This window comes from Microbulbifer aggregans, assembly GCF_020524005.1.
GTDB lineage: Bacteria > Pseudomonadota > Gammaproteobacteria > Pseudomonadales > Cellvibrionaceae > Microbulbifer > Microbulbifer aggregans_A.
The window spans coordinates 1-230,686 of sequence record NZ_JAIVKK010000001.1 but is presented as its reverse complement, the minus strand read 5'-3'; the positions used below and the strand labels follow the sequence as shown (position 1 = coordinate 230,686).

Here is a 230,686-nt window from a genome sequence, read left to right as displayed (position 1 = left end):
ACGCCGGTATGCTCGAGGTGTACAGCGACTTGCCCGACGAACTGCGGGACAAGGTCGAGGATGTGATCCTTAACCGCGACGACAACGCCACCGAAGCACTGCTGGACATCGCGGAGAAATACCGCGGCGACGGCGCAACGGCCGAGCGCAAGGAAGACCTGGCCTGGCGCGAATGGCCGGTGAAGAAACGCCTTGAACACGCCCTGGTAAAAGGCATCAACAATTATATTGAGGCCGACACCGAAGAGGCCCGCGCTGAATCCACCCGCCCCCTCGACGTAATCGAAGGCCCGCTGATGGATGGCATGAACGTCGTCGGCGACCTGTTTGGCGAAGGCAAAATGTTCCTGCCCCAGGTGGTGAAATCCGCACGGGTAATGAAACAGGCGGTTGCCTACCTGCAGCCTTATATCGAGGCGGAGAAAACCGAAGACAGCAAACCCAACGGCCGCATCCTGATGGCCACAGTTAAAGGTGATGTACACGATATCGGCAAGAACATTGTCGGCGTGGTGCTGGCATGCAACAACTTCGAGGTGATCGACCTCGGCGTAATGGTCGCAGCAGAAACCATTCTGCAAACCGCCAAGGAAAAGAACTGCGACATCATCGGTCTGTCCGGACTGATCACACCGTCGCTGGACGAAATGGTCCATGTGGCCGCGGAGATGGAGCGCCAGGGCTTTGACTTGCCGCTGCTGATTGGCGGTGCCACAACATCCAAGGCGCACACTGCAGTAAAGATCGACCCTCAGTACAAGCGCAACCAGGTGGTTTACGTAGCCGACGCGTCCCGCGCCGTGGGTGTGGCCAGCAACCTGCTGTCCGACGAACATCGCCCGGGCTTCATTAAAGGTGTTCAGGAAGAATACGTAAAAGTGCGCGAGCGCACCGCCAACCGTAAACGCAATGACACCCGTCTCAGCTACGAGGATGCGCTCAAAGCCGGGCCTCAGTTTGACTGGAGTGCATTCAAGCCGAAGGCACCGAACAATCCCGGGCTGACCGTGCTCGATGACTTCCCGCTGGAAAAGCTGGTCGACACCATCGACTGGACCCCCTTCTTCATTTCCTGGGATCTTGCCGGGAAATACCCGGCGATTCTCAACGATGAAGTCGTCGGCGAAGCCGCTACCGACCTGTTCAAAAATGCCCAGCAGATGCTGGCGGACCTGATCGACAACAAGCGCCTCAAGGCCAGCGCCGTGTTTGGCCTGTGGCCGGCAAACTCCGACGGTGACGATGTGGTGGTCTACAGCGATGAAAGCCGTACCGAAGAAGTCGCCCGCCTGCACCAGATGCGCCAGCAGGTTCAGAAGCGCGGTGGCGACGGATTCTGCCGCTCACTCGCGGACTTCGTCGCACCGGTTGGTTCCGGCATCGCGGATTATGTGGGCGGCTTTGCGGTAACCACCGGAATCGGCGCCGACAAACTGGCCGCTGAATACGAAGCCAAGCACGATGACTACAACTCGATCATGGTAAAAGCACTGGCCGACCGCCTGGCGGAGTCTTTTGCAGAATACCTGCACCGGGAAGTCCGCAAACAGTACTGGGGCTATCAGCCGGAAGAGACTCTGAGCAACGACGAGCTGATCAAGGAAGCCTATTCCGGTATCCGCCCTGCTCCCGGTTACCCCGCCTGCCCAGACCACACGGAAAAAGGGACCCTGTTCAAACTGCTGAATGCGGAACAGAATACCGGGATCAAACTGACCGAAAGCTTCGCCATGATGCCCGCCGCCGCGGTCAGTGGCTGGTACTTTGCCCACCCGGAAGCCAAGTACTTCAACGTGGGCAAGATCGGCCGCGACCAGCTGCAAAGCCTGGCGGAGCGCAAAGGCATGACCGAGCAAGAGCTGGAGCGCTGGCTGCGCCCGAATCTAGAGGATTGATTGTCCCGACCTACCGTGCTTGCAGGCGAACCAATGTCGGTTTTCGCCTGCTAGCAGGCTCCTACAAGCAGGCCCAAACAGTTGCGGTGCAATGAGGAAAGATCATGGAAGATAAAGACCCCAAACCGTCCTTCGGCCAGGTAGTACTCAGTACCCTGGCCGCCGCCATCGGCGTACAGTCTGATAAAAACCGGCAGCGGGATTTCAAGGGCGGCAGCATCAAGTCCTACGTGGCCGCTGGAGTGATCTTTACTACGGTATTCGTGCTGATACTGGTGTTTGTGGTTAAAACCGTATTGAGCAATATGGGCTGACCCCGTCGGCTTGCAGATCGGCCTGGCGGACACAGCAACGCACCCGAAGCCCTGGCCCCGGGTGCCTTACTGACTACTGGATAGCTTGGAGGAAAGCCCGGGATTACTGGGAGGCTACCCAGAATACACAGGTCGCTACGAAGATAGCCACCAGCGCCACTGCCGCAAGGGCATCTACCGTGTTATCGCTATCGTCTGATACAACTACTACTTCATCTGCAACTCGATCGCTCATCGCAATACTCCGTTACTGGAAAACTCATTATTGTTATTAAGGTAGCAGTGCTGCCCGAAGGCGGCTTTTCAAGTAGAGCAAATCCCTGCCGGGGGCGCAACAGCCCACTATTTAACCGGCACGACCGCACCACACGCGCTTATAACCACTAGTTACTAAGATAGCGAAAAAAATTGTTATTTTTCGTATAAGGCGACTGGTATGTTATGCGCCAACTTAGGGTACTGGCAGGCTCCAGAAATCCCTCTGGGCGTTGTGAGAGCAGCGCGAAAAAGCAATGGAATCAAGCTCTTATGTATCGATACGACGAACAGGACCACAAGCTGATCCGGGAACGGGTGGCCCAGTTTCGCGGCCAGACCGAGCGCTATCTCGCCGGTGAGCTGAGCGAAGAAGAATTTTTGCCTCTGCGATTACAGAATGGCCTGTATGTGCAGCGGTTGGCACCGATGTTGCGAATCGCCGTGCCCTACGGCCTGATGAACAGTACCCAAGTCCGACGCCTTGCCGAGATCACCCGCAAGTACGACAAGGGTTATGCGCATTTCACCACACGTCAGAACGTGCAGCTGAACTGGCCGAACCTCGAAGACGTTCCGGATATTCTGGCCGAACTGGCCGAAGTGGAAATGCACGCCGTTCAGACCAGCGGCAACTGTATCCGCAACACCACCACTGACCAGTTTGCCGGTGTCGCCGGGGACGAGCTTGTCGATCCCCGCCCCTACTGCGAACTGATCCGCCAGTGGTCCACCTTCCACCCCGAATTCGCGTTCCTGCCGCGCAAGTTCAAGATTGCTGTTTGCGGTACCGAAACCGATCGCGCTGCCATTCGCGCGCACGATATCGGCGTGCAGATCGTGAAAAACGACCAGGGTGAAGTTGGCTTCCAGATCTTTGTCGGGGGTGGTCTCGGCCGCACCCCGATTATCGGTGTCGCCATCCGCGATTTCCTGCCGGAGACCCACCTGCTCTCCTACCTGGAAGCTATCGTTCGCGTATACAACCAGCTGGGCCGCCGCGACAACAAGTTCAAGGCGCGCATCAAGATTCTGGTAAAAGCCCTGGGCGCGGAAGAGTTCGCCCGCCGCGTGGAAGCGGAATGGGAACAGATCAAGGACGGTGCCGACCAGCTCACGTCAGAAGCCATTACCTGGGCCAAGCGCTTCTTCCCGGAGCCGGAGTACAAAACCTTTAATGCGAGCCACACCGAAGCGGTCCTGCGCGACCACGCCGGGGCTGAAAAAGCCTTTGCCCGCTGGCTCGAACGCAACACATTCCCGCATCGTGTAGCCGGTTACCAGGCCGTTACCCTGAGTACCAAGCCTACCGGTATCCCGCCGGGCGATGTCACCGACCGCCAGCTGGAAGCAATTGCCGATCTGGCAGACAAGTACAGCTTCGGTGAAGTACGGGTTACCCATGAGCAGAATGTGGTACTGGCGGATGTGGAGCAGGAAAAGCTGTTCGACCTCTGGCAGGAAGCGCGCAAGTCTGGCTTTGCGACCCCCAATATCGGCACCCTGACCGATATGATCTGCTGCCCGGGTGGTGACTACTGCTCACTGGCCAATGCCAAATCCATCCCGGTGGCTGAAGCGATCCAGCGCAAGTTCGACGATCTGGATTACCTCTACGACCTGGGCGACCTCGACCTCAACATCTCCGGCTGCATGAATGCCTGTGGCCACCACCACATCGGCCATATCGGCATTCTCGGCGTGGATAAGAAGGGCGAGGAGTTTTATCAGGTTCAGCTGGGCGGCAGCTCCAACCAGAACGCCAGCCTTGGCAAGGTGCTGGGGCCAAGTTTCTCCCGCGAAGAAATGCCGGCAACCATCGGCAAGATTCTCGATGTGTTCGTTGAGAACCGCCAGCCGGATGAACTGTTTATCGACACCTATAACCGTATCGGGCTAGTACCATTCAAGGAGCGTGTGTATGCCAAAGCCAGCTAAAAAGCCCGTAGGTGCACTGCCCGAAAACCCCGAGCGCGTGATCATTGACCGCGCAATTGCGGACAATACCTGGAACCTGCTTCCCCTCGGCGGTGAAGAGGAAATCACCGCGGAGACCCTGGCGCCGGGGAAAGTGATTTTACCCCTGAGCGTATGGCTTGAACTGCGCGACCAGCTGCAGAGCCGCAAAGAAGAGATTGGCGTTTGGCTGGACAGCGACGAAACCGCCGACCTGATCGGCGACGCTGCAGAGGAACTGCCGCTGATCGCGGCGCACTTCCCAGCCTTCACCGACGGCCGCGCCTTTACCGCCGGCCGCCTGTTGCGCCAGCGCTACGGATTTACCGGCGAGCTGCGTGCCGTGGGTAATTTTATGCGCGACCAGCTGACCTACCTCAACCGTTGCGGCTTCAATGCCTTCGCCTTTCAGGGCGATCAACCCCTCGAGGGGTTGCTCGAAAGCCTGCAGGACTTTAGTGACAGCTATCAGGCAGCGGCCGACCAGCCGTTGCCAATTTTCCGTCGCCGCGCGCTGCTGTAATACGGCGCCGCGCTTAGCGCCCCACCGGTGGCTCCGCCGCCGGTGGGGATGCGCGCAACTCCCCTACTATTTTCTCCAGCCCCTCAATACCTTCCATGCCCTCTCCCATCAATGGCAAATGCCGTTGTGGAAGATGCGAAAACTGCTCTGCGATTTTTTCAAGACAGTGTGCTTGCTGACGGTAAGCACCGCGCAGGAATGTGATATCGGCAGCCATTTCCGGCAACAGCCGGTTGACCACCAAACCGGCCACCGGCACCTTCTGGCTTTGCAGCGCCTTCACTGCCCGCTCTGTTTCCTGTAGCGGCAGCGATTCCGCGGTCATCACAAACAGAAATCCGCTGCGCGTCTCATCCAGTAATACTTCCGCTGCGGTACGAAAACGCGCTTCCCGCTCTTTCAGCGGCGCAAGCAACTTTTGTTCTCGCGCACTGGCATCTTCCCCACCGTCTGTGTTGAACGGATTCTCTTTCGCGTGCCGGTTCAGGTGCGCAAACAGGCTCCGCAGGCGACCGCCCTTTTCCCGTCGCGCCAGAAGCCCGCGACTCCAGGCCGCCATTGTCTTTGGCAGGTGCAGTAGCCGCAGCGTATGGCCTGTCGGCGCGGTATCGAAAACGACGAGGTCATAGCCTTGCTCATCGACGATGATCCTGGTAATCCGTTCGAGTAGCGCCGCCTCTTCCGCACCGGGTGACTGGCGTACCAGCTTGAGCTGGCGCTCCAGGGCGGGACGCTGGTTAACCGCGGCATAGGCCAGCATCTGCCTGCGCACCGATTCCAGGTATTGGTCGAGCTCGCGTTCCGGGTCCACCTCGAGAGCCCACAGGCCATCAGCGACCGGCGTAATCCGGTTGCCGATCCTGGTTTGGAAAATATCGCTGAGGTTGTGTGCGGGGTCCGTCGATACCAGCAACGTGCGCCGGCCGCTGCGCGCCGCCGCCAGCGCCAGTGCCGCACTGACGGTTGTTTTCCCCACACCGCCCTTGCCGCCCACCATCAGTAGCGGCCGCTGGATCAGCGCTTCGATATTTAAAGACTGCATCGACTGGGCACTTAGCAACAGGGAAAGTCGTCGAGAGGCGAGCGTTCCATTCCCATACGCTTATGCCACTCGTGAAACCGCTCCAGCATCAGGGGCTGCAATTCCAGCGTGTAAAAGCTCGCGGGGTTGGGAATCCCCAGGCTTTCTCCGAATACCAGCAGCATGAAAAAATCTTCTTCATCCCGCACACTGCGGCCAATCGCACGGCGATAGGGACCCTGGTAGTAGAGTTCCAGCTGCCGCCCTATGCGCTGGAAAACCAGTTTCAGGTTGCGCGGCAGTGTGGGTTTTTCCGGCGGTTCCATCACACATCCTCCGTAGCACTCTCGCGCTCGGATTTACGGAGCGCAGAAACACATTCCAGAGTAACGAGAATTGCCGCTACCAGTACCACGATATCGAGTCCCAGCAGGAACCAGTCCTGCTTCTGGTAAAAACTGTTGAGCTGAATCAACAGCGCCGCCAGGGTCATCAACAACAGGAAAACCAAGGGTAAGAGTGTGACCCATATCGGGCGCTTCAGGCGAACCAGCATCACGGTCACAATCAGTAGTGTCAGCCCCGCTAGCAACTGGTTCGTGGTGCCAAACAAAGGCCAGATCAACAACCCTCCGGAGCCATCAGGGCCGCCGGCACCAAATGCCAGCAATACACAACAACCAACGGCCATCAGCGTCGCCGGCAATGGCCGCCCCAGCCAGCGGATACCATAGATTTCACCAAACTCCTGAAAGATATATCGCTGCAGGCGCAGACCGGTATCCATCGTGGTACCGGCAAACAGGGCGGCCATGACCGTCAGCATGGTGCCGGCAACTGCGGCATTGATGCCGATACCGTCGCTCAGGATGACCGCGCCCCCATCCACAAAGGCCTGAACCCCGCCATTGCCGAATCCGCTGTAGACGGCCTGCCAATCAGCGAGCGAGGCAAACCCGGCTGTCGCCGCAATGATCGCCGCCAGCGCCAGCAGCCCTTCACCTGTAGCGCCAAAGTAACCAACGAACCGCGCATCGGTTTCCCGGTTCAGCTGCTTGGAGGTTGTACCGGAAGCAACCAGTCCGTGGAAACCCGAAATTGCGCCGCAGGCAATGGTGACAAACAGCAGGGGAATCAGTGGCGGCGCGCCCTCGGGGACCTGATGATTGATCATCGGCGCCACAATTTTCGGGCTGCCAATCAGCACTGCGCCGTACAGCAGAATAAGACCAACGAACAACTGCAAACCATTGATGTAGTCCCGGGGCTGCAACAGCACCCAGACCGGCAGCAGAGAAGCAATCGCCGCATAGGCGAACAGAATCAGGATCCAGGCTGCGTTTGCAGGCAGGCCGGCAACCGATTCGGGTAACGCGACCGGAACCGCAGGACCAATATAAATCAGCCAGTACAGGGCAATAACGCCCAACAGGGATACCAGGGGAAGATTGAATTTAAACCGGTAAATCATCTGGCCTATGACCAGCGCCACAGCAATCGCGCCCCAGATAGGCACAACGGACCCCGGGTTGTTGATCAGCAGGCGAGCAATGACCACACCAAATACCGCGTTGACCATCAGCAGTACGAGAAAGATCACGATCATGAAGATACTGCGCGCGCGCTTGCCAACCACGTAACCGGTAAGCGAACCGACCGATAGCGCCCGGTTGCGCACGCTGGCCCAGATGGCACCGCTGTCGTGTACGCCGGCGAAAAATATCGTTCCCAGAACCACCCACAGAAATGCAGGCAGCCAACCCCAGATTACGGCAATCGCAGGGCCTACAATCGGCGCTGCTCCGGCAACGGAGGTAAAGTGATGGCCCCAGAGGACGAATTTGTTGGTGGGCACATAATCGATGCCATCTTCAAATTCATGGGCGGGGGTAATGAAGTCGGGGTCGAAGCGGAAAATGCGCTCGGCAATATAGCGGGAATAGAAAAAGTAGCCGGCCGCCATGCCCCCCAGGCCGAGCAACATCAGCAGTATCGCACTCATATCAACGATCCGTGTCGAGAGTTTTTTATTGATACTAGTTTAAATTCGCGCAATTGCCCGAATTACAGCGTAACTACTCCAATTTACAGCGCATTTGTGGCGCGTCGTAGCCCCAAACGATAACGGCTTCACCCTGGTGCTCCCACAGGCTTTCATTGCGCCCCTGATAGCGGGCACCGCTGCCACTGGGCTCAAGGTACATCAGGGATTCTTCGCCATTGAAACGCACCAGGGCGGCCGGCGGTTCCGTCTCGTAAAACACCGCCAACACATCGCCTTCGCCACAGCGGTAAATTGCCGGCCCCCTGCTGGCCACCAGTTCATAGCGCGCCTGCAGCTCCGCTATGCGCCGCCGGTAACTGTCAATTACGCAAGCGCTCTTGTCATCAGATTTCCAGCAGTCGTTGCGCCCTTTGATCCAGCCTACCTGGCTCGCTTTCAGCAGTTTGTCCTGCTGACCTTTGGGAGACGATTGCGCCGCTCTGTACACGTCAGCCAATTGCCGATCCAGTGCAGCGAGCTTGTCGTCCTGGCATATAAGCTGTTCGATGGAGCTGCCTGCGCGAGTACAGTCAAAGGCCGGCGCAGTCTCACTCCCGATGGCACTTTCCCCAGCACCAATGAACACACATCCCGTCAACAGAATCTTCAGTTGTCGGTTCATGGAGAGACCTCATCGTTGCAGCGGTTCAGATGGTGAAAGCTACACTACGCCTTCCACCTTGAGTGTATTGACCTCTTCTGCGGACTTACCCAGCAAGCCCTCCAGTACAGAATCGGTGTGCTCCCCCAAAACCGGTGGTGCCTGAGTGTATTCCAGCGGTGTCTCGGAAAAACAGGCTGGATTGCGCACCGTACGCACATGTCCGGCACTGGGATGGGGCTGCTCGACGACCATACCTCGCGCTTCAACTTGCGGATCCGCAAACACCTGGGCCAGGTCATTAATGGGGCCGCAGGGCACATGGGCATTGCTGAGCTGCTCCAGCCACCAGGCCGCTGGCTGCCGGCGGGTAGCCTGTTCGATCAGCGGCACCAGTTGTTGCCGGGCCTGAACCCGAGCGTTATTGGTAGCGTATGCCGGGTCAGCTGCAATTTCGGCCAGCCCGGCAATCGCGCAAAATTTCTGAAACTGGGTATCGTTCCCCACTGCCAGCATAAAGTAGCCATCGGCGGCCGGGACAGCCTGATAAGGCACAATGTTCGGGTGCGCAGTGCCCTGGCGCTGCGGCACATTACCGGAAGTAAGGTAATTCTGGGCCTGATTTGCCAGCCACGCCACCTGCGTATCCAGCAGAGCGAGATCAATATGCTGGCCTTCGCCAGTGCGATCACGATGGATCACCGCCGCCAGCATCGCGGAAACTGCATACATCCCTGTCATCAGGTCAGCGACGGCCACCCCTACTTTCTGTGGCCCGGCTCCGGGCTCGCCTTCCGGCACACCCGTCAGGCTCATCAGGCCACCCATCCCCTGAATCATCGCATCGTACCCGGCGCGGTTCGCATAAGGACCGTTCTGACCAAAGCCGGTGATTGAGCAATAAATAATTTTCGGGTTTACCTGCCTGAGCGCCGGGTAATCCAATCCATACTTTTTCAGCCCGCCCACTTTATAGTTTTCCAGCACCACATCGCATTTGGCTGCCAGCTCGCGGATGAGCTGCTGTCCCTCGGGGCGGGTAATATCGACCGTAATGGATTTTTTGCCTCGGTTGGCACAGAGGTAGTACGCCGCTTCCTGCGTATCCTGTCCGTGTTTGTCCTTCAGGTAGGGAGGCCCCCAGTGCCGGGTATCGTCTCCCTTTTCCGGACGCTCCACTTTGATGACTTCAGCACCAAAGTCCGCAAACACCTGCCCCGCCCAGGGGCCGGCGAGAATTCTACTGAGATCGAGTACTTTGAGGTGGGTCAGTGGACCGGCCATGAATCCTGCCTGAAATTATCTGAAAAATTGTTGCGCGGCAGAGTAGCAGAATACCGACTTATTGGTCTAAACATAGAACAAACGTACACTCTATACGCGGCCTGAACACAATAACCAATACAGGATAGCGATGATGGACAGCAAAAGCCCGGCATCAAAGCAGTTACCGAAATTCCAGTCGTTCGCGGAGTTTTATCCCTATTATCTGCACGAGCACAGCAACCTCACCTGCCGAAGACTGCATTTTGTCGGCACCTCACTGGTTATCGCTCTGCTGATTACAAGCCTGGTCTCCCGCAACTGGGAATTACTCTGGGCACTCCCCGTCGCCGGGTATGGCTTTGCCTGGGCGGGACACTTCTTCTTTGAACACAACCGCCCCGCCACGTTCAAAAACCCCTTTTACTCTCTGTGGGGCGATTTTGTAATGTTCAAGGATATGCTGCTGGGCAACGTGGCACGCTGATCCGCAGCTCATGCTTTCCCTTCACCACCAAGCCCGTATTTGCGCAGTTTGTTGGCGACGGCGGTATGGGACAATCCCAATCTCCGCGCCAGCACGCGCGTTGACGGGTTGTCCCGCGTAAAATCCGACAGCAGCGCCCGCTCTGCTTTTTCCATCATTTGCCGGTAGTCGAGCCCCCGCCCCCACTCGGCCCAAGGCAGCAACTCTGCAGGTTTGAGCAACGGTAAATGCCCGACCTCAATCGCGCTGGCCCCGCCACTCAATGCTCGCTCCTGTGCCACCAGCAATACATCTTCAAGCCCCCGCAGATTCGAAGGCCAGTCCATGCTTTGCAATGCCTGCAAAGCTGAATCAGCCAGCGGCAAGTGGTTCCCCTGCTCTGCACCAATCGCTTCACAAAATTCTCGGATCGCAGGACGCATCATTCGCAGCGCCGGCAGCTGAATGACCTGGAGTGAAAAGAATTGCTGAAGGCCCGGCAACAGCTGTTCGATTCCGGTGGCTGAAGCAATCACCCGCAAACGAAGCTCACCAGAAAGCAGAGCCGACATAAGCGCGTGCTGAGCGGCTTCTGACAACAGATGCAAATCGTCGATCACCAACACACCCGGAGCGTGCGATGACAACAGGTTGTCGAGTTCCTCCTGCTCACCACCGGGCCACCAGAGGATGTCACCGGTATCAGCGAGGGGAGAAAGGTAATAGGCTGCCGCCGCAAAAGTGCTCTTGCCACTCCCTCGCTCACCGACAATCAGCAAAGGTTCATGGTGCGGCGCCAATTGCTGCAGCGCCAGACAGGACGCCCGTCGCCGGTCGAAGTCCCAGAGTACTTTCGGCTCGGGTAATTCCGGCGAAGAGCTCGCGCCGGGGGCCAATTGCAGAGTAAGTACGGCCCCCGCCAGGGATTCTACTTTCCCGGGGTTTTCCCCGAGCGCCATTGGCGACCAGTCGAGCCGGAAGTCGCGACCGCGCACCGTTACCGGCAAACCAAAACGCGGCACGGTAAAACCCCGCAACAATTCCGCAAGCTGCAGTCGCGGCAGGAAGCGCTGCAGGTGCATACCCGACAACTGCTCAACACTGACTCCGAATGCCTTCCCGGCCGCGCGGTTGCCGGCAATGATCCGGCCTTCCGTATCTACAGAAAGTACCGGATCGGCAATGTGCGCCAGCAAGGTATTTAGCTCGAACTGACGACGTTCAGACGGTATCAGTTCGATACGTCGAACCCTGTCTACCCCCGGCACCCGGTACAGGGCCTTCTCGATCCCCTGAAACTGCCCGATGAGCAATCCCGGCGCCACCAGAAAGACTTTATCGCCGCTGTCCCCTCCCAGCTCACCGGAAGTCACATTAACTCGATATTCAGCGAAGATAGCCATTATCTCCTGAAGAATTCCGACTCGATTGCGACAGGTTATCTCAAGTCTCATCAGCCACCTGTAAACTTTTATTTACAGAAAGTGTAGCCGCAAGCGGGTACTGCGCTCAATAGTTGAGCAACAGAGGCTGCCATTCACAGTCGGGGCTGTCTAAGAATAGAGGGAAGATAACAACAACAAGCCGGCCAACGCGACCGCCATCGGCAGCTCAGGGAGCCTGTGGCAACCGCGGCTAGAAGCGAGGTAACCATGAAAGACAGTGGCAAGAAACCCAGCAAGTACGTGGCCCGGGAGCCCGATGCCAGCGGTTTTATTGAATACTCAGCACTGGAACACGAGACCTGGCAACGCCTCATTGAGCGCCAGCTGAAAGTGATTCCGGGGCGCGCGTGCGATGAGTATTTGCACGGCCTGGAATTACTTGACCTGCCCCATGACCGAATCCCGCAACTGGAAGAAATCAGCAGCGTGCTGCGCCGCGAGACCGGCTGGGAAGTCGCCCGCGTGCCTGCGCTGATCGGCTTTGAAACCTTTTTCCGCCTGCTCTCCGAACGCAAGTTTCCAGTGGCAACGTTTATTCGCAGCCCCGAGGAATTTGATTACCTGCAGGAGCCGGATATTTTCCACGAGATTTTCGGCCACTGCGCGATGCTGACCAATCCGGCCTTCGCGAACTTCACGCAAAAATACGGCGAACTGGGGCTCAAAGCCTCACCCAAAGAGCGCGCCTATCTTGCGCGGCTGTACTGGTTTACTGTGGAATTCGGCTTGCTCAATACCGCTGACGGCCTGCGAATCTATGGCGGCGGGATTCTGTCTTCCCCGAAAGAAACCTTATACGCCCTGAGCCGCGAACCGGTGCGTGCACCCTTCGAGGTTCTGGACACCCTGCGCACACCCTACCGCATTGATATCGTGCAACCGATCTACTACGTGCTGAACGATCTGGAAGAGTTGCAACAGCTCACCGAAATCGACCTGATGGCTCGAGTGCGTGAAGCGATGGCCGCCGGATTATTTGAGCCCCTGTTCCCACCAAAGGAAGCGGCCTGATAGTGATCCGTCATACCGGCGCATGCCGGTATCCAGCCCGGAACTGGATCCCGGCCAAGGCCGGGATGACGGGCGAAGCCCCCCTCCACTCAACCACCCGCCACTTCCGTGAACTGATTGCCGAGCCCGGCCGGGCAATTTTTGTACACTTCTTCCCCCGGAGAAAATTCCACTACTGAGCCGCGTGAACGGAGATTATCGTTACTCCCATGAGAAGGCTGGCAGCCAAAGGGTTCTGACAAGGTATCGCCGCAATGAACCCAACGTCGGATTTGCCGGCTGGACGAAAAAACACAGGGGTATTTTGTTGCCATTGGAGGCACTTGAGACATCAGTCAGGGATACGATCCCCCGCCTTTTTGGGAGATTTGTAGAATCATGTCCTCACTCGATGCAATTGATCGACAACTTCTTGCCATCCTGCAATCCGATGTTAGCCTCTCCATCGAAGAGCTGGCTGAGCGGGTGGGGCTGACCAAGACTCCCTGCTGGCGCCGGATTCAGAAATTGGAGAAAAGCGGCATCATTCGCCGCAAGGTCGCACTGCTGGATGCGGAAGTCCTCGGCTTGCCGGTATCGGTGTTTGTCCAGGTCAAAACCAACCAGCACAGTGCGGAATGGGCAGACTCGTTTTCCGCCGCCATGGCCGGCCTGCCGGAGGTGGTGGACTGCTACCGTATGGCTGGCGACTATGACTACATACTGAGAGTCGTGGTCAGCGATGTAGCGGCCTACGACCATTTTTACAAAAAGCTCATCGCCCATCCCGGGATCTCCGATGTCGCGTCCAATTTCGCCATGGAGCAGATCAAAAGCACCACCGAACTGCCCATACCGCCGGGAGATTGATCCCCGCCAGCTCAATTACTGACACCAGCCACTCCCCGGGTGATCCCCGGAGAGTCGGCGCCAGTACTTGAGGAAAATATGACAACAACAGTACAGCAGCCTCGATCGGCATCCCCGGGTTTCGGCGACGAAAAAACAGAACAGTTACTCGCACGCATTCGCGAAAGCGTTATCGGCGAACGCATGCCCCTGCGCACGCCATTCGGCACCCGCCCACTGGTCTATGCGGACTACACCGCATCGGGGCGCGGCCTGACCTTTATCGAAGATGCGATCCGCAACCAGGTATTGCCCTGGTATGCAAATACCCATACAGAAACCTCTGCCACAGGCCGCCAAACCACAGCCTTCCGCGAACAGGCCCGAGCCGCCATTCGCACGTCGGTCAATGCCAGTGACGAGCATGCGGTGATTTTTTGTGGCGCCGGCGCCACCGCCGCGATCAATCGGCTAGTGGAAAGCCTTGGGCTGCGCGCCGACTGCTATACGCGCTTCGGCGCCGAAGCATCAAGAATTCCCGCATCGCAACGGCCCGTAGTATTTATCGGGCCCTTTGAGCACCACTCGAATGACCTGCCCTGGCGCGAGTCCATTGCCGACGTCATCACCATTCCACAGGACGGCGAAGGCGGCGTTAACCTGGAAGCGCTGCAGGAGGCCCTGGATAAATACCGGGAGCGCCCACTCAAAATCGGCAGCTTTTCTGCAGCCTCCAATGTCACCGGCATCCGCACCGCCGTCGACGCAGTGACCCGCCTGCTACACAAGCACGGCGCCCTCTCCTTTTGGGACTACGCAGCAGCAGCGCCCTATGTGGACATCAACGTCCAGGGCGATGCCCCTGAGGCGACCAAGGATGCGGTGTTTATCTCGCCCCATAAATTTGTCGGCGGCCCCGGCACGCCCGGCCTGCTGATCGTGCGCAAGTCGCTGTTACCACGCGAACAACCCGCGGTACCCGGCGGCGGTACGGTTTCCTGGGTTGGCCCAGAGCGACACACCTACCTGCCGGCCGGCGAACGCCGCGAGGAAGCCGGCACCCCAGCGATCGTGGAGTCGGTGCGCGCCGGTATGGTATTTGCCCTGAAGGACTCTGTAGGCGCGAAGGAAATCGAAGCCCGTGAAGACGCATGGCTTGAACGCGCCTTTGCGCGCTGGGCGGGTAATCCGAATATTGAAATCCTTGGCGGTACCGAGCCTCACCGGGTCAGCATTGTCTCGTTGCACATCCTGCACGATGGCAAGCCTCTGCATTACGGTTTTGTGGTTGCACTGTTGAACGACCTGTTTGGCATCCAGGTGCGCGGCGGCTGCTCCTGCGCCGGGCCCTATGGCCACAAATTGCTCCACCTCACGGATGCGCAAAGTACTGCACTGGAAAATCTGGTGAGCGCAGGTGAAAGTATCCTGAAGCCCGGCTGGGTACGCCTGAACTTCAACTATTTCCTCGATGAGGAAACCGTTGATTACCTGATTGGTGCAATTGAGCTGATTGCCGAGGCCGGCCACCGGATACTGCCGTATTACCAGTACGATGCGGACCATGGCGTTTGGCGCTTCCAGGGCCAGCCCGGCGAACCGGTATGGAAACTGTCGCTTGACGAGGCACCGGCAGACACGCCCGAGAAGCTGGAGACACCGCTGAGCGATTTCCTGACCCAGGCACAGGCGCTGCTGCAAAACCCGCCCGGGGAGAAATGCGCACAGCCGATCCTCTCACCAGAGGGCGAAAACCTGCGCTGGTTCAATCTTTAACCAGTACACAGGCACTGCATGGGGTGGCAAACTACGGTTAACCGGGTCAATAATGGCCACAAGGTAACCCCAGCAATGATTTCTCTGCAAACAAGGATGTGCAGTGCCTGAAGCTTCCCTGTTCCAGTCGTTTTTCCTGATATTCAGTGGCGCCGCTGTCGTCGCCTCGCTCGCACTCTGGGGCCGTCAGCCTCTGCTGGTGGCCTATATCGCCCTCGGTATTCTCCTGGGTCCTTCAGCCCTTGGAATCATCGATAACGTTGAACTGATGGCTGAGATGTCGAACATCGGCATCATTTTCCTGCTGTTCCTCCTCGGTCTCGATATGCAACCCAAGGCGCTGATTTCGGTGATGCGCAAAGCGACCTTTGTGGGGCTCATCAGCTGCGGGCTGTTCCTGGGGCTGGGTTACGCCATAGGCTATTTGTTTGGCTTCACCAGTACGGAGTGCTGGGTGATCGGCATGGCAATGATGTTCTCCAGTACCATCATCGGGATCAAGCTGCTGCCAACCACGGTGCTGCACCACAAGCATCTCGGGGAAATGATGGTGGGCCTGTTGCTGTTCCAGGATTTCGTGGCCATTACCTGCCTGATGATTCTGCTGAGCGGCAGTACCGGCAGTGTGGACTTCGCCAGGCTTGGCCTTTCTTTCGCGGCATTGCCGGTTCTGATCGCTATTGCCTGGGCGGCGGTGAGATATGTACTGCAGCCACTGTTAGCCCGGTTCGATCGCTTTCACGAATATGTTTTTTTGCTGGCACTGGGCTGGTGTATGGGTTTGGCTGAACTGGCGGAGATCATGGGCCTGTCGCGGGAAATTGGTGCGTTTATCGCGGGGATCACACTGGCCACCAGCCCGATTTCCCAGTACATCGCCATCAGCCTCAAGCCCTTGCGGGATTTCTTCCTGATTCTGTTTTTCTTCAGCCTCGGCGCACAATTTCATCTGGATATGCTGCCGCAAATCGCCCTGCCCGCGATTGTGGCGGCCATTGCGGTGCTGATTTTTAAACCGGTGGTGTTCCGCTTCCTGCTGGGCCAGCAAAGCGAACGCAAGATATTGGCGTGGGATATTGGTTTTCGCCTGGGGCAAATCAGTGAATTCTCGCTGCTGATTGCCTACCTGGCGGTAAGCCAGCAGCTGATCGGCAGCGCCGCCTCACACCTCATCCAGGCCACGGCGATCCTGACCTTCCTGGTGTCGTCTTACATCGTGGTTCTGAACTTCCCCAACCCGATTGCGATCAAGGATCATTTGCGGCGGGATTAGTGCTTTGCGCCGTGCCACAAACCATTAAAGCTTCATCGGATCACCGTGGCGGTGAATCACTGGGCGGACCATTTCGGAACCGCTGTGAATACATCCCTGTACGCTCTGTCGGAAACGTCCTTGTTTCCGACAGTTCCGAAATGGTCCGCCCAGTGCTCCCCCTTCAATTTGAACTTCTATGCTTCGTTATACATTGAAGAAAAGTGAACGGCATTAAAGCGCAACATCTTGGCCGACACCGACTCCTTGCAGAGCACCACTTTCAGCGCCCGCATATTCAGACAAGCCAACCTCAGACCTCCAGCTCTCCAGTGGTTTTCCTTTTCAGCAAGCCAAACAATTCAGGAATATCCCGCGAAAACATCAAATACAGACAGGGCACCAGCAGTAGTGAAATCGTCGTTGCCGCCAGAATTCCATACCCCAGGGAAATCGCCATCGGAATCATAAATTTCGCCTGCACCGATGTTTCGAAAATCATCGGCATCAGGCCGCAAAATGTGGTCACCGTGGTCAGGATAATCGGCCGGAAACGCCGCGCCGCCGCGCGCTTGATCGCTTCGGTGATCGGCATGCCATCAGCGCGCAAGCGGTTGCCGTATTCGATCATCACCAGGGTATCGTTGATCACCACTCCCGCAAGCGCCACCATCCCCAACAGGCTCACCATACTGAGCCCGTAACCCATCACCATATGGCCGAGCAAAGCACCGATCACTCCGAATGGAATCGCTACCATCACCGTCAGCGGCTGGATGTAACTCTTCAGGGGAATGGCCAGTAGCAAATACAGAGCCGCCAGTGTCAGTGAAAATGTAAGCCCGAGCGACGAAAGCCCCTCGCGCTCTTCCGCCTGACGCCCTTCGTAGGAAATCGACAGCCCCGGATATTGCCCGCGCAACTGCGGCATCACGCTCTGGTTCAGCTCATTGATCACCAGCGCCGCCTGGTCCGCCGGCTCCACATTCGCAGTCACGGTCATTACCCGCCGCCCCTGGCGGCGGTTGATCGTGGCGTAGGCTCGCCCCTGATCCACTTTCACCAGATCCGGGAGCGGCAGCCAGAGGCCGTTGCCGGCGCGAATCATGATGCTGTTGACATCATCCAGCGTCACCCGCTCATCTTCCGGCAGCCGCACCATCACCTTGACCTGGTCGCGGCCACGTTGCTGGCGCATGGCCTCGGCGCCGTACAGCGATGCACGCAGTTGCCGCCCGATATCTTCCGCACTAAGCCCGAGGCTCTTCGCGGTATCGGTCAACGTCAGGTCCAGCTGCCGCTTGCCCTGGGAAACACCGGCATCGATATCCCCCACCGCAGGAAAGGCCTCCAGTGCGGTAGCCAGCTGCAGTGCGGCTTCTTCCAGCAGGTCGGTATCCGTATGCCGCAGCTCCACTGTCAGTGCAGGCCCGGCACCGGGACCGCCGCGGTCGCTGGCAAAACTGGAGCTGAGCGAACCCGGTACCGGCCCGACCGCCTGGCGCCAGCGCCTGACGAAATCACCGGTAGTGACCTCGCGCTGATCTCCGGGTGTCAGGTACACATCGACCTGTACCTGATCATCGCGAATCAAACCGCGCATACCCACAAAAACACCTTCACGGCCGGTTTCTTCCAGAATTTGGTCGGCTGCGCCCATGATCTGTTTGCGCGCGCGGTCTAACTGATCTTCCGACGTACCGGGAGGAAACGTCACCTGCACGCGCCCGGAATCCCGCTCGACCTTGGGCATCAGGGTAAAGCCCATACGACCGCTGCCCGCGTAACCAATCATGACAATCAGAATAGAAAGCGATACCGCAATGGTGATGTAGCGGTGGCGAACACAGGAATCCAGCAACGGCTTGAAGCGTTTTTCGACAAAACGGTCCAGGCTTCGCGCAATCATTTTCTGCCGTGCTGCAAAGCGTCTGGCGCTGCGGCTTTTATACCCGCGCTTCGAATAGGCCAGGTGCGCCGGCAGAATAAACAGCGCCTCCACCCAGGAGATGGCAAACACGGCACCCACCACAAACGGTATCACACCGAAAATTTTGCCCATAAATCCGGGCAACTCCATAAGCGGAATAAAGGCAACGATATTGGTGAGAATGGCGAACGTGAGCGGCACCGCCACTTGCCGGGCCCCAGCCACTGCAGCGTCGAAGTTGCTATAGCCTTGCTGGCGCCATTCGTGAATGTTTTCGCCGGCAATAATCGCATCGTCCACAACGATACCCAGTGCGATGATGAACGCGAACATGCTCACCATATTGATGGATATGTCCATGGCCGGCAGGAAAAGCAGCGCCCCCAGGAAGCTCGTGGGAATTCCGAGTGTCACCCAGAATGCGAGACGCAATTCGAGGAAAGCTCCGAGCACTACGAAAACCAGTAGTAACCCGAGAAAGCCGTTTTTCAGCAACAGCGCCAGACGCTCCTTGAATATCTCGGAATCGTCGTCGCGCACACTGACATGGATACCCGGTGGCAGGTTTTCACGCACAGTCGCCAACACTTCGTGAGTGGCATCGCTTACGCTCATGGGCGTCTGTTCGCCGATGCGGTATACATCGATACCGGCGGCCGGCTCTCCGTTGTAAACCATATTGCGCGGCTCATCGACCAGGGCATCGGTGATCGTGGCAATGTCCTTCAAGCGCACGGTACCACCGCCCGGACTTTGCACTACCGCGATATCACCGAATTGCCGCGCCCAGTCCCGGCGCTCAGTCACCCGCACCAGAATTTCACCAGCCTGGGACTTCACACCACCCGCGGGCACATCGACGGCGGCATTGCGCACCAGTTGCGCGACATCCGGTAATGACAGACTGTAGCGACGCAGGTCGTCGCGATGCACTTCGATGGCCACTTCAAAGTCGCGTACCCCGTAAGCTTCCAACTGGGTGATATCCGGATGGGACTCCAGCTGGTCGTGCACGTACATCACATAGGCACGCAGGGTGCGGTCATCCACATTGCCGTGCACCACCAGATCCAGCACATCGCGTTTGCGCTCGGCCAGGCTTACCCGGGGGCGCTCGATATCCGATGGAAAGGTGGTGACGCGATCAATCGCCGCCTGCACATTCTGGTAAACCTGACTGGGGTCCGCATCCTCTTCCAATTCCAGGGTCAGGCTGGCACTGCCCTCGCCCGCGCTGCCACGCAGTTCCTTGACGCCTTCCAGTCCCTGCACCGCCTGTTCGGCAGCCACCAGTACACCGCGCTCCACTTCCTCCGGGCTCGCGCCGGGATAGGAAATATTGACGGTGACCATATCCAGGCTGAACTCGGGAAAGACTTCTTTCTTGATACTCAGCGCAAACGCCAGGCCGCCGAGGATAAACACCAGCATCAGCAGATTGGCCGTCACGTGGTTGTGACTCATCCACGCAATGGCGCCGTGGCGGGTATCAACCGGGGGGCGCTTATGGCTCTGCCCCTGATTTTCCAACGTGCTCATCCGCGTTCTCCATCCATTTTGGGCGGATCAGGAAGCTCTGGCGGCTCGGCCTGCTTTGGCTGGATACGTTGTTGTTCGCCCTCGCGACCGCGCTTTGCGGGGGCCGAAAAATCAGTGTCTGACCTGCCCCGCCGACCGCCACCGGACTGAAGCTCCCCTCCCTTTTCGCCGGGGTTACGTGCGCTATGTGCCGCTCTCGCCTGATCCGTAGTACGCACCGGCATGCCTTCAGTGACACTGGTAAGGCGCGTGACGATAAGAGATTCGCCACCGTGCAACCCGCCAGCCAGTACTGCGTGGGACTCCGTGAGATGAGCGACTTTGACTGGCTGAATGTGGATTTTGCCCTGCTCCACGACCCAAACTACGTCGCCGTCCTGCAGCGCCGTCAATGGTATGCGTACCTGCTGGCCGTCAGCACGGCCAGTAATTTCCACCCGCGCCAGATCATTCAATAGCAATTTGGGTTGTGCCGGATCCGCTATACCCAGCGGATCGTCCAGTTCCACCAAGACCCGCGCCAGGCGCCCCTGCTCTTCCAGCACGGGAATCACGCGCACGAAGCGCCCCTGACGGTATTGGTTCTCCGGCCACTGGCTACCGTGTATGCGCACTTCCGCATTGGGCGAATCCAGCTGCATCAACTGCGCCGCGGGCACTTCGACTTCAACCTGAAAACGGTCAGCGCCCGCCAGCGTATACAAAACAGTGCCCGGCGCGACGCGATCACCGATATCGACGCTACGATTTACCAGCAATGCATTGAAAGGCGCAGCAAGTTTTGTCAGACGCAGGTCGCGCTGCGCCAGGCTGACCTGCGCCTCCGCTGCACCCATCCGCGCTTTTGCCGCGGCCAGCTGCGGCTCACGCAGTACCAGCGCACGGTCAGCTTCCGGAATGGAAGCACCCAGCAGTGCGTACTCTTCTTTCGCAACCTGGCGCTGGCCCTGTTCCTGCTGCAGTTCTGCGCGACGCTCGGCGAGTGTGCTACGGGCGGTTTGCAGCGCGAGCTGGTAAGGTTCCTGCTCGATCCTTAACAGCGCTTCATCTTGTTTCAGTGTGGAACCAGGACCAAGGTCGTAATTCAGCCACTCCACGCGGCCTTCAACCTGCGGCTGCAATTCCACCAGCTCCCGGGCAGTGACTTTGCCCAGGGCCTTCACCGTAAGCGGGAACCGACCGAACTCTGCCTTTTCAACATCAACAGTGACCGGTGGCGCCTTGCGTTCGCCCCGGCTCATTGTGGGCTTTTCCCGCAGAAGCCAGTTGGAAAACAGCAGCGCCAGCACGATCAGTGCTACCGGAATGACAATGCTCCAGTTGAGCTTGTTAAACATCAGGAATCCTCCGACCGGTACACTTCCAGCTCCTCCGCTACCGGCTGCGGCAGATCCTGGACCTGCAGTCCGCCAGAAAGCGCGCGATAGAGCGTCACCCGGTTTTCCAGTAATTCACGGCGTGCGGTCAATAGCTGCCGTTCTAGTGATTGTTGGTTATTGGTTGCAGAAAGTACGTTGAGAAAATCCACGGCACCGAGCCCATAAGCCCGGCGCTGCCGCACAGTAATCTGGTCGGCGAGCTGCACCCGCTCCTGCAGGTGGCCTATGCGGGCTGCTATTGCCTCCTCATTCACCAGTGCCTGCTCCACCTCGGACAACGCCTGGGTAACGGCATTGCGGAAAACCGACCAGCGCTCCTGTTCAACCGCCTGTTGCTGACGCTTTGCCGCGGACAGTGCACCACCATCAAAAATCACACCTTCGATCGCGGCACTCAGGTTCAGCAACCAGTCTTCGGCGATATCCGACAGCGAAGTACCACCGCCACTGAAAAACAGACTCAGCGACAGGCTCGGCAAGCGCTCCGCCCACGCCTGCCGAGCGAGGTAATGTCCCTGCAACAGCTCGCGCTGGGCACGTTTGACGTCCGGGCGACGCAAGAGGAGTTTCGCGGGAATGCCAGTGTCCGGAAGGGCGGGCAACGTCGGCAATGCATCGTATTGCAGGGCGACAGCCGGCAACATTTGCGGCGCTATACCGAGTAAAGCGGCAAGCTGGGCTCGCAGTATTTCGAGATTTGCGCGGCTCTGATCCAGCTCCTGGGTTGACTGTTCGACCAGTTGTCGCTGCTGCAGGACATCGGCCGCGGCACTGACACCACTGCCGAATCGCAACTCAAGCGCCCGCAGGGTTTTGCGGTTGGTGTCCAGCTGACCTTCCAAAAGACGCGCCTGCCCCCACTGCTCTTCCAACTGCATCCAGATGCCGGAAACTTCTGCGGCCAGTGTCAGCGCTGCGGTGTTCAGGTTTTCTTCCTGAGCCAACCGCCCGGCTTCAGCGGCACGCGCGCCGCTGCGCACCCGCCCCCAGAGATCGACTTCGTAAGCCGCAGCCAGGCTTCCACTCCAGCTGTTACCCTCATTCTCGGCGCCGGAAAAATCAAAGCCGTTACTGGATGCCCTGCGCTGCTCGGTATTTTCGAGTGCACCGGTAAGACGTGGCCAGAAACCACTGCGCGCCTGCTCTGCCGCAGCATCGGCTTGCTTCAGGCGCCAATAGGTCGCCTGTAAATCCGGGCTCGAGTGCAGCGCCAGCTCGACGAGATCCGCCAGCTGCGGGTCATCAAAACTCCGCCACCACTGCTCCCCGACATACGCAGAGCCTGAGCGGCTGAACGTATCGGGCAAGCCGAGGACCTGCCTGGGGAGGTCGGGTGGCAACGGTTGAGCGACGCAGGCGGTTAGCAGAATCGCACAAGCACCAGGCGTCGCCCGGCGAAATATCCTGGTAAAGCCTGCGCACATCGCAGCATGCGTGAAGCGGTCAGGAGATGGTGGAAAAAAACCCATAAAAGCGTGACTGTTTTGCACTATTTTTTTTCATTATCGAAGGATACAGGTGACCAGCAAGACGTTTTACGTTTGTTTACGCGCTGATCTGCTCGTCTCTCACAGGGCTCGTTTCAACCCGATTTATTGGCTGTGATATAGCACACAAGAAAAAGTGATCACAAACGTGCCCGTTTCGGAATAGTTCGTTATGATGGTTCATCTGGTGACGCCGCGAAACATGCCGCTGTCACCCGTGGGTACCTCGTCGCCCCGGCCAACTGCGGAGCGGTAAAGCTACCCTGTAGAGGTGCCCGGCCGCATGGCCTGCATTCATTACCTTGAGACACTGCACGGACCTGAATCATGAGTAAAAACCAGCCTTTGGCACACTGGGATGACATACTGCTGCTCGACCGCCAACTGACCGACGAAGAGCGCATGATCCGCGATAGCGCGCGGGAGTACTGCCAATCAAAACTGATGCCGCGGGTACTCGAGGCCAATCGCCATGAAATCTTTGATCGCGACATCATGCGCGAAATGGGCGAGCTCGGCTTACTCGGCTCCACTATCGACGGCTACGGCTGCGCAGGCCTCAATTATGTTTCTTACGGTCTGGTAGCACGAGAAGTAGAACGTGTCGATTCCGGCTACCGCTCTGCCATGAGCGTTCAGTCCAGCCTGGTCATGCATCCTATTTACGCCTACGGCAGCGAAGCCCAGAAAGAAAAATACCTCCCCAAGCTCGCTACCGGTGAATGGGTGGGCTGCTTCGGCCTGACCGAGCCAGATGCTGGCTCCGATCCCGGCGGCATGAAAACCCGGGCGAAAAAGGTGGACGGCGGCTACCGCATCAGCGGCGCCAAAATGTGGATTACCAACAGTCCGATCGCCGATGTATTCGTTGTGTGGGCGAAGGACGACGAGGGCGACATCCGTGGCTTCGTGCTGGAGAAAGGCATGGAGGGGCTCAGCGCCCCCAAGATCGAGGGCAAGTTCTCCCTGCGCGCGTCGATCACCGGCGAAATCGTCATGGACAATGTGTTTGTACCGGAAGACAACCGCTTCCCGGATATCAGGGGCCTCAGCGGTCCTTTCGGCTGCCTCAACCGGGCCCGCTACGGCATTTCCTGGGGCGCGATGGGCGCCGCGGAATTCTGCTGGCACGCCGCGCGCCAGTATGGCCTCGACCGCAAGCAGTTCGACCGCCCGCTGGCGCAAACCCAGCTGTTCCAGAAGAAACTTGCCGATATGCAGACCGAAATCACGCTTGGCCTTCAAGGCTCCCTGCGCGTCGGCCGCCTGATGGATGAGAACAAGGATTTCGATCCGACCATGATTTCATTGATCAAGCGCAACAACTGCGGCAAGGCGCTCGATATCGCACGGGTAGCCCGCGACATGCACGGTGGTAACGGTATTGCGGACGAATTCCACGTAATTCGCCATGTAATGAACCTGGAAGCGGTCAATACCTACGAGGGCACCCACGACGTACACGCGCTGATCCTCGGCCGGGCGCAGACCGGTTTGCAGGCGTTTTTCTAACCTTCAGTGGCATGTGCACCCGAGCTCCGGTTGCACTCATACACAGACCGGTGGCGGCGCCGCTACCGGGGACGGCCTTGCGAGACACGCCGTGAACCCATCCCTGGGGGCTCTTCCGCGACATCCTTGTCGCAGAAGGTCTCGCAAGGCCGCCCCCGGCACCGCCACCTTCGCCCGACGCTAACCTTAGCCAAATCATCGTTGAATCAATGCAGGGCTGTACCCCGACAAGGTGCAGCCCCATAATTCCCCTTTCTCTAGTCGAAAGCGCGCCCTCAACCATGGATCAACTGCTGTACTGGTGTGACCTGATCGGCATCGTCGTATTTGCCTTTACCGGTGTTCTCGCCGCGGGACACAAACAGATGGATCTGTTTGGTGCGGTTGTGCTCGCCTGTGTCACGGCCACCGGGGGCGGCACCACCCGCGATATGATCCTCAATATCCCGGTATTCTGGCTAGCAGAAAGTCACTACCTGTGGATTGCCGCCGCCACCGGCGTGATCAGCTTTTACCTGATCCGCTATCTCCAGGTACCCATGCGCCTGCTGATGATTGCGGACGCCGCCGGGCTGGCGGTGTTTGTCGTTATCGGCACGCAAAAAGTACTGGATCTGGGCCACAGCCCGGCCATCGCCATCGTGATGGGGGTAATGACCGGCACCTTCGGCGGGCTGATCCGCGACATCCTGTGCGGGGACATCCCCCTGTTGCTGCGAAGGGAGATATACGCCACCGCGGCCTTGAGTGGTGCCGCCGCTCTGGTGATACTTGACGACATTGAAGCGCTGCCCGGCGAAGCCGTGGTGGCCATTGCGGTGCTCATTACCCTGGGGATACGTCTCGCAGCGCTGCGCTGGAATCTGTCCGCGCCCATTGCTCGTATACGCCCGAACTGAATACACCGATTTAAAATTACCCTATTCGAATTCACCGGATTAAGGACACTAAGTGCGCGCCATCCGCCCTGCCCTGCAACTAATCTCCATCGTCCTGACCAGCATTACCCTGGTCTTTGCCAGTGGCTGTGAAAAAAAACAGGACACCGCAGCGACCGCAAGCCCCAACCAACTGATATCCAAGCCCTGCTGGTTTGATGTCGGTCGCGACTGGCCCACGACCCAGTGTTTCATGATGGAAGTACCCGAGGACCATTCCAAACCCGAAGGTCGCAAGATCCAGTTCCCGGTGGTCCGTTTCTTCGCCAATATCACTGATCCCGACAAAGAACCCCTGTTACATTTGGGCGCCGGCGGACCCGGAGCCAGCATGGGGCTGGAAGTGGAGAATGCGAGCGACTGGCTGTGGGTGAATTACGCCGGCATGACCGTCGAAGATGGCCGCGACCTGATTATCATCGACCCCCGCGGTACCGGTATGGCGACACCCAAGCTGTCCTGTACAGAGTTCATCAAAGACGCAGACCTCGCGTTCACCCGAAACCTCAGCACGGATGAGGAAACCAGGGTGTTTACCTACAGTATGGAGCGCTGCTACAACCGCCTGAGCCACACTGCAGACCTCGCTTACTACAACAGCCTGGCTGTTGCCAGAGACATTGAGGCGTTGCGGGAAGCACTGGGCATACCGCAACTAAACCTGTACGGGGTTTCCTACGCGAGCCGCTACGCGCTGACCTTCGCGCGGGAGTTCCCACAATCAGTACGCGCCATGGTGCTTAACAGTGCCGTTTTCCCCAATATCATCTATGCCCAGCAGCTGCCGGACGACGTGATTGCCGCATTCAAACGCGGGCTCGATTACTGTGACAAGGACGCTGACTGTCAGAAGCTATTTCCTGATTTGCACCAGCGTCTGGAAGTACTGGTACAAAAACTGGACGAAGAACCACTTACCGTAGAAACCGGCAACATCCACCCGGGCCAGCAGTACCCTTTCGTACTCAGCGGGCAGCGTCTGTTACGGGTCTTGTTCCAGGCGCTGTACAACGAAAATTTCTATCGGGAGTTACCGCCGATCATCGAGCAGCTTGAGTCTGGCGATGCCACCCTGCTCAAGCCCGCCATCGTGAGCTTTATGGGGCTGGTTCTGGACCCCAACTTTGGCGATGCCGCTGGTATCAGCCACTTCTGTTATGAAGAAGCGCCTTTTGTCGATTTCGACAAGACCCGTGAGTCCGCGGCCAAGAGCGGCATCCTCGGCGGATCGGTTCGTTCTGACATCGAGATGATGCAGCTTCAGTGTCGCATCTGGGCCATTCCGTCAGCGCCGGTGCTGGAATCCCGCGCCATTAAAACGCCGGCCCCCACACTGGTGATGCATGGCGGCCTGGACCCGGTTTTGTCGGCGAAAGACGCCGACAAGGCACGTCGCAAGTTGCCCAACCACCAGTGGCTGTTGTTCCCCAAGCTTGCACATGACGTCATTTCAGCCAGCGACTGCGCCGAGCTCGCCGCCGCCAACTTCCTCGACAACCCACAACAGCCCGTGGTGGAAAGTGCCAATGAATGTCGCCAGCAGGAGCTCGCACAACAGCGCGAGCTGGAGCAGAAAATTGCCGAGCTGGAACACCAACAGACAGCGGAAAAGGATCAGCAGGAAGAAACACAACCCGAGGAACACCGACTGCGGGAAGCGCCCCCTGCCAGTCGCTATTCGGAAGCCCGCTGAGAGAAAGTCATTGAGAGGTTCGGGCAAGATTTTCGGTGAGAATTTAGCCGGGTTGCCGAGGAATTCTGCAACCCGATTCGCTGGCAAAAAGTTTCACCTTCAGAGGCTGGACAAAACCATTTTGGCGGCTTAACGTGCTGTTCATAACGACTATAAAAAGAAGTTGCTATGAACTTTCAGGGCATCATCGAAGTCTCCGAACTCGCGGAGCACACTGGTAACCCAGCACTGGTAATTCTCGATTGCCGGTACAATCTCGCGGAGCATGAAGCCGGCGAACAGGCGTTCCTGGAAAATCATATTCCCGGAGCCCGCTACGCCAGCCTGCATCGCGACCTCGCAGGTCCATGCGCACGCCTGGGCGGGCGTCATCCACTCCCTTCCGCCACACAATTTGCCGAATTTGCCCGCTCTGCCGGCATCAGCGCCGATAGTCAGGTTGTGGTATATGACGACCAGCGCTTCGCGTTTGCCGCCCGGGCCTGGTGGCTACTACGCCATTTCGGGCACGAACGGGTGGCCATTTTGAACGGCGGCTTCAGCGCCTGGAAAGAAGCCGGTATGCCGCAGGAAAGCGGACCGGCAAAGCAAGGAGCTGTGGGAGATTTCAATGCCTGCGCGAGAACCGACGAACTGCTGAATCACGACGACATCTACCCGCACCTGGGTAATCCACCGTGGCAACTGGTCGATGCACGGGATCCGAAAAGGTTCCTCGGGCATGAAGAGCCTCTCGATCCGATCGCTGGGCATATCCCCACTGCAGTCAATATGCCCTGGCAGGCGGTAACAGATGAACGGGGTTACCTGCGCTCGGATGCGGAGCTCCGCGAGCACTGGCAGAACATCCCCGCCGATGATGACATCGTCTGCTATTGCGGGTCTGGAGTCACTGCGTGTGTCAATCTCTTCTCGCTGGCACAAGTGGGCCGCAGTGCGCATCTATATCCCGGCAGCTGGAGCGACTGGTGCGCCCGAATACTTCACCCGCGCAAAGCATCCGAGCAAACCTGACCACATCACCCACTTAACCCAACGAGTTAACGCAGCAGGCAAGCCCCGGTACCCGCAAGTCCGCAGTAACCATCGGGGTTCTTGGCCAAATACTGCTGGTGATCCTCTTCCGCGTAATAGAAGGTCGGTGCGGGCGCGATTTCAGTGGTAATTGCGCCCATCCCCTTATCCGCCAGGGCCTGCTGGAAGCTTGCTTCTGTCGCCTTCGCTTCCGCCACCTGCTCTTCGCCGTAGCAGTAGATACAGGAGCGGTATTGGGTACCCAGATCATTGCCCTGACGCATCCCCTGGGTCGGATCATGCTCTTCCCAGAAACGTCGCAGCAATTCGCCATAACTGACCTTGGCCGGGTCAAAAACCACCAGCACGACTTCCGCATGGCCAGTACCACCGGTGCAAACCTCGCGGTAGTTCGGATTGGGGGTAATGCCACCGGCATAGCCCACCGCGGTGCTGTACACACCGTCAATCTCCCAGAACAGTCGTTCCGCGCCCCAGAAGCATCCCATGCCGAATATGGCCTGCTCCATCCCTGCAGGGAAAGGCGCCACCATGGTATGGCCACTGACAAAATGCTGACCGCTTACCGGCATCGGCTCTGGGCGTCCCGACAAGGCCTGGTCTGCAGCTGGGAGCTGGGATTTATCAAATTGCATAGGGGAATACCTCAAATATTGCCAAGCGGCTGCCAGTGATTACGACGGTTCTACCCGCATGATGCAGCCGGCTGCCTTCAGGGGGCGCTGAGTCTGCCACTCCCGATAATCGGCGTCGAGCTTTTCCTGCGCGCGCTCGGCGAGCCGGCGGAACGGCGGGCGCCCGGGGTCTACCAACAGTACTCGTCCTACCCCGGCCCGCATGGCCCGACGGGTGAGATTGTAGAGTGGGCTTTCAAGCTTGTCCCAGAAACAGATATCTGTTCCGATCACGGCGTCGAAACCCGCCAGGTCCTGCTCTGTAACCCGTTCATAACGGCATCGCCAGGTTTGGATTTCGACATCGTTGAGCTCTGCATGGTATTCGGCGAAAGGGAATACGCTGGGATCTGCGTCCAACGAAGTCACTTTGGCGTCAAACTGCTTTGCACAAAAAATGCCACCGAGCCCCCAGCCACACCCCAGATCCAATACCCGTGCAGCGGGCGGCAATGGGTGCTTTTTCAGGTAATCCATGGTGAGACAGGAACTTTTCCAGAACTTGTTCCCGTGCAGGCTTGCATCCCCTGCTTCGCGCCGGAGTTTGCGCATATCGGGATGAGCATTTTTACGAATTGTCAGGCCAAACATCGTACGACTGAGTGAACCGGCATCTGCCAAAGCTGAAACCTCCATTCAGTGATTAACAGGAACATCAATGATTGCAGTGTATCCGTCAAAAACAGCACAAATACTGCCAATTCTTTGAAGTGTACCGCTTCTCCATAGTGACTTCAGCCAACTGGACTACTTTTGCTCTTGAGGTGCAGTGTCAGCGGGCATCAGCCCACTGCATTACCGATCGAGAAGAGTGGCGATGAACTCAAAAATCCTAAAAGCATTAGTACCCTTACCCTGCCTAGCCGCAACTGCCGTTCAGGCGCTTCCCATCTATCAATCCAATGAGGTCACCCTCTATATGGAGGGCTATTTCACCGCGCACATGGTCAATACCATGGGCGCCACCCAAATGCAGAACGGCGCCTCACGTATCCGTATCGGCCTCAATGTCCCCGCGTACGATAAATGGGACACCGGGTTCAATCTGGAATGGGGTATCAACGCCATATCGTCCGCACAAAACCTGATTATTCAGGGTGACCAGCAGGCGGCACCGGGCGATCGGGGCGAATCACTTTATTTAAGGCAGGGCCATGCGTTTGCCAAACACCCCAAATGGGGTGACTTCGTAATAGGTAAGCAATGGAGTGTCTATTACGACGTTACCTATATCACGGACTGGTACAACGTATCCGGCGGCCTTGCCAGCGGTACTTACGCGCTGGGGACCGACGGCGGTGTTTCCGGGACCGGCCGTGCGGACAGCGCCATTACCTGGCGTAAAGCCTGGAAGTTTGACGCCGGCGAATTCCAGGTAGGCCTCCAGTATGCCAACCACGTAGCCGATCTGAATATTTCTGTAGAGGATGTCGCCGGCCCCAATACCCTACTCGTATGTCCACCCGGGGATTGTGAATACGGTCAAAGCCAGGGCTTTTCTGCAGTGTATCGCGCCAACATTGGCAAGGGCTTATTCCTGGGGGTGTCCTACAACCGCGTACAAATGGATATCGCCAGTAACAACGGCATTGTCCTCAACACGGCCCTGAATGGCGAACCGTTAGTGATCTCCAACGACTTTGTATTTGATGCAGACAGCAACGACTGGACTGCCGCTTTCGGTGTGTATTACGGCGAGGGCGCCTACGAAAAAGGCTGGTACGCCGCCCTGGTCCTGGATCGGTCGCAGAACAATGAATTGGCCCCGGCGGGCTCCGTGGAGGGAATAACCAACTTCTTCGACGCCAAAGGGTCGGAGTCATTTATCAGCTACACCTGGGGCGCCAATAACTGTTACTCGATTTATGGCGGCCACAACCTGCTGAGATCGGACGACAACGAGTTTGATCGCGCATTGATCCGGGAAAATGAATTCCGCCTAAAGCAGATCTACCTCGGGGCCCAGTACCGGTGGAATGATCGCGTGAAACTCTATTTCGAAAATGCCTTCGACAGCAGTAACGACGTCGCCGCACCTGTAGTCGGCAATTTCACCGCCGTCGGCTTTCGTGTCGACATCTGATACGCTTGCGGCCTGAGATATTTTCCCGGTTGAGAGGAAGCGCACTTGGGTCGCCTTATTCTGCTGGTTGCGGTCGGTATATTTGCCTGGCTGGCACTGCAAAAATTCAAATCCACCCCACCGACTCAGCGTCGAAAACTGATTCTGCAGTGGACACTGATCGCTCTGGCACTGGCCGCTGTAGTTCTGGCCATCAGCGGCCGACTGCACTGGGTGGGCGCAGCAATTGCCGTGGTACTGCCACTTCTCAACCGGGCCTGGCGCCTGTTCGGCCATCACCTTCCCTGGATTGCTCCCCTTATAGCCAAGCGCGCGCAGGCCAGGCAGCAGAAGCAGCAATCCGGACAGCAGGAAAGCAAACGGCAAACACCGCCCCACCAACCACACCTGACTGTGGAGGAAGCCCGGCAGATTTTGAGCGTATCGGCCAATGCCAGCCGCGACGAGATCATCGGTGCACATCGCAAGCTGATCCAGAAGTTTCACCCGGACCGCGGCGGCAATGATTACCTGGCTTCGCGTATCAACGCGGCAAAAGAACTGCTTTTGAAACGGCTTTCAGATTAAGACCGGACGCTTATTTCCGCACTAATAGGTGTACGTAGCGCGCCAACTGGCGGTAAGGGTCAATGCGAGAGTACTCCAGCTCCTTTTCGACAATGGCCGCAGGCGGCAATTTGTCGCGCATCTCCGGCGTCATAAAGTCGTGAAAGCAGCGGATGCCGCTATGGGCAATAATCGACATCCCCGACTGGGCCACCCAATCCATAACCTCCTCAGGCAATAGAGGGTTCTGCGGCGTCAGGCTACCGGGGTGCCCGCCCCATAAGCCGGAGTCCTTATTGCGATCAAGCTGGCGCAAACTGCCACGCTGAAGCAACCGGAACTCCAATGCGCGGCGATTGTAAAAAGTCAGCGAAAGATAACCGCCCGGGCGGACACTTTCAGCCAGGTGCTGGACGGCGGCCGCGGGCTGTTCGAGCCATTCCAGTACAGCGTGACAAAGCAGCAGGTCCGCCCGTGGAACCGACGTATCGGCAGCGAGCGTCTGCAGTGACTGCTGCAACAAGGTAACCCGAGGCTCCAGTTGTCGGGCGGCCACCTGCTCCCGGGCCAATTCCAGCATCGACGCGGAAATATCCGCTATCCAGACCCGATGCCCCGCTTCGGCAAGATCGAGCGCGAACTGGCCCTGGCCACCACCGGCATCCACCACAGTAAGTTCGCCATCACAGTCTTGCAGTAACGGCATCAGGTCCCGGTTCAATACCGCCAGGCGTATATCCCCTTTCAGGCCGCCATAGATCCGTTTCTTAAAGCGGTGGGCCAGGTCGTCGAAATTCCGATCACTCATCGACGGCTGTTTTCCCGTATTTTTTCCTGCACAGCCAGCTCCAGGTCTACGCCCAGCGCCGCCGCCAGCTTGATCAGGTACATCTGCACATCGGCCAGCTCTGCCGCCACCTGCGCCCCCTCTCCTGAATCCATCAGCGTGCGAATTTCGCCATCGCTGCGCCACTGGAAATGCCGGTGCAACTCCGCCACCTCAACCCCAAGGGCCATCGCGAGGTTCTTTGGTGTATGCAGCGCTTGCCAGCCCTTTTCGTCACCCAGCGCATCGAATGCGCGGCATATGGCCTCGGTGTCCATTTACTTGTCCCGCTTCTGATCCAGAGAGCGCCCCTCTGCCGCGAGAATTACCTGCAGCGTACGGGAGCGGAATTCCCGCATATACAGTACCCAGATCACCAGCAGATAACCCAGGGCAAACAGAACCGGGTGCAGGAACCACCCCATCACCGCCATGGCAAAATAAAACGAGCGCAACCCGTAGTTGTAGCTGTGCCCGGCCTGATCGATCACCTTTGCCGCACTGATCGCGTAGCGGCGACGGTCCTCTCGGGTTACCTCTTCTTCATCCACGGCCGGCGCGGCACCCAAGAGCACGTTTGCAAACGAATACTGGCGCAGGGACCAGGTGAAGTTAAAAAAGGCAAAGATAAAGATCAGGATCAGCACCAACACTTTCATCTCAAACTGGGCAACGGTAGTGGTCTGCGAGAACGGCAGGCTACTGAGCACCTCGACCGCGGCCGTATTGGATGACAACACGGTAACCAGACCCGCCAGAATCAGGATGCTGGTGGAGGCAAAGAAACCAATCACGCGCTCAAGATTGCTGAGGATTGCGGCATCCGGCATACGCATATCCCGCTCCAGCATCCGCAGCATCCACTCGACCCGGTACCACTGCATGGACGAAGCAAGGCACCAGGCCGTTTTCGCCTTCTTGCGGGCAAATACGGTGTAGCCTGCCCAAGCAAGGCAAAAGCCAACCAAACTAGCAATATCCATCCAGGTCAACGCGGTTCCCCCGTTCGTCTACATTTAATGCGGAAATTTATATGGCGATTCTGTGGCCGCGAACACTTTGAATAAGGCGGTGGCACAAGATTTACCCGGCGCGGGCGCGACAAGTGTCGCACCAGTGGCGCAAGTGTCAACACTCTCCTGTCAACCCTGTCTTTTCGTAGCCCCAGAGCGCTAAAATGGCCGCCGAATTTGCCCGGCCGCCGCGCCCTGCTGAATGCAACTGGCGCCTAAAGAGCCGAGGCGACCGCAACCGATTGATTGGAGCTGTCTTTTGAGCAACGTACATCCAGCGTTCGAACCCATCACCAGTGCTGAAATTGAATCACTTGGCGTCCGGGTAGAGGAATACCGCCACCGCCGTACCGGCGCACAACACCTGCACATTGCTGCCGACAACCCTGAGAACGTCTTTCTGGTTGCCCTGCGCACTGTACCGGAGGACTCCACCGGCGTAGCGCATATTCTTGAGCATACCGCGCTCTGCGGCAGCGACAAGTATCCGGTGCGTGATCCGTTCTTTATGATGATCCGGCGTTCCCTGAACACCTTCATGAACGCCTTCACCAGCTCAGACTGGACGGCATACCCTTTCGCCAGCCAGAATCGCAAGGATTTCGACAACCTGCTGGACGTCTACCTGGACGCGGTCTTCTTCGCGCGCCTGGATCCGCTGGATTTCGCCCAGGAAGGCCACCGCCTGGAGTTTGCCGAGCCCGGCAACCCGGACAGCGAACTGGTGTTCAAGGGCGTGGTGTTCAATGAGATGAAGGGCGCCATGAGCTCTGTCACCTCGCGCCTGTGGCAGACCTTGAGCAAGTACCTGTTCCCCACCACTACCTATCACCACAACTCCGGTGGCGAACCCGCGGACATTCCCGATCTCACTTACGAGCAACTGGTGAATTTCTATCGCACGCATTACCACCCGAGCAACGCTATTTTCATGACGTTCGGCGATATCGACGCCGCTGAGCACCAGGCGGTGTTCGAAGAGAAAGCCCTGCACAAGTTCGACCAGCTGCACAAAACCATTGCTGTCGGACGTGAAAAAACCTATTTATCCCCGGTGCGAGTAGAAGAAAAATATCCGCTGCCATCCGAGGAACCCCAGGAAGAGAAGACCCACATTGTACTTGGCTGGCTGCTGGGCGATGTCACCGATCTCGAACAATCCCTGACGGCACACCTCCTGTCCGGCGTATTGCTCGACAACAGTGCTTCACCGCTGATGCACCTGCTGGAAACCACCGAGCTCGGCCAATCACCTTCGCCATTGTGCGGCCTGGACGACTCCCAGCGCGAACTGGTATTCGTATGCGGTATTGAAGGCAGCGAGCGGGAGCGTGCCGACGAACTGGAACAGCAGGTGCTCAAGGTGCTGGAGGACGTAGCGGAAAATGGCGTTCCCTACGAACAGGTTGCCGCCGCCCTGCACCAACTGGAGCTTCAGCAGCGCGAGATCGGTGGCGACGGCTACCCCTTCGGCCTGCAACTGATCCTCACTGCACTGACTGGTGCCACCCATCGCGGCGACGCTATCGGCCTGCTGAATATTGACAGCGCGCTGGAAAAACTGCGCGAACAGATCAAGGATCCCGAATTCATCGCCGGCGCAGCGCGCAACCTCCTGCTGGAAAATCAGCACCGGGTGCGCCTGATCATGTCCCCGGACACCGAATTGTCCGCCCGTAGCGAGCAGGCAGAGAAGGCCCACCTGGCCCGGATCAAGGCAGCGCTTACGGACGGTGAAAAGCAGCAGATCGTCCAGACCGCACAAGCACTGGCGGATCGCCAGCAGCGCAAGGACGATGAATCAATCCTGCCAAAAGTCGGTGTAGAGGACATCCCACCTGAACTACCGAAAGTCGAGGGCGAGGAAGTAAACCTTGGCGGCGAGCATTCGCAAAAAGCCACGCGCTACAGCGCTGGCACCAATGGTCTCGTATATCAGCAACTGATCACCACCCTGCCAGAATTCACCGCCGAAGAGCAGCTGCTGGTGCCTTACTACTGTCAATCCCTGTGCGAGCTGGGCCTGGGCGACAAAGACTACCTGCAGGTACAGCAGTGGCAGGCGGCCGTGGCCGGTTCGATTCACGGTTTCACCAGCCACCGCACCGAACTCAACAACCTGGATAGCCAATCCGGCCACTTTATCCTGTCCGGCAAGGCCCTTGCGGCAAATCAGGCGGCACTGACCGAACTGATGCAGGCAACGATGGAGCAGGTGCGCTTCGACGAACTCCCGCGCATCAAGGAGCTGCTGCTGCAAACCCTGGCACGCCGTGAGCAGTCGGTTGTTGGCAGCGGTCATGCACTGGCGATGGCAGCCGCCAGTGCCGGCTTCAACCGTGCAGCGGCTGACGGACACGAATCCGGTGGCTTGCAGGGGTTGCGCCACCTTAAAGCCCTGGTGCGCACCCTCGACAGCAACGAAGGGCTGGAAGTCCTGGCTGGCAAGTTTGCGGCTATTCACCAGAAAATTGCCAATGCGGAGCGCCAGTTCCTGCTGATTGGTGAAGACGACAAACTCGACGGATTTACCTCGGCACTGCAGCCGCTTGCAAATGCCGGCCATGTTCCCACAGCCGCATCCGAATCGCCCTTCAGCGCGCACAAGGTGATGGATCTGTGGGTTGCCAACAGCCAGGTAAACTTCTGCGCGAAGGCTTACCCTACCGTGCCCATGTCTCACGCCGACGCACCGGCGCTGGCCGTACTCGGGGGCTTCCTGCGCAACGGCTACCTTCACCGGACTATTCGCGAGCAGGGCGGCGCGTATGGCGGCGGCGCCAGTCACGATGTGAATATCGGCGCATTCCGCTTCTACTCTTACCGCGATCCGCGTATGGCGGAAACGCTGAAGGACTTCGATGACTCCATCGACTGGCTCCAGAGCAGCGACCACGAAGAGTCGCAGGTGGAAGAAGCCATCCTCGGCGTTGTCGGCGGCATGGACAAACCTGGCTCCCCCGCGGGCGAGGCCAAGAAGGCCTTCCACTCCGCACTTTATGGTCGCAGCCATGAAGTCCGTCAGGCATTCCGCCGCAAGGTTACGGAAGTCACGCTGGAAGACCTGCAACGCGTCGGCAAAACCTACCTGCAAGCGGACAAAGCCAGCACCGCAGTGGTAACCGGCAGCCAGGGCCGTGAAGCCGGGCTGGCGCTCGACCTGCACGAAGAGAAGCTCTGAGAATTTGCCGTGAGCAAGAAAGACGATATTTACGCAAACCCTCTGGGGGAAGTCGCCGGATTCTCGTTCGACCAGTCAGTGGTCGACGTGTTTCCGGATATGATCCAGCGTTCGGTACCTGGCTACACCACGATTGTGGCGATGATCGGTACGCTGGCCGAGCGCTTTGCCCAGGCGGGTAGCCGGTGTTACGACCTCGGCAGCTCGCTGGGTGCCGCAACACTCGCTATGCGCCACCGCATCCCGGCGGCGGATTGCGAGATCATTGCGGTGGACAACTCCCAGGCCATGATCGATCGCGCCCGCACCGTGCTCGCTGCAGACAGCGGGCAAGTGCCGGTTACGCTGATCTGCGACAACCTGCAAAACGTGCCGATTCAAGACGCATCCGTAGTAGTACTGAACTTTACCCTTCAGTTCATCGCCACCGCGGAGCGACAGCAAATCCTGCAGAAAATCTACGACGGGCTGCGCCCGGGTGGGGTGTTGATCCTGTCGGAGAAAGTGGCCTTTTCCGATACCGACCATCAGGAACTGATGATCGACCTGCATCACGCGTTCAAGGCCGCCAATGGCTACAGCGCGCTGGAGATCGCACAAAAACGCAGTGCGCTGGAAAATGTCCTTATTCCGGAAACCCTGTTTGATCACCGTGAACGGCTCAAATCGGTCGGCTTCAGCAGTGTCGACGTCTGGTTCCAGTGCTTCAATTTCGCCTCCATCATCGCCATCAAACAGCGCGATAGCTAAGCAGTATTTCGCCAATGATCGACTACACCCAGCTCTACGCCGGCCTGCAGCACATCCCTGCGCTGCGGACCTGGCTAACCTCCCTGCCCCAGCAGATTGCCGAAGGGCTCGATCCTCAGCGCTGGGGTGACTTGCCGGATTGGCAAGCCGCTCTCGATGGCCTTCCGGACATCACCCCCTCAACGGTGACCTGCGCCAATGAAGTGCGGGCCGGCCGCGCCGACGACGCCACACCCGAGCAGTTGGCGCAGCTTGAATCACAGCTGCGCAAACTGCACCCGTGGCGCAAGGGTCCATGGACGATCTTCGATTTGTTGATCGATACCGAATGGCGCTCAGACTGGAAATGGAATCGGGTGGCGCCGCACATGGAACCACTGGAAAACCGCCTGGTGCTGGATGTTGGCTGTGGCAGCGGCTACCACTGCTGGCGACAGTTCGGTGCCGGCGCGAGGCGGGTGATCGGTATTGATCCGTCCGCCAAATTCGTTGCCCAGTTTTACGCGCTGAAAAAATACCTCGGCATGGATCTGCCGGTGGATGTACTGCCCCTTGGCATCGAAGCACTGCCCGCGAATCTTCGAGCCTTCGACACCACACTTTCAATGGGCGTCCTGTATCACCGCCGCTCACCCCTCGATCACCTGCGCGAATTGCGAGACACGCTGCGCCCTGGCGGACAGCTCGTCCTCGAAACACTGGTTATCGAGGGCGGGCTGGGTGAGTGCCTGGTCCCGGAAGATCGCTACGCAAAGATGCGTAATGTGTGGTTTTTCCCCACTACCGCAACACTGGAAAGCTGGCTGCGCAAATCGGGCTTTACCGACGTACGTACGGTGGACGTCGACCGAACTACCCTGGAAGAGCAACGCAGTACCGACTGGATGCAGTTTGAGTCACTGGCGGATTTTCTGGATCCCGACGATCACAACAAGACAGCCGAAGGCCACCCCGCCCCACTGAGGGCAACAATCGTGGCGACGGCAAGCTGACCAAAGCCCGCCCACTATCCGCAATATTCTCTCTGTTTGCCGAGTGCCGTGTAGTCGTTTGTTACACGAGCCTCGGCTACTACCAAATAATATCTCGATTTATCACAAGCGCTTGCATGGCGTAACGGCATCAGCGAAGTTGTCGCCCGCGCGCGCTCCGGCCTAATTAGGGCTTATCCGCGCCGCCTTCAAAACGACAGAAAACTACACTTAGTGCAGCGGGCGCACCTGACGTGTCTGCCCAACCAAGCTGCCAATGGCGGGAAAACAGCGAACCCATGAGTATCAGCATTTTCGAGCTGTTCAAGATCGGTATCGGACCATCCAGCTCTCACACTGTAGGCCCCATGGTTGCGGCCAAACAATTTGTCACAGACCTTCAGGAACGCGGGGATCTGGCGAAGAGCAACCGTGTGGAAGTACATCTATACGGCTCCCTTGCACTGACCGGCGTTGGGCACGGCACCGATATGGCCGTACTGATGGGCCTTGAGGGCAAGGCTCCCGACACCATCGAGGTCGACACCATCGACCAGCGCCTGGACGCCATTGAGCGCGAACAAACCCTGAACCTGGCCGGCGATCACAATATCAATTTCAGCCGGGAGCGCGACCTTCTGTTCCATATGGAAGAGTTTCTGCCGCAACACTCCAACGGCATGACCTGCCGGGCCTTTGCCGGCGACACCCTACTCTTCGAACGCAGCTACTTCTCCATTGGCGGCGGCTTCGTACTCTCGGAGGAAGACTTCAAACACAAAGAAGAGATTGCCACCATCCTCCCGTACGATTTCGGCTCCGCCGAAGAAATGATGGAAATCTGCGAACAGCACAACTGGACCATCGCCGAACTGGCCATGACCAACGAGAAGGCGCTGCGCAGTGAGCAGGAAGTTAAAGACGGCCTTTGGAAAATCTGGCAGGTAATGGAGGCCTCCATCGAGCGAGGCTGTCACCAGAAGGGAGTTCTCCCCGGCGGCCTCGGTGTGCGCCGCCGTGCCGAAGAGCACTACCGGGAACTCAGCAAGCAAACCGATGAGGAGCGCCGTCAGGGGCTGGCCATCCTCGACTGGGTGAGCCTGTTTGCGCTGGCGGTGAACGAAGAGAATGCCGCACGCGGTCGTATTGTCACCGCGCCCACCAACGGCGCTGCCGGTGTAATCCCCGCCACGATCGCCTATTACGTCCAGTTTGTGCACGACCCGGAAATTCACGGCGACCTGAAAGACCAGGTAGTGGAATTCATGCTCACTGCCGGCGCAGTCGGCATGCTATTCAAAAAAAATGCGTCGATTTCCGCAGCAGAGGTCGGCTGCCAGGGTGAAATCGGCGTCGCCTGCTCTATGGCCTCCGCCGGACTTGCCGCGGTTCAGGGGGGAACGAACCAGCAGATCGAGAATGCCGCTGAAATCGGCATGGAGCACAACCTCGGTCTGACCTGCGACCCTATTGGTGGGCTGGTGCAGGTGCCCTGTATCGAGCGCAATACCATGGGCGCAGTAAAGGCCATCAACGCGGCGCGATTGGCCCTGCGCGGCACAGGCGCCCATATTGTCCCACTGGACAGCGTGATCGAGACCATGCGTCAAACCGGTATCGACATGCAGAGCAAGTACAAGGAAACCTCTCTCGGAGGGCTTGCAGTCAACGCCGTCAACTGCTGATTAGTGCCCTCCTCCACGTTCCCGCCAAATGGCGGGAACGCTTCAACCTGGAACCCCGTGCCGGGTATAAATATCGAAACGGCCGGACTTGCCTTCCAGAGACAGGTTGGGTTTTTCATCCGCCAGATACGGTGCCAGACGCGGCCGCTTCACTACGGTGCGGTAATAGCACGCCGCCCGGGCAGGTGCCAAAAGCCCATTCGCATCTTCATCACTACCGACCAGATGATGGAAAGCCACCATCTCTTTTTTCACTTTGGCGCTTTTTTCCCGACTGGGAAACATCGGATCCAGAAATACCACTGGTAGCGATTCCTCCGGTTGCGCGGCCAACCATACCTCTGCGCTGTCCACTCGATCTTCAAGAATCATACGCCCGGCAATCGGTGCCAACTCCCGATCCATTGCAGCTGCTTCATGTAAACGCCTGACCCCATCTGCCAGCAGGGCGTAGACCACGGGGTTACGCTCCAGTAACCGCACCTCACAACCGAGAGAGGCCAACACAAAGGCATCCCGCCCGAGTCCGGCGGTAGCGTCCAGCACTTTGGGATAAAAACCGCTGCGTACCCCAACCGCCTTGGCTATCTGCTGCCCTTTACCACCGCCGAACTTGCGCCTGTGGGCCGCGGCACCGGCAACAAAATCTACCAGCACCGGACCCGGCGCCTTGCGCCCGGTCTCGCACAACTGCAATGCAGATCCCAACTCCAGTACAAATGCAAAGTTATCAACTGCTTTCGCAGCGATACTACCCAAAAACGGTACGTGGAGTTCGGATGCCAACGCCTCCGCATCCACACAAAAACGATCTTCCGCTGCAATGACGGCCAGTTCCATTGAGGATAATCCGCTAAAAAAGCGCTGAATTTACCCGGGATGGGTAAGCCAATCCAGTGCCGGAGCCATTTCATCGCCCTGGAATGGCCGCACTTCTGCCGCGACAAAATGATTCAACAGCTGGGGCATCAGGGTCAGGAGTGTGTTGTCGGAGAGAATGGCAATCTTGTGCAGGTGTCGATGCTCGTTATGGGTAAACACACAGTGTGAGACCAGCGATACAAAATTGCGCAGCCCCTTACTGTGACGGGCGTCGATCAACAGGCCTTGCAGCCCGCCCTGCTGGCTGATCACCGGATCAACCTGCGCAGCGAGTGCGCGAAATTCGGCCGGTTTCAGGTTTGCAACCGGGCGTATTTCCAGTATGTCGTGATTGTGGTGCCAGCTGTGTTCGATCATTGCTTTAGAAACAGGTTACCGCCTCAATAAGCTTAGAAAAAAAACTGTAAACAAAAAGGCCGCGAGCAAGTCGCGGCCTTTTAGGGGTTGCTGGAGAACCGCGTTACTGGGGCTCATCCTCGGTATCTGGCTTGTCTTCGCCCTTGAGCTTGTCGAGGGCATCCTCAGCGGCATCTTTAGTCGCCTCACCGGCGTCCTCCAGGGCCTCACCGGCCTTTTTCGCCGTATCCTCTATGACATCACCCGCCGCTTCTGCGGCTTCCTTGGATTCGTCAATCAGGCGGTCCGTGGAACTTTCCGATTGATCCGGCTCCGTAATAACCGGCGCATTGTCATTGTCCGGTATTGTGGTGTCAGGCGTGGTGCTGTCCATGCTCTCGCTGTTCGGCTGCTCGAGCTTGTCGTAATCGTTGTCGACCGCACGATCTGCCTTCTGCGACATGAAATAGCCGATGATGAGCAGTAAAATAATCAGTGGCAACAGTAGTTTTTTCATATACCCAATGACCCCAGGTGGTTGAGAGTGTGCATGTGGAACAGATCGCCCAGGCCCGCTCATCGCGTGCGAGGCACCTGCGGCAAGCTTGAGGCCATATCGCTCCGGCCTCTCGCCTAAAGCCACAACGTTCTTCTCGGCAAGGGATTATGCGGAAGAAGTCTGCGCCATTACTGATAAGAATAATCCCCAATTGCCGCACTTCAAGGAACAATATTCCAGATATTCAGTGTTTTTGGCTGTATACGAGGCTGGTTTTATCTATATAAGTTCTAACCAACCGGGGACGGCGAAAAAGTTTGCCCGAGAGACGCTTAAGTAGCCTGGCGACCATCACATTCAAGCTAGAGTTTTTCCCGCTCTGATTTTGCGCTCTCGCCATCAAAATACACGAGTAGCGATGTCGCGTCTGCGCCGGACAGAATTCCATCGCAGCTATCCACCTGCAGGCGACCTTCAGTATCGGCAGCGGCGAAAATAAGATACTGCTCACCCTTTTTCAGTTTTTCCTGGCAGGCGTCAAAGGTAACGCGAAACGCCAGAAGCGTTCCCGCTTCGCCTTTATAGACTCTCTGAGCTTTGGCGGAATAGACGTATCCAAGAATGGCTGTCATGCCAGGCTCTGACAACGCATTGTCGATTACGCGATGAACGGTAGTGATCCGAACCTGCGCCACCAGGTCAGCCTGCTCAAATCGCGAAGCGATCGCAACGTCATCACTAGTTTGCTGAGGACTGGCCGCGCTGCCAGCTGTCGCAGTGGCCGGCGCTTCAGACAGGGGCGCAGCCGCGGATTCAGCGACCTCAAGGGAGTGGGTCGCAGGCGTACGCAACATTACCGCCAGTATTGCGCCCACCCAAACCAACCGGGCGGAGAGTAGTATCTGTCGTATCCCGTCCATGTACGAATGAGGCATCGTCTTCCCCTGACAATTCCGGACAATAAAAAAGGGCGCCTGAGCGCCCTTCTATCTTCCTACTGCAGCGGCAGTAGTTCCAGCTCTACCCGGCGGTTTGCCTGGCGTCCGGCGTCATTATCATTGGAAGCGAGCGGGTAACGTTCGCCGTAACCAACAGCCTGAACCCGGCCTGCAGCAACGCCGCGTGTGGCAAAGAAGTCAGCAACAGATTGCGCACGGCGCTCAGACAGGGTCTGGTTGGTAACATCAGAACCAGTGCTGTCGGTGTGGCCGCTTACGCGAATCGCAGTTTTGTCGAACTCTTTCAGTACCAGTACAACAGAGTCCAGTGTGTCGTAGAAATCGGTACGGATTTCGTAGCGGCTGGTTGCGAAGGTGATGTTGCCCGGCATGATCAGGCGGATGTTGTCGCCTTCACGCTGAACGCGTACACCAGTACCTTCCAGGCGCTGGCGCAGGGCCATTTCCTGGCGATCCATGTAGTAACCGATACCACCGCCGATGGCTGCGCCACCGAGAGCACCGGTAATTGCACCCTTCTTGCGATCGCTTTTACTGGCTGTTGCAGCACCGATGATGGCGCCAGCCACAGCACCAGCACCTGCGCCCTTGGCGGCATTGCTGGTTTTGCTTTCCTGGGTGTAGGGATCCAGAGTGGTACAACCCACCAGTGAACCCAGAGCAAGAATGGCTACCCATTTTTTCATTGAAGCTTCTCCTAACGCTTTTACTAATCGGGTGAGAGTTCGGCCCGCCCCGCTTGATCCCAACGGGCACCAGGCGGGGCCGATATGCGCAGTATTGCTACCTGTTCCTGACTGGTAGCTGAACCGCGTTCGCCATGGTCGGGAAGACTATGCGGAAAGTGTGATCAGGTCTACTGCCTGGTCCGCAAATTTGGCACTGCAGTAAAAACTAAATATGCACCTGGATAAAACGCGTACAACCATACTGCGGCATACGCACTGCACCAGGATGCGGCAAGCCACCAATGGCAAAAATCCGTGCGTTTAAAAGGCACCAAAAAGAGCTGTGCCAGCGTGTAATTGAGTCTTCCACAATTTCTGTGGATAAGTTTGTGCATGAAGTGAGAAAAGTTGGTGCCAAACCCCGTCTTCGCTTACCTCCAGCAAACTGATCAATTTTTAATCGTTTCGATTTTTCCTTTAGAATCAATTAGTTATGGGATTATTTTTCCCCGGCGTACCAATTTCACGCACGCCAGGAATCGATAAAAAACACGCCGATTAAATGTGGAAAAAAAATTGTCAAGGCTTGACGCGGAGAGAAAAAAAGAAATTTTCAGCCATTCAGCCGACAGCCAAAAGCCTCTTCCAGGATGAATAAATCTCAAGGAACGGTGGTAGCGCCGGGGGGCACGGCGCATAAAGAAAATGGCGCCGACTTATCCCCAGTATTGCTCTCAGCGATTTCGAACCGGGGACCTGGCCGGGCACTATTTTAGCGCGGCGCCCTCTGAACCGGGGCGCCACAATGGGCTTCAATAGTGCGGAGGTTTTTCGTCCGCGGGCTTCAATTCCTTTTGCATTTCGTAAGAAAGATCCTGATACCGGGTTGTCATCTCGCGCAACCGCGATACCAGTACTCGGATCTGTGCATCCTGGGCAGCAATCTGGTCGTTTAATTGCGCCAGTGTATCCTCCTGGAATGCTACCCGGCTCTCCAGCTCATCCACGCGTGCGACCAGCGCACTTTCAATATCAGACACAACGATTACCTCTTACTCAGATCAGGCGATAAAGACATTCCACCAGCCCGATCGCGCGCTGGTCCATAAACAGGCTCTGCCCCATACGGGAGGTGATATAGCCGAAGCCCACTCCGTTTTTCGGGTCGCCAAAACCAACGCTGCCGCCAGCGCCCGGGTGCCCGAACCCGGCATCACTGCCGAAGTGCAGATCCTTTGCCGCGCCGGACAGGATAAATCCGCATCCGAAAGCGACCTCTGTCTGCAAGATGCGGTCCCGCCCCCTGCTCTGCTCCCTGGTCGCTTCCCTGAGCGTATCCAGTGACAGCAACTCTGGCGCTTCGGATGCGAGGTCCCCATAAATAGTAGCGAGATCCCGCGCGCTGAAATGACCGTTGGCCGCAGGAATCAGGGCGCCGCGCCACTCATCGCCATTCGTGCCCATCATCAGGGATACCGGGTTGGTGAATGCCGTAGCGACCGGTCCCTGGCGGTCCTCCTTGATTGAGCGGCCAATGGCATTATCACGCAGCTCCGGCAAGGGCTTCTTCAGCGGGCCTACGTCGGCAATCCGTTGGGAACGGTGCCCTACCGCGCCAAAGCCACCGTCGAGCTGTAGCGGTTCCGCCAGCATTTGGCGGTAAAGGTCCAATAAAGGGACGCCGCTCGCTTTTTCAATCAGCCCGCCCAGTGTCCAACCGTATAGAAACGGTGCATATCCCTGCTCACTACCCGGTTGCCACCAGGGCTCGGTGGCGGCCACCTTCTCCAGTGCAGCGGGCCAGTCATATATCAGGTCATCGGGCACACGTTCGCGGAACGCAATTGTGCCAGCCCGGTGGCACAGTAATTGTCTACCAGTTACATCCTGCTTACCCGCCGAGGCGAATTCCGGCCAGTAGTGCGCGACTGGTATATCCAGGTCCAGGCGACCTGCCGCGACCTGCTGCAGCGCCAATAGTGCCAACACACCTTTCGAGGAGGAGAAGACGTTAACCAGCGTGTGCTCCTCGAACCCCCGCTCACCAGCGCGATCTTCAGTGCCCGCCCACAGAGAAGCGACCACCTCACCGTGCTGCACTGCGCAAAAGGCAGCGCCGACATCCCCGTGAACACGGAAATTTGTGGCAAACGCGTCAAAAAGCGCCTCGAATCCGGGCGCGCAATATCCGTTTATGTCCATGAAAATGACTACCTGTGGCTGGACGGGGAGTTAACAGAGGGCGGCAAGGGTAATCACTTCAAGGGGCCGGCGCAAACCCTTGCCTGCAGGCTCAGTCGTTGGGGATAGGGTCAAAGTCTTCAAGCTTGTAGCCACAGAACTTGCAGTACTCCGAATCGGCGTCGTGCCCCGCGCGCCCACAGTTGTGGCAACGCGCAAGGGTTTTCTCCCGACCCAGTTCGTGAGCCAGCTCGGCAGTAACGATACCGGTAGGCACGGCAATGATGGAGTAACCGATCAGCATGGTCATGGACGCAATGGTCTGGCCAAGGGGCGTATGGGGAGTGATGTCTCCGAATCCCACCGTGGTGATGGTCACGATGGTCCAGTAAATACTCTTGGGGATACTGGTAAACCCGTGCTTGGGCCCCTCTACCAGGAACATGATGGAACCAAAAATGATACAGATCACCAGCACACTGGAATAGAACACGAGGATCTTGCGCCGCGCCTGCCACAACGACCGCATCAGCAGGTTGGCGTCGCTCAGATAGCGCACCAGTTTGAGCACCCGAAATATACGTAGCACCCGCAACAGGCGAATAACCATCAGGTAACTGGCACCGGTAAAGATCAGGGCGAGATAGCTGGGGAGAATGGCCAGCAGGTCGACTATGCCGTAAAAACTGAAAATGTAAGACCTGCGCTCCCTGGCACAGTAAATACGCGTCAGGTATTCGATCGTGAACAGTGCGGTGAAAAACCACTCCAATCCAAAGAACAGGTCGCCATAGCGAACGGACAGGTTCTCAATAGAAGCGAGCATGACGAGGATCACACTCAGCAAAATCGTCCAGATCAAAAACACATCGAAGTTTTTACCCGCCGGGGTATCCGTTCCGAAGATAATCTCGTTCAGTTGCTTTCTGGTGCCAGTTAATGCCATTCAGTCTTTCCCTGATTCTGTTACACACACCCCGTGTACATGAGGCGTAAGGCGCGGAGGCGGAATCATAAACCAACGTGGAGCAAATGGTGACATTCTAGCCGAAGGCGCCGCCTTGATCCCCGACTTGAGCGCGCTCTTCATTAACAGCCAGGCTAGATTCCGCTATCCTTGCGCCCCGCCATTTTCACAACCGAAATTCAGGACTCTTCTATGAGCGATAAAAACCGCCTCGTTTACTCCACCGACCGCGGGCGGATCAAGGATGAACCCAAAGCGGAAACCCGCCACAGTGGAGATGGTATTGTGCGGATTCAACGGGAAACCAAAGGCCGCAAGGGCAAGGGAGTGACCTGTGTGCGAGGACTGGAGGGCACCGACGGCGAGTTGAAGCTGATCCTCGCCGAGCTGAAAAAGCGCTGCGGTTGTGGCGGCACCCTGAAAGACGGGGTGATCGAAATCCAGGGCGACAAGCGCGACGAGATCAAAGCCGCGCTGGAAGCCAAAAACTTCAAAGTAAAACTGGCCGGCGGCTGATCCACAGCTGCCCTTCCCCGAGCCGAAGGGCGGTTACAGCGCACCGACCAACCGGAGGGGACGTACCTTCCTGCGCCCCTCTTCTGCCAGACACTCCTGTAGCAGAGCTGCCAGGTTTTGCTGGTAAGCGTCGCTTACCTGGGCGGCGAAGCTCTTGCAATGCAACTCCAGGGCTTGCACCTGACTCAGTGAGTCGCGGGCAGACTTGCCGTCGCCCTCACCCGCCAGTACGGCACGGCCACCTTCAAAACCGGCCAACCGTGCGGACAGATCGCCACCCAGGACTTCTGACTGCCGCTCCACGGCTGCGGCAAGTTTTTCGCACTGCTGCAGGGCAACAGTTACATATTTCTGCAATAAGGGCTGCGGAATTTTTTCTGCCGGCATGCGTTCAACCAGAATACTCGCCAGATCCCCGTAGCGCTCCACATTAGCGAGGGGCGCGCGTAATTGCTCGAATGCCTGCAACCGTCTCAATGCGGCCTGACATTGATTACGCGGTCCCGTATCCATACTTTCTATAGCCTTATGGATTCGCTGATAAAACATGGCCAGTATCTGCCCACGCTGCTGCTGGCAATCCTTGATACGTTCTTGATTGTCCTTGAGCGATTCATCTGCCGATGCCGGCGTTGCGCCACTCAGCTGGTAGTCGGCGGGTTGCACTTTCGCATTGCCGCGTATCAGCCCGGCGCCCAGCTGAATCCTTGCCCCGTGAAGCTGCAAGGTGTTGTAGCGCTGTTCGAGATCCTGCAACTCAATCAGCCTGCTGCGCAGCCAGTCCACAGACCGCTGCAAATCCAGGCGCTGGAGATCTTCATTCGATGGCAACTCCAGGGGTAATAGGTCCCGGGGTACGATGCGATTGAAGTATTCCGCCAGAACTTTTTGCGCCTGTTCGGCCTCTTTGCTTGCGGCCATCAGCGACCTGTTCTCAACCGCGCGGCAATGTTCATCGACACCGATGCGGCTGACACGGCTGCTCAACTCGCGAATATCGGCAAACAGTTTGACCAGGCTGAAATCCGTACGCGCCAGTACCGAGGCGAACTCCCTGTCTTCTACCTCGTACAGCCGCGCGGTGCCGATTGGCTCGCTGAGGCTCCACAAGTCAGTATCATCCTCCATGGCGAGCTCCAGGCTACTCCGGGTCTCTTCATCGAGATTGCCGTAAAGCCAGCGCACCGCCGCTGGGTAATCGGACAAACGCTTACCCACCAGCTGTGCTTCCCGGTTGATTTCGCCGGTAACCAGGTCGGCATGGTTCAGCTGATGCCAATGCGCCACAAATTCAGAGAAACCCTCGCTACCGAGAAAGCAGGCGGCAGTGGTATCCACACGCCCCGCCAGCGTTCGCCCCACCGATTGGCTGGCGCTGCGATGCAGTGACTGCAAACGATCCACTACAGGTACCAGTGCCAGACCGGATGCCGCAAGAAGACGATGCGGCAAACGCGCAATTGCGGGCAGTTGGCCATCATCAGCCGATAGTACGGTTTTTTCATTCTCCAGTGCGTCCTGCATCGCCTGCAGACGGCGTGCCGGGGCCACCAGTAGCCAGGTTGCCAGACAGCCAAGGCGCCCCTGGTAATAGCCCAGAGCCCGACCAATCAGTGCCAGTGTGTCGCCACCATTCAGCGTGGTTACTGCTGACAACCCTAGCGACAGGGTGAGCTCCCCTCGCAGCAACGGCCGCAACCCCTTCGCTGAAACTTCGACCTCCGCGCCTGGGGTCAACCGAATTTCGCTGGGAACCGGCAGGCCGGTTTTCGTACCCAAAACATCAAGTAGCAGGTAAAGACCCGGCGCCTCGGCTTTGGACAAAGTGATCGCCGTACTTTCCGGTAAACGATAACCGCGGTAGTACGGCAGCAGGAACAGGACAGCAAAAAATATCAGCAACAGGAGAGACAGGCCGCTCCCCACTATCGTACCCACGCCAAAAGAGCCGTCGAGTATCGCGGAGGGAATATTCCACAACGCGACACCCGCCTGATAAACCACAAGTAGTGTCATCACTGTGAAGAGCAGCGGTACGACCGATGCCGCGAGAATACCGGGCAACAAACGCACGCGCGACGCAGCCAGGTTTTGTTCAATACCGCCAAGTGCTTCCTGATCTTCTCGAAAAAGGGCCGCTAATTGCTTGCGCGCTGACTGCTGACCGGGAGCATCACCTTCACGAGCTGCATTTGCGCTTGTTGATTTTGCGGCAGCCGAACCAGTGCGCCGAACCGGAGCGGCAATGGTAGCCGCCGGCTTAGGAGGTTCAGCGACCGCAACTGAGCCAGAGGAAGGTGGGGTAACCGCCTTGGCAGCATTCTGCGACTGGTGTGGCGCATCCTTCGCGGGACGCCCATCCGCAACGCCGTTACCCGCAGCCTTGCGCGCCTGCCGCTGCTTGGCAAATTGCATACGTGCCAGCAGCGCGCGGTTGTCAAATGTACCCGCCGGGTGCACCTCGATTTTCAGGCCTATTTGCTGTAGCTGGGTACGGTACTGCACTACCTGCCCCGGCGATAACTGGTCCTTAATAACCCAGCCCTTCAGAAAAAGCTGACGCGCCTGTTGCGGAGAAATGGAAAACGCACTGACCATCTCTGCCAGTACTTCATTCGGTTTTTTGGCCCGCAGTACCTTGCCCGAAGAGACGATTTGAAATTTTTGCTGGCCCGACATGTATTGCTCCCAGGAGCCTCCCCAATAAAACCCCAATAACTGAACACAGCGTAATCACGCTGTTTGTTTTGGTCAGAGAGTAAAAGATTCAGCAGCACATGATTGCGCACTGGTTCTCAGGGAATCTGGGGAATACTAACGCTGTGTGGGATTACCAACGGGGTTCACAGCAAGAAAATGAACGCCATCTCATTTATTCGGCATTGGGATTGGTGGCCATACAGTCACCAAAACCTCCCCGGCAAGCTCTTCGAGGGTCAGGCCACGACCACGAGGTTTGAACCAGCTATGGGTATATGAAAGTGCGCCAAGCAGCAGTTTACGGGCTAAATGGGGGTCGGCGATGCCCAGATGTGCAGGGCGCTCTGCCAATACCTGCAGCCATATCGCCTCGTATTGCTCCCGCTCCACCAGAACCTTTTTCTGGTTCGCAGCGGAAAGACTGCGCCACTCACTCACCAGAATCGGGAAGCCAGGCACCGCAAGTCCGTGTATCGCTTCCAGCTCACATCGGATACAGGCCAACAAGCGTCCCCTTGCCTCGTGCTGCCCCGCAACTGATGCCGCCATACGTGAGCGCGCAAACCGGGTGACCTCCAACATCACCTCGCAGAGCAGGTCTTCCTTGCTTTTGACATGATGAAAAATACTTCCGGACAGAATGCCGACCTCAGCGGCGATATCGCGCACAGTGGCGCGCGCAAACCCACGCTGCTGGAACAGGCGGGCGGCCGCAATGATCAGGCGCCCCCGGGGACTGACCGGATCGCTGATGTCACCCGCCGCCACCAGGGATTGGAACAATTGGCTCCCGTTACCTTTCGCCAAGGTACTGCGCCCACGCTCTCTACCTTTACGGGCCCCCTTGTCACGCGGCGTTTCGGTTCCAGTCAAAGTATTCACACCTACGGTCTTGTCGCTGACGCGCGGTATTGCCCGCGTCACACCCGTTGATAACCAAGCGCTTGCTTGGTAGCTTAGGGACATTGTCGGGGTAAACACGGGACGGTACAAGTATTCCCCTACCCTTTCATCGATAGCCGCGCGGTATATCGGCTTGTTTCATTGTTTACTGGCAATCAGCGCGCACTTTGATCCGGCGCGTGGCCAGCACAAATACAGAGGCAACGTTCCGTGCAACCCATTCGCTCTGCCCTCAACCCCCAAAGTGAAGACTACACGCTCAACTGCGAGGCCATGCATCAGGCATTGTCTGCGTTCCGGCAGGCCGAGCAGCGGATCGTCGATGCAGAGAACGAAAAAGCGGAGCGCTATCACCAGCGCCAGCTACTCCTCCCCCGCGAACGTCTCAATCACTTGCTCGATCCGGGGGCGCCTTTCCTTGAGCTCTGTGGCCTCGCCGGCTACAAGCGTTACGATGACCGGGATGGTAGCGGAGCTGGCGGCGGTGCGATCTGTGGTATAGGAACGGTCAGCGGTGTGCGATGCCTTGTCCGCGTGGATAACTACGCAGTAAAAGGCGGCACAATTTCTCCGGCAGGGATGGACAAAGCGCTGCGCATGCAGCAAATCGCGTTGGAAAACGGGCTCCCCATGGTCACCCTTGCACAAAGTGGTGGCGCCAACCTGATGTATGCCAACGAAACCTTCGCCCCCGGCGGCCGCGGTTTTGCCAACCAGGCGCGACTGTCTGCCGCCGGCATTCCCCAGGTCACCGTGGTGCACGGCAGCGCAACGGCAGGAGGCGCCTATCAGCCGGGGTTGTCGGACTATGTGATCATGGTGCGCAGACAGTCGGGCATGTACCTCGCCGGCCCACCGCTACTTAAAGCCGCTACCGGGGAGATTGCCAGCGAAGAAGAGCTCGGTGGCGCAGACATGCATTGCAGCAAGGTCGGCACCGGGGACTATATTGCAGAAAATGACCGCGATGGCATCCGTCTGGCACGGGAAATCGTTGCAACTTTGCCCCGCCCCACACCGCCCGACTCGTCAACTGGCCTGCCCTCAGCCTGGCTGGAGCCGAGGTATTCCGCTGAAGAGCTGCTGGGTGTCGTGCCGGCAGACAGCCGCAAACCCTATCTCGTTGACGAAATCCTGGCGCGCATAGCCGACGACTCCGCCGCGCTGCCGTTCAAGCCGACATTCGACACGCAAACCTACTGTGGTCATATCCGTATCCAGGGCCACTTGCTGGGGGTTATTGGCAACAATGGTCCAATCACACCCCAGGGGGCCAATAAGGCAGCGCAGTTTATTCAGTTGTGCGAGCAGAGCGGAACACCGCTACTGTTCCTGCACAATACCACGGGTTTTATGGTTGGCACTGAAGTGGAGCAGAACGGCATTATCAAGCACGGTGCCAAAATGATTCAGGCCGTCGCCAATGCCCAGGTACCAAAACTCAGCGTTGTCGTGGGCGGGTCCTACGGCGCCGGCAACTACGCCATGTGCGGCCGCGGATTTGATCCGCGGTTTATTTTCGCGTGGCCAAATGCGCGTACCGCAGTCATGGGGGCACCTCAGGCTGGCAAGGTTATGCGCATCGTTACCGAACAAAAAATGCAACGGGCAGGAGCGGTGGACGAAACCGCACTGGACCAGATCGAACGGGATACTTCGCAATTTATGGAGGCCGGCTCAGACGCGCTCTCGTGCACTGCGCGCCTGTGGGATGACGGCATCATCGACCCTCGGGATACCCGGCCGCTACTGGGATTGCTACTCGATATTTGCCGGGATGCCGAGCATCTTCCCCTCCGCCGGAATTCTTTTGGTGTAGCGAGATTCTAAACTCGAAAACAATAACGCTCCGGGATTACTGCCATGATCATGACCCAGCAGCATCAGGAACTTCAGCGTACCGTTCGCAACTTTGTCGAGCAGGAACTCAACCCTCATGTTGACGAATGGGAGGCCGCCGGGGGCTTTCCAATAAAAGCCATATTCAAGCAGTTGGGTAACCTCGGGCTGCTGGGCATCAGCAAGCCAGAACCACTGGGCGGTATGGGACTGGACTTCAGCTACGAAACCGTATTTCTCGAAGCGCTGGGCGCGACACATTGTGGCGGCATCCCCCTGTCCATTTCCGTACAAACCGCAATGGCTACACCAGCACTCGCACATTTTGCCCACCGGGAACTGCAGGAGGAATTTCTCACCGCCGCGATCCGGGGCGATGCCGTCGCCTCCATTGCAGTTTCAGAGCCCGGTGCCGGCTCCGATGTTTCCGCTATCGCGACAACGGCCACCAGCGACGGGGACGACTACCTGGTAAGCGGCAGCAAGATGTGGATCACGAACGCCACCCAGGCAGATTTTTTTTGCACGCTGGTCAACACCGGGGGCGACAAAGCCCACAGCAATAAATCACTGGTCGTTATCCCTGCGAAATTGCCCGGCGTTCGGGTGGGCAACAAATTACAAAAAATGGGCATGCGCGCCTCGGAAACCGCGCCGGTATTTTTTGATCAGGTGCGCATTCCCAAACGCTACCGGATCGGAGACGAAGGCGCCGGTTTCCTACTGCAAATGCTGCAGTTCCAGGAAGAACGTCTCGCTGGTGCAGCCCTCACAATGATGGGGCTGGAAAACTGCGTAACTTCCACAATCGACTATGTGCGTGACCGCCAGGCATTCGGTGCACCGTTGCTCAACAACCAGAGCATTCATTTTGCCCTGGCCGAAATGCAGACAGAGGTGGAGTGTCTGCGGGCATTAACCTATCGCGCCGTCGCGGCTTATTGCCGCGGTGAAGATGTCACCACACTGGCCTCCATGGCTAAACTCAAGTCCGGCCGGCTAACCCGCAGTATCCCGGACCAGTGTCTGCAGTTTTGGGGAGGTATGGGCTACATGGAGGAAACCCAGATCAACCGCGCATACCGGGATCTGCGCCTCACCGCCATCGGTGGCGGCGCCGACGAGGTCATGCTCGGCATCATCTGTAAATTGATGGGCATTCTGCCCTCTCGTAAAAAATCTTGACTGCAAGTTTTATCAGGGAAGCCAGACATGCCTACGCTGCTCATCGCCAACCGTGGGGAAATTGCCCTGCGCATCCTCCGAACCGCAAAACTGGAGGGCTATCAAACGGTCGCGATCTTCAGCGATGCGGACCAGAACGCCCCCCATGCTGCAGCGGCGGATATCGCCATTCCGATTGGTGGCAACACCCCGCAGGAATCCTATCTGGACATCAGCAAACTTATCCAGGCGGCGAAAGCCGGAGGTGCCGATTGCGTCCACCCCGGCTACGGGTTTGTCTCCGAAAACCCGGCCTTTGCCCGTGCCTGCATCGAAGCGGGCTTGTCTTTTATTGGTCCGTGCGCCGAAGCAATCGAATTGATGGGTAACAAGCGGCGCGCCAAGGAGTTTGCCATTGGCGCAGGTGTACCGTGTATACCCGGCTATCAAGGCAGCCAACAATGCTCGGAACTGCGCCGGCATGCCAGTGAAATTGGGTACCCGGTAATCTTGAAAGCGGCCGCGGGTGGCGGTGGCCGTGGTATGCGCACCGTTCACGAGGATATGGATTTTGAAGCCCACTACCATTCCGCGCGTGCCGAGGCCCTTTCGGCCTTTGGCAGTGACGAACTGATTCTGGAAAAGGCCGTTCTCAACGCGCGCCACATCGAGATCCAGATATTTGCAGACCAGCACGGCAATTGTATCTACCTGGGTGAGCGGGATTGCTCAATCCAACGCAGGCATCAGAAAATCGTCGAAGAGGCCCCCTCCCCGGCAGTATCTCCACGTCTGCGCAAAAAAATGGGCAATGCGGCGACCGCCCTCGCCCGCGCCTGCCAATACGTCGGCGCCGGTACGGTGGAATTCCTGCTGGATGAAAACGACAACTTTTACTTCCTCGAGATGAATACGCGGCTGCAGGTTGAACACGGCATCACAGAAATGATCACCGGTACGGACCTGGTTGCCTGGCAGCTGGCCGTGGCCCGGGGTGAACCCCTGCCGCTATCTCAAGAGGACGTGCATCTGAGCGGACATGCGATAGAAGTTCGCCTGTATGCCGAAGACCCCGCGCGAAACTTTCTCCCCCAGAGCGGTACAGTTTTACACTGGCAAGCACCGGAAGGAACGGAGTATCAGGCCCGACCTGCAGCGCCACAAAACACTTCGATACGCTTCGATCACGCCCTGGCCACCGGGCTGGAGATTTCACCGTTTTATGACCCCATGCTGGGCAAGCTGATGGCCTGGGGCAATAATCGGGAGCAGGCGCGGCGCCGACTCGGCAATGCCCTCGACACGCTGCAATTGGTCGGCCCACACAATAACCAGTATTTCCTCAGACAGATCATAGAGGATATGACTTTTGTCCAAGGAAAAGCGCATACGGGTTACCTGACTCAACAATTTTCCGAACCCACACGAACGCCCGTCTGCCACAATCACGTGCGAGCGCTCGGCTGCGCACTAGTGCATCATATGTCTCTCACGAATACTCTGTCACAGAGGGATCAACGAACCGCAAGGGCAAACTGGCACTCAAACCAATCAGGTGCGGGGCGGCAGTACTATTTCCGTGAAGATGAAACGTACTGGCACGCCACACTGCAAGCACATACGCCCCGTCAATATTTAGTACACCCCGTTGAAGGCAAAGAAGTCACCATCGAGTTTCCGGAAATCCCGCCAGGGCAACCCTATCCTCATGGCATCCGCGTCACTATCGATCAGGTACACCGAAAAGTTCTCTGGTATTTACGACATGACCAATTGAAATTGGTACTTGATGGATACCAGTGGGAGTTCGAAGATGTGACTTATGCGCCCGCGGCCGAATCAATTGCAAAAGGAAGCGGTCGCATCCAAGCGCCTATGGATGGATACATTACCGGCATTTGCGTTCAGGAAGGAAGCCCCGTCTTGTCAGGAGATCCGCTCGCCACCATGGAAGCGATGAAGATGGAGCACACCCTGAAAGCCGATTGCGATGGCATAGTCACAGCGATCAGTATTACCAGGGGCTCGCAGGTAAGTAGCGGACAATTATTGATACAGATTCATGTCGGTGAAAGTGATCAGGGTGCAACCTGCGAGGCTGAGGCCAGCCGGGTCGCCCCCTGACTTACAGTTTATCGTTTACGGGCGCGGGTATGGCGGGGATGAATCTCACCCGCGTGCTCCCCCGGAATATGCGGGCCTCCGCCCCAAACATCCGGTTCAATACCCGGGATATGGTGACGACGGGCATCGAACACCGGCTCCTTTACCCCCTGTTTGAGTTGAGCCTCGTAATCCGCAAAAACCCGCACTGCAACGCCGGATAGCAGCAAAATCGCCAGCAAGTTTGCCGAAGCCATAAAGCCCATCGACATGTCCGCGAGATTCCACAACAGCTGAAAATTGTCTTCCCGGCCGCTCCAAGCCACCCAGGCACCAAACAGAATGAACCCTATATATAACACTCGATAGCAGAAAATCGATGTCCTTGTATGCCACAAGTAGAAAATATTGGTTTCGGCGTAGTAGTAATTGGCGATGATCGAGGTAAAAGCGAAAAATATCAGGGCGATGGCAATAAAGCTGTTGCCCCAACTACCCACTTCACTGGCCAGTGCAGACTGAGTAAGAGTCACACCCTCCACCACACCGCTCAGCTCGACATTACTTAGCAGAATAATGGAGGCCGTCGCGCTACAGATCAGCATGGTATCGAGGAATACTGAAGCCATCTGCACATACCCCTGCACCACCGGATGCTTTACATCCGCGGCGGCGCCGACGTTTGGCGAAGACCCCATACCTGCTTCATTGGAAAAAAGCCCGCGCTTGATCCCGTTCGCGACCACTGCGCCAAATGCGCCAGCACCGGCCTCCTGAACGCCAAACGCATTACTGAATATCAGCGCAAACACTTCCGGGATTCGGGGAATATTGGTCAGAATGACGAACGTCGCAATGGCGAGGTAGCACAGCGCCATAATCGGCACCACGATACCGGCGAAGCGACCGATGGATTTGATACCGCCAAATACAATGAGTGAAGCCAACACCGCGATCACAAAGCCCATCAGCAGTGGGTTGACGCCCCAGGCCGCATGAATGGCCTCCGCCATGGCATTCGACTGCACGGCATTGAAAAAGAAGCCAAAGCAGATGATAAGACATATGGAAAATACGATCGACAGCCACTTCCAGCGTTTTCCCAATCCTTTATCGATGTAATAGGCTGGCCCACCGCGGAAAGTGCCCGCCACCTCACCCTGCTCCTTGTAGGTTTGCGCCAGGATATTCTCGATCAGGCTGGTCGCCATACCGAGCATGGCCACCACCCACATCCAGAAAACAGCCCCGGGGCCGCCGGCCGTAATCGCGACAGCTACGCCCGCGATATTGCCGGTGCCGACACGGGCCGCAGCACTGGTGGCGAACGCCTGAAAGGAGGAAACTGAATCGTCGTGTTCCTTGCGGAAACTGTGCCCCATCACCCGCAGCATCTGGCGGAAACCGCGAAACTGAACAAAGCCCGTGCGCCAGGTAAAATAGAGACCGGCGGGCAGTAACGCGGTAATCAGGATACCCAGCCACCAGATACCGCCGATACCACCCCAGGTCAGGCTATTGCCCCAGCCGACCAGGGCTCCCAGACCTTCGAGGAACTCCTGCATACACTACTCCGCAAGCACGCCCCCAGCTGGACCGGCCCATAGCGACATGAGCGATGCGGGAGCGCGATGGTTTGGCGTCGAATGACGCATACAAACTAAGCCTAGCAGCCCGTTCCCACTCTGCAGCCAATCCCTCGCAATGCCGCTGCGCAGGTCATAAAAAGATTTCCCGGGCCCTTTGCGGCGAAACGACTTTGCGCCCGGCCTGCTCGGCAATCTCCACGAGGGCCTCGACCAGTTGGCCATTACCGTTGGCCCGCTCGCCACCCGGCAGGTAAAACGTGTCTTCCATACCCGTACGCAAGTGTCCGCCCAGCTCCGCGGTCTTACGATGAACCGGCCAGATTTCATCGCGGCCAATCAATGTGGTCTGCCACAGGGATTGCGGCTTCATATAGCGGGGAAGCAATGTCAGCAGGTCTGCATCGGCCGGCATGCCGGAGGCTACCCCCATCACCAGATTGTAATTGGGCGCGGGTACCAGACCGACATCGGCGAACATCCCCACCGAGCGCAGGATGCCGACATCGAAACATTCGAACTCCGGGCGAATGCCTTCCTCGCGGCAAACCGCCAACAGCTCTTCTATCTTTTCCACGGGGTTTTCAAACAGCATAGGGGGCCAGGCCCACTGGCCGTTGGCGCGCGCTTTCAGGTAATTGAGGCTGCCGGCGTTACATGCGGCAATCTCCGGCCGTCCCGCACGCAGACAGTCCAGGGCCCCTTGCTGATCGCGCCCGATCGTACCGGTAGTGAAGTTCAAAATGACATCCGGGCAGGCTGCGCGAATCGCGTCAGCAACAGCAACGGCCACAGCGGGATTCCAGCTCGGCAAGTGCCCGCGATCCGCTTCCTGTGCGCGAAAATGCACATGCATCACAGAGGCCCCGGCGTCGTAGGCTTCTCTCGCTGACCGGGCCATTTGCTCCGGCGTTACCGGCACCGGATGCTGGGTGGGATTGGTGAGCACTCCGGTGAGAGCACAGGTAATCACTACTTCCGTTGCATCCGCAGCAGGTGGGCAAGGTGACATGGCATTCTCCAGGCAACCGTTTTGTTATCGCTATTTTTTCTCGCAACCAATATGCAAGTCAGTGTGCAAGTCAGTCGGCCAACCACAACCAAGCAAACGCTTGGTTTGGACCAGTTACCCGAGCCTAACATAGCCCCGTAATGTGAAACAGCGCCCCTTGTGTGGCGCCGACACCAACGTACAATGCCGGAAAATCAATACAGCGAATCCTTTCAGGAGAACCCGCAGTCCCATGTCTGATGCAATAACGCCAAAAACCTCCAACGAGCGGAGTACCGCTCCGTTTGGCAGCTGGACCTCGGAAATTAGCGCGGACCTGTTAACTTCCGGCAATGTACGGCTTAGCGAGGCACGCCTTTACGATGGCCGCGCCTACTGGCTCGAGTCCAGGCCCACGGAAAAAGGCCGCTCAGTACTGGTCGAATACGACCCCAAGCAAGGTAAGCGCGACCTTCTTCCCGCGCCCCTCAGCGTGCGTTCCAAGGCGCACGAATATGGCGGCGGCTGCTATATCGTCGGCGACGGCTGGGTGTATTTTGTCCTCGCTGCCGACCAACGCATCTACCGTATGCCGCTGGATGGCACAGTCCCCGAGCCGCTCACCCCTGAAGGCTCATATCATTATGCCGACCTCGTACTCGATAACACGCGCCAGCGTTTGATCTGTGTACAGGAAGACGAAAGCCAGAGTGATCATGAAGCCATCGCCCGGCTTGTTGCGATTGATCTGAACAACAACGACCTGAACAATAAAGAAGCGATAGAGATTCTCGCGGAAGGTGCTGATTTTTACTCCAACCCCGCACTCAATCCTGCAGGGAATCGCTTGAGTTTCCTGCAGTGGCACCACCCCAACATGCCCTGGGACGCAACCGAACTCATGCTGGCGGAGCTTGATAGCAACGGCAAACCGACTCGCACCGGCAAAATTGCCGGCGCCGCAAACGAATCCATTTTCCAGCCGCAGTGGTCGGCCAGTGGAGAGCTGTACTACGTATCCGACCGCAACAACTGGTGGAATCTGTACCGTCACGGCAGCGAGCAGCCCCTTTGGGACAAAGCCGCCGAGTTCGCGACGCCCCAATGGGTGTTCGGCATGTCCACTTACGGGTTCATCAGCCCAGAACAGATATTCTGCACCTTCAGCGAAAATGGCTGCTGGAAACTGGCGCTACTGGATCTGGAGGATGGATCACATCGCTTCCTCGAACATACGGGATGCGACTTTGAGAGTATCCGCTGTGATGACGGCAAAGCTGTGTTCATCGCCAGTGGGCCGACAGACTTCCCCTGTGTTGCGCAGTACGATGCCAAACAGGATCAGTTCACGACGATCGCCAGCAGCAGCACGATCAACTTGGCAGGCAGTCTGCTATCCCGCGCACAGGCGGTTGAATTTTGTGTTGGCGAGCGGACGGTTCACGCGTTCTACTACCCACCGTGCAATCCCGTTTTTACCGCGCCTGCGGGCGAGCGGCCGCCGCTGATCGTATTCAGCCACGGCGGCCCCACCGGAGCCACTTCTGCGGGGCTCAATCTGAAGGTGCAGTACTGGACGAGCCGTGGCTTTGCCATTCTCGATGTCAATTATTCCGGCAGTACCGGCTACGGCCGTGCTTACCGCGACCGCCTGCAGGACAACTGGGGAATTCTGGACGTTGAAGATGTCTGCGCCGGCGCAAATCATCTGGTTGACGGCGGCCTGGCCGACCCCGAACGACTACTGATCAAAGGTGGCAGCGCGGGCGGATACACGGTACTTGCAGCGCTGGCATTCCACGATACCTTTTCCGCGGGTGCCAGCCACTACGGTATTGGTGACCTCACTACCCTCGCCCGGGATACCCACAAGTTTGAATCGCGCTATCTGGACAAGCTCGTGGGCCCATGGCCTGCAGCCGAAGCAATCTATCGGCAACGCTCCCCCATTGAACATATCGAACAGCTGAACTGCCCGGTGATTTTCTTCCAGGGGCTGGAGGATAAAGTCGTACCACCCAATCAGGCGCAAGCGATGGTAGATGCACTCAAAGAACGGGGGCTACCGGTGGCCTACATCACCTTCGCCGACGAAGGCCATGGCTTCCGCAGTGCCAGCAGTATCAAAATGGCGCTGGAGGGTGAACTGGAATTTTACAGCCGCGTTTTTGGTTTTCCGTTGCCGCAATCCGGCCCCGGTATAGATATCGTCAACCTCGGAGGCAAGGCCTGATGGGGCGCTGGAGACCGCCGCGCCCACGCGGCTCAAGGTACATTACGCCGGAAGGCGCAAAGCGCATGCGTGTGGAAGTAAAGCACTTGTGGGAAGTGGAACGCCCCCGTGTTACCCAGGCCGTCAGCGATGCGGCCAAGCTCGGGGACCGATCGGAAAATGCCGATTACATTTACGGTAAAAAACGGTTGCGGGAAATCGACAGCCGGGTCCGCTTTCTCACCAAACGACTGGAAGAAGTGACCGTCGTCGATCGTATTCCGGAAGATCGCGAAAAGATTTTTTTCGGTGCCTGGGTAACACTCGAGGATGAAGACGGAAACGCCCTGCGCTACCGCATCGTTGGCCCTGATGAGTTCAATGTAAAAGAGGGGTTGATCTCCATGGACTCGCCCGTCGCCCGGGCGCTACTGGGAAAACGGCTGGACGATGAAGTGGAAATCCAGCAGATGGAACAGTGGATCACCTATTACATCTGCGAAATCCATTATCCGGACATCCCCGCTGACTAGCCCGCGGGGACCGTTCTGGAATTACCTCTCGCCATTCAACACTTTCGATCACAAAATGCCGGAACGGATTAGTTCTGCAGTCAATGCTTTGGAAAATTTCTGAACATCCGCCTCTTCCGGCATGATGTAATTGGTCGCCGCAATGGTGCGAACATAAGTGTCAGCGGCCATGCTCCAGACCAGTTTTTGGGTAACGACGCTAAACAATTTGACTTCCGCCCGGGCAACCTGCGAGGCAGGATAGTCCCTTTCTACCTGCTTCACATCCAGCACGTTCACAGAGAGTACCGAAGTATATCCACCGGAGGTGACCACCGGCACGACTTGTCTACGGCTCGGCCCATGCACGCCCGGAACCGCGCTATGCCAGCCGACAGCTGACACCTCCTGATCTTGCAGCTCCCGCACGATAACGCTCTCTACCATGCCACTCACCGCAGGGTTCCGCGTATACACAATCACCATGGTTCGCCCCATTGAGTAGGCGCCACTGCCCGGGGCACTCCATACGTTATCGATTTTGGTTGTGCTATGGGCACAGGCACCAAGTATCAGTACGCACGCAAGAACCAGAATCTTTCTCAGCCAGAAGCGCGCAACAACCCGCTGACGGTTCCAGCCTCTGACTAAAGGGCCGCTCTGTGTGTAATTCAGCATTATCGTGCCCCTAAAAAGTCAGGCGGCTGGTAAATTGAAAGCGGGTAACAGAGCCTCTTCTGTCATCCCTGTCGACGCGGGAGCCGTAAAGCGCCTCAAAGCCAAACAGCCATTTGGGAAACGGCGTCCAGACCAGGTTGGCACTACTGTACTTTGCACGCCGGTATGCTTCAGGTCGCTGAAATTCATAGTTATCCACTTTGAGTTGCCCGTGAGTGACCACCGAATAAAAATCCGGATTCCACCAGTGCTGGAATCCAAGCCAGCCGCCGCGGGAGGTAATGGTATCCAGGGTATTGGTGTCGAAGTCATAAACCGCACCGGGTGGAGAGTCATTCAATAAGCCACCAATACCTTCTCCGAGCGCGTAGCCGAACGTCAAAAAATCCTGCCGGTTCGACCACGGCATGTTGAGTCTTCCGGAGAAGTTGGCACCCCAGGCAGTCTCGGATATTGTGCCCTCATCGTTAGCACTAAACCGAAGGTCACGGGTGATAAGCGCACCCTCAATGCGAGCGTCATCCGTTTCCCACGCCAAAGCAGCCACCGCATCCGGCCATTCCGGCACCGAGTCCAGCTCGGCGAAAATGTCCACGAGATCTAGAATGGGGGCATTCGTAAAAGCTCGGCCAACCGGATCTTCCAGTGCCAATTTAAGACTGAGGCAACGCCTTAACTCCTTCGTCCAGCGCAGCATGGCTCGCCGGGTTGCAACGCCAGAGGGAGGCCCTTCAAAATCCAATGTATTGGGGAATGAAGGAAGATACGTAAAGGTCGACCAGTCTTGGCCCAGCAACAGGTCTCCCCCGAAAAGAATATCACTCACTTCGCCGTAAGCCTGGCGCATGCGAGGATCAGGGTTTGCGCTGAAGAATTGACCGAAGTAGTCCATGGAAATGTACGTGGTCAGCTGGTGCTTGCCCACAGGCGTTCGGGTTTCCACCACAAGTCGCGAGGTCTGAACCGAAAAGTGGGTAATGCCATCCGATCCCTCTATCGGAATGCCGTCTCTTGTCGCGATGGCCGAGGTAACAAAGGCGGTCGGTGAGGCAATGGCGTGGTTGTCGTGGGTAACATCCAACTCGACAAAGCCGCTGATTTTGAGGCGTGTTTTGGTGCCGAAGACGTCAAAAGAACCGGGCCAATTGAGCGCTGCTTCCTGCGCCTCCCGATCCAATAAAACTTTCAGTTCAGTTTCTTCAGCGGAAGTTAGCTCTAGCGGATGTGCCGAAGGCGAAGTTGGCGGTTGTCGCTGCAAAGCTTCGACCTGCCGGCGCAACTGTTGCTGCTGGCGCTCCTGCTCATCGAGGCGACGCTTTTGAACCTCGATAACCTCGAGCAGTTGCCCAGTCTCGTCATCTGCGCCCTGCGCATAAGAGGACGGCACTGCCAGTCCAACACTGACAACCAGCAAAGCAACTGAAAAATAGAAAATTCGCACGTGCTAAAACCGTTAAACTGCCCAGTACCCAATTGGCCCCGGCCTTTGCGGGGATACTTTTGAAGGTAAATTTAGTCAACAATTCCTAATGTGCGTGTTTTGCGGTGCCTACATACGCAATTTTCCGACACGGGCTGGCACTTCATGCCAAACGCTGGTCTTAAAAGCGGGAAAAGCCTTTTTGGAAGTGCAGTTTAAGGAGTGAGTAGCGCGGGCAGAGAGCTTTCTACCCGCTGAACACGAATTGGGCTAACGCACACCATCCAAAAGATGCCGCGCAATAATCAGGCGCTGAATCTCGCTGGTACCCTCATAAATGGTGGTAATACGGACATCGCGGGACATCCGCTCCAGCGGAAATTCTCGCGTATAGCCCACACCACCATGCATCTGCAGGGCCACGTAACAGGCCTCGTTGGCTTTTTCCGAGGCATAGAGTTTTGCCATAGACGCCGCCGGCCCAAAGGGCTGCCGCGCATCTTTCTGCCATGCCGCCTGCATCAACAACAAACGCGCAGCTTCCAATTCTGTGTATTTATCTGCGAGCTGCCACTGCAACCCCTGAAACTGGGCCAGCGGTTTGCCGAACTGCTCCCGCTCCTGCAAATACGCACGCGCGCAGTCCAGGGCTTCGAGGCCGATACCCAGCGCCAGCGAGCCAATACCAATCCGGCCACCAGCCAATTCGCCCGCGGCGATGCGGAAGCCACGATTCTCTTCGCCCAACATATTCGATGCGGGGATTCGGCAATCCTCGAAGGCAACTTCATTGGTCACAGAGGCCTTCTGGCCCATCTTCTCTTCCGCTTTGCCAATGACCAGGCCGGGCGTGCCCGCTTCTACCAGAAAACAGGAAATGCCCTTACCTTTTGGCGCAGAAGAATCCGTTACCGCCCAAACCACGAACACACCGGCAAATTCTGCACTGCTGATAAACAACTTACTGCCATTCAGTACATAGTCGTCGCCATCTCGTACGGCGCGTGTGCGCATGGCTGCCGCATCGGAGCCTGAAGCCGGCTCTGTCAGGCAGAATGAACCCGCGGCATATTCACCACTACAGATTTTTGGCAGGAAGTAGTCTTTCTGGGCTTCGGAGCCTTTTGCCTGGATCACTTCAGCAACCATATTGGTTACCGAAGTTGTTGTGGCTGTAGACGCACAGCCACGCGCGAGTTCGGTGATCGCGAGGCTGAATGCAATAGTACCTGCGCCGGTACCACCGAACTCCGGATCAATATTGATCCCCATAAACCCCAGCTCGGCCAGCTGTTTCAGTTTTTCCAGGAACAACGGACGGTTGCCGGTTTTGTCCAGCTCGGCCGCTACCGGCTTTAGCTCGCTGTCGGCAAACTGCCGCGCGGCCTCCTGAATCATCTGTTGCTCGTCAGTCAATTCAAAGTTCATCGCACATGCTCACTATTTATATCGTTATTTTAAATTTGCTGGCGCTCTCAGGTCGCTGGGCGCCGCAACAACCAGCGCCGCAGCAATCCCTGCTGAATGGCGACGCCCAGCAATATCAGCGCTAGACCGCCAATCGTCGCCATATGGATTTTTTCGCCCACCAGTAACGCAATTAGCAGCAGCGATAAGGGTGGAGAGAGATAAATAAAGTTACTGATCCGGGCCGTGTTGTCGCAACTCAGCATCGCTGCCTGCCAAAGAAGGAAGGCAATACCCATTTCAAACAGGCCCACGTAGACGGCGCCGATCCAGCCCTCCACCGGTGGCCACTGCCAACCGCCCTGCCACCACAGCGCACCCGCCAGCCACGGCAGCCCGCAGAGGAAGGTCAACAGCAAATTCACTGCAGCATTACCCCCAATTCGGGTATTGAGCAGCCAGTAGCAGGACCAGATCAAAGTACTGAACAGAGCCAGCCCTATTCCCACCGGCTCCTGGAAGTCCAGTGCCAACAGCCGCCCCTGGGTAGCAATAACAAGCACCCCGGAGTAACACACCAGCCCGGCAAGCAGATCCTGCCGGCGCAACTTCTGCTTCAATAGCGGAACGGAGAGTAGCGCCAGAACCACACCCCAGGTGTAGTTAAGCGGCTGTGCCTGTTGCGCCGGTAACAGCTCGTAGGCGTGAAACAACACCAGGTAATAAAGGAAAGGATTGCAGAAACCGAGGGCGATGTACCAGCCCCGGTTGTGACTCCAACTCTGTGAGAGGTCAGACCAACGCCCCTGCCAGGTGACGACCAGGGCCATGAATATAGAGGACACCACCGAGGCGATGGTGACGAGTTGCAGGGGAGAGAGATATTGCAGGGACAATTTGAACGCGCTGGCAACGGTGGACCAACAGAGCACCGCCGCCAGCGCGTAAATTGTCGCGCGATAGTTTGCCGTTTTTTCGCCAGCCAATGGAAAGACTTCCTTTACACCTGAACCTGAACGGAATCCAGGGCTAACTTACGGGATGATCAGCGTTTACCGGCTTTGGGTTCCGGGTCCGGCACCGCGACCGAGGTATCGGTTTTCACTTCCTGTATGACCACGTAGGTATGGGTTTCCCGCACGCCCGGCACCGAAGCCAGCTTTTCACCGAGGAATTGGCGGTAACCGAGCATATCCTTAATGCGGATTTTGACTAAGTAATCAAAACCGCCGGCAACCATGTGACACTCCTGCACCTCTTCCAGACTGGAAACGTGCCGGTTGAAGGCTTCAAGCGCCTCTGTTGCCGTATCAGACAGGGATACCTGGATGTAGACCACAAGGCCTGCATGTACCTTAAGCGGATCAAGCAGCGCCACATAGTCGCGAATGAACCCTTCGCGCTCCAGGCGCTTGACGCGTTCCAGGCAAGGGGTGGGACTTAGGTTTACCCGCCGAGCCAACTCGACATTCGGCAGGCGACCGGAACGTTGCAAAATCCGCAGGATCTGGCGATCAATGCGATCCAGATCTTCCAATTTCCGAGACATAGCAAAATACCCTACTGGTGATTAACCGGATAAGCCCTATATTTAACCACACTTGTCGCCAATATGGCGATTAATTCTGCACGGTTTGCCACATAATCCGGGTTTTTATCCTGCCCTTAAAATCAGTCTGGGAGCTTTGAGGAAAAAGTATGCCTACACATTTCGCCGGAGACCTGCAAAACGCCCGTCAAAAGGCTAGAGAGTACCTGCACGCCGACGAAAACCAGTGCGTCAGTGAACTGCTGGCCGCACCCCGTCCGGGCGAGGCCCTGAGACAGAAGATCCTGGATACCGCAAGCCAGCTGGTGGTGAAGTCTCGCGAGCACCGCAGCAAACGCGGCACTTTGGACGCGTTCCTGCAGCAGTTCGGCCTGTCTAATAAGGAAGGCGTCGCCCTGATGTGCTTGGCAGAGTCCCTGCTGCGCGTACCGGATGCCGATACTGCAGACAAACTGATCGCCGAGAAAGTGCACTCCGGCAACTGGTCCAGCCATCGCGGCCAGTCTGACTCGCTGTTCGTGAACGCCTCAACCTGGGGGCTGATGCTCACTGGCAGCATCGTAGAACTGGATCCGGATATCACCGAGAAGCCTTCCAGCTGGATGAAGCGCATGGTAAGCCGCATGGGCGAGCCCATGGTGCGCACCTCCATGATGCAGGCCATGAAAATCATGGGCGGCCAGTATGTTCTCGGCCGTACCATCAAGGAAGCCCTGAAACGGGGCCCGGCGGAAAACAAGCCTGGCACCCGCTTCTCCTTCGACATGCTCGGCGAAGGCGCCCGTACCATGGCGGATGCCCAGCGCTACTTCGATTCCTACATGATGGCCATCGAAGCGATCGGCGCCGACAACACCAAGCGTGACGTGGTGGAAGCCAACGGTATTTCCATCAAGCTCTCCGCCCTGCACCCGCGCTACACTGAGCTGCAGCGCGAGCGAGTCATGAACGAGCTGCTGCCCAAGGTGAAAGAACTCTGCCTGGCCGCCGCCAAATACGATATGGGCCTCAATATCGACGCGGAAGAAGCAGACCGCCTGGATATTTCCCTGGATATTTTCGAAGCCCTCGCCCGCGATCCGGAGCTGAGTAGCTGGCAGGGACTCGGCTTTGTATTACAGGCCTACCAGAAGCGTGCGCCGCACGTTGCCGACTGGCTGATCGCGCTGGGTCGCGACAGCGGCCGTAAACTGATGGTGCGACTGGTGAAAGGCGCTTACTGGGACAGCGAAATCAAACACGCCCAGCAGATGGGCCTGAGCGACTACCCGGTTTATACACGCAAGTGCCACACCGACCTGTCCTACCAGGTGTGTGCGAAAAAACTGCTCGATGCGCGCGATGCCATTTACCCGCAGTTTGCCACCCACAATGCCTACACCGTGGGCCTGATCCTCGAACTGGCCGGCAATGCCGATGATTTCGAATTCCAGCGCCTGCACGGCATGGGCCACCTGCTGTACGATCAAATCGAAGCGGTACACGGTCGCCGTGTACCGGTGCGCGTATACGCTCCGGTAGGCGCACACAAAGACCTGCTGCCCTACCTGGTTCGCCGACTACTTGAAAATGGTGCCAACAGCTCTTTCGTAAACCGCTTTATGGACGAGAAAACACCGGTCAGCGAACTGGTCAAGGATACCCTCAAGCAGAGTGAAGCCTGCGACCCCTATCGCCATCCACAGATTCCGGTACCGTCCGATATTTACCTCGGCCACGAAGCCCTGCCGCGTAAAAATTCCCACGGCATCGAGCTTACCGATCCCATCGCGCTGAACCCCCTCGCCGCTGCCGTGGAGCAGTCTGCTGGCAACCTGTACGTGGGCGCCCCACTTGTCGACGGTGTTGCGGTCAACGCGGATCAGCCGATCTACAACCCGGCGACCGGTGAAGTGATAGGCCACACCGCCGACACCGATACAGCGCTGATTGAAAAGGCCTTTGCCTCTGCGGCAGAACACCAGCGCGGCTGGAACAAGCTCGGCGGAGAGATGCGTGCAAACGTACTCGACAAAATCGCCGACCTGTACGAACAGCACATGAATGAGCTGGTTGCCATCATCTGCCGCGAGGCCGGCCGTACACTGAATGACGGTATTTCCGAAGTACGTGAAGCGGTGGATTTCTGCCGTTACTACGCCAACGGCGCACGCCAGCACTTCGGCGAACCTACCGTACTGCCTGGACCAACCGGTGAGAGCAACGAGCTCAGCCTGTGTGGACGCGGCGTGTTTGTATGTATCAGCCCCTGGAACTTCCCGCTGGCGATTTTCACCGGTCAGGTCGTCGCCGCACTGGCGGCGGGTAACGCGGTACTCGCGAAGCCGGCCGAACAGACACCGGCCATCGCCCACCGTGCCGTACAACTTATGCACGAAGCCGGCGTACCACAAAAAGTTCTGCACCTGATTACCGGCACCGGTGCCGCCATCGGTAAACCGCTGCTGGACAACCCGCATGTAGCCGGGGTTGCCTTTACCGGATCCACCGAGACCGCCAAGCACATCAATATGCAGCTGGCCGCAAAAGACGGCCCCATCGTGCCGCTGATCGCCGAAACCGGCGGCCAGAACGTCATGATCGTAGACTCCACCGCCCTGCCGGAGCAGGTTGTGGATGATGTCATCCAGTCCGCGTTCCTGAGCGCCGGCCAGCGCTGTTCCGCACTGCGAATCCTGTGCGTACAGGATGTGATTGCAGACAATCTGCTGAACATGCTGAAAGGTGCCTGTGAAGAACTCACACTTGGCGACCCGTCCAAGCTGGAAACCGACATCGGCCCGGTAATCGACGAAAAAGCCCTGGGCATTCTGGAGAAGCATCGCGAGCGCATGCAGGCAGAAGCCAAACAGGTGTTTGCCTTCAACGAAGACCAGCGCCCGCAAAGCGGCACCTTCTTTGGCCCGCAGGTGGTTGAGATTAAAGATATCAACCTGCTCAAACGCGAGGTGTTCGGCCCGTTCCTGCACGTAATACGCTTCAAGGCGGAAGAACTGGAAGATCTGATCCAACGCATTAACGCGACCGGATACGGACTCACGTTTGGTCTGCATTCCCGTATCGAAGGCCGTGCCGGTGCCATTTTCAAACGCGTCGATGTAGGCAACTGCTACGTGAACCGCGATATGGTGGGTGCGGTTGTGGGCGTGAACCCGTTCGGCGGTATGGGGCTGTCCGGCACAGGCCCGAAAGCCGGTGGCCCGCACTATCTGTTCCGCTTTGCCAACGAAAAAACCAAGACGGTCAATATCGTGGCAACCGGCGGTAACACCCAGCTATTCACCCTGGGCGAATAACCCGGTAAAAGCAAACCGACAAGAGAGAGCGGCCTTCGAGCCGCTCTTTTTTTTGCCAAATTTTGCTACGAGCAAACAAAAAAAGGCCGGAGCGAAGTCCGGCCAAATAGCAAAGTCCTGTGAGTTGCCGAATACAAAACCTGCTTTAATTCAAAACCCGATAGCCTCGCCCACGCAGGCAATTGCGCACTATGTAATTCTGTTCCGCATTGGCACTGCCAACGCCGCTGACACCACCGAGTAATGCGCCAGCTCCGGCACCGGCCGCAGCTGCACTGCTGGTATCGCCAATGATTGCGCCCAACGCACCGCCCAGCAGTGCACCACCCGCAGCGCGAACAACGCCTCGCCGTCCGGCATCATTTCTCGCAGCCATGGACAACCCCTTGCAGTCGGCAAGATCGAGTTGATACTGCCGCATGTTCACGCCGTACGTATCAATCACGACGTTTCCGGCGCCCGGGACCTGTTCTGGCTGATAGGCACATCCGAATAAGGTTGCTGCGCTCAAGCCCACAGCGGCCAACAGTTTCAATTTCACTTGGCTCTCCTCACTACGTGTGTCGCCTGTATCCTCTTTAGGTTTAGACGTCGGTGGAAGTGTGCGCCAACATTGACCGGGAAAAATAGATGACCTGAAGGTCTATGGAATAGGTAGGAAGCTAAAAAAATTGGGACAGGGGGAGGAATCGGACAGAGCCGCCTTTGACTACAGGGCACTCAATACTCTTGTTGCCGAGGATAATCATAGCGGATACGTACCTTCTGGCTGTTGCCGCGCGCATCCAGAACATTGCTTACACCTTCAAACACCAGAAGCCGTCGACTTTCATCGTCGTACTGTAAATGCAGGCTGCCAGCAAAGAGTCGCAAAAGCGGCTGCGCCACGTCCACATCAATACACACCCGGCTGCTGCCGCCCTCATCACACGGAATACTACGTGCTCGCAACCCTACTTTGCGGCCGTGAACCGGTGAGGCAAAATCGAAAGCGACCCTGTCGCCGCGCAGCAATCCGTCCCAATGTTGCCGCACAAATTCATCAAAGCCGGCGTCAACCACATCGACTTCATCTCGCGCAAGCACGACGCCCCTGACATTCTCACCTTGCCGGCTTTGATACTGTAGCTGCCAGCCCCGATCTCCTCTCTGCACTTGACGCTGTTCGCCATGGCGAAGATCCAGCTGTAAAACATCCGGCCGTGGGGATGCGACCCTTCTGATTGTCTTTTTTGCGATGATGTTGCCTTCAGGACTGTAATACAGAACCTGGCGCTGGCTCAGCGTGCCCGCCTGCCCCGGCTCAGCCGGCAGGTGGTATTCACAGTACACTACCTGACCATTCGAGAGATCCGTCGCTATACCGCGGGCGAAAAACTCCCCTTCGAAGCCACAACTGGTGCCCGCAACCAGTGCAGCAGCCATCCAAGCAAACATTGTCAGTGTACCCTCTCTTGTAGTGATGGCCGGCTAAACGCTACAAGCCCAGGCAAAAAGGTTGCCCAGATCAGCGCAAATACCAGCAATGTCACCGCAAGCGGCTGCATCATTGATACCCCGCCATTAAGCTGCGCGCCCAGGTAGTAACTGGAGGGCCCTGCCCACCCGCCTAGAGCAGCTGCTAACCAGAGATTTTTTCGCAGAAAGCCGAAGGCATAGCGCAACGCCAGCGCGAAATTGGCCCATAGACATAAGAGCCAGATCGGCGGGAGCAAACTGCCATCCTGATTGACCAGAAAACCACCGGCAAACAGCAGGCCATCAAGCAAAACTCCTGCACACCAGATACGGAATAGACAGGTGGACTCCCCGGGGAAATCGGCCACAAAACGCATGTGGAACCACAAATTACCCAAGGTATAAGCGGTAACCACGACAGGGTTCTCAACCAGAACACAAACCAGCCAGGCTAACTGGAATTGGATACCGCTGAGAACCGCTCGCCACACACTAACGCCCTCAGAAATCCGCTTTCAGACAGCGCGGCTTCGCAAAAACAAACTGGGCCGTGCTGATCACCCGCTCGAGAAACCCTCCCTCGCAGTAACAGAGATAAAAATCCCACATATTGATAAACGTGTTATCGAATCCCTGTTGACGTACGGATTCCAGATTTATAAAGAAGGCTTCACGCCACGCTCGCAGTGTTCGCGCATAGTGATTGGTTATATCTTCCATTGCGACGATCTGCATATCAGTATCCCGGGCGATATGATCTGCAATCACCTGATTGGAAGGCAGACAACCACCCGGGAAAATATACCGCTGAATAAAATCCACCTGCTTGCGATAACTGTGGAAGCGCTGATCCTGAATAGTGATGGCCTGCATGACCATCAGACCATCCTCTTTCAACAGCCGGCTGCAGCGACTGAAGTACTCCCGGTAATACTGATACCCGACTGCTTCAACCATTTCGATGGAGACAATTTTGTCAAACTGCCCTTCGAGCTCCCGATAATCCTGCATCAGCAGGGTTACCCGATCCTGCAGTCCCTCTCGCTCGACCCACGCTTTGGCGTAGGCGTGTTGTTCGCGAGAAATGGTCGTCGTGGTAACCCGGCAACCATAATGCTTGGCTGCGTGTACTGCCAGGCCGCCCCAGCCAGTACCGATTTCCAGCAAATGATCATCTGCCGAGAGCTGCAGCCTGCTGCAGATTTTTTCCAACTTATTGACCGAAGCCTCATGCAGACTCGCAGTTTCGGAAGGAAATACCGCCGCCGAATACAGCATGGTCGGATCCAGGAACAAACGGAAAAAATCGTTTCCCAGATCATAGTGGGCGGCGATATTTCGCCGGGAGCCACTCTGGCTATTGCTATTGAGACGATGCAATATCTTCAATCCCGCGCGATGCAGAAATGTCCAGCGCGAATCCATATCGTCGAGCAGAGACATATTCGCCACCATGACCCTAACAACAGCCACCAGATCAGGGGTTCGCCAGGCGCCCTGCATATACGCCTCACCTGCGCCAATCGAACCATTCAGCAACACCTGCACAAAGGTGGCTTCATCGATTACCGAAATGCGGGCACAGATACCGCCATTGCTTTCCGGTTCGCCAAACTCATGACGTACACCATCAGGCTCTTCGATGACTAGGCGACCGGACGCCAGGCCACCTAATTTTTCCAGTACCACCCGGCGGGCGAGCGCCGTAAACCACGGTCGCTGTGCCGCATTTTTGTCGGTATAGATAGCCTGCTCGATCATTTTCATCCGCGCTTTCCTCTTGCTTCAGCCCCGGCGGCGCGCTGCGGATGAGTAAATACCGGCACGCGCTTTAGCCACAACTTCAATGCCTGCCAATAAATAGCAGCTACAACTTTTACGGTCATAAATGGATATTGGATCAGAATACGGGACATGGATTTACCATTGAGCTCTTCACGGTGTAGTACCAGTGTCGCATCCAATACCTTTGATTCATGTTCGATGTTCTGGAGGTATACAGAGAGGTGCTCTCCCGGCGTACTACTGCGCCACTGGTATTGCTGGTCCATGGGCATAAAGGGAGACACATGCATCTCTTTGGCAAACGATGCCTTTTGCACATTACCGCCTTGCCGACAGTCCAATACATACCCATGGCGCTCGTTCCACGGAGTATTGTGTACATCAAGCAAAATCCACTGTACCTGCTCACCCGTCGCATCAAAGCAGTAATAGACGGATATCGGATTCATGTTGATCCCGAAATAGCGCCAGTTGGCAAGCATGCAAATGGGCCCAACAGGCCGCTCACCGAACTCTACCTCGATACGCTGCCGCACAGCCTGATCGAGATCCATTGCGGGATCGCCAAAAAAATCTGCACGACAGAAACGCGCAGGAACACCCCGGCTATCACCCCAAAGTGGTGATAGCGCCAATACCCGATCCAGCTCGGCCAGATCGAGATACAGCATAAATACCCGGTATCGAAAGCTGTTCCTCCGTGGAACAAATCGGCGGTGCTGTACCCAGCCGCTGTAAATTGCGCTACGCAAGGGGATATCCATTGGGATCTCCATGCAAGCCTGCCAGGGAACTCTCTGCTACTGCAGACTCCATATCATCCAGGGTTACGCCCAGTGCGCACGCCACACGGAGCGCACTGCTGACACCATCTTCGTGAAAGCCGTTCGCCCAGTACGCACCGCAATACCAGGTTTGGTTCACGCCATTGATTTTCTGCCACTGCCGCTGGGCCCGCATTCCATCCACGGAGAACTGCGGGTGGGCATACTCGAACCGCCCGACTACCTGATTGGGGTCTATGGCCTCTTCCGCATTCAACGTAACGCAATAGGTTTTGTCAGTATTCAGTTGCTGAAGAATATTCATGTTGTAGGTTAATACCGGCAGTCGATCCTCACCCGCCTGCAAACGGTAATTCCAACTGGCCCAGCTGCGTCGCCGGCTTGGCAACAACCCTGTATCGGTATGCAACACAACGGAATTCCGTGCATACGGTATTGCCCCGAGGATATTGCGCTCATCCTCACTTGCATCCCCGAGACAGGCGAGAGCCTGATCTGAGTGACAGGCAAAAACCACTTCATCGAAGACCTCGGTCTGCCCGTGAGAGGTGACCACTTCGACCCCACCTTCTGTGCGAATGACGCGGGCCACCGGTGTGTTCAGGCGAATACGATGTGCAAACGATTTGGTCATCGGTTCGATATAACTGCGCGACCCACCCCGGATCACCCGCCACTGCGGGCGATTGAAGATATTGAGCAGACCGTGATTGATAAAGAAGCGGATGAAAAAGCTCACGGAAAATTCGCGCATTTGCGCCAGACTGGCAGACCAGATCGCCGAACCCATCGGCACCAGGTATCGTTCGGAAAACTCGGAAGAATAACGATTCTCGATGAGATATTCGCCGAGAGTCGTTGTATCGTTCAAAACTCCCCGCTTCCAATCGCGAACAGCCTCGCGGTTGAAGCGGAGAATATCTTTCAGCATGCGCCAGTGCCCAACACTGAACAGACTACTACGCCTGGCAAAAATACTGTTTAGACTGTTGCCAGCGTACTCGAAGTTGGCCGCAGGATCACACACACTGAAGCCCATTTCCGTCGGCTGCGATTCCACGCCCAATTGCTTGAGCAGGCGGATGAAATTGGGATAGGTCCAATCGTTGTAAACGATAAAGCCGGTATCCACAGCCAGTTTGCGGCCATTCTCATCAACGTCTACCGTTGCGGTATGGCCGCCCAGGCGACCATCTGCCTCAAACAAAGTGATGTCGTGCTTACGGTTTAACAAATAAGCAGCGGTAAGCCCGGAAATGCCGCTACCGATGATGGCAATACGCATCAGTGGAACCTCAGTTTATAAATTCGGGTTATTTTGGGAGCAAAAAATCGGAACCAAAGGCCGCGGAAACATCCGAGAAACCTCAACGGCCAGCTCAGGCGACGGGGGAAGTCAATCTGTGAATGGCCGGCTTCAAGCCCGGCCAATATGCGCTCCGCCGCGCGCTCGGGCGACATCAGAAGCGGCATCGAAAAATCGTTGCTGCTGGTCAATGGTGTATCTACGAATCCCGGCCGGATATGCACTATACGCAGCGGAACGCGAGTGGTATCAGCCCTGACCGAATCAAGGAAATACCCCAGTGCGGCTTTGGAAGCACCGTAAGCTTCAGCACGGGGAAAGCCTACCAGCGAAGAGAGGCTGCCCACCGCGGCAAACACTGGCCGCTGCGCCGGTGACGCAGCCCGCATCAAATGCGGCAGCGCCAAACGTAATGTATTGACGACACCAAAGAAGTTCGCATCGAACACCCGGCGATAACTCGCACTATCAAGGCGTAAATCATCGTCATACTCACAGGTGCCGGCACAGGCAATCACAAAATCCAGCTGATCGGTGAGTTCCGCCAGTGCAATTTTCGCGCGTGCCATATCCTCATCATTGCCCACATCGCAATCCAGTACGCGGATACGTGACGGCGAAGTTTTCTGCAACTCCAGCAGCTTGTCGCGAGCGCGACTGCTTACAATGACGAAATTATTGCGGCTCACCAACAGTTCGACCAGTGCGCGCCCTACCCCCGAGCTGGCGCCAGTGATCCAGATGTTCTTGTCGCGGATTTCTTTCATGCGTATCACCGCTCCCCTGCACGGGCAATGCGCGACTTGATTGCGCGCACCAGACTTCCCACAAGTGGTACCCGTTCATATACCATCGCGCCCATATCATAGAAGTCTTCATGGAAGTAAATGTGCTGCTCAAAACGGAGCAGACTGCAACCACGCAAAGAGAGCGGCTTGCCGCCCTTAAGCGCCCGGTGCGCAAAATGCATCTGCCAGGGCAGACAGGCGCTGTTTGCAGAAACCACTCCCTTGTCAAACTCAAACCGGCAATCTTCAAGGCCGTCACGCATGCCCTCGAAGTAGCGCCGCACCGCGAGCAATCCCGTAACTTCATGCACAGGGTCCCGAAACACGACATCCGGCCGATAAAACCGTGCAAGCTGTTCAGGATCGGCAGTTAGAAAGTTGCGATAGTAGGCCTGGAGCTCGGCCAACAGGTCAGGCGTTGCTGTTTCCATGGTGGTTTTAAGCACATTGTTGTTTGAATATCGATAGTTACGCCGCCATATTGCGATTGGATCAGTGCGCGTTGCGAATTTGCCTCGCGGTGACTGACCGGTATGAAAATTCGCTGTTTATATCGAAATTTGGCAGACGGAGTGATCCATGTCCTCATTGCGAGCGTAAAAATCGTCGACAAACAAGGACAGACCGCTAAGATGATCCAGGTGCAACCAATCCACGGATATCAGGTGAAGACAGAACAATCTCGCGACGATGACTGGAGCAAGCTCCTGGTGCAGGTTGGCAGCAGTCAGGATCGTCAGGCTTTCGAACGCCTGTTCCAGCACTTTGCGCCGCTGATCAAAGGCTTTCATCACAGCCGCAGCAGTCAGGTACTGAGTCCGGAGGCCGCCGACGAGCTCGTGCAGGAGGTGATGTTCAGGGTATGGCGCAAAGCGCCCAGCTTTGACCCGCGCAAGGCGTCAGCAAACACCTGGGTATACACCATCATGCGCAATTGCCGGATCGACTTTATCCGCCGCAACAGCCGTCATGTGGTCGATGGTGAGGTCGAGGTCGACGATATCTGGGACGAATCCCCAGAGAGCCAACCCTTTGCGGTACTGCAAAAATCACGCAATGAACGGGACGTTGCCATGGGGCTCCGAAGCTTGCCCGCAGAACAAGGTCATGTGATTGAGAAGGCCTATATCGAAGGCAAGTCACACAGTGAAATTGCAGAGGAACTCGGCCTGCCGCTGGGCACGGTGAAGTCCCGGGTTCGGTTGGCGCTGAAAAAATTGCACAGCGTAATTAAGCGTGCTGAGTGAACGAGGTCTGTATGAGTCGCCACTATCCTGAATACCACCCGGAATCCGATATGCTGCTGGAGTACAGTGCCGGGAACCTTCCCTGGGCGCAGAGTCTGGCGGTGTCTGCACACTTGCAACTGTGCCCCCACTGCAGACAACAGCATCAGCAGCTCAACCGAGTGGGCGGCAGCCTGCTTGAGCAGTGCACCCCGCAGTCCGTAGACAGTTCCGTCCTGCAACGTTTGATGGGGCGTATCGACTCAAGTGAAGAGCCGGACATCAACGCGGAAGCGCCAGAGCAAAAGACGGCTTCAACGGCCCCGGAGCGCCGCATTGGTAATGATCCTGCCCTCGCTGAGCTGCCACAGGTCATCCACAAGATCGTCAAACGTAATCTGCCGCTGAAGTGGCGACGTATTTCGCCCGCGCTTAAGGCAACACGCCTCAAAACCGGTCAGGATAAATACGAGGTCGCTTTTCACCGTATTTGCCGCGGTGGCCGTACGGCGGAGCACGACCATCGGGGTGAAGAGATTATCGTTGTGCTGCACGGCAGCTTTTCGGACGCCGACGGAGTGTATAAACAGGGTGATTTCCTGGTTCGCCGTCCGGGTGAAGTACACCGACCAATCGCCACGGAAGACCAGGAATGTCTGTGCCTGTCGGTAGTCGAGGCACCGGTCAATGTGACCGGCATGCTGGGTTGGCTGGTCAACCCGTTTCTCTCTTTCAGACCCGGCTAGCTTTCAGACCTGATCCGCTTTGCCGAAACGACGACGGCCGGCTGCCACCCGTGTGGCAACCGGCCGCGACATACCAAGAAACCGTTTAGGCGGCTGCCACGCTGGGAAGCGGGTTTCCATTTTGAAAAACTGCCAGCAGGCGCTGCCAATCCTCACGCACCTTTGCGTAATTTTCCGCCCGCACATGTCCATAGCCACGAACTTGCTGGGGTAAAGACAGTAGCTCCAGCGCCTGCTCGCGATTTCCGGCATTCAGGCATCCAGCTACCACAAGTACGGCATTGCGCACTTCGCGCGCCCAACGGCGCTCTTCCCTGCGCTCAGCGGTGTAACCGAAAATATCGAACAAAGTACCGCGAAGCACCTTTCCTTTTGCCAGCACCGGCAGACATTTGGCCAACCAGGGACCAAGTGTAATTTTCCGCACCTTGCCAGTGGCATCGGGCCCAGCCAAAAGCGGTGGTGCCATGAGGAAGTTCACCCGGTAATCGCCACTGAACGTATCTCGCAGCTGCCGCTGGAAAGATTCGCCACTATACAGACGCGCCACTTCGTACTCGTCTTTGTAGGCCATGGCTTTAAAGAGGCTGGCTGCCGCTGCCTGCGTGAGATTTCCATCACCTCCAGCACGCTTTTCCGCCGCGGACAAAGTATCCACGGTACGCGTGAATACCTTTGCGTAGGCACTGCTCTGGTAAGCTTTGAGTTCTGAAGCCAAACGCTCAAGCAAAGCATCCACACTTTCCATCTGGTCGACGATTTTTACTGACTCTTCAGGCGCTAGCAGCTGATTGACCGCCTGAGGGTTTTCCGCCAGCAGCCTGCCCGCGCGGAATGCGCGAAGGTTGCTTTCAACGGCCACGCCATTTAGCTCAACCGCCCGCTCCAACGCCTTTTGGGTTACCGGCAGCAACCCGCGCTGGCAGGCAAAGCCCAACATCATCAGGTTTGCGGCTACCGAATCCCCAAACAGGGCTTCGGCATAGCGGTTGGCATCGAAAGCAAAATATTCACCCGCAACAGCCTCGATACTGCCAGCGGTTGCGTCTGCCGGGAAAGCGATATCGTTATTACGTACAAAAGCCGCTACCGGAACCTCCGCCGTATTCACAAGGGCGCGAATTTGTCCCGCAGCAAACTTGCTCCGCTGGGATGCCGCAGTCACCATGTCACAGCCGAGAAGGAGGTTCGCAGCACCGTCACGAATTCGCGCAGTGGTAATGTCTTCAGGGCGCCCTGCCACTTTCACATGGGCCACCACTGCACCATTTTTTTGCGACAGGCCGGTAAAGTAGAGCGTGGTACTCCCCTTTTCTTCCAAGTGTGCTGCCATCCCCAATAGCGCCGCCACGGTCAGTACGCCACTGCCACCGATACCAGCTACCAGGATATTTAACGGCTGCGCAAGCTGGGGCTGCGGCGCAGCAGGCAGCGCAGCACAAGCGCTATCGATGGCCTTGGCCAGCACATCAACTTCCGGCTTTTTCAGCACCCCCCCCTCAACAGACACAAAGCTCGGGCAGAACCCTTCGGCACAGCGCATATCTTTATTGCAGCTCGACTGGTTCACCTGGCGTTTGCGGCCATATTCGGTTTCCAGCGGCTCCACGGCTATGCAACTGGATTGCACACTGCAATCTCCGCAACCCTCACAGACCCGATGGTTGATCAGCAAGCGCTTGGCCGGATCCTGCATCAGGCCCTTCTTGCGCCGGCGACGCTTTTCCGCCGCGCACACCTGCTCGTAAATAATCGCAGTGACTCCTGAAGTGTCGCGCAGCTCGCGCTGCACCGCGTCGAGCTCACTACGATCATAGATCTGTAAAGCCTTGGGCAGCTCGTCCCGACGATTGCGCCAGAACTCGGGGTTTTCGCTCACCAGGCAAACACGGCCGACACCCTCCGCCAACAGTTGCCGGGAAAGTGTGGGCACCGTTACCTCCCCGTCCGCTGGCTGGCCGCCCGTCATCGCGACTGCATCGTTCAGCAGGATCTTGTAGGTGATATTCACCTTACTGGCTACGGCCTGGCGGATCGCCAGCAAGCCGGAATGGTTGTAGGTTCCATCCCCCATATTCTGGAAGATGTGTTTATCACTGGAGAAGCGATGCAAACCCACCCAGTGGGCGCCCTCGCCCCCCATATGGGAATAAGTGTCAGTGCGAAGTCCCTTGCCCAGCGCCATGATATGACAGCCGATCCCGGCACTACCGGTACTGCCTTCGGGCAGTTTGGTGGAGGAGTTGTGCGGACAGCCAGCACAGAAAATCGGCTCACGAGCCAGCAGACCTTCGGCTTTTGGCACCACATTGCCACCGAGCGTTTCCGCACGCGATACCAGCTGCTCAGCCAACTCGGTATCTCCCAACCAGCGCGCAACTGCGCGAGCGACATGATCCGGCCCAAATCCCCAGATAGCGGGCAACAGGTCACGGCCATCAAGATCTTTCTTGCCGATTACTTTCGGTCGATCAGCGTCACTCCAACCGTAGAACAGGTTTTTTATCTGATCTTCTACCAGTGGACGCTTCTCTTCGACGACAAGAATCCGTTCCATGCCACGGGCAAATTCGCTCATGCCGCGAGGCTCAAGCGGCCAGGTCATGGCAACCTTGTGAATGGAGATCCCGGCTTTATGAAGGTCGGACTCACTCAAGCCCAGCAGTTTCAGTGCTTCCATCAGGTCGCCGTGGGCCTTGCCCACCGTGACGATACCAAAGCGTTTAACCGGTGAAGCAACCACTGTTCTATCCAGGCCGTTGGCATAGGCGAAGGCCTGGGCTGCCGGCAGCCTCTCCTCGAGCATGCGTCGCTCGTACTCCATACGCTCCGCGGGCCAATTGAGGTTCGGATCGTAATTGAGTCCGTGCGGCGGGATCGGGAAACTCTCTGGCAGGACAAATTCGGGCAGTGGCGGCACCACGATCGAGGAGCCGGATTCTACGGTTTCGGTAATGGTCTTGAAGCCCACCCACAGGCCGGAGAATCTGGACAGTGCGATCCCGGCCAATCCAAGAGTCAGATATTCGTCGATGTCTGCAGGGAACAAAAGCGGCATCATGACCGACTCGAAAATCTGGTCGGTATTGTGGGAAAACATGGATGATTCCGCGGTGTGGTCGTCTCCACACAGCGCCAGAACCCCGCCAAGTTTCGAGGTCCCCTGGATATTGGCCTGGCGAAAAACATCGGCACTGCGGTCGACGCCGTGCCCTTTGCCGTACCAGATGGAAAACACCCCGTCCCGTGTCGCCTGCTTGCGATAGTGGTCGAGTAGCTGCGTTCCCCAGATATTAGTTGCACCCAGGTCTTCGTTAATTCCGGGCTCGAAGTAGATATCCCGCTCGGCAAGCAGCTTCTTGTGTCGCCAGAGGGTCTGGTCGAAGCCCCCGAGGGGAGAACCTCGATACCCGGAGATAAAACCGGCCGTATTCAGGCCTGCCCGCTCATCCAGCTGCTTTTGCATCAGCGGCAAGCGCACCAGGGCATCGATTCCAGTAAGGAAAACGCGGCCATTTTCACGGGTAAAGGCTGTCTTCAGGGAGTATTCGCCATCGAATCCGAATTCCTGATCGCTTTCGACCATCGCCATCGCAGGTACCTACATCTATTGGCGGCGCAATTCCGCAGGGGCCTGCCGGTGCCTTTGGCTACCGGTATACAGAGCGCCAACGCAGAATTGCGCCATGATTATTCTGTTTTGCAGTAAATTATCACTGGCGGGACGAGCAGGTCATACCAAAATGATCAAGGCCGGCCTTGATGACGAACAATAATCGCCACATTTTGAGGTTTTTCTGCAATAATTGGAAAGATACGGTGTGAAGATGAGAAATACTGTCATTTCCAGCAAGCCCAAAGTTGCTGGCCCTGTGACATCTGACGAGTGCCCCCCTGCGGCCGGTTTTTTCCGGCTGCCTGGTTCACAGGTATACTCTTCCGCCGAACCAATAAACATTTTTGGTCACAAAACTGGTCCGGGTCATTCCCCCACATACCCAGTTTGCGGAAACCAAAAGATTAAAATGAGCGATTCGTAGAGAGCTGGTTAATTTATGGCCTACGTACTTGATGCCATCGACAAACACATTCTGGAAATCCTCCAGGAAGACGCAACCATTCCCAATATCGAACTGGCGGAAAAGGTCTGCCTCTCGCCCTCACCCTGCTCGCGACGAGTGAAGAATCTGCATGAGCAGGGCTTCATCAAGCGCGCGGTTACACTACTCGAACCAGACAAAGTCGGTTTGCCCGTCAGCGTCTTTATCCAGGTCACCCTGAACCATCAGGTGAAAAAGGAGTTGCAGCACTTCGAGTCCACCATCGGCCAGTGGCCAGAAGTCATGGAGTGCTATTTGATGACTGGTGACTTTGACTACCTGCTGAGGGTTGTCGTGCCAAACCTGCACGCGTACCAGGAATTTCTCGACAAGAAGCTGACCGAACTTCCCGGCATTGACCATATCAAGAGCAGCTTTTCACTCAAACAGGTTCGCTACCGCACGGAACTGCCGCTGGACCAACTGCTGGAAAATTAACTCAGCGGCGAAAAAAGCTCAGGATAAGGCTCAGCAATACGCTGATGACGATCATGGTAGTAATCGGAAAATAAACTCGACTACGCTCGGACTCGATACGGATGTCACCGGGCAAGCGTCCGAACCAGCTGAACAGGTTCGGAAAAAAGTGCAGCAGTACACCTACTACCACCAGCAGACAACCAACGACTATCAGCCACTTAGGCATAGCGCAAACCTCCCTACTCCCGCCATTACTTTCAGTTTAGCTGCAATATTGCCCAGGCCTAGCGCTGCCACAGAAGTGTCGGGCATAAAAAAACCGCGGTGCCATCGCACCGCGGTTTATTGTTGACCAAAACCTGCAGCTATCAGTTCTCGATCGCTACCGTGGTCTTGTCGCCTTCACCCGGAACCGGGAAGCCACGATCACGCATCAGCGGCTCGATACCCGCGTCACGGCCACGGAACAATCGATAGGCTTCTGCGGGATCAATCGCATTGCGCGGGGCAAACAGGTATTTCACCAGCTTGCCGGCCACTTCCTTGTCGTAGAAGCCACCTTCGGCCTCGGCGAATGCTTCAGAGGCGTCAGACGTCAATACATCAGCCCACATATAGCCATAGTAGCCGGCAGAATACCCCTCGCCTGAGAAAATATGCCCGAAATGCGGCGTGCGGTGACGCATCACCAGCTCCGAAGGCATACCCAGTGCTTCCAGGGTTTCACGCTCGAATTTGTCGGGATCGATACCTTCCGGATCTGAAGTATGCAGCTTCATATCCACCAGTGCGGAAGCCAGGTATTCGGTTGTTGCGAATCCCTGATTGAAGTTGGCCGCTTTCTTGATTTTGGCTACCAGCTCCGCGGGAATCGGCTCACCGGTTTTGTAGTGCACCAGGTAGTTATCGATAATCGGGTCAGTACTCAACCAACGCTCCAGCAGCTGGGACTGGAATTCCGTGTAGTCGCGCACACCACTGTTCAGTGTCGGGTAAGCCACCTTCGACGCAAGGAAGTGCAATGCATGACCAAACTCATGGAAGAAGGTTTCTGCATCGTCCCAGCTCACCAGAACCGGCTCGCCCGGCGCACCCTTGATAAAGTTGGAGTTGTTGGAGGCCAGAACAGTCTCCTTGCCGTCAAAGGTGGTGTGATCACGGTACATGCTCGCCCACGCACCTGAACGCTTGCCTGCTCGAGCAAACGGATCCAGGTACCACAAGCCTATGTGCTCGCCACTGGTCTTGTCTTTTACTTCCCAGACTTTCACATCCTCATGGAAAGTCGGCACGCTCCCTTCTTTGACCGGGGTAAAACTGAAATTGAACAGTTCTCCGGCAACGTAGAACATACCTTCACGCAGTTTGTCCAACTGCAGATACTGCTTCACTTCGTCGGAGTTCAAGTCATATTTGGCTTTACGTACTTTTTCCGCATAGTAACGATAATCCCAGGGCTCAATCTTGATGCCAGCCTTTTCAGCATCGGCAACAGCCTGCATATCAGCCACTTCTTCATGCACACGTGCAACCGCTGCCGGCCATACTGCTTCCATCAGCTCAATCGCATTTGCGGGATTTTTCGCCATGCGGTTTTGCAGGCGCCACTCTGCGTAATTATCAAATCCGAGCAGGCCGACACGCTCATCACGCAGTGTGAGGATCTCGGCGATGATGGCATTATTGTCGTGCTCACCACCGTTGTCGCCGCGGCTGTAGTAGTTACTCCACACCTGCTCGCGCAGCTCACGGTTATCCGAATAGGTCAGGAACGGGTCCATGGACGAACGGGTATTGGTGATAGCGTACTTACCCTTCTGCCCCTTCTCTTCTGCGAGAGCAGCTGCTGCCGCAACGAAAGACTCTGGCAGGCCCGCGAGCTGCTCACTGGTCAGGAAGAGGTCATATCCCTCTTCGTCCGCCAGTACATTGTTCGCGAACTGGGTGTGCAACTGCGCGAGCCGGTTATTGATTTCCGCGTAGCGCGCTTTCGCTTCGCCACCCAGGGTCGCGCCATTGGTCGCAAACTGATCATAGACCAGCTCGACTACACGCATCTGTTCAGCATTCAGGTCCGCATTTCCACGGCTCTCATAAACAGCCTTTACTCGCTGGAACAGTTTGTCGTTTTGAACAATCTTGCTATTGAACGCCGCCAGCTTAGGCGCCATTTCCGACTGAACTGCGCGAAATTCCGGAGTGGACATATTGCCGCTCCAGATACCCCAATACGTGAACACGCGGCTAAGTGCCTGGCCACTGCGCTCCATTGCCTCAACGGTATTCGCAAATGTTGGCGGCTCCGGGTTGTTGGCAATAGCATCCACCTCGGCCAGCTCCTGCGCCATACCGTGTTCGAGGGCCGGCTTAAGGTCGGAAACCTTCATTTTGTCGAAAGCCGGAACACCGCCAAAAGGACCAGTCCACTCGGCCAACAGCGGGTTGCTCGACACCGCGCCCGGCTTTGCGGTTTCGGATACGGCACTCACCGCTGTTGCAGATTCTGCTGTGAGCGCGGCTTCCGGGCTTTGAGATTCTTTGCTGCAACCCGCCATCGCCGCCAGAGCGGCGGCAACGGACATTGCGATCAGGGTTTGACGCATCGACTTGGTCCTCTTATTGGTCTATTTCTATACGCTACTCGGGCACTTATCCTGCGCCATTAGTATCGCGTGTTACTAAATTGCCGGCCGAGTGTACCCCGCTACGCATCGTACCGCCACGCCGTGACCTGCGCGACTCCTGCACATGAGTCGCGCAGGAGTGCCGCCGACGTACTGGCGCTGCAGCCCCCTGCCGCTGATCAACAAAACAGGGGGTTATACGTGGAGAAGCTGTTACTTTATTTGATAACGGCTTATTAAGTGGATTGTTTATAGCAGTTACGTTCACAATTTATGCTGCGCGAACGTGCGTCATCGAATCGTCAGGAATGAAATTGTGGAATATGTGCCCCCGCGGCCCCGGAGACACATTGTGTGCAGAAAACGTAACTAGTCTCGGGGGATTTTTAGCCTGGAAGACGACGATCTTCAGTGATTGTACCTATCCGCACGAGATCCTCTTCGTGACCTTCTTCGCGCCAGGGTTCGCTTAATGCAGCTTCTACCCACCCCTGCATTCCCGGAAGCGCGAGAAGGCGCGCGCAGTAATCCATACTGGCTTTACTCAGCGCCAAGCCATAACCCATCAACCTCAATGCCACAGGGGCATAAAAAGCATCGACAGCGGTAAACTGCTCACCGGCAAGAAAAGGCCCACCGAATTGAGTCAAACCCTGCAGCCAAAGCTCATCAATCCGGTTCAGGTCTTTTTGCAAGGCATCATCTACCTGGCCCAATTTCACCGTCACACCGCAGTTCATACTGCACTGATTGCGCAACGCCCCGAATCCCGAATGCATTTCAGCCGCTGCACAGCGAGCCCATGCGCGCGCAGCCCCCTGCTCCGGCCAAACGCTGCGGTGCGACTCGTACAAGTATTCAGTGATGGCGAGGGAGTCCCAGACGGTAATATCACCATCAACCAAACAGGGAACCAAGCCGGTGGGCGAAAAGCGACGAAACTTCGACCAGCTACCACCCTCATCGAAAGGTACCAACACCTCTTCGAAGGCAATACCCAGCTCCGTCATCAACAACCACGGACGCAATGACCACGACGAGTAATTTTTATTACCGATATAAAGCTGATACACCCAATATCCCCCTAATGGAAAACCAATGACTAGCGAAAAGAAAACAATCGACGAGAAACGGCCAAAGAAAGCATCGAGCAGGTAGAAGATGCGCTGCACACCCTAACCGCCCGGAACCCATAGAACCCATAGAACCCACAGGGCAGCAGCTGAGTGCCTCTGCCCTTCACGCCGTTTCTCAGTTGCGACCTTCCCGCAGTAATTCGGAAATACAGAATGCCAACTCCAGAACCTGGTCCGCATTCAATCGGGGGTCACACTGGGTTCGGTAGCAACTGGCGAGATCCGCATCGGAAATCTTCCAGGCACCACCTGTGCACTCGGTCACATGCTGCCCGGTCATTTCCAGATGGATACCACCCGGGTGACTGCCCTCGGCGCGATGCACAGCAAAGAAATCCCGGATTTCGCGCAGGATATTGTCGAAATTCCGCGTTTTGAAACCGCTGCTGGCCTTTTCGGTGTTGCCATGCATCGGGTCGGTACTCCAGACAACCGAACGCCCCTCTTTTTGCACTGCCCGCACCAGGTTCGGCAGCTTTTCACCCAGGGTATCGGCGCCCATGCGGGTAATCAGCGTCAGGCGCCCCGGCTCGTTATTCGGGTTCAAACGATCGATCAGGCGAATCAATTCATCCGTAGCCATCCCCGGCCCGACTTTCACCCCAATCGGATTCCACACACCAGCCAGGAATTCGACATGCGCAGCATCCAGCTGGCGGGTACGCTCGCCAATCCAGAGCATGTGTGCGGAGCAGTCATACCATTTGCCGGTGAGGCTATCGGTGCGAGTCAACGCCTGCTCGTAATTGAGTAATAACGCCTCGTGAGAGGTGTAAAGTGTTGTTTCACGGATCGCCGGCGTATTCGCTGAGTTCACCCCGCAAACCGCCATAAACTCCAACGCATCCTGAAGCCGTTCTGCCAGTTGCGAATAGCGATCCCGCTGGGGGTTATTTTCCAGGAAACTCAGGTTCCAGGCGTGAACCTGATGCAGATCCGCAAGCCCGCCCTGAGCAAAGGCGCGCAAAAGGTTGAGTGTGGCCGCAGACTGATTGTAAGCGGTCAGCATGCGCTGGGGATCCGGGATGCGCGCCTCGGCGGTAAAGTCGATGCCGTTAATGATGTCGCCCCGGTAACTGGGTAACTCAACACCGCCGATGCTTTCCATATCCGCGGAGCGCGGTTTCGCGTACTGCCCGGCCATGCGTGCCACTTTTACCACCGGCAGATTGCCGGCGAAGGTCAACACCACCGCCATCTGCAGCAGGACCTTGAAGGTGTCGCGAATCCGGTTTGCGTTAAAATCCGCAAACGACTCCGCGCAATCACCGCCCTGCAACAGAAATGCCTTGCCCTCAGCCACCTGCGCCAACTGTCGACGCAGTTCGCGGGCTTCTTCGGCAAATACCAGCGGTGGAAAACCGGAAAGCTGGCTCTCAACATCGGCGACGGCTTCGGCAGACTGGTACTTGGGTTGCTGGTGGGCGGTCAGTTTACGCCAGCTGGCGGGATCCCAGGGTTTTACGACAGATTCAGGCTCGGGGGGTACAGACACGGTATCGACTACCTCAACTTCCATTTTAGGTCCTGCTTTTAATTCGAACATCAGATTGCGCAAGCGGGAACGCAATCGCATTAACTCGGCGCTGGCCGAAAAAACAACGGGCAGACACGCTTTACCGGCGTGCCTGCCCCATCGCGAGAATTTGATGGTCCTTCTGCACCATCAACAGGCTAAGGCATTACGCCAGGACTTTTGCCACAGACTCGCAGAAGTAACCCATATTACTCTGGCTGAGTCCCGCGATGCTAATACGGCTGGAATCTACCATATAAATGGAATATTCCTGCTGCAATTTGTGCACCTGCTCGGGCGTAATCCCCAAGAATGAGAACATGCCTTTCTGACGCTGGATAAAGCTGAAGTCACCCGCGGCACCTGCCGCGTCCAGGCTTTCTACTACCCCACTGCGCAAACTGTTTATACGCTCGCGCATTTCGGTCAACTCGGCTTCCCAGTTCGCGCGCAGGCCTGCATCAGTCAGGATCGCCTCGACAATGGCGCCACCGTGATTGGGCGGCATGGAATAATTGCCGCGTACCACATTCAGCAGCTGGCTCTGGCCACGATCAGCCGCAGCCGCATCGCTGTATATAGCCATCGCCAGGCCAACGCGCTCACGGTAGAGACCAAAATTCTTGGAGCAGGATGCCGCTACCAACATCTCTGGCACAGACTGTGCCATCAGGCGCAAGCCGTAGGCGTCGTCATCCAGGCTTTCACCAAAACCCTGATACGCCATATCGATAAATGGCGTGAAGCCCTGCTTTTGCGCCATTTCTGCCAGTACTTGCCATTGCTCGCGCGTCAGGTCTGCACCGCAGGGGTTGTGGCAGCACGCGTGCAGCAATACCAGATCACCCTCGCCAACATTTTTCAGGGTTTCCACCATGGCGTCGAAATTCAGGCTGCTCGTTTCGCGATCATAGTAAGGGTAACTCTTGATCTGCAGACCGGCGTTACCCAGCAGCGGGACGTGGTTCGCCCATGTCGGGTCGCTCACCCAAATAGTCGCGCCAGCTTTGGCGCGATTCGCAAACTCAGCCAGTACACGCAATGCACCGCAGCCGCCCGGAGTCTGGGCAGAGCGTACGCGGTTGGCAATCAGCGCGGGGTGCCCGGCGCCCAGAACCAGCTCTTGCATGGCACTGTTAAAACCAGGAGTGCCAGCGGGGCCAACGTAAGCCTTAGTCTCCTCACTTTGCAAAAGACGTGTTTCCGCTTCTTTTACCGCTTGCAATACCGGCGTATGCCCGGCTTCGTCTTTATAGACTCCCACACCCAGGTCGATCTTTTTAGGGTTTTCATCGGCGCGGTAAGTCGCGAGCAAGCCGAGGATCGGGTCGGCAGGAAGGCTTTTCAGGTGGTCGAACATAGATAACTCCTGTCAGGAAACGACAGCCCGTGTCGGAATAAACACCACACAGCGCTGCCAATAATTTCGATGCGCGTTAGCGGTCGAGTAAACCGCGATTGGCCCAGTCCTGGGCACGGCTCATCAATTTCTCGATAATGCTATCAAGTTGACGGCGCTCATCATCAGAGAGCGACCCCATCAAATCGTTTTCGTACTGCTGTGCCAGCGGCACAATACGCTCGTAGACATCGCGCCCAAGCTCAGACAGGTTGAGCACCTGTCGACGACGATCGGAAAGATCCTCACTGCGCGTGATGTAGTCATTGCGGAGCAGAATGGATACCGCGCGGCTAATGGCCACTTTATCCATCGCTGTCTGCTCAACCAGGTCGGCCGCCGACAGATTGGGGAAACGACCCAATATGGCCATAACCCGCCAGGCGGGGATCGTCAGATCAAATCGCTCACCGTAAGCCTGTGCAATGGCGTTGCTCACGCGATTTGAAAGCACCGACAGGCGATAGGGCAAAAATTTTTCCAGCCGCAGGTCATCGGGGCGGACAGCGTCCAGAGTGTTTTCGAGATCCCGGTCGCCCTTTGTCATGTTATTAGTGGTCATCGCGGTTCTTCACCTGCTGAGAATCGAGGTTGTACGAGGTTTCAAATGTAACTAAGATTGGTTTCAATTGTAACCACTGCCGCAGGAATTTTTAGGCAGTCGCTAACTCCCGGCGGGATATGCCACCCCCACCTCCTCATCCAATGGAGTATGGGCAATACTTCCAGTAGGCACGGCTGTGCTATACGAAACGAGAACGGCCGCGCATTATACGGACTATCACGCCATATTTGGTATCAAAAAGGCGCTTATGCGCGAAATTTTTGCGCAAAAAAACCAGTTTTCAGCGCAATCCACCAACTTTTTTACGTCGCCCAATGGATACACGGCACCAAGCGCCGTATACCACTCGCGGGAAACGCTAACCGCCAAAAATAAAAGGATCGCTTCTCATGGATCTCCACGGATACTTCCGCTCCTCGGCGAGCTATCGCGTTCGTATTGCGCTAAACCTGAAAGGCCTTGATTACCAGTACCATCCGGTAAACCTGCTCAAAAACGAACAGCAGGACGACACCTATCGCGCCCTGAACCCACAGGGACTGGTACCGGCACTGGTAGACAATGGCAGTATCCTTACGCAATCGCTGGCGGTCATCGAGTGGCTCGAAGAAACATATCCCCTGCCGGCATTACTACCCAGCGCGCCTCTGGAACGCGCCCGTATCCGCGCCCTCGCCTACAATGTCGCCTGCGATATCCAGCCCATCCAGAACCTGCGTATTTTAAAGTACCTTCAAACCGAACTCGGTGTCAGCGACGAACAGAAGCTCAGCTGGATTCGCCACTGGATCAACGGGGGCTTCGCCGCACTGGAAACACAACTTGAGTCGTCATCCGGCACGCCCTTTGCGGCCGGACAGCATCCGGGGTTGTTCGAATGTTGCCTGATTCCCCAAGTCTACAATGCAGAACGATTTGGCGTAGAAATCGGGAAGTATCCTGCGATCAAGCAAATCAGCGAAGCCTGTGCTGCCCTCCCCGCCTTTATAGATGCGCGCCCGGAAACCCAACCGGACAGCACGCTGTAATCGAAAAGACGGCGCACCAACTTTCAATGTGGACGAACTTATCGCTCAGGAAGAGCAGTCAATGACCTCGCCAAAGTTATTCGAACCTCTAACCATCGATTCCCTGACACTCCCAAACCGGATTGTCATCGCCCCCATGTGCCAGTATTCAGCTGTCGATGGCTGCATGACCGACTGGCATTTGATGCATCTTGGGCAATTAGCTGTTTCCGGAGCAGGTTTGCTGACCATCGAGGCAACCGCCGTACAGCCTGAAGGTCGGATAAGCTATGCGGATGTAGGTTTGTGGGACGACACCACTGAAGCTGCGATGGCGCGCACCCTGGATGCCGTCCGCAAGTGGTCCGATATGCCCATCGCCATCCAGCTGGCACACGCTGGGCGCAAGGCGTCAACAGATCTCCCCTGGTTCGGCGGCAAGCAAATACCTGCAGAGCAACCAAACGGCTGGCAAACATTTGCGCCATCCGCCGTTCCCTATCTGCCGGATGAACAGCCCCCAATAGCAGTGGATCGCACGGCCATGCAGGCTGTTTGTGAGGCATTCGCGGAGTCGGCGCGACGCGCGGTAAGAATCGGTATTGACGCCATCCAGATCCACGCGGCCCATGGCTACCTACTGCACCAATTCCTCTCTCCCCTGTCCAACCAGCGACAGGACGAATATGGCGGCGCACTGGAAAACAGGATGCGGTTCCCGCTGGAAGTATTCGACGCTGTACGCAACGCGGTCCCCGCGGACTACCCGATATCCATTCGAGTATCCGGTACAGACTGGGTGGCGAACGGGTGGGATTTGGAGCAGACGATCACTTTTTCGCAGGCACTTGAGCAACGGGGTTGCGGCGCCATTCATGTTTCCAGTGGCGGCCTGCATTCCACACAGCAAATCCCGGTCGGCCCCGGCTATCAGGTGCCCCTGGCCCGGGCAGTCAAGCAGGCCGTTTCGATCCCGGTAGTCGCCGTCGGGCTGATCACTGACTTTGATCACGCAGAGGCGATCGTGGGGACAGGAGACGCGGACCTCGTCGCACTTGCGCGAGGGCTGCTGTACAACCCCCGCTGGCCCTGGCATGCCGCTGCGCACCTGGGCGCTTCGGTTAAAGTACCGAACCAATATCTACGCTCACAGCCCCGGCAGTTCCCCAACCTGTTTGATCGCTGATTAAGGCTCTGCGCCATCCTCGAGCCTAAGAGCCTCCTTGAACACCAGCGTGCGGTACGGGAAGGGAATCTCGATACCAGCATCATCCAGGGCCCGCTTCACCGCAGTAACTACCTCCCCGCGTGAACGCCGCTCCTCCAGTGGGGTTGAGCCCGCCCACCAGGTCACTTCGATATCGATACTGCTGTCACCAAAAGCGCGGGGAAAGATTTGCACGGGCTCATCATCACGCACCGTCTTGCAGGACTCGACAGCAGATTCGATCACCTTCACTGCGCCGACAACATCTTCACCGTAAGCAATACCTGCAATGACCGTAAAACGCCGCTTGTTCCGATCCGTCAGGATTTCACAGGGGTTCTTGAACAGGAACAGGTTGGGCACGACCACTAACTCCCCGGTTGTGCGGCGAATGGTGGTATTGCGTACCTCCACCGATTCCACCCTGCCCTCAACGTTGTCACACTTGATGACATCGCCCGCCTCAAATGGGAAATTCCACAGAATCAGGATACCGGCAAAGAAGTTCTCGAAGATGTCTTTGAACGCAAAACCGACCGCCACCGAGAGCAATCCCACCCCACCGAGTGCCCTGGCTGGCGTCAGCCCGGGAAAGAGAACCATTGCGGTAAAAAGTACTCCCAACATCCAGATGGCTATTTTGGTCAGCCGCACCAATAAATCGACCAGCGACGCTCTTTTGGCCGTTTTACGGGCAAACCGCCGGGTGAAGCGCCCGGCCATCCTGGCGAGGAGCCAGGTGAAAACCAGCATCAGGATACTGGCGACGAAAAAAGGGATATGGCTCAGAAACCCATGCCAGATGCCCACCATCGAGCCAGAGACGGTTTCGAGTACATCAGTGAACGACGAAGGTGCCACTTTCGCCAGCTCCAGGCCTTCCGCCAGTTCCTTGCCCTTCTCTGGCGACACCGGCAAAGTTTGTGCGCCCAATCGCAACCAATTCGCAGAGACAAAAATCTGTATGGGTAATATTGGAGACATAGCAGGCAGGTTCCGCCCCGCGCTTGATGACCTGTATCCAGACTAGCAAATCGCTAAGGCAACAGGCTCTGAGGCGCCGCGGAGCAAAACGGCTGGCACTGCGGTCTACCCATAATGGGCTGCGGCGCCTATAAATGACCGCCAGCCCCAAGAACAGATTTGAAGCTGGCCCATAGGGCCAATAAGGAAAAACACTTGAATACAGCTTATTACGACGCCAAGCGCCCGAATAGCGGACTCATTATTAAACGCACTTGCCACCTGCTACTGGTGGCCATAATGACAGCGCTTATTAACGGCTGTGCCGTCCTCTCACCGGACTTTGAAAAGCCGGAGGTACAGGTCACCGCTGTAGAGCCCCTACCAAACAATCAAAGCAGCGATCTTCGCTTTCGCATTCACCTGCGGGTGTTCAACCCCAATGACAGCGAACTGGCCCTTTCCGGCCTCTACTACACATTGAGCCTTGCCGGGCACAAGGTCATCACTGGCACGTCGAACAACCTCCCGCCAATACCAGCCTACGGACAGGACACTATCGTCGTGGATGCATCCGCCAATCTGATGAGGTCATTTATGGCCGCAGCCGAGCTTTTGAGACTGCAAAGTGACACGGTGCCCTATGAGCTGGAGGCAAAGCTGGGGCTACGACGCTCAATAATTCCGCACATCAAGGTCACGAAGCGTGGCCAGATCCAGATGGGACAATATCGCTAATCGAGCGATACCTGAGGCAAAAGCGCAACGCTCGCCCTGGCGAATGGTAAACGTGGAGAGAAGAAGAAAATGAGAAAGCCGGGAGTTTCTGCGCCCCCGGCCTGAAAAGACGATCAGCGGCGTGCGGCAACGATACCGCCAGCCATTGCAACCAGCGAGCCCAATACGCCAATGCCAACCAGGCTGTACAGGCTGATACTCTGCTGCGCAGCCTGCGCCAGGAATTCTTCAAACGGGAACTGCCAGCAAACTATCGCCGAGGCTGCCACCACAGCCGCATACTGAAAGCGGTTGGCACGCCGCTCAGAACGCTTGGCCGGAACCGCAGGCAATTCCCCCATGACTCGCTCGCAGAAGCCGTCATCGTCCAGGTGCGGCTCATTAAACTGCAACTGCTGCGATAGCCAGGAATCGAAATCGGGCTCGTTGTATCCAGCGGGTGTCACCACCCCATCCTTCACTACCATGCCTTCAACCCTGTCTGGTCCATTGCTTGTGTTTGCCAAATAACGGGGATCTATACGCTTATCCACCGACTACCTCCTCACGCCAGGCCTGCAACAGTGTCTGCAATTTGGCCCGTGCGCGGTTAACGTGGGATTTTACCGTGCCCAGCGGCAACTTCATAATGCTAGCGGCTTCTTCATGTGAAAATCCACGCTGCATGCACAGATGTACCGCCTGACGCTGGGCGTCACTTAGTTCCCCCATGGCAGAGTTCAGGTCCCTGGCCATCCCCAATTGTTGTGCTTCTTCCACACTGGCATCGGCCTGTGCCCGATCTACTGCGTCCTGGTCGACGTCCGGCGCATTCTTGCGCTTGTGACTCATAACCAGATTGTAGGCAATTCGGTACAGCCATGTGCTGAAGCGGGCATCCCCGCGGAATGCGGGCAATGCCTTGTACGCTTTAATAAACGCTTCCTGAGCCATGTCGTCAGCCAGGCCTTGGTCGCCATCACACAGTTGCCGGAGCGAGAATCGTAACTGTGACTGATAGCGACGGACCAGCTGGGCGTAAGCCCGCTGGTCGCCGTCTTCGACAACGCGTCGGATCAGGTCCTCGTCGTTGAGGTTCATCGGTGGCAGTTCCTAGCCCGCTTGTTGTTGACTCTGGTTATCCAGTTTCCAGTTGATGTAGCGGGCCACACCGATAAACAGCGGGATCAACCCCAGGCTTCCTGCCTCCAGGCCACCTGCGGCGGTTAGCCAGATGAAAACCGCGGCGCCGACTGCGATCAGGGTAAAGCCCCGGTCTTTGGTGTCGGCCGTACGCTCACCGTCCATGGCATCCAGGAGCTCTGGTGGAATATCCCGGCCTTCTGCCACCAGTCGATTGATGTTGTCCATCAGCAGTTGCTTTTTGCGGTAGCTGTTGCGGGTAACCAGCCAAACGATCAGGATCGGCGTGCCAAACACCGCCAGTATCGCTACCACAGGTACCAGCCAATCCAGGTCGAGCTCGCCAGAGTCGTGGTCATGGCTCCCAAAAACCCGAACCTCATGCTCTCGAGTCCTTTCCGCATGCTCGCGCGCGCGTTCAGCATGCTCCCGGGCAATTTCTGCAGAAATCCCGATATCGACATTGCGCGGCACAGACTCCAGCGCCTCTTCCAGCACCAGGCCTTTCTCATCGAGGATGCCCTTCGCTTCCAGTTTTTCGACGATCCTGCGGGAGACTTCCCCCCCAAACTCCTTGCCCAGATTGACCTCGATATCGCCATTTTCGCCGTCGCTGCCCCGAGTCAGGATGCGTAATGAGCCATCTTCCTGGCGCAGGATCTTCACCTGCTTGTCGACCTCAAGGCCCGGAGCCTTCGGAGCCACCGGGGGCGCAGGAGGGACAGCCACTGCCGGGCTTTCGCTCGCGGCCTCCTGCTCAGCATCCCCCTGGGCCATCGCCGCAGGGGTCAGGCCGAAAACAGCTAGCCCCATGGCCAATGCAGCTACCCAAAGGGGCCCCATACCGGATTGTTGTTGAATTCTCGCTCTCATTTCGTTTTTCTCACTGTTGCAGCAAACTAACGCCAGATCGTACCTTGTTCGCGGGTACCGGGTTGCGCCGGCTCATGAATAGCGCGGCCCAGCCCACAGGGCACCGGTTTCGGTAACCCGCCAATCCGGGACAACCGCCCCGACTGCAAGTTACCTGCTTACCCTGATGGACGCGGCTGGCGGCAGGTTTGGATGCAATCGCCGGCAAATTTTTACGACAGGACGCCAGATGAACGACTCTACCAAAATCTCCACCGCAATGGTGCTGACTTTCTGGTTCGGCGACACCGCCCTGGATCACGCGGTTGCGGCAACACTGCGCCAACGTTGGTTCCGGGGAGGCAGCGCATTCGATGAGGCCATCCGGCGACGATTTGCCCATACCGTTGCTGCCGCACTCACCACCGGCCTGCCCCACTGGCAGGAGAACCTAGAGGGACGCCTGGCGCTGATACTCCTGTGTGATCAATTCACCCGCAACATCTTTCGCGGCAGCGCCCGCGCGTTTGCGGGAGACCAAACGGCGCTGGCCACGTGCCAGGCACTAATCAGCACAGAAGACCTGTCTGAGCTGGGACTGCACCAGCGCGCCTTTGTCGGTATGCCTCTGGAGCACACGGAATCCTCCGATATTCAGGCTCGGTCGGTGGCATACTTTGAGCAGTTGCGAGCGGATTTCCAGGGGCACCCCGAGTCACAGCTTGCGCAGAACTATTATCACTACGCCGTTCAGCACCGCGACGTCATCAACACCTTCGGCCGCTTCCCCCACCGCAATCATGCCCTGGGAAGAAAAAGCACCACCGAAGAACAGCGCTGGCTGGATGCAGGGGGAGGATTTTGATGGATGTTATTGCCTGGATATCGCTGGCCGGAATTTGCGCACTGGGTGCCATGTCGCCGGGCCCAAGCCTGCTCATTGTGCTGCGCAATGCCGCTACAAGCCCGATGCATGGTTTTGCCTGCGCGCTTGCCCATGGTGCAGGAATCGGCCTTTATGCACTGCTAACGGCGCTAGGCCTCGCTTTACTCGTCACTGAGACTCCGGCTCTGTTTATGGGGCTGCAATGGGCCGGGGCGCTATTGCTGATCTACATAGGCTGGCAGGCACTATCAGCCTCCGCACCAGCAAGCCTCAGTGCTCCGCCTCCCCAGCCCGCTCCGGTACTGAATTCCATCGCCCAGGGGTTTTCCATCGCGCTGTTCAATCCCAAAGTGGCTTTATTTTTTGGCGCCCTGTTCAGTCAGTTTGTACGCCCGGACCAACTACTTTCGACGAAAATCGCCATGGCCGGGCTTGCCGCTGGGATAGATACCGCCTGGTATCTACTGGTGACACTGGCTGTGACCAGCGGCCGCAAACGCGGCATAGACCTCGGCCACTGGGGCCAACGGTTACAGAAATTGTTCGGAGTGATATTACTCGCTCTGGCAGCGCGGCTTGCCTGGAGCCTGTTCTGACAAAAAAATGGCCCGCGATGCGGGCCATAGATCTACTGCGGGGTTGGAGCCGCCTCAATCCTGGGGGGATAAGATTCGGCGACCACAGAATCATTATGTACCCCCTCTGACTACTTCGCACCACACTCCAGCGCAACACTGGCTCTTTCTATCTCAACCCCTCGCCTGCCATTCTTCAAAAGCCCCACCTCTGAACCTCCGGTTGACACTGAATATATATACAGGTACCGTACAGACACTCAACCAATAACAAGTCAGTCATCACGCACGACAACAGGAGGCAGTTATGGCGGTAGTAGCAGTTTGGAAATGCGACAGAGACGGAGCCATGTTCGATAACAAAAAAGACGCCGAAGAACACGACAAAATGCTGGAACTCGCCGCCAACATTACCGCGCTGATCGAGCGGCATGTTGAGGGCGTTTCCGAAGAAGCCAGCGAAGAAATTGGCCTGATGCTGGCCAAACGCCGCGAAGTGCTGGCAAAAGCCTGCAAAGGCAAACCGGAAGAATTACTGAGCGCTGACGACGAAGAACAACAGCAAAACGTCACCCCGCTGGCAGCCAACCAGTAATTCCCGGATTGAATTTCCATCCCTGTACTATGCCCGGCTATGCCGGGCTTTTTTATGCACGCCCGATAGCGGCATGCCTCAGAATATCGACAGGATATCAATAACGGCGAGCACCAGGATTACCAGCCAACTCAGGGCGGTACCGGTGAATCGACCAAAGTGATACCCCCCTTTGCCCGCGATAAAACCGACGGCATGCAGCGCACGCGCCAGCAGCAGCGCACCACCAAGGCAATGCAACCACACCGCAGACAACCCATTGATTTCCGCGATAAGCATAAGAATCAGTGCCAGCGGTACATATTCCACCGCGTTGGCATGAGCGCGGACCACCACCTCACCGAAATGATGCCCTCCCGTACCAACCCCCACTTTATTACCACGCCGGAACGCTACTACCCGATAGGCCAGCGCCAATATCAGTAGCGCACTGAGCCCCGCATAAAGGGCAGTAATTTTGACACTCAACATCTCGCTTCCTCCAAATGAAAACATGGCTCCAGCTATTCCCACAGCGAATCAATATATTCCGCGGAATCCCGGAGCCCCGTTATAAATCCTTCAATCAATTTTTATAGGCGTGCCCATAACCCGGCTGCGGCTTCAGGTACCGATCCCGCAAGCGGGTAGATCGGGTCACCAGTGATTGCGGCTTGCCGTCAATCAGTACCGCCTCGGCGTAACTGGTAACCTCCAGCGGATCCCCGCTCCACACAACCAGGTCTGCCACTTCACCGGGAGCAATTACCCCGCCCTTGAGACCAAAGATTTTGGCCACATTGGCAGAGACCGCTCTAACACCCTCTTCATACGGCAGACCGAACGCCACCGCATTGCCGGCCGCCTGGCGGGACAGGTAACTGTTATGGGAACCCCCATAGCCCGGGCCGCTGATCGCCACGGTAACACCAGCCTTGTTCAACAGGGCGGCATTTTCCATTCGTGCACCCAGCCGCTCAAAGGCATCAGGGCTATTGCTCATCGCATCGATAACCACCGGAACACCTGCAGCAGCCAATTGATCAGAAACCATCCAACCTTCCGCAGCGCCCTCAATGACCAGTTTCAGGTTGAACGCCTTCGCCAGCGCCAGTACCTGCAGGATATCGCTGGCGCGGTTTGCGCCGATCATAGCCATTTGCTCACCGTTCAGCAGCGGCTGCAGTGCCTCCAGGTCGGCAACCGAATGTGTGAGATCGCGCCATTCACCACGACGGATCGCAGCCTTGTTTTCCGCATACTCCCGCGCTTCGTCCAGGGCACTCCTGAGCTGCGCAAACGCATTGGCCCTGCTGCCGCCGGCCAGCGACCCTCCGTATTCTCCCAGATAGATTCTCTGCACCAGCCCGGCCTTGGCCACACTGTCAAAGGCCCCATTCAATTTGATCGCAAAGCCCTGGCCGGCAAAGATATTTTCTTGACTGCCCGGCGTAACAATCGCACGCGTCAAACCGCCCGCACGATTGAACGGGATCAGGGTGGAGTGTGGATTGAACGCGACCGACGGATCAAATGCGGCGCCAACAGACTGACCTGCCACCGCATTATCATTAGTGGATGCTGCTGCACTGATTTCTGTCAGCCCCAACTCACTGTGCGGCGCGATAAAGCCCGGAGCGACCACCTTGCCCGCCGCGTCGATAACTGTATCGGCCGGAATACTGCCGAGGTCAGCGGCAACCTGCTCGATACGACCGTCGCGAATCAAAATGTCGGCCTGCTCCAGAGTACCTGCGTCACTCAGGGAAATAACCTTCCCCCCTTTGATCAGCAGGGATTCCGCACTGGCAAAAGGTGCAAGTGCGAACAACAAACAGGTCATAGCCGTTCGTACTGTGCGGCTGGCAAAGCGATTCAGATTCTTTTGGTTATTTGATGTAGTGTTCACAGGCGCACTCCTTCCGCTTCCAGTATGCCCAGCTCAAAGTCACTATGGGGTTGGCGAGACTTGTCATCGCGGTCATACATCATCACGCCGTCGATAAAGACCTTTTCCGCCTTGGAGTAAACACTGAACGGATTACCGGACCAGATCACCACATCGCCCATCTTGCCTTTTTCCAGGCTGCCCGTAGCTTTCTCGATACCCAGCGCTCGGGCCGGATTCATGGTCATCCATACCACCGCATCTTTCGGCTGAATATCGAAACCCGCTCTCTGGCCCGCCACCATGGCTTTTGCGGTTTCTTCGTTCAGGCGCTGGATACCCACTTCAGAATCCGAGTGGATCATTGCACAGCCTTTGGCCTGGTCGACAATTGCGATATTCGCTTCCGTCATATCGAATGCTTCGTGCTTGAAGCCCCACCAGTCCGCCCACATCGCCGCGCACACTTTGTTCTTGGCCAGCAAATCAGCGACTTTGTAGGCCTCTACCGCATGGTGGAAAGTGGAAACCTGGAAGCCAAACTCATTGGCAATATCCATCATGATGGCCATTTCCTCACCGCGATAGCAGTGGTTGTGCACCAGGATATCGCCGTTCAGCACACCGGCAAGGGTCTCCATCTGAAGATCCCGGTCGGGCTCGTCACCACCGTTTTTTTGGAATTCTTCCCATTTCTTTTTATAGGCACTGGCCTCAATCCAGGCCTGGCGGTAACCGGCGACGTTACCCATACGGGTTGACGGCAAAGTGCCCTTGCCTCCGTACACCCGCTTGGGGTTTTCACCACAGGCCATTTTCAGGCCGTAGGGGGCACCCGGAAACTTCATATCCTGCACGCTGCGACCCGGTACATTCTTGAGTGTCACTCCGCGGCCACCAAACAGGTTGGCAGAGCCCGGCAGGATTTGCAGCGTGGTCACACCACCGGCAAGCGCCAGGGGAAATTGCGGGTCCTGGGTCCAGACCGAATGTTCCGCCCAAACCTGCGCCGTGTTCGGCGCGGTCATCTCGTTACCATCCTGAGAGGATTCAATCGCCGGCGCCGGGTAGTCTCCGAGGTGAGAATGTACATCAATGATGCCCGGCGTGACCCACTTGCCTGCTGCATCAATAACTTCGGCCTTGCGCGGGGCTTTCAACCCTTTACCCACTGCCTTGATCTTGCCATCCTGCAGCAGGATATCCGCCCCATCCAACTGCTCGCCGGTGCCAGTGAGCAGGTTTGCACCACGAATCAGCACCGGTGCCGACTCGGCCGCAATATATGTCGATGGAAATGCATCCTGCCGGGCAAAATCTGCGGTTTTGCTATCGGCCTTTTCCTCGCCATTTCCGCAGCCCCCTAACAACAGCGCGCCGCCTAGTGCCAACCCTAAAGGCAGCGCAGACTTCAATCGGTGGACTCGCATACCCCCTCCTTCTCGTCAGTTATATAAATATTTGGGGCTCATGCTATCAGCAAAACCGGGATACGCCATCTCTTTGCAAAATCAGAACTGCAACCCAACAGGGAACAAGAGATGGTTCAGAGGAAAGGATGTGAAGTGCAAACGAAGGCGGACGAACGTCTAAACAAGGAAAGAAGAAAAACGCTGGAAAGCCGCACCAGTAGATTAGCCGGCTATCGCGAAATTAAACCGGGGCAGGAAACGAAACATATCGTGGGAATTTTACCACTCAATAATGCAGCAGCTTGATGATACGCTCCCCATTGTCACATTCGCCCACGACCTCAGGCTCCGAGATTTTTGACCCCTCCTGGATCACCTTGTTAGACGGGTAGGAAACGAAACAGGCAAAGTTAAAATTCACCGCCCAGTTGCAGCGCAAAAGGCCATCGTCTTCTTTGTAGAAGCGCTCCTGACAGAAACTCAGATAAGGACTCTGGCCACCACCAACCCGTGATGTTCCATTGCCTGTATCCTGCGCCATCACCAGCGCAGGCGCCAGAACTGCACCTAACCACCACCGACTCATAGCATCACCGCTGCCAAGCGAAGTTGTACTTTCTGAGACTAGCAGCTGGAGTCACCGATTTCCTCCAAGCGAACCAGACCAAGCAGTTCTGGTATTTTCCGCAATGGGCCGACCGCTGGTATCATGCCGCATCGATTCACTTGAGGTAGCCATGCCGAATAACTGCCCCTGCTGCTCCGGAAAACCTTTTTCCCAGTGCTGCGAAATCTACCTGTCCGGTAACGCCTACCCGAATACCGCAGAGGCGTTAATGCGCAGCCGCTACAGCGCCTTCACCCTGGGCAAGCTCGCCTACCTGAAAAAGACCTGGCACCCGGATACTTGCCCGGAGCTGAGTGCAGAAGATCTGCAAACCGAGTGGCGAAAACTTGAAGTTATCAAAACCAAGCAGGGGCTCAAAAAGTCGATCGTGGAGTTCAAGGCCTGGTTTGAGGACGGCGGGGAAGCGCGCGCGTTGCACGAAATTTCACTGTTTAAACTGTACAAAAAGCGCTGGGTTTATGTGGAGCCTCTGGATACGTGGCCATCCGGCAGTAAATAAGCTTAAGCAATAATGTCTCGGAAAGTCCCGCCAACAAGGTGTCGACGGGACAATACCTGTGAAACCAGATCCAGATTTAGAGAATAATATGCGGCAGGTAGCGGCTGGAATCCTGAGTGATCAGACCACTGTCTTCACGAATGGAAATGCCGGCGGCCTCATCATCTATCAGCCAACTGCCGACAAGCGTGTAATTGGCACCAAACTTCGGCAGCGGGTGTAAAGCCTGATAGACAAACCCCTCCTCTCCGTAGGGGCCATCCGACAGAAGTTCAGATTGCTGTTCATTACCCGACTGAACCCCGGATTGCACAATGGAAATATTGGCGCCCTCACGGGAGAAAATCGGCTTTTTGACCAGCGCACCCACATCCCCGGCCTTACTCAGCTCATCCTCAAAGAATGCCGGCAACAAGTTGGGATGCCCCGGATGCAACTTCCACAAGGTCGGCAAAAGCGCTTTGTTAGACAGAATCGACTTCCATGGCGGCTCCAGCCAACGGACATTACTGTCCTCCAGATATTCACCGTAAGCTTCCCGGAACATGAACTCCCAGGGGTAAAGCTTAAACATCCAGGTGATAACCTGGTCTTTAAGGTCGGCAAAGCGTCCTTCCGCATCGACGCCGATATCTTCCATGAACACGAAATGCTCACTGATTCCCGCCTCCCGTGCACAGTCCTGAAGATACTGAACAGTACCACGATCTTCTTCCGTGTCTTTACAGCAGGCGAAGTGCAGTGCCCGGTCAGGGGTCAGGAATTGCAGGTCGCGAAAACGATTAACCAGTTTTTCCTGCAGACTGTTGAACTGATCTGCCTGCCGCGGCAACGCCCCGCGATCGACATTGTCCTCAAGCCATAGCCACTGCCAGAAACCGGTTTCAAACAGACTGGTTGGCGTATCCGCATTATTTTCATACAGCTTGGCCGGGCCCTGTCCGGCATAGGCAAAATCAAAACGGGAGTAGAGGCTGGGATCGCCGTTTTGCCAGGAGTCTCGCACGAGATTCCAGTGACACTCCGGGATACGGAAGCGGCGCATGAGTTCGTCATCCGCCACCACACGATTCACCACATCGAGGCACATCTGGTGAATTTCTTCGGTCGGCGCCTCGAGATCCTGCTCAATCTGCTTGAGGGAAAACTGGTAGTACGCAGACTCATCCCAGTATGGCTCGCCATACATGGTGTGAAATCCAAAACCGAATTCCCGCGCACGTTCCTTCCAGTCCGGGCGCGGGTTTATGGGCATGCGCAGCAAGGTTAGCCCCCCCAGCCTCCGGAGCGACCACCACCCCAGCTGGACTTCGCCGAAGCTACCGAACCAAACCCACCACGGGAAACCGTTTTGGTGACGGTCGGCTTGGGCTTGGTTGCGGAGCTAGGTACCGTGTAGCTAGCCTTGCCGGAACGGCCGACAACACTGCCATCGGCAGTCATCAGTCGATCATAGTGGCTGGAATAAGGGTTGGAGTAGCGATAGACCGGGTTGTAGTAGTAATGCCGATCTCGATCCAGCATCTGACCAACCATGAATCCAGTCATCAGCGGGAGCCAAAAACTCCCGGACTGGCGACAGCTTCCGAACTCCACTTCGCATTGATGACGGGCGTCATATTTGGGGCCCGTACGTTCGGCCTCACGCAATGCCTGCTGGTACGCCGCCTCGCACTGCTCTCGATTCAGTTCAGTGCTGTCGACACAATCGTCGACTGATGCGACGACCTTTACCTCTTCCTTCGAGCTACAACCCATCAGGGCTGCAACGATACCGAGGGCTACCGGGCGCATAACAAAATTGCGGCCAGCCGCCTTGCGCATGCTTTCGAGGTTAATGGCTCGTGTTCGTTTTATCCGCGTCATGACATGCCCTCCAATTAGTAGGACATGCACGCAGCGTTCAGCACGCCGACGGAAATGGTAGTAGCAGCCAGCATGACGCCAGCGCTGATTTCACCGTCCTCGATACGAGAAACCACTTGCGGCATAAACAGGAAACGAATAATGGCAAATGCAATAATCTGGGCAACCAACGCGATCAGAGCCCAGGTACCAAAATCCACAAGGGACACGGAATTGCTCGCTGCGCCGCCAAGAGCAATAGCAAATCCAAGCACCGCACCACCAAAGCCAATGGCTGCAGCCGTGTTGTTCTGCTCACGGATTAACTTCCATTCGTCATGCGGGGTGACCAGGGTGTAAAGAAACTTGAAAGCTACCAACAACACCATGGACAACCCAAAATAGGTGCCGAAATGCAGGATACCAGTCATCAAATCATAAGGCTGGTCCATCGATACTTCTCCTTGTTAACCGTGAATCGTAATTTGAGATGGTGAGAGTGAAATGCCGGTGCTAAGCACCAGGCAACGACTGAGGTACCCCCCAGTCTCGAGTTTTTCTTCTGCGGACAGGAACAGGGATTCAGTGCGCTGATCCGACAACGGACGCTCGAACAGCATGGTGAACTGATCCGTACTGGAGTGGTTCCCATCCTCGTCGTAGGTGGTTTCTTCCATATGCACAGGGTTATGGTAATCCCCAGCTGCTGTCCAGACTCGCTCGTAGGTACGGCCGTCCAGAGAATAGCTAGCAGTACCGATTTCGCGCTGCAACAGGCTGTCCCAGGCACTTTGGCCGGACACATCGCGGGTATCGTAGAAATGGAAGAGTTTTACATCGACCACGCACTCATCACGTTGCCCACCTTCCGCAACAACCTGTAACCAGGCGTCATCGTCGGTATAAAAGCGGTAGACCCAGGTGCCATCCATATCGACAACACCTGCGGCCTTGATAATCTGCGTGGGTTCAAAAGAATCTATGGCCAATTGATCCAGAACCAGGCGTATTGCCAGGGGATCAATCTCGAAGCTCGCACCAATACGCAACCCCATAATCTCAGGGGTTTGCGGCTTCACTTCCGGCTTTTTGAATTTATTGATCAGTTTGTCAAACATTCGCCGAGCCCTTCCCTGCCGGTAACTTTTACATCAAAACAGCGTTTTTCCGGTAAACGCTCCGCGGCGATGTAATACACGGTATCGCCGGCGGCGACATTTTCATTCAACGCCGGATTAATAGCAATCTTCTGTTCACCGGTGCGACGAACACCAATTAGCGTTGCCGCCAGTTCATGCTTGAAATGATCAAAAAGTGCACCAGCCGAAAGCGGCTGCTCACCCTGATAAACCACACTGTACTGTGTCATACCGTAAGTACTGTCGAGCAGCTGACGATGCAAACGTGCAGAACCCGGGTCAAGGGATGACTTGGCCAACATTTCCACAGCTACGGAAGGGATGCATTCAATATTGGGACAGTGCGCACGCAGAAGCTCACCGACATTCTCATCCTGGAAATAGGCCGTTTTATGGCTATCCGGGCTCAATTTGTCACAAAAAAGTGCGGTGGTCAGCGTCACGTCATCCAGCGGGTTGTCGATGATAATCCGTGCTGCCCTGTCCAGGCTCGCCCGCTGCATGCTCTCCGCATGAGAGAAAGACTCTACCCGCACAAAATCAATTTTATGGGGCATCGGATTCTCAATATCCGCTTCTACACACAGTACGATATCGGATGCATCGCCATTGGTTTTTGACAATAGCAACTCGATCAACCGCAGCGTGCGCGCGCTGTTCCAGCCAATGATAACGGTATGGTTTTCATGCTTCATCTTGCGTAAACCCTTTTTGCCCCGCTGCACAAATTCAGAGATTCCGAAACCTACCCGGGTAATGATCATCGCAAACAGGCTTAGCCCCACGGGAATGACCCAAAGACTGACCGCGAGTTTGCCTGACGGTGTTGTAGGAGAAAAATCACCGTATCCAACCGTCGACGCTGTCACCACCAACCAGTAGAAGAAGTTTTCCGGAGCAACGATGTCTGCTTCACCAGCAAAAGACAGCAAAACGTAGCAGCCCAAGACATACAATGCCGTTGCCGCCAGGACCGTAGTTCCAGAGGCCCTAATAAAAAGCGACGCCAGAAGGCGTCGCACTTTATACAACAACATGATTAAGCCTGGGTGCGCTTGGCCAGCAGCTGCGCCAGCTTATCGCTTCCGTTCACCTGGCCGCCGGGTGTGATACCCGCAGCTTTCAGCTTGGCATCCAGGCTGGAGCCGGACTCATCCGCTGCCAACTCTTCAGCCGCTTCCAGCTCCGCTGCGCGTTGCTGCTGCTTGGCCTTGATGCGCTCCATGCTATCCAGCGCGGTCTTTACCTTGCTGTTCGCCCCCATATGGCGGGTGGAAACCGCAACCTGCGCCTTCTGTACAGACTCAGTGGCCTTGATCTGGTCGATCTGTTGCTCCATGCGACGCACGTTGGCCTTGGCCTTGGAGATATTGGTCTTCAGGGAAGACTCGGAAGTGTGGAAACCCTGCAGAAGGCCCTGTTCCACTTCCAGCTGGGATTCCAGCTCCGCAACTCGCTCGGCACATTCAATTGCCAGAGTGTCATCACCCTTCTCACTCGCTGAGATTGCGTGATTGGTGTAATTGTCGATATCCGCCTGCAGCGCCTTCACCTTGTTATCAGCCAATTTACGCTTGGCCATAATTTTGGTCAGGTTTTCGTCACAGGCCTTCAGCTCGGTTTTTGCATCGCGCAATTCCTGGTCGAGGATACGCAGGGACTGGCTGTCGGCAATCGCCTCGGTACCTTCATTTACAGCGCCACGCAGGGCGGTCCAGATTTTTTTCAGGCTCATGCTACTTCCTCCAGTTCAAAATGTGCGGCGTAGAGATCCAGAAGGTCGCCCACATTGGCAAAAAGAGTTTCAACTTCTTCGATAACCACTTCGTCCTTGCTGGATACCGACAAAGCACCGAAAGCTACGTAGTAGTCTTCGCCACCGATATTGTTGATCGCCACTGTGGTCAATGGCACCAGCTGATGCGTTTGCAGAATCAGCTTGTTCAGCGCCGCCTGGTCATTTACCTGGCTGACGGGAAACAGAATGCTCTCTACGACGATCTGGCGCTCGCCCACATAAACAAAGGCGTCAACACCTTCATCGTTGGAGACGCTAAGGCAATCGCCCTCAGCCTCGACCACCCAGTCTGGGTGCTGCTCAGCAAGCTGGCGCAGATTTTCGTTGTTCCAGGTCATTTCAACTCCCTTGTTGATGTGGAATATGAGTCACAAATATAACAGCAAAATTTTTAGGGTCAATGCCCAATCGACACTTTTGTTGCAAATAAGACACACACGGTTATCATAAGCAACAAACAGAGAGGACACTATGGATCCAAAGCAAAGCGTCGAAAACCACCGCGCCCTGACCCCGTACAAGCAGGCCATTGCCCGCTATGTGCGCGCGTCCATGGCATTGAAGAACGTGCGCTACAACGACCTGGCCGGCGCCCTCGCCGAACGCGGTATCACCGTCACACCGGAGAATCTGCGCAGCAAGGTCAGTAAATGTATGTTCTCAGCCGATCTTTTCGTCGCAATCATTGATGTTCTGGGCGTAGAAGACACGGCAATGCCTGATATCCTCAAGCAGGCCAGAGAAACATCCCGGAAAGATGAATACTAAATGATGGCCAGCAGCCCATTATTCAATGACCGGATCCCCGGGCGCCATGCCTTTCTCTACCCGGCCGTCAATCCGGCTTAGCATCCTGGCAACACACGCTTCGCGGTCATTTTCCCATTGCCTGTATGCCAGGGGCACCAGCGATATGCCAGCCCGGTGTAGTGCCTGATAAACATTGATTGAAAAATATTCAGAAAAATCTCCCGGGTAACCAATCAGGTCAATACCCAACAAGCACCCTGCCCGCTCACAGACAATGTCAATTTCATGTCCCGCAATGGTAAGGCCCACCCAGACATTCACACCGTGATCAACCAGCGACGCTTTCACTGCATCCGCGAACCGGCAGTAGTTTACCGTCCCGACAGCGCTGACGGCCTGATGATTGTGAGATAGGTAGCGCGCGAAGAGGTTGTCTTGCGTAAGCTCACCCCCATCGATGGAATGGAACACCACCTGCCGGCGCTTCGCCCTGGTCACCGCCACATTGAACATATCCGCGCGGTTCAGATATGCACCAGCCCGTTTGGATTCAACGTCAATAGCAAAAGACAACAGCATCAGATCCCGCTCTTCCCCCTGAAATCCGTAGGGCGTCGCAACCCGCACTGAATAAGCGGCCAGCTCCTCTGCGCTCAGGGATTTGCGCACGGCTTTATCGATATATTCCGCCTGCTCACGGTAAGGAGACAGCACACCGACCGAAGGCTTCACAGGAGCACCCGCAAATTGATCAATATGTGCCCGGATTTCCCGCACTACCTCATCCCGCTCAAGACGGTTTCTACCACTCGCGGAACGGCGACCTGCGACCGGCCGGAATTCCAGGGCCGATTGAAGCGAAGCGCTGGGACGCGCCTGCATAATTTTAAGGCGATCATTATAAAAATACTGATTGCTGAAGCTGATCAGTTCCGGCGCACTGCGATAATGTTCATCCAGCATCGTCACCGCAGCCTGGCTCTCAATCACAGCGGACACCACATCCAGCAACGACTGGTCTCGATACCCGTATTGAGACTGGGGTGACAACTCGCCCAGACAGTCCCGCCAGATTTTCTCTTGGGCTACAGAAGATAGAAAGGAAACGTGCCTGAGTTGCTTCCCATCCCCAACAATCACAGCACGTTTTGCCCGCTGAATAGCCGGTAATGCACTCGCGATATCACATTGTGTGGATTCGTCAAAGATCACCAGGTCAAACAGCGACTCATGAAACGGCAATACCTGGCTAACCTCATCGAGGCCAACAAGCCAAATCGGGTAGGCTTTCAGGATCACATCAAAATCCAGCTGTGCAAATCGCTCAGCCTGACGCTTGGAGGTCCGAGACCTGAGCGCCTGGTCAAACAGCGACAACGCACCGCGCTTACGTGCGAGCAATGTTTCCAGGCAGTCCAGTCGGTAGGTATTAAGGTAATCTGTCGCCGCTTTCTCGAACCGGGCACGACGCGTTGCAATAGACTCCGCTCGCTCCCATAGCGCGCTCAGGTTGATAAGTGGAGAATACAGAGAGCCGAGTACGCGGCTCAGCCAGCCAGGCGTTTTTTCAGACCCCAGTCGCCGTACAATCCGTAACGCCCGCTCAAATCGCCGCTCGTGTCCAACCAGGTCCTTACGCGCCGTCAACAACGCTTTTCTTACATCTGACAAGGATCGGTGGCCACTATCGAGCCCTTCTTTGAGCATCGAGTCCAGGTGCGCTTTCAGGCTATGGGAGAACCCCCGCTCGCCGGCTCTTACCAGGCCGGCCTGCAACCCATAGCCCTCACTCAGTTTTTCTCCGACGACATCGATAGCCTGGGGTGTTTTGGAGACAATAAGAACCGACTCCCCCTGCAGCATCCGATCAATAGCCATGGCCGCAATGGTGAAACTCTTGCCGGTACCCGGAGGACCGGACACTAAACTCAGGCCGAAGTGAGCGGCATTGTGCAGGGCTTTTTTCTGGGTTTCATTGAGCAAACCCGGCAGCATCTCGGGGGTGCTGCTGGATACCCTGCATTCCGCAACGCCGCCACCGAGTACTTGCCTCAGCGGCCGGGAATAGGATGCACAATTTACGAGGCCCGCCAGTTCGTGCAATACGCCTCGTACGCCCCGCGAGCGATCAGCCAGGACGACACAACAGGCCGTTGCGAGCCTTAACCCCCCGCCCGCCTTTCCAGAGCCTCGCAGGATTTCACCCTCATCGAGCAGGCGCGGCCATCGGCCAAGTTCTTCCAGGCCGCTCAGTTCAGAATACTGATGCAGCCAGCGCCCCATAGCAGCGACCTGGCTTGAGTCCAGCGGCCACTGGGGAACGGGGAATCGCTCAACCACCGCCGAATCTACATTGGGCTTCAACAGCGAACGCAACAGGGGAAGATTTGCACGCACATCGGAAGTATCGACTTCCAGGAAAATGTCTTCGTCCCGGTTTAGTGTGGCGGGCACATAAATAAGCGGAGAACAGATGTTACGCTGCGAAGAGAAGCCACCTGCGCTGGCCACACGACCAGTCACAATAAACAGGCCAAACAGTAAACGTTTTTCCCTGCGATAAGTATCAGCCTGCTCCAGTAAGGACGCCGCTACATCGCCGACCAGGGGGATACGATGCAATTGCCCACTCCCCAACAAATCTTCACCTTCGATGAAGTATCGGCGGGATTTGGGGAGTTTCTCGATATTTGAAATAGAAAGATCGTAACTATCGGCTCTATAACAGCGACGAAAATACTCAACCAACGGACGAAAGCGATCTGACATGCCGGCCACTTATTCTTTAAATACCGGCCTATTGTATGCGCATCTGGTAACAGCTAATAGTAAAGGGGCATCCTCTGTCCCGAACGAGCAAGAACCGAGATGCCCCACGCATTAGCCTGAGCAAATAACAGCCACACGTACGTACCAACTTAATCGGGCTTTATACGCCACCAAAAGCTTTAACAACACCAGGTGTGTTTTCTCCTAGCCTTTTACACAGACCACTTGCCGCAAGGTATGCACCACATCCACCAGATCCCGCTGATTTTCCATTACCTGGTCGATATCCTTATAAGCTGCCGGAATTTCGTCAATCACACCCTTGTCCTTACGGCACTGGACACCCTGCGTCTGCGCTTCCAGATCTGCGGTAGTAAAACGCTTTCGTGCCGCCGTTCGGCTCATCCTGCGACCCGCGCCGTGGGCAAAGGAGCAAAAGGACTCCGGGTTCCCGCGCCCCCGCACGATATAGGACCTGGCCCCCATTGATCCGGGAATAATGCCAAGCTGATCTCGCTGGGCGCTGATGGCCCCTTTGCGTGTAACGAAAACATCACGACCAAAATGCTGCTCCCTGACCAGATAATTATGGTGACAGTTGATTGCCTCTGAAGTCAGGGTAAATGGAGACAGCTGCTCCTGAAGTACCTCCACAATCAACTTCATCATTTCCTGACGGTTTACACGCGCATATTCCTGAGCCCAGTGCACCGCCTGGATATAATCGTCGAAATGTGGATTCCCTTCTCTGAAATATGCCAGATCCCTGTCAGGCAGATTCTGGATGTGCCCTTCCATATCCTGCTTTGCAAGCCGAATAAAATGCTGGCCAATCGCATTGCCGATACCGCGACTGCCGGAGTGCAACATGACCCAAACACGGTCGCTCTCATCGAGGCAGATCTCGATAAAGTGATTACCTCCGCCCAGCGTGCCCAGCTGGGTTACCCAGGTATCCCTCGGATCGCGTATTTTCTTCAGCATCTCTGGATGTTTGGTGAACAGCCGATCAGCGCCCGCCGCGAGATCCTTGGCGGCCAACTCCCGGGCATTGCGCCATTTATGGCGAGCAAAGCCCACCGGAACACGGCTTTCTATTGCTTCACGCAGCGGTTTCAGGTTGTCGGGTAGCTGGTCGGCACGTAAAGAAGTGCGTATTGCATTCATACCGCAGCCAATATCCACCCCTACTGCCGCGGGAATAACCGCGCCAAGCGTAGGAATCACAGAACCGACGGTCGCGCCAATCCCCATATGCACGTCAGGCATAGCCGCAACATGCGAATGGATAATCGGGAGCTGAGCAATATTCTTCAGTTGCTGCAAAGCCGCCGCTTCTATGTCTTCGGTGTAGATTCGCACCGGCACGGTCCCCAGCGCCCCATCCTCATTGATTACCACTTTTACAGGCATAACGGTCTCCCTGTTCCTGCCCCAACTTATAGAGTGATATTACTTTCAGGGTAACTGGCTTTGCTCAGTCCCTATTGTCGATTGAGAATCAAACACCGCCTATAATCAGGCCATTGTGCTTATCCGATGATGTGTAATGAACCCGGAACTCCTATACGAAGACCAGTACTTCATAGCCGCCTACAAACCGGAAGGCTGGCTGGTACACCGCTCCGATATTGACAAGCATGAGCATCGCTTTTTGCTGCAATATATGCGCGACCTCGTAGGCGCCCGCCTGTACCCGATACACCGCCTGGACAAGCCAACCTCGGGCATCATTCTGTTCGCGAAAACACCTGAAATCGCCGCAGCCCTGCAGGAACAATTGACGAGCGACCGTGCAACCAAATGCTACCTGGCGGTTTGCCGAGGCTACTGCCCGGAACAGGGGGTAATTGACCATCCACTGCCTCCGGTAAACGACTTCAAACACCAGCGCAAGCGCCCAAAGGCCGATCTTCCCCGGCAAGAAGCGATTACCCGGTACCGGCGCCTCGCTACGATTGAATTGCCGATTGCCGTCGACCGCTACCCCAGCAGCCGCTACTCACTGGTTGAGGTCGAGCTCATCACAGGCCGGCGGCACCAGATCCGCCGCCATTTCAAGCACCTCTCCCACCCGCTGATCGGCTGTCCGAAATACGGTAAATCGCTACACAACCGTATGTTTGCCGAGCAGTTTGGATGTGGCCGACTGTTGCTTCATGCGTGCTCACTTGAACTGGATCACCCCGTCACCGGCGAACGAATGCACTTGAACGCACCGCCCCGGGGTGAATTTCTCACTCTGTTACAGCGCTTTAACTGGCCAATTCCGGCTCCCAAAAAATAAATCCCTGCCACCTCAGTTCCTCTTCAATACCGATAACTGCCAGATATTTGCTTTTCCGTCCCAATCCCGATTTCGACTGAGTCCGGACTGCAGATAAGCCATCTGATCCACCAGGATGGTATGCGCTTGCAACAGCACTGATTCGAATCGATTGGGTACAAAAGGCACCGCCAACAGGCTCATTCCGGCCTCCTCCGGTGTCCGGGCCCCTTTTGCCTGGTTACAGCGTTTACAGGCTGCACAGGTGTTTTCCCAGATATCCAAGCCGCCGCGCGATACGGGAACAATATGATCCCGGGTCAGCCCGCTTCGTGTGAATTGCTCGCCGCAGTACAGGCACATGTACTGATCCCGGGCAAAAAGCTTTGCATTGGTCAGCGACGGCGCTCCGCGAGGAACGCGGCTCACCCGACAGCCTGCAATCACAGGTGCAATATCCAGAGCAGAGCGCAGCCCACTGCGGTTATAGCCGCCGCGCAGGGCCTGGGCTGGTGAGCCGAGCTCCCACAGAACCTGCTCTCTCGTGTACAGACAGGCCGCTGCTTCCAGCGAAATCCAACGCAAGGGCATTCCCCCCGCATCCAGATACAGTACTCTCGCCATTGTTCCACCTCCTCTTGGAACGCCAGATGGCTGCAAATGAGTGGCGCGCCCGGAGGGACTCGAACCCCCACGCGGGAACTTAGAACGATCCTGCTCTGCCAATTGAGCTACGAGCGCCCTGCATTTTTACAAACGTTACCCGGTCATTGGTGTGGTAACCCCGCGCGATCAGGTACTGCATTGCCTGCCTCCTGTCCTCGGGTGTTACCTGGTTCAATACCACCTGCGCGGGCAGTACATGCTTGCCATTACACCAGGCGAGAAATCCAATCAGGCTCTCGCGACTCGATGTGGGCTGAATAATCTGCAACAGGCTCACGGGGTATTCCCGCATCAGCTGCTTGGCTCCCACATAGTTGCTAACGGTCAAGCCCGCGCCGAACTCACGGGTACCAATAATCAGCCTCATAAGCACCCTCCTTTGGATTATTGAGCTTTAACTTTTGGTCTTCGTTTACTGGCAATCGCGGCCGGGATCGAACCGACAACCTCAAGCTTCGGAAACTTGCGCTCTTGTCCAATTGAGCTACGCGATCGCAAACTGAGTAAATCTGGTGCCCGCGGTCCGGATTCGAACCGACCACCTGCCGCTTACAAGGCGGCTGCTCTCGCCAACTGAGCTACACGGGCAGAATTGGCAGGCGGTCCGGGATTCGAACCCGGGACTCGAGCTTCAGAGGCTCGCGAGTTACCAACTACTCTCAACCGCCATCAATGAGTACAAAATTGGCGGAGCCAGAAGGATTCGAACCTTCGCGGCCACAAAACGGCCACCGGATTAGCAATCCGGCACATTTGCCCACTCTGTCATGGCTCCGCAGTTTCCATACCGTTCAACCGAATAATTGATCACCGCCCCACCCTCGCAGTAATCACGGCTGGCCTTGCGCCAGCCCCCTTGCAACGAATCGGGAGAAGGATTTGACCGCTGCATAATTGGCGTGCCCGGCAGGACTCGAACCTGCAATCACCGGTTTCGTAGACCGGCACCTTCAATCCCATTAGGCCACGGGCACAATCTGGCTCGGGGAGCCGGGTTCGAACCGGCGACCTCCTGGTTAACAGCCAGGCGCTCTACCGTCTGAGCTATCCCCAAACTCTGGCGGGCCAGGCAGGGCTTGAACCTGCAACCACCGGTTTTGGAATCCGGTGCTCTACCAAATTGAGCTACTGACCCGAGCAAAATTCATGGTTGGAGCGGCGGGAATCGAACCCGCTTGACCCTGGTTAAAAGCCAGGTGCATCGCGCCGGTCTGCCACGCTCCAACCATGAACTCTGCTAACTGGTATCCCCAACGGGGTTCGAACCCGTATCTGCTGCTTGAAAGGCAACTGTCCTGACCGTTAGACGATGGGGACAAATTGGTTGCGGTGGACAGATTTGAACTGTCGCGTACACCCTTATCAGGAGTGGGCTCTACCACTGAGCTACACCGCATCCGCTAATCGAAAATTTTTTAAAAAGTGCACAAGGATCGCCCACGCACACTTTTTCCACCCAAAAGAAAACCCGGCTGGTAAAAATCACCAACCGGGTTCTTGCGTTTCATCGTCAAGCATCCGGTTGGCGCGCAGCCGACCGGACAGGTCGCACTACGCCTTCATACGTTCACCAAAATTAATCTCGCTGCCCAGGGGCTTACTGCTTAATGGTTGCCATACGAAAATTCTGAGCAGCGCGCGGGCATACAAATCCCGCCCCCAGCATGAGGGGTGATTTGGTATCGTTTTGTATTGATGCAAACCGAACATTGTCGTTTCCCGGTGGTTTTTGCCGCGCCGCGGCTTCTACTCAGAAAAAAGGACACTGTGTATCCCAAACTCATTTTTAAAAACTAACACGAAACCAGCATTACGCAACCCCAAAAAAGAATATTTTTATTTATTTTTCAATAACTTACAAAATAAAAACTGAGTAAAAACCTACCGTCAATTCAGTATATAAACAGGGGCTTCGATGCCGGTAGGAGCGCGCTCTCATACGCTCAGCTCAGTCTCATTTTCAGCAATCTGTTCAACATAAATCCCTTCAACTGGTAGTCCGTGGCGGAATTAATCCGCCTCCTCTCGCTTATGAAGCAAGTGCTCTTACCCGATGAGCTACCGGACCAGAAAATAAAAACCCCCCGGAGGCGAACCTACGGGGGGTTTGATTCCACACCGGAAGGCTCGCGCCTCCCGGATTCCAGGAGGACACTATTTCAGATTTTTCTCACTACGCGCAATCGCACACCACAACCCTTGTGGCGCGGGTAGCGATATACGACGAAAACCTCTAAACAATGTACTCATGGCAATATCCTGAAAAACTTGGTGTGAATATTAGCGGCCTGTCGAAATTTAACAATAGTTAATGATAAATAGATGTGCGTAATTCAACCTAACTCGCGCTCTTCAAATGTAAAAACAGCCAAATCTGAAAAACGATGAATTCGAAACACCGTCACAATGGAGAACAACAACACATTCACCGAAGGCTTTCTGAATTTGCCCTTTGAATTTGTTGTGCAAGAGCCATATGTTCTGGCCCTCTCCGCTTGCGTCGCCGCCGATGCTTGCGGATAACAATGGGGGTTTGCCGAGCCAATAGCCTGAAGGCATTCACTGCTATCAGGGCAATACCACCTAACTCAAGAATCCAGTTGATCCGAACCCCAAGCAGTTCAAACCCAATCAATCGATCCATTCCATGGAACGATGAAGCGCGCACAACAATAAATATCGCCAGCGCACATAGCCCGGAAATTGCCAGCACATGATAACGAAGCAGCTTGCGATACTGGTAGAGAAGCCAGGTCGTCGCCGCGACACCGCCCAGCAACACGCTCAGGATAAACAGCTTCTGGAACGATCGCCGGTTGTCGTAGAGATCGGCTTCCCGAAACAACACGCGGAAAATATCCGTAAACAGGGATTGAAGATCCAACTGTTTATTGAACCCAAGAAACAACATGGCGACAGTAATCAGCATCCATAGCCGCTTCTGCTTGTCCCGCCGGCCCTGAAATAGCCAATCGCTGCGCATCACAACAAAAAGCCCAAGGACAAACGTGACGAAATATGCCACTACAGTCAGCCATCCCATCACCGTCGGATCGCCGATACCCGGCTCCCATCTGATTTGCTCAATAAACCTGTTCAAAAGCCTACTACCCTGTTTGGCACCCAAATCAGCCCTGATTATATGCAGGGAACGTCCCGGAAAACTCCATAATCAGGGGAAGGCATGCGACGATTGGCACCTGATACCACTATCATGGCCCCAATCATCAACTGACCGGCAGCCCTACCTGCTTACGTCGCCCCTTCCCTACTTTCAGTCTAGCGCTGTTCATGGCACCGGGCGGGGTAACCCTCTGGCAGCCCCCAAATACGCGCCAGAGCCAACCACCAATCGGCCGATTGGTCCCTAACCGACTGATTTCTATATTTTTTTGAAAATTCCACTTGACCTCCAACGGATGAATCCGTATTGTTCGCGGCCTCAACGCGCTCGTAGCTCAGCTGGATAGAGTACCTGGCTACGAACCAGGCGGTCGGAGGTTCGAATCCTCCCGAGCGCGCCATACAAAAAAAGCCCGATCCGAAAGGATCGGGCTTTTTTTGTATGGCAAGTTCGGGCGGTGGACGAACCTCCCAGGTTCGATTAACTCGCGCAGCGAGTTAAGACCGAGCAGAGCGAGCCCGAAGGGGCAAAAAACACCCAAGTGTTTTTTGAGTCCATCCTCCCGGAACCGCACTGCCATGCCTGTTCCTATATGCCAAGCTCTAGCGGCAGACGAACCTCCCAGGTTCGATTAACTCGCGCCAGCGAGTTAAGGCCGAGCAACGCGAGCCCGAAGGGTCAAAAAACACCCAAGTGTTTTTTGATTCCATCCTCCCCCAAGCACTCTGCCACCATACCGACGACTCGAACTCGATCAAAGCTGAGCTGAGCTGAGCAGTCAATTCGATAAGAAATCACTGCCCCCCTTAAAATACCCCCCGTATCAACGCTTCGTCATCCCCGAGAAACTGAAGAAATATAAATAGTAGAAACAAAAGGATTAGGCTTCTCTTATTACCTAATGAGTTCAGGCATGAAAGAAATCCAGGGATGACCAATGTTGCCCCTGAAGCAAGATAAATGGAGCAGCTTGATATAAGTCAAAAACAGCGATCTATATCAAAAAACTTCGATATAAATGAAAACTGTTCTGCGCTAAGGTTCTTAAAACACAATAAAGCTGAAGCGGGAGCCGCCATGAGCAAAGCATATAATGAAATGTCTTATGTAGAGATCGCAGCAATCTACAACGACATCAATAATATTCCTCTCGATGCTGCGGCCGCGCTTGGCCAATCGGCTGCCGAACTCGTCGGCGAAGGCGCAAAGATCATGGATTTCGGTGGTGGAGCCGGGCGAATTTCCGTCCCGATTGCTGCGCATACTGACATGATTGCAATGGATATTGAGCATCACATGCTCAAGGCCTCAAAGAAGTTGGCAGAGGATCGCAACATCCCTGCTCGACAAACCGTTGGCACCGTTTTGCAAACACCATTTGCCACCAACACATTCGATGCGGTGATCACCACCAACGTATTACACCAGATTAAATTCTGGCGGGATGCACTGAAAGAAGCCGCACGTGTCCTGAAGCCGGACGGTACCTTTATCATCGGCCGCGATGTCCTCGACGAAGAGTCTGGTGCAGGCCAGCTCAGAAGCCAGTCCCGTATGTTCACCCTGGACATTGCCCCTGAAATGCACCCTACCGACGCGGCTGGTCCAGCTCTATTCCAGGAAATTCAGAAGCTCGGCGGACAGATGACTCGTCCGATCGTTGCGTGCAGCTGGGTCGAAAAAGTTTCCGTAGCCGAAATCCTCGAGCGAATGGAGAACGGGATACACAATGAAACCTGGAGCCTGACAAGGGAACAGATCAATGCCCTTATGGCTAAGGTTCGCCCCTGGGCTGAGTCACATTTTGACGATATCCACGCGGTTGAAGATGTGAAGTGGGAGTTCCACCTGTATCCGATTACAGGCATCGGCAAGTAGTCCATACCGGTGGTTGAGGTTTAGCCCCTGTCGCCTTGCGACAAATATTCTAATAACGATTATTAACCTAAGGGCATTTTATGGACAGGTTCCTACTGGTCTTGAGGGCCTTTCAATTAACATTACCACGTGCAGCTGCTGGCTGGCTTTTTGCAATTCTGACCAGTAATTTCAACCGTATTTCCATTTACGAACTTGGTATCACGGCAGTTGTCATAACCAGTCTCCTGGGGCTTTACCACTTTCTTTCACCCTTTGGGGTCGTCCTTGGCCGGCTGGCAGATCGTGTTCCGCTGTTCGGTATGCACCGTACACCATACGTTCTAATCGGGATGCTGCTCTCAGCAGCGGCAGTCGCTGTATTGCCTTACATCGTGGTGCCAATGTCCCAGGCTCCCGATGAGCTGTTCGGCCTGACAATTCCGTACATTACATACATAGCTGCCTTCCTGGTGCTCGTACTGTTTGGTATCGGGTTCGCGATGGCCGGTGCCAACCACCTGGCCCTGGTTGCAGAGGTAATCCCCGAGCGCAGCCGAGGCCTGGTAACGGCACTGATCTGGACCATGCTGATCATTGGCATGATCGCATCACTCCAATTTATCCGCGGCTACATGCCAACCTACGACGAGCAGACGATGCGCTCGCTGTATCTGCTATCCATACCAGTGGTTGGCGTCACTACATTACTGGGGTTGCTCGGTGTCGAGAAACGCCGTAAGCCGGGAGATGTCATGCCGAATGGTGGAAAGCTGGAGGCAGAGGAGCATTCCAGCCTCAAGGACTTCACTATTGACGTCATCACGAACCGTACGGTAAGAAATTTCTTCTGCTTTATTTTCCTGTTCATGTTCGGCTATAGCCTTCAGGACAACATCCTCGAGGTATTCGGCGCGGATGTACTCGGGATGACCGTTGGTGAAACAGGTCGCTTCCAGCAAATATGGGGCAGCGGAGCCATTGTCGGCATGTTCCTGATGGGCGCGCTCGTTTTCCGCGGAGGAATTTCCAAGATCAGCGCGATCACGTTTGGCATCAGCGGCATAGGGCTATCAATGTTCGCCCTCGCCTATGGTGCCTATATGGCCGAAGCGACCATCGTCAATTATTCACTGGTTGCCATGGGCTTTTGCAACGGATTCGCACTGGTCGGCACCCTGACCACTATGATGGAGTTCACCACTGACAATGAGCGCGGCGCCTATATAGGGCTCTGGGGATTTGCGATTGCCTTTGCTAGCGGTCTCGCATCCATGGCCGGCGGGCAAATGGTGACCTCACTGATTGAAAGTGGCCTGTTCGCTGCGTCCGATGGGTTCGCCATCATCTTTACGGTAGAGGGTTTCGTCAGTCTGTACAGTCTCTACTTCCTTTGGCAGATCAACGCAGAAAACTTCCATAAACGCATCAGCAAAGATGGACTCAGCAATGCCATGGCCGCGGATCTCGGCTAGCCAATGTCAATTTATTCAAAAGGTGAATTGAAATGAAAGTGAGTGAAGGTCAGGCGAAGTTGCAGTTTACCCTGCAGAAAATCGCCATCGCCTGGAGCTTTTGCATGGTGGTGACGAGCTTCAACCGCATCGCCATTATTGAAATGGGGCTGCCCGCAGCGATCATCTCATTGCTGATCGGTGTTTACACCCTGTTTGGCCCCATCCAGCCAATTATCGGCCGCATGTGCGAACGCTGGCCAATCTTGGGCTACCGCCGCACCCCCTATATGCTCCTGGGCACCCTCCTCGGCAGCTGCGCGTTTCCGCTGATGCCTGGTGTGCTGGTGGACATGCAGGCAGGCAGTGGCCTCGCCTATTTTTACTGCCTGCTGTTGTTCTGCGCCTTTGGTATCTGCATCGCCATGCAGGCCAATGTGTTCCTCGACCTGTTGAACGATGTCACCACCAAAGAGAGTCGCTCCCGGGTTGTCACGCTTACCTGGACCGTACAGGCGCTGGCGATGGCCGGTTGGGCCTGGGTGTTTGGCATCCTGATGCCGGTTTACAGCCTGGAAGCCATGCAGGGTCTCTACAACCTCACACCAATCGTGATGATCAGCATCACTATCCTGGGATTGGTAAAGCTGGAAACACCACTCAACAAGGATCAACTTCAGGAGATAAAAACCAATCCGCCGAAACCCGTGAAACTGCTGGAACCGATAAAAGAATCCATGGCTGTACTGACTTACAACCGTCAGGCCATGCTGTTCTTTGTTTTCATCATTTTCTCCCTGCTCTCAGTCTTCCTGCAGGACATGCTGCAGGAGCTGTGGGCCGATGACCTGTTCGGGCTTCCTGCAGGCGAATCCACCATCTACCAGCGCTTCTACAACGGCATCCAGACCCTGGGCATGGCCGCGTGTGGCATTTTCGTGGGCGTCACGGCCAAGAAACGCCTGCAGGCCAAAAAAGCAGCGGGGCTTTCTGTCGAAAACGAGAAAACCCTGCCAATGGATTTCGGTAAGCGCCTGATGGCCATCGGCGCCACTCTGTCCATTATCGGCTTCGCCCTTCTCGCTTGGGCGGCCTGGCTGCAGAACCTGACGCTGTTCAATGTTTTCTACTGCTACAGCGCATTCGCCCTCGGCTTGCTTGTATTCCCGTCCATCAGTTTTATGGCGGACATGACCGTTGAAGGTCAGGAGAGCCGCTATCTGGGACTCTGGAGCCTCGGGCAAGTCATCGGTCTCTTCCTCTCTTTTACCGTCAGCGGGTGCCTCTACTCTCTGCTGGTGGAGAGCGAAGTATTGACAGCCAACCTTGCCTTTGCACTCATTTTTGTCCTGCAAGCACTGATGGTTGTATTCAGCTTCCTGGTGGTGCGCAACGTCACCATCGAAGGCCTGCAAGCCGGTGCAGAAGCCGAGCCAGACACCGGAATCCCCGCTCAGGCATAACCGATTTCAATGCAATACCCATAACGGGAGAGAGACCATGAATACTCAAAATTACATCGACATCCTGCGCTGCCCCCACTGCACCCGCAATAACAAGGGCGTACTCACAGAAGTGAAAAACGACTGGCTGGGCTGCAGCGATTGCGGCCGCCAGTACCCCATCGTTGAAGGCATCCCGGTGATGCTTCCGGAGGAAGGCGACAAGTGGCTTGGCGTGGCTGCAGGCGACCTGCCTTCAATTGAAGAGCACGATCGCTTCGTCAGCGCCGCTACTGAATCCTGAGCCAAGGAAGGCGCGCCGACCTATCGGCACCCTGCCCGCCCTCTCAATGTGACAAAGGAGTGGGACAGGTTGCACCCCTCAAAAAAAATAACGGCCGCACGACGGTCAGCTAGAGCGAGGTATACCCAAATGTGGAAGACAGACCTGTTTCCGACCCAGCTGGTAGGCAGCTACGTAAAACCAAGATGGCTGGCCGACCATGACAAGGTCTACCAGAAGGAAGGCACCTGGTGGAATGTCGATAAAGAACTGCTGCCCGCAGCAATCGACGATGCCGTGCGCCTCGCCATCTACGACCAGAATATGGCCGGTATGACATTCGCGACGGATGGCGAGGTTCGCCGCCAGACCTTCAGTGGTCATTTCTACAATCTGCAGGGGATCGACCAGGATAATCCGGCGGAATTCACCAACTTTCACAACGACATTACCGAGTACCTGAAAATGAAGCAGAAGGCCACCAATGTGGGTGCCGATCTGCAAAAGGACGATGAGCCCAAGCAGGCCCACAAGGTTCTGTTCCCGGCGGTTCGGGAAAAGATCCGCTGGCCTGGACCGATGGTTGCCAGTGATATTCCGTTCCTGAAACGCTACGCGGCCAAACGCAGCAAAATCACCGTGATAGGCCCGGTCACCCTGTCCTATCGCCTGGTTGATACCGGTATCTATACGGATCAGGCCTCACTGTGTTTCGCCATTGCCGATGCGCTGAATCAGGAATTGAAAGCACTGGCGGCAGCCGGTGTGGACCTGATCCAGATTGACGAACCCGAAGTGCATTTCCGTTACAGTCAGTGTCAGGATTTTGCCGTGGAGGCGATTAACCGTATGGTTCGCGGTGTTGATTGCATGACTTCTGTACACGTCTGCTATGGCTATTCCAAAAATATCGCCCTGAAAGAACCGAGCCCCATTTATCCGAAAGCGGTATCCCTTATCGCGGAATCGGATATCGACGCCATTCACACGGAATACGCCCAGCCAGGCCACACTCCGGACTTCCTGCAGTCCGTCGGGACCAAACTGGTAGCCATCGGTGTACTCAACCTGGATCCGCAAGGGGAAGTCGAGGAGATTGAATCGATTCGCAAGCTGGTGATCGATGCCATGGAAGTTGTGCCCAAGGAACGAATCAGCCTCGCGCCGGATTGCGGCATGTGGTTCCTGGAGCGGGATTTTGCCTTCCGGAAAATCAATTCCATGTGTCTCGCGGCTGCGTCCCTGAGAAACCAGTTCGGCTAAACCGGAGGTTTTTGTGCACCCATACGATACGCTTCAGGCACAGGTCCGATGGTTACAGCTGCGCCTTAACCCCGCCGTCCCATTGAGTCCGAGTGAGGTGCGGGTGCACGTATACCGGGATCATGTGGATACCGCTGTACTGGATGATCTGAATACCTGCTTTCAGCAACAGCTTCCCATGCCGGAACACACACCGGACAGTTACACCGCTTTCATCCTGTGTAAACCCGCCCTCTCCGAGGGCGTCCTGGATGTTCACGCCCTGGAATGCCTTGGGCAGGATGGTGAGCCAAACGGCGAGCTGTGGCTGAAACTCAAGTCCGGTGCCGCTCTCGCGGCTACATTCGGTGCACCCGATGGCGAGCCGGTCGTGCCACTCCCTGCATTGCAGAAGTACCTGCTTGGCGGGATAGAGCCTCCGGGGCTAACGCCACTCGCTCAAAAGGATGGTCCATCCTGGCTCTGCACCCCACTGGATACTGACGGTGAAGACTGGCAGCTGCCGGTACTGGAAACGCCGCTGGATGTGCCGGAGCGCTTTGCCGGGCACTGCTATATGAAGCTGGTGACGAAGCACCACCCTGCCATTGAGCGAACGTCACTGGTGACGGAAGAGAAAACCCAATGAACAAATATCACGTTTATGGCCTGGGCGCTGCCCTGGTCGATACGGAAATCGAAGTGTCGGATCAGGATCTCAAGACCCTGCAGGTGGACAAAGGCCTGATGACGCTGGCCGACAGCGCACGCCAGCAACAGTTGCTGTCACAACTCGAGGGCCATCTCGTGGCCGCCAAACGGGCCAGTGGCGGCTCAGCCGCCAATACGATCATCGCCGCAAGTTATTTTGGTGCGGACACTTTCTATAGCTGTAAAGTGGCGGCAGACGAGAACGGCGATTTCTACCTCAATGATCTCGAGAGTGCCGGCGTCAACTATCATCGCACGCTGTTTCGAGAAATGGGTGATACCGGCAAATGCCTGGTAATGATCACCCCCGATGCCGAACGTACCATGGTCACCTATCTGGGCATCAGCGAAACCCTGTCCACCGCAGAGCTCCATGGGGAAGCGATTGCAGCATCTGAATATCTTTACCTCGAAGGCTACCTGGTGACCTCGGAAACCGGTCGTGCTGCTGCCATTGAGGCTGCGCAAATTGCCCGCGCCAATAAGACCCGGGTGGCGCTCAGCCTTTCGGATCCCGGCATGGTGCAGTTTTTCCGCGAAGGTCTATTGGAAATGATCGGAGAGCAAGTGGATCTATTGTTCTGCAACCGGGACGAAGCCATGGATTTTACCGACGCACAAACAATTGAGGCGGCCGCCGAGAAACTGAAGCAATACGCCAAGTGTTTTGCCATTACTTTGGGTGCCGAAGGAGCGCTTGTCTACGACGGAACAAAAACCGTGAGAGTGGGTTCAGAACCGGTCTCAGCGCTTGATACCAACGGCGCCGGGGATATGTTCGCGGGCGCGTTCCTGTTCGCCATTACCCACGGACATGACTTTGAGCAGGCGGCGATGCTTGCCAACCGCGCAGCCGGCAAAGTGGTTTCCCAGTTCGGGCCACGCCTCCGGGCGGAACAACATCAGGAAATCTTACAGGTACCGATGCCAGCCTGACCATAAATTGCCGGAGGTAATACTATCAGCAATAGTAATGCCTCCCGCTTCCCATCAAGAGGCATCCGTCCCACTCCCCTCCTTCCAAACTCTCTGCCACTCGCTCACCCAACTTCGCCCCCTGACAGTAACCAATCCCTTTGAGGAATCAGCAACGCATCAGTAATGGATCAAGGTTACCACCCTCATTTACGGCGCCAATAACGAGTCGCGAGCACGCGAAGCGGGAAAAGAGAAAAGAGAAAAGAGAAAAGAGAAAAGAGAAAAGAGAAAAGAGAAAAGAGAAAAGAGAAAGATAGCACGTATAAAAATGCCCGCCGAAGCGGGCAAAGTTACAACCAAAAGAACCATCTCACGAGGACATTTAGAAGCGATACCCCACGCTCAGGCTACTCATGCGACCCATGCGGTTGATGATTGCCGGTTCCTGCTCCTGGGTCCAGATATACGGACGATAGGCACTGGAGGGCGTATCGTCGTCGAGCAGGTTCTTGACGCTCAACTTACCGTACCAGTTATCACCGTCGATACCGGCAATCAGGTTCACATCCCAGTGATCTTCGATCCACAGGGTATTCACGGTGTTGATATAGCGCTTGTCCTTCCACACGGAACTCAGGTCGGTGTAGAACTCGGCACCGTTACCCAGATCGCGACGGTAGCGGAAACCTGCATTGAAGGTATTGCGGTAGTTATTAACCATTTCCTTACCGGAAAGATCACCGTCAGATACCTGCGGCGCGTTAGCCGGGACCAGACAGCTCTGGCCACCCTCAACCATAGGATTAAAGACATCGACACAGTAATCATAACTGGTTGAATTGAGGTCCATCGCCTCGTAATCCACAAAGCCATAGCTAAAGGTCTGTATACCTTTAACCACTTCCGCATCGTTAAAGGTGTACGCGGAGTGGAAACTCCAGTTATCGCTGATCTGGAAAGCCGTCTCGATTTCCACACCGCGGATTTCAACCTCACCCAAGTTGGTCACAATAGCGGCGGGAATGGTCGCGCCGTTACTGAATTGGGAGAAAGAACGAATCTGCTGGTCATCCCAGTTCACCTGGTAGGCGGCGATATTCATGTAACCGCGACCATCCAACACTGTGCGCTTGGCGCCAATCTCGTAGGTTACGTTTTTTTCCGGGTCGTAGGTAACTTCCGATGCCAGCGGTGTACCACCGTTGATACCACCGGACTTGGAACCTTCCGCAATATTCAGGTAGAAAGTGGTGTATTCATCGTAAATATAGGTCGCAATCAGGCGAGGAGATATCCAGTCCCAGCTACCTTCCTGCTCGCCTTGGGCACCGGTAAAGTGCAGCACATTGTCCGCAACCTTTTCTTCTTTGGTATAACGCGCCTCGACGCCCACATTCAGCTTATCGGTGAAATCGTAAGCGAGCGCAACAAACGCCGATTCCATCTGGGTGGCGTGGTTGGTCTGGGTGATCTTGCGCGCATCGCCGTTTTCATCTACCGACAGAATCGAGGACGCGATGGATGCACTGTTGATCGCATCACCGAATGGACTGCCGCTGGCGGGCAGTGCACTGGATGAAAGCCACTGATCCAGGTCAGTTTCCGAATACAACAAACCCGCACTCCATTGCATGGGGCCCGAGTCGTTGGACTGAATACGGAATTCCTGGCTCAGCATCTGACGATCATCATTGGGCTGACCACCGTAATTGTACGCATTCACGCCGAGAAGATAAGCTTCTTGACCTCCCAGCGTAAATGACCCGATCAGGTTGGGCATATCTTCGGTCGCGGTAAGCGGGCCGGTTCCGGTATCGACTGCAATAAACGGTGCGAACACCATGGTTGCACCGAAATAGGCATTGTTATACCCCTGCAGTGAGCGGGTCTCTATGTCAGATGCAGCGGTAATCGAGGTCAGGGTAACATTACCCACATCCCAGTTGACGCGCATGCTGTACAGGTCAGACTTATTGGTTACACCGAACGCATTACCGGCAAATCCATCGGGATCGCCCGCTTTAGCCTCGCCGTAATAGGCAGTAGGTCCACCGGTTAATGCCGCAATACCCGCTGCTGTGAGTTCATTGGTGAAGGTGTTGTATTCGCCAGGAGGACCAAATGGACCAAACGGACCAGACACGCCATCTTGGCCGACCGGCCACAAAAATGGCGGATGTGAGGGATCGGAAATTTCCCCAAACGGAATCTCCGCATTCTTTTCAACTTCATAGCCCGCATTGTGATGCTCTTGCATATCGATATGTGCAGCGGAGAAGTCGAACTCAAGGTTATCGGTAGGGTTGAACAGGAGGCGCACACGCTGGGATTCGTTGTCGATGGCCCCCAGGTAGGTGTCGTCCTGCTTGAATGTGGATCCGGACTCGGTGTTCACCAGATCCACACTTACGGCGAACTTGTCACCCAACGGGGTAGACAATCGCCCCTTGACGCCCTGTTGCCCCTCAGCACCGCCAGTCACCTCGAACATGCCTTCGAAATCCTGACCCGGCTTGGTGGTGATGTAATTCATCGCGCCGGAAAAGGCATTGCGGCCGTAGATTGCGGACTGTGGACCGCGCACCACCTCGATACGCTCCAGGCCCAACATCGGCATAAAGGTCGAGGCCCGCCCGGACACGTATACACCATCGACAAACATCGCCACGTTGGTGTCGTCACCGATAAGACCCGGCTGGCTCATACCGCGAATGCTGATAGCGCCGGTGGCGATAGTACCGGAGGAATCGTAGACCAGGCCCGGGGAGCTCCGTACCACATCGCGCAGATCCTGCATGTCGGCACGCTCAATTTCCTTTGCGGAAAATGCGTTAATCGCAACCGGGATTTCCTGCAGGCTTTCGGAACGGTTTCGAGCCGTCACCGTCACTTCTTCCAGTACAGGCTGTGCCCGATCGGCCCCAACCGCTTTGGCAACGCTTTCATCAGGGGCTGCAATCGCCGTTGATGCGAGGCTTCCCGCCACGACCGCAACGTATAGCGGCTGTCGCTTGAACTTGGACATTTATCCCTCCAGGGCATATTTATGATTATTTCTTTACGCCTGACTGGTCTGCAACAACATCAAGGGGCAAAAAGCATGAACTGGACTGATCCAAAGTCCCTTTGCTGACGTAACCCGTAGTTGGCTTCTCGTAACACCACCAAACAGTACCAACGGAAAAATGTACTATCAATATAACTTTTAAAGGTAAAACAGGGGGAAATTGAGAAATGTCAATTTTTCCCCGGCGTGACCAGTGTGCATTTTCTGGACAGATTTCGTTCTGCCCAAAAAGCTGGCAATCACCGCCCTACTATTGACCTAAAGGCACCAGCTTCGGGCCCTCCGGCAACCTTGCTCCCACAATAAAATGACCATCCTTAAACAAAAAGGCCCCCGAACTCGCACAGCGCGCCCGGGGGCAGAGGCTATGTTTGAATACAGTGGGCGCAGCCTAGTATTTGTAGCTCTCCGGCTTGTAGGGTCCGTCAACGCTCACATGGATGTAATCCGCCTGAACCGGCGTCAAGCGCGTTATCACGCCCCCGAAACCTTCCACCATATCTTTCGCCACCTCCTCATCCAGCTTCTTGGGCAAGACCTTGACGTAGAGCTGAGCGGTCTTTTCCGCGGCCGGGAGGTCAGCAAACTTGCGTTCCCAAAGATAGATCTGGGCCAGTACCTGATTGGCGAAAGAGCCATCCATGATGCGCGAGGGATGGCCCGTTGCGTTGCCCAGATTGACCAGGCGACCTTCCGACAACAGGATCAGATAGTTATTATCTGAGCGATTCCGATACACTTTATGGACCTGCGGCTTAACCTCTTCCCACTCATAGTGCTCGCGCATAAAGGCCGTGTCGATTTCATTATCGAAATGACCGATATTGCATACCACTGCCCCACTTTTAAGGCTCTGTAGCATCGCCGCATCGCAGACATTGATATTGCCTGTGGTGGTCACAAGCAGATCGGCTGTACTCAACAGCCCGCTATCGATATCCGCAAGCTCTCCGGTATTGATGCCCTGGTTATAGGGCGACACCACTTCAAAGCCATCCATACAGGCCTGCATCGCACAGATCGGATCGATCTCGGTGACCTTGACGATCATCCCTTCCTGGCGCAGTGAAGCCGCGGATCCTTTACCCACATCACCGTACCCGATAACCAGTGCTTTCTTTCCGGACAACAGGTGATCGGTACCCCGCTTGATCGCGTCGCTGAGCGAGTGCCGGCAACCATACTTATTGTCATTCTTGGACTTGGTCACCGCATCGTTCACATTGATCGCGGGTACCTTGAGCTCACCCATTTCCAGCATTTCCAGCAGGCGGTGCACGCCAGTCGTGGTCTCCTCACTGATACCATGAATGCGATCGAGAAGTTCCGGATACTTCTCATGGCAGAGTTGGGTCAGGTCCCCGCCATCGTCCAGGATCATATTGGCATCCCAAACTGTGTTCCCACCGGTTTTCTCCAGGATGGTCTGCTCAATGCACCACCAGAATTCATCTTCGGTCTCGCCCTTCCAGGCAAAAACCGGGATTCCCGCAGCAGCGATAGCGGCCGCCGCGTGATCCTGGGTAGAGAAAATATTGCAGGATGACCAGCGAACTTCCGCACCCAGCTCCACGAGGGTTTCGATCAGCACTGCCGTCTGGATTGTCATATGGATACAACCCAAGATCTTCGCACCGGCAAGGGGTTGCGACTGCTTGTACTTGCGGCGTAACGCCATCAGTGCAGGCATCTCACCCTCTGCAATGGCAATTTCCTTGCGCCCCCAGTTGGCCAGATTGATATCTGCAACCTTGTAATCCGTAAATTCACTCATATCAGTCTCCCGTTATGCAGGTAAAGCGATGCCCCTCTCTATCGCCAGAGCTGCGTGCTATTTGTTCGTTGGATTGACAGGGGTGGCCCGGCGCTCAATGCGCCGGGCTGGAAAATCAGCCGAACACGGCCTTCGTCAGCGCATCAACCTTGTCGGTTTTTTCCCAGGTGAACGCGGTGAAAGTAGAGCATTTTTTCTCCCCACCTTCCTTCCACCTGTAAGTGTGCTCAAACGGCTCACGACCAAAATGGCCGTATGACGCAGTCAACTGGTACATCGGATGTTTCAGGTCCAGAACTCGGGTGATGGCATAGGGGCGCAGGTCAAATACCTCCCTAATCGCCTGGATCAGCTGCGTATCACTGACCTTACCGGTTCCGAACGTATTTACCGATACGGACGTGGGTTCCGCTACCCCAATGGCATAGGACACCTGAACCTCGCAACGATCCGCCAGACCAGCCGCCACCACATTTTTGGCAACATAACGGCCTGCGTAGGCCGCTGAGCGATCCACTTTGGACGGGTCTTTACCGGAAAAAGCGCCACCACCGTGACGGGCCATACCGCCATAGGTATCCACAATAATTTTGCGACCGGTTACACCCGCGTCCCCGACCGGACCGCCAATCACAAAGTTACCGGTTGGGTTAATGTGATACTGCGTTCCTTCATGCAGTAATTCACCAGGCAGCACTTCGAGGATGATGTTTTCCATCACCGCCGCTTTCAGGTCTTCCAGCGAGATATCCGGAGAGTGCTGGGTGGAGAGAACAACCGCATCAATGGCTTCGGGTTTGCCATCTTCCCCGTAACGGAATGTGACCTGGCTCTTCGCGTCCGGGCGCAACCACGGCAGGATATTTTTCTTTCTCAGGTAAGCCTGGCGCTCGACCAGTCGATGAGAGTAATACACCGGTGCGGGCATCAGGGTGGGCGTCTCGTTGGTGGCATAACCGAACATCAGCCCCTGGTCACCAGCACCCTGATCTTCCGGTTTAGACCGATCAACGCCCTGATTGATATCGACCGACTGCTTACCAATTGCGTTCAGTACCGCACAAGTTGAGCCGTCATAACCGACCTCGGAGCTGTCGTAACCAATACCGGTAATAACATCACGTACCACGTCTTCCAGGTCGACGTAGCAACTGGTGGTTACCTCACCCACCAACATCGCGAGCCCGGTTTTTACCACCGACTCAACGGCAACCCGCGCATCGGGGTCGCGCGCAATAATTGCATCCAGTACTGCGTCAGAAATCTGATCAGCCATTTTGTCCGGGTGACCTTCGGAAACAGACTCTGAAGTAAAAACGGTATATTCAGACATAGGTGGTTCTGCCTTTTTAATTGTTCTTGCCAGGACGCGCGAAGATTCCCCTCACGACGCCATACACCCAGTCTACCCAGACCACTCTTCATCAAAATATTTTGATATAGTTGTTTTTGATAAATCGCAAATTCAAGCCATATCCCCGCCGTTTCCCCATGTACTTACGCAGAGAAACTGAGATAGTCATTCATGTCACGCCCATAAATTCAACGCATACAAAGGCCAACCATGGACATTTCGGTCGCTGTCTCCACGCTGATTATTTACAAAGTAATACTGTTGTTGATCGGTTTCTGGTCCCAGCGGCGCACCCGAAGTACCACCGATTATTTTCTCGGCGGCCGTAACCTCGGTCCGGTGGTCGCGGCAATTAGCTATGGCGCCAGCAGCGCCTCGGCGTGGACACTGCTCGGCATGAGTGGTGCCGCCTATGTACTGGGGATATCGGCAATATGGATTGTGGCTGGAGCAGTTACCGGTTGCGCCACCGCCTGGCTGTGGATTGCACCGCGCCTGATGCACCATACACGCGAACGGGATCAGATCACGCTGACCGCATTTCTCGCCGACAATCCGGAAGGCACGAGCTCGCTAGCGAGCCACAAAATAAAGCTACTCGCTTCCGGCGTGATCCTGATTTCATTCGTCTTTTATATCGCCGCCCAATTTCAGGGAGCGGCCACAACCTTTGCCACGGTCTTTTCCAGACCGCTGGCGGAAAGCCTGATTCTCGGCGCCGCGATCATCACCATATACACCTTTCTGGGCGGTTTTTGGGCCGCAAGTATTACCGATACTCTGCAGGGCGGACTCATGCTGGTAGCCGCGGTACTACTACCAGTGGTTGCATTCCTGAGTATTGGCGGCTGGGAAGAAATCCGACAATCCGAGTTATTTTCCCCCGAGATGCTGTCCCTCAGTGGACGCAACAGCGGCTTGGCCGCACTCGGCTTTGCCATTGGAAACCTGGCCATCGGCATCGGTACCCTGGGGCAGCCTCACCTGCTCAACCGGTTTATGGCGCTAAGGAATGAACGGGCACTCAAACAGGCACAGATCCTGTCCATCGGCTGGTTTTCCATTGTATTCCTGAGCATGTTTACCCTCGGCCTGCTGGGCAGAATACTGCTTCCCGAACTGCAAGACCCTGAAGCACTGTTTTTTGAATTATCGTCCCAGCTGCTCCCTCCCTTTGCGGCAGCGATTCTTCTCGCCGCAGTACTCTCGGCGATTATGTCTACCGCCGATAGCATGCTGCTCGTTGTGGCGGCAACGATTTCACACGACCTGCAACTGAAGCGACTAATGCCGCAGCGGGAGCTCCTTTTATCGAGACTTTCAATGTTGAGCGTGGCGATCTGCGCGGTAATTATTGCGCTGTATTTACCTGCAACCATCTTCGAACGCGTGTTGTTTGCATGGGTCGCCATCGGCTCCGCCTTTGCCCCGACCATACTGGCACGTCTCGCCGGGGCAACGCTTTCTCCGGCTGCGGTAGCACGCTCCATTGCCACCGGCTTCGGTCTCGCTGTGATTCTGTCGCTACTGCCCAATACAACGGGCGACTGGGCCGAACGGCTGATCCCTTTTGCCACAGCAATGCTGGTCTTACTTTTCCCGACATTCGCCCTTGGCACTTCCTCACGGCTGAAAGGAAAAGCCGCAACGCGCTAACCTGCTAATACGCACGCTGTTCGCCAGGCGAACCGCATGCATGACCCCGCCGTAATTTCGCTTCGATACAAACAGCGCCCATAAAAAAGCCGCGCTTTCGCGCGGCTCAAGGAGAAAAATCTTTAGGTGATACCCCGGGTGATTTCTTCTTCAGTTGCTATATCACCCTACCATCCTTTCAGGCGGGCTCAGTTGTGGCCGGCTCTTCGGTCTGGGTTGCCACACTTCGACGGGTCGGCGCGACCAACGGCACCGTATCCAGTGCCCACTTCAAGTGCGGATTGGTACGGCGCGCTGGCGAGGGAATGGTGAAAACCTTTTCGCCTTCAAAGGGTTTCATGGCTTTTGTATCGATCTTCCAGCCTTTTTCTTCGATATGCTTGCGGCGAATCATTCGCCAGGCCCCCATGAACTTGTCCTGCTCAACGGAGACTTCATTCTCGAGGGACTCTGGAAGGTAGTTGGGTGAAAGATCGGCAACGATATCCCCATCTTCACCAAAGACTTTTTTGGTCCGCTTCTTGGCACCGTTGTCGAACATCGGCCACTTGAAGAAATTCCGTACCTGCACGGCAAATGAGCGCGTCGTATTTTCATCAATCGGTGTATTGGCATCGAAGATAATCATTTCCATCCAGGAATTGACCTTGATATGCAGTCGTACGCAGTGCCCGGGAAGGTAGAATGCCGGCGTTACATAAGTAGCGGCCTTGTCTGCCCGGAACAGCTTCATCAGGCCGAAATTGCCTTCCAGTTGTGGCGGGTACAGTACATTGTCAGAGGAGCCCCAGTACTCTCCCCGCTCGACCGTGAGGATTTCGTTCTTGCTGGCCATCTCCTGGTAACCGAAGCCCGGATGTACGAAAGCGGTATGTGCGATATCGATGCCATTTTCCACCACGCGATCGACGGAGCCGGTCCAGTTGTATTCGACTTCTACCGGGCGCCAGTTCGCCTTGTCTTCATATTCTGGGAATTCGGGGATTGGATAGCGCTCTTCCTCGGGCAAGTCACCGAGAAAAACCCAGATCATGCCGTAGCGCTCTTCAGTGGGGTAAGCGTCAATACGAGCGCGCTCCGGAATCGGCGCATCCTCGCCGCGCGAGGGGATAAACTGAACTTTTCCCTCAGCATCAAATTCCCAACCGTGATACGGACAGGCCACGCAATCTCGCTTGGTGGTCCAACCTTTGGACAGTGAGCCACCACGGTGGATACACACATCACTCAGACAATTGACCTTGCCGGTCTTGTCACGAAACAGTACGAAGTTCTGCCCCAGCATTTTTACCCGGACAGGCTTGTCTTTTACTGTTTTGGACCATTCAGCCACATACCAAAGGTTCGTCAGCATGATTACCACCTCAGTGTATTATTGATCTCTTGTCTACGTAGTCTCTGCAAACCAAGATCACTGGTTATTCTAATAATGTGTACTTTTGTCGTCAGGCTTCCTGCCCGAAAGCCAGCAAACTTGTATTGTGCTCGCCCAGTCCAGGCAAGCGGGCATCCACTATTGCCGGCTCGTCCAGAAACTTGATGGGTACGCCGAGATGTCGGTTCCCCTGCTCGTCTTCGAAAACCATCTGGCGCGATTTCAGATGTGCTTCATCAAGCGCCTCATGCAGCAGTCGCACCGGCGACCAGCATACATCTACCCCGTCAAACCACGTGCACCACTCTGCGAGTGTGCGGCGAGCAAACGTCTGCTGTAAATAAGTGATCGCCTCTTCCTGCTCTCCGGGCTGCCGTCTGCAGACCTCTGCCAGATCGGGCCGTCCCAGTTTGGCAAACAGGTTTTCCGCAAATTTCACCTCGCTGCCGCCGAGCGTCAGGTAGCGCTCATCCGCAGTACGGTATACCCGGTACATGGCGTTACCGCCCCATGAACGCTCGGCTTTGACCACGGGGGAGCGCCCCTCAGCGAAAACCGGGCCCAGAGCATTGGGCAGCCAGGCCACAAGACTGTCCTGCATGGAAATGTCGAGGTAGTCACCCTTTCCAGTCTCTGTGCGCCGCAGCAACGCCATCAGTATGCCCGATAACGCCATCAATGACCCCGCCATGTCCGCAACCGGCATCGCCGGAGAACAGGGTTCCCCATTACTGCCTTCATTGAGAAATACGGTTCCAGAATCAGCCTGAATGCTGAGGTCGTGAGCCGGGTTCAGGCGTTTTTCACCGGTTTGCCCGAAAGCGGATATGGAGCAGTAAACGAGCCCGGGATTACGCAACTTGAGAGTGTCGTAGTCCAACCCCAACCGCGCCATCGCGCCGGGTCTGAATCCTTCAACAAAAACATCTGCAGTATCGATAAGCGACAGAAGTTCCGCCTTGTGCGCTTCATCTTTCAGGTTCAGACAGAGACTTTTCTTGCCACGGTGCGTATTGCGAAACCAGACCGCTTCGCCGTTTTTGCGCAGTCCGATATTGCGGGTTGGCTCACCGGAAAGAGGTTCGACTTTGATTACCTCGGCGCCGTGATCCGCCATCATCATGGTCAGGTGTGGCCCCGGTAAAAAGAGAGACAGATCGATGACTCGGATGCCTTGTAACTTCATGGGTCGAATTGCCTCCGGTCAGAACCTGATTTAGCCCAACTCAGATCACCCGCTCACTGGCCAATGTTTTGATATCTGCAGCGGAGTAACCGAGTCCCTTGAGCAGGTCATTGGTATCTGCGCCTAGCGCTGAACAACCGCTACCTGAGGGCCTGTTTCCATCGAATTTTAACGGGCTTGCGAGAACCCTGAATTGACTATTGTCAACGTGGGGCATTGCCTGCAGCATCCCGGTCTGTGACAACCAGGGATTGTTCATCGCCTGGGAAAAACTGTTCACCGGCGCGATGGGCAACCTGCCTGCAAAAAGCCCGACCCAGTGGGTATTGGAATAGCGAGAAAATTCGGTATCGAGGATTTCTGTCAGCTGCTCACGATTCTGCCGTCGATCCGCTACCGTGGCGAAGCGCGCGTCTTCCAACAGATCACTACGGTGCAACCCCTCCGCAAGGATCTTCCAGAATTTTTCCGTCATTGCCATAACGAAGACCCAACCGTCCGCAGTCCGGTAAATCTGGCAAGGCACGGTAGAGGGATGTCCGGAGCGGGATACCCGCTCCGTTTCATGACCACGGTTGAGAAACCAGGTAGCGGGATAGGTAAGTTGGGTAACCGCGACATCAAACAGGTTCACATCCACATCGCGGCCGGCGCCGCCACGCAGAACGCCTACCAGAGCGCCGAGAACACCGGTCGCAAGCGTAACCCCACTCATGAAATCCACCATCGACAGTCCAAAACGCGCTGGTGGGGTGCCGGGCTCGCCGGTGAGATCCATAAAGCCCGCTTCTGCCTGCATCAAATAATCGTAGCCGGGCCAGCCTGCGCGATCGTTATCCCGTCCATAGGCAGAAAGGTGACCGCAGATAATTTCCCGCTTCACCTGACCAAGGGAGTCGTAATCCAGGCCGAGCTTCGCCGGCTGGTCCCCACGCAGGTTGTTCATCACGATATCGGCGCTCTTTACCAGCCGCTCGAATACCTGGCGCCCCTCGGTACTTTTAAGGTCCAGGGTCAGGCTTTTCTTGCTGCGGTTGAACGTCTGGAAAAAGTCACTGTCGCCCTTCCCCAGAAAATACGGGCCGGACTGCCTGGCAATATCACCACCGGTCGCCGGGTTTTCGATCTTTATAACCTCTGCGCCCATATCCGCCAGCTGCATGGAGCCAAAGGGGCCGGCGCCGTATTGCTCAACGGCAACCACACGAATACCGGCCAGGGGTTTGGTCGAGTCACCCATTAGATTGCCTCACGCGCAGCCAGCTGCTTGGCGATGATGATGCGCTGCATCTCATTGGTTCCCTCACCAACGCACATCAGCATGGCGTCACGGTAGTAGCGCTCAATTTCGTATTCGGTAGAAAAGCCATAGCCACCGAAGATTCGCATCGCTTCCTGGGAGCAGTAAACACCGGCCTCACTGGCAAAGTACTTGGCCATACCGGCTTCCAGATCGCAACGCTGACCGCTGTCGTACATGCGTGCGGCCTGATCCACCAGCAACTTGGCGGCTTCCACTTTCGCCGCCATCTCCCCCAGTTTCAGTTGAATCGCCTGATGCTCGATGATCGGTTTACCAAAGGTTTCGCGCTCCTGGGCATAGCGCAATGCGTGTTTCAGGGCACCTTGCGCAATACCTGCGCCGCGCGCAGCCACATTGATTCGCCCCAACTCCAGGCCGCCTACCGCGATATGGAACCCGCGCCCTTCTTCTGCACCGATAAGGTTATCCATCGAAACACGAAAGTCTTCAAACACCACTTCTGCGGTATCAATGGCGCGATAACAGGTTTTCTTGATTTTGTTGATGGTAATACCCGGCAGCAGGTTACCGTCGTCATCCTTGGTACGAATCGCAAACATCGACATACCACGATGACGCGGCTCTGCCTCGGGATCCGTTTTCACCAACAGCGCCAGGCAGTTGCCGTTCAGCGCATTGGTAATCCACATCTTGCTGCCATTTACCACATACTCGTCACCGTCCCGACGGGCGACACAGCGAATCGCCTGAAGATCGGTACCCGCATTAGGTTCGGTAAGGGCGATACCACCGCGCAGTTTTCCTTCCGCCATCAGTGGCAGGAATTGCTGCTTCTGTTCTTCAGTGCCAAACCGTTCGATAGCCGCAGCCATAATCAGGTGTGAATTGAAAATACCGCCGGGCGCCATCCAGGCTGCGGAAATTTTCTGCACGATGCGAGCATAAGTACTCGCGGACAGCGAAAGCCCGCCATAAGTGTCACCAATGGTGGCACCAAACAGACCGAGCTCCTTCATGGTTTCCACCAGCTCATGGGGATACTCGTCAGCGAGATCTTTTTCCCGTGCGATCGGCGCGACTTCATTGGCCACAAACCGGTCAATGGTATCGAGGATCGCAGCCTCGTCTTCTGCACTCCAGCTCATCACCGTCTCCTGTTATTGCTCACCCACTCAGTAATTCACTTTGTCTTCCATCTCGGCACCGCGCTTCCACACCAGTACCTTGCGCACAAACGAACACACCTCGGTGCCGTCCTGCTTGATGCCGCGCGTACGCACTGTGACGATGCCCTGAGTCGGGCGGGACTTGGATTCACGCTTCTCAAGTACTTCAGACTCCGCATACAGCGTGTCGCCGACAAACAACGGCGCGGTCAGGCGGATATCATCCCAGCCGAGATTGGCAATCGCCTTTTGGCTGATGTCCGTCACACTCATGCCGACCATCAGCGCCACGGTAAACGGGCTACATACCAGCGGTTTGCCAAACTCCGTACCCGCCGCATATTCCTTATCGAAGTGCGCCGGGTGGGTGTTCATGGTCAACAGCGTAAACCAGGTATTGTCGGTTTCGGTGATGGTCCGCCCGGGGCGATGCTCATAGATATCGCCAACCTTGAAGTCATCGAAGAAACGTCCAAAGGTCTCCCGGTAACGGTTCTCACCGACTTGCTTTACTTCTCCAGCCATATGTAATTTCTCACTGCGATTTATACGAATTCTTCACCGGTATCTGCCCGCGCAAGCAACTTGCGCGCGCTGTCCACGATCGGCTGATCTACCATACGCCCATCGACCACCAGGGCCCCGCCCTGCGCCCGCTCAAATGCCTCGACGATCCGGCGCGCCTGTTCCACCGCCTCAGGCGACGGTGCAAAGCCGCGGTGTATCGGTTCGACCTGAGCCGGGTGAATAGCCGCCTTGGCGGAAAAACCCAAAGCGCCAACACGCCGGGTTTCCGCCTCAAGCCCCGCTGGGTCGTGCACATCAAGGAAAGGCACATCGATTAATGGCAACGAGTGTGCAGCCGCTGTAACCGCCATCTGCGAGCGCGCCCATAACAGGGGCTCCCATGAAAATTCAGCGCCGATTTGCGCGGCGAAATCACCACCACCGAACATCACTGCATCGAGTGCCGTATCCGCACAAATGGCATTCAACGACAGGAGCCCGGAAGCACTCTCGATCAGCGCGATCCAGCGCACATCGACCCCGAGCAGCTCCGCGGCCAACGGAATATCTTTTTCAGTTTCGGTTTTCGCGAGCATCAGCCGCCCGGGCAGCCGGGCCTTTGAGAAGACGGCCAGGTCTACCCTGCCCTCCTCGCTTCCAACAGCACTGACGCGAACAATAAGACGTGCCAGCTGTGCGATATCACAACCGGCTAGAAAGTTAGCCACGGCTTCTCGCGCCTCGGCCTTTTGTGCCAGCGGCACGGCGTCCTCAAGATCGATGCAGATTACATCGGCGGCGCTGGCCAACGCCTTGGCAAAGCGCTCCGGGCGATGCCCCGGTACAAACAGCAGGCTGCGTGCGTTAAACATCAGAACCGCTCCCAACCGCGTATCGGTTCACGGACCTGGTTTTCCGGCACCTGCGCCGCAAAGGCATCGGCGATCGCGGCCCGGGTTGTGAACCAGACGCCCTCTTGAGCACGCGCGTAGCGCAGGAATTCATCCAGCGCGCCGATACGACCGGGACGACCAATAATGCGGAGGTGGAGACCAAGGGACATCATGCGTGTTTGGGCGGCCCCTTCCTGCAACAGGGTATCCAGGGTTCGGCAGGCGTAATCGAGCCAGGCCTCGGGAGTGAGTGAAGGCGCTGTCCAGAATTTCATATCGTTGGAATCGATCGCATAGGGCAACACCAGCATGGGACGATCAGAGCCCTGAACCGGCGCCCAGAAGGGATGGTCGGCACTGTAGTCGTCCATGTGATAATCAAACCCCTCTTCCTGTAACAATCGCCGGGTGTTATCCGTGTGCAGGTAGCGACTCAACCAGCCGCGCGGCCGTTGGCCGGTGGTCTCAGAAATGGACGAGATTGCGGCACGAATAAATGCCCGTTCCTCTTCCTCCCCCATGGAAAATTGATGTTGCCAGCGGTAACCGTGACTGCACACCTCGTGCCCACCGTCGGCGATAAACCGCGCAATCTGTGGCGCCCGCTCGAGAGCGACAGCCGCCGCACAAAAGGTCGCGGGCACCTGGTAGCGCTCAAGCAACGCCCGGATACGCGGCCAACCCTCGCGAATTCCGTACTCATAATTACTTTCGTTGGCATGCGCGCGAATCGGCTTGCGTGGTGCCACGCCAAGCTCGTCGACCGGTTCCGGGCCGCGGTCGCCATCGAGCAGCGTGCTCTCGGAGCCCTCCTCGACATTCACCACAATCGACAGTGCCAGCCGCGCATCGCCTGGCCAGGTTACCTGCTTGCTCATACCCGCCATTCCCTCAAAAAACGTCAGTGATATTCTTCGCCACCGGAGACGTTCATCGCCTCGCCGGTAATGTAGGAAGCTTCATCGGAGCAGAGAAAAGCGCAGGCCTTGGCAATATCTTCCTGCTGGCCGGGACGCCCCATGGGAATACGCGCGCGCATATCTTCCATATATCGGTCGTAACCCTTGCCGGTCACTTCGGAAAAGTGTGCGTTCTGCCAGGCACCCAGGCCTGTGGTCACGTGATTCGGGCAGATGGTATTGACGGTAATACCTGCCGGGCCCAGTTCCTGCGCGGCGGAGCGGGTAAGACCCACCATGCCGTGTTTTGATGCGGTATAGGCCGCGGCGTGGGCAAACCCGGACTTTGATGCCTGGCTGCCAATATTGATAATTCGGCCGCCTTTGCCCTGGCGCAACATAATCTCGGCCGCATATTTGATCCCGAGAAAGGTACCGCGCAGATTGACACCAAGCACGGCATCCCACTTGTCCACCGCCATCTCAACCACCGGCTGCATCAGGTAACCGATACCGGCATTGTTGACCCAGATATCCAGGCTGCCGAAATGCCCCAGGGCAAACTCTGCCGCCGACTGAACTTCCTGCGGTTCCAGAACGTTACAGGCGTAGGTCGCGACCTCACCGCCAGCTGCACGGATCTCGGTGGCGATATCTTCCATCTCCGCACTGGTGCCTACTGCGCCTTCGGGCAGGTGTTCACCCGCCGCATGACCGATATCGGTCAGCACCACTTTTACACCCTCTGCAGCAAGACGCCGGGCCATAGCCTCGCCCAGCCCCTCGCGGCGACCTGCCCCGGTAATCACTGCCACCTTGCCTTTCAGCTCGGGATATTTGCCTTGTGCATTCATCTGCTGCGCCCCCGGTCATCAAATCGTTAAACGGTTTCGGTCAACATAAACTTCGGGTTGTCCGCAAACTGCTGGAACTCCGCAGCGACGCGTTGCATCGTTTCGCTGGAGACATCTGCACCCAACCCTTCCATGTCATTTACCACCAGCAGCTCCACATACTGATAGGGCGCCGGCGCGTCGGTGCCCAGCAGGCCGGTAGTGCGCAGCACGGAGAAATCATCGATGGAACCCAGCTTCTGCACGGTTGGCAGATCCGTGGTCCTCGCCCACTGCTCGTAATCCGAAGGGCTGACGCCCGGTTTGAGGTTGAACAGCACAACGATTGTGGTGGTCATAGCAGGCCCTCCGCCCGTTTTTCCAATGTCGTCAACATCCTATTCTTGAACTAATGTTATGTCAATATAACATTTGATGCGCCATATTGCGTATGCTGCAGAAATAAAATTGCACTGAGGAAAACCTGGCGGGAAGTAGAAAGGAGCGCCGCAGGCGACAGCCATCGCCTGCGGGAAAAATCAAAAACCAGAAGAATCAGGAAGGCATTCAGGCCTTTGCGACCATACTCTCCACGAAGGCGTGATAAGCCACACGCACTTCCTGCAGCGTCTCGCTGACAGCATCAATACTGTTCACCCAATCCCACCAGGTTTGCAACTGAGGAAACCCCTGTAAAGGGTCCGCCATGCCCACCGCAGGCGCCAGCTCCTGCAAGTAAAGGAGCGTCGGCGCCAGCGCGATATCGCCCAAATTGAGCGATCGCCCGACTGCGAGACCGGATAGCAGGCGCTCCCCTTTCAGCAACTCGCCACGCAGGGCACTCGCCATTGCTCCGGCATCGACATCGCAACCACCCATGGCGGCCCGAAACAGCGGGAACAGCGCATTGACGGCCAGGTGCAGGTCAGCATAACGCCCAACCATACGCATCTGCGCGCGCTCCAGCGCGTCAACAGGAACCAGCGGACTGCCGCCTGCGACCTGCGTCTCAGCGAGGTACTCCATAATGGCCCAGCTTTCGGCAATGGTTTCGCCACCGTCAAGTTCCAGCACGGGGACCTTGCCTAGCGGAAATCGCTCAAAAAACGCTTCGGTACGCAGCGGCACGGGCGGTGGCAACACCTGCACAGGCAAGCTATCCAGACGCGCCTGCATTCGAACACGCGCCGCATAAGGTGAATGAGGAAGGCTATAGAGCTTCATGACACAGTTCCTGTAATCAATAGATCAGGTGCAGTCCGTAGGCAGCATTCGCCAGCAAACCGACCCAGATCAGGTAAACAAACGGTCGGCAGGAGGCGATTGAACTGCGAATGGTTTCATTGACAGGCTCACTGCTGTCGCCGGACATCAGGCGCCCCCAAGCCGCACCAAACAGCTTCAGGCGCACACGAATCATCAGGCCACACAAAACGAGCAACGCAAAGATTCCGAGTTTGATCGCCAGCCAGTCCGCCGTGAGGATGAAATTGGTCATCAGGGCATAGCCGGCCAATCCCAGGAGACCGATGATCAACACCACACGCAGATAGAAATCAAACCTGGTCAGCGCAGGAATAAATGATTTGCCGTGCGCAAAGTGCAATGTAGCCACCAGTGCCAGCCAGCCCAGGCAGATACCCCAGGCCAGCCACAGCCACTGAGGCGTCACCGCCCACTGCCCCGACATATGCGCCAACTGCAGTCCAAGGGGCAGAATCAACGGCATACAGAACCGCGGCCCCTGGTCACACCCCATCATGATGGTCAGCGCCGTGCTCCGCGCTTGGGGAGAAAGGTCCGGACGAGTTACGTATCGACTCGCATAAAAAGTGCCAAGGTCGCCCCCCAGCCAGTAGACAAAACACAGGTTGTGCAACAACTTCACAAAGAGGTAGGCGCTCATACTGGTACATTCTTATTAATTGAGGTAACAATAACCGCAAGCGGCAGCCCGCGCATTGCTTTAAATCAAACCGCAAAACCGGCACCTGGGGCACAATGGCCGCGGGTGACTCAATTGAATTGCCGCATTAGATCCATTGATATACGATTATAACAATAAAAGCAATCCAGCCACGTTTCGAGGGCACACCATGGAAACAACAACAAAAACAGCCAAAGAGATCTACCTGGAAGTCAAAGCCAACCCGGCGCGCAAGCGCTTTGGCTTCGGTCGCAAAGCGGCACTGGTCAATGTGGACCCGCAAAAGGCCTATACGCGCACCGACCTGTTCAAAACGGCCTACGAAACCGACCCCAACCAGATGCACTACATCAATGAACTGGCAAAGAACTTCCGCGCCAAGGGCTGGCCGGTAGTCTGGACCCACGTCGCCTACATGGACTCAGGCGAAGATGCCGGCATCTGGGGAACCCGCACAGACACCCCGGACTCGCTGCAAAACATCAAGTTTGATTCCGTCAGAAGCGAGTTCGATGACCGATTGGAAATTGATCGCCAACGAGATGTCATTTATTGCAAGAAAATGCCCAGCGCCTTTTTCGAAACCCAGCTGCAATCGCTACTGGTATGGCATCAGGTCGATACGGTGATCATCACCGGCGGCTCCACTTCCGGCTGTATCCGTACTACCGCTGTTGACAGCCTTTCCCGTGGCTACCGGACCATCGTCCCAGAGGAGTGTGTGGCCGATAAACACGAAAGCTACCACTACGCGAACCTGACCGATCTCTCACTGAAGTACGCCGATGTGGTGGATGTGGCTGAAGTTTTTCACTGGCTGGAAAACACCGACAGCTGAGTGTCAGGAGGGTATAGCCCCCATCCTGCGCCCCCTATCGCAAACTGAGCAACACCAGCCGAGGCACAATATGCGATCCGATCCCGGTTTCTACGATTACTGGCCCTATCACGAGCGGCCCCGTGTGACATGGCCCAACGGTGCCAAAATCGCCTTCTGGGTAGCGCCCAATATCGAGTTCTACGAGCTGAACCCACCGGCCAACCCACACCGCAAAGCGTGGCCACAACCCAGCCCCGCAGTACCCGGTTACAGCATCCGCGATTACGGTAACCGCGTCGGCCATATGCGCCAGATGGCGCTGCTGGATAAATACGGTATCCGCGGCTCCATCTCCCTTTCCACCGCACTGTGTGAACACCACCCGGAAATCGTTGAGCTGTGCGACGAGCGCAACTGGGAGTTTTTCAGTCACGGCATCTACAACACTCGCTACACCTACGGCATGTCGACCGAGCAGGAGCGAGACATGATCCGCGACTCGATGGAAACCATATACCGGCATACAGGACAGAAATGTGCGGGCTATCTTGCGCCGGCCCTATCACACTCAGAAGAAACGCTCGACCTTTTTGCCGAAGTGGGTACAGAACTGTTTGGAAATGAAGGCGGCTTCTACACCTGCGACCTGTTCCACGATGACCAGCCCACACCCATTAACTTGCGCAGTGGCAAACGCTTCGTTTCCGTACCCTACTCCCTGGAAATGAACGACACCATTGCTTACGTGGTGAACAAGGTGGAGCCGCGCCGCTACGGGCAGATACTGAAAGAGAATTTCGATCGCTTGTATGAGGAAGGGGCAGAAAGCGGCACGGTAATGTGCATACCGACGCACAACTATCAGGTGAGCTGCCCCCATCGTATGCGTGCGTTTGAAGAGGCCCTGGAATACATTACCGGCCACTCCGACGTCTGGATAACCACCGGCCGGGAAATCGCTGAATACTACCTCGCGCATTTTTACGACTCCGCGCGCGCCGATATACAAGCCAAAAGCAGTTCAGCAAAACAGGAGATGGCCCGACCATGAGCGACCAGAAAACTCTCGGTCCGGAACACCTCCAGTATCCCGAACGCCGCTACGGCATGGACCACAACCACTACGACTGGAAAATGCTGACTGAGCGCGAGCCGGTGCACTGGCGACAGGGCAAACTGGCCCTGTGGGTCAATGTCAGCCTGCAGTTTTTCCCGCTCAACCAGCGTGGAGTACCATTCCCTCCACCAGGTGGCATGACCATGCCCTACCCGGACCTGCGACACTATTCGCTAAGGGACTACGGCAATCGCGTGGGTATTTACCGGATATTGAAAGCGCTGGACAAATACAGCGTAACGCCCTCTTTCGCTATCAATGGCGAGCTGGCCCAGCGCACCCCGCACCTGATGCACCTGCTGCGCGAACGCGGTGACGAAGTGATCGCACACGGCTGGAACATGGATGCCCCCCACTACGGCGGCCAGCCACTGGATACAGAGAAAGAACTGGTTTCACGCACCCTGGATACACTCAGGGAAATCAGCGGACAACCCATTGCCGGCTGGCTCAGCCCCGGCAAGGTGCACAGCGAAAACACCCCATCCCTGCTGGCAGGGCAAGGCGTGGAGTATTTCTGCGATTGGGTCAACGATGATATGCCCTACCGCTTTCGTACTGGCAACGGGGATTTGTGGTCCATGCCGCTATCCACTGAACTGGAAGACCAGTTCATTCTGCGCAACAACCTGCACTCGGAAACCTCATACGCCGAGCAGGTCGAAGATGCCTGCCGCTTCCTGCTGGGCGAAGCGCAAACCCAGGGCGGCCGCATACTGGCGCTGAACATTCATCCCTGGATGCTGGGGCAACCGCATCGAATCCGCTATCTGGAACGTGTGCTCGAATTTATTACAGCGCAGCCAGAGGTTTTCTCTGCGTCAGCAGGCACGCTCCTAAAGCAGTGCCAACAGCATATTGCCGAGCCGGCCTGAGGCCGGCTGTCATTTGACATAGAATGTTATATCATTATGTGATTTATTATCGCGCAAAGGATTTAACGCTATGGAAGCTGTCAATACTCTTTTCAGCAAACAGCAACTGGATTCGCTGACAGAAGAGTCTCACGCACCTCTGTACTACCAGCTCTACAGCATGCTGAAAAATGCCATTCTGAATGGCACCCTGGAGTTCGGCGATCAGATGCCGACCGAGCTGCAACTGGCAGAGGCCTTCGGCGTTTCCCGCATTACCGCCAAGCGAGCGATGGATGAGCTGGCAGCAGAAAGTCTGGTGGAGCGTCGGCGCGGCAAGGGCACTCACGTAATTTACGAGTACCAGCAACAGCCGGTTAAAGCCCCACTTGTAGGTATGTTGCAGGAAATCGAGAGCATGGCCCGTCATTCCGACGTGGAAGTGCGCACCTGCGAGATGTTGCAACCACCGGCAGAAATTCGAGAAGAACTCGGCCTGGCCACGGGAGAAACGGCCCTGTTACTGGAGCGCACCCGATCTCGCGACGGCGCGCCCTTCGGCTACTATGTGAGCTGGACCGCGGGCCTCAAGCGCAAAGCATCGGCAAAGCAGTTCGCGAAGACACCGAGGCTGGAGGTTTTCCGCAAGCAGGGCCTGGAAATTACTCACGTTACCCAAACGCTCAGTGCCGAGGCTGCCACCCGTGAAAGCGCACGTGAACTGGCGACCACTGTGGGAGCACCACTGCTCAGCCTGACCCGCCGCTCCTACACAAAAGTAAACGGTGAAGAATTACTGGTGGACTTCATGCACGTGCTCTACCACCCGGATCGTTTCAAGTACCAGATGGACCTGAAGGCGGACGAAATCTAGTACGGCTCACCCCCCGCTAGCCCAGCGAGCGCGATGCGGGGGTGTAACCAAAGCGCCGCACCCGGCCATTCCCCAGAAAAATTTTTCAGCCTGACCTGCCACTCTTTTCGCCCCTGTTGCCAGTGGTAGGCCCACATCAGCCCTTCCGCCAGGTGATATTCAGCCCCGTTATCGTACTCACCACCGGAATAATGGAAGCAATCGCAGGCTTTGCCCTGAAAGCCCGCCTGCCCCACTCCAAGGTAAAACACCCTGCGATTGGACAATTCCGGCGCAAACAATTTATTCACCCGTGACGGATCCTGAATCCAGGGCACCAGAACTCCGCCGCTACCCCCCCGTTTCGCGAGCGCCCCAATCAGCTGACCGGAAAAAATCCGCATCAATGGGAAAAAATGCACACCCACAGCGGGAATACTGCGGGACGGCGTTCCACTGCGACGGAAGCGATACATCGCCGGACTCTTTTCTGAACGACACTCACCAGGACCAAGGCCATCCGGATTCATTCGAAAAAAAGCTCTCGCAACGGTTTTCCCCCCAGGCTCCAGGCCCCACTGCAATAAACAGCGCGTAATTTGCCCCGCCCTGACCCGGGCGCAGGCACTGATCACCAGTGACTGGGATGGCACGGTACGTGTACTGCGGATTTCATACCCGTCAACCGATCGTAACAATTGCCAGCACTCGGCCACCGGCATAACGTCGCCATCACACAAGTATTCATACTCGCCCTGGGCCAGCACCGAGTTCATGGCGACACACCGGATACGGGCCGCAACAACGGAGCCGTAGACTGATGGGCACGGTCGCGCAGTAAATGCGTATTGGCTGAAATCATTTTGTTCATGGCCGCGCCGGGATGCAAAGTCGCAATCGTCACCTCGCCCTCCTGAACTGTCACAAGCGGCTTATTGATGTTTCCGTCAAAGCGACGCTGCTGCCAGGGCTCCATCAAGGTGAACTCATGCTCGAGACTGGCCAATAACCCTCCCCGGCGATTGGGCGTGGCAGCGGCCAGGCAAATGCGATTTTCCGCGGCGCGAGCCGCCATCAGCAGCGACAGATTCTGCTCCCTCTTACCCCTGCCACACCGCTCCGGCGCGGCCACCACCAACAGACAGTGGGCACCTCTGAGAGCCGCCATACGCGCAAGCTCGGGATACAAACAGTCATCTCCCACCAACAACGCCACACGCCCCCAGGGTAAATCGCAAAGCTGTAAATCAGCCCCCCCGGGCGCGAGTCCCATTGGGCAGCGATGCAGCTGTGGCTGCAATAAGCGGCGTCCGTGCCCATCCAGAAGAATACCCATGTGGTGCCAGCCCTGCGCACCTTCGTCGATAACACTGGTACACACCTGTATACCCTTTGCACGGCAAACCTGCTGCAGACGCGTCTCTGCGGCACGACAAACCTCAACGGTATGTGCCCAGTCTTTGTCCGTATCGCCCGCCGCAAACAGGGCGGGCAATAGCGCGAGGGAAACAGTATCCGGCAGCGACAGGAGCAGCTCCTCAGCACGCTCAATCGCCACCTCTCCCTCCCCCGCCGGGTCAAGCAACGCGATATCGACCGTCTCCGCAACCTCTTCAGATGGCGCCACCGCCTCATCTGCCAGACTGGCATACAACGAGGGTTTCCGACGCGCATGCGTCCCCATACTCAACCGCAGGCGCGCATCGCGATTCGGGATTTCTGCCAGCACGATTTGCTCAACCCCCCGCTTTCCCGCCACCAGCGGCCTCCCATCTGCGGCCACCACCTGACTTTCACCGGCACCGTGGAGCAGCGTCTCGGGAATCGATGTTATCGCGCTCACCTGCGCCAGCTCGGCAACCGGCACCAGCGGCCCCACCTTGTTGGCTGCAATCATAAACAGCCGGTTTTCAGCCGCGCGCGCCCGCACATGCAGGCTCGCCTCGTCAAACGCAAAGGAATTGAGTGAGTTACACAGCAGATCAGCCCCTGCCAGCGCCAGACGGCGCGAGGGTTCAAAGCTGATCCCATCACGGCAGGCAAGAAAACCGATTCGCCCGAGCTCCGTATCCACAAGCCCGGCTGCCCGCTTTGCCGGTGTGAAGAAATCATTCTCGTGGCCCATCAGGCTCTGCTTGTCGGCTTCACCGAGCAGCGCACCGTTTGGTCCATACAACAATGACGTCACCGTGATCTCCGGCTCCTGGCGGCGCAGGGAAACGTTGATCAGCACATAACAGCGGTGAAAACGGGCGCGCTCGGCGATGGCTGAGAGAAACGGCCCCTCCAGATCCAGCGCGCAGTCCCAGGCGTGCTGCCGGTCGCCGTACCAGGAAATGCGATTGCAGAATTCGGGCAACACCATAAGACGCGCACGACGGGCCGCAGCGGCATCGATCATGCGGATACAGGTAGCCAGATTTTCATTGACCTCTGTTCCGGTAGCGAACTGGAGTGCGGCGACCTTCGGCATAGCTATTCCTACCCTGGTTATCGAGGAAAAATCACGACCCACTAAATTGTACTATTGTTATATCTTTATTACACTCACTTGCTTACCCTATTCAACAACTGTCTACCAGGGACTCCCCGCATGGCCAATATCGTCATCACCGGCAGCACCAAAGGCATCGGCTTCGGACTCGCAAAGGCTTTTCTAGACGGCGGTCACAAAGTGATCATCAGCGGTCGCAGCGAAGATACGGTGCGCAACGCCCTCGACCGACTGCAAACCCCGGCCTGCAAATGTTGCGGACTCACCTGCGACACCAGCGAGCACACCCAAGTCGAGGCCCTGTGGCAGTTCGCCCAGGACACCTTCGGCAGCGTTGATATCTGGATCAATAACGCCGGGCTGGCACGGACCGGCTGGTCCATCCTGGAAATTCCGCAACACGAAATTGAAGCGATGGTCCGCACCAATATCGTGGGCACAATAAACGGATGCCGGATTGCTGCCAGAGGGATGCAAAAGCAGGGCCACGGCAAGATTTTCAATATGCTCGGCGGTGGCAGCGACGGCGAGTACTTCCCGGGCATGGGTATCTATGGCAGCAGCAAGCGCGCGCTCGATTATTTGACAAATGCCATTGCCAGCGAGCTCAAGGGCACCAGTATACTGGTTGGAAAAATTCGCCCTGGAATGGTTGTCACCGAGGCCGTCATCCGCGAGGCCAAAGACAATCCGGACAGATTTGCCCGGTCGCGTAAGCTCATGAACAACCTGGTGGACCAGGTAGACACGGTTGCAGTCTATCTGGCCCGAAAAATGCTCGAATTCAACAAGAGCGGCGAGAAGATTCGCTGGCTTACCGGGGGCAAGATCGCCGGAAGAATGCTCAAAGGACTGGTACGCAAACGGGAAGACCAGTTTGCACGGCACGGGCTCTGAAACAACATAAAAATAACCGGGAATCATCCCGCAATGGCGAGGCAACGCACGATGGCTACACACGACCAGACTGCAGATAATCAGGCCGCCACAGCCTGGCTTGGTGCGCAACTGGCAACGGGCATATCCCGAGGCAATTTCACTACCTATCTGTTTGCGGTTTTCATCTCCTCCGGTTACGCCGGTGCCCTGTCGGTGCTGCAGCCGGGTCTACTGCACGTTATGGGCATTGCCGAAGAGACCCAGGCCATGCTGACCGGCTATCTCGGCGCAATGCAGGAACTGGCGTTCATCCTGCTGCTGGGTACCGCCGGCGCGCTATCTGACCGCATTGGCCGGCGTCCGGTGTATGTATTCGGCCTGGCAATGACCGGGTTCGGCTTTATGCTCTACCCCCACGCTGACTCAATTTCGCAGCTGGTCGCCTTTCGCTTGCTGGTGGCGATTGGCAGTGCCGCCATGATCGGCATGATGGTGACCGTGGTTGCCGATTATGCGGCAGAAAAATCCCGTGGCCGCGCCAATGGCATGCAGGCGATGGCAGCCACGCTCGGTGCTTTCATCCCTCCCCTGCTCGCGAGCCTGCCGAGAGTCTTCAGCGGTCGTGGAATGGATGAACTTGCGGCGCAGCAGTGGACATTTGCCGTAGGCGGCGCGCTTGGGCTGGCTGCCGCCGTGATCGCTTTTGCGGGCCTCGCTCCAGGCATCAAGCGCACCGCTGCTGCCGTAAGAGAGTCACTGGTACACACACTGATCGGTGGGATCAAGGCCGCGCGCGATCCACAAACGGCCCTGTCTTACGGTGCCGCATTCATTTCCCGCGGCGATCTCGCTGTCACCGGTGCTTTTATTTCCCTATGGCTGGTGCAATACGGAACACGGGAGCTCGGCCTTTCCGCCAGTGAGGCCATGTTCCAGCTGGCGGTACCCCGGGTACTTGCCACCGTAGCCGGCGCCCTGCTCGGTTCCGTAATCATGGGCCGCATCGCCGATCGCACCTCTCGGGTCACCGCTGTCGCGATGGCCTCTGGGCTCGCGGCTGCCGTTTACAGCGCGGTATTTCTGATTACGGATCCTACCTCTGATTGGGTCATCGGCCTATTGTTCGTGATGGGCATCGCCGAAATCAGTGCCTTTGTCAGCAGCCAGGCGCTGGTTGGGCAGCAGGCACCGGAAGCCTACCGCGGCGCGACCATTGGTTTTTTTGGTGTCGCCGGTGCATTTGGCATCTTGATCGGCACATCCGGCGGCGGCGTCCTGTTTGCAAAGGTTTCGCCGAGCGCTCCATTCGTTCTGTTTGGCCTACTCAATTTAGCGGTTTGCGTGTGGAGCCTGGGGCTGCGCAAACACCTCTCACAAAAAAACGCGGCCGCGGAACCGTCGCCCGCATCTGCTACTGCAACCAGCCAATAATGAGTTATTGATATGGAAAATACACAAAACCTGACCAAAGAGTTTGCCGCGCACCTCGCTGGCGGCACACATATCGATACCAGTGAAATCTTTGATGCAGTCATGACCACCCGCGACAGGATTTGGGAGCGGATTCAGGCCAGCCTGTCACTAAAGGAAGACCTGCGCTGTGCCGACCTGCACACCTTCGACGACCTTAAGGGCGAGCATGTTGGGCAGATGCGTACTTTCACCGGCGACGCTTCGCCCGTGGACTGGATTATTCACTCCAATATCGGTGTCCCGCAGAACACATTTACCAATATTCACCTGACCATCTATCTGGACGATAGCGTAGATGTCCCGCACCTGGGCATGGCGTTCGGTACCCTGCCCGATGCGTTCTTCTACATAGACCCGATGCCACGCTATGAGCCACTCAGCCATCCCGACCACATCGAGAAATACCTGGCGCCACTGAACGACATTTACATGAGCCTGCAGGACGAACTGTTCGAGGCAGGCGTCAAGCCGTTTAATGCCGCGATGCCGTTCATTCGCTCCTCGCTGTCCCCGGTTGCATTGGCCGGCGTCGTACCACTGGACTTTTACCGCGAGAAAGTCGAGCCAAAGATTTTCGCCTACGTGGATCACTGGTTGAAGCTGGTGCATGAAGCCAAGCCGGTTGAGGACCCGCAAGCACGTGCGCAACTCAAGCAGCGCGATGTATTGATCCGCCGCAACATCGTGCATCTCGACCCCGCAAACCCGATTGCGGAGCGCTTGGTGGGCAAGCCCCTGGCGGATCGCCTGGTACGCATCCTGTGCGCCGAAGAGCGCAGTGAGTAACAAAGAAGCCCAGCAACACGAGAGCCCGACCATGCCCGATTCATTGAAACAATTACTGTCGGCCAACAAGGTACTGTCGGTACCGGGCATCTACGACGGGCTCAGTGCACGGCTGGTGGAGCTGGCGGGCTTTGAGGCCGCCTTCCTTTCCGGCGCGTGCCTGTCCTTTGCGCGCTTCGGGCGCCCGGACATGGGGCTCGTCAGCGCCGCGGAAGTGGCCGAGAGTGTGGCGGTTATTCGCGAGCGTACCGCATTGCCGCTGATCGTGGATATGGACACGGGATTTGGCAACGCACTCAATGTGCAGCGCACTGTCGCTACATTCGAGCGCGCCGGCGCTTCTGCCCTACAGATGGAAGACCAGCTGATGCCCAAACGCTGTGGCCATATGCGAGGCAAACAGGTGATCAGCGCTGGGGAAATGGTGGGAAAAATTCACGCAGCGCTGGATGCCCGGCACAGCGAGGAAACCCTGATATTTGCACGCACCGATGCGCTCGGGGTCAACGGCTTTGAAGACGCCCTCGACCGGGCGGAACGCTATCTGGATGCCGGTGCCGACGCTATTTTTGTGGAAGCACCAGCCAGCCTTGAGCAGATGCAGATCATCGGCGAGCGCCTGGGCCCACGCACGCCGCTCATTCACAATCTGGTGGAAGGCGGCCAATCGCCGGTTCAGTCCGCACAGGAACTGGAGGCTCTGAACTACCGCATTGCCCTGTTCCCCGCGTCACTACTTCATCTGTTCATTCCCTCCGCACAAAACATGCTGGCGCAACTGCGCCAAACAGGTCACTTGAGCGAGCTGCGCAACCAGATGATCGATCTCTCTACAGTGAACGACTTGCTCGGCGCCGACGAGCTGCTGGCGGCAAGCAAACAATATCAGTACGAATAAAAACGGTACGCCCTTATGAGTCGTGAACATCCGTTACCGGAACTGCAAAATTATATCGACGGTGAATTTTCAACGCCCGCCGATGAGCGCGGACTCAGCCTGCACGACGCCAACACCGGTGCCCCCCTGCAGCTGCGTCGCAATTCAAACCGCGAGCAAATTCAGGCCGCACTGGAAGCCGCAGACCACGCTTACCACGCAGGTGTTTGGGAAGAAACTCCCGCACAGGAGCGCGCCGAAGTCCTTGAGCGCATGGCGGATGAAATAGGCAAGGAAGAGTACGCGCAGACCATCAGTGTCGCCGACAGCCTCACTTCTGGCGCAGTGATCCGAACCACCCGCAAGATGGCCGCGATGCTACCGTTCGTGTTCCGCGGCGCAGCGGCCTACCTGCGCGAAGGACACCTGGACAAGCAGGTAGCCGGCCCCCGCGGCCCCGTGGACTATTTCCGTCGCCCCTGGGGACCGGCGCTGCTGATCGCCCCCTGGAACGGCCCTACTGCCATCGGCTCACACAAGATGGCAAGCGCACTCGCCGCCGGTGCACCCTGCATTCTCAAGCCTTCCGAATTTACCCCCCACTCTGCCATCATGATGGCCCGTGCCGCGCATCGCGCCGGGGTTCCGAAAGGCGCATTCCAGCTTACCCTCGGTGATCGCACCATTGGCGCACAGATGGTAGAGGATCCGAGAATCAAGGCCGTATCATTCACTGGCGGCCTGGCCGGCGGGCGCGCTATTGCCCGTGCCTGCGCCGAAGACTTTATCCCGACCCAACTTGAGCTCGGCGGCAACAATCAACTGGTGGTATTTGCCGACGCCGACCTCGACCACGCCGCCACCGGCATTGTATACGGGCTTACCAACCTCAATGGCCAGTGGTGTCGCGCCTTGGGTCGCCTGCTGGTTCACGAGTCCATTAAAGATCGCCTGCTGGACAAGGTTCTCAGCCTGCTGTCCAGCATCCGCCTCGGCCACTCGCTGGACGAGGACAGCGATATGGGGCCGCTGGTTCATCGCGCGCACCTGGACCAGGTGTTGTCGGATATCGAGCGGCTTAAGCTCTGCGGCGGGCAAGTAATGTCATCCACGCCCCTGCCAAATCTCGATGGACACTTTATCGCCCCCACACTCGTTGACGGGTGCCGCCCCGAGGACACGCGCGAGGAAATTTTTGGCCCGGTTGCGGCAGTGCACACATTCCGTGACGACAGCGATGCACTGGCCCTGGCCAATGGCACAGATCTCGGGCTGGCCGGCTATGTTTACAGCCAGAACGAGGAAAAGGCGTTTGCCTTCGCAAAGAAGATGCGCACCGGCGGTGTGAAAATAAACGGTTACAGCCTACTCAGTATTGGGGAAGGTACACCAAGGGGGGCTTGGGGTCTTTCGGGACTTGGGGAAGAAGGACACAGCCAGTCGATCGAGTTCTTTACCGGCGCGCGCGTTGTGGGCATATCGCCTCAGGATCCACTGGGAGGGCGCTAATGCGCCCCGCCCACTATTCCCATCAATTCAGGGTAATCGTTTCCTGCTGTTCCGTTTTTGAAACCTCAATTACTGCCTTGGAAAATTTTGGTGGGCCAAATTTAGGCACATGACCGTTGGAAAGCCCAACCGGTTCTTTTGGAATACCGATAAAATTGCTATCCATTTTGCCATTGGCATTACTGTCATGGTGCACACTGATCGCAAGGGCGCCGTATGGGAGTGAAAGCTCCACTTCTACATTGCCATCGTGTAAATTCTCAAGGCCCACCGTCTGCTCATACACTTTGGTATCACCCAGAAAGGTGTCCTTGGAATCATATACCGAAATATAGAGCTTACCCACTTGAGACTGGATATTGGAGACAGTGAGCTTTACTGTCGCCGTTTCTTCCGCCGCTAAGGCGCCGCTGCCAAACAAGGTGCTACCACTAAAGAAAACAAAAAGTAGCGCGTTAAAACTGCTAACAAATCGCTTTATCATCAGTCCATTCTCCATTGATTTCGGCCATCTGCCGCGTAATCCTGTTTATACGGGCGGTAATCGGAATCAGATGAGCGGCGCCCCTTTTTCAAGCTGTATCCGGCGCCATGCATCCGCCCTTCCGCCCGTCGCCGTGGCGAGCATGCTGCCCACCATTTTACCTACGCCCATCAATGCAGACAGGTCAATTCCGGTATCGAACCCCATTTGTTCCAGCAGCATCACTACATCTTCACTGGCCGCATTCCCGGTAGCGCCGGGCGCAAACGGACAACCACCTATACCACCCACCGCACTATCGAATTTGCGTACGCCCGCCTCCAGCGCTGCGAATATATTGGCCATCGCCAGCGCTCGGGTATCATGAAAGTGACATGCCAGCCGCGCCGCGCCGTACTCACTGGCGAGCGCGCGTATCAGCTTGCCAACCGCCAACGGGTTGGCCGCGCCAATCGTATCCGCCACGTTCACGTCATCCACGCCCAACGCGAATAGCTGACCAGCCAAATCCAATACCTTGCCCGGATCGGTACCCCCCTCAAACGGACACTGCCAGGCAACGGCAATACAGCCCACCACGCGCACCCCGTCCGCCCGTGCCAACTGGCAGATTTCGCCCGCCTGGGCGATAGAAGCCTCGATCGACATACGCACATTGCGCTGGTTCATGGTCTCGCTGGCACAAATCACCAGCACCACCGTATCCGCGCCCGCACTGCGCGCCAGCTCATAGCCTTTGCGGTTCGGAATCAGTACCTGGCGATCCAGTCCCGAAACATCCGAAATTCCGGCAAGCACCTGGTCAGTATTTGCCATGGCCGGCACCGCCTTGGGTGACACAAAGGCGCCCGCCTCTACTGAGCGCACACCCGCGTTCACCAGGCCGCTGATCAGTTCTATCCGCTGCTCGACACTCAGAATTCGCGTTTGGTTCTGCAGCCCGTCCCGGGGTCCGACATCATTGATCAATACGGATTCACGCATACGTCACTCCTGCTGCGGCTCAGCCGGCATCGCCCGCGCTCTTCAGGGCATCGATATCTGTCTGGGTGTAGCCACACAACTCACTGAGGATTTCATCCGTATGCTGGCCGATATGCGGCGCCGGTGAGAAGCTGTCTTCATGAGTACGGGACAGCTTAATCGGGTTTCCCGGAGCCTTGGTCTTCTTGCCATTGGGGTGCGCGATTTCCACCACCATGTTGCGGTGCAATACCTGTGGGTCGCTCAGGGCCTGTTCAAGGTTATTAATCGGCGCACAGGGAATGCGCTGTGCTTCCAGTTTTTCCAGCCAGGCATCGGTGGTATCCGTGACAAAGATCTCGGCGAGTTTGGCATCGATAAATGCTTTATCCGCAAAACGACCGGGCTGCCCGTCGTATTTCGGGTCGTCAAACTCCGGCACGTTCACCACTGGCTTGAGGTTCTGCCAGAAATTATCCGTGATCACCGCGATGATGATAAATCCATCCGCAGTGGAATAGCTGTTGTATGGTACGTGGACAAAGTGCGCATTGCCGATCGGGTATGGATTTTTGCCGCTGAGGAAGTGCATGGTCGCCATGTAGTTCAGCATGGATATCTGGCAATCCACCATGGAAATATCCACGTGCTGCCCGCGACCACTGGTGGCGCGCTCGGCGATCGCCGCGAGAATCCCCATCACCGCGAACATACCACCGCCGAGATCGCCTATGGGGATGCCGGCGCGCACCGGATTCGCCGGATCTTCGCCAGTGATGGACATACCGCCGCCATAAGCCTGCGCCACCTGATCGAATGCCGGGCGTTTTGCACCGGGGCCATCGGAACCGAATCCGGATACGCAGCACGTGATGATGCGCGGATTTATGTCACTCAGGGTGTCATAGTCAATGCCAAGTCGCTCGGGCACACCCGGTCCAAAATTACTGATGACCACATCGGCTTGCCTGACCAGGTCATAAAAGACCTGACGTCCGCCCTCGCTCTTGAGATTGAGCGCCACACTGCGTTTATTTCGATTAAGCGTCAGGTAATAGGCACCGAAGCCGTCAATGGAATTTTCGGGATCGCTAGCCAGCAACTTGCGCGTCCCCTCCCCGGCCAGCGGTTCCACCTTGATCAAATCCGCACCCAGATCGGCGAGCAGCATTGCGCCATAGGGTCCGGAAAGCATGTGGGTCAAATCGAGTATACGAATGCCATTTAGCGCCTTGCTCATAGAACAGCTCTCAAACCATTTTCGCCATTATAAATTATATTGTTATAATATTAATACTTTTTAGCTAACAGGGGTAGCCCGACTGCCTCTTCAGAGACACACTTACACAAACAAAAAAGCCTGCGGTAGCACACCACTACCGCAGGCAACACGAGAGGAGAACACCCCTATTGAATGGACTTTCCGGTTTCAGGGTTCACCGGGGTTTTCCAGAACAAGTACATCAATGCGATGTAGCCCAGCAAAATCGCCGAGGCGGTTACCGGAAATTCGTTGTAGTAAACCCAGGGTTCACGGAACATCTCCCACAGCACCATCTGCTCTGGCAGATACCAGAAAACACCACCTACGGCGATGGCGTAGCGAATCGCCAGGCCCGCCTCTTTCTGCTTGAACTGTTTCGAAACAATGATGACGGACCAGAGTGCCACTAGTCCAAATGCCACATAATTGCCATAGTGGTGCAGACCGAGTATCCGTTCGTCATTGACCGCCAACATCAATGTGTACATAAACCAGTTGACGAAAAACAATTCTGTGGCAGCGACCCGTGCATACTGGGGTTTGTATCCAGATGTAGGTTTACCAGGGCGCAGCCCGAAAATTTTCCGCACCCATAAGATGAGACGGCAACGGATATCCTTATTCAAGCCCATATAAATCATGAGCATGAAACAGAACAGCGTACTGCTCTGTAAAAAAACGTGCTCCCCCATAAAATACGGGCGCGGTATGGATTTATCGCCGGCAAACAGGGCGGCCAGGTCATCCTTCACAAGGTACGCCGGGCCCGAGTCAGTCATGGCCAGGGCAAAGTTATTCTCGCCACCGATAAAATGGAGGTACATCTCAAACCAGAACACCCAGATGAGCGAGCCACCCACAAACCCCATCCAGGTGCCTCGCACCTCATTCTGTTCCAGCCCCTTCCATACCAGCACCATACCCAATAGACCTACCACAAATGCAATTGCATAAGAAATGGTCGAGGGGATACCAGCGTAGATAAGAGTCACCAGAAAGATATGGGCGACCATTTTTTCCAGAATAATCCAGGCCAGGGCGAGCGCCCCCAGGACTGGTGCACTGTAAAGTCGAGACCTCGCAAGCGGAGGTGATTCAATAGCGGTGGTGGTCATTTGCAGTTACCTCTTGTTATTCCTGCGTTGAACGCGCTCAGGCTCCAACCATAAGCGCTATTTTTTTATTTTTACGTCGTTTCTACGTCATCCGGCTAGAGAAACACCCGCGCTCGAAAACGCAGGTGTTCTCGTCATCCTCAGAAAGTATAACTGAGCCGCAGGCCCGCGGTGCGCGGTTCTGGCAATAGCAGCTCCAACCCCTGGGGCGTAAAGGCGGCCCCGGGAAGATGGCCGTAATCCACGTTATTGAGTCCGACTTTAACCTTGTCGTCATCCAACAGATTGTTCACGTAGAACACGAGGTCTAGACTGTCAAAGTTCAGGCCGCCCTGGAAATCTACCAGCCAGTATTCCGGCAACCAGGCATTATTGCCGCGGTCCAGATAGCGCTCCGATTCATAGTTGCCCAACAGCTCTGTGAAATACCCGATACCGTTTCCAAATTCACCGTCATATCGCGCAGACAACATGGACGCGTGCTTGGCGGAATTCACGAACTGCGTACCCGAGTAGTCACCTTCAGCGGTACCGGTCCACAATTTGTCCAGCGTACCCGGCCTTCCCACATCGGCAATAGTGTAATCCGTCACTTCTGTATCGCTCAGCACATAGCTGGCAACAAAGGTCCAATTTACCGTTGGGCGATAAATTGCACTGAGCTCAAGACCCTGCAATTCACTTTTACCCGCATTGGTCACGACGGCATTCTGGTTACCGGTATTGGGATCGAATACGAAGTGGGAAATCTGCTGGTTGGTGTAGTCATACAGATAAATGGCACCATTGATCTGCAGTCGGTTGTCCAGCACGTTGCTTTTGAAACCCGCCTCATACACAGACAGCTCTTCCGGCTTGTATTCGCCGGTGGTGATAATCCCGTCCCCATCCGCCGTGGACATACCACCTGGCTTAAACCCCTCAGAGAAGGATGTGTAAACCATCAGGTTATCCAGCGCCTGCCAGTCCAGACTGACCCGCGGAACAAACGCTCGATCGGTGCGGGAATAAGTCTGTATTCCCGGATCGGTCGGCATGAAAGTTACCGGATCCAGAAAAGGAATACCCATCAGGCCATTGAATTGCGTACTCAGTGGCACACTGCGGTAATCGATGTCTTCTTCGAGATAGCGGCCTTCTGCTGTCACACGCCAGTCGTCAGCGATGTTGTAATTCAGGGAAAAGGCGAGAGAAACGTGGTCGGTGTCGCGGCTCATGGGAATCGGTAGTGGAACCGGTGCCGTGCGGTGATTTACCAGTCCGTACCCACCCATCCACTGATCCAGGTATGCATCCCAGAATGTTTTGTCCACGCCATCACGCAGCCACCATTGCTGATTCATCACCGTGTCCATGGATTCAGACCAGTAGAGCGCGTTGGTTTGCCAGTCCAGCTTACCCGCGCTACCCGACAGCCGGAATTCCTGACTGAACTGTGCGGACTCGAAAGTGGTATCACTGTTTGCGTTTACCCCGTACTGGGTGTACTCACCAGGGAAGCCCGGGTCAATAAACATACCGGATCCGGGACCCAGGGACTGCAGCGTAAAATTAGTGCGGTCAAAGTCGGACTGGGTGCGGGAATCGTTGTAGTTGACTCCGGTAAGGGACAGGAACTGGTAATTGTCCGTCTCGAATTTCAGCTCCAGCGACGAGCGCGCGCCGCGCACCGAAGTACCGGCAAAGTCGGACCCTGTCAGCGGATCGGGAGACAAATCAATTTCACTTTCCGAGGCACTGCCCAGGTCACCCACAATGACCGTGCCACAGGCAGGTGTGCCAGCGGGGCCAACAAGGTGGGCATAAGGGGAGGACATCGCGCAATCGGCGTCGGTCGTGCCGGTACCAGCGATCGGCCGGATTTCCGCATAAGGGCCGACAGATCCGAGGAGTGCATAATCATAGGGCGAAGAACCAGTATGCAGGACCGACTGGCGCTGTACGATGGGTCGCTGGGAATACTTGGCTTCACTGTATTCGGCGCGCCAGTATGCGGAAAACATTTCATCCGGGGTCCAGTTCACCGCTGCAGCAATGCCATCAGAATCCACGGTACCCAGGTTGCCCCCTGTATTGGGGTTATCGTAGTAGCCGTCAAATTCCGTTTTTGCCACATTGAGTGACGCCGCCAGAACACCGGGTATGATCGGCATACTGCCGCTTGCCTGCACCTTGCCATAGCCGTGCTCAGTGGCATCCACTGCAAAACGCGCTTCCGGGGTTTCGCCCGGGCGCTTGGTGATGTAATTGACGGCGCCGGAGAATGCGGAGCGGCCGTAGACCGCACTTTGCGGACCCTTTACGACTTCCACCCGCTCCAGATCAAACAGATCCAGGTTGGGACCATTACCACTGCCACCCGTGGTCATCGACTCCGAAGAAACATCTATACCATCGATCAGCAACGCCACATTGGAGCGGCCGCGGGTGTTGGAAAGCCCCCGCAGGGAAATTCGGGTATCGTTAGGCATGAGCCCGGTCTCGAAATCCAGTCCAGCCGTGTACCGGGCAACCCCCTCCAGCGCGGAAATACCTTTTTCCTGCATCTGCGCCCCAGTCAGCACATCCACCGCCACAGGTACCGTTTGCAGGGATTCTTCCCGCTTTCGCGCAGTTACCACCACTTCTTCAATGGCGAAGTCGTCACCGCGTGCGGCTTTTACCTGCCGAGTATGCTCCGTCTGCGCCACGGCGCCCTGCACAGCGACGCAGGCGGCAACAGCGAGGGAGAGTTGATTTCTATTGAACATAGCCACTCCAGAAAATTCGTTATTTTTGTACCGCTTGTCACCTGGCAAATCTGTTACCGCTCGCGATCGGCCATTCGAAGCGGCCGCGCAATCGCGACCAGCTTAAATGTTATTATGTTATGCTTTTATATCTTTTCAAGCGTTTTCTGGTATTGCCCTTTTAAAATTTGATGGTGCACCTCAATAGCCTGAACACACAGCCCCAGGAAAGTGCGCCCCCCTGAAGGTAATCACCACAATGGCTCACCCACCAGCTAAAATTCTTCGAGTAGGCGCCCCTTGCCAATAATCCGGTCTTCGATACCGCACGCGCGCAGCGCATGCCATACCGTTGCAATATTGATCGGTATCAGGGGTTTCTGCAGGCAGTGCTCAAGCGTCGGAAACAAATCCAATGTTGAAAGGTTCGTGCCACACTGGATGATTGCATCAACATCGTCTCCGTCGACTTCACGCACAGCTTCTATGACGTCCTGGATCGGAGTTTCTGCAATGGCGGTGGCTGACGGCCGGTTCATACCCTTGACCTTTACCACTTCAAAACCGATATCCGAAAAAAAGCGCCGCACGTTGTCGTCGCCCACCTGTGGGTAAGGAGTGATCACCGAAATGCGTTTGGCACCGAAGCAATTCAGGGCATCCTTAGTTGCACCGGCACCGGTAGTCAGACCAAGATCTCCTATCTGGTCACGAATTTCCCGCTCAAATGCGATATTGCCTTCCAGTCCACCCCAGAACGTCTCGGCGGACATGCCCAGCATGATGTGGGAGACCTTGGCAGAAAGGATATTGCGGATAGACACGGGAATTTCACCGCGCATGATTTCCAGAAAACGCTCAAACACGGTGTTTTCGTCGTCACCGCTACGGGACATTTCGTCCGACCAGTTGCGCAACTCGATCCAGAATCGGGATGGGTGCCAGGTAACCCCGTCCAGTTTGATATGCTGCAGGTCGTACTCGACACCGGTATTAGTGGAAGGAATGATGACGCCGATCTGCGCTCGGCGGGCGATTTGATAGTTGTCCATGAGAACTCCCGGAAATACTTTCCTGAGAGTTATACCGGCCACCCGCAGGGGCCGGCATGACAATTATCAAGAATTTCCCGCGACCGCCTCTGCGGCCAGCGGTTCTTCAGCTTGTGGGGCACGCAGTGCGAGGGCGAGCAGGAGCAGCAAACACATCAGGCCCGAGCCAATGTAGTAAGGCGCGTGCACACCGATCCCGGCAAAAGCGCTGCCGGTAATCGCCGTACCCGTCCCGCGCCCCAGTGTACCCAAGGCATTGTAGAGTCCCATCACCGCACCGCGATTATCGGCCTGCACTTCCTTGGATGTCAGCGATTGCATGGAGGTCAGTACAAAAGCAGCCCCAATCGCCTGCCCCATCAATGCGGCCGACACCGCTGGCACACTGCCAATCCCGCCGGCGAGCGTTACCAGGAGCGCGGAGATTCCAAAAATAACCGCGCCTGCGCGCATCAGGCGGCGCTCACCAAAGCGCCGGGACAGCGGCCCGATAAGCCCCCCCTGAACAATGACCATGGCGATGCCCGCGGCAATCAGTACCGGCACCAGGTCTTTCGGGCCGTGGGCAATATCCGTGGCGTCGGCCCAGATCGGAAATACCGATTCGACGAAGCCCGCCGCGAGGTTGTACACCCCGACCGAAGCCAGCAACAAACACAAGGTGCGCTGCCCTCCAACCCAGGCCAGCAACTGCCGGAAGGAAGTGCTCTCCACCGATCCCCTTTTTGTTTCAGGCAGGCTTTCCTTGAGGAAAAAGATCACCACCACCAAGGCGGAAAGGGATAGGCACGCGGACACCATGGCAGGCAACTGCAAATTGGCATCGGCAAAACTATCACCGGCGAGGTACCCGCCCAGTGCCGGCCCCACAATAAAGCTGATCCCGAATGCAGCCCCCAGCATGCCCATTGCTTTTGCGCGATCCTGATCAGTGGTTACATCGGCCACATAAGCCTGCGCCACGGAGAGGTTGCCGGCCATCAGGCCACTGAACAGCCGCGACACTGCCACCATCCATACGGCAGAGGCAAACCCCAGGAAAATAAAGCCCACTACCGAACCAGTAAGACTGACCATGAGGATCGGCTTGCGCCCAAAACGGTCGCTGAGCCGCCCCCACACCGGGGTAGCGAAGAACATTCCGACCACATATAGCGCCATACAGAATGTTGCCACCCCAGGACTGGCCCCCAATTGCAGTGCGTAATAGGCCAGGATAGGTAACATGATCCCAAAACCGATCATGTCCAGCAGGACAATAAATACCGCGATATACATGGTCGCTTCGCCTCCGGACGATGTGTAGCCGGGTCAGTGCTCTTCCAGCAACCAGCCCATATTGTCGAAACGATCATGGATACCGCAGCTGCGCAGCGCGTGCCAGCAGGTAGCGACATTGATCGGCAACACTGGTTTCTGCAGCATTTTTTCCATCGCCGGGAATACGCCGACGGTGGAAAGATTGGTGCCTACCTGCACAATCGCATCCACATCATCACCGTCAATCTCGCGCACGATGTCGAGTACCTGCGGCTCCGGCACCAGTGCAATTGCATCGTGGGCATTGGCGCAACGCAGGCCGACCAAGTGCTTGATGCGGTAGCCGGCATCCTCAAAAAACAGACGCACATTCTTGTCACCCACCGGCTGGTAGGGCGTGATGATCGACAGGGTCTTGCCGGAATTTTCCGGTACACCCAGCGCTTCCAGGGCCGAGATCACGGCGTTGGCCCCGGTCGTCAGGCCAGTATCCTCGCCCACCAACTCCTGAATGCGGTCAACAAATCCGTCGTTGCCCTTGATACCGCCCCAAAAGGTTTCCGCGGACATACCCATCATCACGTGATCGGGTTTGCAGGTCATCAGGCTCTCGATGGAGTCGCCGATGGTTTCACGCAGGCGCTCGAGAAAACGCATGAAATTGGCATCATCGCTAAGATCCGGGTGATCGATCATAAAGCGCGTGGTATGCCAGGTGACGCCACGCGGTAACAAGCGCTGGCAGTCGTATTCCACCGAGGTATTGGTGGAAGGAATCACCACGCCGATCTTGGCGCGGTGGCCGATATAATTATCGCGATGTCCATTGGTGAACTGTGAACGCTCACGGGTCTTTGACAGATCGATCTCGGTTGGGAATGTCATTCGGGCTCTCTCCACGCGCGCGCAATCGGCCACGCAATTATTAATGCCATGCTCGTTCGGATTTTTTACTGCACCACCAGACTGTCACGCACGCAATTGATCATTGATCGCTCCAGCAGGAATGCCCTGGCCCGCTCCGGATCGGCAGCGGTGTCCATCAGCATCTGCTGCCGCTTGCGCTGCACATCCGGATCGCGTGCCTCCATCAGTTTTTTGTTTTCGATGGTATGGCGCTGGACAAACTGCACCGCCAGTTCACGGCGCTGGCGGTCGTAGAGGGAAAATGCTGCGTCGGCATCGGCACCTTCCAGGATGACCCGCTGCAGTTTGTCGGCAAGGTTGAACGCATCGTGCAGACCGCCATTCATGCCCATGCCCCCCAGCGGATTGTTGATATGGCAGGCATCGCCCACCAGCAGCGCACGTCCCAGGTGATAGGTTTCGGCAACACGCTGGTTGACCGCATAAATACTTCGGTGATGGACATCGTAGTCTTCGTCGCGTGCGTGCAGGCGCTGGAGGCGCGACTGCACAAAATCATCCGACAGGTAGTAGGCTTCTTCTTCCTCACTCGCCGGAAACACCGGTACCAGCACACGCCACAGTTTGTCCGTCCGCAGGATCACGCACCACTCATCCGGATCCGACACGTAATTTACGTATGAGAAATCTTCAAAAACCTGTTCAAAGGGAAAACTGGTGCTGACGACCAGGAACTTCTCGTCGTAGGTAAACCCCATATAGCCAATTTCAGACCGCTTGCGCACCACACTGCGGGCACCTTCCGCGCCGACAATATAGGATCCGGTGAGACGCTCTTCCCCGGAAGCGGTCCGTACGACGGCGGTCACACCGGTATCTTGCTGGGTGTAATCCACCAGCTCGCAGCCGAACCGCACTTCCGCGCATGGATAGTCGGCTAGCGCCTCGCAGATAAAGTGCGTGAGTTCGTATTGTTCCAACTGCAGGCGAAAAGGAAAGCGGGTTTCATCGGCAATCATGGCCATATCGAAGGTCGCCACCTCGCCGGTACTGCGATCGCGGTACTGGTAACGATCCGCATGGAGCCCACGCTCCAGCATCTTCCCGATGACGGTTTCATCCAAATCCGCAATCATCTCCAGGGATGGCGGATGGAAAGTGGATGCGCGCAAATCGATCGGCAGACTGTCGCACTTTTCCAGCAGCTGCACCGGGATACCCTGTTTGGCCAGGGACAGGGCCAATACGCAGCCACTGGGACCTGCACCAGCGATAATGACAGGAGACTGTTTAGACATAACTACTCGCCAGATTTCAGTTATTGTTCTCGAAAACGCGCATTCCGGTCGGGCGCGCTACACATTCAAGCAGTCTGCGGCTGTGGCAGTAACGTCAGGACTTCCTCCAGCGAAACCACATCCGCATACTTGGCATGCATATCAAAAAGATTGGCTTCGTGTGCATCAGGGTTGCGATCACCTACTGCTTCGCGCGGCACCACTACCGGATAGTCGTACTGCAAACCGTCGACCACGGTCGCACGCACACAGCCGCTGGTTGTAAGGCCAGTCACCACAAGCGAATCCGCACCCTGCTCCCGCAGCCAGGCATCCAGGCTTGTTCGGTGGAAGCTGCTGGCCCACTGCTTGGGTATCACCGGCTCCCCGGCCTGCGGCTCCAGCCTGCTGTCCACCTGTACCCATTCAGAATCGGGTTTCAACACATTGAGATGCGGAATTCGATCGCGAAACACACGCGCCTCGCCATCGTGGTGGTACACCACGGTAGTAAACACCACAGGGAGACCCAACGCGCGAAAACGCTCCAGTAACTGCCGGTTAGCCGCCACCACATCGGGGCAGTCTGTGCCCAGTGGACAGCGGCTGCTGGTGAACCCGACAATCATGTCCACCAGTAACAGCGCCGGCCGACGGCCCAACCCGAGACTGTTTCTTTGCAGATCCATCGGTTTGCTTACGCCTCCTATGTCTTCGTACGTGACTGCCGGACAATAAGCATCATCCCGCGTCCACAACCTCAAGAAAAAAACGTCGCAACAGGTCAGCGACCGCCGCGGGCTGACGCTCGCATACGTAAGTACCCGCGTCTTCCGGTAACGCGGCCGCCATACCCCGCTGCAACAGCCGCACCGTAGGCGCGACCGCGGAACGCAGCAGATCCCTGCCGCCGGCAAAAACCAGTGCTGGACATTCAATTGCCGCCAATTGCCGGTCAACATTCTGTTCGGCTACCGCGCGGTAAGACGCCTGGTAGTATTCGCCGCAAGTAAAGGCGAGAATTGTTTCGCGCAGGCTGAGGGCGAGTTCCGCTTCAGGGTCTTTGGCCCGCAGCCGCTGCCACATCACTTGCCAGTGGGCGCCATCCGGCGCAACAGGTACAGTCTCGGCAGCCAGCGGCAACGACTGCTTCTGTGCATCCGTCAATAGTGTTGGCCCACTGAGCGCCAATGCCCGTACAAATTCCGGGTGATCAAAGGCAAGCTGCACTGCAATGGCGGCGCCAGTGTGGTGTCCGAAAACCAGTGCGGGGCGATCAAAACAACCACTTACCGCGCGATAAATGACGTCGGCAAAGGCGGCAATGGAAAGCTCTCCAGACAGAGGGTCACTGTTGCCAAATCCGGGGGTATCCACCGCGACAACAAAAAACTGCTGCGACAATAACGGCATCAGGCGTAAATACATGGCAGACGAGCTGGGTGTCTGGTGCAAAAGCAGTAACAGCGGTGACTGTTCAGAGCCGCAACAGTGGTAATGCAGCTGCCCAGCCGCGTGATCCAGGTAACCCCGACGGATCGGGACTGTGCTTACCTCGCTCAACGGGGCAGGCTCCCGACATCGACGCTGATCCACTTCACCTCGGTGAATTCCTCAGTACTGTAGTGGCCACCGCTACGCCCCATCCCGGAGAGCCCCACCCCGCCGATGGGCGCCAGTGCGTTACTCTGGAATGCGTGCATGCCAATATGCACAGCGCCGGAGGCAATCCGCCGCGCAGCGTGCATTCCCCACTGCAGGTTGTTGGTCAGCACGGCAGCGGACAGGCCGTAATCACTGTCGTTGGCGATCTCGATCGCCTGCTCAAGGTCATCCGCCGCCACCACACTGGCCACAGGACCAAAGCTTTCCTCGCGCCACGCGCGACTGTCCCGCGGCGGGTCCAGCAGCACGGTAGGTTTAACCACCAACCCCTGCATAATCTCGCCGCCAGTCAGCAGCTGCGCACCGCTCGCAATCGCCTCATGCACATGCTCGAGAACTTTCTCTACTGCGCGGCCGTTGATCAGCGGTCCGTAAACCGTGCGTTCATCGCGCAGATCCCCGAGAAACAGTGCTTCAGCTTCGACTTTGAGCGCATCAATAAAGGGCTGATAAATCGTCCGCTCCACGACGATGCGAGAGTTGGCCATGCAGATTTGCCCGCTGTGCGTAAAGATACCCTGTGCGGCGATTTTTGCCGCCTGCTGTGGATCTGCGTCGCGCAGCACCAACAACGCACTCTTGCCACCCAGCTCAAGCTGCATGCGGCGCATTCTGTTCAAACCGGCCTGCCCCACAGCAATACCGGTATTCGTGGATCCGGTCAGGGCGATACAGCGCACGCCTGGGTGATTCACCAGCTCCGCGCCACACTCACCGCCAAAACCGGTCACCACACTGACCGCCTCCGGCGGCACACCGGCGTCCAGCAGTAAACGGCCAAATGCGAGCGCGGTGAGCGGGGTTTCTTCGGAGGGTTTAATCACCAGACTGTTGCCCGCTGCGAGCGGAAAGGCGCACATTTTGGTCAGCAACGAAAGCGGCGCGTTATAGGGCGACACAACGCCCACCACACCCAGCGGTTCGCGAATGACCAGCGACATGCGACGGGGGTCATCATTGGGAAAGGTTTCACCGTAAAGGCGACGCGCTTCGCCCGCAGCAGTACGCAACAGGTCGACCGTGTAAGCGATTTCTCCCCGCGCTTTGGAAATCGTGGACCCACTTTCATCAATCAGAGTATCGAGGAAACGCGCGTGCCCTTCCTGGGCGACCAGTTCGGCGGCACGCAGCAAAGCCGCTTCGCGCTCTGCCGGGCGCAGGCGAAACCAGGCTTCAAAACCACGCGCCGCGGCCCGTACCGCGAGATCCACGTCGGTGGCACCTGCACGCGGCACTTCCGCCAGAACCTCGCCGGTCGCCGGCGCCGTGACTGCAAAGGTGGTGCCGCCATTGGCAGCTACCGCCTCTCCCCCTATCAACATGTGCTGATTTTGCATCGTGACTCCGCTCAGGCCTGCTGCTCTGCAACTTTCTGATTCGCAGATTTTTGCTCCGCGTTTTTTTGTTCCTCAACCTTGTCACTAACGCCAAACAGGTTTTGCTCGGCACCTTCCACTTCCATTTGCGCCGCCATCAGGCGGCCGCGCTCGGCCGGGAAGGCCTGCACAATGCCCATGGTCAATTCACGCAGGAAACGCGCCGGGTCACCCATGGTGCCCGAAGTACCGCTGGCCTTGAGGGCGTTGGCAGCGATTCGGAATCCGGACTCCGCCACAACCCCTTTGCACAACCGCCACTGCTTGACCACTTCGTGCTTATTGGCAATTGGTGGCTCGCTGGATTCCAGCTGCAACTGGCGGCGCAACCACAGCAGCGATGTCTGCAGGTCGACCATCATGTTGCCGATCAGCTCCTGCTGATAGGGTGCCGTTCCAATGGGCTTGCCGGTATCGGCGAATTTTTTCTCGGTAAGATGTTTGAGCACATTCTGGTAAGCCGTGTGCGCTGCACCGGCATAGCCACAAACCGCAGCCATCTGGTTGCCAACAAAGCTGCCCCGGCTCATCTGCATGCAGCGGGTAAAAGCACCAGGAATGGCAAGGGACATGTCTTCCGGCACAAAATAATTTTCCAGCACGATGCCGCCGGAACTGGTTCCGCGCATACCGATGGCATCCCAGGGGGCGCGCGGGCGCACACCATCTCCGTCACGATCCACAAAGAAAGTACACAGGCCTTCCGCGGTGTCGAATCCCTCAAGGCTGGCGGTGACCAGGTACTTGTCAGCGACCCCAGTGCCGGTACCGAAAGACTTTACTCCGTTGAGCAGGTAGCCACCCTCCACCTTGCGCGCCTCGGTACTGATAGTTACCGCAGCCTTTTCAGATTTCACCGACTCGCTGGCAAAATTCGCAAACCAGAAGCCGTCGCGCCCCATGCCATACAACACACGTTCGGCGAACTGGCGCACTTGGGGCGCCTCGTCTTCAGTAAACAGCCCGGCGTCCAGCGCCTCCATCGCCAGCAGACCGCGGGAGGCCGCACTGCAATGGAAAAAGAAGGCCAGCGCCGTAGAAGGACAGGCAGAACCCAGTGCGAAACAGGCCGCAGCCAGATCTCGAAGTCCGCCGCCGAGGCCACCATATTCAGTGGGAATAATCAGCCCCAACAGACCGGATTCACTGAACTGACGCACGTGGGGCATATGAAACTGGGCATTGGCATCCACCTCGGGCGCAGCCTCGCGCACTGCTGGCAACACCGATTCCACAACTTCCGCACGGGCACGCTCGGCCTCGCTCATATCCTCAAGCAGTATCTCACCGGTCAGTTTCATTGCTTTCCCCTACCCGTTTAATTCTTTGTGATCTCTACAACGTCGTGACAAATACTCCAGGCACGATTGTCAATTCTTTGCTTTCAGAAGCTTGTCTTCAGGTGTTGTTTTTCAGCAGAGATCGCAATGCGTCACTGCTTTCACTGCCAATCAGGCCACCGATCTGATTCCAGACCTTGTCGACATCCGGATCGAAAATAATTTCACGGTTGCGGCGGTCCCGCTCTGCCAGTTGCGCGCTGTCCACCGCCTCCAGAGCCTTGTCGCTCACACCTTTTTCCAATAGTGCAAACCAGTGATCTAGATAGGCATCCACAGTGTCATCGATTTTTGAAAAGGCTTCCGCGGTAGCGCGATGGACCAGCATCCAGGGCGACATAACCGCCAACTGCCGGATATCCAGCTGCGCTGCGCTCAACCCTTCCATTGCCCGCGTGGCTTTGCACGTCTCGGTCAATGGCGTATACACCTCATCCATATAGGCGAGATTCGCGCCGAGATCGAGACGGGGAACAAGATCGAGATGGAATGCACAGTGGGGGCCGGCACCAACGGAATCGAGTGTGAAATGCGGCACAGCACTCTCGGCGGGCGTAAATGCGAACAGCATATGGGAGTCAAGGCCAATCTGCGGAACCACAAGTGCGCAGGTGACCAATTTCTGCAGGGATCCACCGTCATACACACGAACCTCACCAACCTTTCCCTGCGCCATAGGGGCATGGCTTTCCAAAGTCAGATAAGGACCCTTGTCGTCGCCGCGTACTTCAGTTAGCCCGAGGGTTTCAATCACCCGATCACGGGTTTTCCTGGCCAGCGCCTCTGGCAGTGAAGCAGCACTCATAATTGACTCCGGTTTTTATCGCTTGTTGGTAGGGGATTTTGGGCAAGTCGACACAGCGCCACATTGATAATTCTCAATAAGACGCTGCGCGACATTTGAAGCGGTTCAGGTTGCCGTAATGGCGCCGCACAACTTCCAGGGACGACTGCTTACCAAGTCGGTATTTCGGGACACCTCTTTGTTTTCGGCGGCAGCCGGGAATAGCGTCACAGGGAGCAATTGCTGACCGTCTTCCATCCGGAAGAGCTCGGGCTGACTGAGCAGACCGTCAAAGGCCCGCTCTTTCCATGGCGTGAGCACGGTAAAGTCGCGCTGCAAGGCCGTGGCAAACCCCCGCCCTAACGTCGAACCGATGGCCGCAGCCAGCAGGTTGATGCGATTCTCTGCGGAGCGCTCCAGCAACCCGGTGCGCAACTCCCAGGCTTCCAGAGGGTCCAGCGGTACCACAGCGGTATCGACACCCGCCAGCGCCAGCAGGCGGAAGCTCTCGGGGTAAATACTGTCATCCGAAGTCATCACCGCAACGCGCGCGAATGGCAATTCCGCACTGTCAAAACCGGCAGTCGGCGCAGACCACGCAAAGCGCTCACTGCGGTGTACCTGCCCCTGGCTGAGCACTACGCCATTGGCGCCGATCAATACTGCACAGTAACGGTTCTCCCCGTCTTCACCACGCATCGGCAAGGCCGTGGATACGTAACATTCGTCATCACAGCACTGACGCAGCGACTCCACGACTTCACCGGCAAAATCCAGCGCGGCAGGGAGGTCCGCCGCGATAGCTTCCGCACCCAGCAGCGGCGGCACAGCAACCAGCCTGGCCCCACCCTCCACGGCTTTTCCGGCCAATGCCACTGCTTCACGCAGGCCATCGCGCCCGCCGCAAAGCGGATCAACCACGGCGGCGGAAACGGACTCGGCCCCACGCCACTGCGGGTAGGACTGCCCTGACGGATCCTGGCCGATCGATGCGTACAATTCTGGGCGGCGGCAGGCAAAAATATCGGTTCCATCGGCGCGATGCTTGTCGTCGGCCAATGCCGGCTCGATGTCCGCAAAAACAATCTCTTCCTGATCCATCGAGGCACAGGCCAATACCTCACCATCTGGAGCAACGATCTGGCTCTCCCCTGCACCATGCAGGAATTTTTGCGGGATACCGGTGGCCTCACTCACCGGCACCAGTATCGCCTCAGGGACAAGGGGGCCGACCTTGTTGGCGGCAACGATAAAGACCCGGTTTTCCGGCGCGCGCACCGGCACATGCAGGGAACCCTCATCTCCGGCAAAGGAGTTGTAACTGTTACACAGAACCTGCGCACCACGCAGGGCCAGGGTGCGCGGCGGCTCATTGATTACGCCATCCATACAGGCGTAAAGCCCGATCCGCCCCAACGGTGTTTCGACTACCGGCCCCGGCTCATGCGCAGGCTCGAGGAAATCATTTTCATGGCCGATATAAATCTGTTTGGTGTTATCGGCAAGCAGCTGTCCCTCAGGGGAGTACAGCAGGCTCGAGCCAGTTACTGTGCCGTCTTCACGCAGTACAGTACAGTTGATCACCACGTGAATCCCAAGACTGCGCGCTTTCTCTGACACGGCCTGCAAAAACGGCCCGTCCAGTGTTACGGACACGTCAGCGCAGTGCGCCTGGTCATCGTACCAGGACAGGTAATTGCAGAACTCCGGCAGCACCACGAGATCCGGCTGCACTTCTGCTGCGCGATCCAGCATACGCAACACCGTAGCCAGATTATGGTCAACGTCAGTACCTACATGAAATTGCGCCGCTGCAACACGAATGGTTTTATTGTTCATTTTACGACCTGCCTCTGCCAAAGCCCGCTCCCCCGCAATGCAAGAGAGACTGTGTTTACCGATAAATTACTATCAATTGTTATAAAAGACTAACATTATATCTTTTGTCCGGAAATCCAAATATGATGATGTAACGTAACAATCAAACCAGAACACGCACCCAAGCCAGAACACGAACCATACGCCTATATCCCTTTAGAGAGGCATCACCATGGCCCAACAACAGGAACGCCGACTTCTCGGCCTCCATCTCGAGAACGACGTATCCGGAACCAATGTTCTCACCTTTTATTTCGCCTGCCTGGCGACCATCATGTTCGCCTCGTTCATTCCACAGAGCCAGCCCTTCCTGCTGACGGAGTTTCTCGGAATCCCTCCGGAACGGCACGGCATGGTCAGCGGCCTGCTGAATTTCTGGGCGGAAATCGCCATCATCATTGCGGTGGCCATCTTTGGCCCACTTTCTGATCGCTTTGGCCGCCGACCGATCACAGGATTTGGTTTTCTGGTGATGTCGGGCGGTATCGCCCTGTATCCCCATGCACGAGATATTACCGAGCTGCTGTTTGTGCGGCTGGGTTATGCGATTGGACTGGCAGCGGTAACCACCACCATCGTCGCACTGGTGGCCGATTATGTAAGGGATGAAAGCCGCGGCCGAGCCACCGGACTGCAGGGTGTAATGAACGGCGTTGGCGCGATGATCTGCGTCTTCCTGCTGCTCCAACTTCCGGCGATTTTGCAAAAATCCGGCGCCACCGCTCAGGAAGCAGGTATCCAGACCTACAGTATCGTTGCCGTGGTTTCCTTCATTACCGGGGTACTCATGCTGGTCGGCCTCAAACCAGGCGCGCGCACACAAAGTGAACACAGTGAAAGCCTGGTCAGTATCACCCGCAATGGACTGAAAGCCGCACGGGATCCGAGCATTGCCCTTGCCTACGGCGCATCATTCGTAGCCCGCGGCAACCTGATGATCGTCGGCACTTTCTTTACTCTGTGGGTGACCAATTACGGCACAACGGAAATGGGCATGAGCCGCGCCGAGGCTCTGGCGCGCGCAGGTATGATCGTTGGCATCGCCCAGGGATGTGCGCTGCTTGCCGCCCCGCTGTTTGGAGTACTTGCGGATAAAATTTCCCGAGTGCGCGCACTGATCATTGCCCTGCTGATTTCCGCGATCGGTTATGGCTCCACCATATTCATCACGGATCCTTTCACTACCGGGATGATTGTCTGCGCCGCACTGATTGGCCTTGGCGAAATTGGCTGCATCATAACCAGCGGCGTTTTGGTCGCCCAGCAGGCCCCCGAGTCCCACCGGGGTGCCGTGATTGGATTCTTCACACTGTCGGGCGCTGTAGGCATTCTCGTCGCCAGCGTAGCCGGCGGTTACCTTTTTGATACCTGGCGCGCATCCGGCCCGTTTGTGTTTTTCAGCGGGGTTGCCCTGCTCGTACTGATTTGGGCCATCATCCTTGAGCGCCGCACCGCAAGCCTCGGGCAACCTGCCCCACTAGCGGGTGAACCGGCCACCTGATTGGTGCACAACATACGCCGAGTGCACATACAAATAAAAAGCCCGCAATTGCGGGCTTTTTATTGTCCGGAATTCAATTTCTCCCTCCCGGACGAACAGAAACCGCATGAAGCGACGCAGAGATAGAGCCAGCCGGACCCACTGTACTGTGACCCTGCAAATTCATCACACGCTTTAGTGTACCCAACAGGGAAACTGCGAATAACAGCTCCGCGGCATTCCCCGCGATAAAGCCCCATTCACGTCCGGCCAGTGCCCCATTGATAACAAAGATTTGCAGCGCCCCCAAAAACAGCCAGGGCCAACTCGCTAGGCGCCACACCCAGGCACCGGTAATAACAACCAGTAGATTGACGATAATCGTGGCATACGGCGGTTGTCCGTCAGTGGCGACCAGCCTTGGGTAATACTCCGCTGGCGCCAATGACAACGACGCCAGATCAAAGAAATATCCATAGGCGATCGCCAGACCCGCAAGTATCCACGCCAGTCGCACGGGCCACACCGGGCTGCTCCCGGTGAACCCGCACCAAGCAGACGCGACAAACACCAACAACAATGGCAGCAGGATCGCGTGCCCCCAGAATCGCAATGTGCTCAGGATGTCATAAATACCAGAAGGAAGAAGATACGGCCCTAACCCGACCACCAGATTGTCGAACGCCAAAGTCAATAACAGGCAACGTAGGAACAGCAGTGGAAAACCGGCACCCTTAAGTTGCCGCGTCCACAGAAGCAGTCCGACGTGAGACAGGCATAACAGGAAAAAAATCGCACTGAGCATCAGACCGTCCTGAAAAAAAAGGCCCACACCAGCCCCTCAATAAAATGAGGGATCGGTGCGGGGCACATGTATAGATCCGGATTAATTCAACAGGGAAGTGATCTCCTGCTCCACAATGGCCTGCTGGGCATCGCGGGTAATCAGCGCCGGGTTATCGTTATTCTGCAACGTATCGGTGTAATAAAATTGCGTATGGTTACCACCGTCAATCCGCACGAAACGAGTAGTCGCAGGTAACTGGTCACGACTGCCATCAATATCACTTTCCGTGGTAAGACCATCCTCCGAACCCCAGATCGAAACTACCGGAATAGTGATATCCGACAGGTCAACCGTCGCATCCGGATAGGACGCCAGAAGTACCAGCGCAGCAATACCATCGGAGGGAGCCCGGTTGTTATCCACCCACAATGCCGCCACCGTGCCGCCCAGTGAGTGCCCAGCCACTACCCAGTCCGTCACTTCGCCGCGCCAGTAGTTTTTCACGTAAGTACCGTAATGGGTGCCAAGAAAACCAAAATTGAAGGGCGGCGTGACCACTGCAGAAGGAATCCCCTGATCCGCAAAATGGCGAGCCAGCGGCGCGTAGGAACGCGGATCAACAAAGCCACCGGGGTAAATGATCAGCCCGCGATCACTAACCGGATTGACCGGGTCAAAACCGAAAAACAGTGATACCCCGACAAAATCGCGCTTCTGGAATACGGTTACCGAGGGCGAGGACGTCATCGCCGCATCGACCTCCGCCTGAGCATCGGCAATCGCTGGCGCATGATAAACAAACAGGGCTGAAACTAGCCCGAAAACCCGCATAAGTGTGGTAAGCCTCATGGCTCTCTCCCAATTAAGATTTTATTTGAAGCTGAAGAAGTCAACATCAATTTCTGGCCTGCCGGGCACCACCCTACGCGAGTCAGACACAAACCACGGGCTCAACCACAAGAGCACACAACAGTACCTTCCGGCGACATATGACCAGACCACAAATCAAAACTCATATGCATAACATTATATTAATATAACATTATGTTTTTACCTTATACGGCGAAGCGCTACAGGCCAGCAATAGCCAGAGCCGGGAAACCGGAAACTATGGCGCGGAACTCATCCAAGAAGACAGGTTCTGTGAATCAGTGCGGAAATGCGGGGTAACCAAAAGGCGAGAAAGCGGCGGGTATGAAAAGTGTTTCGGGCCCACCCAGATTGGCAAGGGCGAGCCCAACGAAGCAAAGTCAGGCTGGCTGGGAGTCGTAACCGGCAAAAAGGTCGCGCTTGTTAAAGCCCGCGGTAAGGAAACGCCAGAATGCCTTGCGCCCGGTCAGCCAGGCGACCCGGGTGCCTGATTTATGCGCGCCCAGGATGCCGCGCACAAGAAATGGCGTTACGGTCTCGACAGTATCACCAAGAATATTCAGGATCTTGCGGGTCTTCTGCCATTCCGCTGAAGAGAAGTCATAATCCCCTACCAGCAGATCCGTGACTACAATGCCCGGACTCAGGGTATTGACCTGCACCGCCGTACCTTTCACTTCTTTTTGCAGCGATGCGGTGAGGTAATTGAGGGCGCGCTTGGTCGCACCGTAGGCAGCCATGCCCGCATTTGTCTGGCCCGTACTGCCAAACCCTTCCATATTCCAGATCTGTCCGTGGCCCTGATCCAGCATTCCCGCCAGCGCCACCTTGCAGGCCAGCAGCAAGCCCGTCAAATTGGTATCGACAATATTACGCAAATCGTCTGCCGACTGTTCCCACAGGGATTTACGCACAATGCTCATGCCCGCGTTGTTGATCCAGATATCGACCGGCCCGGTAGCGCTCGCGAATGCCCAAAGCCCGGCGAGGTCCTGCTCCGAGGTGATATCACAGGCAATTCCCGTCACAGCCGCTTCGCCATGGACCGCCCGCAATTCTTTAACGGCTTCATCCACCTTCTCCTGGGAGCGGGCACTGATGACAACCCGGCAACCACTAGCCAGAAAGTTTTCCGCAAGTCCGCGCCCTATCCCACGGGTACTGCCTGTTATCACCACCGTTTTCATGACGTCACTCCTGTTTTGGTTGTTACACTGGTTTGACGCGCCGATAACACCTCTGGCTGCCGCCGATATTTTGAGTTATTGTTATATCATTATTATATTTAACACAAGAAACTTCCAACATGTCAGAGCGCTTTCCCCAAGAAAACGGCAGTACCACCAGCAACTACCCCACGTTTCCCGTAGGCTCCGTGGGCTACAACCTGATGCTGATGCGCGGCACCTGGCACGACCAGGTAGAACTCTTTCACCTGGACGGCCGCCCCCTGGAAGACGACACCGCAGCTGGTAGCGGGACCCCGGGTCCGAGCCCATTCGACAACCTCGTCTACCTGGATTTCGACGGCCACCGCCTGCAACTCACCAATGTCCATTTTCGCGGACGCGCGCCCACCGCAAAAACCTTTACCGGTCAATTGCGTGACGATCTTCTAGTTTTCGATCCACTGGGACCCGGTGCCTATGAAAATGTGGGCGTATCCGGAGGGGTCGGCATCCTTACCTTCAATGCATTGAGCCTGAATGCGGCCTGCAATGTCTATATGGAACCGGACTTCATCATGCTCACCGCTCCCGGTCAGCGCGTCCGCCACACCGTGCTCTACCGCGACGGTGTCGCAACCCGCACACTGACCGCTCGCGGTGTACGCCTGTCCCCCACCTGTGACCGCCGCCACGAGCTGGACCCACGTGGCAGCGAGGGCCCGGTTCACGAAGAGCCCTTCACCGCGTCCATATGGAAACATCTCGCCTGAGCCGCTGGCGCCCTGGTTTCGGCTCGCTTCCGCGGGCCTTTTCCCTCGCTGCTTGACAATTGTCATCCCCAGAAAAAATACACCTTCTTATGCTGCATCTATCCGCCACGAAATTTTGCGTTGGCAGACCGAAATAACAGTAATGATCGGGAAGTAATACATGCAGGAGTATCGAATCTGGGAATGCCTGGTTTGTGGCTGGGTATACGACGAATCCAAAGGTGCACCGGAAGACGGCATTCCCCCGGGGACCCGCTGGGAAGACGTACCCAGCGACTGGCAATGCCCGGAATGCGGTGTCGGCAAGGATGACTTCGAAATGATCGAGGTCCGCGCCGCGACCGCCGTCGAGCAACCGGCAACCGAACCCAGCAACCAGCCACACACTGCCGAAAATACCGGCCCGCTGAACGAGCCCGTCGACTACCAGCGAGCGCCGATCGTAGTCATCGGCACCGGACTTGCCGGTTATCACTTCGCCAGGGAACTGCGCAAACTCGACCAGCGCACGCCACTGATCCTGATCTCCGCCGACGACGGCAACAGCTATTCCAAACCACAGCTCAGTACCGCCTTCCACAAGCAGCGCACCCCCGAGCAGTTGATCAGCCAAAATGCTCGACACATGGCCGAAACCCTGAACGCGCAGGTGCTCACTTTCACCCGGGCAACCGCCATCGACACCGCAAGCCGCACCCTGACACTTGAGACCGGACTACAGAGCCAGCGACTGCCTTACGGAAAACTGGTGATGGCACTGGGCTCGGAGCCGATTGAAGTTGCCGTTGGCGGCAATGCCGCCGGCTGCACCTTCCGCATCAACGATTTGCAGGACTTCCAGCGCTTTTACACTGCCGCCAGCGGAGCCAAATCGGTATTGGTAATTGGTGGCGGCCTGATCGGCTGCGAATATGCCAACGACCTGATCCAGTCCGGATTCGAGGTGCACGTCGTCGAACCGCAACCACACGCACTGGGCAACCTGCTGCCACCGACAGCCAGCGCCCTGGTAGAAAGCGCACTCAGGGATGCAGGAGTCCGCTTCCACTTCGGCACTACAGTTGAATCCCTCGATTACTGTGGCGCCGGGATCACGGCGGCACTGAAAAACGGCACATCCATTCAAGTCGACCGCATTATCAGCGCGATCGGCGTGCGCCCACGCACACAACTGGCAAGGGAAAGCGACATCCCCTGCAACCGCGGCATCTTGACTGACCGCCATTTGGCCACCGGGGTTGAGCATGTCTACGCACTAGGCGACTGCGCAGAGGTCGATGGGCACAACCTGTGCTACGTGGCCCCATTGCTCGCCGGTGCGCGCGCTCTGGCGCACACGCTCGCGGGCACACCCACACCGGTGTACTACGACAACATGCCGGTGCACATCAAAACCACTCTGTGTCCGGTAATCGCGTCTCCGCCGCCAGCCAACGCAGTTGGCCAGTGGCATTATGAGCGCGTGGACACCGAGGGCGTGGCCGCGCGCTTTACCGACAGCAATGGCCTGCTGCTCGGTTTTGCACTGGTCGGCGAAGCTTGCCAGCAGGCCGCAAGCTTCAGCGAACAGGCGCCACCAATGATGCAGAATTGATTTTTGCCAAGGCGGAACCCCATCCGTAGATTAGGATGGCAGCAAGATCATCAGAATAAAGCCATTGCGCACAAAGATTGCGCATAACCGGTAGCAGCACTATGAGCAACGACAACAAACCCAGTAACTGGCAGCAGGCCATTGAAGGCGAATGGCACGGCCTGCCATCCCTGTTTGAGGCGGATGGTACTCACGTCGGCTACAACAAGGTAAGCCGGGCCAGCGAGTATGAAAACGGGCGCACCACCTACTGGATGAATACCCGCTTCGATGCGACCGGCCCCCTGAACGACCGCTTCGAGATCGGCTCCCCGTTCCGCTTTGGCGTGATCGATTCGGATCAGGATCGGATTTATACCGGCCCAGACTTCTTCGGTAGCGGCCGCCCCTACGGACTCCTGGTGGACTCCAACTACTTCTCGCCCGGCTGGAACGTCAATCTACGCACCATGAATCACGTGGTGCCGGAACTCGGCATCCAGGTATATTCCTCGCAGCTGTTCGAAGCCGACACCCTGGTAGGCGTGTTTAACGGCCTCTACGTGGTGACCCACGACCACGAGACTAACCCCGCTACCCAGAAACGCGTCAATGCGTTCCTGGAAAAGGAAAAACTCGACGGCAAACGCCCGTTCAACCTGCCGGTAAAACATGCTGGCAGATTTACCGGGCGCTTTGAGGTCTACAACGATAAGCAGGAGCTGGTGGGCCACAATGACGTGGTCATTCACCACAACCCGTTAAACCTGCTGCATTCCGAACAGACCATCGAGATCAGCGGTGTCGTGAATGCCAGCTGGAAAGCGATGCGTACCCGCAATGGCAATCACCACCAGTACCACGGTCCCGACATGTACGGCAACGGCATGTCTTACGGACGCTATCTGTATTCCGTACGACACGTGTACGGCGAGGCATTCAAACTGTGGTCGCGGGAAACCCAGGTAGACGAGGATTACACCCTTGTCTGTGCCTGGCAGTTTATGCAATCACAAAAAGAAAAATACACCACCTTCGGCGTCCTGCGCTGGGAACAGGGTGACCTGAAACTGGGGGCTAATCATGTCGAATGAAGCAGAACTTCTAGCTCCGGACATCGCCAGTATCGTGGAGCACAAACACAGTCTGGAACCGCTGCAGCTACGCCAGGTATTCGGCCAGTTCGCTACCGGTGTGACCATTGTCACCACCGGCAGCGATACCGGTGAAGCGGTAGGCATGACGGTGAGCAGTTTCAATACCGTGTCACTGGACCCGCCCCTGATCCTCTGGTGCATCGACAAGAAAACCGGATGCTTTGACGCCTTCGATCGCTGCAAACATTTTGCCATCCACGTACTGAGTGAACAGCAGGACGAGCTGTCCAGCCTGTTCGCCCGACGCGGTGTCGACAAGTTTTCAGACCTGGGCTACCACATGAATGAATACGGCGTGCCATTACTGCACGAGTACTGCGCCCGCCTGCAGTGTACCCTCACTGCCCGCCACGAAGGCGGCGACCACGTGATTATGGTCGGTCGGGTAGATGCCATGCATACCCAGGATCGCGCTCCCCTGATTTTCCATCGCGGCCATTACGCCCGTATTGCCTGATTTCGTTTCCCAACGTTGTACATCGTTGTTGCCGGCGGGATATCTGCCGGCTTTTTTTCACCTGCACAAGCATTCGAAAAAGCGCAATTTAAAACCGTATAAAAAAGGGAGCCATAAATCATGGCTCCCCTGAAACGCCCCAGCGCCTTATGCAAAGGCCGACAATTCACTCTTCGCGTACTGGAACCCCTTAGGCAATCCGGCATCCGGCACAAACCCAAACAACGGTTCATCCGGCAAGGCAGCCGCCAGAATTTGCCGGGCCTGCAGCAGGCGATCCATATCGACACCCGTCGAATACCCCATGGCTTCCAGCAGGAATACCAGGTCTTCGGTAACGATATTCCCGCTGGCACCTGGCGCGAACGGGCAGCCGCCAATTCCGCCCATGGAAGCATCCACCGTAGTAATGCCGGCTTCCACCGCTGCAAGGACGTTCGCCAGGCCCTGACCACGGGTATTGTGCAAATGGATACCGTGCAATGCATCGCGCCCCAAATTGGACCAGATCTTTCGGATCAGCCCACGCACCTGAACAGGGTTCCCGTAGCCAGTGGTATCCGACAGGCCGATTTCGTCGCACCCGGCCGCCATCAGAGCCTCACCCAGCCGCAGCACGGCATCTTCCGCAACCGGGCCTTCCAGGGTGCAACCGAAGCAGGTTGAAAGGCTACCCTCAAAACTGGGGCGCTGTTCCGGCGGCAATTGATCAAGCAGCGCGCGGATTCCACGCACCTCATCCAGAACCTGTTCATGCGTCCTGCGCAGGTTCTTCAAACTATGGGTCTCACTGACGGATAACGGAATGGTGAGCTTGTGCGCGCCGGCCGCGACCGCATCCTGGGCCCCGCGCAGGTTGGGCACCAGCACCGCAACACTCAACCCGGCAATGGACCTGGCATAGCGCACTATTTCCGCGGTATCCGCCAATTGTGGTAATACCTTGGCGGGCACAAATGAACCAACTTCGATTTCACGCAAGCCGGCGGCAGCAAGCGCAGCAATCCAGCGCTTCTTGTCTTCCGTGGCCATGATTGAGGAAATACTCTGCAGGCCATCCCGCGGCCCGACCTCACTAATTTCAATATCTGTTCTACTCACATCGCCCCCATGTTTTCTCAAAGCCTGCACCATTACCCCCTGTGCACCCACACTTCTTGACCTATTGATATATTATTATAACATATTATCCTATTGCGACATAAACCAATGCATGACACTGGAGAGCCCTGCATGGCACAACAGGAAGACTTGCCGCTTGCCGGCATCAAGGTGGTCGAGTTTACCCATATGGTGATGGGCCCGGCTGCGGGCGGCATCCTCGCCGACCTGGGAGCGGAGGTCACCAAAGTCGAACCTTGCCAGGGCGACAACACTCGCCGCCTGCAGGGTTCCGGGGCCGGCTATTTCGCCATGTACAACCGCAACAAGCGCAGCCTGGCGCTGGACCTCAAGTCTGCCGAAGGCAAAGATATTGCGCTGCGCCTTGTGGACCAAGCCGATGTGGTCATCGAAAACTTTCGCCACGGCGCGATGGATCGGCTCGGGCTTGGCTATACCGCACTCAGTGCGCGTAATCCGCGGCTGGTGTACTGCTCACTCAAGGGCTTCCTCAGTGGTCCATACGAACACCGCACGGCTTTGGATGAAGTGACACAAATGATGGGCGGCCTCGCCTATATGACCGGCCTGCCGGATCGCCCGCTACGCGCAGGCACCTCGGTCGTCGACATCACCGGCGGCATGTTCGGGGTTATCGCCATTCTGGCAGCGCTACAGCAACGCCAGCACAGCGGACGCGGCCAGCAGGTGACCAGCTCACTGTTCGAAACCACCGCTTACCTGGTAGGCCAACATATGGCGCAGCAGGCGGTAACCGGCGAAGAGCCACCTCCGATGTCGGTTCGCCGCAGTGCCTGGTCGATCTACGACATCTTCCACAGCGCAGAGAATGAACGGGTTTTCGTCGGCGTGGTGAGCGATACCCTGTGGCGCGCTTTCTGTGCAGAATTCGACCTCGACGACCTGGCCGCAGATCCCGCCCTTGGCACTAACGCCGGGCGCGTTGCCGCGCGTGAACATCTGATCCCGCGTATCAGCGCCCTGTTTGCGAGTCTGTCAAAAGCCGAGTTGATGGCGAAACTGGATCGCGCCGGGATTCCCTTCGCCCCCATTAACAAGCCGGCCGATTTGTTTGACGACCCGCACCTTAACGCCTCTGGAGGCCTGGTACCGGTCACTCTGGAGAACGGCCAGCAGACCCGGTTGCCGGCCCTGCCAGTGGAGTTCGCCGGCCGGCGCCTGGGCGTCCGCCGGGATCTGCCGTCCGCAGGCGAGCACAGCCTTGAAGTAGCGCGATCCCTGGGATTAAGCGATGACCAGATTGATGCGTTGGTCACTCACGGCCTGCTCAAGGGCATTGACCAACCGGTTCCCGAAAGCTGACTCTGCATGACATAGACAGAAACGCTTATTGGGTTTAGTCTGCGGGAATAATAATTATGAGGAAGGGTGACGGTGAACAGCCCCGCATTAAAACCCCCGGAAACATTTTTTCATTCCCGTCTGTTCCGCGGCCTTGGCAATGAAGAGCTCGCGGAACTAACGGCCATCTGTCAGCGCCGGCGCATTTCCGCTGGCGAGCAGCTGATCAAGCAACACAGCACTGCGCAAAATGTCTACGTGATTGTCTCCGGCACGCTGATGATCGAGCGTCTTTCCCGCTCCGGCCGCCGGCAAGTGATCGCCTTCGCCTATTCCGGCGACTACATCGGTTTCACCAATACGGACGACTATGAATACAGCGTCGTCGCACTACGGGAAACCGAACTGCAGTGTTTCATCCGCAGGGACTTTCTTTCCCTCGTGGACAAATCCACCACGCTCAAGACCAACGCGCGCCAGATCGGCGGCAACGTACTGGCGCAAACACTGGATCAGCTATTTGCCCTGGGACAGAAAAAGGCCCACGAACGCCTGTGCTTCCTGCTCGCGCAAATCGGGAGGCGCCAGTGCGGCACCCAGAATGCCGACATCGAATTGATCATGAGCCGACAGGATATTGCCGACTATCTCGGCCTCACCATTGAAACCGTCAGCCGCGCCTTTGCCCGCCTCAAGTCCATGCAACTGATTGAAATTGTGAGCGCCCACCGCATTCGCATTCTTGATCGCAGCGTGCTCGAAGAACTGGCCAGCGTCCACTAGCTTATGCAAGGGCACCGGCCGCGCCCGGTGCTCGCTGTGCAGCAGACCCGCACTACTCGCCCCAGTTGACAATTGTCATGGGCAATGTGCAGCACACCGCTAGACTACGGAAAAATCCTCGCAAATCGCGGAGTTTCCCATGGCAAGTGCAGATCGGCAGGCACCGCCCGCCTGGAATGCGGTCGGACGACACGGCGTATTCCCGCAGGCAAGTCACGATGAAGTAGCCCGGTTTAATTTCCTCACCAACCTGAATATTCACCTGGCATCCCAACTGCTGCCCGGGGTCCGCAAGGCCTTCGACCGTCGCGTGGAAGACGGTGCTACGCCGGCAAACCGGCGCGAAGTGGGTGAACTGATGAGACGCGAGCCCCTGTATCAGCTGTGGAGCTGCCTGCGCCGCAACACCATGGAAATGCGGCAGCAGAACAGCCGCGCCATGGTATTTCGCCAGCTGCCGGAATTAGTCACAAAGGCGAACCAGCTGAATGAGGGCAGTGAAACACTGCAATTGAACCCTGCAGTGAAAGTGCCCCGCTATATCAGCGCGGTGGATATTCACTGTATGCCAGGGGGCTATCACACCGAATACTGCAAGGACGATATCGCTGCAGGCGCCAACTACGACAGTGGGATTTTTGTCACTACTGCAGGCATGTTGGGCCGCTACAGCGACGGAGGCGGTCAAGCCCTTGTTGAGTGGCTACGGGAGCAGGCAGAAGCAGGCTACCGGCCTCGCCGCATTCTCGATATCGGCTGTACCGTCGGGCACAACATCGTGCCCCTCGCGCAAGCCTTTCCCGAGACAGAAATCCTCGCCATCGACGTGTCTGCACCAATGCTGCGCTACGCCAACGCACGGGCCAAATCCCTGGGGATCAAAAATATTACGTTCCGCCAGGAAAACGCCGAGGCCATCGACGCCGAGGACGGCAGCTTTGACCTGATCATCACCTGCATGTTCCTGCACGAAACCTCGAGCCGGGCGCTGCCGCGTATTCTCGGTGAAACCCATCGCCTGCTGGCGAACGGCGGCAAGGTAGTGCACATCGAGCAACCCCAATTCACATCGGACATGCCACCGTACGAGCAGTTCATGCGCGACTGGGATACCCGCAATAACAACGAGCCTTTCTGGGGCACCCTGCATGACCTGGACCTGTTCGAGGCCATCGAACGGGCCGGGTTTGCGCGGGACAATATCTCTACCCTGGGCCTGTATGCGGTCGTCGACGAAACTTTGTTTCCCAGCGCCGCGAAAGCCGACACGGACAATGAAGACTATGGCCGCAAGCCGGCCTGGCACGCATACATTGCGAGCAAATAAACGAATAAGCCATTCACCAGTTATCGGGAGTGATGCCATGACGCTGGATCCAATCACCATGGCGGGCAACAAGGCCCGGGGCAAACGCCCGATGTATTTCAAGGATGCGGATATCGATCGGTTGATGTCGATCCTGATGGCCGTTGCCGGTGAACTGGCAGTAAGCCGCGAGCGCATCGACACATTGGAGCGCCTGCTCGACGCACGCGGTCTGCTCGAGCGCGAGGCCATTGACAGTTACGAGCCCGACTCAGAAGCCGCGCGTGAACGGGGCTTATGGCACCAGGATTTTATTGCGCGGATACTGCGCGTGGTACAGCAGGAAATCGAACAGTTCGACGAAGATCGCGAGGCACGCCAGCTGGCCCGCAAAGAAAAAGTGAGCGCGACCACTGAGCTTGAAGAACTCATCGAGGAGCTGGCCAACAGCTAAACAATCCAGGACATGCAGACGATTGTCGGTTCACCGACAAACGTGCGCAGACAAAAGCTCAATCACTTTTCAGGCCAGCGGAAATCCGCTTTCCGCCGCTGCAGAAATGCCACACAACCCTCGGCAAAATCCGGTTCGGAAAACGCTTCGTCAAACGCGTGCAGGAGAGCCGGTTTGGTCTCACCACTCCCTTCATCATTACCTCCGGCGAGGTAGCGCAGCGTAGCCTTTGTCCAACGCAGTGAATACTGGGAGTTATCCAGCAGGCTCTGGATAAGGGCCCATGCGCGGTCCTCAAATTCCACACCCTCGGCAACGTGCTGGACCAGACCAATCTGCTGAGCACGTGCCGCGCTGACCGGCAATCCCGTAAGCAACATATCCCGCGCATTGGCATCCCCCACAGCCCGCAACAGTCGCTTGGTATCAACCTGGCTGTAAAGGATGCCAAGCTTGGCGGGAGTGATGGCGAAGTTTGCCGTGGCCTCCGCCAGGCGAATATCACATGCGAGCGCCAGCCCGCAGCCGCCGCCGTAACAGGCGCCGCGAATCAATGCGATCGTAGGCCGCGGGAGCTGCTCGAGCTTGAGCTGTACATCGCGGATCAGGGCATTCTGCCGGCGCATCTCTGCCGGGTCGCCCATTGCCTGGGTCAATTCTTCAATATTGGCCCCGGCACAGAAGGCGCGTTCCCCTGCCCCGCTGAGTAGCACGGCCCGTACCCCATCATCGGCGGCGACGCGATCGAGTAGTGCCGAGAGCTGCTCCCACATCGCAACGGTCATCGCATTGCGCTGGGTAGGGTTGGCAATGGTAATCCGTGCCAGTGCGCCATCGAGACTGAAATCAATGCACGGCGTATTTACACCGGTATCCACCACCGGCTTCGTTGGTGTATCCATCGTCATTTTCAGTCTCCCAGATACAGAGCTATACCAAACAAGCGTTCACGCCGTCACTGCCAGCGCACGCTCTTCCAACCACTCCTGAAGCGCTACCGAGATATTCAGCAGCGCCGACTCTGCACCAGCGCGGCCGATAATCTGAACCCCAAACGGTAACCCGTCCGATGAAACAGCAAGCGGGATGCTGACCGCCGCATAGCCGGCCATATTTGCGACACTGGTGAGATTCGCCTGATTCACCGGCGCTGCCTCAGCAAAAGGAAATGCCGTTTGCGGGGCGGTGGGTGTCAACAGAAAATCAGCCCCCTGCAACTGGCCACTCAACCAGTTACCGGCCTCTTCCACCGCATCCATTGCACGCACCAGATCTGGCGCGGAGCGCTGTGCTCCCCACTGCAACAACCCCCGTAACTGATCTGAAAACAGCTCCGGTTGCTCCTGCAGCTCAGAGGCAAACGCAACATTTGCCTCCGCCTCGCACAGCAACAGCCCGGCGCGGCGAATCGCAGAAAAATCGATCGCGGAAAATGCTCTCGACAATTTTTGCACCCCGGGCAAGGTATCGCTCAAGTTCCGGAATGCCCCGCTGATTTCCCCATCGACACCAACCTCTTCGCAGTCGCGCATTACTGCCCAACGCACGTTACCCAGGTCGATTTTCTTCGGCAGCGGCAGCTCGCCAGACGTATCTTCACTGAGTAGTGGCCAGAGCGTACAAAGGTCACGGGCGGATCTTGCCAACGGCCCCACAGTGTCGAGCTGACGGCAGAGGCGCGTAACGCCCTCCATACGGATATGATCCCGCCCGGGTTTCAGACCGGCGACGCCACAGTAGCTGGCGGGGATACGTACCGAACCCATGGTATCGGTGCCGAGCGCAAACGCGCAGAGACCGGCGGCCACTGCTGCACCCGAGCCTCCGCTGGATCCCCCCGGGGTATAACCGGGCCGCAGGGGATTCTCACAGCGGCCCCAGTGGGGATTATCGTTGGTCGCGCCGAGCGCAATTTCATGCATATTCAGCTTGCCCAGCACGATCACGCCCGCCGCGCGCAAGCGCGCCACTACGGGCGCATCTTGCGCTGCAATCGGGGCAGTACCACGATAACCAAGGCCATTCGCAGTCGGCATCCCGGCCACATCGATGTTGTCTTTCACCGCACAGGTCAACCCATCGAGTACAGACAGGGGCTGCCCCTTGCGCCGCCGCACGTCAGCCTCTCGCGCCGCATTCATTGCGCCCTCGCGATCCAGGTGCACAAACGCATTGATACTGTCCTGACTACGTGCAATGGCCGCCAGCGTGCGCGCCGTCAGCGCCTGACTGCTGAGCTCCCCGCACTGCAGGCAGGCCGCCAGTGCCGTGGCGTCCTTGGCAAGAATGTCGTCACTGATACCAGGGTGAAGCTTTCGAGACATGGGCTTTTTCCAGCGAAGAATTCGCACAGTTTCAACCAAACCGCCGGTCAATCAAACGCAGGGGTTTCTGCCGGCGGTCGATCTCGGTCCACTGGGCTGTAGCGCCTGCCGACACCGGCTCCACCCCCACTTCCAGACCCAGCTTGCGTTTCAGTAACGCGCCACATTGCTCCCCGATCGACGGGTGTTCCGCCACCGGCGCATTCACTTCCACCATGACCGTGAGTGTCTCGCGGCCAGCGTCGTCGCGCTCGGCAATACACACGTATTCGCCGGTAAAGCTTTCCAGCTCCGCCAGCATGCCGCCAATTCCGTGCGGATAAACGTTAATGCCCCGCAGCTTGACCATATTGTCGGAACGGCCGAGGAAACCGCGAATACGCCTGAACGGTAAATTGAACGGATTTTCCCCAGGAATCTCCGAGGTAATGTCACAGGTATTGAACCGGATAACCGGATAAATATCGTCTTTGTATAGACAGGTCACAACCATGTTGCCGGTATCACCGGCGGTTACCGCCTGGCCACTATCCACATCCAGCAACTCCAGGTAGTGCGCGTCTTCCCACACATACAATCCGTTCTGGTCAGGCCCCTCCGCGGCAATACAACCGGTATCAGCAACGCCGTACCAGTCATAAAGCGCGGCACCACCCCAGGCTTCGCTCAGTGCTGCGCGGGTTTCCTGGCCGAGGTGGCCGATGATCATATCGATGCGCAGGTCTTCACCGGGTTTCAGCCCCTGCTCTTCCGCGACACTGGCGAGCTTCTTGATGTAATCCGCAAAGCCAACCAGAACGTTGACGCCAAAGTCCTGCATCAACTGTACCTGCTGGGCGGATCGGGTTTCGAGACCGGTACCGGCGGAGAGAAACAGCGCGTTGGTATAGCGCGTAACCGCCTCGCGGATGTAGTGGCCTCCGTTGATCATGCCGTGCCCGTAAGTCGACTGAACTGTAGCCCCGGGTTTCAGCCCCATAAAACGGTAGGCCCGGGCCACCAGCATGGCCTGAATCTCGCGCCCACGCGGTCCGAAAATAATCGGCTGCGGCCTGCCGGTGGTGCCACTGGTGGTATGAAAAACGATCGGTGGGCGCTGTTCCGGAGCCAGTCCTTCCAGCCCACTGAAATCGCCGATGGGGGGAAACTGCTCCACGCTCTGCATGATGTCCGACTTGGAAAATACCGGCAGTTTTTCGATGTCATCGATACTGCAGATATCACCGGGTTCGATTCCGGCTTCGCCCCACAGGCGCTGATAAAAGGGTATTTCCCAGCCACGCGCCATCAATTTGAGAAAACGTTGATTTTGCAGGTCACGCAGTTCATCGCGGGACATGCCCGTATAACGCTCCAGAAACGCATCGCCGAGGGGGTAATCCGCCAGCGCCTGCTGTACATCAAAACTCTCGAAATAGCTTGGGTATGGCATGAAAAATCCGCGCTCTCTTCAGGTGGTGGCAACAACAGGCTGCTGTTCGGGTGTCAGCAGCTCAGTCAATTGGGTAATGCTGGACAGGTGATCCAGTTGATCTATCTGCATAGTGATTTCATCGGCCTGCGCCGGACCCATGGGATAACGGGCGGAGGCGAGACACCGGGTAAATTTATCCTGCTGCCGGACCCGACTCAGGGGGCTGTCGGGATGGCCGAGAATGGCCAGCATTTCCCGCCGGTATTCGGTGCCATTGTGCAGGCGCACAGTTACCGCCTGAGGCGCGAGCGCGTTCGGGTCTTCGCTTGCAGAAGGCTGCATTCCGATACGCGCAGCCAGCGCCAGCCTTGCCGGATCGTGCAATGCAGCATCGTCAAAATCCTGCACGCCAACATCACCGGTGATCAGCAGCGTGGCCGACACGTATCCGATACACAGCCGCGCATAATTCACGCTCATCCCTGGCATTGCCGGCCTGTCCACCAGACGGCGTACCAGCGGCGGCGCCTCGATACTTACAGATTCAATATCTTGTGCAGCAAACCCATGTTGCGTGCGCAACTGCATCAGCGCATCCAGTGTGCCGTGTGCGGCACGCCCGGTGGGAAACGGTTTGTGGCTTACGCGGGCAATCTGCCACTCCTGTCCCAGCAGCGCGAAGGCCTCAGACGCTTTACCATCGGACTCCATAATGGAGAAATAGCCGTAATCGCCACTCAAAAACTGTTCGGGACCCACAAGGCCAAACCCCGCCATGTCCGCCGCCACAATCGCATTACGTGCATTGAATGCGACCTGCATCGGTAACACTGCCACGCCTTCAGTGTGGGCCTGCATGGTGCCGCCGGTCTGACTGTAGGCAATGGCCATGGCGTGCTGGATCTGCTCGGCGCTATATCCACGCAGTCGCGCGAGCCCTGCTGCGGCGCCAATGCAACCGGCGGTTCCCGGGCGAAAAAAACGCATGGGTTTGTCAGCGCTCATACCCAGCACAGTGGCGACATCCACCGCCAGCGCAAGTGCCAGTATCAGTGTGCGACCGTCGCAGCCACGGGCTTCGGCCTCAGCCAACAGTGCCGACAGAATGACCGCCATCGGATGCACTACGGCCGACTCGTGGACGCAATCAAACTCCTGACAGTGGATCTGGTAGGCATTGACCATGGCTGCATGGGCGACAGGAAGCCGCACATCCGTGCCCCATACCTGGGCCGACTTGTCAGGCCCTGTGCTTCCCCAGCCGATTGCCGTGTGCAGAAGATCTGCCGCATGGGGCAGCCGCGACCCGCTGATGCCCACCCCGACCGAATCGAGGATGAAAATTTTGCAGGCCTCCACTGCAGCGCTGTCGAGCTGCTCAAACTGCGTCCCGGCCACGTGCTGAACCAGCCGCTGTTCATAACCCTGCACATCAACCTCCCAGTGCACGCAGTGCAGTAAACAGTCCGCCAAGGTCTTGCTGTTCGCGGAGGTTCAATACGACTTCCACAATATCCGCCGCCGGCTCCACAGCGACGCCGCCCGCCGCGAACAATACACGCGCCTTGCTGACGATATCCTCGCCGGTGAGGGGCCACTCGGGATCGCCCCAGGCATCGCGCACAATCGCTTCGCGCTCGGTGCCATCATTCAGTATCAAACGCACCGTTGCACTGAAGTGCCCCGGGTATGCGCGCTGGTGTTCTTCATCCACGTGCAGCGTGACTTTGGCCCGTAGCGCGGCCACATCCTCTCGTTGCAGGAAGTTTTGTTCAAAGTGATGGATCTCGGGTGTACCGCAGAGTAACGCCACCGCGGCGCAGTGCTGCAGGCTGAAACGCGCTTGCGCGGGAGATTCTGGCTGCGGACGGTCGCAAAAGATGAGTCCGTCAGCATAGGTACTGATATGCAGTGCACGGATGTCATCACTCGCAATCCTCCCCAATGAACGCACAGCGTCAATCGCAGGGTGGGTATGACGACAGGCTGGCCAGGGTTTGAAACTGCACTGGAATAACAGCCAGCCATCAGCTGCATGATCGACAACGGCGAGCGGCATCGCCTGGGAAGAAGTCGCGGCAAAGAAGCCCTGAGTGCCTTCGAGCAGGCTAGCCGGACCGCGTAACTGCTGCGATGCCAGTAGCGCCGACTGCACACCCGCGTGTGCCGCGCCCGCGTTGTGCAGGTGCTTGGTCTCCACCGCTTCGTGTCGCATCTGCCAGAAACCGCCAGTACGGCTACCGGCATTGGCCAGCGCCCAGACCATTTCCTCATGATTGAGGCCGAGCAAGCGTGCGGCGGCGGCCGCGGCACCAAAACTGCCGCAGGTCGAAGTACTGTGATACAGCGCATAGTGATCGCGACCCAGTGCCCGCCCGATTCGGATCATGGCCTCGTAGCCCACCACAATGGCCTCGAGCAGCGCGCGAGGGCTGGCCTTCACCATCTCGGCGACAGCCAGCGCGGCCGGGATAATGACCGGCCCGGGATGCAACGTGGAAGTGCGATGCAGGTCGTCCATCTCGGACACACTGCCAAGCGCGCCGTTTAGCTGCAACGCATCCTGCCAGCAACTATTGCGCCCGGCGAGACTCCAGTATTCCCCGGGCGCTCCCCACGTTTCCAGGTAGTTCTTGAGTTTTCCAGCCAGCTCGCTTTGCGCCCCGTAAACGGCGCAACCCAACCAGTCGAGCAGGTGCATCTGAGCGCGCTCCAGAGCGGCTTCATCGATATCTCGATCCAGCAGGAGCACCAGCTGCTGCAGGAGTGTCATGGGTTGCATTACGGCAGTACTCCTTCCACACATTCTTCCAATGGGGCAAATGCCCAGGCATGTTCTTTGCGACGCGCCTGCTCAAAGCTATCGATCGCTTTTCGCTGCTTAAGAGTCAACGCAATGGGATCGAGCCCGTTTAACAACATTTCACGCGCGCCCTCTTCCAGGAAAAAGTCGCATGTAAAGTCGCCACACCGGATATGGCATTGCTGCAAGTCGATGGTCACGGCGTTGTTTTGCGGATCCCGCTGTACCCGTTCCGCTAACGCACTGATTTCGCTTTCGTCCAGGCGTACCGGCAACACACCATTGCGGATGCAATTGGTGTGAAAAATTGCTCCAAAGCCCGAGGCAATCACCGCACGGATACCATATTCCGCCAGCGCCCATACCGCGTGTTCACGGGATGAGCCGCAACCGAAATTGTCACCGGCCAGCAAGATTGAAGTGTGCTGGTATTCAGGGCCGTTCAATACAAACGATGGATTGGGCTCGCGGCCGCCCGGCAAGGTATAACGCCAGGCCGCGAACAAGCCTTCGCCCAACCCGCGCTTGGATACGCGCTTCATTTCCCGCGAAGGGATGATCGCGTCGGTATCAATATTGCGGCGCAACAGTGGTGCCGCTATCCCCGTATGACAGATAAACGGTTTCATGCAATCAGTGACTCGCTCGCTACCAGCATTTCCGCTGAGGTGATCGACCCGGTAATCGCCGAGGCGGCTACCGTCGCAGGACTGGCGAGGTGCGTGCGCGTATTCGGCCCCTGACGCCCTTCAAAATTTCGGTTGGTGGTGGAAATGACACGCTGGAATTCGCCGAAGGTTTCACCGCCCGCGTAGAAACACATGGAGCAGCCCGAGTCGCGCCATTCGAATCCGGCATCGACAAAAATTCGGTCGAGGCCCTCACGCTCCGCTGCCTTTTTCACGCGGCGGGAACCCGGCACTACCACTCCACGCACGCCATGGGCAATCCGACGCCCCTTGACCACTTCGGCAGCAGCACGCAAGTCGCTGAGCCGGCTGTTAGTGCAGGAACCGATGAAAGCCGCATTGACCGCAATGTCCGCAATCTGTTCACCGGCCTGCAGCCCCTGGTACTGGAGCGCTCGCAGCGCAGCTTCTCGCCGGTGGGGCTCGGTAAAACTGTGCACATCCGGAATACAACCGCCAATGCCTGCAACCTGCTCGGGACTGGTACCCCAGGTCACTACCGGTTCGATCACCCCCGCATCCACGTGCAGCTCGCACTCAAAGGTCGCTCCGGCATCGCTGCGTAGGCTCCGCCAGTATTCGACCGCCTCGCGCCAGTGCTCGCCTTTTGGGGCAAAGTCCCGCCCCGCCAGATAGGCTTCCACTTTGTCATCAGGCGCAATCACCGCTGTAAATGCCGAAAACTCGACTGCCATATTGCAGAGAGTGAAGCGGGCCTCGACATCCAGTTGCGCGATCGCCGTGCCGGCAAACTCCACCGCATAACCGGCACCGCCATTGGCACCGAACTGTGCAATAAGATGCAGGACAAGATCCTTCGCGGTCACACCCGGGCGCAACGTGCCATCGACCACTATGCGCATATTTTTCGGCTTGCGCACTCGCAGAGTTCCGGTGGCGAGCGCATGCTCGGCTTCACTGGAACCAATGCCCCAGGCCAGCGCGCCAATGGCTCCCTGGGTACAGGTATGACTGTCCGGACAAACCAACGTCAGGCCCGGTAGCACCAGTCCCTGTTCCGGGGAAATCACATGCACAATGCCCTGGTCCGGATCGTTCACATCGAACAGGCGGATATCCGCCGCTTGGGTTTCATGGCGGGTAGCCACGATAAATTCGGAACCGGAAGGCATCAGCGTTTTATCGCCGCGGCCGGGAAAGGTGTCGACAATGTGGTCCATAGTGCAGAAGACCCGCCGGGCATCCCGCACACCATAACCGGCACTGTGCAGACTCTGCAGGGCAATGGATCCTGTGCGCTCATGCAGGAACACGCGATCGATATAGAGAAGCGCCTCCCCGTTACCGAGATCACACACGCTATGTGCCGACCACAGCTTGTCGAATAGAGTACTCGCCCCCGATATCGCCATATTCCCTGCCCTCCTGTACCCTCGGGTCAGATAAGATCTTTTTTCTCAATATTTGATATATTATTATAACATTAGAACTTTGAGAACAACGGATTTCCCGATGAGCACATCTGATTCGAACCCAGCACTCGGCCCCTGCTGTCTGGCTACCCTGGCAAGCGCGGACGCCGCACGCCTGGTGGACGACTACTGCAGCTACCTGCACTGCCAGGTTCTCGCCAGCGAATCCCTGGCCGCGCCGATGACCACACAATGGGGATGTCCATCACTGGCCGGCGCACGCTACTGGCTGCTCGGCAACATCCTGGGTCGTCCGTGGCTACGCATCGTCGAAGATTTCAACGCAGAGCCAGCCACCCCGCTGGCCTGTGCCGGCTGGATGGCGATGGAGGTTCTGGTGGAGGATGTGGATGGGCTGGCAGCCTCGCTGGCAGATTCACCATTCAAGGTATTGCGCCCGGTGGCCAACCTGGAACTCAGTGACAAGATCCGTGCGGTGCAGGTGCAGGGACCCGCTGGCGAATTGCTGTACCTCACACAGATTGCCGGGGATGTCCCGCCCTTTCAGCTCCCCCAGGCTACCTGCGCGGTCGACCACTTGTTTATTCCGGTACTCGCCAGTACGGATCGCACAGCCTCCCTCGCCCGCTACGAATCGCTGGCGCGGCACAGCGGCCTCAGCTTTGACACAAAGGTGACCGTCATCAACCAGTTGCGCGACCTGCCCATGGATCAGCAGCATCCGCTGGCGACGCTGCAACTGGCAGACAGTACCCTGATCGAAATCGATCAGCTGGATAAGCTTGCCATCGCTCCCGGTGAACCCCACACCCTGGCGGGCGGCATCGCCATGGTGACCTTTTACATCGACCATCTTCCCGAGCAGGCCGAAGCGCACATGCACGAAGCGCCCCCCTATAACGGGCGCCGCAGCTGCACCCTGCACGGCCACGACGGCGAGCGAATTGAATTGATCGAGTGCTGATTAACGGCAACCGACACCGGCGCGCAAACAACAATTACCGAAAACCAATAACAAGAGAAGCCCATGCCCTACCGCAGCATTCGAGGACATATTCGTTATACCAGCCGCAAACCCGAGCGCCTTGGCCACGAGCGGGGCCGCGAGTTTTTCAATATAAGCCAGCAGACCGACGGTACCGATGTATTACAGGCGCACTGCGAGATCGACGATGCCCCCAGTGTTACGCGGGACATTGTGCAGGCATTGCGCCACAGCGATTCGGCACCGCTGGACTGCTCCGTGCGCCTGACCGTAGGGGATAAATTTGAGGGCAGTGGCTGGTTCCGGTTTACCAACAAACTCGCTGAATGCGAAACCTTCAACCAGCGCGATGGGCGTATCAGCCAGCGCATCGAACTGGCCGCCCCGGTGCAGTGGATGCAGTGCCACCCGATTGCCGGAGACGGCCTGCTGATGCGTCTTTACGACCTTTCCAAAGGGCCAGGCAAACAGCACTTCCCGCACATGATGCTGTCATCACCGGATCACAGGGGTGCAACCGGCCCGCTGCTGTTCAAGATGGGGTTTTCACTGGTGTATGTGGGAGAAACCGAAATCACCGTGGAGGCCGGCACCTTCCGCGCGCGGCACTTCCAGGTGACCGATACTGCAGCGGACCTGCCGGAAGAGCATCCGCCCTACAACGTCTGGTGCACTGCCGACGACGACTACCTGCTGCTGCGTGCCGAGGTGGAAGGCTATATGCAGACCCGCTACGAACTGGCGGAAGTGCAATATTTCGAATCCCACGAGGGCGTCACCAGCGCACAGCAGCCCGTCACAGAACCTGCAATCTGACCCCCCTACCCCCGGGCCGGAATTGACAATGGTCAATGCGGCCCACCCCGCCTCACCTAGTATCAGTGCGATATTCAACAGACCCCCGGCGGGAGAAAATAATGAAAATACTGATACTGGGCATGGGGCATGTGGGCAAGGCGCTGGGAGGCCGGCTGCGAGAACAGGGGCACCAGGTAATCGGCACCACCACCACACCGGAAAAGACCGAATCACTCAAACCGTTTGCCGATGAAGTCGTTGTGCTGAAAGGGCACGAATCCGACAAAGTCGCCCAGGCGGCAAAAGGTGTGGACCTGGTCGTAGTAACCGTGGCCCCCAACGTAAAAAATACCCGCACCCCGGAAGAACGCCACCAGCATTACAAACAGACCTTGGTGGAAACCTGTGCGAGCGCCGCTGCCTGCAGTGACAAGCTGATTTTCCTTTCGTCATTCTCCGTGTATGGCGACGGCGGCGAAGGCAGCACCGCGATCACAGAAGAAACCCCTACCAGCAACCACGAGGAACCCTCCTCCCTGTACTACCAGCAGGCAGAGCATAAAATCCTCTCCCGCGCCGGGGGCTGCGTATTACGCTTCCCTGACATGTACGGTGCCCCGGGAGATCTGAGCTTCCCGGAACGGGTCAAAATGGCGCATTCCTATTTCGGTGGCAAGGCACTGTTCGGCGCCGATGCCCTGCTCTATGCGATTCACTTCGAAGATGTGGTGAGTGCGGTGGCGCACGCGATCGAACACGGCCTCAGCGGAATCTTCAATGTGTGCGACAACGAGCGTACGCCGGCCACCAACGCACGCGTATTCGATGCCATCTGTGATGCCGAAGGGCTGACGCGCCTGGAGTTTCTCAACCAGATCAAGGCGCCCAACCGGAGGATTTCGGCGGAGAAAATCTATGCCACCGGCTACCGCGTGGCGCACGGCGATCCCAATGCAGAATTCCTGCAAGAAACAGCGCCGGCCTGATTGAGCCAGCAGCCATTTCACCACAATAAACCGCAATCACCTTTGTGATTAATGAGACGAGCCATGCATTCCGATACCAAAACCATCGACCAGTTTCTTGCAGAAAACCCCAATGTGGACGTGAGCAAAGCGTGGGAGCGCTGCTGGGGCATCCTCACCGACGTGAAGCAAACCATTGCCAGCCGCTTTACCGGGCTGGAACTGGAGCCGGCCTGTGCCGACCGCGAGTACTACACCTCACCCAACGGCGAATTCGAGGGCTCGTTCCAGGCATGGAGCGGCGGCGACTGTGAGTGGCTGGTGAACTCCTGGCTGGGCAACCGCAAGGCCAGCATCCTCGATATGAATGCCACCACGTACCTGGGCCAGAAAACCGACGTGCCGCACTTTGTGATGGTGTTCGGCACCATTCCGAAACTGTTTTTCTATTTTGACTTTATGCCACGTCGCAACCTGCTGGTAGACAGCGACTACCTCGACAAATACTACGCGCCCATCAACGACGAATACCTCGCACTGCGCGGCCACGAGAACTTCCAGTGGTCCGTAAGCCACGGACCCTATATGCGCGCCCTGATCAATCCTTCCACCCAGAGCCTGATGGGTGATCTGAACGACGAAAATATCGATATCCTCGAAGACTACACCCGCCGCATGCTCGCCCACTGGCTGCGCTGGTACGACGAAGCCCTGCCGCTGCCGGAAAGCGAGCGCGTTTCATTGCGCCGCGACGACCACCAGCTGCGACGCCTGTGCTACGAGCGCGACCCGATGAACAAGCTGGCGACCAAGGTGTTCGGTGAGGAGGGAGTACAGCAGATGCTGACTTTGCGAATGGGCGAAGAGCAGATGCGGCGAGTGGTGGAGGCTTAAGCCTGAATCACGGGGCAGGAAGCCGGGACCATATCCCGGCCTCCTGCGTGCGTTACTCTTGCAACGCTGGCGCTTCCGCCTCACCCCGCAGCAATTTGGCCAGATACTCCGGCGCAATCATGGTGCAGTAATGGGTACCCATAAAACTGTCGGGCACCGGCATAAAACGACGGTACTCCACATGCAGCGCTTTGCTGCGCAACCTCACCGTATCACCATCTTTGTAAGCTACCTGGTAAAGCTCCGGGCGCAGCCATAACGGACCAATGTACACATTGTTTTCCTCCGCCAGAGCAATCCGCTCCCTGGACAGCAGTGCCGCATCACCCTGCTGCTCCAGCGCCGTGTAGATATCGTCCAGCATTAACCCCTGCCAGGTCTGGCATGCGCGATCTTCCTTGGCAATGGTGACATCACTCATCCCCGCATTCGCGGTACGGATACGCTCGGCAGTCTTCATTTTACAAGCCACGGTCACCGGATAATCCGTACGCTCACCATCGGCCAACTGGTAGCCCACATACTGATGCGTGGTTAAGGGCTGCGCGAGGGGCTTGGATTTTTTGAACGTAGTCCAGTAGGTATCTTGTTCGTACACCACATTGTCTACGGTCATATCGGTACCGGCGATAAACTGCTGCACCCGCGCGCAGAAGCCCTCATCGGTAGACAACGGATAAGCCTGGATCGCTGCCGTTGGCAGGCCCAGCAACAGGATTGGCACCATCAGGAATCTAAGGCGCACCCGTGCGTGTAATTGTTTCACTCTGACTTCCTCGTTGACCGGGGGATTTTTATAAGGCGTGTAATGCATACGGATTACTGGCCACTGCGGATTATGGATACCCCATCTCAAGTCCGTGCGAATTGACAATTATCAATCCTCCCGTGAAGACTCGCGCCTATCCTCAGTGAAAAGATGCGCCAGGCCAACTTACATGTACATGACACGCTGTATCTTCGATGCCTTCAAAGTGGACACCCTCAACCCACCCTACGACACCGGCATCGCGAGAATTTACTATCCCGGACAATTTGGAGATACCGCTACCGAACGCAATACTGGCGCAGTGCCGGTAGACCCTACCCTCTCACCATGCCCGGTCCTGATTATCCTGCCCGGTATGAATACCGACCACTCCAGCTATCGCTGGCTGGCAGAACTGCTTGCGCCTTTCGGTATTGCCACCGTCACGTACCAGCTGATCAGTCACGGGGGCATTGGCGGAATTGTGGCGACCCCGGGTATCGACGCCGAAGCGCTGACACCAGCGCAATTCGGCGACCGGCCATCAGCAATCGCCATGCCGGCAATTATGTCGATGCTGGAACGGGTGAACGCGGAAGGCACCCTGGCCGGTAAGCTGGACCTCCAGCGCCTCGCTTTCGGCGGCCACAGCGCCGGCGGTACTGCATCACTGCTCAACGCCCGTACCTCATGGTTTCCGGGACTGAAAGCAGTTTTTTCCTACGGCGCCCACTCCGGAGCATCCACCGCATTGGGCTGGCCCGCACAAACCGTCCTGCCCATTGGTGGCGATGTGCCGGTGCTATTGATTGGCGGTGAGCAGGATGGCTGTATAGCCCAAAGCGCCCATCACTATGGCTCCAGCAATGCCAGCTCTACGGACCGCCTCAGGCAGACCTTCGATGAAGCCCTGCCAGATCGCGATGGCAGCAATACCCTGCTGTTGCTCAAGGACGCCAACCACTTTTCCATCTGCAGCCCACCGGACTCCACCTGTGGCCGCGGTTTTATCGATAGCCCCGTCACCCCGGAACGCGCCCGCCACGTCATCGGCCAGGCGATCAGCCTGTTCCTACGCAGCCACCTCACCGACGACGAAGATGCACGGCAGGCCTATAGGGAACTGGACGGCATCGACCGTATGGCAACCAGTACACTGTTCAGAAAATAGCCCGAACAACAAAAGCCGAACGAAATTTTAATTAAGCGCTTGACGCAGATCTCCACTTTCCCTATTGTTCGCCCCCCAACGCGCTCGTAGCTCAGCTGGATAGAGTACCTGGCTACGAACCAGGCGGTCGGAGGTTCGAATCCTCCCGAGCGCGCCATACAAAAAAGGCCCGATCCGAAAGGATCGGGCCTTTTTTGTATGGCAAGTTCGGGCGGTGGACGAACCTCCCAGGTTCGATTAACTCGCATAGCGAGTTAAGACCGAGCAACGCGAGCCCGCAGGGTCAAAAACACCCAGGTGTTTTTGAGTCCATCCTCCCCGCCAACACACCAAATACCCCAAGTAAGGATCGGCCTTTCTTTACGGCAAGCTCGCGCGGCAGACGAACCTCCCAGGTTCGATTAACTCGCATAGCGAGTTAAGACCGAGCAACGCGAGCCCGCAGGGTCAAAAAACACCCAAGTGTTTTTTGAGTCCATCCTCCCCCTCCGCCACCCCCAATACCTGCGCCGTAAGGATCAGCCCATTATTCCCCCCCTGTCGGCACCCATCAACAACAAACCAAAGGTTCACCCCCCACCACAATTAACGCTATATTGCCCCAACCAATAAAAACCAACCCACCCAGGCGAACCAAATGCCCGTCGCGCCCTTCATTTTCCGCTGGTCCACCTTCAACCAGCTAAGCCCAACCGAACTCTACGAAATCCTGCGCGTCCGCCAGGAAGTCTTCGTCGTAGAGCAGGATTGCGCTTATCAGGACGTGGACGGCAAAGACCAGCGCGCGTGGCACCTGGCCTGCTGGGACGATACCGCGGAATCGCCCACACTCCTGGCCTATCTGCGTGTGGTCCATCCCGGGGAAAAGTATCCGGAACCCTCCATTGGCCGCGTACTGACAAGCAAAGCCGCACGCGGTACCGGTCTCGGCAAGGAGTTGATGCGCACGGCCATTGAACGTACCCGCCGGGAATATCCGCAGGCACCAATCCGCATCTCCGCGCAGCTGTACCTGAACAAGTTCTATACCGACCTGGGTTTTGAACCGGTTTCCGAGCCCTACGACGAGGACGGTATTCCGCATATTGAAATGGTGCTTGCCTGATACCCAGGCAACCCCACTAAGCCCAATAAAAATTTATTCATAAAACTGGATCCAGTATTGCCAGAATGACAACCGAATCTGTCTAGTCACCTCGACCAGATCACAGAGTCAAACGGGAAACCGGTTTGGCCACACCCACGAAGGAAGGAGGCTTTCTCATGAAGCTAACGGATTCAGTAGGGAGTAGCGCTGAAAACAGATTTAATGATGTTGTCGTAGTACAGACCCTGCTCAACCAGAACATCGCATCCCTAACGCCACATGCACCAATTGAGATAGACGGGAAATGTGGTCCACTCACCATCGACCTGATCATGGAATTCCAGCGCAAGGTGGTGGGAATGCAAAATCCGGATGGCCGTGTCGACCCCGGTGGGCACACGTACAAGGCACTACAGGCAAACGCTATCCTGAGTGAAAGTCACCAACCCGCCATCCGCCTCACAAAAACCACGCTGCTCGTCGCGAACCCTCAAAAAGGTTTGTCTGAAAGTGATTTTCAACAGGCTGCCAATGCGCTCGGGGTGGATATCGCCGCCGTAAAAGCGGTCGCCGAAGTCGAGAGCCGGGGCGATGGTTTTCTGTCAAATAACGTCCCGAAAGTTCTTTTTGAGGGTCACTGGTTCTCCCGATTTACCAATGGCAAATTCGATCAGAAGCACCCCACCCTCTCACACGCAAAATGGACTAAAGCCCACTACAAAGGCGGTGAAGAGGAATACCTGCGTTTCCTGAGTGCTTACGCTCTCGATGCGGAGGCGGCGATGAAATCCTCCTCCTGGGGACGCTTCCAGATCATGGGTTTCAACTTTCACAAATGCGACTACGGCTCTGTGACAGGATTTGTGACCGACATGCATATCAGCGAAAAATACCACCTGCAGGCATTCGCCAACTTCCTGATAACCACTGATTTGGCCAGACACCTGAGAGCAAAAGACTGGGCCGCATTTGCGCGTGGTTACAACGGCCCTGCCTACTCGGAAAACCAGTACGACACCCGCATTGGCGAGGCGTACAGCGCATACTCAACCTGAAAACGATGGAGGCATTGGGTACATCGCCACAAAGAAACGGGCTCAGGCGACGTTGCTGGCCTGGCTGCGCAGCCGCTCAATATCGCGCTTCGGCGGCGCGCCAAACAGACGGCTGTATTCACGACTGAATTGCGAGGGACTCTCATAGCCCACCTGGAACGCTGCACTGGCGGCGTCCAGATGTTCATTCAACATCAGCCGCTTCGCTTCATTCAATCGCAGCCATTTCTGGTATTGCAGGGGGCTCATGGAGGTGAGTTGGCGAAAATGGTGATGGAAGGTCGGCGCACTCATTTGTACGCGGGCGGCCAGTTCTTCCACCCTCAGCGACGAGGCGAAGTTCAGCTTCAGCCAGTCGATCGCCTTGGCCACGCGGTAACCGTGACTGTCCACCGACGCAATCTGTCGCACCAGTGCCGCCTGATCTCCGAGCAACAGCCGGAAATGTATTTCTCGCTCGATCAACGGCGCCAGTACATCAATCGCGTCCGGTTCATCCATGAGTCTCAACAGGCGATTGCACGGTTCAAGAAGGTCCGCGGTGACCCGCCCCAAACCGATACTGCTACCGGCGCCCCGCGCCTGCGGTGGCGGGACATTGCCCTGCGCAATGAGCTCGGCCAGCATGCGCAAATCCAGTTTCAATGCAAAGCCAAGGCAGGGCTGCTCAGGACTGGCTGAAATCACCTGGGACGTGGCGGGAAGATCCAGTGATGTAATCAGAAAATGCGACGTATCGTAAGGGTATTCCTCACCGCCAATCGCGATCTGTTTCTCCCCCTGGACCAGAATCACCACGCTGGGCTCGATCAGGCAGAAGTCGGGCTCAGAAGGAACCTCCCGACGAAAAAAACTCAGGTTGGGGACCGGTGTCGCGTAGTCCGCCTGCTTTGTGACCCACCGGGCAATAACGCCCGCCATCGATTGCTGGAGCGCTCCAATACCGGCGCCCTGTATGTTTTGAGTGTGGTTTTGGTTGGCCATAAGTCAGTCAGTCCTCCTCAACGCAACTCTACTCCGCCCGACGCACCGCCACCACCAATCCGCCGAACAACCATAGGATCAGGCAAGAAAACCAGCCAAATACGCCAATGATTGGGGGAACGGCTGACAAAAATAGCAGCAATTGTCAAAACCAACACCGTCGAGGCAAAACTGAAAAACCCGGCAATTGCCGCGGCCGATCAACCATACGAGCAAAAAATTCGCAGCCTCAATGCGTTTGTCATGACGGGGGCACTTTCTGGTTCGCCCGCTCACCGAGGGCCTGGGCAAGAGCCGTCGAGCCATTGGCTACGTCCCAGCCCCTCCACTCCTCGCACATAAAAATCTTTCAAGGGATCTGAAACGTATTTCACCGGTAACCTGCTAGTGGATATGCCGTTTCCCAGCAACAACACCACCCACTATTCAGTGGGCCTATGTCACCTGTCAGCCGGGCGCCAGAACTGCGTGGCATAGCCACCCGAGCGGCATACAAATGAGTGTGAAAATAGACAGCAGCAGGAATCAAGGATGACACCGGCTAGGAAGCAAGCCCCCTGCCCGCCAACAAGACAAGCCTAGAGTTCAGCCAGGAAGTGCAGACCCAGTTGGTTGGAAAACAGGTTTTCAGCCATCAATCAGTTTCTGCAAAGCCGTCGTTTCGGCGACCTGTTCAGGCGCTGGATTCTCGACTTCCAGATACAAAAATGCCAGTCCTTAAAGAACCGGCCAAGCGAAGCCTGCAATCCTTTGCAGGAAGGGGTGCCCGCTGTTAAAACGCGGGCTTGGAAGAATTATTCACAATCCATTACTTTTACCCAAGAGCCCCACAACACATCCTCTGGCTGCCCGTTAAAACTCCACCAGCTGGCTTGCCACTGGGCGTTGTTGTAGATTACTTTTTCACCGGCAACATAGGCTCGATCACTTTCCCAAGCTGCGTGATAGCAGTGCTCCGCATTTAAAGCTTGCGGCTTCTCCATCCACGCAACCAGTTCTTCGTGGCTTACCAGGCGAACTTCCGGCTTTGCGAGCGCATATGCCAGGAACTCTTCCAACACTGCGCGACGTTCCGACGCGGTGGTGGTTGTCGCTACCCAGGTATCGAAGATATCTGCGTAATAATCACTATGCGCCAGGAATGTGAGTGGAGCGCGGTTACCCGCTAAACGCAGATCCAGCGTATTCTTCAAAATCGCGAGTACTTCTGCTTTATTCAAGCCGAATTGATAGAACAGGTTGTAATCACTAGACTCGACCTTGCCCGAAGCCACGTCAAACCAAGCTACAGTTTCTGCCATCTTGTTGCGCAATGAGTAGTCAAGCCCGAACGCAGCCATCTGTTCGTCAGCCGGTACGACCATGGCATAAGTCGGCACTTCCCAAAGCCCCGGATATTGCCCGATTTTTGGTTTTGTACCCCAGCTTGCAAGCAGGTCTGCACCAGGGCTGCCATTATCCAGGGTATACGGCCAGTAGAAGTTGGTACCATTGTGCTCCCAGTGATATCCCTCGGCAATTGAAGCGTCATACTTAAACCCGCCATTTAGCAGGACATCATAGAGGTTCGCGTTATACCTCAAGTACGGCGCCCGGAAACCTATAGCCGGAGCTGCTCCAATTCCATATTGATCGTCCGGCACCCCGGCGCCCTCATCGGGGTTAAACGGCTTACTCATTAATGCAGTGCACGGCTCGACCTGCTGTTGCCACCCCACAGCATCCAGCTCATCACTTTCCTCAAGGTGATCCATCGTATGATTGGCCATTTCATGGCCTTCCAGCATGGCGCTACGCCAGCCTTGTTTCACGACACTCGCGTTCCAATTGTCACTGGTGATGTTCGAGCACAAGTTAAAGAAAGTGGTATGGGGTACCTGGCCATCGAAATTGTCGACATTGCCGGTTCCCGTCGGGTTGACCGAACGCGCCCAAAGATCCAAAACCCATGCCTGGCCACCTAGTACAGGGTGATCCGGAGTACCATTATCGACCAGTCCGTTGTCATCAAAGGCAATGGCAACAAACAATGGTGCCTCTTCTACGGCAATCCCCGCAGGAGGCAATTGGCTGGGAGGTACATTGGCCGAAAATGCCTCCTGCATCAAAAATAGCCCAGCGAATGCAGTGCCTAGAGCGGTATTTTTCAGTGTGAGTTTGCTCATGGAGATTCCAATATTTTGTATTTGTTATGAATTTGGCCTAGTGGAGCGCAAGGGATGTGCTTCGCAAAATACGGAGATTAGAATAAGCATCGCTTGCCAACCCCACACTCCGAAGCCGAGTTTATTCAGAACCCCATTCCCCACCACCCCCACAATGCCCGGATGTTACCAACTGCCCCGACGTGGGATTTTTTTTGTTTACTTTCAAAGAGTTAAGAAAACCCAGTGAAATTTCATTTCACGAATGGAACCAGAAAAACCGCCCCAAAAGAAAAAATCGCGCCAAGATGCGACGCGGGAAACTCAATATTGGTCACAAATTTCACAAGGCAACGCACATCACACTGTTTAGTGGCCGAGAAAAAATTTACGATTGCTCTCCAAAAATGGAAGCCCACTGATACACCGTGACCACCAATCACTATTGGATACAAGATCGGCGTACAGGAAGGAAGTCGAGCAGCAGGGAATGCAGTGGCCGTAGTCAGCAGTAAAAATTGGGTATCTCGCCCGTTTTTCTTTATATTTTTTTGCTTGTTGTTCTCGATAGCCAACGAGGGAACAGCGGAAAACCAACCGTTAATCGTAGGCTATTATCCCTACTGGTCGACGTTTAGAGAGCCTTCCACGCTGGCAGAAAGCCGAGTTGAGCTTCTTACTCACCTTATCTACAGCAGTGTAAATGTAAACCAAGATGGGACCCTGGCCTCTTTCGACCAATTCGCCGATTATGGGCAAACCGAAGCGGCTGACACGCATCTAGGCAAAGGCAATCTTTCAGCGATAAAGCTCCTAAAAGAACGAAATCCTGAGCTGAAGGTGCTCTTTTCTGTGGGCACCTGGCTTGGCTCTTCCCATTTTTCAAGTTTGTTTTCCGTACCTGAAAAGCGCGATCAGTTCTTAAACAGTAGCCTGAATCTAATTCAAAATTACGGTTTTGATGGTCTGGAGATCGACTGGCGCTACCCTGTTATTGGTGGCCCGGAAGGATCCGAAAGAAGCCCAGCAGACCTAGAAAATCTGCTGCAATTTGCCAAACGTTTTAAAAGTGCCTGTCGCGATTGTCCCCTTTTCCTGACCGCTCCCGTGGTGTCTCGCCAACGGCCTAAATGGCCGTTCCGCCGCTTAAACAGCTTCATCGACGCTTATGTGCCACTCACAAGTGACTATACCGGCCCCTGGAGTTCAGAGACGGGCCACGCCAGCCCTCTCTACGAGAGCCCCAATAGTCCAGCCCCCAGCATCAACGGAACTATTTCTCAACTAATGGAGGAAGGTGTACCGCCGGAAAAACTGGTGATACGCGTATCAGCCAGCGGCGCGGGCTGGAACAGGGTCGCTCCGTATAATCAGGGGCTCAACCAAACGGCCCAAGGCCCCATCTATACCATCTGGGACAACGAAACCTCCGGGGCAACCGGCTCGGTTCCCTACCTGAATCTACAAGTACTTTTACAGCGCAACCAGTTCGAGCCGCACTGGGACAATGAGACCAAGAGCTTTTACGCATGGCAGCCTGAATCTGGGCAGTTCATTAGTATTGAAGAGCCTCGTTCGTTGATGGAAAAGCTGCATTACATTTCCAGACACAACCTTGCTGGTATCGCACTATGGGATCTGCCCAGTGACACAACTGACGAAACCAGTCTGCTAACGCGAAGTCACCAGTACTTTTTTGGACTGGAGGCATTCTGGTTTGGGGTGGTCGATACGTTACGGGGACATTGGGTCTGGCTGGTAAGCTTGCTAATTGGGGCCGTTGCCAGCTACGCGTTTGTCACGCTAAAAAGGGCGCAACAGGCCAAACAGCAGGAAATTCATTCTATCGAAGTAATCCAGAGATCCGCCAAGATTCTGCCCCCTCATTTAGACCAGCTGATTTTTTTGCTTCGTCACCCACCAGCTACGCTGCTCCCCAAAATTCCAGATCCCGACCAACAAGTGCTACACCGCCTCCAAATTGGTAGCGCGCAGCTACAATATCAATTGCTTCCCATTTGGATGGTGGTGAACAATGGCTCGCCGAGCGTTAATCTCCCTTCCACAAGACTGGAACAAGACAAACCAGTACCTGACCGGAAAAAGCAGGAAACAGAGACCGCCCGGGAACAAAAAACAAACGCATGTGAATTCCAATCCCTTATACAATTTACTGGCTTGGTTGGCCAACAAACCAGCTTGGAAAAAATGCTGGAAACCTTGTTCCATTTTCTCAATCAAGACTCGCGAATAGAAACCCTCGGGCTTTACCAGGAAGACAGCCTGGTAAAGGGGGAAGACATTGGCGGCTTCAACATTGAAGTCCAAGCTGATAAACCGATACATATATCGACAGATAAGCGACAGGGTGTCGTATGCAACCCCGACCTCGCCGATCAAAAATTGCACATCAACTTTACCTCCCCCCTGACTTCCCAAGAAGAAGCCTATTTCCGCGCCCTATCACAGCAACTGGTATTTGCTCGCCAACAATTGCGCGAGTTAACCAAACAACCGCAGCTCTTGTCCGATATCTACCAGATCGCCAAGAGAAAAGACCAATTGCTGTTTATTCGGGGCGAGAAAGGTTATAGCGGGATCTACTGTAGCAATGAACGGGAACCCTGCTATGTGTTCCTGCGACTGCGACATATCAGGCAGTATTTCCCGGATCTTTTACACCCGGTCCACCGCTCCTACCTGGTAAATCCGAAGCAAGTCCTATCCGTAGACAAACAAAATAAGAAATGGACACTGCTTGTCGCTGGACACCAGATTCCAATATCTAAATCGCGCGTGAACGCGCTGATGAAAGCGTTTCCGGCCTGGTTTTGAACCTGCGCCCCGTTTCCGCCAGAGGTATATTCCGAGTACCAAATCGGGTCTCGTTAGAGGCTTTTAGCGCCAATATGCTTCTGTACTAGCACGTTCATCAATCCGTGGAGTACTCTGATAGCGAACGCAATCAGCTTCTCCCGATTGCCCCTCAATAGCCGCGAAGAGGTACACCTCGTACTGTCGCGGCTTCTAGCATTACTCGAGGATTACATGTCCATTGAACTCGTCGATGCACAAGTATCACCAACCGGGCAGTTCGACATTCTGTCCAAATATGAAATCCATAAACTGACCGACGATAGCCGCGGCCCCCAATACCAAACGTTTCGCAACTGCTCCCTGGCGGTATTGAATAGCGGGGGCTACCTGGACGACGGCAAGGAGCTGCTGGAAAAGTTTGCCAACTACGATATCTCCGTCTTGCCCACCGAGCGCAGCGTCAAACTCCAGGTCAAAAATGCCCCGCCCAGCGCTTTTGTTGACGGCAAGATGATTCGCGGTATCGCCGAGCATTTGTTCGCGGTACTGCGCGACATCATTTACGTCAACAGTGAAATCACCGGCGACCCGCGCTACGACTTGGTATCTGCCCAGGGCGTGACCGACGCGGTATTTCATATCCTGCGCAACGCCGGTACTTTTGACCGCAACCGCGTGCCACGGCTGGTGGTGTGCTGGGGCGGCCATTCCATATCGCAGGAAGAATACGACTACACCAAAAAGGTGGGCTACGAAATGGCCCTGCGGCACCTGGATATCTGTACCGGCTGCGGGCCCGGTGCGATGAAAGGCCCGATGAAAGGTGCGACCATCGGCCACGCCAAGCAGCGCGACCGTCACGGACAATACCTCGGTATTACCGAGCCAGGTATCATTGCGGCCGAGGCACCAAACCCGATCGTCAACCAGCTGGTGATTATGCCGGATATCGAGAAGCGTCTGGAGGCATTTGTACGTACCGGCCACGGTATTGTCGTCTTCCCCGGCGGTGCCGGTACCGCCGAAGAGATTCTTTACCTGCTGGGGATACTGCTCCATGAAGAGAACCGGGATCAGCCCTTCCCGGTAATCTTTACCGGCCCGGCCAGTGCGGCCGACTACTTTATCCGTATCGATCAGTTTATTGCCGCTACCCTCGGCGAGGCGGCCAGGTCTCGCTACCAGATCATTATTGATGATGCGCAGGAAGTGGCCCGCCAAATGGCGGCCGGGATTCAAAAAGTGCAGCAATACCGCAAGGATTCAGGCGATGCGTTTTATTTCAACTGGCAACTGAAGGTCTCCACTGAATTCCAGCGGCCGTTCAGCCCAACCCACGAGAACATGCGCAACCTGGCGCTGCATACCAATCAGGAGCCATACCTGCTTGCCGCCAACCTGCGCCGTGCTTTCTCCGGTATCGTATCCGGTAACGTGAAAGACGAAGGTATTCGCAATGTGGAGAAAAATGGGCCCTATGAGCTGTGTGGGGACCCGGCGCTGATGCACAGTATGGATAGCCTGCTGGAATCATTTGTGAAACAACAGCGGATGAAACTGCCCGGCAAGGCCTACATCCCCTGCTACCGGATCAGCAAGGGGTAGACTTCAAAACACGGGATCAATCGATGGCTGGAAATCCGGCTGGATCATTCACAACAATAAAACAACAAGAGGATGGGCTGATGTTGAAAAAGCGATTAGGCAGTTGTCACTTGCCATGCCAGCTTCGGGTCGCGTTAGCAATCATCGCCCTACTCTTCCAGCCCGCAGGCTATGCCTACGATGAATCCCTGCCCCGCTATGCGCTGGTTATCGGGAACAGTAATTACGATTTTTCTCCACTGAAGAATCCGGTAAATGATGCCAGGGATGTGGCGAAGAACCTGCGCAAGCTGCGCTACAAGACCACGCTCGCAACCGACCTGAACCCACAGCAGTTCCGCGATACGGTGGCCCGGTTTTACCGTTCCATTGCCGAAGACAACGCAGTGAGTGTCTTCTATTACGCTGGCCACGGTATTCAACTGCAGAACACCAACTACCTGATCCCGGTCGACGCGCCGATCCAGAGCCCTAAAGAACTCATCGACAGCGCCTACTCCATTAACGACCTGATTGCAGAACTGGAACAGTCACTGAGCAACCAGAACATCATCATCCTCGACGCCTGCCGCAATAACCCCTTCCGCAAAACCGCGACGGTGACGGCCCAGCTTCGGGAGATTCAGGCCGGTCTGGCCCTGGTGGAGCCACCGCCCAGCACGCTGATTGCCTATGCGACAGAACCGGGGAATGTGGCAGAAGATGGGCGCGGACGGAACGGCACCTATACACGGGCGTTGCTGAAGCATTTCACCCGCTCAGAAACCGCAGAGGAACTGTTCAAGAAGGTACGCAAGGATGTACTTCAGGCGACCAATAACCGGCAGACACCGTGGGAGCATTCTTCGCTGCTGGAGACCTTCTATTTTGCCCCGCCCAAGAACAAAAAAATCCCCAACGTTGTGGGCTTTTAGGACAGTGGGCCAAGTAATTGGGTTCTAGAAAACACCAATGATGCCCACGATGAGCATATTGGATTTCTCACGGATACCATTGAAATCCTGTCCATCAAAACGGATATCCTGCTCATAACTGTTTTGCTTGAGCTTACTGCGAAACAGCAGGTTGCCGGAGATGGGAATGGTCCAGCCCAGGCTGATGGAATAGCCGGCGGAGTTGCCCGAATTTTTATCGTCGATATCGTCAAACTCCCGGGTCTCTCCCGCTTCAACACCGTCGCCATCCGACACAAACAGGTTATCGGCATCGAGCAATGCATAGGCAATGGAAAAATCCAGCTTGCCGGCATTTTCAAAGCTGCGGCCAATATTGATACCGGCAAACGGCCCCGCCTGTTTGTAATACTCATTGCTGGCCACCGGGCTCTCTTCCCGGCTCAGGCGATCCAGGTCCGTCTTGCCAGATTTGTAGCCCACGAAGGCACTCAGGTAGTCATTGGCCTGGTAACCAAACGTCAGGTCAAAATCCCTGCGGTCAGCGGTACCAATAAAATCCTCTTCCGACACCTCCGCGCCCTGCACGGAACCCGACAGGTTCAACGCCGCATTGAAACGCTGATAGGCAATACCGCCAGTCAAGTTGGCAACCGGGAAGACTACCGTCTGGTCCAGCTTCTGCTCAAACGAGAAAGTGCCATAGCCCATTTCCAGACCGGCAAACGTATGGATTTCCGGGCCGTTCTGGGCCGAAGCATGTGAGGTGAGCGCCAGTACCGCGATACCCAACAGCATCCGCCGCAGTTGATTTATGGTTGCCATAGTTCGACTTCCTGTGTCAGTTTTTGGGCGTACTCAGGTGGCCAGTTCTGCAACAGGCTCTTCGGCACCTTTTTCAGGCCGGATGGAAATAAAGGCAAAGCCGGCGGATAGCAGCGAGAAACTCAGGATAAACAGTGCGTTCAGTGCGACCTGGTTACTGCGGATGGACTCTCGTGTCCAGATTTTGGATGGATCAAACGCATAGTCGAGCAACAATTCGGAAGGAGCGCGATCATCGGAATCAATCCGCGCGCGATATTCACTGCCTATGGTCAGGCGTACTGTCCGCATGCCGTCTTCCGTGGGAATCGGTTGAGTCACCACCACTGAAAAATACGTCAGCAGGTAAAACGCCAGCGCCGGGATACCCATGACCAAGGTAATACTGGCCAGGATGCGCCGCATCTTCTGACTGATCGTACGGCCCCAGAGCCACACCAGCACCAGGCAGATACAGCAAAAAGGAATTGCTATCTTTACCGCCAACCCGGCCGGGTCGGGCGGGTCCAGCTCGCCAGCCCAAACACCCAAAGGGCCCGCGACCACCGCCGCAACAACCGCCGCCCAGATCCCGCCGACATTTTCCAAGGTGGACTTGATACTCATGGTGCGTCCTGCTCCGGGTAGTTGCTATAGAGGTTGGATAACGTGGACAAACGGGTCCTGGAGAATGGTGACCTTCTGATTGAACACCGCACCTTCGCCAGAAACGCGGAAGCGGTAATTGCCGATTTTGATCTTGGCCCCCGGGGTATAACTCATCCAGTCTTCCCCGCCACTGCGGAACACCCCCTCGGGCATATAGTGGATATGACTGGGCTCACTGGCAGACTTGATTTCAGTGCGGCAATACAGGCTTGTCGGCATCGACTTGTCGAGCACACCCCGCACTGACTGGATATTCTCCTGCGCCGATTCCAGGTGTTCGGCCGGAGAGCCCCATGAGCGGCTGCTGGACAGCTTCCAGGCTTCCTGTAACTCCTCCGCCGCGTCGGCCCTGTTCTGCTCCATCACCGCAAGCAGGCTGCTCATAATTTCGGTGTTGTCCACTGGGGCAGCCGATTTGGGAAGGCCGCTTTTTGGGGTTGCGGGATCCTGTTCCGATACGCCACGTGCCGCGTTGGCCTGCGCTTTCAAGCGTTCGATTTCCTTGTCCAGCGCGCGCAGTTCCTCGCCCAGCACATACAGCCGCTGGCCGTTCTTGGTACCGTCGTCTTCCAACACCAGTGTGGACTTGTCGTTGAGGGTGACGGTAACGCTTTGCGTCTCGTCAATATTGGACTGGGCCGCAGCGTCTCCGCTGGCAAGCAGAATCAGGGCAAGCATCAATGCAGTACGTGGCACGCAAGGTCCTCTTGTCGTCTCTGTCGCATGCCAATCAGCAGGGAGGTGATTGGCGTTTTATTCATTTTTATACAGCCACATCTCTCGAGATAGTATGCGCCCCCCTGTCAAAGTACAACCGGTCAAGGTACGACCAAAGTACGCCACGGGCGGCGCAGACCGCCAGCACGCCGGGCGACCCCAATTGCCAGCGCCTACCCACCTCTTCTTTCAGTGGGAAATTGGCTTCCACTTACCTACAATGCCCCGTTTTCCTCCAACCTGAGCCTCGCTGTAATCATGTCCGACAACGCGCCCCCACGAGATTTCCAGTCCCTGCCCCTGCAACAGCCTCTCCTCCAGAACCTGAAGGATCTGGGCTACAAGCAACTGACAGAGATTCAGGCCGCGGCGCTGCCGGCGATTGTGAGCGGCAAGGACGTGATCGGGCAGGCCAAGACCGGTTCGGGCAAAACCGTCGCCTTCGGGCTCGGGGTACTGCACAAACTCAAGGTGGAACGGTTCCGGGTACAGTCGCTGGTACTGTGCCCCACCCGTGAACTGGCCGACCAGGTCGCGCGAGAACTGCGCAAGCTGGCACGCGCCATTCACAATATCAAGATCCTGACCCTGTGCGGCGGCATGCCGTTCGGACCGCAGATCGGCTCCCTCAAGCACGGTGCCCATATCGTCGTGGGTACGCCCGGCCGTATCGAGGACCACCTGCGCAAGGGCAACCTCGACCTGAGTGAAGTGCATACCCTGGTGCTCGACGAAGCAGACCGGATGCTGGATATGGGCTTCCAGGCGGTACTGGACCAGATTCTGGCCGAGCTGCCACAGGAGCGGCAGACCCTGCTGTTCTCCGCCACCTACCCGAAAACCATTGATGCCCTGGCCACCCGTGTCCTGCGCGACCCGATCAAAGTCGAAGTGACCACAGCCCATACCGAGAGCACGATCGAGCAGAAATACTACCGGGTGGAAAACAACGAGCAGCGACCGACCGCGCTGTACCAGTTGCTGGCCAACTACACCCCCTCCTCTGCGGTAGTCTTCTGTAACACCAAGAAAGAAACCGACGAGGCTGCCCAGTCCCTGAAAAGTGCCGGCTTCGCAGCCCTCGCCCTCCACGGTGATATGGAACAGAAAGACCGCGACCGCACCCTGGCCCTGTTCGCCAATGGCAGCGCCTCGATTCTGGTAGCCACGGATGTTGCCGCGCGCGGGCTGGATATTGAAGAACTGCCTATGGTGGTGAATTACCACCTCTCCCGGGACCCCGAAGTCCACACCCACCGGGTCGGCCGTACCGGCCGCGCAGGCCAGAAAGGTCTCGCGCTGACTCTGGTGAGCAAGAAGGAAATCTACAAGGTGGAACGACTGGAAGAAATGCTGCAACAGCCAATCACGCTGCAGGAACTCCCGGAGCCACCCAAGGGGTTTGCCCCGCCCCGTCCCACGATGTCGACCCTGCAGATCGACGGTGGCAAAAAGCAGAAAGTGCGTGCCGGCGACGTGGTCGGCGCATTGACCGGTGAAGGCGGTATCGACGGCAAGCAGATCGGCAAGATCCAGGTATTCGACTTCTCAACCTTTGTGGCCGTAGAGCGCCCTGTGGCAAAGAAAGCCCTGAACAAATTGGGCAATGGCAAAATCAAAGGCCGCAATTTTCGGTCCCGGATTGTAGGCGTTTAATTTCGTTTCTATCGGACTGGTGACACTGCGTTAGTTCGCCAGGCGAATTAACACAGTGTCCAGTCCCATCAATGGCATCAAGTCCACGACAAACCAGTCGATGACCCGTATTTACTCGTCCATATATTCCGCAATGGATGGGCAGGAGCAAACCAGGTTTTTGTCTCCATACACATTGTCGACCCGGCCCACCGGCGGCCAGTATTTCCGTTGCCGCAGGCTCTCGAGTGGGAACACGGCTTCGGCGCGACTGTACGGATGAGCCCAATCGGCCGCGGCCAACACCTCTGCAGTATGCGGTGCATTCACCAGCGGGTTATCTTCCAGCGGCCACTCGCCCCGTTCCACTCTCGCAACCTCTTCCCGAATCTGGATCATCGCGTCGCAGAAGCGATCCAGTTCTTCGAGAGATTCACTTTCCGTAGGCTCGATCATCAAGGTACCGGCCACTGGGAAGGACATGGTGGGCGCATGGAATCCGTAGTCGATCAGGCGCTTGGCCACATCGTCGACGGAGATACCACTGGACTCTTTCAGCGGTCGCAAGTCAACAATGCATTCGTGGGCCACGCGGCCATTGGTTCCGCGGTAGAGGATCGGGTAGCTGTCCTGCAAGCGCGCGGCAATATAGTTCGCGTTCACGATGGCGAGTTCCGTCGCCTTGCGCAAACCGTCGCGCCCCATCATGCGGATATACATCCAGGTAATGGGCAGGATACTCGCGCTGCCAGCGGTCGCCGCGGATACCGGTGCTCCGTTGCGACCGGCCTGTGCCATGCCAGCACTGCTTGCCGAAACAGCACCGGGCAGGAATTCCGCCAGGTGTGCACCAACCGCTACCGGACCGACACCGGGGCCACCACCGCCGTGGGGAATGCAGAAGGTCTTGTGGAGGTTCAGGTGTGAAACGTCACCCCCAAATTTACCCGGCTGGCATAAACCCACCATGGCATTCAGGTTTGCCCCATCGATATACACCTGGCCTCCGTGGTTGTGCACGATCTCGGCGATCTCCCGGATGCCTTCCTCGAACACACCATGGGTAGAGGGGTAAGTCACCATAATAGCGGCCAGCCTGTCGGCATGCTCGCCCGCTTTCGCGCGCAGGTCTTCGAGGCTGACATTGCCGTTGTCATCACACTTCACCACGACCACCTTCATGCCGCACATCTGTGCCGAGGCCGGGTTGGTTCCGTGGGCAGAGCTGGGGATCAGGCAGATATCGCGCCCGGCTTCACCACGGCTGGCGTGGTAGGCGAGGATGGCCAGCAGCCCCGCGTACTCGCCCTGGGAACCGGCGTTTGGTTGCAGGGAAATTGCGTCGTAGCCGGTGATTTCGCACAGCATGGATTCAAGGCTATCGATCAACGCACTATAGCCAGCCACCTGCCCTGCCGGCGCCAGTGGGTGCACGTTGGCAAACTCGGGCCAGGTCACCGGCACCATTTCGGCGGTCGCGTTTAGCTTCATGGTGCAGGAGCCCAGGGGGATCATCGAGCGATCCAGGGCAATATCACGATCCGCCAGCGTACGCAGATAGCGCAGCATTTCGGTTTCGGAATGGTAGCGGTTGAATACCTCGTGGCCGAGCAATGGGCCCGAGCGCAGCAGGTTACCGGGCAGCACCGGTGCTTCATGCGCTTCAATGGATTCGAAACGCAATGCGTTGCCGGCATCAAACAGGGACCAGAGTGCTTCCACATCGGCACGCGTCGCGGTTTCGTCCAGTGAGATACCCACGCGCTCGGCATCGATGACACGCAGGTTCAGGTTCTTCGCGTTCGCTACAGCGTGAATATTTTCAGCTGGAACCTTGGTACGTACCGTGATCGTATCGAACCAGGAATCGTTTTCGATTTCTACACCGAATTCCTGTAATCCAAGCGCGAGTACGCTGGTCAGGTAATGTACCCGGGTTGCGATGGTTCGCAGCCCCTGGGGACCGTGGTACACCGCATACATGGAAGCCATTACCGCCAGCAAAACCTGCGCGGTACAGATATTGGACGTCGCCTTTTCGCGGCGGATATGCTGCTCCCGTGTTTGCAGCGCCAAGCGGTAAGCCGGTTTGCCATTGGCATCGATCGACTGGCCCGCAAGGCGACCCGGCAGGGAGCGCTTGTAGGATTCCCGGGTTGCCATATAGGCCGCATGCGGGCCACCAAACCCCATGGGCACACCGAAGCGCTGGGTGGAACCGACGGCAACATCCGCCCCCAGTTCTCCCGGGGAAGTCAGCATCACCAAACTCAAAATATCTGCGGCCATAACCACCAGACCGCGCTGCGCGTGCACCGCTTCGATTACCTCCCGGTAATCCCGTACGGCACCACTGGCACCCGGGTATTGCAGCAGCACACCAAATACCTGGCTCGCATCCAGATCCGATGCGGCATCACCCACAATCACTTCTATGCCCAGTGGCTCTGCGCGCGTCCGCAGCACCTCGATGGTTTGCGGCAAACAATCGCGATCCACGAAAAACGCCTGTGCCCGGGACTTCGACATACGCTGGCACAGTGTCATCGCCTCAGCCGCCGCCGTGGCCTCGTCCAGCATGGAGGCGTTCGCCAGGTCCATGCCGGTGAGGTCGCTGACCATGGTCTGGAAGTTAAACAAAGCTTCGAGGCGGCCCTGGGAGATTTCCGGCTGATACGGGGTGTAAGCGGTATACCAGGCTGGGTTTTCCAGGATATTCCGCAGCACCACATTGGGTGTACGGGTGCCGTAGTATCCCTGGCCGATAAAAGAGCGAAATGGCTTGTTGTCGCTCGCCAGTGCGCGCAGCTCGGCCAGCGCCTCGTGCTCCGGGACGCCCTCAGGCAGCGCAAGCGCCGCTGGCATACGGATACCACCCGGTACTACCTCACTGATAAAAGTATCAATACTGGTATGCCCAAGAGCGTTCAGCATCCTGGCGAGGTCGTCGTTCGAAGGGCCGATATGGCGATGGGTAAATTCGTCGCGGCACTCGAGGTCGCGCAGGGTTTGCTTTGTTTGCAGCATGGTTGCTCTCCTTCGCCCTTGGCAGTTAATCGTGAAATTACTCGCTGTCGACCAGCGCGGCATAGGCATCTGCGCTCAGCAGATTGTCCAGATCCGCCGGGTTTTCAGGGCGCACACGCATAAACCAGCCCGCCCCCATCGGGTCGCTATTCACCAGCTCCGGCTCATCTGGCAGTGCAGCGTTAATCGCGATGACGGTGGCAGCGAACGGCAGGGAAATATCCCCCGCTGCTTTTACCGACTCAATCACCGCAACCTCATCACCGGCCGACAGCTCGGTACCGGCTTCCGGCAACTCCACAAAAACCACATCACCCAATTGCGACTGGGCAAATTCGGTAATACCCACAGTGACCTCGTCACCGTTAACGGAGAACCACTCGTGGCTTTCGCTATATTTCACGTTGCTCATATTCTTGTTCCCTGAAATTCAATGTGTGATTCTGGAGCGGCTCAGCCGCGGTAGTAGCGCTGGGGTACAAAGGGTGTCCTGGCCACAACAATGGGTATCGCTTTGCCACGTACCAGGGCCTGCAAGCCGGTGCCGATTTTCTCGTAGCCGCGGTCTACATAGCCCATGCCGATGGCGGCACCGAGCGTGGGGCCGTAGCCACCACTGGTGAATTTGCCCACCACATCGCCCGCCTCATCGATAACGTCAGCGCCGGCGCGCACCGGGATCTTGCCTTCAACCGAGAAACCCACGCGCTTGCGCGCAACGCCTTCGGCGATCTGCCCCAGCACTACGTCCGCGCCGAGAAATCCACCCGCCTTGGCACCGTCGGCGCGGCGGGGTTTGGCAATACTCCACAACAGGCTCGCCTCCACAGGCGTCGTGCTGCTATCCATGTCATTGCCATACAGGCACAACCCGGCTTCGAGACGCAGGGTGTCGCGAGCGCCCAGACCGATCATCTGTACGCGGCCATCTTCCAGCAGCTTGCGCGCAACCGACTCCACCGCACTGGCAGCTACGGAAATTTCGAAGCCGTCTTCACCGGTATAACCGGAACGCGTCACATAGCAGTCCGTACCAAACAACTCAACGCGCGTACCGTGCATGAAAGTGAGCGCCCGGGTGGCTGGTGCCAATTCTCCGATCAGTTCACCGGCCTTCGGCCCCTGAACCGCCAGCAGTGCCTGCTGGCCCAGCACGCGGATATCACAGCCGCGTAAATGCTGTTGCAGGTGCGCGATGTCAGCTGCGGCGGTGGCCGCATTAACGACCAGGAAAAATTCATTCTCCGCCCAGCGGGTGATGATCAGGTCATCGAGAATGCCGCCCGTTTCCGAGGTCATTACCGCGTAGCATTGCTGATTGATTTCCAGCGCCTGCACATCGATGGGCAACAGCTTTTCCAGCGCAGTCGCCGCATCACTGCCGCTCACTACCAGCTGTCCCATATGGGAAACGTCAAAGACACCGACCGCTTCACGGGTGTGCAAGTGCTCCTGCACGATGCCGGCGCGGTACTGTATCGGCATGGCGTAGCCGGCAAACGGCACCATCTTTCCACCGAGCTCCACATGCAGGTCGTACAGCGGTGTTTTACGGGCTTCGTTACTCATGGCTTTATTCCTAAAAAGGTATTCCTAAACATGTGTGCCTTAACATTCGACAATGCTGACCGGCAGATCGATGGCATTTACGGCCAGGCCGCCGCGCGCGGTTTCTTTGTATTTGTCCTGCATGTCGCGACCGGTGTCGCGCATGGTGCGAATCACCTTGTCGAGCGAGATAAAGTGTTCGCCATCACCCCTGAGCGCCATGCGAGCTGCACTGATGGCTTTTACCGAGGCCATGGCATTGCGCTCGATACAGGGCACCTGCACCAGCCCGCCGACCGGATCACAAGTGAGACCGAGGTTGTGTTCCATGGCAATTTCCGCTGCGTTTTCGACCTGCAGCGGCGTGCCGTCCAGCACTTCGGCCAGACCAGCGGCTGCCATGGAACAGGCGGAACCCACTTCACCCTGGCAACCGACTTCGGCACCACTGATGGAGGCATTTTTCTTGAACAGGATGCCCACTGCGGCCGCAGTGAGCAGAAAGCGGACGACGTCTTCGTCGGTGGGGTTTCTGGAAAAGCGCATAAAGTAATGCAGCACCGCCGGAATAATACCGGCGGCACCGTTGGTGGGCGCTGTCACAATGCGACCGCCCGCCGCGTTTTCTTCGTTCACTGCGAGCGCGTACAGGGTGACCCAGTCCAGCGCCGACAGCGGGTCAGACAGGCAGGCTTCAGGACGGCTGCGCAGTTGCTTGTTGAGGTTGGCCGCACGGCGTTTTACATTCAGACCTCCGGGAAGGATGCCCTCGTTGTGCATGCCATTGGTCACGCAGTCCTGCATCACCTGCCAGATTTTCATCAGGCCTTCGCGGGTTTCCGCTTCGCTGCGCCAACTCGCTTCATTCGCCAGCATGACGTCACTGATCTTCAGTTGTTCGCGCGCGCAGATCGCCAGCAATTCTTCTGCGGTGTTGAACTCGTAGCGCACCGCAATTGCCTGTTCAAGCGCGTTGTCCGACTGCGCTTCAGTTTCCGTCACCACAAAGCCACCACCGATGGAGTAGTAGACTTCTTCGGCCAGAACCCGCCCGCCCTCGTCCAGGGCAGTAAAGCGCATACCGTTGGCGTGCAACGGCAACTCTTCCTCACCGATCAGCAACAGGTCCTGCTGCGGGTCGAAAGCAATGATCCGTTCACCATCGAGATTGAGGCTGCAGCACTGCTCAATAGCGGCAACACGCTGATCCACAGTATTGGTTTCCACCCACTCCGGCTGCTCGCCTTCCAAGCCCAGCATGACCGCCTTCGTGGTTCCGTGACCAACACCGGTGGCACCGAGGGAGCCGAACATATGCGCGGTTACCCGAGACGCCTTGCCGAAGCACTCTTTCTCGCGTAACAGCTGCAGGAACTGGCCCGCCGCCTTCATCGGCCCCACAGTGTGGGAGCTGGACGGGCCGATACCAATCTTGAACAGGTCAAAAACACTTAGCGACATACTCAGCCGGCTCCGTGCGCCGGGTACACAGGGAAGCGTGTACACAGCGCTTCTACGTCAGCACGCACACGGGCCTGCACTTCCGTCAGAGCTTCAGGCTGCTCCAGATTTTCCAGGATGTCGCACATCCAGCTGGCCAGCTGCTCCGCCTCAGCCGTGCCCATACCGCGCGTGGTGATCGCCGGGGTGCCGATACGCACACCACTGGTAACAAACGGCGATTGCGGATCGTTGGGTACCGCGTTTTTGTTTACTGTGATGTACGCCGCGCCCAGGGCCGCATCGGCCGCCTTGCCAGTAACGCCGCGTTTGCTGAGGTCAATCAGCAGCAGGTGGTTTTCGGTACCACCGGACACGATATCGAAACCACGCCCGATAAATACCGCAGCCATGGCCTTGGCATTGTCGATTACGCGTTGCTGGTAAGCGACAAATTCCGGGGTCAGCGCTTCCTTGAACGCCACCGCCTTGGCCGCAATCACGTGCATCAGCGGCCCGCCCTGGATACCGGGGAAAATCAGCGAATTGAATTTTTTGCCGAGCCCCTCTGCATCGCGGGACAGGATCAGGCCGCCGCGGGGACCGCGCAGGGTTTTGTGGGTGGTGGTGGTAACCACATCGGCGACCGGGACCGGGTTCGGATAGAGCCCGGCGGCCACCAGGCCCGCCACATGCGCCATATCTACAAACAGGTAGGCACCCACCTTGTCCGCGATTGCGCGAAAGCGGGACCAGTCCATGATCCCGGAATACGCAGAGAATCCAGCCACGATCATTTTCGGCTTGTGCTCAAGCGCCAGTCGCTCGACTTCTTCGTAGTCAACCTCCCCGGTTTCCGGGTTCAGGCCATACTGCACCGCGTTATACAGGCGACCAGAGAAATTCGGTTTGGCACCGTGGGTCAGGTGGCCACCGTGATCCAGGGAAAGGCCCAGGAAGGTATCCCCCGGCTGCAGCAGCGCCATATACACCGCCGCATTGGCCTGGGAGCCGGAGTGCGGCTGTACGTTGGCATACTCCGCACCAAACAACTCGCGCGCGCGATCGATGGCCAGCTGCTCTACAACATCGACGTGCTCACAACCGCCGTAATACCGCTTGGCCGGATAGCCCTCGGCATACTTGTTGGTAAGTACCGAGCCCTGCGCGGCCATTACCGCCTGGCTGGTGTAGTTCTCGGAAGCGATCAGCTCGATGTGCGCTTCCTGGCGCACGCGCTCGGCTTCGATTGCGGCGCAAACTTCACTGTCGATGGTTTTCAGGTGGGTCTGTACGGGGTCCATGGAGTGCTCCTGATTCCTGTTTAATGATCGATGCTAGCCCCGCAGACAGAATCTGTTAAATTTATACTTCTGATTCATCTATAAGATTTTCTTATGCAACTTTCCCACAAGAATCTCCCCACCGAATGGCTGCGCACCCTCGTCACCGTGGTCGACAGCGGTGGATTCAGCCAGGCCGGTGAACTGCTCGCGCGCACGCAGCCCGCCATTAGTCGGCAAATCAAGGAGTTGGAAGAACGGTTGGGAAGGCAATTACTGCTGCGGTCCGGCCGCACCCTGAACCTGACCGAGAGTGGCCTGCGGGTCTACGAGCAGGCAAAAAAAATCCTGGCCCTCAATGACGAGCTGATATTCGAGTTCAGTGGCGCTTCGGTAACGGGCAGGCTGCGTTTGGGGATTCCCAGCGAATTCGCCTCGGTACTGCTGCCGCGGATCATCGGCCAGTTCTCGCAGAGTTACCCGGAAGTATCGCTGGAAGTCACCAGCGACCTCAGTCGCAATCTGCTGGCGAAAGGGCAAAGGGACAAGTTTGACCTGATCCTGGCACTGCAGGAAAAGCCGGATGCGGCCGAAGGGCAACTGGTTATCCGTGACGACCTGGTGTGGGTCGCCAGCCACAAACACTCAGCCCATCTGCTCAAGCCCCTGCCATTGGTACTGGCCCCCGATGGCTGTATCTACCGCAAGCGGGTGGAAAGTGTGCTCAAGAGCGCGGGCATTGCCTCGCGCAATGTTTTCACCATTCCCGACCTGAACGGCATCCAGTCCGCACTGGAAGCGGGCCTGGGCATTACCGCCCTCTCCCGCAGTACCGTGCCCGAATCACTGCGGGTACTGCGGCCGTCACGGGGCCTGCCGAAATTGGGAGAGATTTCCATCGGGCTTCATTTCAAGAATCGCCGCCCGACGGAGGCTGCGATGCGGCTGGCGGAACACTTGCAGAGTGGCCTGAATGCGCAATAAAGAATGAGAAACACGCAGCACAATTAACACGGTCGTACTATCTAAAAGAACATTACGACGCCATTCATCGCTGGCACGATCGTACAATGTGACCAATGACGGCGGGATAGTCAGCGAGTTTCTGAGACAAATTACTCAATACAATTTAAAAATTGCCAGACATTTAGTATCACTGTCATCACTTCGTTGTAAATGTGAGTACACGGGGTACTATCCAGCTCGTTCGGTAACCCCGGACACCTCCGGTTTGAGAAAGCGGAGTGCAGCCTGGATACAGTCAGCCTCACCTGCCTGAATCTTTCACTCGTTTGCGAGCCCACTGCGCTCCGGCCCGTCTTCTGCAGTCATACCTCTCATATTTTCGAAATCGAGTGGCAGCACACACTCGCGCCTAGCGTATTTGTTTTTTTGTGTGTGCAGCAGAGGCGATCCCTCAGGAATTCGAATTTCGAAAAGCAAACCAAAAAAATAAGGAAAAATTTGCAATGACGCGTTTTCTAGGAATCAGTTGCACCCTTGCACTGGCGATCAGTGCCCATGCGGCGGATCGCGTTCCGGCGACCCCGGATATGCTTTCTCCGCAAGCACTGGCCGCGACCAGTGGTACCGACATCGCACTTGAAGAGATCCGCTCACGTACCCTGCCAAACGGTAAAGTGATTACCCGATACCGGCAGACTCACCAGGGCATTCCCGTTTGGGGGCAAACCATCACCAGTTCCGGCCAGGGAATATCGGCCCAGGTAAAAGGCGATGTAATGATGGGCCTGACACTGGATGTACCGTCAACCAAGCCCTCCATTGCCGCTTCCAATGCTATTCAGCGGGCCATGGGCCATAAAATCAACGTCCGGGCTCAACAGGGCCAGATAAACGGTGCGCTATCGGTACCTGCACTGAAACTCGCCGCCAAAAACCAGAAGCAGCAGTTGTTCATTCACGTGGATGGCCAGAACAATGCGCGCCTCGCCTATCTGGTGAGCTGGGTGGAATACGGTGATGAACCGTCGCGCCCCTTCTACTTTATCGACGCACTGACCGGTGAAGTGATTGAGCACTGGGACGGTATTGCCCACCAGGATGCAACCGGCCCCGGCGGCAACCAGAAGACGGGACGTTACGAGTACGGGACGGATTATCCGGCGATGCAGGTAGACAGCAGCTGCCGCATGGATACGACCAACGTAGAAACCGTCAACATGAACCACGCCACCAGCGGTGGCAGCGTCTATTCGTTTACCTGCCCATACAACGACTACAAAACCATTAATGGTGCCTACTCGCCATTGAATGATGCGCACTTCTTTGGCGGAGTGGTTTTCGGCCTGTATAACGATTGGTACAACACCGCACCGCTGACGCAAAAACTGCGTATGCGTGTGCACTACAGCAGCAACTACGAAAACGCCTTCTGGGATGGTAGCCAGATGACCTTCGGGGACGGCGGCAGTACCTTCCACCCACTGGTGAGCCTTGACGTTTCAGCCCATGAAGTCAGCCATGGCTTCACCGAGCAGAACTCCGGCCTACAGTACTCAGCCCAGTCAGGCGGTATCAACGAAGCCTTCTCTGATATGGCCGGTGAAGCCGCCGAATTCTATATGCGCGGCACAAACGACTGGCTGGTAGGTGCGGATATCTACAAGTCCAGTGGCGCACTGCGCTATATGCAAGATCCCACGCTGGACGGAAGCTCAATCGGCCACGCATCCAACTACTATTCCGGGATGGACGTACACCACAGCTCCGGTGTGTTTAACCGCGCCTTCTACCTGATTGCCAACACCAGTGGCTGGGATACACGCAAAGCGTTCGATATCTTCGTTCTGGCCAACCAGATGTATTGGAACTCCACATCCAACTACGTCGACGCTGCCTGTGGCGTGATGTCCGCGGCCGAGGATCTCGCTTACGACCTGAATGCAGTCTCAACCGCATTCAGCACCGTCGGCGTATCTACCTCCGGTTGCGGCGGAGGTGGCGGCGGTAATCCGGGTGGTGGCGAACTGGAAAATGGGGTGACCGTGAGCAGCCTTTCCGGCAGTACCGGTGAAGAAATTCACTACACCCTGGAAGTACCCGCCGGTGCCAATAATCTGAGCTTCCAGATTTCTGGTGGCAGTGGTGATGCCGATCTGTACGTGCGCTACGGTTCAGCCCCGACAACTTCCAGCTACGATTGCCGCCCCTATATTGGTGGCAACAGTGAAACCTGCACAATCTCCAACGTACAAGCTGGCACTTACTATGTGATGCTCCGGGCCTATAGCAGCTTCTCAGGTGTGAGCCTGGTGGGCAGCTACGACGAAGGCACTGGCGGTGGCAGTGGTGATGGCTGGGTAGAAACCAACCTTTCCGGCAACCAGAGCTCCTGGCAGCACTTCACCCTGGATGTGTCTTCCGGCATGTCTTCCCTGGATGTCCAGATGTCAGGCGGCACCGGCGATGCAGATATGTACGTACGCTACGGTGCACAACCGACAACCAGCAGCTACAACTGCCGCCCCTATACCTCGGGCAACAGCGAAAACTGCACGATCAGCAATCCGCAGTCGGGTACCTGGTATATCAGCATTCGCGGCTACCGAGCCTATTCCGGCGTAACCCTGGAGGCTCAGGCCAACTGACCTTCACCAATAAAAAAAGCCCGCATTTGCGGGCTTTTTTTTATTTGCCAAACCTGCTCATCAGGCTGAGCCTCGATGCACGATCAAGAATCCGACGTAGCAAATGCCAACGCAGCCGCGGGAAACTACCCGTTGATATAAACCAGTAATCCCAGCAAAGCCGCAAACCATACAACCAGCCACAAACTGCGCGTATACCAATTGACGCGAGCCTCAGCTTGTAAATAACGGTGAATTGCCGTTTCGTATACGTCGGATACCGGTAAAATCTGGCTGCCAGCAGCCTTCTTGGACCACAGAAGAGAAATAACCAGCGCGACAACCACAGTCATCACAAAGCCAATCACATTCCACCACAACCAGGAAACTTCCGGCAGGAACATCCAGCAGACAGCATTCACCGCGATACCCGCCAACAGGCCGGTGATCGCATGGGGGCCAAATACCCGCCGGGTCAGGAAGCCCAGGGCAAATACTGCGAGAATGGGACCATTGGCGAGCGAGCCGATTTTATTGATCGCTTCCAGTACCGTCGGTGCGATGTCATCCACGTAGAAGGCCATCAGCAGCGTCACGACACCCCATAGTGAAGTAAGGACCCGGGAGAGGATCAATTCTTTATGATCACTCCAGGTACCGTGGTGGAATCGTCGTATGAAATCTTCCATGGTGGTAGCGCTAAGTGAGTTGAGAACAGAGTCCAGGGAAGACATGGCCGCCGCAAACAGGGCGACAAGACTGAGGCCAACCAAACCCGTGGGTAGCTCGTGGATCATATAGACCGGTACCGCAAGGTTATACTCCGGGCCATTACCGGAATCCGGAAGTGCGGCTATGAAGTCGGGGTGCTGAACCGCATACACCGCGATCCCAACCCCCACCAGGCAATAGAGCAACACCAGTGGAAAACGCAGCAGACCGTTGATCATCAGTGCGTTGTTGGTGGCATCGATATCACGGGTACTCAGCTGGCGCTGTACCTGGCTCTGGTCGCAACCGTAGTAAGAAACGTACAGGAACACCCCGCCGAGTAACATCGGCCAGAAGGCGAACGTCTCGCCATCCCCAAAACCATGGTGGGTGAAATCCAGCGTACTCCTGCGCTCGGCCGAGAACGCCTGCCACATATCGGTAAAGCTGCCACTGGCATCCACCAGGAAACACAAAACCAGCACAAGTATCGCTGCAAGAATCAGAAGCTGCAGCACGTCTGAATAAATGACGCCTCGAATCCCACCCATTACATCGTAAACAACTGTAAAAGCCCCCAGCAGCAGCACCGAAGCGGTAAACCCTAAACCGGTAATCAAGTCGATCACCAAAGCGATGCTATAGACGGTCACTGCTGTCGCAAACGCGCGAACAAACAGGAAAAGTCCGCTGAGGGTCAAACGGGTGGCGAGGTCAAAGCGCTGTTCCAGGTAGGCATAAACAGATACCAGCTGCAGGTGGCGAAACATCGGCATCACAAACAGGATCAGCACCACCATCGCCAGGGGCACGGCCAGTTCGTACTGCAACCACAACAAACCGCCGCCGGCGGTAAACGCAACAAACGCGGGCGCACCAAGAATACTGTTGGTGGAGCACTGGGTGGCCATGATCGAGAGGCCTACGGGCCAGGGCCCAACACTCCGCCCCGCCACGTAATAATCTTCCCGATCTTCCTGGCGGCGCGCTAACCAATAGGCCATGGCCAGCAACCCAAAGCAGTATGCGAAGATTATTGTCCAGTCAATCCAGGCTATGTGTTCGTTCATACAATCCCTGTATTCCCGACCTACTCCACTCGAAAACTGGAGCAAACCGGACTAGAGAGTGAATTTCAGCACCCGGGATATTTCCTCACTGCGTTGTCCGAGGCTTCGTCAGGAACATCATACTCCCCTACTTTCCAGCGGGGAAACCGCAGGAGATCGTCTGCGACTTCGGCAATTTCCGGTGCAAGTTCCAGAGAATCCAACCAAGGTTGAGGAATCGAATCGATCCCAAGTTGAGCACCCATCAGGTTTCCAGTAATCGCGCCGGTTGAATCGGAGTCACCGCTGTGGTTAACGGCCATCAGTAGCCCCTGTTGTAGACTGGTCGCCGTAAGTGCGCAGTAGAGGGCTATTGCCAACGCTTCCTCGGCCACCCAACCCTCACCTAACTGACTTATGGCCTCGTGTGGAGTAACCTCATTTCTCGCAAGTTGTTCCGCAAATTCGATTGCCCAGAGGGTTTCCTCATAAAAGCTGTGCTTCTGCAACTCGACCTTCGCAGCGGTAATGGCCGCAACAAGAGATTGGCCATCCAGAAGCAACTGCACCACTACCGCCAAAACCCCTGCGGGCAAGTATCCACTCGGGTGGCCATGGGTAATTTCAGCAAAGTCAGCGGCCTGCTGGAAAGTCTCATCCAAACGCTTCACTCCGTGCAGAGACCAGTGGAACATACCCACTGGCGCTACACGCATGACACCGCCACAACCTTTACTGTTGTTGATCGCGCGGATACTCCGCTCGCTCTGATACTCGTGCAATGCCTGAAGACAGGTATTTCCCGGTGCTCTGCGGCTATGTAATTCGGGAAGCCCCAATAACCAGCCATCCGCCCCGATGTTTGCGCGCTCCCGCTCACCAGTTTCGGATTGCGTTCTCAGCCAGCGTAAGTAAGCATTCGCCATTACACCCTGCGGATTACAGATCCCGCGGCTAGAACCCCGGACGTAGGCACGCAGCAAGCCTTCAGCGGTAAACAGTGTCATTTGTGTATCATCGGTGATCGCCCCAATGCGCCCATAGGCCGGGGCGTAGTCACTCAAGCCTTCTGGGCCAAATACCCGCTGGATCTCCGCCCAGCTCATAAATTCCACAGCTGCGCCGAGGGCATCACCCACCGCACCTGCGAGCAGGCACCCTTGGAACCGCTGAAGCGGTGACAACTCCAATCTGTTCAACGTTTTTATTCCCCGCATCCCAGTTTCCATATTACTACCCAATTATTCATATATTCGATCTTAACGGAAACAATATCAGCTGAGTCAGTAGCTTCCAAAAAACACTTTACCGCTTGCCTACCATATTTCTACAAGGTGCAGGCACCAATAAATAGTGCGCTTATACATCAGGGAATAATAAAACCCTAATATCTACATTTCGAAAAACCGGAAAGTAAAAATAAAAAGCCCCGGTAATTACCGGGGCCTTCTATAGATCCCGAATACACTACGTTGCTTTAGCTTTTGTACCGGCCTTTCCGGTAGTCGAGGATCGTCAAACCATCTTTATCGACATCTGCGGGCCACCTGAAAGGTTGACATTCGATGGATACTGCGTAGTTTCCGCCACATTTTTCCTTTACCTCGCCTATCTCCCTCTGCAGTTGCAAGGAAGACGTAAAACGAATACTGGATATGATTTTATTCAAGAGATTTCGCATGGCTTCGGGGCAAATATTTACATCCCTCTCATCCCTGCTGCGCACGCAGCCCTTTCCATACCCAAATAAAAAAGATACCATCCTGCCTTTAAACATAGGAAAAAAAATACAGCGATCTCTGCTCACGGAAGTAAACCTAAGACAATAAAACCCCCTCTATCAAAGCACATCCAAAGTCAATCAATATACCCTTTAGCGACCAACCTGTTGCTCCACTTAGCAACTTTACCTCCCTGAATCCCCATAAATCTCGCCATATACGAATTTAACCACAGGAGTGGCGCGACCAGAAAAATAACGAATCCCAAGATAGTGATCACGATATGCACATCCAAAATTTCAACAGCCCAACCATAAATGATCAAAGACATGGGAACAGATATCCCTGAGATCATCCCGAGTAGGTTCATAACCCTGGATCGATAGTTCGCGTGAACAGCCAGTATAATTTGCACATGCAACGGCACGTTTATAAAGGTAACAAACATTGATTTTACTAGACACATGAACAATACGGCTGAAAATGAATTACTAATTCCGCCAGCGATAAATAGCGGGCCTAGACACACTATAAAAGATACTATGTACCGCCAGCGCTTTAATACCAGCTCATATCGATGATAAATACACGTTGAGATTAAAACTCCCAAAGCGGAAAATAAGACCGTGTACCCTAACTCCCTCGCAGACAGGTTTAAATCACGAAGTACATAAACCTCCACCAGAAATGTAAATGGAGCCACAATAAAATTGAGCACCATCAGAACCCACATCAAATTCCACAGGACAGACAACCGCCGTAAATACATCCAACCATCCACCAGGTCTTCCAACCAAATTTTGTAATTGGATTTCGTCGAAAGCTCGGAATCTTGGATTGGAGGCAACGCGGTGATTTGCATCCGTAAAATCGACAGAATAGAGACCAATATTCCTGACAAACAAATGGCGAAAAGCTGCCAAAGCGAGACTATTGTCGCTAAATAAGCACCGATCAGACCAGATATAACAGACAATATAGATCCCGATGCCTGTAAATTGACCTGCGCTTTACCCATGTTTTGGGTGGAAACTAATTGCGGTAAAACACTGTTTGACGAAGAGTCAAATAACCCTCGGGCTAACGAGTGCAACCAAAATAATCCACATAAATAGATATAGTTTAAACTGCCTGACAACGATATCACCATTAACACTGCAACAGGTACGAGCGATAACCAGTCTGCAGTCAGCATCACCTTTCTTCGGCAAAATCTGTCCGAAATCGGTGCGCACAGAGGCGGCAATACAATAGCAATCAACAAGCTGGAAGCCGAAAAGAAAGCGGCTTTCGCTGCGCCACCATCACCGGACTTAATAACCCAGACGCTAATCCCAAATATCAGCGCCTGAAAGCAAAACCTGTGCACAAAACGACCGGACAAATACAGCCAAAAATTTGAACCAAGCATGAATATATTACCGTCCGTTTCAATTGATATTACAAACAGAAAGAGCGACACCCATCATGGCTAACCGATGCTTTTCTACCAGCGATATCAGCGTATCAGCAATACCAGCTATCGTTTCATCACAGTAATAACTGCTCTCATATTCTAAAGTTACGATAACTCTTTCCTCTCTAATAGAGCAGTTAATCCAGATAAAGTTTGATCGATACTGAGCCCCAACACTCTGATAGATTCTTTCCCCTTGCAAATAGCGCTGCATATCTTCGTCAGAGGAACCAACAAAAGAGTCAAAACCAAAAGCAAAAGCACTGGTTTTTTTATTTATTTCATCGGTATCTCCAGAGGAGATACCGCGCGGAATAAACAGCCGATAGTCGAGTGCCTGATGACTAGCAACAGAATGCAGGTCATCCGATAACTTTCGCACCACTCTTTCAATCGGCATACCGGATGACACTCCCGTATTAAAAAAGACCAAATCAGCAAAAGAACCAACGATCGATTCACTGCCATATAGCCCACGGCCAGACAACACCATTCCAAGTGAAGGATTATCGGTCTTGGTGACCTCACCCACTAAAATAGATGCCATGGCAAATAGCACATTGGCTATTGAGCTATGACTAATTTGTGAAAGCTCTTTTATATACAGCGACTGCTCTTTCGGCAGCATAAATTTCAATTTAGAGCGCACCGCTGGTGTACCTACTACCACACTATAATCATGCGGCAGACGAGCCGGTTTACACCCACGATAATATTGTCGCCAAAACTCAACATCCTGATGATATTGATCGCTCTCCAAATAGTCGTTATTGATCCAGTAGCAGTAATTATTGTAATCGGTCGTTTTCTGCTCATCTCTCTCTCTAGCTCCCGTCATCAATGCACTATGGTAGAAAGACTTGAATTCATCAGCTAGCAGCTGAAATCCAAATCCATCGATCAGCACATGATCCATCGTCAAACATACTGTGAAGCCCTCAGAGTCCTTGATCAAAACGTCGACAACAATGGGAGGCCTCCCCAATTCTTGAAGCTTATTATCAGAAAAATACGCGTTTAAATCACGACCTGCATAACTCTCGCATTCTTCACCGCGATGAATATAGTAAGGGAGAACAAAATTATCGATCTGCTCTTGGTACAATTCGCCGGCCTCACACAAAAAATGACAGCGTAAAACAAAGTGTCGCTGACACATTGCCCGCAACGTCATTTTCCATACACGCTCATCAAACTCACGAGCAATATAAATCGAACCACCGGTATTCATGTAAGACTTGCCGCATTCACCACCTCGCCAGTAAACCAATTGAGTATAGTGAGCCTTCACTTTTCGAGCACTTGTCGTCTCACCAACTGTAAATCGATTGACTGTATCACCAGTGGAATTTCTATCTTCCATGAAGCGCGCCTGCGCCTCGACAGTCCGGTGTTTCGCCAATACATCCATCGCGAGATTCGAACCAAAGGACCGGTTTATTTTATTCGTCAGCGTAATGAAAGAAATAGAATCACCACCGAGCTCATAAAAATCACTGAATACCCCGATGATCCCAAGCTCAAGCACCTCCTGCCAGATTTGGCACAGTGTCGCCTCCAGCTCCGTGCGTGGCGCAACATAGCTCTCCGCCGAACCAAAGTCCGGCTCTGGCAGCGCCTTCACATCCAGCTTGCCATTGATTGTCAGCGGCAGCTCCGCCAGTGCTGTAAAGCTCGACGGCACCATATA

Annotated in this window: 200 protein-coding genes and 13 tRNA genes (1 of these 213 cut by a window edge); 79 read left to right on the top strand and 134 right to left on the bottom strand. The window is 56.4% G+C overall.

All coding sequences use genetic code 11. From position 1 onward, the window contains the following. Together metH and LC093_RS01055 are read left to right on the top strand one after the other, a co-directional pair. Positions 1-1,895, top strand: partial view of a methionine synthase gene (gene metH / locus LC093_RS01060; RefSeq protein ID WP_226661116.1) — the 3' portion only. Its footprint begins 1,813 nt before the window's first position; the window shows 1,895 of its 3,708 coding nt (coding positions 1,814-3,708); its start codon lies beyond the left edge, outside the window; the stop codon is at positions 1,893-1,895. 104 nt (positions 1,896-1,999) lie between these two features. Further along, complete coding sequence (locus LC093_RS01055; RefSeq protein WP_226661113.1) at positions 2,000-2,209, top strand: DUF2970 domain-containing protein; 210 nt, start codon at positions 2,000-2,002, stop codon at positions 2,207-2,209. A gap of 103 nt (positions 2,210-2,312) precedes the next feature. Here the strand turns inward: LC093_RS01055 and LC093_RS20290 are convergent, their stop codons facing one another. Next, positions 2,313-2,444, bottom strand: a complete 132-nt coding sequence (locus LC093_RS20290; protein WP_264192820.1) for a hypothetical protein — start codon at positions 2,442-2,444, stop codon at positions 2,313-2,315. A gap of 293 nt (positions 2,445-2,737) precedes the next feature. On the opposite strand from LC093_RS20290, the gene LC093_RS01050 reads away from it, so the two are divergent. Next, a complete protein-coding gene (locus LC093_RS01050) occupies positions 2,738-4,402 on the top strand; it encodes a nitrite/sulfite reductase (protein ID WP_226661111.1) in 1,665 nt (554 codons plus the stop codon). Then, positions 4,386-4,943 carry a DUF934 domain-containing protein gene (locus LC093_RS01045; protein WP_226661109.1) on the top strand — a complete coding sequence of 186 codons (558 nt, stop codon included), beginning with the start codon at positions 4,386-4,388 and terminating at the stop codon, positions 4,941-4,943. Before LC093_RS01050 ends, LC093_RS01045 begins: the two co-directional genes overlap by 17 nt. Before the next feature lie 13 nt (positions 4,944-4,956). Here LC093_RS01045 and LC093_RS01040 read toward each other — a convergent pair whose 3' ends face one another. From LC093_RS01040 to LC093_RS01020, 5 genes are all read right to left on the bottom strand, one after another. Continuing rightward, on the bottom strand, positions 4,957-5,985 hold the full coding sequence (locus tag LC093_RS01040; RefSeq protein ID WP_226661107.1) for an ArsA family ATPase: 1,029 nt from the start codon (positions 5,983-5,985) through the stop codon (positions 4,957-4,959). Between the two features lie 11 nt (positions 5,986-5,996). Beyond that, positions 5,997-6,290 carry a cory-CC-star protein gene (locus tag LC093_RS01035; RefSeq protein WP_226661105.1) on the bottom strand — a complete coding sequence of 98 codons (294 nt, stop codon included), beginning with the start codon at positions 6,288-6,290 and terminating at the stop codon, positions 5,997-5,999. Further along, positions 6,290-7,966: a carbon starvation protein A gene (locus LC093_RS01030; protein ID WP_226661102.1), complete on the bottom strand. Its 1,677-nt coding sequence runs from the start codon at positions 7,964-7,966 to the stop codon at positions 6,290-6,292. The genes LC093_RS01035 and LC093_RS01030 overlap by 1 nt, the downstream gene beginning before the upstream one ends. Before the next feature lie 73 nt (positions 7,967-8,039). Then, positions 8,040-8,630, bottom strand: coding sequence for an MliC family protein (locus LC093_RS01025; protein WP_226661101.1), 591 nt, complete (start codon positions 8,628-8,630; stop codon positions 8,040-8,042). A 39-nt stretch (positions 8,631-8,669) separates the two neighbouring features. Next, entirely contained in the window at positions 8,670-9,893 is a 1,224-nt protein-coding gene (locus LC093_RS01020) for a CaiB/BaiF CoA transferase family protein (RefSeq protein WP_226661098.1), read from the bottom strand. 133 nt (positions 9,894-10,026) lie between these two features. On the opposite strand from LC093_RS01020, the gene LC093_RS01015 reads away from it, so the two are divergent. Beyond that, positions 10,027-10,359, top strand: a complete 333-nt coding sequence (locus LC093_RS01015) for a DUF962 domain-containing protein (RefSeq protein WP_226661097.1) — start codon at positions 10,027-10,029, stop codon at positions 10,357-10,359. Positions 10,360-10,367: 8 nt separating this feature from the next. Here the strand turns inward: LC093_RS01015 and LC093_RS01010 are convergent, their stop codons facing one another. Further along, positions 10,368-11,741, bottom strand: a complete 1,374-nt coding sequence (locus tag LC093_RS01010; protein ID WP_226661095.1) for a TyrR/PhhR family helix-turn-helix DNA-binding protein — start codon at positions 11,739-11,741, stop codon at positions 10,368-10,370. 249 nt (positions 11,742-11,990) lie between these two features. Between LC093_RS01010 and phhA the strand changes: the two genes are divergently transcribed. From phhA to LC093_RS00990, 4 genes are all read left to right on the top strand, one after another. Then, complete coding sequence (gene phhA / locus LC093_RS01005) at positions 11,991-12,794, top strand: phenylalanine 4-monooxygenase (protein WP_226661093.1); 804 nt, start codon at positions 11,991-11,993, stop codon at positions 12,792-12,794. 378 nt (positions 12,795-13,172) lie between these two features. After that, positions 13,173-13,643, top strand: coding sequence for an Lrp/AsnC family transcriptional regulator (locus LC093_RS01000; RefSeq protein ID WP_226661091.1), 471 nt, complete (start codon positions 13,173-13,175; stop codon positions 13,641-13,643). A 78-nt stretch (positions 13,644-13,721) separates the two neighbouring features. Continuing rightward, on the top strand, positions 13,722-15,398 hold the full coding sequence (locus LC093_RS00995; protein WP_226661089.1) for an aminotransferase class V-fold PLP-dependent enzyme: 1,677 nt from the start codon (positions 13,722-13,724) through the stop codon (positions 15,396-15,398). A gap of 103 nt (positions 15,399-15,501) precedes the next feature. Beyond that, entirely contained in the window at positions 15,502-16,671 is a 1,170-nt protein-coding gene (locus tag LC093_RS00990; protein WP_226661087.1) for a cation:proton antiporter, read from the top strand. A 292-nt stretch (positions 16,672-16,963) separates the two neighbouring features. Here the strand turns inward: LC093_RS00990 and LC093_RS00985 are convergent, their stop codons facing one another. Genes LC093_RS00985 through LC093_RS00975 form a run of 3 tightly spaced genes read right to left on the bottom strand, consistent with a single transcriptional unit; the run spans position 16,964 to position 22,922 of the window. After that, positions 16,964-20,119, bottom strand: a complete 3,156-nt coding sequence (locus LC093_RS00985) for an efflux RND transporter permease subunit (protein ID WP_226661085.1) — start codon at positions 20,117-20,119, stop codon at positions 16,964-16,966. Further along, positions 20,116-21,456, bottom strand: coding sequence for an efflux RND transporter periplasmic adaptor subunit (locus LC093_RS00980; protein WP_226661084.1), 1,341 nt, complete (start codon positions 21,454-21,456; stop codon positions 20,116-20,118). The genes LC093_RS00985 and LC093_RS00980 overlap by 4 nt, the downstream gene beginning before the upstream one ends. Then, entirely contained in the window at positions 21,456-22,922 is a 1,467-nt protein-coding gene (locus LC093_RS00975) for an efflux transporter outer membrane subunit (protein ID WP_226662398.1), read from the bottom strand. The genes LC093_RS00980 and LC093_RS00975 overlap by 1 nt, the downstream gene beginning before the upstream one ends. A gap of 390 nt (positions 22,923-23,312) precedes the next feature. On the opposite strand from LC093_RS00975, the gene LC093_RS00970 reads away from it, so the two are divergent. The 4 genes from LC093_RS00970 (at position 23,313) to LC093_RS00955 (ending at position 28,142) form a co-directional block, all read left to right on the top strand. Continuing rightward, on the top strand, positions 23,313-24,497 hold the full coding sequence (locus LC093_RS00970; RefSeq protein ID WP_226661082.1) for an acyl-CoA dehydrogenase: 1,185 nt from the start codon (positions 23,313-23,315) through the stop codon (positions 24,495-24,497). A gap of 281 nt (positions 24,498-24,778) precedes the next feature. Next, entirely contained in the window at positions 24,779-25,396 is a 618-nt protein-coding gene (locus LC093_RS00965) for a trimeric intracellular cation channel family protein (RefSeq protein WP_226661080.1), read from the top strand. 52 nt (positions 25,397-25,448) lie between these two features. Further along, positions 25,449-27,128 (top strand): alpha/beta fold hydrolase, encoded by a 1,680-nt coding sequence (locus tag LC093_RS00960; protein WP_226661079.1) that lies wholly within the window; start codon positions 25,449-25,451, stop codon positions 27,126-27,128. A gap of 168 nt (positions 27,129-27,296) precedes the next feature. Next, positions 27,297-28,142 (top strand): sulfurtransferase, encoded by an 846-nt coding sequence (locus LC093_RS00955; protein ID WP_226661077.1) that lies wholly within the window; start codon positions 27,297-27,299, stop codon positions 28,140-28,142. A gap of 26 nt (positions 28,143-28,168) precedes the next feature. Here LC093_RS00955 and msrA read toward each other — a convergent pair whose 3' ends face one another. Next, positions 28,169-28,798, bottom strand: coding sequence for a peptide-methionine (S)-S-oxide reductase MsrA (msrA, locus tag LC093_RS00950; RefSeq protein ID WP_226661076.1), 630 nt, complete (start codon positions 28,796-28,798; stop codon positions 28,169-28,171). Between the two features lie 39 nt (positions 28,799-28,837). After that, positions 28,838-29,458, bottom strand: coding sequence for a class I SAM-dependent methyltransferase (locus LC093_RS00945; RefSeq protein ID WP_226661074.1), 621 nt, complete (start codon positions 29,456-29,458; stop codon positions 28,838-28,840). A gap of 196 nt (positions 29,459-29,654) precedes the next feature. On the opposite strand from LC093_RS00945, the gene LC093_RS00940 reads away from it, so the two are divergent. Further along, positions 29,655-30,920: a porin gene (locus tag LC093_RS00940; RefSeq protein ID WP_226661073.1), complete on the top strand. Its 1,266-nt coding sequence runs from the start codon at positions 29,655-29,657 to the stop codon at positions 30,918-30,920. Between the two features lie 45 nt (positions 30,921-30,965). Further along, entirely contained in the window at positions 30,966-31,487 is a 522-nt protein-coding gene (locus LC093_RS00935; RefSeq protein ID WP_226661071.1) for a DnaJ domain-containing protein, read from the top strand. A gap of 10 nt (positions 31,488-31,497) precedes the next feature. On the opposite strand, the gene LC093_RS00930 is transcribed toward LC093_RS00935, so the two are convergent. The 3 genes from LC093_RS00930 to LC093_RS00920 are packed head-to-tail and all read right to left on the bottom strand — an operon-like array spanning position 31,498 to position 33,275. Next, complete coding sequence (locus tag LC093_RS00930; protein WP_226661069.1) at positions 31,498-32,274, bottom strand: methyltransferase domain-containing protein; 777 nt, start codon at positions 32,272-32,274, stop codon at positions 31,498-31,500. Continuing rightward, a complete protein-coding gene (locus tag LC093_RS00925; RefSeq protein WP_226661067.1) occupies positions 32,271-32,570 on the bottom strand; it encodes a nucleotide pyrophosphohydrolase in 300 nt (99 codons plus the stop codon). Before LC093_RS00925 ends, LC093_RS00930 begins: the two co-directional genes overlap by 4 nt. Next, positions 32,571-33,275, bottom strand: coding sequence for a DUF599 domain-containing protein (locus LC093_RS00920; RefSeq protein ID WP_226661065.1), 705 nt, complete (start codon positions 33,273-33,275; stop codon positions 32,571-32,573). Between the two features lie 289 nt (positions 33,276-33,564). Here LC093_RS00920 and LC093_RS00915 point away from each other — a divergent pair, with 289 nt between their 5' ends. The 4 genes from LC093_RS00915 (at position 33,565) to LC093_RS00900 (ending at position 39,892) form a co-directional block, all read left to right on the top strand. Beyond that, positions 33,565-36,486 carry an insulinase family protein gene (locus LC093_RS00915; RefSeq protein ID WP_226661063.1) on the top strand — a complete coding sequence of 974 codons (2,922 nt, stop codon included), beginning with the start codon at positions 33,565-33,567 and terminating at the stop codon, positions 36,484-36,486. A 9-nt stretch (positions 36,487-36,495) separates the two neighbouring features. Beyond that, the gene (gene cmoA / locus LC093_RS00910) at positions 36,496-37,236 is read left to right on the top strand and encodes a carboxy-S-adenosyl-L-methionine synthase CmoA (RefSeq protein WP_226661062.1); all 741 of its coding nucleotides are present in this window, start codon (positions 36,496-36,498) and stop codon (positions 37,234-37,236) included. 14 nt (positions 37,237-37,250) lie between these two features. Next, entirely contained in the window at positions 37,251-38,228 is a 978-nt protein-coding gene (gene cmoB, locus LC093_RS00905; protein ID WP_226661059.1) for a tRNA 5-methoxyuridine(34)/uridine 5-oxyacetic acid(34) synthase CmoB, read from the top strand. Positions 38,229-38,506: 278 nt separating this feature from the next. Further along, entirely contained in the window at positions 38,507-39,892 is a 1,386-nt protein-coding gene (locus LC093_RS00900) for an L-serine ammonia-lyase (RefSeq protein ID WP_226661057.1), read from the top strand. A gap of 42 nt (positions 39,893-39,934) precedes the next feature. On the opposite strand, the gene LC093_RS00895 is transcribed toward LC093_RS00900, so the two are convergent. The 8 genes from LC093_RS00895 to LC093_RS00860 form a co-directional block, all read right to left on the bottom strand. Further along, on the bottom strand, positions 39,935-40,732 hold the full coding sequence (locus tag LC093_RS00895; RefSeq protein ID WP_226661055.1) for a class I SAM-dependent methyltransferase: 798 nt from the start codon (positions 40,730-40,732) through the stop codon (positions 39,935-39,937). Between the two features lie 30 nt (positions 40,733-40,762). Further along, positions 40,763-41,131, bottom strand: a complete 369-nt coding sequence (locus tag LC093_RS00890) for an STAS/SEC14 domain-containing protein (protein ID WP_226661053.1) — start codon at positions 41,129-41,131, stop codon at positions 40,763-40,765. A gap of 103 nt (positions 41,132-41,234) precedes the next feature. After that, positions 41,235-41,627 (bottom strand): hypothetical protein, encoded by a 393-nt coding sequence (locus tag LC093_RS00885; RefSeq protein WP_226661052.1) that lies wholly within the window; start codon positions 41,625-41,627, stop codon positions 41,235-41,237. A gap of 344 nt (positions 41,628-41,971) precedes the next feature. Beyond that, positions 41,972-42,544 carry a hypothetical protein gene (locus LC093_RS00880; protein ID WP_226661050.1) on the bottom strand — a complete coding sequence of 191 codons (573 nt, stop codon included), beginning with the start codon at positions 42,542-42,544 and terminating at the stop codon, positions 41,972-41,974. Between the two features lie 59 nt (positions 42,545-42,603). After that, positions 42,604-43,254 (bottom strand): OmpA family protein, encoded by a 651-nt coding sequence (locus LC093_RS00875; protein ID WP_226661048.1) that lies wholly within the window; start codon positions 43,252-43,254, stop codon positions 42,604-42,606. A 794-nt stretch (positions 43,255-44,048) separates the two neighbouring features. Beyond that, positions 44,049-44,276, bottom strand: a complete 228-nt coding sequence (locus tag LC093_RS00870) for a SlyX family protein (RefSeq protein WP_226661046.1) — start codon at positions 44,274-44,276, stop codon at positions 44,049-44,051. A 16-nt stretch (positions 44,277-44,292) separates the two neighbouring features. Next, a complete protein-coding gene (locus tag LC093_RS00865; RefSeq protein WP_226661045.1) occupies positions 44,293-45,438 on the bottom strand; it encodes a serine hydrolase domain-containing protein in 1,146 nt (381 codons plus the stop codon). A 91-nt stretch (positions 45,439-45,529) separates the two neighbouring features. Further along, complete coding sequence (locus LC093_RS00860) at positions 45,530-46,363, bottom strand: ion transporter (protein WP_226661043.1); 834 nt, start codon at positions 46,361-46,363, stop codon at positions 45,530-45,532. Positions 46,364-46,576: 213 nt separating this feature from the next. On the opposite strand from LC093_RS00860, the gene yciH reads away from it, so the two are divergent. Next, positions 46,577-46,900 carry a stress response translation initiation inhibitor YciH gene (gene yciH / locus LC093_RS00855; RefSeq protein ID WP_226661036.1) on the top strand — a complete coding sequence of 108 codons (324 nt, stop codon included), beginning with the start codon at positions 46,577-46,579 and terminating at the stop codon, positions 46,898-46,900. 33 nt (positions 46,901-46,933) lie between these two features. On the opposite strand, the gene LC093_RS00850 is transcribed toward yciH, so the two are convergent. Beyond that, positions 46,934-49,579: a hypothetical protein gene (locus LC093_RS00850; RefSeq protein WP_226661034.1), complete on the bottom strand. Its 2,646-nt coding sequence runs from the start codon at positions 49,577-49,579 to the stop codon at positions 46,934-46,936. A gap of 189 nt (positions 49,580-49,768) precedes the next feature. Beyond that, complete coding sequence (locus LC093_RS00845; protein ID WP_226661033.1) at positions 49,769-50,473, bottom strand: TetR/AcrR family transcriptional regulator; 705 nt, start codon at positions 50,471-50,473, stop codon at positions 49,769-49,771. A 240-nt stretch (positions 50,474-50,713) separates the two neighbouring features. On the opposite strand from LC093_RS00845, the gene LC093_RS00840 reads away from it, so the two are divergent. Genes LC093_RS00840 through LC093_RS00830 form a run of 3 tightly spaced genes read left to right on the top strand, consistent with a single transcriptional unit; the run spans position 50,714 to position 55,630 of the window. Continuing rightward, positions 50,714-52,333 carry an acyl-CoA carboxylase subunit beta gene (locus LC093_RS00840; RefSeq protein WP_226661032.1) on the top strand — a complete coding sequence of 540 codons (1,620 nt, stop codon included), beginning with the start codon at positions 50,714-50,716 and terminating at the stop codon, positions 52,331-52,333. Positions 52,334-52,366: 33 nt separating this feature from the next. Beyond that, a complete protein-coding gene (locus LC093_RS00835; RefSeq protein ID WP_226661030.1) occupies positions 52,367-53,527 on the top strand; it encodes an acyl-CoA dehydrogenase family protein in 1,161 nt (386 codons plus the stop codon). Between the two features lie 27 nt (positions 53,528-53,554). Further along, positions 53,555-55,630 (top strand): biotin carboxylase N-terminal domain-containing protein, encoded by a 2,076-nt coding sequence (locus tag LC093_RS00830; RefSeq protein WP_226661029.1) that lies wholly within the window; start codon positions 53,555-53,557, stop codon positions 55,628-55,630. A gap of 8 nt (positions 55,631-55,638) precedes the next feature. Here the strand turns inward: LC093_RS00830 and LC093_RS00825 are convergent, their stop codons facing one another. Together LC093_RS00825 and LC093_RS00820 are read right to left on the bottom strand one after the other, a co-directional pair. Continuing rightward, complete coding sequence (locus tag LC093_RS00825) at positions 55,639-57,174, bottom strand: alanine/glycine:cation symporter family protein (protein ID WP_226661027.1); 1,536 nt, start codon at positions 57,172-57,174, stop codon at positions 55,639-55,641. Positions 57,175-57,328: 154 nt separating this feature from the next. Continuing rightward, positions 57,329-58,207 carry a 3-keto-5-aminohexanoate cleavage protein gene (locus LC093_RS00820; protein ID WP_226661025.1) on the bottom strand — a complete coding sequence of 293 codons (879 nt, stop codon included), beginning with the start codon at positions 58,205-58,207 and terminating at the stop codon, positions 57,329-57,331. Between the two features lie 232 nt (positions 58,208-58,439). On the opposite strand from LC093_RS00820, the gene LC093_RS00815 reads away from it, so the two are divergent. Then, positions 58,440-60,419: an alpha/beta hydrolase family protein gene (locus LC093_RS00815; RefSeq protein WP_226661023.1), complete on the top strand. Its 1,980-nt coding sequence runs from the start codon at positions 58,440-58,442 to the stop codon at positions 60,417-60,419. Next, positions 60,419-60,931, top strand: coding sequence for a transcription elongation factor GreB (greB, locus tag LC093_RS00810; RefSeq protein ID WP_226661015.1), 513 nt, complete (start codon positions 60,419-60,421; stop codon positions 60,929-60,931). The genes LC093_RS00815 and greB overlap by 1 nt, the downstream gene beginning before the upstream one ends. A 48-nt stretch (positions 60,932-60,979) precedes the next feature. Here greB and LC093_RS00805 read toward each other — a convergent pair whose 3' ends face one another. The 5 genes from LC093_RS00805 to LC093_RS00785 all read right to left on the bottom strand — a co-directional run bounded on the left by LC093_RS00805 (position 60,980) and on the right by LC093_RS00785 (position 65,964). After that, positions 60,980-61,588 (bottom strand): hypothetical protein, encoded by a 609-nt coding sequence (locus tag LC093_RS00805; RefSeq protein WP_226661013.1) that lies wholly within the window; start codon positions 61,586-61,588, stop codon positions 60,980-60,982. A 10-nt stretch (positions 61,589-61,598) separates the two neighbouring features. Continuing rightward, the gene (locus LC093_RS20410) at positions 61,599-63,029 is read right to left on the bottom strand and encodes a DcaP family trimeric outer membrane transporter (RefSeq protein ID WP_226661012.1); all 1,431 of its coding nucleotides are present in this window, start codon (positions 63,027-63,029) and stop codon (positions 61,599-61,601) included. Between the two features lie 249 nt (positions 63,030-63,278). Then, entirely contained in the window at positions 63,279-64,436 is a 1,158-nt protein-coding gene (locus LC093_RS00795; RefSeq protein ID WP_226661010.1) for an acyl-CoA dehydrogenase family protein, read from the bottom strand. A 47-nt stretch (positions 64,437-64,483) separates the two neighbouring features. Next, entirely contained in the window at positions 64,484-65,401 is a 918-nt protein-coding gene (locus LC093_RS00790) for a DMT family transporter (RefSeq protein WP_226661009.1), read from the bottom strand. 59 nt (positions 65,402-65,460) lie between these two features. After that, positions 65,461-65,964, bottom strand: coding sequence for an Lrp/AsnC ligand binding domain-containing protein (locus LC093_RS00785; RefSeq protein WP_226661007.1), 504 nt, complete (start codon positions 65,962-65,964; stop codon positions 65,461-65,463). A 149-nt stretch (positions 65,965-66,113) separates the two neighbouring features. On the opposite strand from LC093_RS00785, the gene putA reads away from it, so the two are divergent. Beyond that, complete coding sequence (putA, locus tag LC093_RS00780) at positions 66,114-69,260, top strand: bifunctional proline dehydrogenase/L-glutamate gamma-semialdehyde dehydrogenase PutA (protein WP_226661005.1); 3,147 nt, start codon at positions 66,114-66,116, stop codon at positions 69,258-69,260. A gap of 145 nt (positions 69,261-69,405) precedes the next feature. Here putA and LC093_RS00775 read toward each other — a convergent pair whose 3' ends face one another. From LC093_RS00775 to LC093_RS00740, 8 genes are all read right to left on the bottom strand, one after another. After that, positions 69,406-69,801, bottom strand: a complete 396-nt coding sequence (locus LC093_RS00775; RefSeq protein ID WP_226661004.1) for a glycine zipper family protein — start codon at positions 69,799-69,801, stop codon at positions 69,406-69,408. Positions 69,802-69,980: 179 nt separating this feature from the next. Continuing rightward, positions 69,981-70,697, bottom strand: coding sequence for a hypothetical protein (locus LC093_RS00770; RefSeq protein WP_226661002.1), 717 nt, complete (start codon positions 70,695-70,697; stop codon positions 69,981-69,983). Positions 70,698-70,699: 2 nt separating this feature from the next. Then, complete coding sequence (locus LC093_RS00765) at positions 70,700-71,209, bottom strand: DUF2878 domain-containing protein (protein WP_226661000.1); 510 nt, start codon at positions 71,207-71,209, stop codon at positions 70,700-70,702. Between the two features lie 10 nt (positions 71,210-71,219). Beyond that, entirely contained in the window at positions 71,220-72,485 is a 1,266-nt protein-coding gene (locus LC093_RS00760; protein ID WP_226660998.1) for an SAM-dependent methyltransferase, read from the bottom strand. Continuing rightward, the gene (locus LC093_RS00755) at positions 72,482-73,267 is read right to left on the bottom strand and encodes a DUF1365 domain-containing protein (protein ID WP_226660994.1); all 786 of its coding nucleotides are present in this window, start codon (positions 73,265-73,267) and stop codon (positions 72,482-72,484) included. The genes LC093_RS00760 and LC093_RS00755 overlap by 4 nt, the downstream gene beginning before the upstream one ends. Further along, entirely contained in the window at positions 73,248-74,573 is a 1,326-nt protein-coding gene (locus LC093_RS00750; RefSeq protein ID WP_226660991.1) for an NAD(P)/FAD-dependent oxidoreductase, read from the bottom strand. Before LC093_RS00750 ends, LC093_RS00755 begins: the two co-directional genes overlap by 20 nt. After that, positions 74,573-75,361 carry an SDR family NAD(P)-dependent oxidoreductase gene (locus tag LC093_RS00745; RefSeq protein ID WP_226660990.1) on the bottom strand — a complete coding sequence of 263 codons (789 nt, stop codon included), beginning with the start codon at positions 75,359-75,361 and terminating at the stop codon, positions 74,573-74,575. The genes LC093_RS00750 and LC093_RS00745 overlap by 1 nt, the downstream gene beginning before the upstream one ends. A 5-nt stretch (positions 75,362-75,366) precedes the next feature. Then, positions 75,367-75,813 carry a nuclear transport factor 2 family protein gene (locus tag LC093_RS00740; protein ID WP_226660988.1) on the bottom strand — a complete coding sequence of 149 codons (447 nt, stop codon included), beginning with the start codon at positions 75,811-75,813 and terminating at the stop codon, positions 75,367-75,369. Between the two features lie 234 nt (positions 75,814-76,047). Between LC093_RS00740 and LC093_RS00735 the strand changes: the two genes are divergently transcribed. Together LC093_RS00735 and LC093_RS00730 are read left to right on the top strand one after the other, a co-directional pair. Further along, a complete protein-coding gene (locus tag LC093_RS00735; protein WP_226660987.1) occupies positions 76,048-76,629 on the top strand; it encodes a sigma-70 family RNA polymerase sigma factor in 582 nt (193 codons plus the stop codon). Positions 76,630-76,640: 11 nt separating this feature from the next. After that, the gene (locus tag LC093_RS00730) at positions 76,641-77,354 is read left to right on the top strand and encodes a ChrR family anti-sigma-E factor (RefSeq protein WP_226660985.1); all 714 of its coding nucleotides are present in this window, start codon (positions 76,641-76,643) and stop codon (positions 77,352-77,354) included. Positions 77,355-77,439: 85 nt separating this feature from the next. On the opposite strand, the gene LC093_RS00725 is transcribed toward LC093_RS00730, so the two are convergent. Next, entirely contained in the window at positions 77,440-80,946 is a 3,507-nt protein-coding gene (locus tag LC093_RS00725) for an indolepyruvate ferredoxin oxidoreductase family protein (RefSeq protein WP_226660983.1), read from the bottom strand. 463 nt (positions 80,947-81,409) lie between these two features. On the opposite strand from LC093_RS00725, the gene LC093_RS00720 reads away from it, so the two are divergent. Next, positions 81,410-81,892 carry an Lrp/AsnC family transcriptional regulator gene (locus tag LC093_RS00720; RefSeq protein WP_226660982.1) on the top strand — a complete coding sequence of 161 codons (483 nt, stop codon included), beginning with the start codon at positions 81,410-81,412 and terminating at the stop codon, positions 81,890-81,892. A gap of 1 nt (position 81,893) precedes the next feature. Here the strand turns inward: LC093_RS00720 and LC093_RS00715 are convergent, their stop codons facing one another. The 6 genes from LC093_RS00715 to LC093_RS00690 all read right to left on the bottom strand — a co-directional run bounded on the left by LC093_RS00715 (position 81,894) and on the right by LC093_RS00690 (position 89,111). Then, positions 81,894-82,100, bottom strand: coding sequence for a DUF2905 domain-containing protein (locus tag LC093_RS00715; protein WP_226660979.1), 207 nt, complete (start codon positions 82,098-82,100; stop codon positions 81,894-81,896). A 142-nt stretch (positions 82,101-82,242) separates the two neighbouring features. Then, positions 82,243-84,477 (bottom strand): M3 family metallopeptidase, encoded by a 2,235-nt coding sequence (locus LC093_RS00710; protein ID WP_226660978.1) that lies wholly within the window; start codon positions 84,475-84,477, stop codon positions 82,243-82,245. A gap of 407 nt (positions 84,478-84,884) precedes the next feature. Beyond that, the gene (locus tag LC093_RS00705) at positions 84,885-85,670 is read right to left on the bottom strand and encodes a glutathione S-transferase family protein (RefSeq protein ID WP_226660976.1); all 786 of its coding nucleotides are present in this window, start codon (positions 85,668-85,670) and stop codon (positions 84,885-84,887) included. A 79-nt stretch (positions 85,671-85,749) separates the two neighbouring features. Further along, entirely contained in the window at positions 85,750-87,153 is a 1,404-nt protein-coding gene (locus LC093_RS00700; protein WP_226660974.1) for a class II 3-deoxy-7-phosphoheptulonate synthase, read from the bottom strand. A gap of 163 nt (positions 87,154-87,316) precedes the next feature. Next, positions 87,317-88,510 carry an aromatic amino acid transaminase gene (locus LC093_RS00695; RefSeq protein ID WP_226660971.1) on the bottom strand — a complete coding sequence of 398 codons (1,194 nt, stop codon included), beginning with the start codon at positions 88,508-88,510 and terminating at the stop codon, positions 87,317-87,319. Between the two features lie 76 nt (positions 88,511-88,586). After that, positions 88,587-89,111: a MarR family winged helix-turn-helix transcriptional regulator gene (locus LC093_RS00690; protein WP_226660969.1), complete on the bottom strand. Its 525-nt coding sequence runs from the start codon at positions 89,109-89,111 to the stop codon at positions 88,587-88,589. A 392-nt stretch (positions 89,112-89,503) separates the two neighbouring features. Here LC093_RS00690 and maiA point away from each other — a divergent pair, with 392 nt between their 5' ends. After that, positions 89,504-90,142 (top strand): maleylacetoacetate isomerase, encoded by a 639-nt coding sequence (gene maiA / locus LC093_RS00685; protein ID WP_226660967.1) that lies wholly within the window; start codon positions 89,504-89,506, stop codon positions 90,140-90,142. A 61-nt stretch (positions 90,143-90,203) separates the two neighbouring features. Next, positions 90,204-91,307 (top strand): NADH:flavin oxidoreductase/NADH oxidase, encoded by a 1,104-nt coding sequence (locus LC093_RS00680; RefSeq protein WP_226660965.1) that lies wholly within the window; start codon positions 90,204-90,206, stop codon positions 91,305-91,307. Here the strand turns inward: LC093_RS00680 and LC093_RS00675 are convergent, their stop codons facing one another. Then, positions 91,308-92,312, bottom strand: a complete 1,005-nt coding sequence (locus LC093_RS00675) for a mechanosensitive ion channel family protein (protein ID WP_226660963.1) — start codon at positions 92,310-92,312, stop codon at positions 91,308-91,310. Between the two features lie 195 nt (positions 92,313-92,507). Here LC093_RS00675 and LC093_RS00670 point away from each other — a divergent pair, with 195 nt between their 5' ends. After that, the gene (locus LC093_RS00670) at positions 92,508-93,029 is read left to right on the top strand and encodes an LEA type 2 family protein (protein WP_226660961.1); all 522 of its coding nucleotides are present in this window, start codon (positions 92,508-92,510) and stop codon (positions 93,027-93,029) included. Between the two features lie 113 nt (positions 93,030-93,142). Here LC093_RS00670 and LC093_RS00665 read toward each other — a convergent pair whose 3' ends face one another. Genes LC093_RS00665 through LC093_RS00655 form a run of 3 tightly spaced genes read right to left on the bottom strand, consistent with a single transcriptional unit; the run spans position 93,143 to position 95,024 of the window. Further along, positions 93,143-93,562 carry a hypothetical protein gene (locus LC093_RS00665; RefSeq protein ID WP_226660960.1) on the bottom strand — a complete coding sequence of 140 codons (420 nt, stop codon included), beginning with the start codon at positions 93,560-93,562 and terminating at the stop codon, positions 93,143-93,145. Next, positions 93,555-94,109: a sigma-70 family RNA polymerase sigma factor gene (locus LC093_RS00660; RefSeq protein ID WP_226660958.1), complete on the bottom strand. Its 555-nt coding sequence runs from the start codon at positions 94,107-94,109 to the stop codon at positions 93,555-93,557. The genes LC093_RS00665 and LC093_RS00660 overlap by 8 nt, the downstream gene beginning before the upstream one ends. 12 nt (positions 94,110-94,121) lie before the next feature. Then, on the bottom strand, positions 94,122-95,024 hold the full coding sequence (locus tag LC093_RS00655) for a DUF6249 domain-containing protein (RefSeq protein ID WP_226660956.1): 903 nt from the start codon (positions 95,022-95,024) through the stop codon (positions 94,122-94,124). Positions 95,025-95,253: 229 nt separating this feature from the next. On the opposite strand from LC093_RS00655, the gene LC093_RS00650 reads away from it, so the two are divergent. The 3 genes from LC093_RS00650 (at position 95,254) to LC093_RS00640 (ending at position 97,059) form a co-directional block, all read left to right on the top strand. Beyond that, positions 95,254-95,868 carry a DUF924 family protein gene (locus tag LC093_RS00650; protein ID WP_226660954.1) on the top strand — a complete coding sequence of 205 codons (615 nt, stop codon included), beginning with the start codon at positions 95,254-95,256 and terminating at the stop codon, positions 95,866-95,868. Continuing rightward, complete coding sequence (locus LC093_RS00645) at positions 95,868-96,485, top strand: LysE family translocator (protein ID WP_226660952.1); 618 nt, start codon at positions 95,868-95,870, stop codon at positions 96,483-96,485. The genes LC093_RS00650 and LC093_RS00645 overlap by 1 nt, the downstream gene beginning before the upstream one ends. A gap of 286 nt (positions 96,486-96,771) precedes the next feature. Further along, on the top strand, positions 96,772-97,059 hold the full coding sequence (locus tag LC093_RS00640; protein ID WP_226660951.1) for a YebG family protein: 288 nt from the start codon (positions 96,772-96,774) through the stop codon (positions 97,057-97,059). 78 nt (positions 97,060-97,137) lie between these two features. Here the strand turns inward: LC093_RS00640 and LC093_RS00635 are convergent, their stop codons facing one another. The 4 genes from LC093_RS00635 to LC093_RS00620 all read right to left on the bottom strand — a co-directional run bounded on the left by LC093_RS00635 (position 97,138) and on the right by LC093_RS00620 (position 100,924). Continuing rightward, positions 97,138-97,530: an MAPEG family protein gene (locus tag LC093_RS00635; RefSeq protein WP_226660949.1), complete on the bottom strand. Its 393-nt coding sequence runs from the start codon at positions 97,528-97,530 to the stop codon at positions 97,138-97,140. A 94-nt stretch (positions 97,531-97,624) separates the two neighbouring features. Beyond that, a complete protein-coding gene (locus tag LC093_RS00630) occupies positions 97,625-98,881 on the bottom strand; it encodes an amidohydrolase family protein (RefSeq protein WP_226660947.1) in 1,257 nt (418 codons plus the stop codon). 62 nt (positions 98,882-98,943) lie between these two features. Next, positions 98,944-100,356, bottom strand: a complete 1,413-nt coding sequence (locus LC093_RS00625) for an amidohydrolase (protein WP_226660946.1) — start codon at positions 100,354-100,356, stop codon at positions 98,944-98,946. Between the two features lie 268 nt (positions 100,357-100,624). Continuing rightward, positions 100,625-100,924, bottom strand: coding sequence for a hypothetical protein (locus tag LC093_RS00620; RefSeq protein WP_226660944.1), 300 nt, complete (start codon positions 100,922-100,924; stop codon positions 100,625-100,627). A gap of 151 nt (positions 100,925-101,075) precedes the next feature. Between LC093_RS00620 and LC093_RS00615 the strand changes: the two genes are divergently transcribed. Beyond that, positions 101,076-101,465, top strand: a complete 390-nt coding sequence (locus tag LC093_RS00615; RefSeq protein WP_226660942.1) for a YchJ family protein — start codon at positions 101,076-101,078, stop codon at positions 101,463-101,465. 76 nt (positions 101,466-101,541) lie between these two features. On the opposite strand, the gene LC093_RS00610 is transcribed toward LC093_RS00615, so the two are convergent. From LC093_RS00610 to LC093_RS00580, 7 genes are all read right to left on the bottom strand, one after another. Continuing rightward, positions 101,542-102,720 carry a glutathionylspermidine synthase family protein gene (locus LC093_RS00610; protein WP_226662395.1) on the bottom strand — a complete coding sequence of 393 codons (1,179 nt, stop codon included), beginning with the start codon at positions 102,718-102,720 and terminating at the stop codon, positions 101,542-101,544. 11 nt (positions 102,721-102,731) lie between these two features. Next, positions 102,732-103,331, bottom strand: a complete 600-nt coding sequence (locus LC093_RS00605) for a DUF1190 domain-containing protein (protein ID WP_226660941.1) — start codon at positions 103,329-103,331, stop codon at positions 102,732-102,734. 14 nt (positions 103,332-103,345) lie between these two features. Next, positions 103,346-103,762 carry a DUF350 domain-containing protein gene (locus LC093_RS00600; protein WP_226660939.1) on the bottom strand — a complete coding sequence of 139 codons (417 nt, stop codon included), beginning with the start codon at positions 103,760-103,762 and terminating at the stop codon, positions 103,346-103,348. 15 nt (positions 103,763-103,777) lie between these two features. Beyond that, positions 103,778-104,428: a YjfK family protein gene (locus LC093_RS00595; RefSeq protein WP_226660937.1), complete on the bottom strand. Its 651-nt coding sequence runs from the start codon at positions 104,426-104,428 to the stop codon at positions 103,778-103,780. Then, a complete protein-coding gene (locus tag LC093_RS00590) occupies positions 104,413-105,396 on the bottom strand; it encodes a potassium channel family protein (RefSeq protein WP_226660935.1) in 984 nt (327 codons plus the stop codon). Before LC093_RS00590 ends, LC093_RS00595 begins: the two co-directional genes overlap by 16 nt. Positions 105,397-105,488: 92 nt before the next feature. Next, entirely contained in the window at positions 105,489-106,184 is a 696-nt protein-coding gene (locus tag LC093_RS00585; RefSeq protein ID WP_226660933.1) for a PspA/IM30 family protein, read from the bottom strand. After that, complete coding sequence (locus LC093_RS00580) at positions 106,181-106,585, bottom strand: DUF2170 family protein (RefSeq protein ID WP_226660931.1); 405 nt, start codon at positions 106,583-106,585, stop codon at positions 106,181-106,183. Before LC093_RS00580 ends, LC093_RS00585 begins: the two co-directional genes overlap by 4 nt. Before the next feature lie 133 nt (positions 106,586-106,718). On the opposite strand from LC093_RS00580, the gene LC093_RS00575 reads away from it, so the two are divergent. Further along, complete coding sequence (locus tag LC093_RS00575) at positions 106,719-107,015, top strand: DUF6471 domain-containing protein (protein WP_226660929.1); 297 nt, start codon at positions 106,719-106,721, stop codon at positions 107,013-107,015. 18 nt (positions 107,016-107,033) lie between these two features. Here LC093_RS00575 and LC093_RS00570 read toward each other — a convergent pair whose 3' ends face one another. Together LC093_RS00570 and LC093_RS00565 are read right to left on the bottom strand one after the other, a co-directional pair. After that, the gene (locus LC093_RS00570; protein WP_226660928.1) at positions 107,034-109,766 is read right to left on the bottom strand and encodes a DEAD/DEAH box helicase; all 2,733 of its coding nucleotides are present in this window, start codon (positions 109,764-109,766) and stop codon (positions 107,034-107,036) included. Between the two features lie 204 nt (positions 109,767-109,970). Beyond that, positions 109,971-111,179 (bottom strand): RtcB family protein, encoded by a 1,209-nt coding sequence (locus tag LC093_RS00565; protein WP_226660926.1) that lies wholly within the window; start codon positions 111,177-111,179, stop codon positions 109,971-109,973. 136 nt (positions 111,180-111,315) lie between these two features. Between LC093_RS00565 and LC093_RS00560 the strand changes: the two genes are divergently transcribed. Then, positions 111,316-112,053, top strand: coding sequence for a pseudouridine synthase (locus tag LC093_RS00560; protein WP_226660924.1), 738 nt, complete (start codon positions 111,316-111,318; stop codon positions 112,051-112,053). Between the two features lie 12 nt (positions 112,054-112,065). Here the strand turns inward: LC093_RS00560 and LC093_RS00555 are convergent, their stop codons facing one another. From LC093_RS00555 to LC093_RS00495, 13 genes are all read right to left on the bottom strand, one after another. Beyond that, on the bottom strand, positions 112,066-112,656 hold the full coding sequence (locus LC093_RS00555; RefSeq protein WP_226660922.1) for an HNH endonuclease: 591 nt from the start codon (positions 112,654-112,656) through the stop codon (positions 112,066-112,068). 41 nt (positions 112,657-112,697) lie between these two features. Further along, positions 112,698-112,773, bottom strand: a tRNA-Arg gene (locus LC093_RS00550). A gap of 341 nt (positions 112,774-113,114) precedes the next feature. Continuing rightward, positions 113,115-113,192, bottom strand: a tRNA-Arg gene (locus LC093_RS00545). A gap of 16 nt (positions 113,193-113,208) precedes the next feature. Further along, positions 113,209-113,286: transfer RNA gene (locus LC093_RS00540), tRNA-Thr, on the bottom strand. A gap of 97 nt (positions 113,287-113,383) precedes the next feature. Continuing rightward, a tRNA-Ser gene (locus LC093_RS00535) sits at positions 113,384-113,473 on the bottom strand. A gap of 120 nt (positions 113,474-113,593) precedes the next feature. Then, positions 113,594-113,672: transfer RNA gene (locus LC093_RS00530), tRNA-Arg, on the bottom strand. A gap of 4 nt (positions 113,673-113,676) precedes the next feature. After that, positions 113,677-113,752 (bottom strand) — tRNA-Asn (locus tag LC093_RS00525). 4 nt (positions 113,753-113,756) lie between these two features. Next, positions 113,757-113,833 (bottom strand) — tRNA-Trp (locus LC093_RS00520). 12 nt (positions 113,834-113,845) lie between these two features. Beyond that, positions 113,846-113,922: transfer RNA gene (locus tag LC093_RS00515), tRNA-Lys, on the bottom strand. Positions 113,923-113,940: 18 nt separating this feature from the next. After that, positions 113,941-114,015 (bottom strand) — tRNA-Glu (locus LC093_RS00510). A gap of 4 nt (positions 114,016-114,019) precedes the next feature. Beyond that, positions 114,020-114,094: transfer RNA gene (locus LC093_RS00505), tRNA-Ile, on the bottom strand. Between the two features lie 596 nt (positions 114,095-114,690). Further along, positions 114,691-114,766: transfer RNA gene (locus tag LC093_RS00500), tRNA-Met, on the bottom strand. A 357-nt stretch (positions 114,767-115,123) separates the two neighbouring features. Then, complete coding sequence (locus LC093_RS00495; protein ID WP_226660920.1) at positions 115,124-115,798, bottom strand: hypothetical protein; 675 nt, start codon at positions 115,796-115,798, stop codon at positions 115,124-115,126. A gap of 347 nt (positions 115,799-116,145) precedes the next feature. On the opposite strand from LC093_RS00495, the gene LC093_RS00490 reads away from it, so the two are divergent. From LC093_RS00490 to LC093_RS00455, 8 genes are all read left to right on the top strand, one after another. Next, a tRNA-Arg gene (locus LC093_RS00490) sits at positions 116,146-116,222 on the top strand. Positions 116,223-116,899: 677 nt separating this feature from the next. Beyond that, positions 116,900-117,700 carry a class I SAM-dependent methyltransferase gene (locus tag LC093_RS00485; protein WP_226660919.1) on the top strand — a complete coding sequence of 267 codons (801 nt, stop codon included), beginning with the start codon at positions 116,900-116,902 and terminating at the stop codon, positions 117,698-117,700. An 80-nt stretch (positions 117,701-117,780) separates the two neighbouring features. Then, a complete protein-coding gene (locus LC093_RS00480) occupies positions 117,781-119,154 on the top strand; it encodes a BCD family MFS transporter (RefSeq protein WP_226660917.1) in 1,374 nt (457 codons plus the stop codon). Positions 119,155-119,186: 32 nt separating this feature from the next. Beyond that, the gene (locus tag LC093_RS00475) at positions 119,187-120,596 is read left to right on the top strand and encodes a BCD family MFS transporter (RefSeq protein ID WP_226660915.1); all 1,410 of its coding nucleotides are present in this window, start codon (positions 119,187-119,189) and stop codon (positions 120,594-120,596) included. A gap of 37 nt (positions 120,597-120,633) precedes the next feature. Beyond that, on the top strand, positions 120,634-120,879 hold the full coding sequence (locus tag LC093_RS00470; protein WP_226660913.1) for a Trm112 family protein: 246 nt from the start codon (positions 120,634-120,636) through the stop codon (positions 120,877-120,879). 129 nt (positions 120,880-121,008) lie between these two features. Next, the gene (locus LC093_RS00465) at positions 121,009-122,121 is read left to right on the top strand and encodes a cobalamin-independent methionine synthase II family protein (RefSeq protein ID WP_226660912.1); all 1,113 of its coding nucleotides are present in this window, start codon (positions 121,009-121,011) and stop codon (positions 122,119-122,121) included. A 13-nt stretch (positions 122,122-122,134) separates the two neighbouring features. Beyond that, positions 122,135-122,749, top strand: a complete 615-nt coding sequence (locus LC093_RS00460; RefSeq protein ID WP_226660910.1) for a hypothetical protein — start codon at positions 122,135-122,137, stop codon at positions 122,747-122,749. After that, positions 122,746-123,747, top strand: a complete 1,002-nt coding sequence (locus LC093_RS00455) for an adenosine kinase (protein WP_226660909.1) — start codon at positions 122,746-122,748, stop codon at positions 123,745-123,747. Before LC093_RS00460 ends, LC093_RS00455 begins: the two co-directional genes overlap by 4 nt. Positions 123,748-124,111: 364 nt before the next feature. On the opposite strand, the gene LC093_RS00450 is transcribed toward LC093_RS00455, so the two are convergent. The 3 genes from LC093_RS00450 to metK form a co-directional block, all read right to left on the bottom strand. Next, positions 124,112-126,754 (bottom strand): TonB-dependent receptor, encoded by a 2,643-nt coding sequence (locus LC093_RS00450; RefSeq protein WP_226660907.1) that lies wholly within the window; start codon positions 126,752-126,754, stop codon positions 124,112-124,114. A 433-nt stretch (positions 126,755-127,187) separates the two neighbouring features. Continuing rightward, the gene (gene ahcY / locus LC093_RS00445; protein WP_226660905.1) at positions 127,188-128,570 is read right to left on the bottom strand and encodes an adenosylhomocysteinase; all 1,383 of its coding nucleotides are present in this window, start codon (positions 128,568-128,570) and stop codon (positions 127,188-127,190) included. Positions 128,571-128,685: 115 nt separating this feature from the next. Beyond that, positions 128,686-129,903 (bottom strand): methionine adenosyltransferase, encoded by a 1,218-nt coding sequence (metK, locus tag LC093_RS00440; protein WP_226660903.1) that lies wholly within the window; start codon positions 129,901-129,903, stop codon positions 128,686-128,688. A 231-nt stretch (positions 129,904-130,134) separates the two neighbouring features. Between metK and LC093_RS00435 the strand changes: the two genes are divergently transcribed. Beyond that, positions 130,135-131,580, top strand: coding sequence for a sodium/proline symporter (locus LC093_RS00435; RefSeq protein ID WP_226660901.1), 1,446 nt, complete (start codon positions 130,135-130,137; stop codon positions 131,578-131,580). 178 nt (positions 131,581-131,758) lie between these two features. Here LC093_RS00435 and LC093_RS00430 read toward each other — a convergent pair whose 3' ends face one another. From LC093_RS00430 to LC093_RS00380, 11 genes are all read right to left on the bottom strand, one after another. Then, positions 131,759-132,934, bottom strand: a complete 1,176-nt coding sequence (locus LC093_RS00430; protein WP_226660899.1) for an aromatic ring-hydroxylating oxygenase subunit alpha — start codon at positions 132,932-132,934, stop codon at positions 131,759-131,761. Positions 132,935-133,025: 91 nt separating this feature from the next. Beyond that, positions 133,026-134,141, bottom strand: coding sequence for a CaiB/BaiF CoA transferase family protein (locus LC093_RS00425; RefSeq protein ID WP_226660897.1), 1,116 nt, complete (start codon positions 134,139-134,141; stop codon positions 133,026-133,028). A gap of 40 nt (positions 134,142-134,181) precedes the next feature. Continuing rightward, the gene (locus tag LC093_RS00420) at positions 134,182-135,381 is read right to left on the bottom strand and encodes a CaiB/BaiF CoA transferase family protein (protein ID WP_226660896.1); all 1,200 of its coding nucleotides are present in this window, start codon (positions 135,379-135,381) and stop codon (positions 134,182-134,184) included. Next, a complete protein-coding gene (locus LC093_RS00415) occupies positions 135,381-136,550 on the bottom strand; it encodes an acyl-CoA dehydrogenase family protein (protein WP_226660894.1) in 1,170 nt (389 codons plus the stop codon). Before LC093_RS00415 ends, LC093_RS00420 begins: the two co-directional genes overlap by 1 nt. Before the next feature lie 27 nt (positions 136,551-136,577). Continuing rightward, positions 136,578-137,096 carry a MaoC family dehydratase gene (locus LC093_RS00410; RefSeq protein ID WP_226660892.1) on the bottom strand — a complete coding sequence of 173 codons (519 nt, stop codon included), beginning with the start codon at positions 137,094-137,096 and terminating at the stop codon, positions 136,578-136,580. A 20-nt stretch (positions 137,097-137,116) separates the two neighbouring features. Next, positions 137,117-137,950: an HpcH/HpaI aldolase/citrate lyase family protein gene (locus LC093_RS00405; RefSeq protein WP_226660890.1), complete on the bottom strand. Its 834-nt coding sequence runs from the start codon at positions 137,948-137,950 to the stop codon at positions 137,117-137,119. Beyond that, a complete protein-coding gene (locus LC093_RS00400) occupies positions 137,950-138,849 on the bottom strand; it encodes a polysaccharide deacetylase family protein (RefSeq protein ID WP_226660888.1) in 900 nt (299 codons plus the stop codon). The genes LC093_RS00405 and LC093_RS00400 overlap by 1 nt, the downstream gene beginning before the upstream one ends. Positions 138,850-138,872: 23 nt before the next feature. Beyond that, positions 138,873-139,724: an SDR family NAD(P)-dependent oxidoreductase gene (locus LC093_RS00395; protein WP_226660882.1), complete on the bottom strand. Its 852-nt coding sequence runs from the start codon at positions 139,722-139,724 to the stop codon at positions 138,873-138,875. Positions 139,725-139,750: 26 nt separating this feature from the next. Continuing rightward, on the bottom strand, positions 139,751-140,062 hold the full coding sequence (locus tag LC093_RS00390; RefSeq protein WP_226660880.1) for an REDY-like protein HapK: 312 nt from the start codon (positions 140,060-140,062) through the stop codon (positions 139,751-139,753). A 208-nt stretch (positions 140,063-140,270) separates the two neighbouring features. Then, entirely contained in the window at positions 140,271-140,927 is a 657-nt protein-coding gene (locus LC093_RS00385; RefSeq protein ID WP_226660878.1) for a glutathione S-transferase family protein, read from the bottom strand. A 16-nt stretch (positions 140,928-140,943) separates the two neighbouring features. After that, entirely contained in the window at positions 140,944-141,609 is a 666-nt protein-coding gene (locus LC093_RS00380; protein WP_226660876.1) for a hypothetical protein, read from the bottom strand. 190 nt (positions 141,610-141,799) lie between these two features. Here LC093_RS00380 and LC093_RS00375 point away from each other — a divergent pair, with 190 nt between their 5' ends. From LC093_RS00375 to LC093_RS00360, 4 genes are all read left to right on the top strand, one after another. Further along, positions 141,800-142,468 carry an isochorismatase family protein gene (locus tag LC093_RS00375; RefSeq protein WP_226660874.1) on the top strand — a complete coding sequence of 223 codons (669 nt, stop codon included), beginning with the start codon at positions 141,800-141,802 and terminating at the stop codon, positions 142,466-142,468. Between the two features lie 70 nt (positions 142,469-142,538). After that, positions 142,539-143,501 carry a polysaccharide deacetylase family protein gene (locus LC093_RS00370; protein ID WP_226660872.1) on the top strand — a complete coding sequence of 321 codons (963 nt, stop codon included), beginning with the start codon at positions 142,539-142,541 and terminating at the stop codon, positions 143,499-143,501. Beyond that, positions 143,498-144,442 carry a polysaccharide deacetylase family protein gene (locus LC093_RS00365; RefSeq protein WP_226660870.1) on the top strand — a complete coding sequence of 315 codons (945 nt, stop codon included), beginning with the start codon at positions 143,498-143,500 and terminating at the stop codon, positions 144,440-144,442. The genes LC093_RS00370 and LC093_RS00365 overlap by 4 nt, the downstream gene beginning before the upstream one ends. Before the next feature lie 70 nt (positions 144,443-144,512). Continuing rightward, positions 144,513-145,295 (top strand): GntR family transcriptional regulator, encoded by a 783-nt coding sequence (locus LC093_RS00360; RefSeq protein WP_226660867.1) that lies wholly within the window; start codon positions 144,513-144,515, stop codon positions 145,293-145,295. Here LC093_RS00360 and LC093_RS00355 read toward each other — a convergent pair. Both LC093_RS00355 and LC093_RS00350 read right to left on the bottom strand, forming a co-directional pair. Continuing rightward, positions 145,292-146,050, bottom strand: coding sequence for a hypothetical protein (locus LC093_RS00355; protein WP_226660866.1), 759 nt, complete (start codon positions 146,048-146,050; stop codon positions 145,292-145,294). The genes LC093_RS00360 and LC093_RS00355 overlap by 4 nt on opposite strands. Further along, complete coding sequence (locus LC093_RS00350) at positions 146,047-147,747, bottom strand: carbon-nitrogen hydrolase family protein (RefSeq protein WP_226660863.1); 1,701 nt, start codon at positions 147,745-147,747, stop codon at positions 146,047-146,049. The genes LC093_RS00355 and LC093_RS00350 overlap by 4 nt, the downstream gene beginning before the upstream one ends. A 120-nt stretch (positions 147,748-147,867) precedes the next feature. Between LC093_RS00350 and LC093_RS00345 the strand changes: the two genes are divergently transcribed. The 5 genes from LC093_RS00345 to LC093_RS00325 are packed head-to-tail and all read left to right on the top strand — an operon-like array spanning position 147,868 to position 153,292. Then, positions 147,868-148,665 (top strand): SDR family NAD(P)-dependent oxidoreductase, encoded by a 798-nt coding sequence (locus LC093_RS00345; RefSeq protein ID WP_226660860.1) that lies wholly within the window; start codon positions 147,868-147,870, stop codon positions 148,663-148,665. 51 nt (positions 148,666-148,716) lie between these two features. Continuing rightward, complete coding sequence (locus LC093_RS00340) at positions 148,717-150,078, top strand: MFS transporter (protein WP_226660858.1); 1,362 nt, start codon at positions 148,717-148,719, stop codon at positions 150,076-150,078. A gap of 12 nt (positions 150,079-150,090) precedes the next feature. After that, entirely contained in the window at positions 150,091-150,906 is an 816-nt protein-coding gene (locus LC093_RS00335; RefSeq protein WP_226660855.1) for a hypothetical protein, read from the top strand. Beyond that, the gene (locus LC093_RS00330) at positions 150,899-151,804 is read left to right on the top strand and encodes an isocitrate lyase/PEP mutase family protein (protein ID WP_226660854.1); all 906 of its coding nucleotides are present in this window, start codon (positions 150,899-150,901) and stop codon (positions 151,802-151,804) included. The genes LC093_RS00335 and LC093_RS00330 overlap by 8 nt, the downstream gene beginning before the upstream one ends. A 15-nt stretch (positions 151,805-151,819) precedes the next feature. Then, the gene (locus tag LC093_RS00325; protein ID WP_226660852.1) at positions 151,820-153,292 is read left to right on the top strand and encodes an aldehyde dehydrogenase family protein; all 1,473 of its coding nucleotides are present in this window, start codon (positions 151,820-151,822) and stop codon (positions 153,290-153,292) included. A gap of 22 nt (positions 153,293-153,314) precedes the next feature. Here the strand turns inward: LC093_RS00325 and LC093_RS00320 are convergent, their stop codons facing one another. From LC093_RS00320 to LC093_RS00250, 15 genes are all read right to left on the bottom strand, one after another. Continuing rightward, entirely contained in the window at positions 153,315-153,776 is a 462-nt protein-coding gene (locus LC093_RS00320) for a DUF2141 domain-containing protein (RefSeq protein WP_226660849.1), read from the bottom strand. Positions 153,777-153,842: 66 nt separating this feature from the next. Continuing rightward, a complete protein-coding gene (locus tag LC093_RS00315) occupies positions 153,843-154,760 on the bottom strand; it encodes a hydroxymethylglutaryl-CoA lyase (RefSeq protein WP_226660847.1) in 918 nt (305 codons plus the stop codon). Positions 154,761-154,779: 19 nt separating this feature from the next. Then, entirely contained in the window at positions 154,780-155,979 is a 1,200-nt protein-coding gene (locus LC093_RS00310; protein ID WP_226660845.1) for a CaiB/BaiF CoA transferase family protein, read from the bottom strand. A gap of 167 nt (positions 155,980-156,146) precedes the next feature. Then, positions 156,147-157,118 carry a hypothetical protein gene (locus LC093_RS00305; RefSeq protein WP_226660843.1) on the bottom strand — a complete coding sequence of 324 codons (972 nt, stop codon included), beginning with the start codon at positions 157,116-157,118 and terminating at the stop codon, positions 156,147-156,149. A gap of 140 nt (positions 157,119-157,258) precedes the next feature. Next, positions 157,259-159,868 carry a TonB-dependent receptor gene (locus LC093_RS00300; protein WP_226660841.1) on the bottom strand — a complete coding sequence of 870 codons (2,610 nt, stop codon included), beginning with the start codon at positions 159,866-159,868 and terminating at the stop codon, positions 157,259-157,261. Positions 159,869-160,122: 254 nt separating this feature from the next. After that, positions 160,123-160,899: an Asp/Glu racemase gene (locus LC093_RS00295; protein WP_226660839.1), complete on the bottom strand. Its 777-nt coding sequence runs from the start codon at positions 160,897-160,899 to the stop codon at positions 160,123-160,125. Positions 160,900-160,965: 66 nt separating this feature from the next. After that, positions 160,966-162,177, bottom strand: a complete 1,212-nt coding sequence (locus LC093_RS00290; protein WP_226660837.1) for an MFS transporter — start codon at positions 162,175-162,177, stop codon at positions 160,966-160,968. 33 nt (positions 162,178-162,210) lie between these two features. Further along, entirely contained in the window at positions 162,211-163,044 is an 834-nt protein-coding gene (locus LC093_RS00285; protein WP_226660835.1) for an Asp/Glu racemase, read from the bottom strand. Between the two features lie 65 nt (positions 163,045-163,109). Next, positions 163,110-164,324 (bottom strand): FAD-dependent oxidoreductase, encoded by a 1,215-nt coding sequence (locus LC093_RS00280; protein ID WP_226660833.1) that lies wholly within the window; start codon positions 164,322-164,324, stop codon positions 163,110-163,112. A 65-nt stretch (positions 164,325-164,389) separates the two neighbouring features. Then, on the bottom strand, positions 164,390-164,992 hold the full coding sequence (locus tag LC093_RS00275; protein WP_226660829.1) for an isochorismatase family protein: 603 nt from the start codon (positions 164,990-164,992) through the stop codon (positions 164,390-164,392). Positions 164,993-165,044: 52 nt separating this feature from the next. Then, on the bottom strand, positions 165,045-165,866 hold the full coding sequence (locus LC093_RS00270; protein WP_226660826.1) for an alpha/beta fold hydrolase: 822 nt from the start codon (positions 165,864-165,866) through the stop codon (positions 165,045-165,047). Further along, positions 165,863-167,305, bottom strand: coding sequence for an aldehyde dehydrogenase family protein (locus tag LC093_RS00265; protein ID WP_226660824.1), 1,443 nt, complete (start codon positions 167,303-167,305; stop codon positions 165,863-165,865). Before LC093_RS00265 ends, LC093_RS00270 begins: the two co-directional genes overlap by 4 nt. An 11-nt stretch (positions 167,306-167,316) precedes the next feature. After that, a complete protein-coding gene (locus LC093_RS00260; RefSeq protein ID WP_226660821.1) occupies positions 167,317-168,645 on the bottom strand; it encodes an acyl-CoA dehydrogenase family protein in 1,329 nt (442 codons plus the stop codon). 97 nt (positions 168,646-168,742) lie between these two features. Next, positions 168,743-169,489 carry a hypothetical protein gene (locus LC093_RS00255; protein ID WP_226660819.1) on the bottom strand — a complete coding sequence of 249 codons (747 nt, stop codon included), beginning with the start codon at positions 169,487-169,489 and terminating at the stop codon, positions 168,743-168,745. Positions 169,490-169,594: 105 nt separating this feature from the next. After that, positions 169,595-171,307 (bottom strand): nitrilase-related carbon-nitrogen hydrolase, encoded by a 1,713-nt coding sequence (locus LC093_RS00250; protein ID WP_226660816.1) that lies wholly within the window; start codon positions 171,305-171,307, stop codon positions 169,595-169,597. Positions 171,308-171,518: 211 nt separating this feature from the next. Here LC093_RS00250 and LC093_RS00245 point away from each other — a divergent pair, with 211 nt between their 5' ends. Beyond that, entirely contained in the window at positions 171,519-172,847 is a 1,329-nt protein-coding gene (locus LC093_RS00245; RefSeq protein WP_226660814.1) for an MFS transporter, read from the top strand. A 73-nt stretch (positions 172,848-172,920) separates the two neighbouring features. Here the strand turns inward: LC093_RS00245 and LC093_RS00240 are convergent, their stop codons facing one another. The 3 genes from LC093_RS00240 to LC093_RS00230 all read right to left on the bottom strand — a co-directional run bounded on the left by LC093_RS00240 (position 172,921) and on the right by LC093_RS00230 (position 175,670). Further along, complete coding sequence (locus LC093_RS00240) at positions 172,921-173,631, bottom strand: hypothetical protein (protein WP_226660812.1); 711 nt, start codon at positions 173,629-173,631, stop codon at positions 172,921-172,923. A gap of 81 nt (positions 173,632-173,712) precedes the next feature. Further along, on the bottom strand, positions 173,713-174,462 hold the full coding sequence (locus LC093_RS00235) for an alpha/beta hydrolase (RefSeq protein WP_226660810.1): 750 nt from the start codon (positions 174,460-174,462) through the stop codon (positions 173,713-173,715). A gap of 401 nt (positions 174,463-174,863) precedes the next feature. Next, entirely contained in the window at positions 174,864-175,670 is an 807-nt protein-coding gene (locus LC093_RS00230) for an SDR family NAD(P)-dependent oxidoreductase (RefSeq protein ID WP_226660808.1), read from the bottom strand. Positions 175,671-175,789: 119 nt separating this feature from the next. Here LC093_RS00230 and LC093_RS00225 point away from each other — a divergent pair, with 119 nt between their 5' ends. The 4 genes from LC093_RS00225 to LC093_RS00210 all read left to right on the top strand — a co-directional run bounded on the left by LC093_RS00225 (position 175,790) and on the right by LC093_RS00210 (position 179,609). Then, positions 175,790-176,422, top strand: a complete 633-nt coding sequence (locus LC093_RS00225) for a hypothetical protein (RefSeq protein WP_226660806.1) — start codon at positions 175,790-175,792, stop codon at positions 176,420-176,422. A gap of 160 nt (positions 176,423-176,582) precedes the next feature. Continuing rightward, a complete protein-coding gene (locus LC093_RS00220) occupies positions 176,583-178,016 on the top strand; it encodes an FAD-dependent oxidoreductase (protein ID WP_226660803.1) in 1,434 nt (477 codons plus the stop codon). Between the two features lie 101 nt (positions 178,017-178,117). Continuing rightward, on the top strand, positions 178,118-179,089 hold the full coding sequence (locus tag LC093_RS00215) for a hypothetical protein (protein WP_226660802.1): 972 nt from the start codon (positions 178,118-178,120) through the stop codon (positions 179,087-179,089). After that, positions 179,079-179,609: a flavin reductase family protein gene (locus tag LC093_RS00210; RefSeq protein WP_226660800.1), complete on the top strand. Its 531-nt coding sequence runs from the start codon at positions 179,079-179,081 to the stop codon at positions 179,607-179,609. Before LC093_RS00215 ends, LC093_RS00210 begins: the two co-directional genes overlap by 11 nt. Before the next feature lie 147 nt (positions 179,610-179,756). Here LC093_RS00210 and LC093_RS00205 read toward each other — a convergent pair whose 3' ends face one another. Continuing rightward, the gene (locus LC093_RS00205) at positions 179,757-180,710 is read right to left on the bottom strand and encodes a hydroxymethylglutaryl-CoA lyase (protein WP_226660798.1); all 954 of its coding nucleotides are present in this window, start codon (positions 180,708-180,710) and stop codon (positions 179,757-179,759) included. Positions 180,711-180,842: 132 nt separating this feature from the next. Between LC093_RS00205 and LC093_RS00200 the strand changes: the two genes are divergently transcribed. The 4 genes from LC093_RS00200 to LC093_RS00185 all read left to right on the top strand — a co-directional run bounded on the left by LC093_RS00200 (position 180,843) and on the right by LC093_RS00185 (position 184,576). Beyond that, positions 180,843-182,054 carry a CaiB/BaiF CoA transferase family protein gene (locus tag LC093_RS00200; protein ID WP_226660796.1) on the top strand — a complete coding sequence of 404 codons (1,212 nt, stop codon included), beginning with the start codon at positions 180,843-180,845 and terminating at the stop codon, positions 182,052-182,054. 72 nt (positions 182,055-182,126) lie between these two features. Beyond that, entirely contained in the window at positions 182,127-182,816 is a 690-nt protein-coding gene (locus LC093_RS00195) for a Crp/Fnr family transcriptional regulator (protein ID WP_226660793.1), read from the top strand. 139 nt (positions 182,817-182,955) lie between these two features. Next, the gene (locus tag LC093_RS00190; protein ID WP_226660791.1) at positions 182,956-184,143 is read left to right on the top strand and encodes a class I SAM-dependent methyltransferase; all 1,188 of its coding nucleotides are present in this window, start codon (positions 182,956-182,958) and stop codon (positions 184,141-184,143) included. A gap of 37 nt (positions 184,144-184,180) precedes the next feature. After that, positions 184,181-184,576, top strand: a complete 396-nt coding sequence (locus LC093_RS00185) for a hypothetical protein (protein WP_226660788.1) — start codon at positions 184,181-184,183, stop codon at positions 184,574-184,576. 62 nt (positions 184,577-184,638) lie between these two features. Here LC093_RS00185 and LC093_RS00180 read toward each other — a convergent pair whose 3' ends face one another. The 7 genes from LC093_RS00180 to LC093_RS00150 are packed head-to-tail and all read right to left on the bottom strand — an operon-like array spanning position 184,639 to position 193,179. Further along, on the bottom strand, positions 184,639-185,484 hold the full coding sequence (locus tag LC093_RS00180; RefSeq protein WP_226660786.1) for an enoyl-CoA hydratase/isomerase family protein: 846 nt from the start codon (positions 185,482-185,484) through the stop codon (positions 184,639-184,641). A 39-nt stretch (positions 185,485-185,523) separates the two neighbouring features. After that, a complete protein-coding gene (locus tag LC093_RS00175) occupies positions 185,524-186,900 on the bottom strand; it encodes an amidase (RefSeq protein WP_226660784.1) in 1,377 nt (458 codons plus the stop codon). Positions 186,901-186,931: 31 nt separating this feature from the next. After that, positions 186,932-188,332 carry a phenylacetate--CoA ligase family protein gene (locus LC093_RS00170; RefSeq protein ID WP_226660782.1) on the bottom strand — a complete coding sequence of 467 codons (1,401 nt, stop codon included), beginning with the start codon at positions 188,330-188,332 and terminating at the stop codon, positions 186,932-186,934. Positions 188,333-188,350: 18 nt separating this feature from the next. After that, on the bottom strand, positions 188,351-189,745 hold the full coding sequence (locus LC093_RS00165) for an MmgE/PrpD family protein (protein ID WP_226660780.1): 1,395 nt from the start codon (positions 189,743-189,745) through the stop codon (positions 188,351-188,353). A 1-nt stretch (position 189,746) separates the two neighbouring features. Then, positions 189,747-191,096, bottom strand: a complete 1,350-nt coding sequence (locus LC093_RS00160; protein WP_226660778.1) for an MmgE/PrpD family protein — start codon at positions 191,094-191,096, stop codon at positions 189,747-189,749. After that, positions 191,096-191,746, bottom strand: a complete 651-nt coding sequence (leuD, locus tag LC093_RS00155) for a 3-isopropylmalate dehydratase small subunit (RefSeq protein WP_226660776.1) — start codon at positions 191,744-191,746, stop codon at positions 191,096-191,098. The genes LC093_RS00160 and leuD overlap by 1 nt, the downstream gene beginning before the upstream one ends. After that, positions 191,743-193,179, bottom strand: a complete 1,437-nt coding sequence (locus LC093_RS00150; protein ID WP_226660774.1) for a 3-isopropylmalate dehydratase large subunit — start codon at positions 193,177-193,179, stop codon at positions 191,743-191,745. The genes leuD and LC093_RS00150 overlap by 4 nt, the downstream gene beginning before the upstream one ends. A gap of 100 nt (positions 193,180-193,279) precedes the next feature. Here LC093_RS00150 and LC093_RS00145 point away from each other — a divergent pair, with 100 nt between their 5' ends. From LC093_RS00145 to LC093_RS00130, 4 genes are all read left to right on the top strand, one after another. After that, positions 193,280-194,164, top strand: a complete 885-nt coding sequence (locus tag LC093_RS00145; protein WP_226660772.1) for a hypothetical protein — start codon at positions 193,280-193,282, stop codon at positions 194,162-194,164. Positions 194,165-194,227: 63 nt separating this feature from the next. Then, the gene (locus LC093_RS00140; protein WP_226660770.1) at positions 194,228-195,001 is read left to right on the top strand and encodes a hypothetical protein; all 774 of its coding nucleotides are present in this window, start codon (positions 194,228-194,230) and stop codon (positions 194,999-195,001) included. 101 nt (positions 195,002-195,102) lie between these two features. Further along, positions 195,103-195,969 (top strand): NAD-dependent epimerase/dehydratase family protein, encoded by an 867-nt coding sequence (locus tag LC093_RS00135; RefSeq protein ID WP_226660768.1) that lies wholly within the window; start codon positions 195,103-195,105, stop codon positions 195,967-195,969. Positions 195,970-196,032: 63 nt separating this feature from the next. After that, positions 196,033-196,842 carry a hypothetical protein gene (locus tag LC093_RS00130; RefSeq protein ID WP_226660766.1) on the top strand — a complete coding sequence of 270 codons (810 nt, stop codon included), beginning with the start codon at positions 196,033-196,035 and terminating at the stop codon, positions 196,840-196,842. Positions 196,843-196,894: 52 nt separating this feature from the next. Here the strand turns inward: LC093_RS00130 and LC093_RS00125 are convergent, their stop codons facing one another. Continuing rightward, complete coding sequence (locus LC093_RS00125) at positions 196,895-197,608, bottom strand: hypothetical protein (protein ID WP_226660764.1); 714 nt, start codon at positions 197,606-197,608, stop codon at positions 196,895-196,897. A gap of 172 nt (positions 197,609-197,780) precedes the next feature. Between LC093_RS00125 and LC093_RS00120 the strand changes: the two genes are divergently transcribed. The 4 genes from LC093_RS00120 to LC093_RS00105 all read left to right on the top strand — a co-directional run bounded on the left by LC093_RS00120 (position 197,781) and on the right by LC093_RS00105 (position 200,903). Continuing rightward, positions 197,781-198,761 carry an alpha/beta hydrolase family protein gene (locus LC093_RS00120; RefSeq protein ID WP_226660757.1) on the top strand — a complete coding sequence of 327 codons (981 nt, stop codon included), beginning with the start codon at positions 197,781-197,783 and terminating at the stop codon, positions 198,759-198,761. An 80-nt stretch (positions 198,762-198,841) separates the two neighbouring features. Further along, positions 198,842-198,918, top strand: a tRNA-Arg gene (locus LC093_RS00115). Between the two features lie 480 nt (positions 198,919-199,398). Beyond that, positions 199,399-199,866 carry a GNAT family N-acetyltransferase gene (locus LC093_RS00110; protein ID WP_226660755.1) on the top strand — a complete coding sequence of 156 codons (468 nt, stop codon included), beginning with the start codon at positions 199,399-199,401 and terminating at the stop codon, positions 199,864-199,866. Positions 199,867-199,991: 125 nt separating this feature from the next. Continuing rightward, the gene (locus LC093_RS00105; RefSeq protein WP_226660753.1) at positions 199,992-200,903 is read left to right on the top strand and encodes an N-acetylmuramidase domain-containing protein; all 912 of its coding nucleotides are present in this window, start codon (positions 199,992-199,994) and stop codon (positions 200,901-200,903) included. A gap of 42 nt (positions 200,904-200,945) precedes the next feature. Here the strand turns inward: LC093_RS00105 and LC093_RS00100 are convergent, their stop codons facing one another. Then, positions 200,946-201,887, bottom strand: coding sequence for an AraC family transcriptional regulator (locus tag LC093_RS00100; protein WP_226660751.1), 942 nt, complete (start codon positions 201,885-201,887; stop codon positions 200,946-200,948). A gap of 794 nt (positions 201,888-202,681) precedes the next feature. After that, positions 202,682-204,052 carry a hypothetical protein gene (locus LC093_RS00095; RefSeq protein ID WP_226660749.1) on the bottom strand — a complete coding sequence of 457 codons (1,371 nt, stop codon included), beginning with the start codon at positions 204,050-204,052 and terminating at the stop codon, positions 202,682-202,684. Positions 204,053-204,526: 474 nt separating this feature from the next. Between LC093_RS00095 and LC093_RS00090 the strand changes: the two genes are divergently transcribed. The 3 genes from LC093_RS00090 to LC093_RS00080 all read left to right on the top strand — a co-directional run bounded on the left by LC093_RS00090 (position 204,527) and on the right by LC093_RS00080 (position 209,367). Beyond that, positions 204,527-206,866 carry a glycosyl hydrolase family 18 protein gene (locus LC093_RS00090; RefSeq protein WP_226660747.1) on the top strand — a complete coding sequence of 780 codons (2,340 nt, stop codon included), beginning with the start codon at positions 204,527-204,529 and terminating at the stop codon, positions 206,864-206,866. Between the two features lie 213 nt (positions 206,867-207,079). Further along, positions 207,080-208,453, top strand: a complete 1,374-nt coding sequence (gene ppnN, locus LC093_RS00085) for a nucleotide 5'-monophosphate nucleosidase PpnN (protein ID WP_226660745.1) — start codon at positions 207,080-207,082, stop codon at positions 208,451-208,453. 80 nt (positions 208,454-208,533) lie between these two features. Beyond that, the gene (locus tag LC093_RS00080; protein WP_226660742.1) at positions 208,534-209,367 is read left to right on the top strand and encodes a caspase family protein; all 834 of its coding nucleotides are present in this window, start codon (positions 208,534-208,536) and stop codon (positions 209,365-209,367) included. A gap of 24 nt (positions 209,368-209,391) precedes the next feature. Here the strand turns inward: LC093_RS00080 and LC093_RS00075 are convergent, their stop codons facing one another. Genes LC093_RS00075 through LC093_RS00065 form a run of 3 tightly spaced genes read right to left on the bottom strand, consistent with a single transcriptional unit; the run spans position 209,392 to position 211,515 of the window. Continuing rightward, positions 209,392-210,171, bottom strand: a complete 780-nt coding sequence (locus LC093_RS00075; RefSeq protein WP_226660741.1) for a hypothetical protein — start codon at positions 210,169-210,171, stop codon at positions 209,392-209,394. A 33-nt stretch (positions 210,172-210,204) separates the two neighbouring features. Next, positions 210,205-210,777, bottom strand: coding sequence for a hypothetical protein (locus LC093_RS00070; RefSeq protein WP_226660739.1), 573 nt, complete (start codon positions 210,775-210,777; stop codon positions 210,205-210,207). Positions 210,778-210,801: 24 nt separating this feature from the next. Continuing rightward, positions 210,802-211,515, bottom strand: a complete 714-nt coding sequence (locus LC093_RS00065) for a hypothetical protein (protein WP_226660738.1) — start codon at positions 211,513-211,515, stop codon at positions 210,802-210,804. Between the two features lie 279 nt (positions 211,516-211,794). Between LC093_RS00065 and dbpA the strand changes: the two genes are divergently transcribed. Beyond that, entirely contained in the window at positions 211,795-213,192 is a 1,398-nt protein-coding gene (gene dbpA / locus LC093_RS00060) for an ATP-dependent RNA helicase DbpA (RefSeq protein ID WP_226660736.1), read from the top strand. 111 nt (positions 213,193-213,303) lie between these two features. Here the strand turns inward: dbpA and gcvP are convergent, their stop codons facing one another. The 5 genes from gcvP to glyA are packed head-to-tail and all read right to left on the bottom strand — an operon-like array spanning position 213,304 to position 220,490. Next, complete coding sequence (gene gcvP / locus LC093_RS00055) at positions 213,304-216,198, bottom strand: aminomethyl-transferring glycine dehydrogenase (RefSeq protein WP_226660734.1); 2,895 nt, start codon at positions 216,196-216,198, stop codon at positions 213,304-213,306. Positions 216,199-216,235: 37 nt separating this feature from the next. After that, positions 216,236-216,610, bottom strand: a complete 375-nt coding sequence (gcvH, locus tag LC093_RS00050; protein WP_226660733.1) for a glycine cleavage system protein GcvH — start codon at positions 216,608-216,610, stop codon at positions 216,236-216,238. Between the two features lie 41 nt (positions 216,611-216,651). Further along, entirely contained in the window at positions 216,652-217,767 is a 1,116-nt protein-coding gene (gene gcvT / locus LC093_RS00045; protein ID WP_226660732.1) for a glycine cleavage system aminomethyltransferase GcvT, read from the bottom strand. A 39-nt stretch (positions 217,768-217,806) separates the two neighbouring features. Next, entirely contained in the window at positions 217,807-219,207 is a 1,401-nt protein-coding gene (locus LC093_RS00040; RefSeq protein ID WP_226660731.1) for an L-serine ammonia-lyase, read from the bottom strand. A 2-nt stretch (positions 219,208-219,209) separates the two neighbouring features. Beyond that, a complete protein-coding gene (gene glyA, locus LC093_RS00035; RefSeq protein ID WP_226660730.1) occupies positions 219,210-220,490 on the bottom strand; it encodes a serine hydroxymethyltransferase in 1,281 nt (426 codons plus the stop codon). A 93-nt stretch (positions 220,491-220,583) separates the two neighbouring features. Between glyA and LC093_RS00030 the strand changes: the two genes are divergently transcribed. Beyond that, positions 220,584-221,453, top strand: a complete 870-nt coding sequence (locus tag LC093_RS00030) for a LysR family transcriptional regulator (protein ID WP_226660729.1) — start codon at positions 220,584-220,586, stop codon at positions 221,451-221,453. A gap of 485 nt (positions 221,454-221,938) precedes the next feature. Further along, entirely contained in the window at positions 221,939-224,080 is a 2,142-nt protein-coding gene (locus tag LC093_RS00025) for a M4 family metallopeptidase (protein WP_226660728.1), read from the top strand. Positions 224,081-224,205: 125 nt separating this feature from the next. On the opposite strand, the gene LC093_RS00020 is transcribed toward LC093_RS00025, so the two are convergent. The 4 genes from LC093_RS00020 to LC093_RS00005 all read right to left on the bottom strand — a co-directional run. Next, positions 224,206-225,840, bottom strand: a complete 1,635-nt coding sequence (locus LC093_RS00020; RefSeq protein ID WP_226660727.1) for a sodium:solute symporter — start codon at positions 225,838-225,840, stop codon at positions 224,206-224,208. A 65-nt stretch (positions 225,841-225,905) separates the two neighbouring features. Beyond that, on the bottom strand, positions 225,906-227,018 hold the full coding sequence (locus LC093_RS00015) for an ADP-ribosylglycohydrolase family protein (RefSeq protein WP_226660726.1): 1,113 nt from the start codon (positions 227,016-227,018) through the stop codon (positions 225,906-225,908). Between the two features lie 658 nt (positions 227,019-227,676). Continuing rightward, the gene (locus LC093_RS00010) at positions 227,677-228,951 is read right to left on the bottom strand and encodes an MFS transporter (RefSeq protein WP_226660725.1); all 1,275 of its coding nucleotides are present in this window, start codon (positions 228,949-228,951) and stop codon (positions 227,677-227,679) included. A 19-nt stretch (positions 228,952-228,970) separates the two neighbouring features. Then, a partial coding sequence (locus LC093_RS00005; protein WP_226660724.1) for a condensation domain-containing protein occupies positions 228,971-230,686 on the bottom strand: 1,716 nt, incomplete at its 5' end.

Bases quoted from the DNA above. Each gene is read 5' to 3' on its own strand.
- LC093_RS00795 (WP_226661010.1), bottom strand. From the start codon at position 64,436: ATGAACTTTGAATTGACTGACGAGCAACAGATGATTCAGGAGGCCGCG.
- LC093_RS00380 (WP_226660876.1), bottom strand. From the start codon at position 141,609: ATGAGCGCCTACCTCTTTGTGAAGTTGTTGCACAACCTGTGTTTTGTC.
- LC093_RS00895 (WP_226661055.1), bottom strand. From the start codon at position 40,732: ATGGAACTGGCCGTCATTGCAGCGGAAGATCGTTTTTGTGTGGATGCG.
- phhA (WP_226661093.1), top strand. From the start codon at position 11,991: ATGAAAGACAGTGGCAAGAAACCCAGCAAGTACGTGGCCCGGGAGCCC.
- LC093_RS00580 (WP_226660931.1), bottom strand. From the start codon at position 106,585: ATGACCTGGAACAACGAAAATCTGCGCCAGCTTGCTGAGCAGCACCCA.
- LC093_RS00890 (WP_226661053.1), bottom strand. From the start codon at position 41,131: ATGATCGAACACAGCTGGCACCACAATCACGACATACTGGAAATACGC.
- LC093_RS00340 (WP_226660858.1), top strand. From the start codon at position 148,717: ATGGCTACACACGACCAGACTGCAGATAATCAGGCCGCCACAGCCTGG.
- LC093_RS00850 (WP_226661034.1), bottom strand. From the start codon at position 49,579: ATGTCGGGCCAGCAAAAATTTCAAATCGTCTCTTCGGGCAAGGTACTG.
- LC093_RS00265 (WP_226660824.1), bottom strand. From the start codon at position 167,305: ATGCAAAATCAGCACATGTTGATAGGGGGAGAGGCGGTAGCTGCCAAT.
- LC093_RS01040 (WP_226661107.1), bottom strand. From the start codon at position 5,985: ATGCAGTCTTTAAATATCGAAGCGCTGATCCAGCGGCCGCTACTGATG.
- LC093_RS00970 (WP_226661082.1), top strand. From the start codon at position 23,313: ATGAGTAAAAACCAGCCTTTGGCACACTGGGATGACATACTGCTGCTC.
- LC093_RS00755 (WP_226660994.1), bottom strand. From the start codon at position 73,267: ATGGATATCCCCTTGCGTAGCGCAATTTACAGCGGCTGGGTACAGCAC.
- metK (WP_226660903.1), bottom strand. From the start codon at position 129,903: ATGTCTGAATATACCGTTTTTACTTCAGAGTCTGTTTCCGAAGGTCAC.
- LC093_RS00425 (WP_226660897.1), bottom strand. From the start codon at position 134,141: ATGAAGTTACAAGGCATCCGAGTCATCGATCTGTCTCTCTTTTTACCG.
- LC093_RS00215 (WP_226660802.1), top strand. From the start codon at position 178,118: ATGAGCAACGACAACAAACCCAGTAACTGGCAGCAGGCCATTGAAGGC.
- maiA (WP_226660967.1), top strand. From the start codon at position 89,504: ATGGATCTCCACGGATACTTCCGCTCCTCGGCGAGCTATCGCGTTCGT.
- LC093_RS00930 (WP_226661069.1), bottom strand. From the start codon at position 32,274: ATGAGTGATCGGAATTTCGACGACCTGGCCCACCGCTTTAAGAAACGG.
- LC093_RS00920 (WP_226661065.1), bottom strand. From the start codon at position 33,275: ATGGATATTGCTAGTTTGGTTGGCTTTTGCCTTGCTTGGGCAGGCTAC.
- ahcY (WP_226660905.1), bottom strand. From the start codon at position 128,570: ATGAGTGAATTTACGGATTACAAGGTTGCAGATATCAATCTGGCCAAC.
- ppnN (WP_226660745.1), top strand. From the start codon at position 207,080: ATGTCCATTGAACTCGTCGATGCACAAGTATCACCAACCGGGCAGTTC.
- LC093_RS00660 (WP_226660958.1), bottom strand. From the start codon at position 94,109: ATGAACCTCAACGACGAGGACCTGATCCGACGCGTTGTCGAAGACGGC.
- LC093_RS00595 (WP_226660937.1), bottom strand. From the start codon at position 104,428: ATGTTTGACAAACTGATCAATAAATTCAAAAAGCCGGAAGTGAAGCCG.
- yciH (WP_226661036.1), top strand. From the start codon at position 46,577: ATGAGCGATAAAAACCGCCTCGTTTACTCCACCGACCGCGGGCGGATC.
- LC093_RS00150 (WP_226660774.1), bottom strand. From the start codon at position 193,179: ATGGCGATATCGGGGGCGAGTACTCTATTCGACAAGCTGTGGTCGGCA.
- LC093_RS00965 (WP_226661080.1), top strand. From the start codon at position 24,779: ATGGATCAACTGCTGTACTGGTGTGACCTGATCGGCATCGTCGTATTT.
- LC093_RS00820 (WP_226661025.1), bottom strand. From the start codon at position 58,207: ATGTCACCTTGCCCACCTGCTGCGGATGCAACGGAAGTAGTGATTACC.
- LC093_RS00010 (WP_226660725.1), bottom strand. From the start codon at position 228,951: ATGCTTGGTTCAAATTTTTGGCTGTATTTGTCCGGTCGTTTTGTGCAC.
- LC093_RS00560 (WP_226660924.1), top strand. From the start codon at position 111,316: ATGAACCCGGAACTCCTATACGAAGACCAGTACTTCATAGCCGCCTAC.
- LC093_RS00695 (WP_226660971.1), bottom strand. From the start codon at position 88,510: ATGTTCGACCACCTGAAAAGCCTTCCTGCCGACCCGATCCTCGGCTTG.
- LC093_RS00320 (WP_226660849.1), bottom strand. From the start codon at position 153,776: ATGATAAAGCGATTTGTTAGCAGTTTTAACGCGCTACTTTTTGTTTTC.
- glyA (WP_226660730.1), bottom strand. From the start codon at position 220,490: ATGGACCCCGTACAGACCCACCTGAAAACCATCGACAGTGAAGTTTGC.
- LC093_RS00675 (WP_226660963.1), bottom strand. From the start codon at position 92,312: ATGTCTCCAATATTACCCATACAGATTTTTGTCTCTGCGAATTGGTTG.
- LC093_RS00355 (WP_226660866.1), bottom strand. From the start codon at position 146,050: ATGAACTCGGTGCTGGCCCAGGGCGAGTATGAATACTTGTGTGATGGC.
- LC093_RS01015 (WP_226661097.1), top strand. From the start codon at position 10,027: ATGGACAGCAAAAGCCCGGCATCAAAGCAGTTACCGAAATTCCAGTCG.
- LC093_RS00575 (WP_226660929.1), top strand. From the start codon at position 106,719: ATGGATCCAAAGCAAAGCGTCGAAAACCACCGCGCCCTGACCCCGTAC.
- LC093_RS00350 (WP_226660863.1), bottom strand. From the start codon at position 147,747: ATGCCGAAGGTCGCCGCACTCCAGTTCGCTACCGGAACAGAGGTCAAT.
- LC093_RS00975 (WP_226662398.1), bottom strand. From the start codon at position 22,922: ATGTGCGCAGGCTTTACCAGGATATTTCGCCGGGCGACGCCTGGTGCT.
- LC093_RS00650 (WP_226660954.1), top strand. From the start codon at position 95,254: ATGAACGACTCTACCAAAATCTCCACCGCAATGGTGCTGACTTTCTGG.
- LC093_RS00285 (WP_226660835.1), bottom strand. From the start codon at position 163,044: ATGACATTCCCAACCGAGATCGATCTGTCAAAGACCCGTGAGCGTTCA.
- LC093_RS00075 (WP_226660741.1), bottom strand. From the start codon at position 210,171: ATGGCAACCATAAATCAACTGCGGCGGATGCTGTTGGGTATCGCGGTA.
- LC093_RS00145 (WP_226660772.1), top strand. From the start codon at position 193,280: ATGAGCACATCTGATTCGAACCCAGCACTCGGCCCCTGCTGTCTGGCT.
- LC093_RS01055 (WP_226661113.1), top strand. From the start codon at position 2,000: ATGGAAGATAAAGACCCCAAACCGTCCTTCGGCCAGGTAGTACTCAGT.
- dbpA (WP_226660736.1), top strand. From the start codon at position 211,795: ATGTCCGACAACGCGCCCCCACGAGATTTCCAGTCCCTGCCCCTGCAA.
- LC093_RS00690 (WP_226660969.1), bottom strand. From the start codon at position 89,111: ATGACCACTAATAACATGACAAAGGGCGACCGGGATCTCGAAAACACT.
- LC093_RS00170 (WP_226660782.1), bottom strand. From the start codon at position 188,332: ATGCCATACCCAAGCTATTTCGAGAGTTTTGATGTACAGCAGGCGCTG.
- LC093_RS00640 (WP_226660951.1), top strand. From the start codon at position 96,772: ATGGCGGTAGTAGCAGTTTGGAAATGCGACAGAGACGGAGCCATGTTC.
- LC093_RS00805 (WP_226661013.1), bottom strand. From the start codon at position 61,588: ATGCTGAATTACACACAGAGCGGCCCTTTAGTCAGAGGCTGGAACCGT.
- LC093_RS00700 (WP_226660974.1), bottom strand. From the start codon at position 87,153: ATGGAAGTTGAGGTAGTCGATACCGTGTCTGTACCCCCCGAGCCTGAA.
- LC093_RS00250 (WP_226660816.1), bottom strand. From the start codon at position 171,307: ATGAACAATAAAACCATTCGTGTTGCAGCGGCGCAATTTCATGTAGGT.
- LC093_RS00465 (WP_226660912.1), top strand. From the start codon at position 121,009: ATGTGGAAGACAGACCTGTTTCCGACCCAGCTGGTAGGCAGCTACGTA.
- LC093_RS00375 (WP_226660874.1), top strand. From the start codon at position 141,800: ATGGAAACAACAACAAAAACAGCCAAAGAGATCTACCTGGAAGTCAAA.
- LC093_RS00740 (WP_226660988.1), bottom strand. From the start codon at position 75,813: ATGGAAACAGCAACGCCTGACCTGTTGGCCGAGCTCCAGGCCTACTAT.
- LC093_RS00160 (WP_226660778.1), bottom strand. From the start codon at position 191,096: ATGCAACCCATGACACTCCTGCAGCAGCTGGTGCTCCTGCTGGATCGA.
- LC093_RS00220 (WP_226660803.1), top strand. From the start codon at position 176,583: ATGCAGGAGTATCGAATCTGGGAATGCCTGGTTTGTGGCTGGGTATAC.
- LC093_RS00030 (WP_226660729.1), top strand. From the start codon at position 220,584: ATGCAACTTTCCCACAAGAATCTCCCCACCGAATGGCTGCGCACCCTC.
- LC093_RS00555 (WP_226660922.1), bottom strand. From the start codon at position 112,656: ATGGCGAGAGTACTGTATCTGGATGCGGGGGGAATGCCCTTGCGTTGG.
- LC093_RS01045 (WP_226661109.1), top strand. From the start codon at position 4,386: ATGCCAAAGCCAGCTAAAAAGCCCGTAGGTGCACTGCCCGAAAACCCC.
- LC093_RS00730 (WP_226660985.1), top strand. From the start codon at position 76,641: ATGAGTCGCCACTATCCTGAATACCACCCGGAATCCGATATGCTGCTG.
- LC093_RS00240 (WP_226660812.1), bottom strand. From the start codon at position 173,631: ATGCTCAGTGCGATTTTTTTCCTGTTATGCCTGTCTCACGTCGGACTG.
- LC093_RS00325 (WP_226660852.1), top strand. From the start codon at position 151,820: ATGAGTCGTGAACATCCGTTACCGGAACTGCAAAATTATATCGACGGT.
- LC093_RS00985 (WP_226661085.1), bottom strand. From the start codon at position 20,119: ATGAGCACGTTGGAAAATCAGGGGCAGAGCCATAAGCGCCCCCCGGTT.
- LC093_RS00435 (WP_226660901.1), top strand. From the start codon at position 130,135: ATGGACATTTCGGTCGCTGTCTCCACGCTGATTATTTACAAAGTAATA.
- LC093_RS00385 (WP_226660878.1), bottom strand. From the start codon at position 140,927: ATGAAGCTCTATAGCCTTCCTCATTCACCTTATGCGGCGCGTGTTCGA.
- LC093_RS00770 (WP_226661002.1), bottom strand. From the start codon at position 70,697: ATGTTTGCTTGGATGGCTGCTGCACTGGTTGCGGGCACCAGTTGTGGC.
- leuD (WP_226660776.1), bottom strand. From the start codon at position 191,746: ATGAAACCGTTTATCTGTCATACGGGGATAGCGGCACCACTGTTGCGC.
- LC093_RS00925 (WP_226661067.1), bottom strand. From the start codon at position 32,570: ATGGACACCGAGGCCATATGCCGCGCATTCGATGCGCTGGGTGACGAA.
- LC093_RS00275 (WP_226660829.1), bottom strand. From the start codon at position 164,992: ATGGATCTGCAAAGAAACAGTCTCGGGTTGGGCCGTCGGCCGGCGCTG.
- LC093_RS00480 (WP_226660917.1), top strand. From the start codon at position 117,781: ATGGACAGGTTCCTACTGGTCTTGAGGGCCTTTCAATTAACATTACCA.
- LC093_RS00680 (WP_226660965.1), top strand. From the start codon at position 90,204: ATGACCTCGCCAAAGTTATTCGAACCTCTAACCATCGATTCCCTGACA.
- LC093_RS00630 (WP_226660947.1), bottom strand. From the start codon at position 98,881: ATGACCTGTTTGTTGTTCGCACTTGCACCTTTTGCCAGTGCGGAATCC.
- LC093_RS00815 (WP_226661023.1), top strand. From the start codon at position 58,440: ATGTCTGATGCAATAACGCCAAAAACCTCCAACGAGCGGAGTACCGCT.
- LC093_RS00635 (WP_226660949.1), bottom strand. From the start codon at position 97,530: ATGTTGAGTGTCAAAATTACTGCCCTTTATGCGGGGCTCAGTGCGCTA.
- LC093_RS00310 (WP_226660845.1), bottom strand. From the start codon at position 155,979: ATGAGCAAGGCGCTAAATGGCATTCGTATACTCGATTTGACCCACATG.
- LC093_RS00390 (WP_226660880.1), bottom strand. From the start codon at position 140,062: ATGACCACCACAATCGTTGTGCTGTTCAACCTCAAACCGGGCGTCAGC.
- LC093_RS00335 (WP_226660855.1), top strand. From the start codon at position 150,091: ATGGAAAATACACAAAACCTGACCAAAGAGTTTGCCGCGCACCTCGCT.
- LC093_RS01020 (WP_226661098.1), bottom strand. From the start codon at position 9,893: ATGGCCGGTCCACTGACCCACCTCAAAGTACTCGATCTCAGTAGAATT.
- LC093_RS00585 (WP_226660933.1), bottom strand. From the start codon at position 106,184: ATGAGCCTGAAAAAAATCTGGACCGCCCTGCGTGGCGCTGTAAATGAA.
- LC093_RS00485 (WP_226660919.1), top strand. From the start codon at position 116,900: ATGAGCAAAGCATATAATGAAATGTCTTATGTAGAGATCGCAGCAATC.
- LC093_RS00420 (WP_226660896.1), bottom strand. From the start codon at position 135,381: ATGGGTGACTCGACCAAACCCCTGGCCGGTATTCGTGTGGTTGCCGTT.
- LC093_RS00300 (WP_226660841.1), bottom strand. From the start codon at position 159,868: ATGTTCAATAGAAATCAACTCTCCCTCGCTGTTGCCGCCTGCGTCGCT.
- LC093_RS00725 (WP_226660983.1), bottom strand. From the start codon at position 80,946: ATGGCGATGGTCGAAAGCGATCAGGAATTCGGATTCGATGGCGAATAC.
- LC093_RS00940 (WP_226661073.1), top strand. From the start codon at position 29,655: ATGAACTCAAAAATCCTAAAAGCATTAGTACCCTTACCCTGCCTAGCC.
- greB (WP_226661015.1), top strand. From the start codon at position 60,419: ATGGGGCGCTGGAGACCGCCGCGCCCACGCGGCTCAAGGTACATTACG.
- LC093_RS00370 (WP_226660872.1), top strand. From the start codon at position 142,539: ATGCGATCCGATCCCGGTTTCTACGATTACTGGCCCTATCACGAGCGG.
- LC093_RS00450 (WP_226660907.1), bottom strand. From the start codon at position 126,754: ATGTCCAAGTTCAAGCGACAGCCGCTATACGTTGCGGTCGTGGCGGGA.
- LC093_RS00135 (WP_226660768.1), top strand. From the start codon at position 195,103: ATGAAAATACTGATACTGGGCATGGGGCATGTGGGCAAGGCGCTGGGA.
- LC093_RS00885 (WP_226661052.1), bottom strand. From the start codon at position 41,627: ATGAAAAAACTACTGTTGCCACTGATTATTTTACTGCTCATCATCGGC.
- LC093_RS00710 (WP_226660978.1), bottom strand. From the start codon at position 84,477: ATGCGTCAAACCCTGATCGCAATGTCCGTTGCCGCCGCTCTGGCGGCG.
- LC093_RS00225 (WP_226660806.1), top strand. From the start codon at position 175,790: ATGTCAGAGCGCTTTCCCCAAGAAAACGGCAGTACCACCAGCAACTAC.
- LC093_RS00360 (WP_226660867.1), top strand. From the start codon at position 144,513: ATGGAAGCTGTCAATACTCTTTTCAGCAAACAGCAACTGGATTCGCTG.
- LC093_RS00430 (WP_226660899.1), bottom strand. From the start codon at position 132,934: ATGCTGACGAACCTTTGGTATGTGGCTGAATGGTCCAAAACAGTAAAA.
- LC093_RS01010 (WP_226661095.1), bottom strand. From the start codon at position 11,741: ATGGCTATCTTCGCTGAATATCGAGTTAATGTGACTTCCGGTGAGCTG.
- LC093_RS00565 (WP_226660926.1), bottom strand. From the start codon at position 111,179: ATGCCTGTAAAAGTGGTAATCAATGAGGATGGGGCGCTGGGGACCGTG.
- LC093_RS01050 (WP_226661111.1), top strand. From the start codon at position 2,738: ATGTATCGATACGACGAACAGGACCACAAGCTGATCCGGGAACGGGTG.
- LC093_RS20290 (WP_264192820.1), bottom strand. From the start codon at position 2,444: ATGAGCGATCGAGTTGCAGATGAAGTAGTAGTTGTATCAGACGATAGC.
- LC093_RS01000 (WP_226661091.1), top strand. From the start codon at position 13,173: ATGTCCTCACTCGATGCAATTGATCGACAACTTCTTGCCATCCTGCAA.
- LC093_RS00995 (WP_226661089.1), top strand. From the start codon at position 13,722: ATGACAACAACAGTACAGCAGCCTCGATCGGCATCCCCGGGTTTCGGC.
- LC093_RS00210 (WP_226660800.1), top strand. From the start codon at position 179,079: ATGTCGAATGAAGCAGAACTTCTAGCTCCGGACATCGCCAGTATCGTG.
- LC093_RS00760 (WP_226660998.1), bottom strand. From the start codon at position 72,485: ATGAAAATGATCGAGCAGGCTATCTATACCGACAAAAATGCGGCACAG.
- LC093_RS00955 (WP_226661077.1), top strand. From the start codon at position 27,297: ATGAACTTTCAGGGCATCATCGAAGTCTCCGAACTCGCGGAGCACACT.
- gcvP (WP_226660734.1), bottom strand. From the start codon at position 216,198: ATGCTGCAAACAAAGCAAACCCTGCGCGACCTCGAGTGCCGCGACGAA.
- LC093_RS00830 (WP_226661029.1), top strand. From the start codon at position 53,555: ATGCCTACGCTGCTCATCGCCAACCGTGGGGAAATTGCCCTGCGCATC.
- LC093_RS00610 (WP_226662395.1), bottom strand. From the start codon at position 102,720: ATGCCCATAAACCCGCGCCCGGACTGGAAGGAACGTGCGCGGGAATTC.
- LC093_RS00415 (WP_226660894.1), bottom strand. From the start codon at position 136,550: ATGAGCTGGAGTGCAGAAGACGAGGCTGCGATCCTCGATACCATTGAC.
- LC093_RS00785 (WP_226661007.1), bottom strand. From the start codon at position 65,964: ATGTCTCGGAAATTGGAAGATCTGGATCGCATTGATCGCCAGATCCTG.
- LC093_RS00620 (WP_226660944.1), bottom strand. From the start codon at position 100,924: ATGAGTCGGTGGTGGTTAGGTGCAGTTCTGGCGCCTGCGCTGGTGATG.
- LC093_RS00475 (WP_226660915.1), top strand. From the start codon at position 119,187: ATGAAAGTGAGTGAAGGTCAGGCGAAGTTGCAGTTTACCCTGCAGAAA.
- LC093_RS00405 (WP_226660890.1), bottom strand. From the start codon at position 137,950: ATGTTTAACGCACGCAGCCTGCTGTTTGTACCGGGGCATCGCCCGGAG.
- LC093_RS00245 (WP_226660814.1), top strand. From the start codon at position 171,519: ATGGCCCAACAACAGGAACGCCGACTTCTCGGCCTCCATCTCGAGAAC.
- LC093_RS00835 (WP_226661030.1), top strand. From the start codon at position 52,367: ATGATCATGACCCAGCAGCATCAGGAACTTCAGCGTACCGTTCGCAAC.
- LC093_RS00860 (WP_226661043.1), bottom strand. From the start codon at position 46,363: ATGGCATTAACTGGCACCAGAAAGCAACTGAACGAGATTATCTTCGGA.
- LC093_RS00190 (WP_226660791.1), top strand. From the start codon at position 182,956: ATGGCAAGTGCAGATCGGCAGGCACCGCCCGCCTGGAATGCGGTCGGA.
- LC093_RS01035 (WP_226661105.1), bottom strand. From the start codon at position 6,290: ATGGAACCGCCGGAAAAACCCACACTGCCGCGCAACCTGAAACTGGTT.
- LC093_RS00365 (WP_226660870.1), top strand. From the start codon at position 143,498: ATGAGCGACCAGAAAACTCTCGGTCCGGAACACCTCCAGTATCCCGAA.
- LC093_RS00750 (WP_226660991.1), bottom strand. From the start codon at position 74,573: ATGCGTATTGCCATCATCGGTAGCGGCATTTCCGGGCTTACCGCTGCT.
- LC093_RS00605 (WP_226660941.1), bottom strand. From the start codon at position 103,331: ATGACGCGGATAAAACGAACACGAGCCATTAACCTCGAAAGCATGCGC.
- LC093_RS00070 (WP_226660739.1), bottom strand. From the start codon at position 210,777: ATGAGTATCAAGTCCACCTTGGAAAATGTCGGCGGGATCTGGGCGGCG.
- LC093_RS00615 (WP_226660942.1), top strand. From the start codon at position 101,076: ATGCCGAATAACTGCCCCTGCTGCTCCGGAAAACCTTTTTCCCAGTGC.
- LC093_RS00025 (WP_226660728.1), top strand. From the start codon at position 221,939: ATGACGCGTTTTCTAGGAATCAGTTGCACCCTTGCACTGGCGATCAGT.
- putA (WP_226661005.1), top strand. From the start codon at position 66,114: ATGCCTACACATTTCGCCGGAGACCTGCAAAACGCCCGTCAAAAGGCT.
- LC093_RS00255 (WP_226660819.1), bottom strand. From the start codon at position 169,489: ATGAGTGCTGCTTCACTGCCAGAGGCGCTGGCCAGGAAAACCCGTGAT.
- LC093_RS01025 (WP_226661101.1), bottom strand. From the start codon at position 8,630: ATGAACCGACAACTGAAGATTCTGTTGACGGGATGTGTGTTCATTGGT.
- LC093_RS01030 (WP_226661102.1), bottom strand. From the start codon at position 7,966: ATGAGTGCGATACTGCTGATGTTGCTCGGCCTGGGGGGCATGGCGGCC.
- LC093_RS00745 (WP_226660990.1), bottom strand. From the start codon at position 75,361: ATGAAAGAAATCCGCGACAAGAACATCTGGATCACTGGCGCCAGCTCG.
- LC093_RS00825 (WP_226661027.1), bottom strand. From the start codon at position 57,174: ATGCAGGAGTTCCTCGAAGGTCTGGGAGCCCTGGTCGGCTGGGGCAAT.
- LC093_RS00100 (WP_226660751.1), bottom strand. From the start codon at position 201,887: ATGGCCAACCAAAACCACACTCAAAACATACAGGGCGCCGGTATTGGA.
- LC093_RS00900 (WP_226661057.1), top strand. From the start codon at position 38,507: ATGAGTATCAGCATTTTCGAGCTGTTCAAGATCGGTATCGGACCATCC.
- LC093_RS00410 (WP_226660892.1), bottom strand. From the start codon at position 137,096: ATGGCTGGAGAAGTAAAGCAAGTCGGTGAGAACCGTTACCGGGAGACC.
- LC093_RS00280 (WP_226660833.1), bottom strand. From the start codon at position 164,324: ATGTCTAAACAGTCTCCTGTCATTATCGCTGGTGCAGGTCCCAGTGGC.
- LC093_RS00720 (WP_226660982.1), top strand. From the start codon at position 81,410: ATGGCCTACGTACTTGATGCCATCGACAAACACATTCTGGAAATCCTC.
- LC093_RS00260 (WP_226660821.1), bottom strand. From the start codon at position 168,645: ATGAAACTGACCGGTGAGATACTGCTTGAGGATATGAGCGAGGCCGAG.
- msrA (WP_226661076.1), bottom strand. From the start codon at position 28,798: ATGCAATTTGATAAATCCCAGCTCCCAGCTGCAGACCAGGCCTTGTCG.
- LC093_RS00570 (WP_226660928.1), bottom strand. From the start codon at position 109,766: ATGTCAGATCGCTTTCGTCCGTTGGTTGAGTATTTTCGTCGCTGTTAT.
- LC093_RS00600 (WP_226660939.1), bottom strand. From the start codon at position 103,762: ATGGACCAGCCTTATGATTTGATGACTGGTATCCTGCATTTCGGCACC.
- LC093_RS00130 (WP_226660766.1), top strand. From the start codon at position 196,033: ATGCATTCCGATACCAAAACCATCGACCAGTTTCTTGCAGAAAACCCC.
- LC093_RS00875 (WP_226661048.1), bottom strand. From the start codon at position 43,254: ATGAAAAAATGGGTAGCCATTCTTGCTCTGGGTTCACTGGTGGGTTGT.
- LC093_RS00470 (WP_226660913.1), top strand. From the start codon at position 120,634: ATGAATACTCAAAATTACATCGACATCCTGCGCTGCCCCCACTGCACC.
- LC093_RS00200 (WP_226660796.1), top strand. From the start codon at position 180,843: ATGGCACAACAGGAAGACTTGCCGCTTGCCGGCATCAAGGTGGTCGAG.
- LC093_RS00315 (WP_226660847.1), bottom strand. From the start codon at position 154,760: ATGCGTGAATCCGTATTGATCAATGATGTCGGACCCCGGGACGGGCTG.
- LC093_RS00400 (WP_226660888.1), bottom strand. From the start codon at position 138,849: ATGAGCAAGCAGGTAACCTGGCCAGGCGATGCGCGGCTGGCACTGTCG.
- cmoB (WP_226661059.1), top strand. From the start codon at position 37,251: ATGATCGACTACACCCAGCTCTACGCCGGCCTGCAGCACATCCCTGCG.
- LC093_RS00230 (WP_226660808.1), bottom strand. From the start codon at position 175,670: ATGAAAACGGTGGTGATAACAGGCAGTACCCGTGGGATAGGGCGCGGA.
- LC093_RS00110 (WP_226660755.1), top strand. From the start codon at position 199,399: ATGCCCGTCGCGCCCTTCATTTTCCGCTGGTCCACCTTCAACCAGCTA.
- LC093_RS00345 (WP_226660860.1), top strand. From the start codon at position 147,868: ATGGCCAATATCGTCATCACCGGCAGCACCAAAGGCATCGGCTTCGGA.
- LC093_RS00180 (WP_226660786.1), bottom strand. From the start codon at position 185,484: ATGACGATGGATACACCAACGAAGCCGGTGGTGGATACCGGTGTAAAT.
- LC093_RS00715 (WP_226660979.1), bottom strand. From the start codon at position 82,100: ATGCCTAAGTGGCTGATAGTCGTTGGTTGTCTGCTGGTGGTAGTAGGT.
- LC093_RS00455 (WP_226660909.1), top strand. From the start codon at position 122,746: ATGAACAAATATCACGTTTATGGCCTGGGCGCTGCCCTGGTCGATACG.
- LC093_RS00235 (WP_226660810.1), bottom strand. From the start codon at position 174,462: ATGAGGCTTACCACACTTATGCGGGTTTTCGGGCTAGTTTCAGCCCTG.
- LC093_RS00295 (WP_226660839.1), bottom strand. From the start codon at position 160,899: ATGGACAACTATCAAATCGCCCGCCGAGCGCAGATCGGCGTCATCATT.
- LC093_RS00645 (WP_226660952.1), top strand. From the start codon at position 95,868: ATGGATGTTATTGCCTGGATATCGCTGGCCGGAATTTGCGCACTGGGT.
- LC093_RS00020 (WP_226660727.1), bottom strand. From the start codon at position 225,840: ATGAACGAACACATAGCCTGGATTGACTGGACAATAATCTTCGCATAC.
- LC093_RS00175 (WP_226660784.1), bottom strand. From the start codon at position 186,900: ATGTCTCGAAAGCTTCACCCTGGTATCAGTGACGACATTCTTGCCAAG.
- LC093_RS00080 (WP_226660742.1), top strand. From the start codon at position 208,534: ATGTTGAAAAAGCGATTAGGCAGTTGTCACTTGCCATGCCAGCTTCGG.
- LC093_RS00625 (WP_226660946.1), bottom strand. From the start codon at position 100,356: ATGCGAGTCCACCGATTGAAGTCTGCGCTGCCTTTAGGGTTGGCACTA.
- LC093_RS00305 (WP_226660843.1), bottom strand. From the start codon at position 157,118: ATGACCACCACCGCTATTGAATCACCTCCGCTTGCGAGGTCTCGACTT.
- LC093_RS00395 (WP_226660882.1), bottom strand. From the start codon at position 139,724: ATGAATGCACAAGGCAAATATCCCGAGCTGAAAGGCAAGGTGGCAGTG.
- LC093_RS00655 (WP_226660956.1), bottom strand. From the start codon at position 95,024: ATGAGAGCGAGAATTCAACAACAATCCGGTATGGGGCCCCTTTGGGTA.
- LC093_RS00980 (WP_226661084.1), bottom strand. From the start codon at position 21,456: ATGTTTAACAAGCTCAACTGGAGCATTGTCATTCCGGTAGCACTGATC.
- LC093_RS00040 (WP_226660731.1), bottom strand. From the start codon at position 219,207: ATGTCGCTAAGTGTTTTTGACCTGTTCAAGATTGGTATCGGCCCGTCC.
- LC093_RS00865 (WP_226661045.1), bottom strand. From the start codon at position 45,438: ATGGACATAAACGGATATTGCGCGCCCGGATTCGAGGCGCTTTTTGAC.
- gcvH (WP_226660733.1), bottom strand. From the start codon at position 216,610: ATGAGCAACGTGAAATATAGCGAAAGCCACGAGTGGTTCTCCGTTAAC.
- gcvT (WP_226660732.1), bottom strand. From the start codon at position 217,767: ATGAGTAACGAAGCCCGTAAAACACCGCTGTACGACCTGCATGTGGAG.
- LC093_RS00120 (WP_226660757.1), top strand. From the start codon at position 197,781: ATGTACATGACACGCTGTATCTTCGATGCCTTCAAAGTGGACACCCTC.
- LC093_RS00140 (WP_226660770.1), top strand. From the start codon at position 194,228: ATGCCCTACCGCAGCATTCGAGGACATATTCGTTATACCAGCCGCAAA.
- LC093_RS00880 (WP_226661050.1), bottom strand. From the start codon at position 42,544: ATGCCTCATTCGTACATGGACGGGATACGACAGATACTACTCTCCGCC.
- LC093_RS00095 (WP_226660749.1), bottom strand. From the start codon at position 204,052: ATGAGCAAACTCACACTGAAAAATACCGCTCTAGGCACTGCATTCGCT.
- LC093_RS00290 (WP_226660837.1), bottom strand. From the start codon at position 162,177: ATGTATATCGCGGTATTTATTGTCCTGCTGGACATGATCGGTTTTGGG.
- LC093_RS00185 (WP_226660788.1), top strand. From the start codon at position 184,181: ATGACGCTGGATCCAATCACCATGGCGGGCAACAAGGCCCGGGGCAAA.